The organism is Solibacillus sp. GQ1 (assembly GCF_059758555.1).
Genome location: NZ_JCAXEX010000001.1, coordinates 1,783,004 through 2,013,689 on the forward strand (window position 1 = coordinate 1,783,004; position 230,686 = coordinate 2,013,689).

The 230,686-nt window shown below is 38.4% G+C and carries 252 protein-coding genes, 1 other RNA gene, 2 pseudogenes, 2 riboswitches and 3 other annotated features (1 of these 260 only partly in view); of the genes and pseudogenes, 47 read left to right on the forward strand and 208 right to left on the reverse strand.

Going from position 1 to position 230,686, the window contains the following annotated elements:
• Positions 1-3: 3 nt before the first annotated feature.
• Positions 4-1,029: a CAP domain-containing protein gene (locus AC6CH1_RS09070; protein ID WP_498317204.1), complete on the reverse strand. Its 1,026-nt coding sequence runs from the start codon at positions 1,027-1,029 to the stop codon at positions 4-6.
• Between the two features lie 682 nt (positions 1,030-1,711).
• Positions 1,712-2,059: a hypothetical protein gene (locus tag AC6CH1_RS09075; protein ID WP_498317206.1), complete on the reverse strand. Its 348-nt coding sequence runs from the start codon at positions 2,057-2,059 to the stop codon at positions 1,712-1,714.
• Between the two features lie 432 nt (positions 2,060-2,491).
• Between AC6CH1_RS09075 and AC6CH1_RS09080 the strand changes: the two genes are divergently transcribed.
• Entirely contained in the window at positions 2,492-2,758 is a 267-nt protein-coding gene (locus tag AC6CH1_RS09080) for a YesK family protein (protein WP_498317207.1), read from the forward strand.
• A 242-nt stretch (positions 2,759-3,000) separates the two neighbouring features.
• Here the strand turns inward: AC6CH1_RS09080 and AC6CH1_RS09085 are convergent, their stop codons facing one another.
• Positions 3,001-3,393 (reverse strand): DUF5412 domain-containing protein, encoded by a 393-nt coding sequence (locus AC6CH1_RS09085; protein WP_498317209.1) that lies wholly within the window; start codon positions 3,391-3,393, stop codon positions 3,001-3,003.
• 177 nt (positions 3,394-3,570) lie between these two features.
• Positions 3,571-3,855 (reverse strand): hypothetical protein, encoded by a 285-nt coding sequence (locus AC6CH1_RS09090; RefSeq protein ID WP_498317211.1) that lies wholly within the window; start codon positions 3,853-3,855, stop codon positions 3,571-3,573.
• 376 nt (positions 3,856-4,231) lie between these two features.
• On the opposite strand from AC6CH1_RS09090, the gene AC6CH1_RS09095 reads away from it, so the two are divergent.
• Positions 4,232-4,603 carry a hypothetical protein gene (locus AC6CH1_RS09095; RefSeq protein ID WP_251687310.1) on the forward strand — a complete coding sequence of 124 codons (372 nt, stop codon included), beginning with the start codon at positions 4,232-4,234 and terminating at the stop codon, positions 4,601-4,603.
• Positions 4,604-4,906: 303 nt separating this feature from the next.
• Here AC6CH1_RS09095 and AC6CH1_RS09100 read toward each other — a convergent pair whose 3' ends face one another.
• The 5 genes from AC6CH1_RS09100 to AC6CH1_RS09120 form a co-directional block, all read right to left on the reverse strand.
• Positions 4,907-5,377, reverse strand: coding sequence for a DUF4871 domain-containing protein (locus AC6CH1_RS09100; protein ID WP_285848708.1), 471 nt, complete (start codon positions 5,375-5,377; stop codon positions 4,907-4,909).
• A gap of 411 nt (positions 5,378-5,788) precedes the next feature.
• Complete coding sequence (locus tag AC6CH1_RS09105; protein WP_427709333.1) at positions 5,789-6,328, reverse strand: PadR family transcriptional regulator; 540 nt, start codon at positions 6,326-6,328, stop codon at positions 5,789-5,791.
• Positions 6,325-7,167 (reverse strand): sialate O-acetylesterase, encoded by an 843-nt coding sequence (locus tag AC6CH1_RS09110; protein WP_498317213.1) that lies wholly within the window; start codon positions 7,165-7,167, stop codon positions 6,325-6,327. Before AC6CH1_RS09110 ends, AC6CH1_RS09105 begins: the two co-directional genes overlap by 4 nt.
• 328 nt (positions 7,168-7,495) lie before the next feature.
• Positions 7,496-8,131 (reverse strand): pentapeptide repeat-containing protein, encoded by a 636-nt coding sequence (locus tag AC6CH1_RS09115; protein WP_498317215.1) that lies wholly within the window; start codon positions 8,129-8,131, stop codon positions 7,496-7,498.
• A gap of 107 nt (positions 8,132-8,238) precedes the next feature.
• Complete coding sequence (locus tag AC6CH1_RS09120; RefSeq protein ID WP_251687302.1) at positions 8,239-8,625, reverse strand: molecular chaperone; 387 nt, start codon at positions 8,623-8,625, stop codon at positions 8,239-8,241.
• Between the two features lie 372 nt (positions 8,626-8,997).
• On the opposite strand from AC6CH1_RS09120, the gene AC6CH1_RS09125 reads away from it, so the two are divergent.
• The 5 genes from AC6CH1_RS09125 to AC6CH1_RS09145 all read left to right on the forward strand — a co-directional run bounded on the left by AC6CH1_RS09125 (position 8,998) and on the right by AC6CH1_RS09145 (position 13,726).
• Positions 8,998-9,714 (forward strand): ABC transporter ATP-binding protein, encoded by a 717-nt coding sequence (locus AC6CH1_RS09125; protein ID WP_251687300.1) that lies wholly within the window; start codon positions 8,998-9,000, stop codon positions 9,712-9,714.
• The gene (locus tag AC6CH1_RS09130; RefSeq protein ID WP_498317217.1) at positions 9,711-10,445 is read left to right on the forward strand and encodes an ABC transporter permease; all 735 of its coding nucleotides are present in this window, start codon (positions 9,711-9,713) and stop codon (positions 10,443-10,445) included. The genes AC6CH1_RS09125 and AC6CH1_RS09130 overlap by 4 nt, the downstream gene beginning before the upstream one ends.
• Before the next feature lie 9 nt (positions 10,446-10,454).
• Positions 10,455-11,192 carry a MerR family transcriptional regulator gene (locus AC6CH1_RS09135; RefSeq protein ID WP_498317219.1) on the forward strand — a complete coding sequence of 246 codons (738 nt, stop codon included), beginning with the start codon at positions 10,455-10,457 and terminating at the stop codon, positions 11,190-11,192.
• Positions 11,193-11,423: 231 nt separating this feature from the next.
• Positions 11,424-11,633 (forward strand) — a binding site (T-box leader).
• 38 nt (positions 11,634-11,671) lie between these two features.
• A complete protein-coding gene (locus AC6CH1_RS09140) occupies positions 11,672-12,577 on the forward strand; it encodes an EamA family transporter (protein WP_498317220.1) in 906 nt (301 codons plus the stop codon).
• 579 nt (positions 12,578-13,156) lie between these two features.
• Entirely contained in the window at positions 13,157-13,726 is a 570-nt protein-coding gene (locus AC6CH1_RS09145) for a hypothetical protein (protein ID WP_498317221.1), read from the forward strand.
• A 249-nt stretch (positions 13,727-13,975) separates the two neighbouring features.
• On the opposite strand, the gene AC6CH1_RS09150 is transcribed toward AC6CH1_RS09145, so the two are convergent.
• Positions 13,976-14,416, reverse strand: coding sequence for a hypothetical protein (locus AC6CH1_RS09150; RefSeq protein WP_498317223.1), 441 nt, complete (start codon positions 14,414-14,416; stop codon positions 13,976-13,978).
• A 570-nt stretch (positions 14,417-14,986) separates the two neighbouring features.
• On the opposite strand from AC6CH1_RS09150, the gene AC6CH1_RS09155 reads away from it, so the two are divergent.
• Positions 14,987-15,187: a cold-shock protein gene (locus AC6CH1_RS09155; protein WP_191703434.1), complete on the forward strand. Its 201-nt coding sequence runs from the start codon at positions 14,987-14,989 to the stop codon at positions 15,185-15,187.
• A 410-nt stretch (positions 15,188-15,597) separates the two neighbouring features.
• Here the strand turns inward: AC6CH1_RS09155 and AC6CH1_RS09160 are convergent, their stop codons facing one another.
• From AC6CH1_RS09160 to AC6CH1_RS09175, 4 genes are read right to left on the reverse strand one after another with little or no spacing between them, the layout of a single operon-like run.
• On the reverse strand, positions 15,598-16,464 hold the full coding sequence (locus tag AC6CH1_RS09160; protein WP_498317224.1) for an ABC transporter permease: 867 nt from the start codon (positions 16,462-16,464) through the stop codon (positions 15,598-15,600).
• A 1-nt stretch (position 16,465) separates the two neighbouring features.
• Positions 16,466-17,386 carry an ABC transporter ATP-binding protein gene (locus AC6CH1_RS09165; protein WP_498317226.1) on the reverse strand — a complete coding sequence of 307 codons (921 nt, stop codon included), beginning with the start codon at positions 17,384-17,386 and terminating at the stop codon, positions 16,466-16,468.
• Position 17,387: 1 nt separating this feature from the next.
• A complete protein-coding gene (locus tag AC6CH1_RS09170) occupies positions 17,388-17,792 on the reverse strand; it encodes a DUF3021 domain-containing protein (RefSeq protein WP_251687284.1) in 405 nt (134 codons plus the stop codon).
• Positions 17,789-18,244: a LytTR family DNA-binding domain-containing protein gene (locus tag AC6CH1_RS09175; protein WP_251687282.1), complete on the reverse strand. Its 456-nt coding sequence runs from the start codon at positions 18,242-18,244 to the stop codon at positions 17,789-17,791. The genes AC6CH1_RS09170 and AC6CH1_RS09175 overlap by 4 nt, the downstream gene beginning before the upstream one ends.
• Positions 18,245-19,058: 814 nt before the next feature.
• Between AC6CH1_RS09175 and AC6CH1_RS09180 the strand changes: the two genes are divergently transcribed.
• Positions 19,059-19,403, forward strand: coding sequence for a multidrug DMT transporter permease (locus AC6CH1_RS09180; RefSeq protein ID WP_251687280.1), 345 nt, complete (start codon positions 19,059-19,061; stop codon positions 19,401-19,403).
• A 137-nt stretch (positions 19,404-19,540) separates the two neighbouring features.
• Here AC6CH1_RS09180 and AC6CH1_RS09185 read toward each other — a convergent pair whose 3' ends face one another.
• Together AC6CH1_RS09185 and AC6CH1_RS09190 are read right to left on the reverse strand one after the other, a co-directional pair.
• Positions 19,541-20,434: an SDR family oxidoreductase gene (locus tag AC6CH1_RS09185; protein ID WP_251687278.1), complete on the reverse strand. Its 894-nt coding sequence runs from the start codon at positions 20,432-20,434 to the stop codon at positions 19,541-19,543.
• Positions 20,435-20,608: 174 nt separating this feature from the next.
• Positions 20,609-22,225 carry a thiamine pyrophosphate-binding protein gene (locus AC6CH1_RS09190; protein WP_498317228.1) on the reverse strand — a complete coding sequence of 539 codons (1,617 nt, stop codon included), beginning with the start codon at positions 22,223-22,225 and terminating at the stop codon, positions 20,609-20,611.
• Positions 22,226-22,437: 212 nt separating this feature from the next.
• Between AC6CH1_RS09190 and AC6CH1_RS09195 the strand changes: the two genes are divergently transcribed.
• Positions 22,438-22,989: a hypothetical protein gene (locus AC6CH1_RS09195; RefSeq protein ID WP_251687272.1), complete on the forward strand. Its 552-nt coding sequence runs from the start codon at positions 22,438-22,440 to the stop codon at positions 22,987-22,989.
• Positions 22,990-23,107: 118 nt separating this feature from the next.
• Positions 23,108-23,533, forward strand: a complete 426-nt coding sequence (locus AC6CH1_RS09200; protein ID WP_427709309.1) for a hypothetical protein — start codon at positions 23,108-23,110, stop codon at positions 23,531-23,533.
• A gap of 100 nt (positions 23,534-23,633) precedes the next feature.
• Here the strand turns inward: AC6CH1_RS09200 and AC6CH1_RS09205 are convergent, their stop codons facing one another.
• The 19 genes from AC6CH1_RS09205 to AC6CH1_RS09295 all read right to left on the reverse strand — a co-directional run bounded on the left by AC6CH1_RS09205 (position 23,634) and on the right by AC6CH1_RS09295 (position 37,267).
• On the reverse strand, positions 23,634-24,113 hold the full coding sequence (locus tag AC6CH1_RS09205; RefSeq protein WP_251687268.1) for a GNAT family N-acetyltransferase: 480 nt from the start codon (positions 24,111-24,113) through the stop codon (positions 23,634-23,636).
• A 184-nt stretch (positions 24,114-24,297) separates the two neighbouring features.
• Positions 24,298-24,441: a hypothetical protein gene (locus AC6CH1_RS09210; protein WP_251687266.1), complete on the reverse strand. Its 144-nt coding sequence runs from the start codon at positions 24,439-24,441 to the stop codon at positions 24,298-24,300.
• A 133-nt stretch (positions 24,442-24,574) separates the two neighbouring features.
• Positions 24,575-24,985: a hypothetical protein gene (locus AC6CH1_RS09215; protein WP_251687264.1), complete on the reverse strand. Its 411-nt coding sequence runs from the start codon at positions 24,983-24,985 to the stop codon at positions 24,575-24,577.
• A 79-nt stretch (positions 24,986-25,064) separates the two neighbouring features.
• On the reverse strand, positions 25,065-25,634 hold the full coding sequence (locus AC6CH1_RS09220; protein ID WP_498317230.1) for a dihydrofolate reductase family protein: 570 nt from the start codon (positions 25,632-25,634) through the stop codon (positions 25,065-25,067).
• A gap of 26 nt (positions 25,635-25,660) precedes the next feature.
• Positions 25,661-26,173 carry a GNAT family N-acetyltransferase gene (locus tag AC6CH1_RS09225; RefSeq protein WP_498317232.1) on the reverse strand — a complete coding sequence of 171 codons (513 nt, stop codon included), beginning with the start codon at positions 26,171-26,173 and terminating at the stop codon, positions 25,661-25,663.
• A gap of 132 nt (positions 26,174-26,305) precedes the next feature.
• Positions 26,306-27,961 (reverse strand): alkaline phosphatase, encoded by a 1,656-nt coding sequence (locus tag AC6CH1_RS09230; protein WP_498317233.1) that lies wholly within the window; start codon positions 27,959-27,961, stop codon positions 26,306-26,308.
• Positions 27,962-28,123: 162 nt separating this feature from the next.
• Positions 28,124-28,909 carry a sulfite exporter TauE/SafE family protein gene (locus tag AC6CH1_RS09235; RefSeq protein WP_251687256.1) on the reverse strand — a complete coding sequence of 262 codons (786 nt, stop codon included), beginning with the start codon at positions 28,907-28,909 and terminating at the stop codon, positions 28,124-28,126.
• Between the two features lie 143 nt (positions 28,910-29,052).
• Positions 29,053-29,280 (reverse strand): sulfurtransferase TusA family protein, encoded by a 228-nt coding sequence (locus tag AC6CH1_RS09240; RefSeq protein WP_251687253.1) that lies wholly within the window; start codon positions 29,278-29,280, stop codon positions 29,053-29,055.
• Between the two features lie 125 nt (positions 29,281-29,405).
• Positions 29,406-30,533 carry an MBL fold metallo-hydrolase gene (locus AC6CH1_RS09245; protein ID WP_498317236.1) on the reverse strand — a complete coding sequence of 376 codons (1,128 nt, stop codon included), beginning with the start codon at positions 30,531-30,533 and terminating at the stop codon, positions 29,406-29,408.
• 44 nt (positions 30,534-30,577) lie between these two features.
• A complete protein-coding gene (locus tag AC6CH1_RS09250) occupies positions 30,578-30,973 on the reverse strand; it encodes a DsrE/DsrF/DrsH-like family protein (RefSeq protein ID WP_251687249.1) in 396 nt (131 codons plus the stop codon).
• Position 30,974: 1 nt separating this feature from the next.
• On the reverse strand, positions 30,975-31,535 hold the full coding sequence (locus AC6CH1_RS09255) for a sulfurtransferase TusA family protein (protein ID WP_498317238.1): 561 nt from the start codon (positions 31,533-31,535) through the stop codon (positions 30,975-30,977).
• 49 nt (positions 31,536-31,584) lie between these two features.
• Positions 31,585-31,881 carry a rhodanese-like domain-containing protein gene (locus AC6CH1_RS09260; protein WP_079527489.1) on the reverse strand — a complete coding sequence of 99 codons (297 nt, stop codon included), beginning with the start codon at positions 31,879-31,881 and terminating at the stop codon, positions 31,585-31,587.
• A 13-nt stretch (positions 31,882-31,894) separates the two neighbouring features.
• Complete coding sequence (locus AC6CH1_RS09265; RefSeq protein ID WP_251687245.1) at positions 31,895-32,236, reverse strand: rhodanese-like domain-containing protein; 342 nt, start codon at positions 32,234-32,236, stop codon at positions 31,895-31,897.
• Between the two features lie 10 nt (positions 32,237-32,246).
• Positions 32,247-32,744, reverse strand: a complete 498-nt coding sequence (locus AC6CH1_RS09270; RefSeq protein ID WP_498317768.1) for a DsrE/DsrF/DrsH-like family protein — start codon at positions 32,742-32,744, stop codon at positions 32,247-32,249.
• Positions 32,745-32,774: 30 nt separating this feature from the next.
• Positions 32,775-33,035: a metal-sensitive transcriptional regulator gene (locus AC6CH1_RS09275; RefSeq protein WP_008404135.1), complete on the reverse strand. Its 261-nt coding sequence runs from the start codon at positions 33,033-33,035 to the stop codon at positions 32,775-32,777.
• A gap of 717 nt (positions 33,036-33,752) precedes the next feature.
• A complete protein-coding gene (locus AC6CH1_RS09280; protein WP_498317241.1) occupies positions 33,753-34,526 on the reverse strand; it encodes a GNAT family N-acetyltransferase in 774 nt (257 codons plus the stop codon).
• A 119-nt stretch (positions 34,527-34,645) separates the two neighbouring features.
• On the reverse strand, positions 34,646-35,620 hold the full coding sequence (locus AC6CH1_RS09285) for a hypothetical protein (protein ID WP_498317242.1): 975 nt from the start codon (positions 35,618-35,620) through the stop codon (positions 34,646-34,648).
• Positions 35,621-35,634: 14 nt separating this feature from the next.
• Positions 35,635-36,600 carry a quinone oxidoreductase family protein gene (locus AC6CH1_RS09290; protein WP_498317244.1) on the reverse strand — a complete coding sequence of 322 codons (966 nt, stop codon included), beginning with the start codon at positions 36,598-36,600 and terminating at the stop codon, positions 35,635-35,637.
• A 226-nt stretch (positions 36,601-36,826) separates the two neighbouring features.
• Positions 36,827-37,267, reverse strand: coding sequence for an NUDIX hydrolase (locus tag AC6CH1_RS09295; protein ID WP_498317245.1), 441 nt, complete (start codon positions 37,265-37,267; stop codon positions 36,827-36,829).
• 626 nt (positions 37,268-37,893) lie between these two features.
• Between AC6CH1_RS09295 and AC6CH1_RS09300 the strand changes: the two genes are divergently transcribed.
• Positions 37,894-38,856 (forward strand): S8 family peptidase, encoded by a 963-nt coding sequence (locus AC6CH1_RS09300; protein WP_008403874.1) that lies wholly within the window; start codon positions 37,894-37,896, stop codon positions 38,854-38,856.
• A 451-nt stretch (positions 38,857-39,307) separates the two neighbouring features.
• Positions 39,308-39,796, forward strand: coding sequence for a hypothetical protein (locus AC6CH1_RS09305; protein WP_498317247.1), 489 nt, complete (start codon positions 39,308-39,310; stop codon positions 39,794-39,796).
• A 430-nt stretch (positions 39,797-40,226) separates the two neighbouring features.
• Here AC6CH1_RS09305 and AC6CH1_RS09310 read toward each other — a convergent pair whose 3' ends face one another.
• The 10 genes from AC6CH1_RS09310 to AC6CH1_RS09355 form a co-directional block, all read right to left on the reverse strand.
• Positions 40,227-41,345 carry a hypothetical protein gene (locus AC6CH1_RS09310; protein WP_498317248.1) on the reverse strand — a complete coding sequence of 373 codons (1,119 nt, stop codon included), beginning with the start codon at positions 41,343-41,345 and terminating at the stop codon, positions 40,227-40,229.
• Entirely contained in the window at positions 41,332-41,829 is a 498-nt protein-coding gene (locus tag AC6CH1_RS09315) for an RNA polymerase sigma factor (protein WP_498317250.1), read from the reverse strand. Before AC6CH1_RS09315 ends, AC6CH1_RS09310 begins: the two co-directional genes overlap by 14 nt.
• Positions 41,830-42,266: 437 nt before the next feature.
• A complete protein-coding gene (gene thrS, locus AC6CH1_RS09320; RefSeq protein ID WP_498317252.1) occupies positions 42,267-44,186 on the reverse strand; it encodes a threonine--tRNA ligase in 1,920 nt (639 codons plus the stop codon).
• 535 nt (positions 44,187-44,721) lie between these two features.
• Positions 44,722-45,111, reverse strand: coding sequence for a hypothetical protein (locus tag AC6CH1_RS09325; RefSeq protein WP_340735045.1), 390 nt, complete (start codon positions 45,109-45,111; stop codon positions 44,722-44,724).
• A 271-nt stretch (positions 45,112-45,382) separates the two neighbouring features.
• On the reverse strand, positions 45,383-46,444 hold the full coding sequence (locus AC6CH1_RS09330) for an S-layer homology domain-containing protein (RefSeq protein WP_498317254.1): 1,062 nt from the start codon (positions 46,442-46,444) through the stop codon (positions 45,383-45,385).
• A 471-nt stretch (positions 46,445-46,915) separates the two neighbouring features.
• Complete coding sequence (locus AC6CH1_RS09335; RefSeq protein WP_498317256.1) at positions 46,916-47,482, reverse strand: DUF2812 domain-containing protein; 567 nt, start codon at positions 47,480-47,482, stop codon at positions 46,916-46,918.
• Entirely contained in the window at positions 47,469-47,786 is a 318-nt protein-coding gene (locus AC6CH1_RS09340) for a PadR family transcriptional regulator (RefSeq protein WP_498317258.1), read from the reverse strand. Before AC6CH1_RS09340 ends, AC6CH1_RS09335 begins: the two co-directional genes overlap by 14 nt.
• A gap of 310 nt (positions 47,787-48,096) precedes the next feature.
• Positions 48,097-48,972 (reverse strand): hypothetical protein, encoded by an 876-nt coding sequence (locus tag AC6CH1_RS09345; RefSeq protein WP_498317260.1) that lies wholly within the window; start codon positions 48,970-48,972, stop codon positions 48,097-48,099.
• Between the two features lie 180 nt (positions 48,973-49,152).
• Positions 49,153-49,494, reverse strand: a complete 342-nt coding sequence (locus AC6CH1_RS09350) for a DUF3147 family protein (protein WP_498317261.1) — start codon at positions 49,492-49,494, stop codon at positions 49,153-49,155.
• On the reverse strand, positions 49,495-49,893 hold the full coding sequence (locus AC6CH1_RS09355) for a MarR family winged helix-turn-helix transcriptional regulator (RefSeq protein WP_498317262.1): 399 nt from the start codon (positions 49,891-49,893) through the stop codon (positions 49,495-49,497). It lies immediately after the preceding gene.
• 381 nt (positions 49,894-50,274) lie between these two features.
• On the opposite strand from AC6CH1_RS09355, the gene AC6CH1_RS09360 reads away from it, so the two are divergent.
• Positions 50,275-50,463: a hypothetical protein gene (locus AC6CH1_RS09360; RefSeq protein WP_427709255.1), complete on the forward strand. Its 189-nt coding sequence runs from the start codon at positions 50,275-50,277 to the stop codon at positions 50,461-50,463.
• A 123-nt stretch (positions 50,464-50,586) separates the two neighbouring features.
• Here AC6CH1_RS09360 and AC6CH1_RS09365 read toward each other — a convergent pair whose 3' ends face one another.
• The 6 genes from AC6CH1_RS09365 to AC6CH1_RS09390 all read right to left on the reverse strand — a co-directional run bounded on the left by AC6CH1_RS09365 (position 50,587) and on the right by AC6CH1_RS09390 (position 55,889).
• Positions 50,587-51,273 (reverse strand): alpha/beta fold hydrolase, encoded by a 687-nt coding sequence (locus AC6CH1_RS09365; protein ID WP_427709253.1) that lies wholly within the window; start codon positions 51,271-51,273, stop codon positions 50,587-50,589.
• Positions 51,274-51,498: 225 nt separating this feature from the next.
• Positions 51,499-52,335 carry a hypothetical protein gene (locus AC6CH1_RS09370; RefSeq protein ID WP_251687187.1) on the reverse strand — a complete coding sequence of 279 codons (837 nt, stop codon included), beginning with the start codon at positions 52,333-52,335 and terminating at the stop codon, positions 51,499-51,501.
• Positions 52,336-52,656: 321 nt separating this feature from the next.
• Positions 52,657-52,830 (reverse strand): Fe3+ hydroxamate ABC transporter substrate-binding protein, encoded by a 174-nt coding sequence (locus tag AC6CH1_RS09375; protein ID WP_251687185.1) that lies wholly within the window; start codon positions 52,828-52,830, stop codon positions 52,657-52,659.
• Positions 52,831-53,001: 171 nt separating this feature from the next.
• Positions 53,002-53,823 carry an MBL fold metallo-hydrolase gene (locus AC6CH1_RS09380; RefSeq protein WP_498317265.1) on the reverse strand — a complete coding sequence of 274 codons (822 nt, stop codon included), beginning with the start codon at positions 53,821-53,823 and terminating at the stop codon, positions 53,002-53,004.
• Positions 53,824-54,810: 987 nt separating this feature from the next.
• Entirely contained in the window at positions 54,811-55,335 is a 525-nt protein-coding gene (locus AC6CH1_RS09385) for a GNAT family N-acetyltransferase (protein ID WP_498317266.1), read from the reverse strand.
• A gap of 347 nt (positions 55,336-55,682) precedes the next feature.
• Positions 55,683-55,889: a hypothetical protein gene (locus AC6CH1_RS09390; protein ID WP_498317267.1), complete on the reverse strand. Its 207-nt coding sequence runs from the start codon at positions 55,887-55,889 to the stop codon at positions 55,683-55,685.
• Positions 55,890-56,855: 966 nt separating this feature from the next.
• On the opposite strand from AC6CH1_RS09390, the gene AC6CH1_RS09395 reads away from it, so the two are divergent.
• On the forward strand, positions 56,856-57,140 hold the full coding sequence (locus AC6CH1_RS09395; RefSeq protein WP_498317268.1) for a hypothetical protein: 285 nt from the start codon (positions 56,856-56,858) through the stop codon (positions 57,138-57,140).
• A 187-nt stretch (positions 57,141-57,327) separates the two neighbouring features.
• Here AC6CH1_RS09395 and AC6CH1_RS09400 read toward each other — a convergent pair whose 3' ends face one another.
• The 25 genes and pseudogenes from AC6CH1_RS09400 to AC6CH1_RS09520 form a co-directional block, all read right to left on the reverse strand.
• A complete protein-coding gene (locus AC6CH1_RS09400; protein WP_427709227.1) occupies positions 57,328-57,618 on the reverse strand; it encodes a hypothetical protein in 291 nt (96 codons plus the stop codon).
• Positions 57,615-57,929 (reverse strand): annotated as a pseudogene (locus AC6CH1_RS09405) (tyrosine-type recombinase/integrase); the annotation flags it as partial. The pseudogene AC6CH1_RS09405 and the gene AC6CH1_RS09400, both read right to left, overlap by 4 nt.
• 67 nt (positions 57,930-57,996) lie before the next feature.
• A complete protein-coding gene (locus tag AC6CH1_RS09410) occupies positions 57,997-58,512 on the reverse strand; it encodes an amino acid oxidase (protein WP_251687167.1) in 516 nt (171 codons plus the stop codon).
• A gap of 326 nt (positions 58,513-58,838) precedes the next feature.
• On the reverse strand, positions 58,839-59,126 hold the full coding sequence (locus AC6CH1_RS09415; RefSeq protein ID WP_498317270.1) for a hypothetical protein: 288 nt from the start codon (positions 59,124-59,126) through the stop codon (positions 58,839-58,841).
• 130 nt (positions 59,127-59,256) lie between these two features.
• Positions 59,257-59,700 carry an HIT domain-containing protein gene (locus AC6CH1_RS09420; RefSeq protein ID WP_498317271.1) on the reverse strand — a complete coding sequence of 148 codons (444 nt, stop codon included), beginning with the start codon at positions 59,698-59,700 and terminating at the stop codon, positions 59,257-59,259.
• Positions 59,701-59,822: 122 nt separating this feature from the next.
• Positions 59,823-60,812 (reverse strand): NADPH:quinone oxidoreductase family protein, encoded by a 990-nt coding sequence (locus AC6CH1_RS09425; RefSeq protein ID WP_498317272.1) that lies wholly within the window; start codon positions 60,810-60,812, stop codon positions 59,823-59,825.
• Between the two features lie 142 nt (positions 60,813-60,954).
• Positions 60,955-61,776, reverse strand: coding sequence for a MetQ/NlpA family ABC transporter substrate-binding protein (locus tag AC6CH1_RS09430; protein WP_498317274.1), 822 nt, complete (start codon positions 61,774-61,776; stop codon positions 60,955-60,957).
• 10 nt (positions 61,777-61,786) lie between these two features.
• Complete coding sequence (locus AC6CH1_RS09435; protein WP_251687156.1) at positions 61,787-62,449, reverse strand: methionine ABC transporter permease; 663 nt, start codon at positions 62,447-62,449, stop codon at positions 61,787-61,789.
• On the reverse strand, positions 62,442-63,188 hold the full coding sequence (locus AC6CH1_RS09440) for a methionine ABC transporter ATP-binding protein (protein ID WP_251687154.1): 747 nt from the start codon (positions 63,186-63,188) through the stop codon (positions 62,442-62,444). The genes AC6CH1_RS09435 and AC6CH1_RS09440 overlap by 8 nt, the downstream gene beginning before the upstream one ends.
• Positions 63,189-63,417: 229 nt before the next feature.
• A complete protein-coding gene (locus tag AC6CH1_RS09445; protein ID WP_498317277.1) occupies positions 63,418-63,951 on the reverse strand; it encodes a GNAT family N-acetyltransferase in 534 nt (177 codons plus the stop codon).
• An 86-nt stretch (positions 63,952-64,037) separates the two neighbouring features.
• Positions 64,038-65,192, reverse strand: a complete 1,155-nt coding sequence (locus AC6CH1_RS09450) for a toxic anion resistance protein (protein WP_251687150.1) — start codon at positions 65,190-65,192, stop codon at positions 64,038-64,040.
• Between the two features lie 55 nt (positions 65,193-65,247).
• A complete protein-coding gene (locus AC6CH1_RS09455) occupies positions 65,248-66,051 on the reverse strand; it encodes an HAD family hydrolase (RefSeq protein ID WP_498317279.1) in 804 nt (267 codons plus the stop codon).
• Positions 66,052-67,161, reverse strand: a complete 1,110-nt coding sequence (locus AC6CH1_RS09460) for a cysteine protease StiP family protein (protein WP_498317281.1) — start codon at positions 67,159-67,161, stop codon at positions 66,052-66,054.
• Entirely contained in the window at positions 67,139-68,494 is a 1,356-nt protein-coding gene (locus tag AC6CH1_RS09465; RefSeq protein WP_498317283.1) for a phosphoribosyltransferase family protein, read from the reverse strand. The genes AC6CH1_RS09460 and AC6CH1_RS09465 overlap by 23 nt, the downstream gene beginning before the upstream one ends.
• Positions 68,484-69,584, reverse strand: a complete 1,101-nt coding sequence (locus AC6CH1_RS09470; RefSeq protein WP_498317285.1) for an HpcH/HpaI aldolase/citrate lyase family protein — start codon at positions 69,582-69,584, stop codon at positions 68,484-68,486. Before AC6CH1_RS09470 ends, AC6CH1_RS09465 begins: the two co-directional genes overlap by 11 nt.
• Positions 69,585-69,770: 186 nt before the next feature.
• Complete coding sequence (locus AC6CH1_RS09475; protein ID WP_251687141.1) at positions 69,771-70,349, reverse strand: TerD family protein; 579 nt, start codon at positions 70,347-70,349, stop codon at positions 69,771-69,773.
• Between the two features lie 30 nt (positions 70,350-70,379).
• On the reverse strand, positions 70,380-70,955 hold the full coding sequence (locus AC6CH1_RS09480; protein WP_251687139.1) for a TerD family protein: 576 nt from the start codon (positions 70,953-70,955) through the stop codon (positions 70,380-70,382).
• Positions 70,956-70,991: 36 nt separating this feature from the next.
• Positions 70,992-71,609: a TerD family protein gene (locus AC6CH1_RS09485; RefSeq protein WP_251687137.1), complete on the reverse strand. Its 618-nt coding sequence runs from the start codon at positions 71,607-71,609 to the stop codon at positions 70,992-70,994.
• A gap of 74 nt (positions 71,610-71,683) precedes the next feature.
• Positions 71,684-73,318, reverse strand: coding sequence for a YceG family protein (locus tag AC6CH1_RS09490; RefSeq protein WP_498317288.1), 1,635 nt, complete (start codon positions 73,316-73,318; stop codon positions 71,684-71,686).
• A gap of 471 nt (positions 73,319-73,789) precedes the next feature.
• Positions 73,790-74,221, reverse strand: a complete 432-nt coding sequence (locus AC6CH1_RS09495; protein WP_498317290.1) for a GrpB family protein — start codon at positions 74,219-74,221, stop codon at positions 73,790-73,792.
• A 141-nt stretch (positions 74,222-74,362) separates the two neighbouring features.
• Positions 74,363-75,232 carry a M23 family metallopeptidase gene (locus AC6CH1_RS09500; RefSeq protein ID WP_251687131.1) on the reverse strand — a complete coding sequence of 290 codons (870 nt, stop codon included), beginning with the start codon at positions 75,230-75,232 and terminating at the stop codon, positions 74,363-74,365.
• 139 nt (positions 75,233-75,371) lie between these two features.
• On the reverse strand, positions 75,372-76,247 hold the full coding sequence (locus AC6CH1_RS09505) for a dehydrogenase (protein WP_498317292.1): 876 nt from the start codon (positions 76,245-76,247) through the stop codon (positions 75,372-75,374).
• On the reverse strand, positions 76,237-76,731 hold the full coding sequence (locus AC6CH1_RS09510; RefSeq protein ID WP_251687127.1) for an RNA polymerase sigma factor: 495 nt from the start codon (positions 76,729-76,731) through the stop codon (positions 76,237-76,239). Before AC6CH1_RS09510 ends, AC6CH1_RS09505 begins: the two co-directional genes overlap by 11 nt.
• 107 nt (positions 76,732-76,838) lie before the next feature.
• On the reverse strand, positions 76,839-77,063 hold the full coding sequence (locus AC6CH1_RS09515) for a hypothetical protein (protein ID WP_251687125.1): 225 nt from the start codon (positions 77,061-77,063) through the stop codon (positions 76,839-76,841).
• 22 nt (positions 77,064-77,085) lie between these two features.
• Complete coding sequence (locus AC6CH1_RS09520; RefSeq protein WP_251687122.1) at positions 77,086-77,586, reverse strand: DUF1648 domain-containing protein; 501 nt, start codon at positions 77,584-77,586, stop codon at positions 77,086-77,088.
• 105 nt (positions 77,587-77,691) lie between these two features.
• Between AC6CH1_RS09520 and AC6CH1_RS09525 the strand changes: the two genes are divergently transcribed.
• Positions 77,692-78,345 carry a DedA family protein gene (locus tag AC6CH1_RS09525; protein WP_251687120.1) on the forward strand — a complete coding sequence of 218 codons (654 nt, stop codon included), beginning with the start codon at positions 77,692-77,694 and terminating at the stop codon, positions 78,343-78,345.
• A 41-nt stretch (positions 78,346-78,386) separates the two neighbouring features.
• On the opposite strand, the gene AC6CH1_RS09530 is transcribed toward AC6CH1_RS09525, so the two are convergent.
• Genes AC6CH1_RS09530 through AC6CH1_RS09550 form a run of 5 tightly spaced genes read right to left on the reverse strand, consistent with a single transcriptional unit; the run spans position 78,387 to position 82,538 of the window.
• Positions 78,387-78,869 carry a chemotaxis protein CheW gene (locus AC6CH1_RS09530; protein ID WP_498317295.1) on the reverse strand — a complete coding sequence of 161 codons (483 nt, stop codon included), beginning with the start codon at positions 78,867-78,869 and terminating at the stop codon, positions 78,387-78,389.
• 11 nt (positions 78,870-78,880) lie between these two features.
• Positions 78,881-79,990 (reverse strand): M20/M25/M40 family metallo-hydrolase, encoded by a 1,110-nt coding sequence (locus AC6CH1_RS09535; protein WP_498317297.1) that lies wholly within the window; start codon positions 79,988-79,990, stop codon positions 78,881-78,883.
• A gap of 47 nt (positions 79,991-80,037) precedes the next feature.
• Positions 80,038-81,018, reverse strand: coding sequence for a hypothetical protein (locus AC6CH1_RS09540; RefSeq protein ID WP_427709188.1), 981 nt, complete (start codon positions 81,016-81,018; stop codon positions 80,038-80,040).
• A gap of 53 nt (positions 81,019-81,071) precedes the next feature.
• Positions 81,072-81,815, reverse strand: a complete 744-nt coding sequence (locus AC6CH1_RS09545) for an AAA family ATPase (protein ID WP_498317299.1) — start codon at positions 81,813-81,815, stop codon at positions 81,072-81,074.
• Between the two features lie 30 nt (positions 81,816-81,845).
• Entirely contained in the window at positions 81,846-82,538 is a 693-nt protein-coding gene (locus AC6CH1_RS09550) for an AIM24 family protein (protein ID WP_251687110.1), read from the reverse strand.
• 148 nt (positions 82,539-82,686) lie between these two features.
• On the opposite strand from AC6CH1_RS09550, the gene AC6CH1_RS09555 reads away from it, so the two are divergent.
• A complete protein-coding gene (locus AC6CH1_RS09555; protein ID WP_251687107.1) occupies positions 82,687-83,073 on the forward strand; it encodes a YflT domain-containing protein in 387 nt (128 codons plus the stop codon).
• 8 nt (positions 83,074-83,081) lie between these two features.
• Here AC6CH1_RS09555 and AC6CH1_RS09560 read toward each other — a convergent pair whose 3' ends face one another.
• From AC6CH1_RS09560 to mce, 4 genes are all read right to left on the reverse strand, one after another.
• On the reverse strand, positions 83,082-83,432 hold the full coding sequence (locus AC6CH1_RS09560) for a hypothetical protein (RefSeq protein ID WP_251687105.1): 351 nt from the start codon (positions 83,430-83,432) through the stop codon (positions 83,082-83,084).
• A gap of 46 nt (positions 83,433-83,478) precedes the next feature.
• Positions 83,479-83,970, reverse strand: a complete 492-nt coding sequence (locus tag AC6CH1_RS09565; RefSeq protein ID WP_498317302.1) for a tetratricopeptide repeat protein — start codon at positions 83,968-83,970, stop codon at positions 83,479-83,481.
• Positions 83,971-84,206: 236 nt separating this feature from the next.
• Positions 84,207-85,775 carry an acyl-CoA carboxylase subunit beta gene (locus tag AC6CH1_RS09570; protein ID WP_251687101.1) on the reverse strand — a complete coding sequence of 523 codons (1,569 nt, stop codon included), beginning with the start codon at positions 85,773-85,775 and terminating at the stop codon, positions 84,207-84,209.
• A gap of 2 nt (positions 85,776-85,777) precedes the next feature.
• A complete protein-coding gene (gene mce, locus AC6CH1_RS09575) occupies positions 85,778-86,191 on the reverse strand; it encodes a methylmalonyl-CoA epimerase (protein ID WP_251687099.1) in 414 nt (137 codons plus the stop codon).
• Positions 86,192-86,394: 203 nt separating this feature from the next.
• On the opposite strand from mce, the gene prli42 reads away from it, so the two are divergent.
• Complete coding sequence (prli42, locus tag AC6CH1_RS09580; RefSeq protein WP_008404197.1) at positions 86,395-86,490, forward strand: stressosome-associated protein Prli42; 96 nt, start codon at positions 86,395-86,397, stop codon at positions 86,488-86,490.
• Between the two features lie 247 nt (positions 86,491-86,737).
• On the opposite strand, the gene AC6CH1_RS09585 is transcribed toward prli42, so the two are convergent.
• The 10 genes from AC6CH1_RS09585 to AC6CH1_RS09630 all read right to left on the reverse strand — a co-directional run bounded on the left by AC6CH1_RS09585 (position 86,738) and on the right by AC6CH1_RS09630 (position 99,639).
• Complete coding sequence (locus tag AC6CH1_RS09585) at positions 86,738-87,694, reverse strand: aromatic acid exporter family protein (RefSeq protein ID WP_251687096.1); 957 nt, start codon at positions 87,692-87,694, stop codon at positions 86,738-86,740.
• A 77-nt stretch (positions 87,695-87,771) separates the two neighbouring features.
• Complete coding sequence (locus AC6CH1_RS09590; protein ID WP_251687094.1) at positions 87,772-88,212, reverse strand: BrxA/BrxB family bacilliredoxin; 441 nt, start codon at positions 88,210-88,212, stop codon at positions 87,772-87,774.
• Positions 88,213-88,290: 78 nt separating this feature from the next.
• Positions 88,291-89,379, reverse strand: coding sequence for a methylmalonyl Co-A mutase-associated GTPase MeaB (gene meaB, locus AC6CH1_RS09595; protein WP_251689995.1), 1,089 nt, complete (start codon positions 89,377-89,379; stop codon positions 88,291-88,293).
• Positions 89,380-89,381: 2 nt separating this feature from the next.
• Positions 89,382-91,532 (reverse strand): methylmalonyl-CoA mutase, encoded by a 2,151-nt coding sequence (scpA, locus tag AC6CH1_RS09600; RefSeq protein WP_251687092.1) that lies wholly within the window; start codon positions 91,530-91,532, stop codon positions 89,382-89,384.
• Positions 91,529-93,211 (reverse strand): methylmalonyl-CoA mutase family protein, encoded by a 1,683-nt coding sequence (locus tag AC6CH1_RS09605; RefSeq protein ID WP_353056547.1) that lies wholly within the window; start codon positions 93,209-93,211, stop codon positions 91,529-91,531. The genes scpA and AC6CH1_RS09605 overlap by 4 nt, the downstream gene beginning before the upstream one ends.
• Before the next feature lie 126 nt (positions 93,212-93,337).
• On the reverse strand, positions 93,338-94,696 hold the full coding sequence (locus tag AC6CH1_RS09610; RefSeq protein WP_251687088.1) for a dihydrolipoamide acetyltransferase family protein: 1,359 nt from the start codon (positions 94,694-94,696) through the stop codon (positions 93,338-93,340).
• A gap of 369 nt (positions 94,697-95,065) precedes the next feature.
• A complete protein-coding gene (locus AC6CH1_RS09615; protein ID WP_251687086.1) occupies positions 95,066-96,049 on the reverse strand; it encodes an alpha-ketoacid dehydrogenase subunit beta in 984 nt (327 codons plus the stop codon).
• A complete protein-coding gene (locus tag AC6CH1_RS09620) occupies positions 96,049-97,059 on the reverse strand; it encodes a thiamine pyrophosphate-dependent dehydrogenase E1 component subunit alpha (RefSeq protein ID WP_079527564.1) in 1,011 nt (336 codons plus the stop codon). Before AC6CH1_RS09620 ends, AC6CH1_RS09615 begins: the two co-directional genes overlap by 1 nt.
• A 20-nt stretch (positions 97,060-97,079) precedes the next feature.
• Positions 97,080-98,489: a dihydrolipoyl dehydrogenase gene (gene lpdA, locus AC6CH1_RS09625; RefSeq protein WP_251687084.1), complete on the reverse strand. Its 1,410-nt coding sequence runs from the start codon at positions 98,487-98,489 to the stop codon at positions 97,080-97,082.
• Positions 98,490-98,544: 55 nt separating this feature from the next.
• Positions 98,545-99,639: a Leu/Phe/Val dehydrogenase gene (locus AC6CH1_RS09630; protein WP_251687082.1), complete on the reverse strand. Its 1,095-nt coding sequence runs from the start codon at positions 99,637-99,639 to the stop codon at positions 98,545-98,547.
• A gap of 403 nt (positions 99,640-100,042) precedes the next feature.
• Here AC6CH1_RS09630 and AC6CH1_RS09635 point away from each other — a divergent pair, with 403 nt between their 5' ends.
• On the forward strand, positions 100,043-100,276 hold the full coding sequence (locus AC6CH1_RS09635; protein ID WP_251687080.1) for a DUF2627 domain-containing protein: 234 nt from the start codon (positions 100,043-100,045) through the stop codon (positions 100,274-100,276).
• A 162-nt stretch (positions 100,277-100,438) separates the two neighbouring features.
• Here AC6CH1_RS09635 and AC6CH1_RS09640 read toward each other — a convergent pair whose 3' ends face one another.
• The 3 genes from AC6CH1_RS09640 to AC6CH1_RS09650 all read right to left on the reverse strand — a co-directional run bounded on the left by AC6CH1_RS09640 (position 100,439) and on the right by AC6CH1_RS09650 (position 103,319).
• Positions 100,439-101,164: a glycerophosphodiester phosphodiesterase gene (locus tag AC6CH1_RS09640; protein WP_251687078.1), complete on the reverse strand. Its 726-nt coding sequence runs from the start codon at positions 101,162-101,164 to the stop codon at positions 100,439-100,441.
• On the reverse strand, positions 101,164-102,678 hold the full coding sequence (locus tag AC6CH1_RS09645; RefSeq protein WP_251687076.1) for a flagellar assembly protein A: 1,515 nt from the start codon (positions 102,676-102,678) through the stop codon (positions 101,164-101,166). Before AC6CH1_RS09645 ends, AC6CH1_RS09640 begins: the two co-directional genes overlap by 1 nt.
• A gap of 206 nt (positions 102,679-102,884) precedes the next feature.
• Positions 102,885-103,319, reverse strand: a complete 435-nt coding sequence (locus AC6CH1_RS09650; RefSeq protein WP_251687074.1) for a hypothetical protein — start codon at positions 103,317-103,319, stop codon at positions 102,885-102,887.
• A 363-nt stretch (positions 103,320-103,682) separates the two neighbouring features.
• Here AC6CH1_RS09650 and AC6CH1_RS09655 point away from each other — a divergent pair, with 363 nt between their 5' ends.
• Complete coding sequence (locus AC6CH1_RS09655; RefSeq protein WP_498317308.1) at positions 103,683-104,156, forward strand: DNA polymerase III subunit alpha; 474 nt, start codon at positions 103,683-103,685, stop codon at positions 104,154-104,156.
• Positions 104,157-104,274: 118 nt separating this feature from the next.
• Here AC6CH1_RS09655 and spo0A read toward each other — a convergent pair whose 3' ends face one another.
• From spo0A to AC6CH1_RS09740, 17 genes are all read right to left on the reverse strand, one after another.
• A complete protein-coding gene (gene spo0A / locus AC6CH1_RS09660; RefSeq protein ID WP_251687068.1) occupies positions 104,275-105,066 on the reverse strand; it encodes a sporulation transcription factor Spo0A in 792 nt (263 codons plus the stop codon).
• A 345-nt stretch (positions 105,067-105,411) separates the two neighbouring features.
• Positions 105,412-106,338 (reverse strand): SpoIVB peptidase S55 domain-containing protein, encoded by a 927-nt coding sequence (locus AC6CH1_RS09665; protein WP_251687066.1) that lies wholly within the window; start codon positions 106,336-106,338, stop codon positions 105,412-105,414.
• Between the two features lie 191 nt (positions 106,339-106,529).
• Positions 106,530-108,221: a DNA repair protein RecN gene (recN, locus tag AC6CH1_RS09670; protein WP_251687064.1), complete on the reverse strand. Its 1,692-nt coding sequence runs from the start codon at positions 108,219-108,221 to the stop codon at positions 106,530-106,532.
• Between the two features lie 16 nt (positions 108,222-108,237).
• Positions 108,238-108,687, reverse strand: coding sequence for a transcriptional regulator AhrC/ArgR (gene ahrC / locus AC6CH1_RS09675; RefSeq protein ID WP_079527588.1), 450 nt, complete (start codon positions 108,685-108,687; stop codon positions 108,238-108,240).
• 408 nt (positions 108,688-109,095) lie between these two features.
• Positions 109,096-109,914, reverse strand: coding sequence for a TlyA family RNA methyltransferase (locus AC6CH1_RS09680; RefSeq protein ID WP_251687062.1), 819 nt, complete (start codon positions 109,912-109,914; stop codon positions 109,096-109,098).
• A gap of 6 nt (positions 109,915-109,920) precedes the next feature.
• Positions 109,921-111,816 carry a 1-deoxy-D-xylulose-5-phosphate synthase gene (dxs, locus tag AC6CH1_RS09685; protein WP_251687060.1) on the reverse strand — a complete coding sequence of 632 codons (1,896 nt, stop codon included), beginning with the start codon at positions 111,814-111,816 and terminating at the stop codon, positions 109,921-109,923.
• Between the two features lie 89 nt (positions 111,817-111,905).
• The gene (locus tag AC6CH1_RS09690) at positions 111,906-112,790 is read right to left on the reverse strand and encodes a polyprenyl synthetase family protein (RefSeq protein ID WP_498317312.1); all 885 of its coding nucleotides are present in this window, start codon (positions 112,788-112,790) and stop codon (positions 111,906-111,908) included.
• A gap of 3 nt (positions 112,791-112,793) precedes the next feature.
• Complete coding sequence (gene xseB, locus AC6CH1_RS09695) at positions 112,794-113,021, reverse strand: exodeoxyribonuclease VII small subunit (protein WP_008404237.1); 228 nt, start codon at positions 113,019-113,021, stop codon at positions 112,794-112,796.
• Positions 113,018-114,376, reverse strand: coding sequence for an exodeoxyribonuclease VII large subunit (gene xseA, locus AC6CH1_RS09700; protein ID WP_498317315.1), 1,359 nt, complete (start codon positions 114,374-114,376; stop codon positions 113,018-113,020). The genes xseB and xseA overlap by 4 nt, the downstream gene beginning before the upstream one ends.
• A 193-nt stretch (positions 114,377-114,569) precedes the next feature.
• On the reverse strand, positions 114,570-115,433 hold the full coding sequence (gene folD / locus AC6CH1_RS09705) for a bifunctional methylenetetrahydrofolate dehydrogenase/methenyltetrahydrofolate cyclohydrolase FolD (protein ID WP_498317317.1): 864 nt from the start codon (positions 115,431-115,433) through the stop codon (positions 114,570-114,572).
• Positions 115,434-115,575: 142 nt separating this feature from the next.
• Positions 115,576-115,962 (reverse strand): transcription antitermination factor NusB, encoded by a 387-nt coding sequence (nusB, locus tag AC6CH1_RS09710; protein WP_251687052.1) that lies wholly within the window; start codon positions 115,960-115,962, stop codon positions 115,576-115,578.
• 346 nt (positions 115,963-116,308) lie between these two features.
• Positions 116,309-116,575, reverse strand: a complete 267-nt coding sequence (locus tag AC6CH1_RS09715) for an aminopeptidase (protein ID WP_251687050.1) — start codon at positions 116,573-116,575, stop codon at positions 116,309-116,311.
• 110 nt (positions 116,576-116,685) lie between these two features.
• Positions 116,686-118,176 (reverse strand): glycerol kinase GlpK, encoded by a 1,491-nt coding sequence (gene glpK / locus AC6CH1_RS09720; protein ID WP_498317320.1) that lies wholly within the window; start codon positions 118,174-118,176, stop codon positions 116,686-116,688.
• Positions 118,176-118,985 (reverse strand): MIP/aquaporin family protein, encoded by an 810-nt coding sequence (locus AC6CH1_RS09725; RefSeq protein ID WP_079527606.1) that lies wholly within the window; start codon positions 118,983-118,985, stop codon positions 118,176-118,178. The genes glpK and AC6CH1_RS09725 overlap by 1 nt, the downstream gene beginning before the upstream one ends.
• A gap of 18 nt (positions 118,986-119,003) precedes the next feature.
• Positions 119,004-120,644 carry a glycerol-3-phosphate dehydrogenase/oxidase gene (locus AC6CH1_RS09730; protein ID WP_498317322.1) on the reverse strand — a complete coding sequence of 547 codons (1,641 nt, stop codon included), beginning with the start codon at positions 120,642-120,644 and terminating at the stop codon, positions 119,004-119,006.
• 173 nt (positions 120,645-120,817) lie between these two features.
• Positions 120,818-121,222, reverse strand: a complete 405-nt coding sequence (locus tag AC6CH1_RS09735; RefSeq protein ID WP_008404246.1) for an Asp23/Gls24 family envelope stress response protein — start codon at positions 121,220-121,222, stop codon at positions 120,818-120,820.
• A gap of 132 nt (positions 121,223-121,354) precedes the next feature.
• Positions 121,355-122,428: a mechanosensitive ion channel family protein gene (locus AC6CH1_RS09740; RefSeq protein ID WP_251687044.1), complete on the reverse strand. Its 1,074-nt coding sequence runs from the start codon at positions 122,426-122,428 to the stop codon at positions 121,355-121,357.
• 115 nt (positions 122,429-122,543) lie between these two features.
• Here AC6CH1_RS09740 and AC6CH1_RS09745 point away from each other — a divergent pair, with 115 nt between their 5' ends.
• Positions 122,544-122,888, forward strand: a complete 345-nt coding sequence (locus AC6CH1_RS09745) for a nuclear transport factor 2 family protein (protein WP_251687042.1) — start codon at positions 122,544-122,546, stop codon at positions 122,886-122,888.
• Between the two features lie 35 nt (positions 122,889-122,923).
• Here the strand turns inward: AC6CH1_RS09745 and AC6CH1_RS09750 are convergent, their stop codons facing one another.
• The 17 genes from AC6CH1_RS09750 to AC6CH1_RS09830 all read right to left on the reverse strand — a co-directional run bounded on the left by AC6CH1_RS09750 (position 122,924) and on the right by AC6CH1_RS09830 (position 137,685).
• On the reverse strand, positions 122,924-123,919 hold the full coding sequence (locus tag AC6CH1_RS09750) for a VanW family protein (RefSeq protein ID WP_498317324.1): 996 nt from the start codon (positions 123,917-123,919) through the stop codon (positions 122,924-122,926).
• 146 nt (positions 123,920-124,065) lie between these two features.
• Positions 124,066-125,067, reverse strand: a complete 1,002-nt coding sequence (locus tag AC6CH1_RS09755) for a M23 family metallopeptidase (protein WP_498317326.1) — start codon at positions 125,065-125,067, stop codon at positions 124,066-124,068.
• Entirely contained in the window at positions 125,067-125,834 is a 768-nt protein-coding gene (locus AC6CH1_RS09760) for a polysaccharide deacetylase family protein (RefSeq protein WP_251687036.1), read from the reverse strand. The genes AC6CH1_RS09755 and AC6CH1_RS09760 overlap by 1 nt, the downstream gene beginning before the upstream one ends.
• Before the next feature lie 211 nt (positions 125,835-126,045).
• Positions 126,046-127,347 carry an NCS2 family permease gene (locus tag AC6CH1_RS09765; protein ID WP_079527624.1) on the reverse strand — a complete coding sequence of 434 codons (1,302 nt, stop codon included), beginning with the start codon at positions 127,345-127,347 and terminating at the stop codon, positions 126,046-126,048.
• Positions 127,348-127,657: 310 nt separating this feature from the next.
• Positions 127,658-129,193, reverse strand: coding sequence for an SH3 domain-containing protein (locus AC6CH1_RS09770; RefSeq protein WP_498317328.1), 1,536 nt, complete (start codon positions 129,191-129,193; stop codon positions 127,658-127,660).
• Positions 129,194-129,449: 256 nt separating this feature from the next.
• Positions 129,450-130,814: an acetyl-CoA carboxylase biotin carboxylase subunit gene (gene accC, locus AC6CH1_RS09775; RefSeq protein ID WP_251687032.1), complete on the reverse strand. Its 1,365-nt coding sequence runs from the start codon at positions 130,812-130,814 to the stop codon at positions 129,450-129,452.
• Between the two features lie 15 nt (positions 130,815-130,829).
• Complete coding sequence (gene accB / locus AC6CH1_RS09780; RefSeq protein WP_251687030.1) at positions 130,830-131,333, reverse strand: acetyl-CoA carboxylase biotin carboxyl carrier protein; 504 nt, start codon at positions 131,331-131,333, stop codon at positions 130,830-130,832.
• A 193-nt stretch (positions 131,334-131,526) separates the two neighbouring features.
• Entirely contained in the window at positions 131,527-132,060 is a 534-nt protein-coding gene (locus AC6CH1_RS09785; RefSeq protein WP_251687028.1) for a SpoIIIAH-like family protein, read from the reverse strand.
• Positions 132,057-132,434, reverse strand: a complete 378-nt coding sequence (locus tag AC6CH1_RS09790) for a SpoIIIAG-related protein (RefSeq protein ID WP_251687026.1) — start codon at positions 132,432-132,434, stop codon at positions 132,057-132,059. The genes AC6CH1_RS09785 and AC6CH1_RS09790 overlap by 4 nt, the downstream gene beginning before the upstream one ends.
• Positions 132,435-132,500: 66 nt before the next feature.
• Entirely contained in the window at positions 132,501-132,635 is a 135-nt protein-coding gene (locus tag AC6CH1_RS09795; RefSeq protein WP_285848697.1) for a hypothetical protein, read from the reverse strand.
• Positions 132,632-133,543 carry a stage III sporulation protein AE gene (locus AC6CH1_RS09800; protein ID WP_251687024.1) on the reverse strand — a complete coding sequence of 304 codons (912 nt, stop codon included), beginning with the start codon at positions 133,541-133,543 and terminating at the stop codon, positions 132,632-132,634. Before AC6CH1_RS09800 ends, AC6CH1_RS09795 begins: the two co-directional genes overlap by 4 nt.
• On the reverse strand, positions 133,543-133,920 hold the full coding sequence (locus tag AC6CH1_RS09805; RefSeq protein ID WP_251687022.1) for a pyruvate formate-lyase: 378 nt from the start codon (positions 133,918-133,920) through the stop codon (positions 133,543-133,545). Before AC6CH1_RS09805 ends, AC6CH1_RS09800 begins: the two co-directional genes overlap by 1 nt.
• Positions 133,921-133,924: 4 nt before the next feature.
• Complete coding sequence (locus AC6CH1_RS09810; protein WP_251687019.1) at positions 133,925-134,131, reverse strand: stage III sporulation protein AC; 207 nt, start codon at positions 134,129-134,131, stop codon at positions 133,925-133,927.
• A 105-nt stretch (positions 134,132-134,236) separates the two neighbouring features.
• Complete coding sequence (locus tag AC6CH1_RS09815) at positions 134,237-135,238, reverse strand: NAD(P)H-dependent flavin oxidoreductase (RefSeq protein WP_498317770.1); 1,002 nt, start codon at positions 135,236-135,238, stop codon at positions 134,237-134,239.
• A gap of 160 nt (positions 135,239-135,398) precedes the next feature.
• The gene (gene efp, locus AC6CH1_RS09820; protein WP_008404273.1) at positions 135,399-135,956 is read right to left on the reverse strand and encodes an elongation factor P; all 558 of its coding nucleotides are present in this window, start codon (positions 135,954-135,956) and stop codon (positions 135,399-135,401) included.
• Between the two features lie 17 nt (positions 135,957-135,973).
• Positions 135,974-137,032: a M24 family metallopeptidase gene (locus AC6CH1_RS09825; RefSeq protein ID WP_427709120.1), complete on the reverse strand. Its 1,059-nt coding sequence runs from the start codon at positions 137,030-137,032 to the stop codon at positions 135,974-135,976.
• Between the two features lie 245 nt (positions 137,033-137,277).
• On the reverse strand, positions 137,278-137,685 hold the full coding sequence (locus tag AC6CH1_RS09830) for a DNA helicase (protein ID WP_498317333.1): 408 nt from the start codon (positions 137,683-137,685) through the stop codon (positions 137,278-137,280).
• Positions 137,686-137,914: 229 nt separating this feature from the next.
• Here AC6CH1_RS09830 and AC6CH1_RS09835 point away from each other — a divergent pair, with 229 nt between their 5' ends.
• From AC6CH1_RS09835 to AC6CH1_RS09845, 3 genes are all read left to right on the forward strand, one after another.
• Positions 137,915-138,802 carry a DUF1385 domain-containing protein gene (locus tag AC6CH1_RS09835; protein WP_427711568.1) on the forward strand — a complete coding sequence of 296 codons (888 nt, stop codon included), beginning with the start codon at positions 137,915-137,917 and terminating at the stop codon, positions 138,800-138,802.
• A gap of 166 nt (positions 138,803-138,968) precedes the next feature.
• Entirely contained in the window at positions 138,969-140,684 is a 1,716-nt protein-coding gene (locus tag AC6CH1_RS09840; protein WP_498317335.1) for an ABC transporter ATP-binding protein, read from the forward strand.
• Positions 140,684-142,480 (forward strand): ABC transporter ATP-binding protein, encoded by a 1,797-nt coding sequence (locus AC6CH1_RS09845; RefSeq protein WP_498317337.1) that lies wholly within the window; start codon positions 140,684-140,686, stop codon positions 142,478-142,480. The genes AC6CH1_RS09840 and AC6CH1_RS09845 overlap by 1 nt, the downstream gene beginning before the upstream one ends.
• 82 nt (positions 142,481-142,562) lie before the next feature.
• Here AC6CH1_RS09845 and AC6CH1_RS09850 read toward each other — a convergent pair whose 3' ends face one another.
• Positions 142,563-143,435, reverse strand: coding sequence for a CPBP family intramembrane glutamic endopeptidase (locus AC6CH1_RS09850; protein ID WP_498317339.1), 873 nt, complete (start codon positions 143,433-143,435; stop codon positions 142,563-142,565).
• 161 nt (positions 143,436-143,596) lie between these two features.
• On the opposite strand from AC6CH1_RS09850, the gene AC6CH1_RS09855 reads away from it, so the two are divergent.
• From AC6CH1_RS09855 to AC6CH1_RS09870, 4 genes are all read left to right on the forward strand, one after another.
• On the forward strand, positions 143,597-144,301 hold the full coding sequence (locus AC6CH1_RS09855; RefSeq protein ID WP_251687002.1) for a response regulator transcription factor: 705 nt from the start codon (positions 143,597-143,599) through the stop codon (positions 144,299-144,301).
• Complete coding sequence (locus AC6CH1_RS09860; protein WP_251687000.1) at positions 144,291-145,643, forward strand: sensor histidine kinase; 1,353 nt, start codon at positions 144,291-144,293, stop codon at positions 145,641-145,643. The genes AC6CH1_RS09855 and AC6CH1_RS09860 overlap by 11 nt, the downstream gene beginning before the upstream one ends.
• Entirely contained in the window at positions 145,633-146,181 is a 549-nt protein-coding gene (locus tag AC6CH1_RS09865; RefSeq protein ID WP_498317342.1) for a PepSY domain-containing protein, read from the forward strand. The genes AC6CH1_RS09860 and AC6CH1_RS09865 overlap by 11 nt, the downstream gene beginning before the upstream one ends.
• Positions 146,182-146,271: 90 nt before the next feature.
• Complete coding sequence (locus AC6CH1_RS09870; RefSeq protein WP_251686995.1) at positions 146,272-146,838, forward strand: PepSY domain-containing protein; 567 nt, start codon at positions 146,272-146,274, stop codon at positions 146,836-146,838.
• 55 nt (positions 146,839-146,893) lie between these two features.
• Here AC6CH1_RS09870 and AC6CH1_RS09875 read toward each other — a convergent pair whose 3' ends face one another.
• Complete coding sequence (locus AC6CH1_RS09875; RefSeq protein WP_498317344.1) at positions 146,894-147,634, reverse strand: class I SAM-dependent methyltransferase; 741 nt, start codon at positions 147,632-147,634, stop codon at positions 146,894-146,896.
• A gap of 228 nt (positions 147,635-147,862) precedes the next feature.
• Here AC6CH1_RS09875 and AC6CH1_RS09880 point away from each other — a divergent pair, with 228 nt between their 5' ends.
• A complete protein-coding gene (locus AC6CH1_RS09880; protein WP_498317346.1) occupies positions 147,863-148,495 on the forward strand; it encodes a heat-shock protein in 633 nt (210 codons plus the stop codon).
• 14 nt (positions 148,496-148,509) lie between these two features.
• Positions 148,510-148,959, forward strand: coding sequence for a cAMP-binding protein (locus AC6CH1_RS09885; protein WP_427709100.1), 450 nt, complete (start codon positions 148,510-148,512; stop codon positions 148,957-148,959).
• Positions 148,960-149,017: 58 nt separating this feature from the next.
• On the opposite strand, the gene AC6CH1_RS09890 is transcribed toward AC6CH1_RS09885, so the two are convergent.
• The 16 genes and pseudogenes from AC6CH1_RS09890 to trhO all read right to left on the reverse strand — a co-directional run bounded on the left by AC6CH1_RS09890 (position 149,018) and on the right by trhO (position 164,079).
• Positions 149,018-150,499, reverse strand: coding sequence for a methyl-accepting chemotaxis protein (locus AC6CH1_RS09890; RefSeq protein WP_251686987.1), 1,482 nt, complete (start codon positions 150,497-150,499; stop codon positions 149,018-149,020).
• A 154-nt stretch (positions 150,500-150,653) separates the two neighbouring features.
• Positions 150,654-151,283 (reverse strand): arylformamidase, encoded by a 630-nt coding sequence (gene kynB / locus AC6CH1_RS09895; RefSeq protein ID WP_427709098.1) that lies wholly within the window; start codon positions 151,281-151,283, stop codon positions 150,654-150,656.
• Between the two features lie 10 nt (positions 151,284-151,293).
• Entirely contained in the window at positions 151,294-152,640 is a 1,347-nt protein-coding gene (locus tag AC6CH1_RS09900; RefSeq protein WP_251686983.1) for a sodium-dependent transporter, read from the reverse strand.
• A gap of 32 nt (positions 152,641-152,672) precedes the next feature.
• A complete protein-coding gene (gene kynA / locus AC6CH1_RS09905; RefSeq protein ID WP_498317349.1) occupies positions 152,673-153,530 on the reverse strand; it encodes a tryptophan 2,3-dioxygenase in 858 nt (285 codons plus the stop codon).
• Between the two features lie 11 nt (positions 153,531-153,541).
• Positions 153,542-154,801 carry a kynureninase gene (gene kynU, locus AC6CH1_RS09910; protein ID WP_427709095.1) on the reverse strand — a complete coding sequence of 420 codons (1,260 nt, stop codon included), beginning with the start codon at positions 154,799-154,801 and terminating at the stop codon, positions 153,542-153,544.
• Between the two features lie 136 nt (positions 154,802-154,937).
• Complete coding sequence (locus tag AC6CH1_RS09915; protein ID WP_498317351.1) at positions 154,938-155,825, reverse strand: signal recognition particle; 888 nt, start codon at positions 155,823-155,825, stop codon at positions 154,938-154,940.
• Positions 155,818-156,294 (reverse strand): RNA polymerase sigma factor, encoded by a 477-nt coding sequence (locus tag AC6CH1_RS09920; RefSeq protein WP_498317353.1) that lies wholly within the window; start codon positions 156,292-156,294, stop codon positions 155,818-155,820. The genes AC6CH1_RS09915 and AC6CH1_RS09920 overlap by 8 nt, the downstream gene beginning before the upstream one ends.
• Before the next feature lie 112 nt (positions 156,295-156,406).
• Positions 156,407-157,150 (reverse strand): annotated as a pseudogene (locus tag AC6CH1_RS09925) (SDR family NAD(P)-dependent oxidoreductase).
• Positions 157,151-157,353: 203 nt separating this feature from the next.
• The gene (locus tag AC6CH1_RS09930; protein ID WP_251686974.1) at positions 157,354-157,536 is read right to left on the reverse strand and encodes a hypothetical protein; all 183 of its coding nucleotides are present in this window, start codon (positions 157,534-157,536) and stop codon (positions 157,354-157,356) included.
• A 130-nt stretch (positions 157,537-157,666) separates the two neighbouring features.
• Positions 157,667-158,377: a response regulator transcription factor gene (locus AC6CH1_RS09935; protein WP_427709088.1), complete on the reverse strand. Its 711-nt coding sequence runs from the start codon at positions 158,375-158,377 to the stop codon at positions 157,667-157,669.
• 240 nt (positions 158,378-158,617) lie between these two features.
• Positions 158,618-159,271, reverse strand: coding sequence for a phosphate signaling complex protein PhoU (gene phoU, locus AC6CH1_RS09940; RefSeq protein ID WP_251686970.1), 654 nt, complete (start codon positions 159,269-159,271; stop codon positions 158,618-158,620).
• Between the two features lie 15 nt (positions 159,272-159,286).
• Complete coding sequence (gene pstB, locus AC6CH1_RS09945; protein ID WP_251686968.1) at positions 159,287-160,099, reverse strand: phosphate ABC transporter ATP-binding protein PstB; 813 nt, start codon at positions 160,097-160,099, stop codon at positions 159,287-159,289.
• Positions 160,100-160,115: 16 nt separating this feature from the next.
• Positions 160,116-160,940: a phosphate ABC transporter permease PstA gene (pstA, locus tag AC6CH1_RS09950; RefSeq protein ID WP_079527682.1), complete on the reverse strand. Its 825-nt coding sequence runs from the start codon at positions 160,938-160,940 to the stop codon at positions 160,116-160,118.
• Position 160,941: 1 nt separating this feature from the next.
• The gene (gene pstC / locus AC6CH1_RS09955; RefSeq protein ID WP_251686966.1) at positions 160,942-161,856 is read right to left on the reverse strand and encodes a phosphate ABC transporter permease subunit PstC; all 915 of its coding nucleotides are present in this window, start codon (positions 161,854-161,856) and stop codon (positions 160,942-160,944) included.
• Positions 161,857-161,877: 21 nt separating this feature from the next.
• Positions 161,878-162,705: a phosphate ABC transporter substrate-binding protein gene (locus tag AC6CH1_RS09960; protein WP_251686964.1), complete on the reverse strand. Its 828-nt coding sequence runs from the start codon at positions 162,703-162,705 to the stop codon at positions 161,878-161,880.
• Positions 162,706-163,125: 420 nt separating this feature from the next.
• Positions 163,126-164,079 carry an oxygen-dependent tRNA uridine(34) hydroxylase TrhO gene (trhO, locus tag AC6CH1_RS09965; RefSeq protein ID WP_427709081.1) on the reverse strand — a complete coding sequence of 318 codons (954 nt, stop codon included), beginning with the start codon at positions 164,077-164,079 and terminating at the stop codon, positions 163,126-163,128.
• A 184-nt stretch (positions 164,080-164,263) separates the two neighbouring features.
• On the opposite strand from trhO, the gene AC6CH1_RS09970 reads away from it, so the two are divergent.
• Entirely contained in the window at positions 164,264-164,413 is a 150-nt protein-coding gene (locus AC6CH1_RS09970) for a hypothetical protein (protein ID WP_251686960.1), read from the forward strand.
• Between the two features lies 1 nt (position 164,414).
• On the opposite strand, the gene AC6CH1_RS09975 is transcribed toward AC6CH1_RS09970, so the two are convergent.
• Positions 164,415-164,777 carry a VOC family protein gene (locus AC6CH1_RS09975; protein ID WP_427709079.1) on the reverse strand — a complete coding sequence of 121 codons (363 nt, stop codon included), beginning with the start codon at positions 164,775-164,777 and terminating at the stop codon, positions 164,415-164,417.
• Positions 164,778-165,090: 313 nt separating this feature from the next.
• Here AC6CH1_RS09975 and AC6CH1_RS09980 point away from each other — a divergent pair, with 313 nt between their 5' ends.
• Positions 165,091-165,726, forward strand: a complete 636-nt coding sequence (locus AC6CH1_RS09980; protein WP_251686956.1) for a 2OG-Fe(II) oxygenase — start codon at positions 165,091-165,093, stop codon at positions 165,724-165,726.
• Positions 165,727-165,781: 55 nt separating this feature from the next.
• The gene (locus tag AC6CH1_RS09985) at positions 165,782-166,558 is read left to right on the forward strand and encodes a YqjF family protein (protein WP_427709075.1); all 777 of its coding nucleotides are present in this window, start codon (positions 165,782-165,784) and stop codon (positions 166,556-166,558) included.
• Between the two features lie 66 nt (positions 166,559-166,624).
• Here AC6CH1_RS09985 and AC6CH1_RS09990 read toward each other — a convergent pair whose 3' ends face one another.
• Both AC6CH1_RS09990 and AC6CH1_RS09995 read right to left on the reverse strand, forming a co-directional pair.
• The gene (locus AC6CH1_RS09990; RefSeq protein WP_498317357.1) at positions 166,625-169,192 is read right to left on the reverse strand and encodes a vitamin B12-dependent ribonucleotide reductase; all 2,568 of its coding nucleotides are present in this window, start codon (positions 169,190-169,192) and stop codon (positions 166,625-166,627) included.
• Between the two features lie 263 nt (positions 169,193-169,455).
• On the reverse strand, positions 169,456-170,292 hold the full coding sequence (locus tag AC6CH1_RS09995; RefSeq protein ID WP_498317772.1) for a lipoate--protein ligase family protein: 837 nt from the start codon (positions 170,290-170,292) through the stop codon (positions 169,456-169,458).
• Between the two features lie 96 nt (positions 170,293-170,388).
• On the opposite strand from AC6CH1_RS09995, the gene AC6CH1_RS10000 reads away from it, so the two are divergent.
• Positions 170,389-170,772, forward strand: a complete 384-nt coding sequence (locus AC6CH1_RS10000) for a rhodanese-like domain-containing protein (protein ID WP_079527702.1) — start codon at positions 170,389-170,391, stop codon at positions 170,770-170,772.
• A 171-nt stretch (positions 170,773-170,943) separates the two neighbouring features.
• Here AC6CH1_RS10000 and gcvPB read toward each other — a convergent pair whose 3' ends face one another.
• From gcvPB to comGA, 10 genes are all read right to left on the reverse strand, one after another.
• Positions 170,944-172,425 (reverse strand): aminomethyl-transferring glycine dehydrogenase subunit GcvPB, encoded by a 1,482-nt coding sequence (gene gcvPB / locus AC6CH1_RS10005; RefSeq protein ID WP_498317359.1) that lies wholly within the window; start codon positions 172,423-172,425, stop codon positions 170,944-170,946.
• Positions 172,418-173,764: an aminomethyl-transferring glycine dehydrogenase subunit GcvPA gene (gene gcvPA, locus AC6CH1_RS10010; protein WP_498317361.1), complete on the reverse strand. Its 1,347-nt coding sequence runs from the start codon at positions 173,762-173,764 to the stop codon at positions 172,418-172,420. Before gcvPA ends, gcvPB begins: the two co-directional genes overlap by 8 nt.
• Positions 173,765-173,867: 103 nt before the next feature.
• The gene (gene gcvT / locus AC6CH1_RS10015) at positions 173,868-174,977 is read right to left on the reverse strand and encodes a glycine cleavage system aminomethyltransferase GcvT (protein ID WP_251686946.1); all 1,110 of its coding nucleotides are present in this window, start codon (positions 174,975-174,977) and stop codon (positions 173,868-173,870) included.
• A 160-nt stretch (positions 174,978-175,137) separates the two neighbouring features.
• Positions 175,138-175,247, reverse strand: a riboswitch (glycine riboswitch).
• A 3-nt stretch (positions 175,248-175,250) separates the two neighbouring features.
• A riboswitch (glycine riboswitch) is annotated at positions 175,251-175,343 on the reverse strand.
• A gap of 126 nt (positions 175,344-175,469) precedes the next feature.
• The gene (locus AC6CH1_RS10020) at positions 175,470-175,982 is read right to left on the reverse strand and encodes a shikimate kinase (protein WP_251686944.1); all 513 of its coding nucleotides are present in this window, start codon (positions 175,980-175,982) and stop codon (positions 175,470-175,472) included.
• A 309-nt stretch (positions 175,983-176,291) separates the two neighbouring features.
• Complete coding sequence (gene comGF / locus AC6CH1_RS10025) at positions 176,292-176,747, reverse strand: competence type IV pilus minor pilin ComGF (RefSeq protein WP_498317364.1); 456 nt, start codon at positions 176,745-176,747, stop codon at positions 176,292-176,294.
• The gene (locus tag AC6CH1_RS10030; RefSeq protein ID WP_498317366.1) at positions 176,744-177,037 is read right to left on the reverse strand and encodes a type II secretion system protein; all 294 of its coding nucleotides are present in this window, start codon (positions 177,035-177,037) and stop codon (positions 176,744-176,746) included. The genes comGF and AC6CH1_RS10030 overlap by 4 nt, the downstream gene beginning before the upstream one ends.
• Complete coding sequence (locus tag AC6CH1_RS10035) at positions 176,946-177,497, reverse strand: prepilin-type N-terminal cleavage/methylation domain-containing protein (RefSeq protein WP_353056546.1); 552 nt, start codon at positions 177,495-177,497, stop codon at positions 176,946-176,948. The genes AC6CH1_RS10030 and AC6CH1_RS10035 overlap by 92 nt, the downstream gene beginning before the upstream one ends.
• Before the next feature lie 2 nt (positions 177,498-177,499).
• Positions 177,500-177,814: a competence type IV pilus major pilin ComGC gene (gene comGC / locus AC6CH1_RS10040; protein WP_498317368.1), complete on the reverse strand. Its 315-nt coding sequence runs from the start codon at positions 177,812-177,814 to the stop codon at positions 177,500-177,502.
• A 15-nt stretch (positions 177,815-177,829) separates the two neighbouring features.
• Complete coding sequence (gene comGB / locus AC6CH1_RS10045; protein WP_498317370.1) at positions 177,830-178,903, reverse strand: competence type IV pilus assembly protein ComGB; 1,074 nt, start codon at positions 178,901-178,903, stop codon at positions 177,830-177,832.
• Positions 178,884-179,900 (reverse strand): competence type IV pilus ATPase ComGA, encoded by a 1,017-nt coding sequence (comGA, locus tag AC6CH1_RS10050; RefSeq protein ID WP_498317372.1) that lies wholly within the window; start codon positions 179,898-179,900, stop codon positions 178,884-178,886. The genes comGB and comGA overlap by 20 nt, the downstream gene beginning before the upstream one ends.
• Positions 179,901-180,083: 183 nt before the next feature.
• Here comGA and AC6CH1_RS10055 point away from each other — a divergent pair, with 183 nt between their 5' ends.
• Positions 180,084-180,782: a helix-turn-helix transcriptional regulator gene (locus AC6CH1_RS10055; RefSeq protein WP_427709053.1), complete on the forward strand. Its 699-nt coding sequence runs from the start codon at positions 180,084-180,086 to the stop codon at positions 180,780-180,782.
• 117 nt (positions 180,783-180,899) lie between these two features.
• Entirely contained in the window at positions 180,900-181,142 is a 243-nt protein-coding gene (locus AC6CH1_RS10060; protein ID WP_008404362.1) for a DUF2626 family protein, read from the forward strand.
• A gap of 51 nt (positions 181,143-181,193) precedes the next feature.
• On the opposite strand, the gene AC6CH1_RS10065 is transcribed toward AC6CH1_RS10060, so the two are convergent.
• Positions 181,194-181,838: an MBL fold metallo-hydrolase gene (locus tag AC6CH1_RS10065; RefSeq protein WP_251686929.1), complete on the reverse strand. Its 645-nt coding sequence runs from the start codon at positions 181,836-181,838 to the stop codon at positions 181,194-181,196.
• Positions 181,839-182,010: 172 nt separating this feature from the next.
• Here AC6CH1_RS10065 and AC6CH1_RS10070 point away from each other — a divergent pair, with 172 nt between their 5' ends.
• Positions 182,011-182,187 (forward strand): DUF2759 domain-containing protein, encoded by a 177-nt coding sequence (locus AC6CH1_RS10070; RefSeq protein WP_008404364.1) that lies wholly within the window; start codon positions 182,011-182,013, stop codon positions 182,185-182,187.
• A gap of 85 nt (positions 182,188-182,272) precedes the next feature.
• Here the strand turns inward: AC6CH1_RS10070 and AC6CH1_RS10075 are convergent, their stop codons facing one another.
• The 4 genes from AC6CH1_RS10075 to rpmG form a co-directional block, all read right to left on the reverse strand.
• On the reverse strand, positions 182,273-184,177 hold the full coding sequence (locus AC6CH1_RS10075) for an LTA synthase family protein (RefSeq protein ID WP_498317375.1): 1,905 nt from the start codon (positions 184,175-184,177) through the stop codon (positions 182,273-182,275).
• A 311-nt stretch (positions 184,178-184,488) separates the two neighbouring features.
• Positions 184,489-184,689, reverse strand: a complete 201-nt coding sequence (locus AC6CH1_RS10080; RefSeq protein ID WP_251686925.1) for a YqgQ family protein — start codon at positions 184,687-184,689, stop codon at positions 184,489-184,491.
• Positions 184,690-184,706: 17 nt separating this feature from the next.
• The gene (locus AC6CH1_RS10085) at positions 184,707-185,270 is read right to left on the reverse strand and encodes a 5-formyltetrahydrofolate cyclo-ligase (RefSeq protein ID WP_251686923.1); all 564 of its coding nucleotides are present in this window, start codon (positions 185,268-185,270) and stop codon (positions 184,707-184,709) included.
• 143 nt (positions 185,271-185,413) lie between these two features.
• Positions 185,414-185,563, reverse strand: coding sequence for a 50S ribosomal protein L33 (rpmG, locus tag AC6CH1_RS10090; RefSeq protein WP_008408521.1), 150 nt, complete (start codon positions 185,561-185,563; stop codon positions 185,414-185,416).
• A 221-nt stretch (positions 185,564-185,784) separates the two neighbouring features.
• Between rpmG and AC6CH1_RS10095 the strand changes: the two genes are divergently transcribed.
• From AC6CH1_RS10095 to AC6CH1_RS10105, 3 genes are all read left to right on the forward strand, one after another.
• The gene (locus AC6CH1_RS10095; RefSeq protein ID WP_498317378.1) at positions 185,785-186,258 is read left to right on the forward strand and encodes a hypothetical protein; all 474 of its coding nucleotides are present in this window, start codon (positions 185,785-185,787) and stop codon (positions 186,256-186,258) included.
• Positions 186,255-186,743 (forward strand): hypothetical protein, encoded by a 489-nt coding sequence (locus tag AC6CH1_RS10100; protein WP_498317379.1) that lies wholly within the window; start codon positions 186,255-186,257, stop codon positions 186,741-186,743. The genes AC6CH1_RS10095 and AC6CH1_RS10100 overlap by 4 nt, the downstream gene beginning before the upstream one ends.
• An 88-nt stretch (positions 186,744-186,831) precedes the next feature.
• Entirely contained in the window at positions 186,832-188,037 is a 1,206-nt protein-coding gene (locus tag AC6CH1_RS10105; RefSeq protein ID WP_498317381.1) for an MFS transporter, read from the forward strand.
• A 19-nt stretch (positions 188,038-188,056) separates the two neighbouring features.
• On the opposite strand, the gene AC6CH1_RS10110 is transcribed toward AC6CH1_RS10105, so the two are convergent.
• A complete protein-coding gene (locus AC6CH1_RS10110) occupies positions 188,057-188,908 on the reverse strand; it encodes a DegV family protein (RefSeq protein WP_498317382.1) in 852 nt (283 codons plus the stop codon).
• Positions 188,909-189,146: 238 nt separating this feature from the next.
• On the opposite strand from AC6CH1_RS10110, the gene AC6CH1_RS10115 reads away from it, so the two are divergent.
• The gene (locus tag AC6CH1_RS10115) at positions 189,147-189,617 is read left to right on the forward strand and encodes a glutathione peroxidase (protein ID WP_251686912.1); all 471 of its coding nucleotides are present in this window, start codon (positions 189,147-189,149) and stop codon (positions 189,615-189,617) included.
• A gap of 54 nt (positions 189,618-189,671) precedes the next feature.
• On the opposite strand, the gene AC6CH1_RS10120 is transcribed toward AC6CH1_RS10115, so the two are convergent.
• From AC6CH1_RS10120 to cymR, 11 genes are all read right to left on the reverse strand, one after another.
• A complete protein-coding gene (locus AC6CH1_RS10120) occupies positions 189,672-190,532 on the reverse strand; it encodes a TIGR04104 family putative zinc finger protein (RefSeq protein WP_498317384.1) in 861 nt (286 codons plus the stop codon).
• Positions 190,525-191,037, reverse strand: a complete 513-nt coding sequence (locus AC6CH1_RS10125) for an RNA polymerase sigma factor (RefSeq protein ID WP_498317386.1) — start codon at positions 191,035-191,037, stop codon at positions 190,525-190,527. The genes AC6CH1_RS10120 and AC6CH1_RS10125 overlap by 8 nt, the downstream gene beginning before the upstream one ends.
• A gap of 91 nt (positions 191,038-191,128) precedes the next feature.
• Entirely contained in the window at positions 191,129-191,500 is a 372-nt protein-coding gene (locus AC6CH1_RS10130; RefSeq protein ID WP_427709040.1) for a DUF5071 domain-containing protein, read from the reverse strand.
• The gene (locus tag AC6CH1_RS10135) at positions 191,497-192,078 is read right to left on the reverse strand and encodes an anthranilate synthase component II (RefSeq protein WP_427709038.1); all 582 of its coding nucleotides are present in this window, start codon (positions 192,076-192,078) and stop codon (positions 191,497-191,499) included. Before AC6CH1_RS10135 ends, AC6CH1_RS10130 begins: the two co-directional genes overlap by 4 nt.
• A complete protein-coding gene (trpE, locus tag AC6CH1_RS10140; RefSeq protein ID WP_427709036.1) occupies positions 192,075-193,463 on the reverse strand; it encodes an anthranilate synthase component I in 1,389 nt (462 codons plus the stop codon). The genes AC6CH1_RS10135 and trpE overlap by 4 nt, the downstream gene beginning before the upstream one ends.
• A gap of 53 nt (positions 193,464-193,516) precedes the next feature.
• Positions 193,517-193,724, reverse strand: a binding site (T-box leader).
• Between the two features lie 50 nt (positions 193,725-193,774).
• A complete protein-coding gene (locus AC6CH1_RS10145; RefSeq protein WP_498317388.1) occupies positions 193,775-195,142 on the reverse strand; it encodes a hypothetical protein in 1,368 nt (455 codons plus the stop codon).
• On the reverse strand, positions 195,139-195,780 hold the full coding sequence (locus AC6CH1_RS10150) for an ATPase (RefSeq protein WP_427709032.1): 642 nt from the start codon (positions 195,778-195,780) through the stop codon (positions 195,139-195,141). Before AC6CH1_RS10150 ends, AC6CH1_RS10145 begins: the two co-directional genes overlap by 4 nt.
• 155 nt (positions 195,781-195,935) lie before the next feature.
• Complete coding sequence (locus tag AC6CH1_RS10155; RefSeq protein ID WP_498317389.1) at positions 195,936-196,601, reverse strand: tetratricopeptide repeat protein; 666 nt, start codon at positions 196,599-196,601, stop codon at positions 195,936-195,938.
• Positions 196,602-196,659: 58 nt separating this feature from the next.
• Positions 196,660-197,778 (reverse strand): tRNA 2-thiouridine(34) synthase MnmA, encoded by a 1,119-nt coding sequence (gene mnmA / locus AC6CH1_RS10160; protein WP_498317390.1) that lies wholly within the window; start codon positions 197,776-197,778, stop codon positions 196,660-196,662.
• A gap of 59 nt (positions 197,779-197,837) precedes the next feature.
• The gene (locus tag AC6CH1_RS10165; protein WP_427709026.1) at positions 197,838-198,983 is read right to left on the reverse strand and encodes a cysteine desulfurase family protein; all 1,146 of its coding nucleotides are present in this window, start codon (positions 198,981-198,983) and stop codon (positions 197,838-197,840) included.
• Positions 198,984-199,008: 25 nt separating this feature from the next.
• Entirely contained in the window at positions 199,009-199,428 is a 420-nt protein-coding gene (cymR, locus tag AC6CH1_RS10170; RefSeq protein ID WP_008408540.1) for a cysteine metabolism transcriptional regulator CymR, read from the reverse strand.
• Positions 199,429-199,560: 132 nt separating this feature from the next.
• On the opposite strand from cymR, the gene AC6CH1_RS10175 reads away from it, so the two are divergent.
• On the forward strand, positions 199,561-200,841 hold the full coding sequence (locus tag AC6CH1_RS10175) for a replication-associated recombination protein A (RefSeq protein WP_498317391.1): 1,281 nt from the start codon (positions 199,561-199,563) through the stop codon (positions 200,839-200,841).
• Positions 200,842-200,906: 65 nt separating this feature from the next.
• Here AC6CH1_RS10175 and AC6CH1_RS10180 read toward each other — a convergent pair whose 3' ends face one another.
• From AC6CH1_RS10180 to hisS, 6 genes are all read right to left on the reverse strand, one after another.
• On the reverse strand, positions 200,907-201,401 hold the full coding sequence (locus tag AC6CH1_RS10180) for a GTPase (protein ID WP_427709022.1): 495 nt from the start codon (positions 201,399-201,401) through the stop codon (positions 200,907-200,909).
• Between the two features lie 144 nt (positions 201,402-201,545).
• Positions 201,546-201,950 carry an aminopeptidase gene (locus AC6CH1_RS10185; protein ID WP_427709020.1) on the reverse strand — a complete coding sequence of 135 codons (405 nt, stop codon included), beginning with the start codon at positions 201,948-201,950 and terminating at the stop codon, positions 201,546-201,548.
• 317 nt (positions 201,951-202,267) lie between these two features.
• Positions 202,268-203,029: a tRNA threonylcarbamoyladenosine dehydratase gene (locus tag AC6CH1_RS10190; protein ID WP_251686884.1), complete on the reverse strand. Its 762-nt coding sequence runs from the start codon at positions 203,027-203,029 to the stop codon at positions 202,268-202,270.
• Positions 203,030-203,221: 192 nt separating this feature from the next.
• A non-coding RNA gene (ssrS, locus tag AC6CH1_RS10195) (6S RNA) lies at positions 203,222-203,419 on the reverse strand.
• Between the two features lie 158 nt (positions 203,420-203,577).
• Positions 203,578-205,350, reverse strand: a complete 1,773-nt coding sequence (aspS, locus tag AC6CH1_RS10200) for an aspartate--tRNA ligase (RefSeq protein ID WP_498317393.1) — start codon at positions 205,348-205,350, stop codon at positions 203,578-203,580.
• Between the two features lie 14 nt (positions 205,351-205,364).
• Positions 205,365-206,633, reverse strand: coding sequence for a histidine--tRNA ligase (gene hisS, locus AC6CH1_RS10205; protein WP_251686880.1), 1,269 nt, complete (start codon positions 206,631-206,633; stop codon positions 205,365-205,367).
• 85 nt (positions 206,634-206,718) lie between these two features.
• Positions 206,719-206,954: a binding site (T-box leader), on the reverse strand.
• A 153-nt stretch (positions 206,955-207,107) separates the two neighbouring features.
• Here hisS and AC6CH1_RS10210 point away from each other — a divergent pair.
• Positions 207,108-208,712 carry an N-acetylmuramoyl-L-alanine amidase family protein gene (locus AC6CH1_RS10210; protein WP_251686878.1) on the forward strand — a complete coding sequence of 535 codons (1,605 nt, stop codon included), beginning with the start codon at positions 207,108-207,110 and terminating at the stop codon, positions 208,710-208,712.
• Between the two features lie 72 nt (positions 208,713-208,784).
• Here the strand turns inward: AC6CH1_RS10210 and AC6CH1_RS10215 are convergent, their stop codons facing one another.
• The 18 genes from AC6CH1_RS10215 to AC6CH1_RS10300 all read right to left on the reverse strand — a co-directional run bounded on the left by AC6CH1_RS10215 (position 208,785) and on the right by AC6CH1_RS10300 (position 224,598).
• The gene (locus AC6CH1_RS10215; RefSeq protein WP_498317395.1) at positions 208,785-209,984 is read right to left on the reverse strand and encodes an iron-containing alcohol dehydrogenase; all 1,200 of its coding nucleotides are present in this window, start codon (positions 209,982-209,984) and stop codon (positions 208,785-208,787) included.
• Between the two features lie 137 nt (positions 209,985-210,121).
• Entirely contained in the window at positions 210,122-210,907 is a 786-nt protein-coding gene (locus tag AC6CH1_RS10220; protein WP_251686874.1) for a vWA domain-containing protein, read from the reverse strand.
• Positions 210,908-211,074: 167 nt separating this feature from the next.
• Entirely contained in the window at positions 211,075-211,296 is a 222-nt protein-coding gene (locus tag AC6CH1_RS10225; protein WP_079527783.1) for a phosphate-starvation-inducible protein PsiE, read from the reverse strand.
• 214 nt (positions 211,297-211,510) lie between these two features.
• Complete coding sequence (locus tag AC6CH1_RS10230; protein WP_251686872.1) at positions 211,511-212,074, reverse strand: NUDIX hydrolase; 564 nt, start codon at positions 212,072-212,074, stop codon at positions 211,511-211,513.
• Positions 212,075-212,189: 115 nt separating this feature from the next.
• On the reverse strand, positions 212,190-212,618 hold the full coding sequence (locus AC6CH1_RS10235) for a GatB/YqeY domain-containing protein (RefSeq protein WP_251686870.1): 429 nt from the start codon (positions 212,616-212,618) through the stop codon (positions 212,190-212,192).
• An 83-nt stretch (positions 212,619-212,701) separates the two neighbouring features.
• Positions 212,702-213,922 (reverse strand): hypothetical protein, encoded by a 1,221-nt coding sequence (locus AC6CH1_RS10240; protein WP_498317397.1) that lies wholly within the window; start codon positions 213,920-213,922, stop codon positions 212,702-212,704.
• Positions 213,915-214,412: a sigma-70 family RNA polymerase sigma factor gene (locus AC6CH1_RS10245; RefSeq protein WP_498317399.1), complete on the reverse strand. Its 498-nt coding sequence runs from the start codon at positions 214,410-214,412 to the stop codon at positions 213,915-213,917. The genes AC6CH1_RS10240 and AC6CH1_RS10245 overlap by 8 nt, the downstream gene beginning before the upstream one ends.
• A gap of 102 nt (positions 214,413-214,514) precedes the next feature.
• Complete coding sequence (gene phoU / locus AC6CH1_RS10250; RefSeq protein WP_251686864.1) at positions 214,515-215,171, reverse strand: phosphate signaling complex protein PhoU; 657 nt, start codon at positions 215,169-215,171, stop codon at positions 214,515-214,517.
• An 18-nt stretch (positions 215,172-215,189) separates the two neighbouring features.
• Entirely contained in the window at positions 215,190-215,963 is a 774-nt protein-coding gene (gene pstB, locus AC6CH1_RS10255) for a phosphate ABC transporter ATP-binding protein PstB (protein ID WP_427711562.1), read from the reverse strand.
• A gap of 54 nt (positions 215,964-216,017) precedes the next feature.
• A complete protein-coding gene (pstA, locus tag AC6CH1_RS10260) occupies positions 216,018-216,896 on the reverse strand; it encodes a phosphate ABC transporter permease PstA (RefSeq protein WP_251686862.1) in 879 nt (292 codons plus the stop codon).
• Position 216,897: 1 nt separating this feature from the next.
• Positions 216,898-217,842: a phosphate ABC transporter permease subunit PstC gene (gene pstC, locus AC6CH1_RS10265; protein WP_251686861.1), complete on the reverse strand. Its 945-nt coding sequence runs from the start codon at positions 217,840-217,842 to the stop codon at positions 216,898-216,900.
• Between the two features lie 105 nt (positions 217,843-217,947).
• The gene (locus AC6CH1_RS10270; RefSeq protein ID WP_251686859.1) at positions 217,948-218,919 is read right to left on the reverse strand and encodes a PstS family phosphate ABC transporter substrate-binding protein; all 972 of its coding nucleotides are present in this window, start codon (positions 218,917-218,919) and stop codon (positions 217,948-217,950) included.
• Positions 218,920-219,078: 159 nt separating this feature from the next.
• Positions 219,079-219,492, reverse strand: coding sequence for a response regulator (locus AC6CH1_RS10275; RefSeq protein WP_498317401.1), 414 nt, complete (start codon positions 219,490-219,492; stop codon positions 219,079-219,081).
• Between the two features lie 52 nt (positions 219,493-219,544).
• Positions 219,545-221,755 carry a peptidoglycan D,D-transpeptidase FtsI family protein gene (locus AC6CH1_RS10280; RefSeq protein WP_251686855.1) on the reverse strand — a complete coding sequence of 737 codons (2,211 nt, stop codon included), beginning with the start codon at positions 221,753-221,755 and terminating at the stop codon, positions 219,545-219,547.
• A gap of 191 nt (positions 221,756-221,946) precedes the next feature.
• Positions 221,947-222,390, reverse strand: coding sequence for a universal stress protein (locus AC6CH1_RS10285; protein WP_251686853.1), 444 nt, complete (start codon positions 222,388-222,390; stop codon positions 221,947-221,949).
• Positions 222,391-222,555: 165 nt separating this feature from the next.
• Entirely contained in the window at positions 222,556-222,993 is a 438-nt protein-coding gene (locus AC6CH1_RS10290) for a DUF1801 domain-containing protein (RefSeq protein WP_251686851.1), read from the reverse strand.
• Between the two features lie 283 nt (positions 222,994-223,276).
• Complete coding sequence (locus AC6CH1_RS10295; RefSeq protein ID WP_251686849.1) at positions 223,277-223,882, reverse strand: superoxide dismutase; 606 nt, start codon at positions 223,880-223,882, stop codon at positions 223,277-223,279.
• Between the two features lie 236 nt (positions 223,883-224,118).
• Positions 224,119-224,598: a DUF456 domain-containing protein gene (locus AC6CH1_RS10300; RefSeq protein ID WP_498317403.1), complete on the reverse strand. Its 480-nt coding sequence runs from the start codon at positions 224,596-224,598 to the stop codon at positions 224,119-224,121.
• A 144-nt stretch (positions 224,599-224,742) separates the two neighbouring features.
• On the opposite strand from AC6CH1_RS10300, the gene AC6CH1_RS10305 reads away from it, so the two are divergent.
• The 4 genes from AC6CH1_RS10305 to AC6CH1_RS10320 all read left to right on the forward strand — a co-directional run bounded on the left by AC6CH1_RS10305 (position 224,743) and on the right by AC6CH1_RS10320 (position 227,491).
• Positions 224,743-225,249 carry a DUF1189 family protein gene (locus AC6CH1_RS10305; protein WP_498317405.1) on the forward strand — a complete coding sequence of 169 codons (507 nt, stop codon included), beginning with the start codon at positions 224,743-224,745 and terminating at the stop codon, positions 225,247-225,249.
• Positions 225,250-225,323: 74 nt separating this feature from the next.
• Entirely contained in the window at positions 225,324-225,659 is a 336-nt protein-coding gene (gene yqfZ / locus AC6CH1_RS10310) for a protein YqfZ (protein WP_251686843.1), read from the forward strand.
• Positions 225,660-225,787: 128 nt separating this feature from the next.
• Positions 225,788-226,897, forward strand: a complete 1,110-nt coding sequence (gene ispG, locus AC6CH1_RS10315; protein ID WP_079527831.1) for a flavodoxin-dependent (E)-4-hydroxy-3-methylbut-2-enyl-diphosphate synthase — start codon at positions 225,788-225,790, stop codon at positions 226,895-226,897.
• Positions 226,898-226,915: 18 nt separating this feature from the next.
• On the forward strand, positions 226,916-227,491 hold the full coding sequence (locus AC6CH1_RS10320) for a 5' nucleotidase, NT5C type (protein ID WP_251686840.1): 576 nt from the start codon (positions 226,916-226,918) through the stop codon (positions 227,489-227,491).
• A gap of 78 nt (positions 227,492-227,569) precedes the next feature.
• Here the strand turns inward: AC6CH1_RS10320 and AC6CH1_RS10325 are convergent, their stop codons facing one another.
• The 4 genes in view from AC6CH1_RS10325 to AC6CH1_RS10340 are tightly spaced (at most 4 nt apart) and all read right to left on the reverse strand, a layout consistent with a single transcriptional unit that may run on beyond the window.
• Complete coding sequence (locus AC6CH1_RS10325) at positions 227,570-228,382, reverse strand: C40 family peptidase (RefSeq protein WP_498317407.1); 813 nt, start codon at positions 228,380-228,382, stop codon at positions 227,570-227,572.
• Positions 228,379-229,164, reverse strand: a complete 786-nt coding sequence (locus AC6CH1_RS10330; RefSeq protein WP_498317408.1) for a serine hydrolase — start codon at positions 229,162-229,164, stop codon at positions 228,379-228,381. Before AC6CH1_RS10330 ends, AC6CH1_RS10325 begins: the two co-directional genes overlap by 4 nt.
• 4 nt (positions 229,165-229,168) lie before the next feature.
• A complete protein-coding gene (locus tag AC6CH1_RS10335) occupies positions 229,169-230,107 on the reverse strand; it encodes a S66 peptidase family protein (protein WP_498317410.1) in 939 nt (312 codons plus the stop codon).
• Between the two features lie 3 nt (positions 230,108-230,110).
• Positions 230,111-230,686, reverse strand: partial view of an oligopeptide/dipeptide ABC transporter ATP-binding protein gene (locus AC6CH1_RS10340; RefSeq protein ID WP_498317412.1) — the 3' portion only. Its footprint extends 375 nt past the window's final position; only the last 576 of its 951 coding nucleotides appear in the window; its start codon lies off the right edge, out of view — the gene reads right to left on this strand; its stop codon occupies positions 230,111-230,113.

Below are 230,686 nucleotides of genomic sequence, written 5' to 3' on the forward strand. Positions count from 1 at the left end.
TTTTTATAGTTGAATAAATTGTTGTGTCCAATAGTAACCATCTTCAACAAAACCTACACCAATATGTGTGAAATTGGCATTCATAATGTTTTGACGGTGTCCTGGTGAATCCATCCATGCTTGTACCACTTGTTGTGGTGTTCTTTGACCTTGTGCAATATTTTCACCTGCGGAGCGATATGAAATTCCTGCAGATTTAATTTGATCAAACGGGCTTCCAAAAGTTGGGCTTGTATGTGAAAAGTAATTATTTTTCGCCATATCTGCTGATTTTGCATGAGCTACAGCCATTAATGGAGAATGTATTTCAAGCGGTTTTAAGCCTGCTTTTGTACGTTCTGCATTTGTTAAGTCTACAACTTGTTTCTCAAATTCAGAGACTGATTGACTAACATTATTAGTCGTTGTTTTTGCTGGTGCTTCTACTTGTTGATTATTTGAGTTTGATGGTGCTTGTGTATTGTTGTTATTTGTCACAGGTGTAGCCTGTGCATTTGTATTATTATTTGTTTCTGGTGCAGTTGTTTCTTTTGTTGGTGCTTCAGGTGCTTTTGCATTATTGTTATTTGTTACTGGTGTAGCTTCTTCTTTTGCTGGTGCTTCAGGTGCTTTTGCATTATTGTTATTTGTTACCGGTGTAGCTTCTTCTTTTGCTGGTGCTTGAGGTGCTTTATCCTCTTTTTCTACTGTTTTATTAGTAGATTCTTTTTGAGTTTCTTTATTAGTAGTAGCCTTTTCTGCATGCACTACTTTGCCCTCTTTAATTATTATATTAGCATCTAGATTTTTAAAAGCTTTATTGATTAGATCTTTCGATAAATTAATCCCGAATTCGCCATTTGGTGATGAAATTTGCTCTATTATTTTTAAAGCCAACCCTTGATAATTTTCGCCTTTAATAATTTGGATATGTTGAGTATTTGCACCTTTCTTTTCCTCTGTATTTAAACTTGCTGCATCTGCTGCAGTAAAAGATGTTGCAAATAATGTTGCTGCACATAATGATGTTGCTAACCATTTTTTATTCATTTTTGAATTCCTCCTCTTCTACAAAACCTATGTTACAGTACAAAATGTGTAATAAAGGGTCCATAAACTGGTAAGAGTAACATTCTATTACTAAACTCCATAAAATCAAGTGTTTAGAAACTATTAATTTCACAAAATCATCCAGAAAAAAAGTATACTACCACCAAATAAATATTGACAGATTTTTAGAATTATACATTTTCACCTTACTATTACGTTTGTTACAAATTGATTACAATGTATGAACCTCTCAATACAACAATAGAAGTAGTACTAGCTGCTGATTATGTGATGAGATTTACAGAATGCACAATCAAAAAAGACCCCTTCCTTATAATAGGAAAGCGCCCGATGACCCAAACTTTTATTTGGGCTCGTTATTGTATTAAGAATTATATAACTTTACTTCGTTTCATTTTCTTATAACGAAGACCTAAATCAGCAATATATAGAACTGTAAAAACTATTGGAATTGTAAAGTCAGCAGAACTGTACCAAACAACAGCAGAAAAAAATATTAGTCCTAATAAACCCATCCATAAAGCACGAATAAACTTTTCCTTGTTGTCTAATTGCCAAAAGAACAACTTCATAGTATCACCTATCCTTTAGTGATTTTTTCGATAAATAATATTTCGATAGCGAATTAGGACGTTTACCATTAAAGTTAAACCTTATTGAATCATTCTGTTGCACTAGATTTAACTTCATAGATATACAGCTCATTCCCGTCCAAAAACAGCAACTTACTCTCACGGTTATTCACTAATTGTGGTTCAATGGACTTACCATTCGGCTTCATCAGTTCGATTTTACGGACAGTCTTATATTCATCACCATCACGTTGTAACCCAAGGAGTGTATGTTCCCCTCTGCCTGAGTACGCAACAATCGTTTCACCCTTCACCGCAAACGCCCGAATATTAATATCTTCGGGTGAATAATACGATGTGAGACGTTCTTTCCGTACGCAAATCTTCGAATCGATGCTGAAGAAAAACCAAATTCCTTCATCAGCTATACCATTCATTGCCAAACAATCAAAAATATAATATTCAACCTTTCCTCTATAAAGAATTACTGCACTAAATACTTTTCTTTCATCGATAGTTTACATACGCAAAAAGAACTGAAGTAATAATCATTTTAATTCTTTTTCATACAATTGATTAATTCGGATTTTTAATTAATAAGTTTAAAGAAAATTTTACCATTTTTTAAAAAACACCGAAAGCGCCGTTAAGTATAAAAGACGCTTTCATACAATTTTGTTTAATCAACAATCATGTTTTTCGGAACACTCCCTTTATAAGAAGGCAGGAGTTGCATTTACGGTTATAGGCGTTTGCTAGATGGTAAAGTGAATGTTACTGCTATATAGTTTAGGGTAGTTGGTAATATAAATAATAAATAATTCTAGCAATTTCCCCAGGTTACGGAAAACATAACAGGAGGTAATTAAATGAATGCTTTGATGTTAGAGGGATGGACACCAATATTACTTTGCGGAATTGTGTTTGCAATTGGGATGTTTATTATATCCCGTAAGTTTTCAAGAAAAGTTTTATTTTTAACCGCCACATTATTAAGTCTAATTTGTATTGGATTAATTATTTTTAGCAAGGATATAGTTGGTGGCTGGGATGGGATCCTTTTGGCTTATTTCGCCATTACTATTTTTGCAGGTGTATGGGTCGGTACTTTTATTGGGGTTTCCTCAAAGAGGTAAAATGAATACTTTAATCTGCGGCTATTATAAGTTTAATAAAAGTTCCAAAAAGAAAGTTAGGGAATACATCAAAAAGACACAAATGTTGATATATCAACGTTTCGTGTCTTTTCTTTAGACTATTGGTTCTGAAGCATTTTATACAGATAACGAAAACAACCGATTGAACGGAATTAGTACAAATGGTGTTTAATGAAAAGTGACGCGACCCTTATTAATTAACGCTACTTTGTCTTTTTCTACTATTTCTCGTTACGAAAATCGAATTTTCCATTAGGAACTTCAAGAGTATGTCCATTAATTACAACTGTTTTATTATCCAGCCATTCAATTTTGGCTGTTGATTCTCGATAATTCCAATAGATATTTTTTTTACCTTCGGACTCATTAAATACTAATTCACCTCGTACAGCATCCGCACTTAAGCTTGGACTCGATACATAGGCTTTTAAAGTATACGTACCATCAGGAGAGGTTTCTTCCGTAAGATATTCACCAGTAGGCAACCTTTTCATATCGAAAAATGCCCAATAAACTCCATATCCAATAAACCCCATAAATAAAAAGCTGATAATTAGTGATATCTTTACTATCTTTTTTCGCTTTGCCCCTTTTATTGTTGAATTAGCAGTCATACCATACACCCCTTTTTTTATTAATAAGGAGAAGTTAAATAATTCCTTTTATTAAAGACTTTTTTAATTTTATTTTGTTCCCGCTGCATCGATTGGTGGGATGCTTTATATATCACAAGGCCAAAAATGTAAAAAGAGCCCTTCCCTATTCAATGAAAGTGCCCGATTGTTGAAGAGTTAGTACAATCTAATTTGATTTTTTGTGCTATGTAACTTATATGTCATAACAAGTTCTTCCGAATCTATTTCAAATAGTTGATTTTCCTCATTCCAACTGTGAGCAAGTATATCCTCTATTGGCAAGTCTAAAAATTTAAAGAGTTGAAAACGTGATACAATATCTTGCCATTGATTCATCCAACTCTTCGAATTGATCGTGGGATGAATCATATTATTTAAAAAAATATGACTGTTATGTTTATTTTCATTTAATAATTGAGGTGTTAATTGTATGATTTTCATTTAAGTAACTCCTTCATGTGACTCTCATAGTATGATTTTCATTATATACATATATTTACACAAGAGATATATTTTTACTTCAATACAATATTTCGCGGTATACAAAAAAATCCCTTAAACCGCCTTTTGTTAACATTTCCTCTAAAGAATATTATTTAATTTGTCTCCTTTTAATAGCTCTTAATCTTAAACCTATATAAACACTCTTCTAATAAAATAAGTGCCTAGATTATTTCACGTAGCTATTTATTTAGCTAATAGGCTAAACACCATTCAATAATTCAGAGTTACCTAAGATATTCGTCCACAGTCTTTTTCAACTAAAGCATAATCTAGTGACGTAATACAAAATAAACTCGAAAGGAGATGATTATTTATGCCGGTTACTGGAAACCAAAATACTGAAGACAATCTAGAAGTAATTCAAACTCAAAATCAAGGGTTATTAATTCAAAATTCTCATACTGTTGACGTAACTCAAACGGAAGTACAAGGTCTTGTGGTAGTTCAAGCTGCCCTACAAGCTGCTATCGAAGCTGCTGTTGTAGTTTTAGGCTCCAATGAAAATGCTGATATAAGCAATCTTCAAAGAATAGCTCAAAATTTAGAAGTTACTCAAACCGAAACACAAAACGTTACTATTATTGACTCTGATGCAATCACTGTAAGACAAACCGAAGTTCAAATTGATGTAGTAGTTCAAGCAGCTATCCAATTATTAGCTCAGTTAGCTTTAAGAGTCGCTTAAAAAGGAATTTACCCTCTTAATTTTTACAATATTGATTAATTGTAAGAGCTATCCTATAAACTTATGTGGATAGCTCTTACCTATTATAGATCTACAAAATCATTGTTCTTATTGAATTGTATTTAATCTTCTACTGCAATAATTCTTTGAGACTTAATGGATCGCTTTCTAAATCCCCTACAAATTCATCATCTGCTAAATCTTCCTCATTTCCCGCAACAAAACTGTATAATTTAACAGGACTATCTTGTAATTCTCAAATAAGTAATATCATTTTGTTTCAAACAAAATTAAAAATATAAATTATTTCTCATGAACTTTTACATATACACTTCCAAACAGACTTCCACCTATATAAGCATCTAACTTCCATATTCCGCTTTTAGGTAATGACATGTTAGATGGGGCGTGTTTGTCTGCCCCATTATTAGCAGCACCTAGTGCTCCACCAGTCACATAGATTTCTTCATCTTCATTTTCATGCGTGGCTACAATTTTCAGTTCTCCTTCTAACTCTTGTTCTCCCCCCCAAAAATGCCACATGTACTTTTGCACTTTATCAGGATAAAACCTAACAACTTCGCTATCATCATAAATAAAACCTAATCGTCCCTCTTCTCCAATCATTGTGTAACCGCCTGATTCAAAAAGTGAACTTTCATTCCAATTGTGATTAATTACTTTTTCATTTTTCTCAATGGATTCCTCATCATTACAGCCTGTAATTGCTAATGATAAAATTACTGCAAAGATTAAAAGGATTCTATTTTTCAATATAAATACCTCCCCTGACTTTTAATGTTAATTCTCTACCTAACACTGATCCCCCTTCATAAAGTTACCAAATTTTTATTCTTTTATAAAAGAATGTTATTTCACAATATGACCTAAAACGCCAAAAAGGGACATCCTTTAATTTCAGGATAGTGCCCTATTGTTGAACAACTTGAATATAATTTCTGCCTCCTATTAATTACAATTGTACTTTGTCTAATAATTTATAAATAAGCTATAAGTGTATAAACGATGCTACTTCAACTGTTTATGCCATATGTATAGAAACTGTATAATCTACAGTCAAAGCGAAAAGGCACAAATGTTGATTTAACAACATTCGTGCCTTTTTAGTGGATTCTCAAACTTGCAGCTGCCATTTTTATTTTCTGATATTAGTATGGTAAGTTTTTATTCAATATCTTCTTCTAGATTTGCCTTCAATTCTTTAAACCAATTTAAGTTTACTAAATGGTGGGAACGAGAATTTTCGTTCATGCGACGAAAATAATCAATTTTATGAGGTAATTCTTCCGAGTAAGCGAGGTAGTCATCGAGTAAAGCAATTCTCGCTTCAGTTTGATTAATTTGCGATTGAATTAGTTCTAATAATTTATTTTTATCGTATTCATCTGCAAAAAGTAAAGCCCCATAGAATTGTAAGTTTACATACTCCGATTTCGTCCCATATTTATTCATTAATTTTTCAAATTCTTCTCTTCCTAAAGACGTGATTTTAAAGGTTTGAATTTCACGACCATTGTTTGGATTGATTTGATGTGTTTGTTCAATGAACCCTTTTTCTACAAGCTGTTGCAAATTGTAATAAAATGAACCTTTCGTAAAGTTCACAATATATTTATAATGTCTTTTTTCCATTAAACTTAAAAGTTCGTATCCATGAGCGCCAGGGTTTTGAATAAGTAAACCAAGGATAAGTAACGGAATCAAGGTTGCATCACCTTTGCCATTTGCGCTTCAAATTCAGCGTATGTGATTTTACCTAGAGCTAAATTCATACTGTGAATATAAATTTGTTCAGATTTTGAATAGGTACTGTTTATATTTAGTGATTGATTTTCATCTGAAAGTGGCTCCAAGATATGACGCTTTTTCGAAAATGCCTCGAAGTAGCGATAACCGAATTTCCGCTGGGAAACGGCATTCAAATGGATACCATCTGGATTAGCAGTTAAACCTTCTGCTGTAACAAAATAACTATTTGGCAGGTTTTCTGCATAACGGCGTAATTGTTCATTAACTAGCTTGTACTCAGGCGAATATTTTCCAAAGCCTGTTTTGCCTAAAAAGTCACCGAGTTCACCAATAATTAATGGAACATTTTCAAGATTCAATTCATCTCTTAATGTCGTCATAATAAAACTTAATTTATCGTAGTAAGTATCATGTTGCCCATTATTACTGTCACTTTCACCTTGATGCCACAGTATGCCACAGATTTCACTCGTTTCAAGAGCAAATCGAGCTTCAGACAAAGCATGTTGAAAAAGAGTACCTTCTGGATGCCAATCGTTCAAGGAACTGCCGCCTTCCGCACAAGGAATCAAACCAACTTCTTCATCCGGATTAGCTTTCGACCATGCCTCTGCAAAAGATGCTGCCAGGCTTACACCAGCAACAGGACGATCATAATTAACGGGCTCTGTCATCATTTGCCATTGACCATTGCGAAGCATTTTTATTTTTTCATTATAGATAGGTTCTACCTCATGCAAAAAACCGCGACCTGCCATATTTGATTGTCCTAACATAAAAAAAGATTTTATCATTTAATTTCAATCCTTTACTAAACAGTCTAATTAGATTCCTAATTATATAGTCTAATTAGACTGTTATCAACTCATTATTATTACGAATTAATACTGAACATTCTCGAAGCAACGTTTGGGAGTATGATTGGACACAAAATACTAAGAACATTCGTTATTCAACAATCGCGTGCTTTTCTTAAATAAGAAAAGCGCTTTATTCAATAATATACGGCCATATCATTGAATAAGAAAACACGAAAAAAGCGTGAATGGATCACGCTTATGTGTAATTGTTAAAGTTAGAAATAAAAGTCCAAGTCCCCTATTGAATAGAAATATTAAAATCCTAATCTTTTATTATCAATCCCAGTAGTGATGCAAACTGAATAGCCTGATACCTTGATACTTTACAACCAACTAAATCCTTTACTGATACCGTAAGTGACTCAAAAGTAGATGAACTTATATCTATTTCTTTAAGAGAGGTTTGTTCAAAATTTGCTTCATTAAGATTACATGATTCGAATTCAACTTTCTTTAGTTTACAGTTGAAGAAATCTGTATTTTGTAAAGAAACATCTTTAAAAATAACTTTTTCAAATTTTGAATCGCCGAATATAGCCAAATTTAATATTGAGTTTTCAAATTTTACGTTGCCAACACGAGATTCAGTGAAGTTACTACCAAGTAATTTACTGTTAATAAATTCAACTCTATGGATGGAAGAGTGATTCAAATTAACATTCGACAAATCACAATTTTCAAAACGGGTATCCATAATATCAATATTACTGAAATCTGTATTAGTAAAGTTGCAGTTCTTTATCACTGTATTATAGAGTCGTACTCTATGTACAGCTTCATTTGTGAACTCGGAGTCATTTATAATACACTTTTCAAGCGTTGGGTCTTCTTCTAAAAAAATATCACTAAAGTTCGCTACAGTTAAATTTAGTGGGATTTTTGGGGTATCAATTTTCATAAAAAACCTTCTTCCAATATAAATTAGTTAGCTAACTAGCCTCCTAATTAATTATATATTAATGCATGGTCTTTCTACTTGGATTACGCAGTATTTAAATCTCCAATTTAACTCGACTGCTCATACGTATCACCAAATTCACGGTTAGACATTGCTTTAAAATCCAATGATTTAAAAAACGGAACATCCGTACGTTCTTTTTCCAGCGCTTTATGAATGGCTAATAGCACTTCATCATTTGATACAATACCAAATAAGCTTTCCCGCTTAATCTCACCTGTCGTATATATTGATAGGTCATCGTAAACTACGAAATCGATGTAACGAACAACATTGAGGAAGCTGCCCCGATGTGTCATAGCAATTCTTAACGGATCCTTTAAAGAAATGATCTTATTTTTAAATTGAAACTGGATGCCCCCTGCTGGTATGTAAATGATTATGTTTTTTTCGGTTTCTACGATATTTTCAATTTTTAAAAATTCAAGTTTCATTATTACTCCTCCTAGTATTACACCTAACATATACCCTGTTTTCCTAATTATTAATATGGAGGTCATTGTTATTTTAATAAAATAAGCGTTGTTTTGGGGATGTTTGGTAAGCAGAGAATTACAACTATGCAGCAATAAGGGGAAATAGAATGATTGTTTAAACCTCCTTTGGAAATTTTCCACAAAAGAATGTATGTTCATAATCTGGTCATTAAAATAAATAAGACGCGTTTCTTATTAAAGAATCACGCCCTTTTGACTTGAGCTTTTTATTGCTGTTCAAATTTCATCTTTATACAACCCTCCAATAATACACCACCCTCACATCCCTTTGATATAGTAAATTCCGAATCTAATAAAGGAGGCACTAATATGATATTAAATGTCAAAAACTTATCAGTCACATACGGTGCTAAAATAGCTGTTAATAACGTTAGTTTTAGTGTTGAACCCGGTGAGGTAATTGGCTTACTTGGAGCAAATGGTGCAGGGAAATCATCTACTATTGCGGCAGTACTTGGGATTGAAAAGAGTAATTTCAAAGAACTCACAATGCTTGGGAAATCACCAATCGTTCAACGTAAGGAGGTCTTTCAAGAGGTAGGAGTACAGTTTCAGGAAACAAATTTTCAAGATAAATTAATCGTACGTGAGGCATTCGAGCAGTGGGGGTCACTTTATAAACAAACTGCTGATGTACCATTACTGTTACAAACATTTGGTCTAGCTGGTAAGGAAACTCAGCTTGTAAAATCACTTTCAGGCGGAGAACGTCAACGTTTAGCAGTGTTATTAGCTCTAATTTCAAACCCTAAGCTTGTTTTTTTAGACGAACTCACAACAGGGTTAGATACAAGGGCTAGACGCATGCTTTGGAAGCAGCTTTTAGCGATGAAAGAAAAAGGTTTGGCAATTGTCCTAACATCACATTACATGGATGAGGTTGAGATATTATGTGATAAAATCTTGATTTTAAAAAATGGAGAAACGGTCTTTCAAGGTACAATCCAGGAGGCAATCCAAGTAAGTGAGAAATCCACATTAGAGGGTGCGTATTTACATTTCTCTGGCGAGGAGGATTGGATATGACTACATTTTTAACACTTTTAAAAATCGAGGGTAAACTCGTTTGGAAGGGTATCGATATTCTTATTTTCGGTATTTGCTTCCCTATAATTTTAGCCACAGTATTCGGTTATTTACTGAGCAAGGACGGCCCAATTGGTGCTTCTAACTTTGAATTATCGTACGCGGCTGTCATTACGATAGGTGTACTAGCGACAGGTGTTATGGGTGTACCACTAACCATTGCAGATTACCGTCACCGAGGAATTTTAAAGCGATTCCAAGTGACACCAGTATCCCCTCTCCAAATTTTATTTGCACAGGGATTGATTCAACTTTCTTCAGCACTTGTATCATTTATTGGTGTTACACTTGTTTACCATCTATTATTTGATTATGAACTAAAGGGATCGTGGACACTATTCCTTCTGACTTATATTTTTGTCATTTTAGCGATGTATAGCATCGGTATTTTTATTGGAAGTATAGTACCTGATCAAAAGTCAGCAAATGTTTGGAGCTCAGTTGCTTACTTTACAATGTTACTGTTTTCAGGGGCAACTATTCCGTACGAAGCTATGCCTCGAATATTCCAATGGATAATGAATATTTTACCGCTTTCTCATGGTATTCATTTATTAAAACAGACAAGCACTGGAGCGTTACTAACAGATGATCTTTTCCATATTTTGATTTTAATTTTATGTATTGTAATTGGATTAGGGGGAGCAATAAAATTCTTCAAATGGAAGTAGGTGTGTGGGGTGTACAAAACAAAAGAAATTGCAGCACTTGTTGGGTTACACCCCAACACGGTACGCATATATGAGGAATGGGGCTTTATTTCCCCTGTTCCAAGACAGGCAAATGGCTACCGTATCTATTCAAATACCCACTTGTTTCAGTTAAAAGTCGCACGAACCCTCTTTCGATGTGAAATTGTACAAGGAGATATTCGAAAAAAGGCGCGCGAAATTGTATATGCTTGTGGTAAAGAAGATTTTAGTAAGGCTGAACAACTAACGATATACTATCTTACTAATTTAGAACACGAATATAATCATGCTCTATCTGCTACAAAAGTTGTTGAGAAATGGCTGAAGGAAGATTCTACTGTTAGTTCTTGTACTTACTCGCGAAAAGAAGTTGCACTACTTCTAGATATCACACCTGAAGCTGTACGAAATTGGGAACGTAACGGACTCATTACAGTTCCTAGATTGTACAATGGTAAACGAGTATATGGTGAAAGGGAACTTGAGCAGCTACGAGTTATTCGCAGTTTAAGAAGTGCTCATTATTCTATTAATGCTATTTTACGTTTACTCAGACGAATTCAACAACCTAGCCCTGATATTATCGCAATTTTAAATACACCAACGGATGAAGAAGATATCGTGTCAGTTACGGATCAATTAGGTAAATCATTACTAGATGCCATAGCAGATGCTAAAGATACATTAGATTTGCTTCATGAAAAAACCACTTTCCAAAAACGATAACGGAAAGTGGTTTTTTTAGGGGGATTGTAATTGAAAAAAAGACAAGCCATTATTTGGGCTGTAATCGCTATTGTTATTTGTATTAATTTGGTTTTTTACAAGATAGGTTTATTGAAGTAACGGAAGGCTTTAGTGTAACAACCATTTCGAAATGTGCCCAAAAACCGCTTTGGGAAATTAAAATAGGTCTTTACAATAACAAACAATAAATGTAATATCTGGATAATTATAAAATAAACGTTGATTGGAAGTAGTAAGGAATAATTATTGTTTAGAGAGCTGTTGGTTGGTGGAAAACAGTCAGTAAATTCCCGAACTCGTCCAGGAGGATTTATGCTGAAATTAAGTAGGGATAAACGGCAGCTACCGTTATAGCTTAAGTGGGTTAATTTAAACATTAACTAATTAGAGTGGTACCGCGAATTGAACTTCGTCTCTTTTTTGAGACGGAGTTTTTTATTTTTTAGGAGGGGAAATCTATGGAATTAAAAATTGATAAATCTATTTACAAGATTGGTATTTACGCCTTGCTTGGCTCGGCAATATTAACATCTGTTAGCCAAGTCTTTTATGCAAATCAAGTTCAATCCGTACACCCTTTTATATTTACTGGAATAAGTTTCTTTATTACAGCTCTTTATTTTCAAACATTTGCATTTAAACAAAAAACAAAGGTCAATTGGACAGAAGACAAAAAGCCATTATTAAAATTAAATATAGCTTCTGCTATAACATTTATGGGCTTCTATTTTGCATTAAAGTATGTTGAGCCAGCAATAGTTAGCTCATTAGAAATGGGGATAGCTCCATTATTTATCTTGATTTTAATGATGCTTCAACGAAAAATAATCTCAATAAAAAAATGGGTTATATCGATTGGAACATTAGCAGCGTGCTTTATTTTGATTTGGGCAGTCATAAGCGGTGAATCAGGAATTTCTTCTCAAATTTCATCTGAAATGTTTATAGGGATTATTGCTAGTATTCTTTGTGGGATAGGAGCTGTTTTTTGTTCGGAATATTCGAAAGAGTTAAGTAATAGAGGGTGGTCAAGTTCCATGATTTTATCTAAGCGATACATCGCGATTATTTTGATTTCATTTATTTTTACATATGATTTAATAATACCCTACTTCATAGATAATATCATTTGGATTCTAATTGTCACAGTAGGCGGTGTTCTCATTCCCAATTATTTATTACAAAAAGGCATTCAATATACAAACACTTTTTTAGTTATGATGTCACTTAGCTTTATACCCGTATTCACGTTTCTGTTTCAACTATTCGACACACGTATTCAATTTTCACTCGTTACATGCATAGGCGTATTTTTATTATTTATTTGTGGATTTAGTAGTTTAAAAGATGACGGAAAGAATTAATTCAAATTTGCATGCATTATACGTATTCTAAGAAATAACGTTCCCAAATGAAATTTTGGGGTCAACAAAAAAACCGGTAAACGTTGTTGTAGCAACGTTTACCGGTTTTTTATTGGAACATTGTTTAAATGAGCATTTATTCAAGTCAATGAAACTTTACTAAAGCAGATTTTATACTGGTTGGTCCATGATCTTTAATTTGCATAAAAACTTGGATAGCCATTCTTTCATCAATATAAATCTGCATCTTCTCTAGAACTCCCCCAAGAAAAAATGTTGCTCCACAATATGGCCCTATAATTGAATAAATCACGTTCTTATTCAAGAAAAGCGCACGTTGTGGAATAAGCGATTGCTTTTCGTACTTATTTTCCTTTCTTTTTCATGCCCTTTTCTCAAAATTAATCCGAGTGTAGTAAATTTAACAAATAAATGTTTCCCAATAAATTTTTATGTCTTTATGACAAATGGTGACCAAACGATTTGATGTATGTTAGAGAATATTACAGCAGCGTTTTACTTAAATAAGAATTGTTATATCTAAACTGGACAAAATAAAACTAAATAAAATTTAGGGTGATGAAGTTGAAAAAAGTTTTCCCTCTTTTCTTATATTTATTAGGTTTCTTAATTTTGGGAATAAATGATGATGGACATGTTTCTGGGAATACAAACGATACTCCTCCACCTTTTGAGGAAATACTTCTTGAAATAGGGTACAAATCGGTAGATGTTGCAGTAGACGATTTTGAACAACATTTTAATCAAGAACTTATATTGCCACTTAGAGTACCACCAATTAGCTTTACGCATTACCTTGGCAGGTTTAATGATCTAGAAGGCGAAGTAAATGATACCCTTGAAGTTAAATTTATAAGTGAACATTCTCTTGATAATCACTTTAAAATTGATGTACGACCTCTTCAACACAAAATTTCATTTGAAAAGTATAAATCTAAAGTCTTTAAACTAAAAAATGGAAATGATGCAATCTATATTGAAAATCAAAGATTTCCTGTTAATTTTTTAGTCTTTGAAACAGTTCATTGGCAATATGCGTTTGGTGTTGATAAAAATATCTCTGATGTAGTAACTCCTGAAATACTCGTTCAGATAGCGGATTCTATTGATTTCTTAAAAAAACCTTAGTTTATAAATCCTACAAAATAAACCTTATAAATGTTCTCAAATGCAAGTTTGGAGTTAATAGAAAAATCGGTAAACTTTGTTATAGCAGCATTTACCGTTTTTTTATTGGAACATTGTTTAAATGAGTTTTTATTCAAGTCAATGAAACTTTACTAAAGCAGCTTTTTTTATAACAGAAAAACGCGATCTTCTTATTGAGGAATCGCGCCCGATTGTTGAATAAAGAGGGACATACGTTAATATATTTTTTTATGCGGATACTGTAACATTCTTATTAAAATAATTTGTTATTCCGAAAACAATTGCGTAGAACAATGATAACAATAGTGAATATGACCCGTAATCAAAATTGAATAGTAGATTGCCTCCAAATAAGGGTGTAGTAAAGATTAGGTAAAAAGGATACTGTATTGAAACTATAACATCTAAAATACCATTACCAATCATAGCGGATTTAAAGGTTGAGATTAAAAAAACAATTACCCCTGATATTACACCGAATACAGAGAAAATCTTTAAAAACTTACTATCTTTTTTAGAGTACATTAGTAAAAATGACATAAACAATATAGTCACACTAATATTGAGAATACCCATATTTATATCTGGATGTTTTAAGGCAGGCATAAAATTTATTGAAAAGGCCAAAAAATATGTTCCTATTAAAATTATTAAAAGTTTTTTTTTCATAGTAACTCTCCTCCTTTTTTATGATGAATAATGGTTTAATCATCTCCAAAAGATTGTCTGACTGAAATACTCTCAAAATGACTTAATAGAGTAATTTTGCATCATTTAGTGTAATTATACACTAAAGATTTAATTTGTAAATATATAACAGGTACTTCATGGAATTAAGTACCAAATCGAATATATCTTTGGGTAAACGAATTTACACGAAATATGAAAGGCTTGGTTTGCGTATATGCTTCAATCCACGACGAACGTACTTAAATGTAAAACCTTTTTTTAATAAAGCTGGGATTGAACCTCTTTCATTAGCAAAATGTTACTGGATTTTTAGAAATTGCTCATAAGAAAAATCAAGAAACATGATTTACCGTATTTAATGTTTTTGCAGGATTGGACAAATGTAATTTTTTGTTATATACTATATTTAATAAGATGGTTCAAACAACAATAAATTCACCTATTACAAAATGTATTCGTGTTTTATTTAGTACTTTTTGTAATATGTGAATTTTTTTCTTTATGAAGAATTGTGATCTTATTAAATTTAATTAAATGGAGGTCATTTAAATGACACAAGGTACAGTAAAATGGTTTAACGCAGAAAAAGGTTTTGGCTTTATCGAAGTTGAAGGCGGAAACGACGTATTCGCTCACTTCTCAGCAATCCAAGGTGACGGTTTCAAATCTTTAGACGAAGGTCAAAAAGTTGAATTCGGAATCGAAGATGGTCAACGTGGCCCACAAGCTACAAACATCGTAAAACTTTAATTTTAATGATGTAACCATAAAAAAGAGGTATCCTTTTATTAGGATAGCTCTTTTTTCTTATGTACTGTTAACTCCTAATTTAGTTAGGTAAATGTATGATTCAATTGTTATCTTTGCTCATAAAAAGAAGCAACCATCATTCCTTTAGGAACAATAAGCTGCCTTTCCTTCATGTATTTTTATTGAAATCTTATTCTATTTTTCTTTCTCGTATAGAATCTGATTTTGCTTAAGAATTCTAGGTTTTTATTCTCCTACAATACTATCATTATCTCTATCAATCATACGTAAGTGTAACCAACAAAACTCGCCATAGTATTGGCGAGTCCTCTTTTACCTCAGATTCGTTTTATTCCAACTTTCATACGTCATGTGGAACCGTTAAATTAACTAGTTCCTATTTCAAGAACTCACTTATGCTTCAGGCGGAATAGAACAGCTGCAAAAATGGCTATACCAACAATCGAACTGCAAATATACGACACACTTGATTGCGTTCCTAAAATACTGCCACCTATTTCGTAAACAACTCCGTAAGTTAACATATAGGAATCCATTGCCTCTTCCGCGTTTCCAAACACCGTTCGCAAAGAATCTTCCATCAAAAGCTGACGTAATAATACAGCGACGTGACTGACAGGAAATAATTGAATGACCGTTTGAATTGCTTTCGGTAGTACCCCCATCGGAACATAGACTGCGCATAAGAAGCCAATTAGTGTACCAACCAGGGAATTTAACGTTGAAAATGCTTTTGCTGATTTCGCCAAAAGTACAATCACTAAATTAATCATTGCACTCAGCAACACGCCAAGCATAATCACACCGATTAGTTGTATGAGCTTCCATAGACTCGGCAGCTCTGCACCGAGCGTCAATAAATATATTTCACATACAATAAAAGCGATAGTCGTCATAATGAACCCGATCATGACTGAGCTAATGACATAGCTTAGCTGAATTGAAAACCGGGATGCGGAGGTAACAAGAAAATCAGCTGTACGCTTTGCTTCCTGATCACTTACGAATATAGCAAATACTGCTAGTGTAGATGTCATGGCTGTCATTGTTAAAATCCCAGCAATCATCCATTGACTTACAAATAATTCAACTGCTGGCGTCATTTTAATTACCTGACTAATTGCATCTATTTGCAGTTTCTGTAAAAAGACAATAAATAACCCGATTGAAATCAATACAGAGAGCACCGAGAAAAAGACGAGCATTCTGTCTCGAAAGAAGATTTTATTATTGCGAACGATTAAGCTCGTCAGCATATTAGTTTTCCTCCCCCGCTTCATTTGTTTCGATAAATACTTGGTCAAGCGATCCTTTAATTACTTCAAATGATGCAATATATGGCTCGAGTTGTGCTAAAACCGGAATCGTAGAAATTGTAGAAGCCACTTCCACCTTCCACCCGTCTTGCTGCTTTTCAGGCGCACCAGGTAAAATGGCTGATATTTCATCAATTGCAACAGTCGGCTTTAATACAAATTGCAAATAGTCCTTCGCATACAGCGCTTTTAACTCATTCGGAGATCCCTGTGCAATTATTTCACCATTTTTCATGATGACAATATCATCTGCATGGGCTGCCTCTTCCATATAATGTGTTGTCAAAAATATGGTCATGCCTATTTCCTTGCGCAACCGCTCAATAGTTGCCCAAACAAATTGACGTGTAAATGGATCGAGTCCGGTCGTCGGCTCATCTAAAAATAACAGCTTGGGCTTATGAATTATTGCCCGCGCAATATCTGCCCGACGACGCTGCCCGCCTGAAAGCGAACCGTATTTTTTATGCTCGATATCTGCAAGCTGTAAATACAGCTGCACAAAATTATAATTTTCCTGTAATATTGGCTTCGGTAAACGATAAAAACGACCGCGATGCAGAATATTTTCCTTCACCGTCAATTGATGATCTAAAACACTTTCCTGAAATACAATACCAATTGTTCGGCGAATCGCCTCATTGCCTTTCAGTGTACCAAGTGCATGCCCATCGATTGAAACCTTTCCGCTCGTTTTCTCCAAAAGCGTACATAACATTTCAATTGTCGTAGATTTACCTGCACCGTTACTCCCAAGAAAAGCAAATAGCGCACCCTTTTGCACTGAAAAGCTGATTCCTTTTACGGCTTCTAATTCTCCGTACCGCTTTGTTAACTGTTGGACATCTATCAAAACTTGCATGTTACTCACCTCGATGTTGAAGTTGACTGTTCATTTTTCGAATTGTACGCTTTTCACCGGTATAATAATACAGCCAAACGATGAGATAAATAACCGAAGCGCGAGCGTATAATAAAAAGATGGATTTCCCGTTATCAAGTTCAAACCAGCTGCCATAATACCCTATGATAAAAACTGCGGTTACAGTTATTGCATAATGAATTAAAAGTACAACGAACATTGACCAATCCAATTTATACAGTTGATTTGCTACTGCAATGACAATTCCTAAAATGACTGCATAGAAAAACTGATGTACAATCGTTTCACTCATCCAGTAATCTTTTGGAGACTTTAATGAGATGAGCATGATGATGAAATAGGACGAACATAAACTTATCAAAATGCTTTGTATTAAATTTTTCATTTGCCGTTCCCCCCTAATCCAAACGCCTCTTTTAACGCTTTGAAATAAGTGCGGCTGACTGGAATTGTAACGCCATTTTCTAGCGTAAGCTGCGGATTTCCTAGCACCTTCGACTGAATGGAAGCAATCTTATCAAAATGTACAAGTGTCGCTTTATTGACACGTAGCAGCTGTGTTGAAAAACGTGCCTCAAGTTCATACAGCTTTTGTTTCACTTCCAGTTCCTGCTCTTCTGTTTGGATATAAACTTTCCCTTGCTCGCTGTATATACTGTACACATCCTGCATTTTAATCAAATGAATATCCCCATCAATGTAGCCCGCGATTGTATCATTTTTCGTTGCTTGATTGAGCTTTTTCATCAGCTGCGCCACTTGCTCATCGTATTCCGGCGCATGCACATGAACTTCGATTTCCGAAAGTTGCTGCTCAATATGTAAATGAATTTTCATAAATCCTCCCTCTTGATTTGTAGTATAGCACCGCTTTTTTTACGGATTTTGTATTTTGCGCTAACACGTATAAAGCTGTATGTATGGTGTAAAATTTGATTTGTAACATGCATTTTTATTATAAGTATTATTTTCCAACAATTGTTAAGGAAATTTTAATTTTCATTTAAAACACTTATCCAAATAAGATAAAAATAGCAACCTCCCATATGATCAAGAGATTGCTGTTCTTATAAAGATATTAAACTTTGTTCAAACGAAATTTTCCGGAAATTCTTTTGTTAAGCTTCTACAGCGCTTTGAAATTCTTCCGTTAATTCCAAGCTTCTATAGTATTCTTGAACCACTAAAGTTCTTCGGAATTCAGCAGTGGAATCCAATTCTTCAACAATATTTTGAAGTTCATCAATATTCTGCGAGGAACAGCGCAATTGTAGGAGCGATTGAAGCGTTCCCTTCCGCAGTGATAGAGAATAATAGCAACGACCAATGTTATTCCGTAAGTCGCAAAAGAAAAAACTTCCATCAAAATAAAGGAGGTGTATCGTACTTCTACAAAAACATCAAACAACAACGATATAGTCATTCTACTTTAAGATAATATTACTCTGTTTATGGTTAAAATTTATTGAAGCCGTTTCTTACTTTATGGTAAAAAGTGTTGTTTCAACGAATACAATAAATTACTTAAACGTCTAAAAATTTTGACTCCTAAAAATTTTTTTATATTCTAGGTTCGTTTAGAAAATTCCAAGATTAGATGAAAAGGGGAAACATACTGAAAACAAAATGGCTTTTAAGTAGTAGTGCAGGGATGATGGGTTTGTTGGGGTTGGCAGGAACTTTTATACCCGAAGAAATTTCAATAATATTAGGAATTGCCCCCACACCCATTACTCTAATTCTTCTGCAGATTATCGGAGGATTATATTTAGGGTTCGCAATGTTGAACTGGTTTACACGTTCTGCTCTGATGGGCGGCATCTATAATAAACCGGTCGTCCTAGGAAATCTGATGCATTGCGTTGTCGTCTTTTTTGCCCTATTGCGGCAGTTGGCTGAGCACTTTCATTTCTTTTTGGCTATTGTGACAATCATTTATCTTGGATATGCCGTGTGGTTTACAAAGGTTATGCGCTCGAATCCTTTAGACAATTAACTATGCTTTCACATGAAATTCCGAACTTGTTATTATGTAATGAATAAAACAGCAACCTCCCATATGATCAGGAGATTGCTGTTCTTATTAAGATAGTTCACTTTATTCAAACGAAATTTTTCGGATGATTCTTAAGTTTACAAGTCAATCGGCTCCCCGCCTGTTACCCCGTAAATCTGTCCGGTAATGTAGCTTCCTTCATCGGATGCTAGAAGGACATATACTGGGGCAAGCTCTACCGGCTGTCCTGCACGACCAAGTGGTGCATTTTGGCCAAATTCAGGGATTTTGCCGTCCGGTTGTCCATTATCCAACTGCAGCGGTGTCCAGATCGGGCCAGGCGCAACTCCGTTCACACGTACACCTTTAGAAGCAAAGTACGCAGAAAGGTTTACTGTAAAGTTGCTAATTGCACCTTTTGTAGAAGCATAGTCCATTAAAAATGTGGATGGATTGTACGATTGAACCGATGTCGTCGTAATAATCGCACTTCCTGGTTCCAAATGCTCTTCTGCTGCTTTAACGGCTTCGAACATGCTGATAATATTTACTTTGAATGTATCTTCAACTTGTTTGATTGTTAAATCACTTAGTGTTGTCTGTGCAATCTGCTGCCCTGCATTCAGGACGAGTGTATCCAATCCGCCAAATGCTTCCACAGCTTTTTTTACCATTTCTGTCGCCGCGCCATCTTCACGCAAGTCAAACGGCAGCAACAATGCTTTTGTTCCGGCTTCTTCAATTAATGCTTTTACTTCATTTGCATCTTCTTCTTCACCAGGGAAGAACTGAATTGCGACATTTGCGCCTTCACGTGCATAGGCAATCGCTGCAGCACGACCAATTCCGGAATCGCCACCGGTAATTAATGCATTTCGCCCTTCCAGACGACTATGCCCTTTATATGATTTTTCTCCACAATCAGGTTTTGGACTCATTTCATTTTGTAGCGCTGGAGTACTCTGTTCTTGATCCGGGAATTTTTCCGTATGAAATTTTTTTCGTGGATCGTTTAAATTTGGGTTTCCCATCAAAAATCATCTCCTATATAGTTAGTACAAAATTGCAAGGATAAATTCTGAAAAGTTTATAACTGCTTAAAAGATTTTCCTACACAAAAATTGTTACATTTTTTAAATACCCTGTATGATTTACTTTAAACAGTTACGGATTTTATTCTTCGATTAAATCCATTGTGCTCATTTTTATTGTGTTTCCGGGAAAAATACTTGGGCTGTGCTGATATCCACCAGTGTAGGTCCCTTTGTATTAAGTGCTTCTTCCATTATGGACTCCAGCTCGGTATCTGAAGCAGGTCGTAATCCTTTCCAACCGCAAGCTTCTGCCAATTTCACAAAATCAGGGTTCGTTAAATCCACTCCTACTTCTTTCTTTTTCGCAACTTTCAGCTTATCCCTTTCCATTTGCAGACTTTCATTATTTAAGACAACGACTGTAATATCCAGTTCATAGCGGGTTGCTGTCAATAGATCTGCAAGCACCATTTGAAGACCTCCGTCGCCTACAATCGCAACTACTTGTTTTTCTGGCTTGATGAGCTTGGCGGCCATCGCTGCTGGAAGACCGAAGCCCATTGTCCGCCAGTAACCGGAAAATAATACAGATAGATCTTTTTGTTTGAAGTTACGATTCGTCCATACCGTATTATCCCCCGTATCCAGTGCGAGAATAGCATCCGGCGCTACTGTTCGGTCGATGGCGCGGATAATTCGGGAAGGATGAACAGGATAACCTTGAGTATTGCCCTCTTCCTCATTTTGCGCTGCCCATTTTTCTTTTGCTTGCTGTAAATGGGCTACCCAATCCTCAGAGCGGATAAATTCTTGCAGACTCTCCGTTAATATTGGAATAACTTCTTCTGTTTTTCCCATAATTCCAAGTTCTGTAGGAATTTCTTTTACAAACTTATCAAATTGGCGGTCAATCTGAATAATTCGAGCATCCGTTGGCACAAACCCTTCCGGCCACCAAGTCGTGCCCGCAAGAAGTACTACATCTGCCTGTTTAAATACATCAGCAGCATAAGGATTCCCGCCTTCACCAATCCCTTGTAAAACAAGTGGAGAAGACTCATCAAACAAACCTTTTCCGCCTAAACTTGTAAGAATCCCGGCTCCCCATAAATCCGCCAGTTTTTCCAAATCTGCTGAGACAGAAGTGGCACCTAAACCAGCCAGAATCATCGGTCGCTTGGCCGTTCTCATAATGTCTGCTGCGTGTTTCAGACTTTCATTAGTAAAGCTGGAAGTACCTTCTATTACGTCAGGTAATCGACGCGGTTCCCCTTTAGCAGGCATCATTAAAATATCCTTTGGTATCGAGATATGAGTAACAACCCTCTGTCCGAGAGATGTCCGTGCTGCTTTTTGCAGAACTTCAATCGTCGCATCTGGGTGTGCCAGATTTGCAGAATATGCAGCAAAAGGCTTCACAAGCTCCTGCTGGTCAATATATTGCGGATATTCCGTACCGATTTTACTACTTTCGGCCTGACCAGTGATCGCAAGTACAGGCGCTCTGTCTGCATGCGCATCACCAAGTCCATTTATAAGATTTGCTGCACCAGGTCCCATTGTGGCGGTACAAACACCAAGGCCACCAGTGAGTTTAGCTTCTGCTGAAGCCATAAAAGCAGCTGTCGACTCATGTTTGACAGCAACGTACTTAATTTTATCCTGCTTTGCCAGTGCATCGATGAGTCCGAATGTCGCATCACCTACTACCCCATATATCCGTCGTACACCGAACATATACAATTGATCGAGCATTAATTCTGAAACTGTTCGCTCTGTTTTCCCCATGACATATGAACCTCCTTGATAGACCTTCCTAACCTGCCAGTTATAAAGTCTAATTTATATTTTTTGTTCATCTTTTTTAACTTTCCCTAAATCATTCGAGTTAATCTTCCTTTTTTTAAAATACAGGTTATGTACTATCGCGTTGGGAAATTTTATCAAGTAATATATAATGAGTGAACATTTAGAAAAGACATCTTGAGGAGGAAGTAATTGTGGCAAATCATATTATCGAGCAAGCGAAACGTGGCTTGAAAGGTTTTGAAATAGGCTATTATCATACTAGCGGTTGTTATGGCGAGTATGAGGAAGAGTTTTATAAATATTTTGCAGACGAAGATTTTGAAACTAGAAAATATTCGATTACCGCCTTTACTTGTATGCTGGGAACTTGGGAAACAAAATTTTGTCAGGTTTTTATGCCCGTAAAGGAGTGGGAGGAAAATATAAATCAGCGTTACCCTCTAAATAAAAGTCAGTTTTATTACTTTGAAGATTATCTTCAAGCCCTTTTAGAGCATCACGAGCAGATAGAAAAAGAATTTCCTTATATGTTTGAAGAAATAGTAGACTGTTTAATTAAAATTGAACAAGATAGAGGGATTAGTTATGAAGATTGGTTTCCTGAAATCAACTCCACTACTATTAATCGAGTAAGACAAGAAATATTAATTCCTAAAAAACATTTAGCAGGTAAAAATAGCCCTATGAAATACTTATTAAAAGAAATAGGTATTGAACCTTTTTTTGAAACAGATAAATATTAAATACTTATTCCTTAAATAAATACATAGATAAAAACCTTACCTAAACAAACAATAGAAACATTTTTCCTTCGTGATTTTTTAGAGGTTGTGCTATATTCAAATTGTCAGGAGTGATTCGATGAAGAAATTTTTAACTATTACTGTAATTATTCTTGTTTTACTTGGAGCAGCCGGTTATGCTGTGTGGCATTTTGGGACAAATATCGCTTCCGAAAAAATCGTCGAACAAGTAGAAGCTAATTTAAATGATGAAGATAAAGAAGAAGTGAAATCCTATATTGCAAAAGATCCGAAGCTTCAGGAAATCGTAAACGAAGCAGCAACTACGAATCCCGATTCTCTTCCCTTCCAAACGAAGGAAGAAGCAACTCGTCTGTTAATCAAAAAAGTTGGCATTAATCGTTTACTAACGATTCAGGAGCAGGCGCAAAACGGTTCAATTAGTATCGATGAAGTAGTTTCTGAAATGGAAGGTACGCTGTCAGAAGATGAAATTTCTGCGCTAAAATATGTTCTATATAAGGAATTGTATAACCAGAATTAGTCAACCTTGTCAGTCTATAGCGACAGCTTCATATCGGTAATGCAAAATAAAACTCGATTTCGAATAAACGGAATCGAGTTCTTTTTTTATTAAATTATCTTTACATTATATTATGTATTTGGAGATTCTTTTGCATAGTTACAGCTGGAATTTCATCACCATTTTTATTAATGATGATTTCTTCCTTCACGATTTTATATCCCATTTTTGAATAAAGCGCGATATTATTCTTTTCACTTTTTCGAACTTTGCATTTTGAAACAAATATATTATTTTGCACAGCATAGCTTTCTAAATATTTCACCAAGTTAGTTGCTACGCCCTTCCCTTGGTTCTTAGGTAACACAGACAATCTTGAAAAATAAATAAACTCATCATTTAAAATGCATTTCACGAGTGCTATTAATTCATCGTTATCGTATACCCCGAACATTTCCGTCCCTTGTTTTACCTCAGTAATAATGGAATCTGCTGTTTCATTTAAAGCACTGGAAGGTTGAGGATCTGTTTCGTAACGCTTGAACGCTTGATGGATCACTTTCACCGCTTTTGCTGGTTCAATATTCATTTCAACTTTCAAATTAACACCCCTTCTAATAAATATAAATATATAATTATAATTATACATATTTTGTAAAATAAAGTAAATTCAAAAAAGAACACTTTCCATATATCAGAAAAATGTTCTTTCAAGTCATATTTATTTAATCTCAAAATCACTTAGCAGATGCCTTGTATAGTAATGCTTGGTGAATGACGAGAATTCAATTCTTGTAAAGAAATTCAGCGATCGAATAAACTATAGAAATAAAGGGTAGCGCAACAAAAAAGAAAAACCAGAAGAAATCCGCATTGTTAATTTTAAGCCTAGGTTTAACTTCTTTTTTTGCTTTTACACCAATCTCCATTACTACACTCCTTTACTACATAATTTTGAAGAAGATTCACTTCTTATTTATCCAAAACTGTAGTAAATCATATACCCTTTCTTTTAGGAAAGCAACCTATTTATCAACATAATTTTAAATGCATTTTTTGGGATTATCTTTCAATATAGATTACATCATCTGAAGGCTCAAGGTACTCTTTATCGCCTAAAGAAAAAGTGGTATGTAAACGTTCAATTTCTGCATACTGAACAGCTTTATCCTCCTTGACAAAAACCAATAGATAAATATCATCTCTTGAACCAATGTTGCTTGGATCAGTGAATTTAACGCCGGTCTGTTCTTCTATACCTGCCTGTGTCGTATATGGCTGAACTAAAAACGCCTTGTCCCATTCAAAATCTTCAAATGTGTTTAGATAGGTTTTGCTGGTACTATTATCGGATACCATAATAATCGATGAATGCAGTCTTTTTTCAATTTCTGTATTTCGTATCATATCGCTATTATTACAACCGGTTATCATTAGTAAAGTCAACAATATAACTGCAATTTGTTTGATCAATAGTAAATCTCCTTTTGGACCATTTCAGAACCTCTTCAGCTTACTGATTCAAGTCTGTCACCTGTAATTTACGATGCGATTAGTTCCCCTCATAATGATAAATGATTTGTACAACACCGGAAGAGAATGTTTTTGTATTCACGACTTTTAAATTTAACCTCTCTTGAATATCGATAAACAGCGGTTTGCCTTCTCCCAGTACGACTGGATGAATGGATAATCTAAATTCGTCAACAAGCCCTAAATTGATAAAAGTTGTAATGAGGCTTGCTCCGCCATATAGCCAAATATCTTTACCAGGTTTGTTCTTTAATTTAATCACTTCTTCACGGATGTTATCATTTATAAATATTGCTTTTTGACCGGTCCCGTTTTGAGTTCTGGAAAACACATATTTCTCTTTACTATGAACCAAATCCCACATCTCTTTGTCAGTTTCGGAGCCCCCTTCTTCAGGAATAAATTGTCCCCATAAGTCGTAGCTTTTTCTGCCGTAAAAAATTGTATCTACTTGATTCAAAAAATCGTTAAAGTTCATTTCCGGATCCATAATGCACCAATCTATTTCACCGTTCTTTCCTTCAATCAATCCATCTAAAGTAATTGCCAAATCTAAAATTACTTTTCTCTTAGTTGTATGATCTGCCATAATCTTCTCTCCTTTTTTAATGCAGCTTACTTCCACTCTTCACCTAAAATCGCGTAGTAGTATTCATCCCACCACTCATCCCCGTTTGGAATGCATTTTTTGAAATACCCTTCCCTTCTCATGCCGATCTTCTCCATTACACGATACGATGGCGGATTTTGCGGCTGGCAAGTTGCGATTACTCTATGTAGTTTCATTTCTTCAAAGGCATATTGTAACATTGCGTGAGCCGCTTCAGTAGCATATCCTTTATTATAAAATTTCGGGTTGAATACCCAGCCAATTTCGTAAGTATGCTCTCCAAAATATTTACCGAAAAAGATGTGGCCAATTAACATATTTTCACCTTTCAATACGACAGCGAATTTATCCGCCTCACTCCCCATATTTTGTTGAATAAATTGTTGAGCGGCTTCATCTGTAAAAACCCCTTCAGGTATATATTGCATGACATTGGCATCGGATGTATATTCATATACCGCCTGTAAATCATTCGGTTCAAATTTTCGTATCAGCAATCGTTCTGTTTCAATGCGCATTACGTAACCCCCATAATCATTACTAGTAGCTAGTTTCGACATTGCACGAATGATTCCCTTTATAGGCGCACGATTCCAAAACGTTCAGTAAAAAATCCTCACCACATAAGCTGGCGAGGATTATTTTAGTGTTTATTTCAGTTTATTGATTGTTTCTTTTGAAATATAGAAACCACTTTCATTATATACGCTGATTGTATTTGTCTGTATTTCATTTGTAGTCTCTTTGCCTGATTTATCCGTTGTTTTTTTAATGATAACATCCTTATTTTCAGGGATTTCAAAAGTAGTCGTGCCTTTCTTCACTACAAGTACCGCATTTTCCTTATCCGAAAGGTCGATTGTAGTCGTCATTCCTTTGCCATTCAGTGCTGCTTCTGCGTTAGCGTAAAGATCTTTTGTTAATTTATCTAACTTAATGCCCATGAAGTTGGCCATTTCTTTTGCTAAATCAGTATTATCTACTAGTCCGGAAATGCGTTTTGGTCCATAAGAGTACAGGAATACGTCATCGCCTGTATGTCCTCCAGTAGTGTATCCTAAATCCGCACGTTTTGATAAAAGATTGACGAATGTACCGGCAAGCTTCTTCGTTTCTGTTGCATTCAGGGCAGCCGTTTCCTCTGCAGTTAAATGATCCAGTCCATATAGTTTCGCTACTTCCACTAAATTCGAACGATCTGGCTTTAAGTGGCTGAGTGCTCCTTCGACTGTCATCGTTGCCTTCTTCAATGGGTTAATATAATTGGAGATATTAATTTTGTCATATGTAGAATTTGTGTTTTCATTACCAATCGTAATCCCGCTGTTGCCGTGGTCTGTTACAGCTATAACCATCGTATTTTTGTCTTTCTTCGCAAATTTCAGCGCTTCATTTACCGCATCATCGAACGACAAAATATCTGTGACCATTCCAATCGGATCATTCGCATGGGCTGCCCAGTCGATTTTACTGCCTTCGATCATCAGGAAGAACCCGTCTTTGTCTTTGTTCAGCGTATTAATCGCTGTAGACGTCATTTCTGCTAACGAAGGCTCATTTGGATTTGTTTTCGTACGATCTAGTTCATATGCTAAAGAACTACCGGCAAAACTTCCGTAAATTTTATCGGATTTAGTTGTTAATAACTCATCACGTGTCGTAATGAGGTCATATCCTTTCTCTTCAATCACACTAACTAGATTTTCGCCATCTTTCCGGTTTTCTGATTTTAAGTAATCATATCCACCGCCAAGTATCACATCCATATTTTGATACACTTGCTGCTCACCGATATCGTCATAGTTGCTGCGGGACGTTACGTGGGAAGAGAAACTGGCAGGTGTCGCATGCTGAATTTCAGAAGTTGACACGATTCCTGTAGCCTTGCCCAGTTGTTTTGCTCCTTCTAACACATTTGCAACTGGTTTAAATGCATTGTCGGGGTTTCCTTCTACGCCCGGCATATCAACTACGGATGGCAGTACCCCTACATACCCGCTGTTTGATTTGTGACCCGTAGCGAGAGCCGTTCCAGCCGGTGCCGAGTCTGTAATCGCTGATTCGGCCGAGTGTGTTGTCACACCACCTGTTAAAATTTCATCCATTGCGAGACTCTCGCCTTTGTACCAGCGTGCCAGCGATACCGCATTATTGCTGGAACCGTCCATCACAAGCATGATGACATTTGTCGGATCCTTTTTCGCCTGTTTTGCTTCAGCCTCTGAATTGAACTGCATAACAGATACTGATGATACTGCTACTGTCCCTGCAAGTGCATAAGTAAACCATTTTTTCTTGTTCTTCATCAATGAAATATCCTCCTAAGCAACCGCTAATTTGTAATTCGATTTCATTGTAAAGTTCTTTTGTAAATCTGGAATGCTAGATTTGTAAAGATGTATTGAGCCATTGTGAAAATGCAAAAAGAGAGGAGCTTAAACTGACGCTCCCCTCTTTCTAGTCTATTATTATTGTAAAATATCTACCCAAATTTTAATAGCTGTGGCACCGATCATAATCGCAAGGAGCCATTGCAGGATTTTAACATTCATTTTCTGTCCGACCTTTGCCCCAAGCGGGGCCGCGATAATACTTGCAATAATCATGATGAAAGCCGGCCAATATTCTACTTGGCCAGTCATCACTTTGCCGATACTGCCGCCGATTGATGAGATGAACGTAATGGCCAAACTTGTTGCAATCGTGATGCGCGTTGGAATTTTCAGCACCGTCAGCATAATCGGAACGAGTAAAAATCCGCCTGCTGCCCCGACAATTCCGGAACCTACTCCGACAATTAGCGCAAGGGAGCTCGCCAGTACTTTGTTGAATGTAATTTCTGTTTGCTCTTCAACTGTTTTCTTTGGAATCAGCATCATGATAGCCGCAATGGCAGCGAGTAGTCCGTACACAATATTGACGGCATCTTCAGATAAAAATCCGGAACCGTAACTGCCGATAAAGCTGCCGACCAAAATCGCGGCACCCATATACAAAATAAGATCCTTGTTTAGTAACCCGCTTTTCCGGTAAGCCCAAACCCCTGCAATCGAGGCGAATAACACTTGAACGGCGCTGATGCCGGAAACTTCATGTGCGGTAAATGCGACTAAACCGAACATTGGCGGAATGTAAAGCAGCATCGGGTATTTGATGATCGAACCGCCGACACCGAGCATGCCTGAAAGAAACGAGCCGATAAAGCCAAGTCCAAATATGACCGCTATATACATCAATGATAAATCGATTTCCATATATTTTCCTTCTTTCAAAAAATTCAATTATGCCTAAGCTGAATTTGTTACTTCAACCGGGGCCTATCTTTATTCAACGGGCGTGATCTACACCCGCTGAATAAAGATAAAGCGGATAGAATCAGTCTCTATCCGCTATTTTTTTATGCTTTTTGAATATAGAAGTACAGAACGCCCGCTTCTTCTTTTTGTTCTACTATAGAGTGGCCGCCTGCACCTGCCCATGCTTTGAAATCATTTAAAGCACCTTTATCCGTTACTAATACTTCTAGTACTTCACCAGAGTTAATTTTATCGATTGCCTTTTTCGTTTTTACGATTGGCATTGGACATGCTAAACCTTTTGCATCTAATGTTTGTGTAATATTCATTTGAAATTCCTCTATTCTTAAATTTGTTTGTTGTAAGCGATCTATAAGTTTCCCGTGTAACACGGTTGCGTGCCTCTTGAGCGTGAGACACACATAGGTTTAACATTTCAATTTCCAGCTTTCAATTAGCGTACTGCGCAACGGTTAGGACCGATCTCCATTTCCGTTTGCTCGTCGTTATCAGGTGTAATTTTGCCCATGTTAACGTGGCGAATTTCTTGGTAAGCGTTTGGCTGTGGTGGTAAGTTATCTGTTACCATTGAGCGGAATTCTGCTTCGTCTTCCACGTTTAAACCGTGGTTTTCAGCAAATAAATCACCAAGGCGTTTTGCTACTGTTCCGTCTTCGTTCAGCTCGTCAATGATCATAAAGTGAGCTGGTAACACGATTAAGTCTTCTGCTAATGTGCGGTAGCGAGAATATAATGTTTCGCGTAAGTCTCCAACCCAGTCTTCAGCAAGTCCTGCTAAGTCTGGACGACCGATTGAATCGATGAATAAGATATCACCTGTTAATAAGTATTTACCGTCGATGACAAATGATGTTGAACCGATTGTGTGACCAGGTGAATAAAGTGCGCCTACTTCGATTTCAGAAGCACCTAATTGTACTTTTAAACCGTCTTCAAGTGGTGCGTAGTCAAATACCACTTCTTCTGCATCTTTAGGTGGTAAGTAGTATGTTGCACCAGTAGCTGCAGCGATGTGACGACCACCAGAAATGTGGTCAGCGTGTAAGTGTGTATCGAAAACGTGTTTAATCTCAACACCTTTTTCTTCAGCGAACTTCGTGAATACTTCTGTGAAACGTACTGCGTCGATAATCGCCGCTTCGCCTTCAGAAATCGCCATGTAAGAAAGACAGCCTTTTCCTAAACGTACGAACTGGTATAGTTCACCGCCGTTTGCTAAATCGCCGACTTTAATTGGCTCAAGGTACATTGACCAAGATTTCATACCGCCTTCAAGGTAAGCTACTTCACGACCTGCTTCAGCTATCATTTCTGCGACCATGATAGAAGAGCCTTCTTTCGCACATACAACCAATACCTCTTTGTCTGTTGGGATTTGTGGTAAAATTTCTTCTACACCGTCTAATAAATCGAAGTAAGGAATGTTTAAGTACTCGAATTTGTGACCGTCAATTTTCCAGTCTTTAAATGCGTCTTCATTACGAACATCTAAAATAAACAATTCTTTGTTTTCAATTACTTTACGCGCCACTTGTGCGGCTGTCCATGCTGTTACTGTCATCTAAATTACCCCCGTAGGTATATTTTTGTTTAAAATTTTTTCTATTAAAACGTTAACGTTGGTGCTGCATCCTTCGCGTATTCAAGGAATGTAACCGCACCGCCTACTTCAATACCATCTACGAAATCTTCTTTTGTCAGACCCATTACGTCCATTGTCATTTGACAAGCGATGAATTTCACACCTAAATCCTGTGCCATTTCTACTAATTGCGGGATTGCCGGTACATTTGCATTGGCAAAACCTTCCGCAAAATGTTCTTTACCTGCAGGCATTTCAAGTGCATGCATACCTTGCTTGTGGATTAAGTTTAAGCCTTCGAATGTGAAGAAAATTTCTACTTCCTTATCAGAAGCTGCTGCTGCCGTTGCGATATTGAATACTTTATATGCATCGAATAAACCGCCGTTTGCTGCGATGATTGCTACTTTGTTTGTCATATTACTCTACCTCTTTCTGTAATTCGCCTTCATAACCTGTCATTCCAGGCAAGACGTTGTATACTTTTGTAAATCCAGCTTCAGCCAGTTGTTTTGCTGCCATATCTGAGCGTGTACCTGTACGGCAAATCACATAAATAGTTTGGTCTTGGTCCAGTTCATTCATACGTTGTGCCAATTCACCCATCGGAATTGATTTTGCCCCGGGAATATGACCGAAAGCGTATTCTGCTGCTTCACGTACATCTAGAATCATGCCTTCTTCTTTTACAGCATCTTCATTTGAAATCGTCTGTTCAAAAGATTTTTCCGCTGCTTCACTGATTTCCGGATTACATTTACGGATATAGTGAAAAAACACACCGTTTACTTCATTTGATCCGATATATTGGTGGCCGACTGTTTTCGACCATGCAGCTAAATCTGCTACCGAGCCTTTGTCTGTTGCCTGAATTTCCAATACTTGTCCTTCTGCAACGTCATTCATCGCTTTTTTCGTTTTCACAATCGGCATTGGGCAAGCTAAACCTTTTGCATCAAGTTGTACGTCTGATTTAATCATCTTTCTCCTCCACTCATACCAGTAAGGGTATAATTAATTTTAAATTTTTTTATTTTACTTCGCCGTTCCATTCAAGCATACCGCCTGTCATATTCGTCACATCAAACCCTTGTGACTCCAGAAATGCTGTTGCCTGACCACTGCGGCCACCTGAACGGCAAACCATAATATACGGGATTTTTTTATCCAATTCATGCATGCGGAATTCCAGTAATCCTAATGGAATATGTGTAACGCCTGGAATATGGCCTGCTTCTACTTCCGCCACTTCGCGAACATCGATTAAATGAATTGCTTCGCCGGCTTCTAATTTTGCTTGAACTTGTTCTGGTAAGATTGTTTTCATTACATTTTCCTCCTTAGTATGCACTCATGCCGCCACGTACATTCGTGACTCTTTCATAGCCTAATTTTTTCAGTTGATTACAAGCCTGTTTCGAACGCATCCCGCTCTGGCAAATGACAACAATTTCCTTATCCTTTGGCAGTTTCGAAAAATCGGAGCCAAGCGGGATATTTTTAAACTGCTTCACATTGCGCGCTTTATACTCAGCAGGTGTCCGTACATCGACAAATACTTTATCTTTGTCATTGAGCACTGTTTTAAGCTGTGCCGTTGTCATCGTATGGACGCCTTTTGCCGGCTTTATACGCCAGAACAAAAATGCTGCGATTACGGCGATTAATAAGATTGTTTCCATAAGTCACCCCTTATATGAATAAGTTTACGTTTCCTTCTTCAGCATCCGCCAAATAAGCGGCCACACCAGCATACTCGATACTGTCCAGTAATTCTTCTTTTTCAAGTCCCAGTAAATCCATTGTCATTGTACATGTCACAAGCTTAATGTCCTGTTCCTGCGCCATTTCAATTAACTGTGTCAACGTCAATGCATTATGCTTATTCATAACGTGCTTGATCATTTTAGGACCCATGCCTAGCATTTGCATTTTTGATAAACCTAATTTCTCTGCACCTTGTGGCATCATCTTGGCAAACATTTTTTCAAGGAAACCTTTTTTAACCGCTACCGGTTCTTGTTTTCTTAATGCATTGATACCCCAGAAGGTATGAAATATTGTTACTTCATGATCATATGCTGCCGCACCGTTTGCAATAATGTAAGCGGCCATCGCCTTGTCGTAATCACCGCTGAATAATACGATTGTTGTTCTTTTCTTTTCCAATGTAAGTCCCCCTACCCCTATAGGTATATAATATTTTAAAAATAAAAAGCCTTATCGACTTTTTACTAGTAAATCTACTGCCTGTTTAACCATGGCATTTTTATCCATCGTTTCAGCATCTTCTTTTGAAAGACACTCCACTAAGTTATCCGTTACGATCACACCAATTGTACGGTCAACAGCAGAGCGGACAGCACTTAGTTGTGTAATCACATCTTTGCAGTCCTTTTCTTCTTCCATCATCCGTAAAATGCCGCGAAGCTGTCCTTCGACCTTTTTCATACGAGCCAACACTTTTGGATCATATTGCATACGCTCACCTCTTTTGAAATGATTTGTTACTCACACTATACTACCCCTTGGGGTATATGTCAAACATTTAATTTCGGTAAAATTGCTTCCGAATAGCCATCAGTATGTCGGCTATTTCTGCCCTTATAATATACCCCACTAGGTATAAAGTCAATGAAAAAGAAATCCTTTTTTTACACAGCTTATAAACACTTAGTAAGTCCTTACTTTAAAATTAGTAGGAAGTACTTTCAACTAAGGTTTTTATATAAAAATATTATCATTTTCAACTTACGTTACTTCATATATATTTATATTCCGTGCATAAAAAACTGCCTAGGTAATGTTCTATAAAAAAAGCTATGAATGCTGATTTAACAGTGTTCATAGCTTTTCGGTGTATTTCCAATATTTCATTTAGGAACGTTTATTGGGTTTATTTTGTATACTTTATCAGTGCTTCTTGCTCTTTTATAAATTATTTTTTTATGTCCTTTACTGACATCTTTCACAAAATACATTGTTTGCAGTTCTTGCAATTGCATTATCTAATCTTGAGACAAGCATATTTTTTTCAGAAGGCATCGTTATATTAGCTGTAAATCGTTCACCTTCTTCAACTCCTAACTTCCATTTCATATAATTGGGGAATTTATTTACCTTCATAATACAGGAAAACGCGATTTTCTTATTGAAGAATCGCGCTCAATTGTTGTAAAGGGAGTTAGTTTAATGCTTCTAAACGAAAATTGAATAGTTAACAGGAGTAACAAACCCTAATTTTCCTGCTAATTTTATAGAAGAATCATTTGATACATCACAGTCCCATTTAGGAATGATACTACTTTCCAAACAATACTCTATAAATGCGGTTGCGATTATAGCTGCTAATCCTTTTCCTCTATAATCTTTGTGAGTAATGATATCAATCTCTGCAAATTCTTGAGATGAAAAAATTGCAGAACATTCACTAATAACTTTCTCATTATGTAAAATACAGAATCCAAAACCCTTTTCAATAAAATTTGACGTGGACCCCCAATATTCTTTATAGTAATCTTCATTAAATTCCAAGCTTTTCTTTATTATTTCTTTGTTTATTTTTTCTATAGTATATTCACTGGATAGTGCCACTTTTCTATCTATTTCTTTATCAGTATGTTCAAAAGAAAATCTGCTTAGTTGCTTTATTTCATCCTTTAACTGATTCATTATTGCACAATTCCATTTTTCCGATGTAGAAAATAAACTGAATCGTAATTTATTATTTTTCCTATGCCTATACAGTTCAAAGAGAAATTTATTAAAATCCAAGTTATCTACCTCTCCTCCCACAAAATAAATACCTGAATTTGTTCCAATCAGAACTGACTTAGGAGATTTAGAGTCTGCATAAACTGTTCCTTGTATATAGCCATCCATAATTGAATATACGAAAGTCGGACATGTTATATTGCTTTTGTTTAAAGTACTTTTTAAATTTTCAAAATCACTTTGATTAAGTATTATCACAAGTACACACCTCTATATTTTATTAAATTGTGCCATTTACTCAATTGTTGAATACCAGTAAGTTTTAATTAGCAATTTTGATTTAGTGAATATCGCTTTATGTTTTATTTTGATATAACTTATTCCACTTCTTTTAATGTCTTTATAAATCCAGTTATCATATCTATATCAATATTTACTGATGGGCGAACATATAATTGATAAGTATATTTTCCAATTTTCCAATGAGCATACCAACCATAATATTGTGTATTTTGTTTATGTAAAAACAATGTAATATCTATATTCCCTATTAAAAGGTTTTTCTTTTTAACATTCCAACTTTGTCTTTTACCAATATTATCTCCTTCTTTATAGGAGAGTTTGCCAATCAATTCCTCTGGGGCTAACCATAACCAAATGCCGTCAGTATAATTGATTTTTGATCTATATAGAAAATGCGTTTCTACACCAAAATTATTTTGGTTATGTCCTATTGAATCCAGGAAAAATTCTTGATATTCAAAGGCAGGGAGATAAATATTTTGAAATATAGTTCTTTTGCGGATGTCAAAATTATTTTCATGCCACTGCACTCTGGAAATTTCATCTTCATCCCACTTAGGCATTCCATATCTGGCCGTAAAACTCGTTGAGCTAAATGACTTTTTACCCCAATGTTCAATACTAAACGAATCCAGTGGGGTAAATGATTCAATGACTTTAATCATTTCTTCATCTTCAAATTTTCCTTCTAAAACGGATAATTCTACGTTCGTGAACCACTTCGCATAACAAGCCGCACGATTTCCTTTGTAATCGACACCTATAAATCCCACAATCCCGTTAACCACAAAAGATTCACCTGGAGTAACAAGGTTAGTATCCGCATAGACAACAGGAATTCCCCAATCATAATAAAATTGCTTTACTCTTACTACCCTATTTTTACTTATAATCTCAAAACGAATTGACGAACGAGTACAGTTTGATTCTTTTTTTAGAGAAATATTTTGAACAGAACATCCACTAGGTAAATGAGAAGGCCACAAGATTACAAAATTAACATACTGTTGTGCTTGTTTAAATGATGAAATATCAACAATTTGATTCAATCAATTGCCCTCCATTATACTTTCAGTAAAACTTTTCCTTCATAATTACGGCTCTCTATCAATTGATGTGCTGCTGTAGCATCTTCTAAACTAAAAATTTGTGCAATTGGAAGTGAAAGCTGTTTTGAATTAAAGAGTTTAATCACTTTTTCAGCAACAGGTGCCAATCGTAATGGATCATGCTCTCTCGTGGTACCTAAGCTAAATCCTTTAATATTTCGACAGCTGTTATGGACATCACTTGTTTTAAATTGACCAACTTCCCCACTGCTATTCCCAAATTGCACAAGAGTGCCATATAACGCTAAGCAATTTAGGCTCTTGCTTGTTACGTGACCTGCAACTGAATCAAAAATAAGATTTGCCCCTTGATTATTTGTTACCTTTAGGACTTCCTCTGCAAATGTCTCATACGTGAAAACCATGGTAGCTCCAAGTTTCTTAACATACTTTGCTTTTTCTATATTACCTACCGTACCAATGATATGTTGGATTCCTGCGATTTTCGCTAATTGTACAAGCATCGAACCTACGCCGCCAGCCGCACTATGTATGACAATTGTATCTGTTTCTTTTACTTGCCCTATTTCATGTAAAAGCATATAAGACAGGATGGATACAGTCGGCATTGCAGCAGCTTGTTCAAAAGAAAGGGTGTCCGGAATTTTAAAAATCAGTTTTTCATTCGCAAGCACATATTCCTTATAGGAACCACCTTTCGGAAAAGCAATTACACGATCTCCAATAGAAAAATTTGAGTTAGGAGCAGTCTCTACGATTGTCCCGGCAGTATCTAGTCCTAATATTAAAGGGAAATTTCCTTTTCCTTTACTGCCAATCCGTTTTTTTATGTCTGCATAATTCACACTTGTATATGAAACCTTTATTAAACATTCACCTTCTCCAATTTTCGGTATTTCAATATCCTGATATGAAAGGACATTTGCATCTCCAAATTCCCTTTGAATAATAGCTTTCATCTAATTCCCCCATTTCAATTCACATATAGTCCACTAAATCATCCTTGGTGTTATATGTAAAATAGTAAAATAAAAAGGGAAATATTAACATACAACTTTTGAAGGAATCAATTCTCTATACTCCTTATATAGCAGCTCCGTATTTTTATTACTCAACAATTTGGCCCGATTACGTAAAAAGCACAATTCTTTTCAACAATTGCACCCGATTATGGAATATGTATAACTAATATTTCATCTGCAAATTACCTTGTAGTGTTTTCTCTGCAAGTTTAATGTTTTCTTTTAGAAATAAAGGTAGTTCCGTATGCGCAAGAACCTCAGATGTAGTCAGCCAAATAACATCATCCACTTCTTCAGTACTTTTAGCGTAAGGTTCTCCAAATTTATGATGACATAGGAAAACAATATCGATCACATTTATCCCTGATTCTGTCACGAAGGAGGAGCTATTTACATATTTAATGCCTGTAATTTCGCTACCTACTTCTTCAAAAACTTCTCGTTTTAATGTTCTTTCCAGAATATCAGACGAAGCACCTTCAATTTCACACTTTCCTCCTACTAATGAGAGACCTCCACCAGCATGCTCTTCCTTTTCGCTTCTGCAGATTAAAAGCCATTTCTCATCGCGACGAATTGCCCCTTCTACATTTACTACAAACATAAAATACCCCCTGAAATTTTTACTTTTAAACACTTGGCCCATTTCATTTCGTAGACGCTTTTTTTCTGCAGAAATACGCCCGGTTATAGAACCTTTAATCAATATCCTATTAATAATATAACATACCAATTATTACCATTCTATAAACCTTGTTCAACAATCTGGCCTTATAACGGAAAAAAGCGATCTTCTTACTGAAGAATCGCGTTGAATTTATGGAAATATGTATTATTCTATACTTATATGTGTGTTTTCCACAGGATCGTAATTTTTCAAATTTTCGGTAGGAATGGTTTTCCCATCAATTGTATAATACTCGAATTGCCCCTTTAAATCATTAGCTAAGTAATGAAGCAACGCCTAGCCGCTTAATCTGGTATAACAATGGGCCATGGAAACGAACAATTGCCTATCGTGATGAAGTGCCTCACGACTTCCCATAACCCCCAGAGACCCCTTATCATGCGTGATTGACTAATAGATACCAATACTATTTTCACTTTTAAAATTCCGTTAGTCAGATAAAAACACATCTATTGTAACTTTTAATAATTATTCAGAATTGTTAGACTATTATCAACTACCATGAATACACTTAAAACTTAATTCTTTCAGGAGGGATACAAATGGAGAAAAAGTTACACTTATTACCATATCAAGTGGATGAAGTGGTCGAAATGGTCGAAGTGGTGCCAAAAGGTATTGAACTTATTGCAGCACCAGAAATTTGGGAGAATTCTAAAGGGAAGGGAATCACTGTTGCAATATTGGACACAGGCTGCGACGTCACCCACCCTGATTTGAGTGAGCGTATTATCGGCGGACGGAATTTCACTCGTGATGATGATGGACAACCTGATGTATACATCGATTATAATGGCCATGGAACCCATGTGGCTGGCACAATTGCTGCAATTCATAACGGCACGGGAGTAGTTGGTGTTGCACCTGAAGCAAGTTTATTGATTTTAAAAGTGCTTGATAAAAGTGGATCAGGGCAATACGACTGGATCATAAATGGTATTAACTATGCAGTTGAACAAAAGGTGGATATCATCTCCATGAGCCTCGGAGGTTCTGTCGATGTACCTGAGTTACACCAGGCTATTCAAAATGCAATCACTAATCAAATTCTAGTAGTTTGTGCCGCTGGTAATGAGGGAGATGGACAGAGTTCTTCAAATGAATTTGCCTTTCCCGCCTGCTACAATGAAGTCATCAGCGTCGGATCCATTAACCTGCAACGCAGTTCTTCTGAATTTTCAAATTCGAATAATGAAGTCGACTTAGTAGCCCCTGGTGAAGGAATCCTTTCAACGTATTTAAACGGAACTTATGCAAAACTAAGCGGAACTTCGATGGCAACACCGCATGTATCCGGTGCACTTGCACTCATAAAAGTGAATGCCAACAGAAACTTTGAACGAAATCTGACAGAGACTGAGCTGTATGCACAATTAATAAAGAGAACCATTCCTTTAGGAAACTCGCCAAAACTCGAAGGCAACGGATTGCTGTACTTAACAACAGAGAAATACTTATCGGAGGTGTTCAACCAAGAATTATCTGCAAAGGCGTTGAAAATATAATGGAAAAACTAAATTTGCTATACTGTGAATGGGAAACGGCCAAGTCAGACTTTTTAATAAGGAAAATCGATCCTTATTATGACGAAAAGAAAGATGAGGAAGTCAGAAATCAATACTATCAGAGCATTTCATTCACAGACGCCAATCTTTTAGATAGCCTTCACACACTGCTTGAAAAAACACATACAAATCGGTTAAACCGTTCGTAAATGAAAGTTTGTTAACATTTCAAACAGCGACAAGCACTGTTAATTCAGTGTTTGTCGCTATTTTTATTAGAAAATAACGCTCTGAGATATCATTTTAAAAAGAACTTCTCAATTCACTCGATTTGAATGGAGGTAACATATAAATAGAATCACATTGAAAAGATACAAAAGGACGCTTTGGTAATCAACGAATATTACCTAATAACCAGCAGTTTCATGGTAAAATTTCGAAGAGGTGTTTTATGAAAAGAATACTATTATGTTTAATTTGTTTAGCTTCACTAGTTGGGTGTATCAAACAGGTTAAGGAGGTGGACGGTGAATTTTTATTAGGGCAATTCGGTACTGATTGGAAAAAAGAAACTTTTTATTTGGTAGCCCCAATTCAATGGACAGGTGAATCCCCGATAACACTAAAATCGATTGAATTCGTTAAAGATTATCCCGACTCGCTTACTACATACGAAGAAGATGGTATAAAGTATGAGATTTTCGGAGCAGAACCATCAATGAAAACTGGTTTATATGATGAATCGTATGGAAGAGAATTAAAAAACATAAACGGTTTAGAAATTAATGGTGAAGGAAAAATTGTTATAAAATTTTCGCTGGGTGATGTAAAAGTAGATAAGGCACGCAGATTAAAAATTAAATTTGATAGTGACGGAGAAGAAGTTGAAAAAATTGTTGTATGGAAAACACTTGAATTATTAACAACGGAGACTCGTTAAAAATTATTTGTTTTGTTCTCAGCAATCTTTAAATTGTAGAGATTATAATATATATAAACAAGATCTTAATAACGTTCCTAAATCAAAGTATAGGGTCAAAAAAAATCGGTAAACGTTGTTGTGCAGCGTAAGATTTTTATTCAAGAACTGATCCTAAAACGGAAAAACGCGTTCTTCTTATTGAAGAATCGCGCCCAGATTGTTGCATAAGGTATACTCATATATATGATGCTTTACAACATTAAGCACAGAAGACTTCCCAAATACGATTTTGGGAACGGGGTTGAATTATAATAGCATGGAAATGAAAATTGCCAAGAGACGCTTTGGGATGGTTTTTACTTCATAAAGGATTTTTGATGCGCCCAAACAGAATCAGAAGGACATCAATGCAAGCATTTAAGAGTGAATTGATGTCCTTTCTTAAAAGCTAATAGATTCCTCTACTAAAGGCTGGCTGCCAAATTCCTTGTGCATTTTTCTCCATACCTAGCTCTGTTTGTGTTCCTTCAATTGAAATAAATTTTACAACCCCGATTGTATCTGTTTGTTGCTCAAACTCTGCATTCTCTAACCCCGTAAAGAGGTTTGCAATAATAAGGCGATTTATTTCCTCTGTAAACAACTCCTGACGTACGATTTTTGTTTTCTCATAATATCTTCGAACACTTTCTGTTTCTTCGTTAATATTTGTTGTAAACAATGCTTCATATGTTTCATAATCTTTTTCAATATCGCTTAATAAAAACATTTTAGTAATCGCTTGTGGTGTCATATTTTTTAACTTTTCAACATTATAATCCGTTTTAAAGGCAACAAAAACTTGCTGCTCCTGTTCAGTCAATTCAAATGTTAGCTCAAAATTTTGGAATCCTACGACCTTACCTACTAATTGCCCTTCATTAATTTTCATAATCGTGTGGCCTTCCTCATTGTCATAAACAACAAATTCTTTTTCTTTAGTAGAAATCGATTTGTCAATGAATGGCTCTGGCTTTGTTCCCCAATTATGAAATAAGTAAGAATTATTAAATGGATCATTGATATCCTCATTTTTTATTTGCTCATTTAATCCATGAACTTTTAATGCGGTATTATCTACTAAAATTTGCCCTTGATTCATTGTTACATTATCGTCACCTAATCCTAATACAGTTGAAACTACAAGCCCATCAGTACCATAAAAGGCAATATAATCTCCATACGTAATCGTGGCTTCCTTATCGATAATCATTGGCAAAAAATGCAGCATCCATTGTTCCCCAAGTAGATGGGCATATTTCGGTTCAATTACGTCTAAAGAGGAAACATCATCAACAATCGGTAGTAGCTCATTTTGCTGACTAGCTGTTTGTAGGTTATTCTTTTGAGAAAATTCAACGAATAGCATTAACCCAATAAATAAACAAGCTACAATAGATACCGAGACGACCTGCCAGTTACTCTTTCTTTTTATTGGTTTAGGTTGCAAAATGCGTTGCTTTATGTCGTTTGTAAATGGGGCATCTTGTCGTAATTCCTCTTTTAGCTTGGCTTTAAATTCCTTCATAAAATATTGCCTCCAGTTCCTGATTTGTTTTCAACAATTCTCTCGCTCGACGAATCCTTGTACGAACGGTGTTTTGTGATACATTTAATAAACTTGCAATTTCAGAAACATCAAATTCTTCATAATAAAACAGTATAGTGACTTCCCTATAATGAAGTGGTAATGCGAAGACAATTTGCTTTATAGTTGTATAATCTTCGGTTGATATATACGTTTGCTCAACTGATGGTTCAGTTCTGCCTAGTGGTAAAAGTTTTGAGATAAATGATTTTCTCTTTTGTTTTCGTAGTTCATCATGACAACAATTAATAGCGATACGAGTTAAATATGTTTTCAATGAAGCATCATTTCTAAAATCGTCTTTATGTAATTGATACTTCATTAGTACGTCCTGTGTAACTTCCTCTGCAAGCTGAAAATCCTTCATATACAAATAATTAAGTTGATATAAATATTCACCATATTGTTCTACAATTTGTTCCAACGACAACTCACCTCGCTTCAATTCTACTACTTAGACGCTTATTTCCTAAAAAATTGTTCAATCCCCTGAAAATATTTTTAGAATAGCCTTTTAATATTTACATTTTAAGGGGTTACTTAAAGAAGAGTGCGGTTTTAGCAGTATTTGATGCGACTTATAGTCATTTAGATGATGTAACAGTTACCTCTGCATTTTCCCAACTCCAGAATGTTAATTTAAGGAATAATTAGTTATAGAAGGTATTACTTAATTAAGTGTTACAGTGTAAACTAACGGCGCTTAAGTGCATTAATTATTTAAATAGTATACAAAATAAACCTAAATAACGTATCCAAATAAAAATTTGGGAATACACCAAAAAGGCACGAAGGTTGTTTAATCAACGTTCGTGCCTTTTTATTTCTATGTGAGTAAGGACTATTCTAAAACATTAAAATTTACAGAGGTAATTTTTTATCACGTAGTTCTTTTTGAATCTGTTCATTAAAAGCATCAATAGATATTGTATTCAATCCATCCTGTTTATACGCTCTTACAGTGACAGTTTCATTTTGTTGTTCTTGATCACCTAATACAAGGATATACGGTATTTTTTGCAATTGAGCATCTCGAATTTTTCGACCTAGCTTTTCGTTACGTTTATCAATAGATACTCGAATATTTGCTTGACGCAAATGTGCTGTAACTTTTTCTACATATGCAGTATGAGTGTCAGACACGCCAATCACCTTTACTTGTTGTGGTGCTATCCATAATGGGAATGCACCGCCAAAATGTTCGATTAAAATACCTAAGAAGCGATCTATAGAACCGAATACAGCTCGATGAATGACAACTGGACGCACTTTCTCATTGTCTTCATTCACATATGTTAAATCAAACTTCTCTGGTAGTTGAAAATCTAACTGTACCGTTGCACATTGATGGCTACGTTTTATGGCATCTCGAATATGAATATCGATCTTCGGTCCGTAAAATGCACCGTCTCCCTCATTAATTTTATAAGGAATGCCGAGTCTGTTTAAAACATTTTCAAGTGCTTTTTCAGCTTGATTCCATAAGTCAAGTTCTCCCATATAATCTTCAGGACGTGTGGATAACTCCACTTCATATTCAAAATCGAATACTTTATATACGTGATCAATAATCTGTAATGCGAGTGCAATTTCGTCTTCTATTTGTTTCGGTGTGACGAAAATATGTGCATCATCCTGACAGAATGTTCGTACGCGCAGGAGCCCATTTAATGCACCACTAAATTCATGTCGATGCACTTGACCAAACTCTGCCATACGAATCGGTAAATCTCGATATGAATGTAAATCATTTTTATAAATCAGCATATGTCCAGGACAGTTCATCGGTTTTAAAGCGAACTTTTGCTCATCCACTTGTGTGAAGTACATATTTTCTTTATAGTGCTGCCAGTGTCCTGATTGTTCCCAAAGGCGTTGATTCATCATTAATGGTGTACGTACTTCTTTGTAATCGTAAGTTGCTTGCAAATTGCGTAAAAAACTCTCTAGTTCATTACGAATAATTTGACCATTCGCTAAATAAAACGGCATCCCTGGTGCCTCTTCTGAAAACATAAATAATTCTAATTCTTTCCCAAGCTTACGGTGATTACGTTTATCAGCTTCTTCAAGGAATACAAAATAATCCTCCATATTCTCTTTCGTTGCAAAGGCTACCCCATAAATGCGTTGCAACATTTGATTATTGCTATCGCCACGCCAATACGCACCTGCAATATTCATCAACTTAAAGTGCTGCAAACTATTTGTCGATGGCACGTGTGGCCCTCTACATAAATCAACAAACTCTCCTTGTTCATAAATTGTGATCACTTCATCTTCGGGAATCGCTTCAAGCAGTTCCAACTTTAGATGATCACGTGCAAAAATAACCATTGCTTCTTCTCTCGATATTTCTCTACGAATTACTGAATGATTTTCACTCACAATTTTTTTCATCTCACGCTCAATTGCTTGTAAATCCTCCGGCACGAGTGTATGACTCATTTCGATATCATAATAAAAACCACTTTCAATAACAGGTCCAATGCCGAATTTTGCATCTGGATATAAACGTTTCACAGCTTGGGCTAACAAATGTGCTGTTGAGTGACGAAGTACCCCTAAGCCTTCCTTTGATGAAGCATCATACAGCGAAATTTCAGCGTCCACGTGAATTGGTCGTGTCAAATCGGTTGTCGTAGTATTTACACTTCCCACAATTGATTTTTTCGCTAAGCTCGGACTAATTGACTTGGCAATTTCGGTTAGCGTAACACCTTTGGCAAAGCGTTTTTGCTCGCCATTTGGAAATTGAATTGTTACTTCTTGATTTGACATACTACCTCTCCTTTTCATAAATTGGTAAATTAAAAAAGCATATATTCATCCGCAAAGGGACGAATATATGCTTGCATACCCGTGGTTCCACCCAAATTCCTACTGTCTGAAATACTTACAGTAGCTCATTGATACAGATAACGCCTGTACACGTTACTAGTTTCCTAGCACAGCTCCAAGGGAGTAAAACGAATTATCCAATCAGGAAACTTTCAGCCGGTGATTTCCCTCTCTTTTGACCTTCACTAAAACGATTCATATCCTCTTCATTGCTTTTTAAAATTGAAATTAATATGTAATTTAATACATTACCAAATTAATGTCAATACTCTGTCTCCAATAATTAACATGATAAATACCCCATATTTGTTACTGTTATTGGATTTTTCATTACATAATTTTTCTTAAATATATAGAGAAGCTCTTTTCTTATTCAAGGAAAGCGCCCGATTGTTGAAGATCGTTATGGGTGCCCCCAAACTTTTATATGGGATCAATTGCAATGTAAATTGCATATTTGATATACAATGAAAAGTTACTGCTCAACAATTAAAAATTTATTATCTTTTATATCGTAGTTACCGTATTTCCTTGAAAGTATAACTGTTTTTAGGGCATATTTTTCATCAGCAAATACTAATAAAAAACGGTCTTCTAAAATATCAATTCCCCCGTTATTACCTTTAAATTTAATTTCCATAGATTCTTCAATAACTTCATTTGTTGTATAAGGTCCAAACGTAGCGACTTGAGTCCAATCGAAATCGGTAAGCTCACTTAAATCAATTTGTGTTTCACCATTTTCTAAAAGGGAGCCAATTTCCTTAGCTAAAAGCGTGTCTTGGCTAGCTCCATTTTTTTTCAATACAGTAACAGCTAAGCCTAGAACAGCAAAAATTAGAATTACATAAATCATTTTTTTCATAACTACTTAAACCTCCTAAATTTCCACATTCCATATTTTAGAAGACGTTAAATAGTAAGTGATAGTTCCAAAAGCGTCTTTTGGTAACATCCCTTTAACAGATTGTTATTAAACAATATGACCCTTTAATGAAAAGTGACGCAATCCTTATTAAAGAATCGCGCCCGATTGTTAAATAACTTAATTTATACTGATAAAAAAATCTTTCGAGTCAAGCTTATAAATTCAAGCAACAAAAATGGGATGTCAAGCATCCCATTTTTATTGTTTCTTATTTTTCTGATGTTACATCTTTATAAGAAACTTCAAAATTACCCTTTGTTCCTGTAACAGTAATTTCAAGAACTTTTTCCTTACCAGTTCCACCATTATCAAATCTTGCAAAAGTCTTACCAACTTTTTTAGGCTCAAGAATAGCATATTCATTGTTTACTGTTCCTGCACTAGCCCATCCATGAAGTAATCCTTGTGTTTCATAGTTAGAAATTTCCTTAATAGAGATAATTGAAGAGTCATCAATTACAGCCTTATCATCTTTCCATCCTCCAAATGATGCTCCTTTAGAGACAGTTCTATGAGTTATGCCAAAGTCTTTGAAGTATAAATAATCATATTGAGTTCCTTTTTGCATACTGTTAATCATCAATGCTAACTGAGAACGCTTAAGGGCTTCTCCTTGTTTAAAATTTACTACCTCAAAATCATGGTGTTCATCTTTATATCCTGCTTTATATCCAGAAACAAATCCATAATAATTCATCGTTTCAATCGCTTGACTGAACTGACCACCAAATCTAAGCCAAACATCACCACTCTCAACGGCACTATTATCGCCACCACCAGTATAAAACGTAGTATCACTAAAGAATTTGAATCCTACATCTTGAATACCGATTAATGGAATTTCAAATCCTTTTACTAAAATTGAAGACATTTGCCCACGAGTTAAAAGGTCGTTGATGCCGAATACACCGGTACCCTTTCCTTTAACAAGTCCTGCATTCTCTAAAGCGGCAATATATTTATAGAATTGGTGATCCTTTGGAACGTCCTTAAATTTAGGATTTTTAACATTTTCTATATCAAGTTCTAAAACTTTTGCAATTATACTAGAAGCTTGACCTCGTGTTACGTTCTCGTATGGTCTAAATTTGTCATTAGTTCTACTAATAGCTTTTTGATCTATTAAGCTTTCTACTGCTGAATAGAAGTTGTCTGATGTCTTTACATCTTGGTAATGCACTGAACTAGCGCTTGCATCTGCACCTGTACCCATCATACTTGTGAAAAATAAACCTGTTGCTAACCCTGCTGTAATTAATGTCTTCTTCATTTTCCTTCATCTCCTATAACACTTATTCCATTTTAAGTTTGTTTATATTTCTGTACATCGTCTTATGATTGACATACCTACACATACCTATCCTGCTGTACAACGCTGTACAGACGGAAAAAATGAAAATTAGTTTCAAATTTATTCTAATTTTTTTAGCAAGTCTTTTAAAACTATGGAGGGAGAAGAAGATTAATCACTAATATGCTCCAAATTAACAACGGCCTTAACTCAATTATCATAACAATGAGGGTCACTATGAATTGTACAAACCGTTTACTTGGGGAACTCCTTTACATCTTTAAAGCACTGCTTGGTAACAAAAATGACTGTTCTTCAACAATATGGCCCTATACCGGAAAAACGCGATCCTCTTACTGAAGAATCGCGCCCGATTGTGGAAGACACGAGAATAAAAGTAAGATAGACTTTTGCTCAACATGTTATTTAAGACATTATGACCTTTTCGTATTATTGCTCTTTTAATATGGAATGTATTCGATAAGCTTTATAAAAACTGCTACCTAAGAAAATTGTTATGAGAGCGGGACACGACCTTAAAAGGGCAAATGGCGTTTCAAATAAAAAAGCTTTCCAAAATAATGCCCCTTCCATACTCCAAAGACCTTCCGTTAAATATAAGCCCGAATCTTTGTAAATCATATAAGAAATAAAAAATGATACTACAGTTAAACCAGATGTATAATTCATCACTCTTTTATAATAATTACTCTTGGATTGGCGATCTGAATAGAGTTCATTTACAGCATCAGCTTCTTTTTGCCAATACTGTAATCCACGCTGGGAACCCTTTATACAGTTCCATCCAAAATCCTCATACATCCCTTTGTAGTCTTCAAACTTTTCCTTTGGTAAATACTCTTGATAATCCAGTCGCATCACATATCGCTTATCAGTCTTTTCGAATGTATATATGCCTAATCCACTAATATTTTTACATCGAAAGCCATTTTGTAATTGCTTATTCAGCCATTTCTCTTCTTTATCAATATCAAAAAAGCTCTTAATTTTTATCATTCAAATCACTTCCTTCATAAAGGGATAGAATATGGTCCAATCTGTTTTTTTCCATTTCCAAAATTGCAAATCCTTCGGCAGTAATCCTAAACACTTTTCTACGGCCATCTTCCCCAACTGCTTCAATCCAACCATGCTTATTCAAGTTTTCAATCGCACCGTATAATGTACCTGCTGCTAAAATTACTGTGCCATTACTCATCTGTTCGATTTTCTGCATTGCGGCATAACCGTGAAGTGGCTCACGTAGCGCTAATAAGATGTAATGCATCGTTTCAGACAATGGCAATAATTTATGTTTCATATTTTTCACCCCATATTCAGTTCAACTATTCAGTTATACTTAGTAATAACATAATACAGTTCAACTGTATAGTCAACTTATTTCCATAATTCGTAAAAAGATTATTAGTATAAGCGTTAACAGAACACAATAAAAAAACCGCTTTCCTTTTAATATGGATAGCGACTTCTGTTTAATCTTTTTGAATTAAATGGCCCTTTAACGGAAAAACGCGATCTTCTTATTGAAGAATCGCGCCCGATTGTGGAATAACAATTGGTTTCTATTAGCAGCCTTAATTAAGCACTAATATCAATTTATTTCCATGACTTTAATTGCATTGTCTATATTTTACAGGTGTAAGATGTTGCCACTCTTTATAGAGTTCCTCTTGCGAAAGTATTTTCCAAGGATTAAACATCGTTTGCCCATGTTTATTAAAATATAACCCATCCCCAATATAATAAGCAGCATGTTGAATGATTTCATCTTTATCTTTCCAAACTACGATGTCCCCTACGTGTAGTACTTCACCTAGGAACTCCTTATAATTATACTGTTTTAACTTTTCTAGAAATGTTTTTTGATGTATCCACTCATAAATAAACCATTCTTGTTTCCCTTTTGAAATAGCAAATAAAACTGATGCTAAACAATTTGCACCTTGGTAATGACCAAAAGTATTGGCAAAAGGTTTTAGAAAATTGGGTAAGGACATAGGCGCTTCGTTACATTCTCCCTTATCCCACCATTCATAAACCATTGTTGTTAGTAACTGTTCTTTAGACGACTCATCAAGCTTTTCCCACATGGAACGCTGAATGACTACGTGACCATTCACTACATAATTTGAAGGGATTTTTTCTATATCTTGTATAAATGAGGCAGGTAATACTAGCCCTCTTTCACTTTGCACTTGTGAATTTAAAATAAATTGTTTGACCTCTTCAGATATGCTTTCAATCCATTCTTTTTCAGCAATGATTACGTATTGTGCATTTTTTATATTCCAGTATTCATAACTATTTACAAAATTTAATTGTCCATACATACTGTGATTATAAAACTCGTCTATTGGCATTAATAATACATCTTTAAAGTCAACTTCATTATTAAGATGTTCTTTAGATAGAAAAAACAAGTCTTTTTCTGGGACATAAATATCAATCCATGACAATAAGACTTTTTTTGTTGGTTTTATTTTCATTATCTATTCTCCAAGTTATATTTAACTGCAGTTTAATTACATAACAGATTTTACCATAAAATACCCTTTTAAAAAAATGTTATTCCACAATCTGGCCTTATAACGGAAAAAACGCGTTCTACTTATTGAAGAATCGCGCTCGATTGTTGAATAACAATGGCCTTCCCAGTATAGAATTTTTTACGAAATAAATGCTGCCATTATATATTTTTGAGCTACTAAAAATATTCCCCAAGCAACTACTCCTAGTGAAATTGCTAGCGTTAAATGAACAGATTGTTTCAAAGCGAAATAAATCACAAATAACATTACCATTGTTGCTGGAAATCCTGCTAGAACGCCCAGTGTAAATTTGTTGATGTTTTGAGTAGTTTCCCCTTGAACCGTTAACCAAATGATACTTAATATGCTAATTAAAGGTAGGGCAGCTATAATGCCACCATAAACAGGATATCGTCTTGCCAATTCCGTTACGATACCAATAATGGCAGCCGAACTTATAATTTTTATTAGCAAATACATTTATTTTGATACCTCACTTAAAAGTCGAAATGCTTCAACAATCTTTTCTCTTTCATTAGACGATAATCGGCTAAGTGCGACTTGCAATTTATTTTCATCTAATTCTGTATTCTTTTTTAATATTTCTGAACCTAATTCTGTTAAATGTAAATACACCTTTCGTTGATCTTCATTCGACCTCTCTTTATACAACCACCCATTACTCACTAATTTTTTCACATGTTCTGATGCTGTATTGTGTGAAATTGATAATTGCTCAGCAATGTCACGAATCACGACATATTGCTGTTTCTGAACCATTTGTAAAATGCGGACACTTTGATGCGAAATCACTTCTTCTTGTACGGGATGTAAATTGAAATAAATGTCAGTAAAGTATTTGTTTATATCTTGAATCACTATAATCACCTCAATTTTAAATCGATCAAAACGATTATATCGTAATATACGATATATTTACAACAATAAAATTGCCTTTCCCTAATGACCAATATTATTAATTAAAGCTTAATTCCATAAATGGTCCCTTACTTCATTAAATGGCCCTTTAACGGAAAAACGCGATTTTCTTATTGAAGAATCGCGCCTTGTTTTCAAGATGAAAAGTTGAAAAGAGATTTAAACATGGAAAAGAAGCTATTTCGTTCACCGAAAACAGCAAGCCCTTACCCAGTAAACAACTAGAATAATCAAAACTCTGAAAATGATACATAAATTTAATATAAAAGTTGCTTTCAATCATTTATACTAAAAATATAGTCATTCTGAGAGGTGAATTTAGTGATTATTAAAGATAAGAAATCATCCCATTTAGATGAACACCTAAAGAATAATTCTGAAATTAGTAGTAATGAAGATAAAGAAATGCTTGAAAACATCAAGCTTACAATAGAGGAAAATAAAGAAGTAATAGAGCAAAACCGTAAAATTCTTGAATCAAAGAAACAGGAAGAAGCCACTGAAGAATGATCAGTGGTTTTTTGTTCTTATTGCTCTTGGAATTCCTTATAAAATCACTTTAGGGTCTTCCTTTTTTCCAGGAAAGCGCCCGATTGTTGAACAAAAATTACAGATTAATCATATGAAAAATCATTAGTTAAGAAAACATTTTACCGCGGATAAAAATGCTGTTAAATTATCATCATGTACATGATGCCCAGCATTCTCTATTGTTAGCAATTTACAATTCGGGATAAGTTCAGATACTTCATGTAATTTGTATTGCGGAATATGACTGGAGTCACCACTTAAGATAAGAGTCGGCACGGTAATATCTTTAAGACGACTCCACCACTCAGGATTAGGTTCATTAAGTTGCTGAAGAATCGAAGGCACAACCTGCCAATCAAAAGGTAAAGGTTCAGAAGGTCTAAAAGGTATTTCAATGTGCTTCTTCTGATAAGGAGGTGGTGTGTCTTCAACAACCAGTCGTTCTATCCTAGAAGGGTATGATTCGGCGAAAAGATAGGATACAGTCCCCCCCATAGAATGACCAATTAGCGTAAACCGTCCCAAATTCAATGCATCGACAAAATAAAGTAAATCATCACACATCAATTCAAAACTATATGTATTAGCTTCTCTACTTCCTCCATGACCTCTTTGATCTAAAGCTAAAACTCTATATTTTTCACCTAAAACAGTGAAAACTTGATCCCATGATTCCGAAGTTTTCCCTAGCGCATGAAGTGCTACAATTGGTGGTGCAGAAGCTTCTCCAATTTCACGGTACATAAAAGTGTGTCCATTCAACTTAATTTGTTTCTCCTGTATTTCCATTTCGAATCATCTCCCATAGGGTAGTGTTATTATCCATTTGTATAAATTTCGATCTCTATTTAGATATTTCCTTCTCATGTTCAACAATCTGGCCCTTTAATGAAAAGTGACGCGATCCTTATTAAAGAATCGCGCCCGATAGTTGAACATCGCCTTAGGATATAAAAAAATTACATTTAGCATACATAAATCCAAAGTATATTTAAATTACGCTAGGTAGAACAGTTAGTCTTCGTCAAGTAGATTAATCCAAATACCACCACCGCTTACAGTAACATAATAGTTAATTTCGGTACCGTCAGTATTTTCAAAGTGGATGAAAGTATTACCATCCTGTTTTGCTGTCAAAGTGGCATGGTTGTCATCTGTCATCTCTATCATGACAACGGACTCATCCTCCATCGAGTAAGTCCAACTTCCCTCCTCAAGAAATATTTCCTCCGTCTTATCTGGTCCAGTAAAGAGACCAAAAACAATTAGTAACGCAGCTAAGACCGAAAGAGCCGCAATGCGATGCTTTTTATTATCTAGTAAAACAAAAATAAAGAAAATCGCTAAGCCAAGGGCAAATATAGCGCTGAGGAGATGATTCGGAAAATTTGTCATTGCAGCTCTGTAATAATCGACGCTAGCGTAAGCAAGATAACCTGTTGCCACGGATAAAACTAGAACGCTAAGCCAGTTTTTCTTTTTAAGTTGGAATGCTATCACAGCACCTGGTAAGGTCAGAAGTGTGATTTTAAACCAGTAATCATAGTAGCGGAATATCTCCCACCCTTGCCCGTAAAACGGCACCTCAATTAAATAAATTAAGGGCTGGCTAACAAGGAAGAATACAAAGCATTTAAGTGCTGCTTCCCACCACTTTTCGCAGTTTACAATAATGAATACAGCAAAAAGAATCCACCAGTCAACATAAATAGCGATATCTTGAAATGAGGTATCTTTTAAAAATGACACCTGATTGATAAGTGCAGTATATACCGCTGTAATAACAGCTAAAAGAAATACTCTCGACCAAGTCATATTCAATTGACCGAAGTATTTTTTAAATTTATCCATGATTTCCCCTCTATTCTAAAACCTATTGAAATCCCAAAAGGCTTGTATTTTTTTGGGTTTATTAAACATTAAAAACTTTATTTTGTCCATATTTAGTTAGAAAATTATTAAGGGATTTAGATATTTACATTACACACATTGGGACTCTTTAAGTGAATAAAGGGCTGTTCCTTGTGACAGAATCTGGTCCTATAACGGAAAAACACGATCTTCTTATTGAAGAATCGCGCACAATTGTAGAACAAGACACTTTATGAATAAATATTTAATAGACTGCGCGCTTTCCTTACACAAGGAAAGTGCGCCATAATTCTTTAACATTTAATTAGTTTTTTTATTATAGCAATCCTCACAAATTAGTCTTCCTTCATTTTGTATATAGGCTTTAATTTCAGTCATACCTTTTCGTTCTGGATAACGCATTTTTACAAAAACTACATCGTTTCCTTTAATTTCTTTATCGCATTTAGTACATTTAGGCACAATTTCAAACAATGTATATCTCCGCCTCTCAATTATGTTAATCTTTATTACGTTTAACTCTAAAGAAAAGTTTCGTATTCCATTAAATGGCCCTATAACGGAAAAACGCGATCTTCTTATTGAAGAATCGCGCCCGATTGTGGAATAACAAACAGCTTCTACAATATTGCAATATATAATTATTTATGTTTCAAAAAGGTTATTTTCTAACGCTGCAATGTATCGTTTTGCTGAATTTTGAACTCGTTCTTTAGCATCCTTTTGAATTACTCGATTGAATGCGTCGTATAACCTTTCGAAATTAAATGTATCAATTTGAATTACAATTCGTTTCACAATATTAGTTGGCAATGGGATAAAGTTTGGATAGCTATACATAAAAGTTACCCATCTACGATCTGCGACCACACGAATGATATCTCCAACAAATAATAGACCCTCTTTTTTATTGTTTTTCCATTCTAAAACTGTTGCTCCTTTAAAATGACCTCCTACACGATGTAAAACTATACCTTCTTGTAAGATCAATTCTTCACCTGACCAAAAAATAATATGCTCACTTGGTCTAGTTACCCACTCTTTATCATCTTCATGAATGTAGATTGGTGCATCAAATGCTTCTGCCCACTCTACTTGGCTTGAATAATAATGAGGATGAGATAATGCAATTGCATTAATTCCACCCAATTCATTAATTTTGGTAATAGTTTCAATATCAATATATGTAATACAATCCCATAACAAGTTAAAATGTCTATTCTGAACTAAGTAAGCAGTCTGTCCAATACCGAATGCAGGAACAGTTTTAATACTATGTAATCCATCTTCTTCAAAAGTAATCTTATTTTTAAACTTCCTAGACGTGACTAATTGATCTAAACTTGTCCATCTTTGCCCATTTACACTAACGTATTGTCTCTCTTCAGTGCAAATTTTACATTCACTAGGTTCAACATTAGATTTTTCATATTGAATTCCACACGTTTCACAAATATAATAATTCATTTCAATCTCATCCCCTTAATTTTGTATTTTTACCTCTTTTTGGTTTACCATTTATATATTTTATATTCGGAAACCAAAAGTTTCTATCGGTATATAGACTGAATCTTCCTTACTTAACAATCCCACTGTCGTTTAAGCACTTTTCTTATTTAAAAAAAGCACCCGATCTGTTGCATAAGGGTGGTATCAGATTTACACATATACAATGTTAAAGCAAAAAGATGTTTCCAAATACGATTTTAAGAACAATATTATTAAAGTTACCAAATGTCACTTTTGGGACTATACCTCCATTCATTTTGAATTGGATATTTACTCTTGATGTCTATTTAACAGAAAGGGCATAATTAAATTGTCCCAATTTTAAAACGAATAGAGGTGGAAATAATAAAATTCCCCAAAATCTCTCAAATACGTTTTTCCAAATTAATATTACACGGGTTGCTATTAATGACCCTTATAATATTAATATCTATAATTACAAAAAACATAGTTGAGTTTATATTTAACGTAAATTTCCCTGAAGGAATTGGACCTGCTAGTACCTTAGTTATGATTTGGGCTTTCTATGCTATTCAAAATAAAAAATACCAGAAAGAGACTTAGTTTAAATAGATGTAATGCTATAATTTTGCGAATAGCTTATACATCTCATAGTTAAATAATGTTCCCGTTGACGTTAACAGAAAAATCGGTAATCGTTGTAGTAGCAGCGTTTACCGATTTTTTATTTGAACATTGTTTATACGAGATTTTATGCAAGTCAATGAAACGTTTCTAAAGCATCTTTTATACTTGCTGAGCATGATCTTTAATTTGCATAAAAACCTGTATAGCAATTCTTTTATCGTTATAAATCTGCATCATACCTAACACTCCCCAAGAAAAAATGTTGTCTCCACAATATGGCCCTATAACGGAAAAACGCGATCTTCTTATTGAAGAATCGCGCCCTTTAATTGAATAACATTTAATTACAATTAAAAACTACCAGGATTTACTTTTAGAAAATCTCCAGAAGAACAATTCTTCAGTTTCTTTATACATTTCGGCACCGTTTTTTTCTAATACTCTATGCGATGCAATATTATCTTTTTCCGTATCAGCAATAACATAAATAACATCTGCCTGATTTAACAACCAATTTTTTAAATTAGTAACAGCTTCAGTCATAAAACCATTACCTTGATGTTCATAGATAGTGTAATATCCAATCACTACTTCTCCATTATCATTGGGAGTTCCTTTTATCATTATTCCTCCGACAATTTCGTTTATATCTTTCGATACAATGATCCAATTGGTACACCAAAAATAATTTTTCTCATCAGCCAAAACCTTTGATAGTCTAACTTCCATGGCTTGCTTAAGTTCTTGATTAAGAATACTATTCGATTCATTTAATGATAAATTTGATTCCAATTGTTTTTGATCTTTAATTAATAATGCCAAGTTTTCTGCTTTCAGGGGAATAATCTTTAATCTATCAGTATTTAAGCCTAGTTCTAGCAATATTAACCCTCCTATCTAATTTGTGAGCCATTTAATTGGCTAAAACAAAATAAAAATAGGATATCTTAATGGCAACTCCCCCCCATTTATATACTCCTAAAAAAAGAGACACCAAACTTTGCACTCCTTTATTAAGGGTCAACTAAGTTTATCATTCCATAAATATCTTGTAAATTTTAACAAAAATAAAGACCACACTTATTCCACAAAATGGCCCTTTAACGGAAAAACGCGATCTTCTTATTAAAGAATTGCGCCCGTTTGAGGAAGACGTTATTATACTAAAGCCTTCGTTATTTGAATAACAGATTCCCTTTACCCTAAGTTATTCATTAATAGAACATCAACTATTTACCTATCCAATACTTACCGATAATAGTCTCTCCATCAACATCATACAAAGGAACTTCCCTTGGAGGAGGATTATTCAGTTTAACTGCTTCTTGTGGGGTTTTTGGCTTTGGGCCATCATTACCTAGCCGAATGTTTGTTAATAAAACTATGAGGAAAAGTAATGCAGCTATAAAATATAGTGAAAATTTAATCCAGTTCAATATTTACCTATCCTTCTTCTGTACAATTTTGTCAGTTTAAGTGTACTTCTTTACAATACTATTCTACATGAATACTTAAGAGCCTTTGTTATTACACAATATATGAACAATGCTCAATTGGTTTAATTGATATATACTTTGCTTTCCTAAGATTAAAGATAAATTTTTAACTTAAAAGCAATTCTGAAAAGAATATTCCAAAACCTAACCCTAAAATTAAAACTAAAGAATATATCAATTTCATTTTAATGGATTGATCATTAAAAACCATTCCTGAATATCTATACACCCAATATAATATTGGTAAAACCACTATAATGCAGAAGATATTTTCAAAGGAAAATCTCAAATTTAATGTGGGATTAATTACATATAACCAACTTCCCATGATAAAACCAAATGTATAACTACCTAATAAAAAGTGTTCTAACTCTTTTCTTTTTCAAAATCTCCACCTTCTTAATACTGTTTTTAATATTAGAACAAATATTCTCTTTAAACTCAACTTAAGATGTCTTATTACTCTTGTTAAATAACACCTTTTTTAAAAGAAGTTATTCAGATTGTGGAAGATCCTTTATATTGTCGGATTGAAAACAAATTCTCATTCATTAACTAGAAACAGTTAATAATCCTTTAAGCTCTAGTTTTCTTATATGTATAGGAAATGGTAAAATAAAGGTAGTAAATAGTTACTTATTAAAATAACCCAGTAGTTAATTGTAGAATTTTTAGGATAATATTTTAGGAATGGAGGCAATCATTTGTTTTTGTATCATGTAATTATTCGAAATGATGATCTTGGTGAATATTTTAGCCCCGCAATCGTTTTAAAGGAAGGGTTAAATCGTAACGGCTACAAAATGGTATGGCAATAGCGGTAATTTTCTTCCAGATTTAACTATCCGCTTCAGACCCGCAAATTTACCGAAATGGGTTGACTTTAATGTTGCTTTCGGTGCAGGTTTGGAAGAGTATGATATTCCTCACTATCGATTTCCAGTGTTTAGTGATAAAATTTTGGTTTTTAACAGAGATATAGCAAGTGATTTATTTGCTTATATTGAAGATATTTATGATGGTGGCAATGGTCGTATTGTTGAGGGATTACCTTCAAAGGAAGATTTAATGAAAAATTATTGGGCAAGTATGAACACTCTTGAAGAATTTTTAAAAAATAAGCCTTATAATAAGCCAGAAATTTATATTTTTGAACAAATTCCATCAAAGTTAATTGACTATATAGAGTAAATTCTTGTTCTGTTTCTTCCACCTTTCAATAGAGGTGGTTTTTTACTCCCCAAAATCTATAATGGAGAGGAATAAACCTTTCCTTATATACATTAAAATAAGTTTATTAAATTTAAATGGCCCTATAACGGGAAGAAACGCGATCTTCTTATTGAAGAATCGCGCCCGATTGAAGAATATCTTTTAATCACGCAAAGTTCGCACCAAACCAGAAAAAGAAAATCACCACCCCTAAATTTAAGAAAGTAAATATGGCAGCTATACTAGGAATCAATTTCCGTTCGTACTTGGATGTAAATGTTAAAATGCCCAGTAAGACAGACACGACATTCCCTGCCAATATAAGAAAAATTATACCCCCTGTCAGCTTTTCTTTTGTGGCTACTCCAATTGGGTCTAATAAAATCATAAGAACCGTAACTATCACGCTAACAGTTAAAAAAACATAGCTTTTCCAAGAATGATGCTTCGTTTTCAAAAAATCTCCCCCAAAATAGACTCACTAATTGTTATTAAAAAGCGTTTATATCTCAAATTATCAATGCTCATCCGCCTTTTAAGTTTCCTGTTCGTAATAAATAAACAAGGATCTTCATCCTCTCGTTCGTCTAAATATCTTTTTAACGAAATGGAGCAGCGAGTATTAAAGTAGACTTCTCTTTCTTTATCACCTTTCCCTTGTACAATGACTGAATTTGTTCGAAAATCAAAATCATGACGATCTAATTTTACTACCTCCCCAATACGGCAGCCGGTTGAATACATTAGCGATTTAACACAGCGAATCCTATGCCCTAAACTAGAAGGCTATACAACAATCGCGCCCGAATATTGAATATCGTTTTTCTGAATAGATTTATAACATTTTAACCTTTTCAAAAATCTCTTTGTAAAGGACATCTAATCCTTTTTCATCATTTAAATAGAAATACCAAACATCTTCTCTATTGGCATCTTTATCGGATAAATAAATTGTCGTATGTGAACCGTTTTTCAATGCTTCCCATCGCGCTGTTTCGTATGTATACCCAACTTTTGTAAATGGAAGATCCCTTTTTTCGGAATCAAAAAAGATATAGGGGATTTCAGAGTTATTATAAACTTCAACAAATCGATCATTAGAAGCTTCTTCAAACATCAATGGTGTTATCATAACTGCATCAAAATTTGTTGAAATCTGTACTGTATCTTCGCTAAGTTCATCTAATGAAATTTTTTCAAAACTAATTTTTTTATTATTTAGTTCAGGAATATGACCAATTACAGCGATTTTTAAAGGTTCTCCATCATATTTAACTTCTTCTTTTGAACATGCGCTAAGATTTAGTAGGAATAAAATAGATATAATACTTAAAATCTTATTTAATCTCATTGTAGTGTCCCCCTAAATAATGTATGCCATAATATTACCATTTAAGGGTTATTTTATATAGTTTTTGTTTGAACATGTTATTTTGATAGCTGGTAATATATTAGTTACCTAAGCGTCTTTGGTAGACTATTACTTAAAAGTGTAATTCAATAATATGATCCTATAACGGAAAAACGTTTTCTTATTATTGAAGAAATGCGCCCTTTAATGGAATAACTATGATCTTAACAAATCATTTTACTTGTTCTTTCTTTTTAAAAGGTCAGGATGAACAAATATTTATTACGCGGGCGGAATGGCATTTGTAACTAGCAAAATAAAGAAAATCAATCCGATGCAAAAGTAAACAACGGAAGCGAAAAATCTGCACCTTTTTTAAAAACAAAGGCTTCTCTTTTTTGAATGATTCCTGTTATGCCCGCGTTTCTCGCAGTAAAGAAATTCGAAATTGGCCCCCCTCCACTTGTTAACAAAAGAAACAATCCGCTACATATTGCCCCGATAATTCCCATTACTTCAATAAATCGAACAGAGAACGTACTTGCAACAAAATAGGTGATAACCGCCTCGATACATAAAGTTAGGAAAAAAAGAAAACCATTCTTTTTGTTCATTGTTCTATACCTCCGTTTATTTATATTTCTAATTATGAAATAAACTTCTTTGCGGACGAACTGAAAGAGGCTTAGTTAATTGGGATTATTGATAAATCCCTTTATTAAAGTACCTGTCTACTTGAATAATTTATAATGATTGTTTTAAAAGAGAATATGTATATTTAAGTGTCTCTGAATTAGCAACTTCTTTATCTGTTGGAAGTTTTAATTCTATTTTTTCATTATGATGTCTCGGTATGATATGGAAATGAGTGTGCATAATATCTTGTTGTGCATTTATCCCATTATCATTGAGTATAGTAAAGTCATTACAAATACCAGAAGCAATGAGCAAATTTGATACCTTTATAAGTGCATTCATTAATCCTTTCATAATTTCTTCATCGTTTATAGTATCTAATCTGTCAAAATGTTTATTTGGGATTACTAATATATGTCCCAAAGCCACAGGATTAATATCAAGAAATGCAGTAACTATTTCATCTTTAAATATTGTGTATGAGGATAGTTCTCCCCTTACAATTCCACAAAATATACAATTCTCCATTTTTTCAACCCTTCCATTTTTCAATAAGAAATTAGTCACCTTTGAATAAATCAGCCGCTAAACGGGGTCACTTTGAAACAACGAACGCACTCCCATAAGAAGTGCGTTCATCAGAAAAATTATTCACCTTGTCAAAGTGCCACTCATCATAGCTTCACGATCGTTCTTCCTTTTGCCTGACCCTTCAACAGCGTTGGCAGAACTTCCGGAAGCTGCTCGAGCGTTATTTCTTGTTGAATTAATTGCTCCAAGTTATCCGGTTTAAAATCTGTCGCTAAACGGTTCCATACGTTTAATCGCGTCTCCATCGGGCAGTATACAGAATCAATTCCTAGTAAGTTGACCCCGCGCAATATAAATGGAAAAACAGTTGACGGAAGTTTTGTCCCTGCTGTTAACCCGCTCACCGCAACGGATCCGCCGTAGTGAATTTGGCTTAGCACTGATGCTAATGGCTCACCACCGACAGGATCGACCGCAGCTGCCCATTTTTGCTTGCCTAATGCGCGCACTTTCCCGTCATATACTTCTTCACGCGGAATGATCGAAGTCGCACCAAGGCTTTTTAAAAACCCGTGTTCCGATTCTTTCCCAGTGCTCGCTTCTACTTCATAGCCAAGCTTTGAAAGAATCGAAACGGCAAAGCTGCCAACACCGCCTGTAGAACCGGTTACAAGTACTTTCCCTTTATGAGGCGTTACATTATTATCTTCCAACCGTTGGACTGATAAAGCTGCCGTAAAGCCGGCTGTACCGATGACCATCGCTTCCTTTAATGAAAGTCCTTCCGGCAGTGGAACAAGCCACTCAGATGGGATGCGGGCATATTCACTATATCCGCCAAAATGAGAAACCCCGATTTCATAGCTTGTCGCAATCACTTTGTCCCCTTCTTTAAATTGCGGGTTTTCCGAAGAAATGACCGTTCCTGCCAAGTCAATGCCCGGTACAAATGGATAGCTTTTCACAATGTTACCGTCCGGAATTGCTGCTAAACTATCTTTATAATTAATAGAAGAATACTCGACTTTAAGCAGCACGTCTCCTTCAGGTAAATCATTTAAGGAAAGTTCCTTCACGTTCACTGTAAATTGTTCTTCATTATTTACGACTAATGCTTTAAAGTTATCTGCCATTTTGACCACCCCTTCAATTGTTTACAAATAAAGGGTAACAAAATTAGGCATACCGGTCAAAAAGCTGCTTTGATTCAACGCATTTTTAATATAAAAAGCCGAAACGCATAATGTAAACGCGTCTCGGCATCAATCAAGTTATTTATTCAAAAGCTGGTGTTGCTGTTTCGTCGTAGTTTTCAATCAGGAAATTACGCACTTCTTCACTCGTCATCGCTTCTGCAAGCTTTTTGATTGCATCTTCGTCTTTGTTGTCTTCACGAGCCACTAAAGTAATGGCAAAGTCGTTTTCTACACCTTCTGTCAGCAGCGCATCACTTTTCGGTGTCAGGTTAAGCGGTGCCGCATATGCCGGTGTCATCACAACTGCATCGGCATCATCGTACATACGCGCAAGCATTAACAAATCGACTTCTTTAAACTGAAGATTTTTCGGGTTGTCCTCGACACTTGCCAATGTATAATACACATCCGTCTTTTCCTTCAAAGTAATGACACCGTGCTGGGCAAGCAGCATTAATGAACGATCAACATTTGAAATATCGTTGGCAATTGCAACTGTCGCCCCTTCAGGCAACTCTTCGATTGAATCATAATTTTTAGCATACACACCGTAGTTCGCAAAGTAAATCGGCTGGATCGGCACTAAATTGGCGTCATTGTTACGGTTGAATTCCTCCATATACGGTACATGCTGGAAGAAATTTGCATCGACTTCCTTTGCAGCGAGTGCACTGTTTGGCTGTACATTATCCCCTAAAACGACAATCTCCAAGTCAATGCCCTGCTCTTCCAATTGAGGCTCGACTAGCTCCAGAATATCCGTCATGGGTGAAATTAATGAGGCCACTTTTAATGTTGTCTCTTCCTTTTCCGCTTCTTTATTCGGTTCTGTTTCTTTATTCTGTCCGCAGCCAACTAAAGCTAGCACAGCAGCCACACTTAACATCCATCTTTTTTTCACAATCATTCTCCTATCTTTTGTCCAACCATCTTGCTGCAGTCGTACCAATCATTTGAATAAGCTGCACCAAAATAATCATAATGAAAATCATGTAAAGCATTAGATCTGTCTTGAATTGCTGGTACCCGTAGCGAATTGCAAAGTCACCGATACCGCCGCCCCCGACAACACCCATTATTGTGGAATACGAAATAAAACTGACTATTGAAGTCGTCAGGCCGAGCACTAGTCCTGAACGCGCTTCCACAAAAAGAAAACTGAAAATAATTCGTCGCACCGATGCCCCCATTGAAACCGCAGCCTCGATTACACCTTTTGGCACATCGAGCAGTGACTGTTCGACAAGCCTTGCATAATGCGCTATGGCAATAATCGACAACGGAACCGTTGCCGCCACCGTCCCAATTGCCGTACCGACAAGGAGCCTCGTAAAGGGAATCAAAAATACGACCAGCAGCAGGAACGGAAACGAGCGGATTGTATTCACCACTAGGTTCAGTATGTTATAAACGACACGGTTTTCAAGCAACCTTTCTTTCCCGCAAAGAAATAAATATGTACCGATTGGCAATCCGATTAATACGGCAGCTACAATTGACACACCGACCATGAAAAATGTTTCACTGATCGCCCGCCAAATTTCAGCTTCGTATTGACGCAACACATTAGGCATGTCCGACCCCGCCTTTCACAAGCTGATCGACAAAGCTTTGCGGATGATGGTCCGTTTCAAGTACGCCGCTTGGTATCAAATTAACTGTTTTGTAAATTTGTCCGGCGTCCAGCACCGTAGCGCGATGGCAAATACTTTTCACAACATCAAGCTCATGACTGACAAGCACAATTGTCACACCGAGCTCAACATTGACCTTCTGTAAAACGCGCAGTATTTCCGCAGAGGTGTTTGCATCGAGCGCAGAGGTTGGTTCATCACAGAGCAAGACGGCCGTTTCATTCGCAAGTGCTCTGGCAATCGCCACACGCTGCTTTTGTCCGCCGCTCAGCTGGGCAGGATATTGATTGGCTAACTGCTCCAAACCGACAAACTGCAAACATTCCATGACACGTGCTTTCCGCTGCTTTTTCGGAAAGTTTGCCAGGACGAGTGCAATTTCCACATTATCATGGACGGTTTTATTTGCGACAAGGTGAAAATGCTGGAAGATCATCCCGATTGATTTTCTAGCTTCACGGAGTTCCGCATTTTTTAAAGCTGTTAGTTGCTGGCCATTTATGACAACAGTCCCGCTGTCCGGTACTTCCAGCAGATTCATCAGCCGCAGCAACGTCGATTTCCCCGCACCACTTGCCCCGATCAAACCGTGAATTTCCCCTTTCGCAATCGTTAAACTCACATCCTGAACAGCGACGAAGGAACCAAACTTTTTCGTAACGTGCTGTAATTGTATCATCTGTCATACACCCCCACTGCATACCCAATCGATTACTAATTATAGTAGATATTGCACCGGCTACCAAGAGAAATGTTTATTGCAAAAAATTCCATGCTTTAAATGGTTTGCAATAAAGGAAGGAGTGATCTTGTGAACCCTTTCCAAACTTACCTATTCATCATTTTTCCAATAAAAAAGCTGCCGGAAATTAGAATTTATTTCTAACTTCCGGGCAGCCGGTATCGATTTAATAAGGGACTTGATCCAATTTAATCGGTGTGATTTTATTGTCCTTCCAATCATCATAAATAGATGCATACAAGACAGTATCTGAAATTGAACCGTCTTCATTTTCCCATGCATTGCGTAAATAGCCTTCTTTTACGAAGCCTGACTTGGTAAAGCAGTTTCTCATCGCTAAATTATCTGCTCTCGTATAACCTTCAATTCGAATCTTACACTTTTCACCATACAAGTAGTCTTTTAGCCAATTTAAAGACTTTTGACCAATGCCTTTGCCTCTTGCTTTTGTTGTTAAACGGAGATCAAATAAAGGGATCGTATCTTCAATATCATCGATTATTAAAATTCCTAATTTTTGTTCGTTTTCAATAACCCAAAACGTTTCTCTTCCTTCAGAGTAATAGCCATTCTCGATTGCTCTTTTAATCGCTGCTGGATTTAATTGAACCTTCGCATGGAAAGGCCAATCATTGGTACAAAGTAAATCAATCAGTTCATCATTTTCTGATTTAAATTTTCTTATTTCCAAGGCAGTCACTCCCTTTTAATTTGAAGCTGCTTCACAAGTTCTGAAATCAAAATAAGATGGCGACGGACCTGCTGGTGTGCCCAAAAGTCTAATGATTATACCTTTTTCAATTTTTCGTACTGTAATTGCAGTTGTTCGATACGCTTTCGCCCTTCATCGCGGTTACGAACCGTTTCGGCCTGTATTTGCTTCGTTTCCTCAATACCCGCAATAATTGACTGCCATGTTTGTTCCATTGTTTCGACCTTTATGCTTGGATTTCCAGCTTGTCTGGCAATATCGACGGAATTTCTCCGGACATTTTCCGCATTGCGTATTAGCATTTCATTTGTACGCTTATCCAGTTCCGCCATCGAATCTGATACGAGTTTCTGGCGCTGCATCGTTACGGCATGAATAAGCCCCTGTTTAAATATCGGGATTGTCGTAACAAAAGCCGAGTTGATTTTACCAATGAGCTGGTTGTTTCCTTGTTGCATCAGGCGAATTTGTGGAGCTGACTGGAATGAAACCTGCTGTGCCATTTCAAGGTCGTAGCCGCGCTGCTGAAGCAATTCCACGGAGCGCTTGATTGTCTCCAGTTCCATAATCGCTTCATGATCCCCTTGTTCTGCCTTTATGTTTAACGTTTGGATTGTCGCGTTCAGTTCTTCAACCTTAAGATCAATCGCAGCGACATATTCACTTAACTGTTTGAAGTAATTCAGGTTTTCATCATACATCTGTTCCAGTTGAACGGTATTTCGCTTCATCTCAATTTCATACTTTTGAATTTCCGTATACACCTTATCCACTTCTTTGTTCATCGTGTCGTACTTTGAGAGTACTTTTTCAAGCTGAACTTTACTTTTCGTAAAAAGTCGTTTAAGAAAACCGCCCTTTTTTTCTTCTTCCTTGAAATCTGCAGGGTCAAAACGGTCCATAATTTTATTTAAACTTGTTAGTAGCTGCGTAGACTTTTCCAGATCGCTTTGCTTAATGGTCGCAAGCATTCGGTCCGAAAATGTCGAAATGCCGCTCGCTGTCTCCTTACCAAATTCCAGTACAGCAATCTGATTTTTCGGATCGATTCGCTCTGCAAGTGTCCTGACTTGCGGTTCCTGCTTCAATGCCAGCTGACGCTGACGAATTTGCGACATTTCCTCAGTCGAAACAAGTGACTGCACAGGCGCTGCTGGGGTTTGCGTCGGCAGCGCATCAGTTGTCGTTGTTCTTTTTTCCAGGTCTTCAAATAGCGGGTTATCTGACATACACTACACCTTCTTCATTTTTATGATAGATTGAAATTTTTAGTTGTTTTCCTTCTTATAAAGCAGCATTTTCCGAGCTTTTGATTAAAATTTGCCGCAGACAATGTTCGGCAAAGTCAGACCCGTTCTTCTGCACAATCTTCAGATTCAGCTGTTGGGCAAACTGCGTAAGCTCCCCGTGCAGCGGCACGAAATACTCGTCGGCAAGTTCAAGCATACTCAGATCCATCAGTGAATCGCCTGCCGCAAAATGCCAATCGTAGTGCTGGAAACGTTTAATATATTCGACTGCGGCACCTTTCGTTAAGAACTGCGGCATGATGTACAATTTTCTCCCTTGCAAATAGCTTTGCCAGCCGTCCTGCTGCAAAGACTGATTGAATTCTTTCAGCTCCTGAAGATTGACGGTTTGCTGATCGATAATAAAACAGTAAAACAGATTTTCGATGATATGATGGCGAAGGAAATAGCCGGCCGACAGCTCTCGGGCATATTTTATGCCGATTTGCTGAAGTGACAGCGGCAACAATTGAAGCTGCTGTTCAATATGCTGCTGCCAGTCGGGATCGATCACTCCATTGCGGAGAATGACACCCCCATTCGCCAAAATGGCTACACCCGGAACGACGGTATGCTGAAACAGTGTAATCCGTTTATACTGTGCCATGGAACGGGTTGTCACCGGAACAAAGTGCATCGTGTCATGAATCTGTTTCAGTAACTGCTCAATCGAGGCATTAATATACGAAATGTCCCGTTCTTCCAGTTGTTCGATGCATAAACAGTTTTCGATCGCTGTATGAATCGTCCGTTGCGAGAAAATAAGCGTCCGGTCCAGATCAGAGGTGAATAACTGCATTTACAATAACTCCTTAATCAGACCGCAGCATGCATAGGTCATATTCTCGTAATACTCAATTTCCACACCGCGCTGCTCTGCCAGAATATAAATATGTTCCAGGTTTTGCTTTGCGGATGGATTGACCAGAATTTTCCAAGGAACTCTGCGTAGGAGCACCCGTGTTGTTTCCCCTACACCTGGTTTAATATGATTGATGTTTTTTATCTGATAATGCTGCTGGATTTCCTCGATACATTGAAGCCCGCTCCATGACGGCTCTTGTTCCACGTCCGCATTGTCAGCTGCCTGTTTTGCCTCGGCCGCTAAATCTGGCGTGAAATGGGATGCTATGGCTTCTATGTATGCCTGCGAAACGTCCTGCTGCTTCAGTTCATCATAAAATTTCGCACCGTGGAAATCGGATTTGTCCATGAAGCGCTTATTGAATACCGTTCTGCTGACAAGACCTGAAACGGTGGAATTCAGGCAGGCTGACGGGATGAGGAAATCTTCCCGCGTCCCGTACAGTTTCGCGCAGTTTCCGGGATCCGCCAGTACGGCTAAATCTGCTTTAATCGTCGGCTTGCCGGCTGCATTCCATTTGGCAACCGATTGTTCCAGCTCTTTAGTAATCGCACCTTTCCCGGTCCAGCCGTCAACAAATTGAAGATTGGCTTTTGGATGCTGGTGGACGATGTAGTGCAATGCGGTTTCATCAATCCCCCGTCCCCGAAGAATAGAGACCGAATAATGCGGAACATCAAGATCATGAAACTGCTGCAAATACCGTTTAATCAATATGCCGATCGGTGTACCGGCACGCGCCAGGCTGACGAGGACAAGCTCGTTTGTGTCCCGCGCTTTGACGATTTTTTCTGCCACTACCGCCACACATAGGCTCACCTTCTGTCCATACGTTTCCAGCATTGCTTCATACAGCTTCATATAACGGATGTCCGGCTGATATTCAATCGGAAGCATCTCCGAGTAGTGGGCTTTTCCGGATTGAATTGTTTTTTCCCGCTCTTCCGTATTCTTTTCAATCGACAGATGACTAATATCCCGCATTACAAATGTAACATCTTCATCGCGGTAACTGCCCATTTTATCCGGTAAGTATTTCAGCATTGTCGGCACCTCCCAAAGTTACAACATGAATTGTTCCGGCGTATGGCTTCAGCAATCCGACAAGCTCCATCAATGCTGTATGATCCAGTATTCTTTCATAGACAATGACAATATCTTCATAGTGATCTGCCGGTACATTATAGAGGTAATTCACAACACCCGGATATTCCGCGCTGTTAAATTTAAATTTGTTCGTGATTACAGATTGTTCATCGGCAAAAATGGGGCTGCGTGTTGTCGCATGGTAGGCCACATCTTCACCGAGCTGTGCGGCAATCAGCATCGGGATATACATAAACTCACCCGTACCAAGCACTAGGCACTTCCCATGTGATCTTGCGTTCGAAATTTTCTTTGCTATCAGCTCGACATCTTCATAAAGGATGCGTTGTTCATCCGCAACCAACGAGAATCTTCCGCTGCCCGTATAATAATTTGCCGTATAGGTATTATTTTCTTCACTAAGCGAGCGTTGCATAACGAGATGCTGCTTCATTTCCTCTTCAAATGAATGGATGTGTACAGGACCGGCCGCTATCTTTTTAATGCACTGTTCGGTATGCGGGAGCGCCCCCCTGTCCTCAATTTGAAAGGCCCCTTTGAATAACGAGACAGTATGGATCTGAATCCCGTACTGATGCGCGAAAGCCAGCAGTTCCTGTTCATGTTCCGCATTTCGCCAGTCCAAAATGGAAATGAGCGTAAATGTTGTTAAGTGCGGATACGTTTCATGCAATTGACGGATAATGTTAACATTCGTTTTGCCCGTTGTCATTTCATCATCGACAAGGACAATTTCCGTTTGATCTGCAAAAAAGGTTGCTTCTGCATAGACATGATGGCTCGTCGCATGCGAGTGTTCTTCCTCAAAGCTGATCACCGGCTGCTGATCAATGATGATCTCTCTTGTTGTATGAATAAACCTTACATTGCCGGAAAAAGCATCAAAAAAAGCATGCCCTAATGCCGTCGCGGTTTCAGCAAAACCGATAATTGTCAGCGGCTGTTTCATGAAAATCTTATTATTCCATGATTCCTTCAATGTATCATGGACATTATCCTGCGTTTTAATGGCTTCGCATATTTTTTCGGCGAATTCATGTTTTTCCTGAAAACGCACTTCCATGAAACGATGTGCCAGCAAGTGGCTTGTCAATATCGGAATTTGCGGGCTGACCGCCAAATGTTTGCCGAGTACTTTACTGACAAACAGAAAACTGCGCTTTTTGTTGATGCGCAGTGCCATGTCAAAAAGCTGGTGCTCATCAAAATGGTACGGATTGTCGATTTCGTGTACGGTTGCTTCATAAGCATTCAAGACGTTATACTGCATTTTGTACCTTCACTCCCAGCAAATCTGTAAAATATACACCCTTATTGAAAACACCGAATGCTTCCGCGCGCATCATTGTTCGCTGTGCCCAACTATAGTGCGGCTTGATTTCGTTCATTTTGTTACCGTAAGCACTTTTTTCCACACCAATCGAACCGTCCGCCTGCAGCAAAATGCGCTCGGCATCCAAATAGTCCTCATGTGATACGACATACATCGCTTGTACCGTTTTGATATGGGTAGGATGAATAATCGTTTTACCGATAAGTCCGTTTAGTCGATCCAGTTCAATTTCCTTTTCCAGCCCCTTTATAGCAAGATCCTGGTTGAAATATTCCCAAACCGAACCTGAAAGCACAAATTGTGAATCCCGTAAAAAAACATTTAAAATATCCGTTATGCAATCACGGACCGGTTGGATATCGTACACGGTGTGGTGAATCGATCTCCGCACGCCCAACAATCCGCAAAAATCGGTCGACCCGATCCGGACATTCAGTATATATTCTTCAAATTCCTGCAGTAAATCCCGGATTTGAAGAAGTTCCTGCAATCGTTTTTCTTTCAGCAGGATTTCGCCGGATTCCAGAATCGGCATGCCATACAGCTGAAAGCCGAGCTGATTTTGCTGTTTGATCAGCTGCAAAAAGTCCCGGCCGTTATCCGATGTAAACTTAGGTAATACGTAGCCTGTCAGGAAATGCTGACGATTGCCAAGCTGCTCCGTCAATTGTTGCAGCTGGTCTGCGCTTCGAACACGCACAAATAAAAGCGGAATTTTTTCGACAAAAATTCGGCCGTCTTCCATTGCCTCTTTTAATGTCGTCAATGTTCGTTTTAATTGCTCAATCCCCTCTGATACTTGCAGGTCACCGAGTGCATCTTCCAAATCCAGTACAATGGTAGTGAGTGACGGGTATTTGTGTGCGATGATTTCCTCTGCAATCACCTCTCTTGTTGCCGGCATATACAGCGCTGCACCAACACAGTAGCGGAGTTGGTTCTTATTCGTATATTTTGAAAATTCACCAGGTATACGATAGAACAAGTCGCGTTGACCATTCATAATTTCTTTTTCAAAAAAGCGCAATGCCGATCCTCCCCTTCATTGTATTTATGTAATGTGAATCGCTGGAAACGTCTATTTTCCGGTTCACTAAAAGGGAGGCGACAACAGGTTTGTCACCTCCCTTTATCCATCTTCTTAAATTAGTTGTGTCACTGTAGTGTACACATCGTCAATAACTTAATACGGCATTGACTAATTGCGCATAGTTTAGACGCTAAGACCGTAAGATTGAACGAGTGCCAATAAACCACCTTGATAACCCGAACCGACCGCATTGAACTTCCATTCATTTCCATGTCGGTACAATTCACAAAATACTACTGCTGTTTCAATTGAGAAATCTTCTCCTAAATCAAAGCGTAAAATTTCCGTTCCTAAATCTTCGTCAACTAAACGCACAAAGGCATTCATGACCTGACCAAAGTTCTGACGACGGTTCTCTGCATCATGGATTGTAACTGTGAACGCAATGCGGTGCACATCGGAAGGTACTTTATCCAGGTGAACTTTGATTTGCTCGTCATCGCCGTCCCCTTCACCCGTTCGGTTATCGCCTGTATGTTCAACGGATTTATCCGGACTAATCAAATTATTATAGAAAATAAAATCCAGATCATTCCGGCATTTGCCTTGCTCGTTCAATAGAAAAACCGATGCATCCAAATCGATTTCCGCTCCACCATCAAAGTTTTTAACATCCCAGCCTAAACCGACAACAATATTTTTTAATGCCGGATTACCTTTTGTTAAATCGATGCGTTGACCTTTACTCAATTGAATTGCCATAATCGTTTCCCCCTTAGAGATGAATTAAAATTAGCCTACTTGTAAACCGAAATCGTTACATAATGCTGCTAAACCGCCTTGATAGCCGGAGCCAATCGCAGCAAATTTCCATTCACCATTATGGCGGTATAATTCACCTACCACTAATGCTGTTTCAATCGAGAAATCTTCGCCTAAATCATATCGGATTAATTCCGCTGAATCGTTGAATACGCGGATGAAGGCATTTGATACCATCCCGAAGTTCTGACCACGGCTTTCCCCATCATGAATCGTTACGGTAAAAGTGATCTTTTCAATATTAGATGGTACTGACTGAAGGTCGATATGTACGACTTCATCATCACCAGAGCCGTCACCTGTCAAGTTATCGCCTGAGTGGACAACTGATCCGTTCCCGCCTGTTGTATTATTATAGAAAACAAAGCCTTCAGGACCAGCCACTTTGCCGCTAGCTTCCAATAAAAAGATCGATGAGTCAAGGTCAAAATCGTTGCCGCCATCGTATTTATTCGTATCCCAGCCTAATCCTACGCTGATTTTAGTTAATCCCGGATTGGATTTTGTTAAATCTACCTTTTGTCCTTTTGCTAATGAAACTACCATTTTCAACACTCCTTAATTTATGTTGTATAACTTTTTTTATTTGTAGCGATTGATGACTTCACCAAGTGACTTGTCTTGTGTACCTGTACCAAGCGCCGCAAACTTCCATTCATTTTCATGGCGATAAATTTCACCTGTGATCAATGTTGTCTGACCCGAATAGTCGTCTGTCAGGTTATATTTTAATAATTCCTGGTTTGAAGATGCATTGACAATTCGAATAAACGCATTTTGAATCATCCCGAAATGCTGATTACGCTTTTGTGCATCATAAATATTTACGAGAAAGACAAGTCGGTCATATTCCGCAGGGACAGAACTTAATTCGATTGCAATCTGTTCATCATCACCAGCTCCCGCGCCTGTTAAGTTATCACCTGAGTGGGCCACAGCGCCATTCGAACTTTTTAAATTCCCGAAATAAATGACATCGCTTTTTGCAGCAACTTTTCCGTCTTTCAGCATCAGTACAGATGCGTCACAATCAACCGGGGCACCTGTAGTAGTACTTCCGCCGAATAAACTTTTAAAAAGTCCGCCGCCACTTGGCTTTGCCTGTACTTCATCCCAGCCTAAACCAACAAAAATCTTGTTTAAACCGGTGTTCCCTTTCGTTAAGTCGATTCGTTGCCCTTTTTGTAAATTAATTGACATTTTTAGTCCTCCCAAAGTAAATTACTATAAAATCTACCATTATTGTATATTTTATAAAATATAATGACAAACTTTTATCTCTTTTTTTTCCCGATTCTTCTGATTACCGATTTGAAATCCAGTTTACGGTTGAGAACATCCAACCCGTTTGAACGGGCCAGCAAATTTTCCAGTGTTTCATCAAAACTGATTTTTTCAAGTCGGTAAGAATTCAGCAATTGCTCCGTTATAAAATGTTCGATGCTCAAAGATGCACCCGGACTGTAGATGAATATATCAAACCCCAGCATGCTGGCAAACAGGAGCATAACAGCATCCTGCCGCTGCATTTGCCCGCTGTTTTCTTCAATAAACAAGAGAATCGTCGGATTTGTATAGCTGTAGTCGAACTGCTGATAGAGGCGAATGATTTCCGTTGGGACAAGCAACATTTGCCCGAACAAATATTGCTCATGCTCTTGCCTAGACTGATTGTTCGCCACTGCTATGAAATCACTTTCAATAAGACGGATCATCGTTTTTGCGATATTTCTTTGCGCACCAACTGGTATATTTTTAAACGGCCAGATGCCAAGCTGCAGCATTTTATCGACATCGAGCTTGCCATTGGTACTGGCATCACGCATATGAAACTGCATATTGCTTTTCTGTGCCTGCAATAATGGAAATGTGGTCGCAGTATATGTAAGCTCACGGGATTTTAAACGTTGAAGCTTCTGCACATAATCCGATTTATCCAATGAGACACCCTCTATTTTCGCGAAGAGCACCGGTAAATAGACAATTCCTTCTTCATCACTGAACCCTTCCCTTAAATGGAGCTGGGCCTCAGAAAGAATAAATAATTCGTCATATGTTGTATTTAAAATTCGAGTTCTTGTCTCGTGATTCGCATATTTCCATGGGTAGTTGATCGCTGCATTATCATAGAGATGCTGTTGCACATGTTCTGAAGCACGCGATGTAATGGTTTGCACACGAATCGGTTTTTCATGCGGAAAATCAAATGTTTCTGCTTTTTCAGCCAATCGTTCCGTCGGGAAATTTAAGATGCCGTACTCCGTCATAATATCCTGGCCATCCGGTTCAAATATGACGACGTCGCAGCCGAATAAATAAAGGAAGTACAGGAAATACACTTCACTTTCTTTTGCAGGTCCGTACCAGACGATGCGCGGGACCGCTAATCCGAAATCACTTTGCTCCAGCCATTCAGGGAAAAAATGATTCGACCACTTCACAAAGTCCAAAAAGATTCGCTGTAGCTGATTACTAATGAGCTTTGGATAGCGGGACTCCAAAATTTCGAGCCAGCTTCGCAAAGTCGTAATAAAATGATCCCGATACTTCGTTTGCATGAGCGGAAGCAACTGTTTTCCGGCAAAAAATGCCATAAAGCGATTCAATGATATCGGATTTTCCTGATGCATCTGCAATATATTCACAATTTCCGTCCGCTTTTTCGGATCAATCAATTTCGGGAGATTATGAAACAATAAGGTCCACGGAATGCCTTTGTTTGTAAGCGCATACAAATACTCTTGCATCTCGTAGGCATTATCGTATACACCCAATATTTGTTTCGCCACCCGGGTATATTGTAATTCACCCTCACTTTGCAAAAAAATCGGACGTGAATAAAGACCCGCACTAATTATTTCTTCCCAAGTTTTTGTGCTATCTATGTAATCATGTGGAACTAGCCGCATAAATTGATCACTCCAGTTTCTATCTCTCTACATTTTCCTTACTTACATGTACGGACAAAAGGATAAAAAGGTTTCAAAAAATAAGGATTTATTTTCCCCCGCTGTCGGTAAAAGTGCCGAATTGTTCCGTCAATTACGAATGTTCTTTAACCATTTCCTTATCATTATACTAGCAAAAAAACTTCACAAGGGACAGAAATTAACTACGGTAAAATACATTGTCCTCCCAAAATTCCCCTCTTTGCAGAAATTAATTTCAAATTAATTTCGCAACTTCCTTATTAAACAGTAAAATTATTATGGAAAAAATACTGGATTATTTCATGCGGCCCCTTGGGAGAATGCGTATCCTTTTTTATAAGGTATCCCATCGGTATTCTGGTAACTTTCGAAAAATCGACTGCACAAATTGCTCTTTATATTGCGTATATTCGTTAATCCCATGTAAACCTGTATTGAAAAAAGCTTCTTTTAACTCCTCATATTCTTTTTCGCTTCAATATGGGCATTCAAATAATCTCTAAAAAAACGCATTTGATGCCATTTTTCCTCGTTGAACTGTACGATGTGAATAAAATGTGTTTTCATTTCAAACGTAGCATCTGCAAATTTCGCACAAATAATTTCATTTGGCCTTTCCACTTGCAGGCGGTAAAAACCTGCCTCCCTGAGACCTTTAAATAGCTCTTTATCCGGCGAGTCAAGATTTTCAATGCCAATGACAAGATCTATGACCGGCTTGGCCGCAATACCTTCAATTGATGTGCTGCCGATATGTTCTATTTGATAAGGCTGTAAACTCGTATGCTTTAGGATTTTTTCTTTAGTCACAGCAAATTCTCTCTTCCAACTTGCTTCATGCGGAACGAGGATCACTTCATCCTTTTTTAATCCAAGTTTCATAAAGTCCACTCCTTTCTCTCCAATTTAAGGCATACCTAGATTCACTTTCACTTAAAAAACTGCCTAATAATTCGAGGGAACAATAACAGCAGTTCACCAGCTGTAGCTGAGTTCTCAATCTTTCCGAACGTATCAGACTCTTTATTTTCCCCCACTCGGTACTACAATATCGCCCTGAATTGGTTCTTCGCCGCCATGAAACTTTATCCGCAGTGATTTGGCCTTCAGGAAATCCTGTTGATCCATTACTTGAAAATGGATATGTGCTTCTGATGAATTGCCGGAATTTCCGCATAAGCCGAGCAGTTGACCTGCCTTCACGTTATCCCCTGTTTTCACACAAATCGAATCCTTCTTGAAATGGGCAATCATACTGTATTCATTGTGCTCATGTGCAATGATGCAATAGTTTCCTGCTGCATTTTCTTCATCCATTTCGCCCGGAATATTGTCCTTAATTCCATCAATTACCTCGACCACGACACCGTCAGCCGGTGCCACGACTTCAGTACCAAACGCATAGTAATTTTCATTTTGCAGTGTCGAGTTTTTATAGGTTTCGTTATTAACCATTTGGACTAAATCATATGCATAGCGCTGCTGTTCATACGGATAGTGATAGTTTATAAATTCGTTCGTGCCGCCCCAAAAAACATACCACTCGTCATTAATCGGCATGCTGTATGTACTTTTGGTCCATACTTGATCACTGCTCGGAAACGTTTCAAACGGTTTTAAATAGATTGCTTGGATAATACCCTGCTCGTCAAACGCGATGACAACAGCTTTCGAATAAGTTTCATCAACCCATATATACTGTTCAAGCCCCTGAAATGTATTGGCCACGATACAAGTATAACTGCTCACACCTGAATTATAGTTTAAAGAAAGCTCGCGAAATTGTTCAAACGATACAAGATTCTGAAACGATTTAGCTGTTTTCCCGTAGATTTCCTCAAATTCACCGTTTAAAAAATACCGACCGAACTGTTCTTTAAATTGATTAATCATTCAAATGCCTCCTCTTTTTTGCTCCTTAATTTATACGAATTTTCAGACAAAAAGTTTCAAGTAATTTCCTTTAAGATTTTGATATGCAAAAAAAAATGGCCGCTCCTTTATGAAGGGCCTTGTATGTTCATTTTTATTGTTACGCCATAACTATCCAAATTAGGAACCATAGCACAATAAATAGGATTTTGTACTTTTCCACCTTCAATATGTTCAAGTTTGTAACTTCTTTTTTAATCAGCCACCAAATGCTAAATCCATATCCAAACAATAAAAGTAGAAGCAATGGCTTATAAAGCGGTCCGATCATGAAATAGTACGACCCTATACTCGCCACAACGATCATATAAATTGTTATAACAATTCCTAATCCGCGGATTTTTTTCGGCTGTTCAATTTGGCGGCGACTATAATAGCTGGAGGTCAACATGATCATCACTAAAATGCCCAGACCGATAAATATTGGTGGAAATTGTAATCGATCATGCGCATTTTCCAAGTCAGATAAAATAGCGGACGGATATTGTTCATATCCGGGATAATACGCATCATTCTTCACGTCATACAAATAGTTCCATGCCAATTCGAATTTTCTCTGTTCGCCGTTTTTATACAACACAATAATGTCATAATGCACGTCGCTCTTTGGAGGAGCCATAACAGCAGGAAGCTCAGAAATATTTTCGAATAAGGTGACCATTTCAGCAGTCGTCACATTTTCAACCCCAATGAAAAGTGTCGACGTTCTGCCCCTAAACCCCTTTTCTCCGTTGTTTTCATAGGACGTAATTTTGGCAATCTCACCTGATGCTGCCTGATTTTTAAGATTGTCCGAGGTGAACAGCAAAAACAGACCAATGAAACAAATCGTAGCCATTACGCCTATTTCACGGAATGTTTTCAGTGTATTGCGTTTTCTGACAGGCTTTTTATAAATGTTCTGATAAATGGATTTTTTTAATGCTTCATTTTGAGGGAGTTCATTTAACTGTTTTAAGCGATCATCAAGCTTCATCGATTTCACCTCCTAAAATTTTCTGCAATGCCTGCATCGCACTCCGCTGTGTATTTGCTACCTTCACCGGGGTTAGTCCCATAATGTCACACGTTTCCTGAATCGAAAGCTCCTCGATTTTACGGTATATGATGACTTCGCGTTGCACTGGTTTTAACTTTTGCAGTGCGTCGTATAATCGTTTTCGGTCTTCTTCCTGGATAAGCCATTCATGCGGAACGTGGTGAAAATCCTGCTGCTCCGGGGCATTTGTAAACGGAAGCCACTTAATTAATGCTTTCTTCCGATAAAAGTCATAAACGAGATTCCGAGCGACTTGCCTCGTATACGTCTGGAAATTGGTCACTTTGGTCAAGTCCGTTTTATAAATTCGCACAAACGTATCCTGTGTTAAATCTTCTGCGACTTGTGCGTTCGATACCATGTAACGTATGTACTGATAAGTCTTGCGGAACTCCTGCTCATAAAGCTCATCAAAATCCATGTCCATCACCTCTCTTACTTATATAGACGAATGAAAATTAAAAATATGTAATTTAATTTGAAAGTTTTAAACTGAAAAAAGCATCTCCTTTATGAGATGCTTCCGGTTTACGATGAGGAATTTGCTTTTCTTTTGAAGATTCTACTTTTTCTCATGCTGCGTTCTACTTTTCGACCGGGGTATTCTACTTTTCTCAAGAAACGTTCTACTTTCAGCACGCCATGTTCTAATATTAATCGAAGTTCTACTTTCTTCGTAAAAGATTCTCCTTTTCGATCGGGGTGCTCCACTTTTGCCCCGAAATCTTCTACTTTTCCTACGCCGCGATCCACATTCCCCTCAAAACTTTCTACTTTACTTAATCCTAAAAATCTTAATCATCTTCCAAATCAATACCCCAAACAGCGCTGCCAATATGACGAAAAACGGCCAGCCGATCGTTGTTGCTTCTTCTAAAGCAATCACAATAGTGCGGTACACGATGTAGGCGAATAATATATTTATAATGTTACGCATATAATTTAATGTTTGGCGACTATTTCTGTAAAAGACCTCGGCATTTGATTCATTGATGCGTGCCGGATAATTGTGCGTTTCAGGGAATTTTTCTAAAATTATTAAAAAGAAATGCATTGCAATCCCGATGCCCGGTAAAATTAACAGCTCCCATTTAGAGCCCCAGCGGTCGACATTACCGCTGCCGTCAAAGTGGGCAGGTACTTCATTTGGCAGTTCGCGCCAGTTCATGAACAATACACCGAGCATAATCGCTAACGCTATATAGCCGATAATATCCATCAGCCATTCGGATTTCGATTTAGGAATCTCAATTTTGGGGCGTTTCGTCAAACTCATATCCATCACCTCTTTTAGTTTTATTACTCAGCACTTTTTATAACAATAATTTGCCAACATCCGCTATACTTAAATTTAATCATCCTCTTGATGGGAGAACTACTTATGCTACTTGATATTATTCAGTTTTTACGGGAAATTGACCAAGTCATATTTTATTACATAAAAGAGCTCGGACTGTATATTTATATTCTGTTATTTGCGGTTGTTTTCACGAAAACTGCATTTGTCATTTTAACATTTTTACCCGGGGATAGTACGGTGTTCACAAGCGGTACTTTAGCAGCGATCGATAAGCTTGATTTTCTGACATTGCTGATCATTTTCATCGTTGCGACAACGCTTGCCGACAGCAGCAACTACCTCATCGGAAAATCGATCCGGAAAATTCCGCCGAAGCGCAATCTCTTTAGGCGTTTTTTATCAGAGGAAACTAATGAAAAAGCTCTGAACTTCCTGGAAAACTATGACCGGGTTGCCATTACGTTTTCACGGTTTGTGCCGTTGATGCGGACTATGACACCGTTTATAAGCGGATATTCCGGCTTTTCGTATGCGACATTTTTACGCTATAACTTTATGGGGGCCGTACTTTGGACAGTTGTCTGGCTTGGCGGTGGTTTTATACTCGGAAATATTCCCTGGGTTGAAGAGAATCTTGTTCTGACACTTACGATTATTTCCATCTTTGTATTTAGCTTCACAGGTTATGCGTACGTTAAACAATTCAAAAAAAAGAAAGCGGTTACTGCCGATTGAAAAAATGGAGCCTATCACGTTCAGATGATAAGCTCCTTTTTTTAGTTTGTCTGATTTTCCTGCTGCTTCATTTCATATAAATATTCGATAATTTCACGGATGCCGTCTAATGAATGCACGAGAATATTCGGATCGATACAAGAAATCATGCGGTCTTCCAAATTGGCAACCGCTGTAAAATATTTCGTCTTTTCATAATTGACAAGCCCCATCTGTTTTAAAACGCCTTCTTCAAAGTCGATAATTTCTTTCGCATCGGCAACGACCAACCCGTAATTAATCAACTCTGTCTTCAACACAATGATTTTAGCTGTTTGTGTATTTGTCGGGCGATTGTATAAAATGGTCTGAAAATCGATTATTGGTGTAAGTTCCCCTCGAATTCTCGTAAAGCCGAGCAAATAGTTCGGTAAATGAGGAATCGGAGTTACACGCTCCAGCTTTTCAATCGAAACAACCTGCTCAACCGGCACTGCATATTGTTCTGTGCCGCATAAAAATACGACTGCTTTTTCAATGCTCATATTGATACCTCTTATTTCGTTGTTTGAACAACGATTTCTTCCAATAAATCAGCCAGTTTCTCCAGTTCTTCAACCGGCATTCTTTCGTTAGTTGTATGAATTTCCTCATAGCCAACTGATAAGTTTACAGTAGGAATTCCGAACCCAGCGATAACATTTGCATCACTACCGCCGCCTGAAATACCGAGCTGTGGTGTACGACCGATTGCTTCAACCGCTGCTTTAGCTACTTTCACAACTTGATCTTCTTCTGTCGCACGGAAACCTGGATACATTAATTTCACTTTAACTTCAGCGCGTGCACCCATTTCTTGTGCAACACGTTCAAATGTTTCTTTCATATGGTCAGTTTGGGCATTCAGTTTTGTTTCATCAATCGAACGGGCTTCCGCAAGAATTGATACTTCATCACATACGATATTTGTTGCTTGACCGCCTTCAAAACGCCCAATATTCGCTGTTGTTTCTTCATCGAGACGGCCTAATTTCATTTGGGCAACCGCTTTTGCTGCAACGGTGATTGCGGAAATACCCTTTTCAGGTGCAACGCCTGCATGTGCTGTTTTACCGATGATTTTCGTAAATACTTTTGCCTGGAATGGTGCTGCTACTACAATGCCGCCTACTTTGCCGTCACTATCAACCGCAAAACCGTATTTGGCGATGATGTTTGAAGGATCAAGTTCCTTAGCACCGACTAAACCGCTTTCTTCACCTGCTGTAATGATGAACTGGATTGTACCATGAGCGCTGTCTTTTTCTTTTAGACGACGCGCCATTTCGAATAGTGCTGCGATACCTGCTTTATCATCCGCGCCAAGAATCGTTGTGCCGTCAGAATAAATATAACCGTCCTCACGGATTTCCGGTTTAATGCCTTTGCCCGGCACGACTGTATCCATATGTACTGTAAAATAAATTGGCTCGATCCGCTCATCGCCTTTTAATGTTGCGATAATATTGCCTGCACCGTGACCATTGCGTGTATGTGCATCATCCTGAAAAACATCAAAGCCCATTTCTTCTAATTTTTTCACTAAAATGGGTGCAATTACTTCTTCATGTTTTGTTTCAGAATCAATTTGCACTAATTCCAGAAACTCTTCTACTACTCGGTTCATGTTCGATAACTCCTTTAAATAACTAGTTTACGCTTTATTGTACGCCTCTATTTTTGAAAAAACAACGATTGATCATCGGCATTTAAAATGCGTTGTTTTTCTACTTGCAGCGCCTGTTCTTTTTCGATTGTTATGTTCAATTTTTGCTTCAAATCGCGAAGTGTATTCGCCACATCATCCTGTACACGTGAAATTTGATCGATTGCAGTTGTAATTTTGGAATGTACTGACCAATCGGTGAAAATATTATCGAAAAAGTAATCCGTAAACATGATAAAACCGTCTGTATGAACTTCCAGTGTATTTTGGCGCATCTCTTTAATATCGAGCAGTTCATTTTGGAAACGTTGCAGGGCCATCTGCGCTTCATGCAAATAGCTGTTCGTTTCTTCCAGTTTGTCATGCTTTAACGCCGTTGCGATAAAACCCCCACCTAAAAATGTATCCCATGTTGAGTAGGATTTGGCATCCTGCAATTTGGAGCCGGCATCTGTTAATTTATTAAATGCCTGTTTACCCGCATCAATCGCTTCGTGGATCTCGGTTTTCAACTGTTTGCATAAAAGCTCCTGTTCAGTAATCCCCGTTAATTCCTTCGCTACTGCAGGTGCATTCGCCATAAGCCACACTTGTTTTTCGTTTTCTATTTTTTTCAGGTGCTCACGGATAATTGAAACATTTATCGTGCTCAATTGTTGAACAAGTTCAATCCGATCTTCCTGTAAATCATTAAACGTTAACTGCGCTTCGACCAGCTTCAGTTCTGTAACTGCTACCTGGTCCATATTTTGCTCGATCAGCTCATCCTTTTTCCCTGACCAGCCACGGAATAGATTCACAAAAGAAAATTCCTCGAGCTTATTCAATTGTTGACGTGCTTTTTTCAGATCATGTTCATGCTGCTTAACATCCTGTTGGGCATGCTGGATCTGTTGGTCAAGACTTTCAATTTTCTTGTTCAGTTTTTCCGCTTCCAAAAGTTGAATGTGATGCTGTTCTGATTGCTGTTGCAATTGCTGCCATCCCATATTCTTCACTCCTTTATAAATTCCGTGTAGTTATCGACACCCGCAATCGATTGCTAATCCAGTTCATCCTCGTCCTCTTCAAACAGCTCCTGCAGCATTTTTTTACGGTGCTGCAAAAAATACGAGGTTACCTGGTAATGCTCAGTTTCTTCATATTTCACCTGCTCGATGCCATGTTCATCAAATTGATAGATGACCGCATCCGGGAATCCGAGTAAAATTGGCGAATGTGTTGCGATAATGAATTGGACATTGCCCTGTTTCACTAAATCATTCATCAATGTTAAAAACGCCAGCTGTCTAGTTGGAGATAATGCGGCTTCCGGCTCATCCAGTAAATAGATTGCCTGCCCTGTGAACCGGTGCTGGAACAACGAGAAAAAGGATTCCCCGTGTGATTGATGGTGAAGTGATTTCCCTCCGTATGCTTTATAGCCGTTTTGATCGATCTGATCCAAATGCGACGCAAACTGATAAAATGTTTCGGCACGCAGAAAAAAGCCGTTCGTTACTTTTGGCCACCAGGAGAGCTTCACATAATCGCCAAGCGCGGATTCGGATTGATCTACTTCATACGCCTTATAGTTTTGCGTGCTTCCCCCTGCCGGATTGAAGCCGATCTGATCTGCAATGGCTTCAAGCAACGTTGATTTGCCAGCACCGTTTTCTCCAACAAAAAACGTGACCCTTGCATCCACATCCAATTCATCCATATGGCGAATAAACGGAATCGAAAACGGGTATTCGCTATAGTCCGTTATTTCTTCTTTTTTAAGTTTGACTGATTTTAAAAACATCTTTTTTCTCCTTACTTTATCCCGCAGCCATTATGATTCCGACGATAAATAAACTTCTTCAAATGGCTGAATGATGACAAATCCTTCACCGGAAAAAGCCATTTGGATCGATTCATTGCTGCCGCGTCCAATAAGTGTTCTAAACGTAATATCCGTTACAAACTCCGGCTTTAAATTACCGGACCACGCAACAGTTGCATTTGGGTCAGTATATACTGTTTCACCAGGCTTAACGATTAATGTTAATGGCTCAAAATGGGTTGTAATCGCCACTTTTCCTTTGCCGTCCAGCATGACGTTAAATAAGCCGCCTGCCATCATACCGGCCATTTTGCGCATAAGTCGAATATCCCAATTGATCGATGGCTCAAATGCAAGCAGGTCATTGCCGTTCACGCACAGGCTTTCGTTCTGCAGATCAAAAATTGTAATCTTTTTTCCTTGGTCCGCTAAATACAACCGGCCTTTCCCTTTCGCTTTCATCAATTGCGTACCTTCGCCGGTCAATGCTTTCTTAAACATTTTCGATACGCCATGCTCCAGCATGCGCTCACGCTCAAATTTAATCGAACCGACATAGGCGATCATCGCGCCCATTTTCGACCATACTTCCCCGTTCAGATTCACTTCGAGTACACGATCGGTTTCCAATTCAAAATAATCATTTTCATTCTGGTCTTGCTGCGTCTTGTTGACAAAATCACGAATGGAATAGTTCCCCATAAGTAAAACCTCCCTTTTCATGTTCTACGTATTAAACACTGTATAAGTTTCGAATTTTCTGCATTTTATAATTGTATTGATGTACGATTGTTTTCAATCACTACCATCTCAATAAAAATTCCATTACAATAAAAAAGAGGTGATTATGATGGAATATCGACGTGAAATCGCTTTAGTGTACAGTGTTGAGGAAGCTATGACAAAGCTGAACATGATTAGAGGGCACGGTTTTTCCGAGCATGAAATTCATGTGTTTTCAAAAGATATCCTCCCTTTACAATCACTGAAAATGTATACCGACATTCAAGTCCATCTAGCCGGCAACTGGCTCGACCAGCTTATCAGCTTTGTCACACGAAAAAATGTGTATGAAGTGAGTTTGCGAATTTTGCACTTAACTCCTGAAGAAACCGCCCATTATGGGCATGGCATAGAACTTGGGGCAATCTTCCTGTTTGCCGAGCACGAACACCCGTATGAAAAAGAACCGAAAAAGCAGCAAGCAGCATTCAATCTGTCTAGAGCGGTGGATTAAGATTAATTTTATAAAAAACTGCCGTCGATAATAATGAATTTAAAAATTAACGCACTAACGACTAAACTGATGATTATAAAATTCAAAATGAGAAGAAATCGCTTAGGAAACGGTATGTTCAATAACGATGCAATGGTCCAGTGAACAACACTGTAAATTAATAGCGCAATAATCGTTCCAAAAGCAATAAAGGCAATGGTCAGCAACCTGCCCGAATTTGAAATATCTCCCGGCGGTGAATCTGCTGCAGTGAACAGCATTGAACCGATAAATAACACAGATAAGAAATAACAGCTGTAGCCGATCAGGCTGACCATCGCCGTATAAATAAAGTAGTTTACAATCTTAAAAAGTTTCATCGTATAAGCTACTAACTCTAATATTTTTCCCCAATGAATTAATCACTCACTTCCACATTTCATTTAATTTATCACTATAAAATAAAATGGCTTTTTTGTATTTCTGAATTTGAGGGTCAGAAGAAGTAGCTGCTAAATTTTTCAATAGAAGCTCCATTGAACGCTCATGTTCTTTCAAGTTAAACAATGTCATCGCATAAAATACTTGAATGGCTAAATTGTGCGGAAACTTCTCCACCCCTTTTTCTAACGTATGTTTTGAATTTTCGTATTCCCCTAGTGTTCTATATGTACTGCCAAGACCTAAATAAGCATTCGCTAAATCTTCATCATTCAAATCACCTTGTATTGCTTTTTCATAGTATGGTACTGCATTCGATTCTTTGCCAAGTACATCGAAGCTCCATGCACACTGGTAATTTATAAGGGCTTCGTTCGGATGTTGTTCAACTAATTTCAATAGTAATTGATTGGATTGTTGTAATTCCCCATCGCTTCTTAAATCAATTGCCCTCTGTAGCTGGTTGATTTCCTTCATACTTTGTCCTCCTATATCGTCTTTCCATTTATCTAGCATAAAGGCTTTTTGAAAATTTCACTATAATAAAATTGGAGGATTTACCATATTACAGGTAAATATTTTTTAGTAACTTTCTAGTATTATTCCTGTATTTTTTCATTTAGGGCTCTATATCAGCAAAAAAACACCTCAAAAATGATTGTATTGTATACAAATCATTTAAGAGATGTTTCTGAGGGTACTTTATTTAAAAATTATAGTGGAATATTCCCGTGCTTTTTGTATGGACGGTCTTCCTGCTTTGTTGAAAGCATATCCAATGCCTGGATCAGCTTAATACGTGTTTCACGTGGATCGATAACATCGTCAACCATACCGCGTGATGCCGCTACATAAGGATTTGCGAATTTTTCTTTGTATTCTTCAATTTTCGCTGCACGTGTTGCTTCCGGATCAGCCGATTTCGCAATTTCACCTGCATGAATAATGTTTGCCGCACCAGCAGCACCCATTACCGCGATTTCCGCATTCGGCCAAGCGAATACTAAGTCCGCTCCAATCGCTTTCGAGTTCAATGCTACGTACGCACCGCCGTATGCTTTACGTAAAATAACTGTAATTTTTGGTACAGTTGCTTCTGAGTAAGCATAAAGAATTTTCGCACCGTGACGGATAATCCCACCGTGCTCTTGTTTAACACCTGGGAAGAAACCAGACACGTCTTCAAATGTAATAACAGGCACGTTGAATGCGTCACATGTACGTACGAAACGAGCTAATTTATCAGATGAATCGATATCTAATCCGCCTGCAAGGAATTTCGGCTGGTTACATACTAAACCAACTGATTCACCCGCGATACGTGCAAAACCAACAACAATGTTTTTCGCGAATTCTTTTTGCACTTCCATGAATGAACCTTCGTCAACTACTTGTTCTACTACTTTACGAACATCATAAGATTTTGTTTGGTCAATTGGCACAACATCAACAAGTTCTGAACGGAAGTTATCGCCTTCTGGAGCAGCTTGTTTCGGTGCTTTTTCTCTGTTGTTCTGTGGTAAGTAAGAAAGTAATTGCTGAATTTGTGCAATGGCAGCTTCTTCGTCTTCAGCACGGAAGTGGGCATTTCCTGAAGTTGCGTTATGCACTTTAGAACCGCCAAGACCTTCAGCTGAAATTTTTTCGCCTGTTACTGTTTCAATTACTTTAGGGCCAGTAATGAACATTTGAGATGTTTTATCAACCATTAAAATAAAGTCTGTAATCGCTGGTGAATAAACAGCACCACCCGCACAAGGTCCCATAATTACTGAGATTTGCGGAATTACACCAGAATAGATTGAGTTACGGTAGAAAATGTGACCGTAGCCGTCAAGTGATAATACACCTTCTTGAATACGCGCACCGCCTGAATCGTTAATGCCGATAAAAGGCGTACCGTTTTTCGCTGCTAAATCCATTACCGCTGCGATTTTTTTCGCGTGCATTTCACCAAGCGCACCGCCGAATACTGTGAAGTCCTGTGCAAATAAATACACATTACGGCCATTGATTTTACCGAAACCAGTAACTACGCCGTCACCAGGGCCTTCCAGTTTATCCATACCGAAATCAACAGTACGGTGTGTGATGAAAGGATTGATTTCAACGAATGACCCGTCATCCAATAACATATCAATACGTTCACGGGCAGTCATTTTCCCTTTTTCATGCTGCTTTTCGATACGCGCATCCCCGCCACCAAGCTGGATCGCTTCTTTACGGTCATATAGCTCATTAATTTTATCAAACATATCTGGAGTTACTGTCATTGTTGTCATCGTTACTTATCCCCTTTTCCGCTTTTATCGCATAATTCATAAAGTACACCATATGAGTCTTTCGGGTGTAAGAATGCTACTTCCGCACCGCCAGCCCCTGGTCCTGGCTCTTCCGATAATAGTCGTACACCTTTTTCACGAAGTTCAGCCATGCGCTCACGAATACCTGTTACGCCAAATGCAACATGGTGAATGCCTTCTCCGCGCTTTTCCAAAAAGCCATGGATTGCGCTTTTTTCACTCATTGGCTCAAGCAGCTCAATTTTTACGTTGCCTGCATCGATAAAAGCAACTTTTACTTGCTGTGATTCTACTTCTTCCATCTTTAATAATTTCAGGCCTAGCGTTTCTGTGTAGTATGTAATACGTTCTTCAATATTACGTACGGCAATGCCGATATGATCCACTTTTTCCACGGTACTGACTCCCTTTTGAATAAAATTATTAATTCCGCCTCATCTGAATCGTGTCCAGACATTTGTTCGAGGCTTTTTTAATGGGTGTTTGCTACTCCCGATAAAGAATTTTTTAAAATTCCGAAAATGTAAAATCTATTGTACTTGAGAATTCCTTCAAATTTGATAAACTAGTACTAGTTCATATTGAAGGAGCGAAAAGAATGAGCAACAAAAAGTTTCAAAAAATAGTCGTTTATTCAATGGTTGTTATCATGTTAATCTCAACTGTTGCAATGGGTGTCGCAGCAATTATGTAATGGATGTTTATGCATCCATTTTTTTTAATTCATCCGGTTTCTGAAGTTGATTTCCATTCCGGGTCGGACGCTTTCCGCGGGCCCGAGGCCAACACGATGTTGGTCACAAAAGCGTTGCCACAGGACGTGGCGTTCTTAGCTTTTCTTCCTATTGCTCTCCCTCGGGCTGTTCCCGCTGGAGTCGCCTCCCCTTCATTCCAATCAATTTGCATTTAAATCAAAAGTTGCCATCCCATCATGTTCCGTTTTATTTCATCCCCTTGAACGATTGCTTGATGACCAGGTATTCATCCATTTCTTCGATGAACTGGTACAACGCAGCCATTGCGAGGAATGTTTCGTGATCATTTGGCAATGGCATTTTGGCGAACTCTTCTTTTACTTTGTCGAGTTTTTCCAAAAAGCGGCTTGCCGTATTTCCTGAATGGACATGTTCGCTCAAGTCTTCCATGAAGGCTGCAATTAATGTAGCCTGCTCTGTCATTACCGGCAGTGTCGTAATTTTCGGCAACACGCGCTCTATAATTTCCAGCTGTCTTTCACGCATATCAAAATACAGATAAAATGTATTTTCTTTACGAGTCACGTGGTTTTCAACATCTTGGAATGCCAGCGCTTTTCCTGCCTCGACCACTTTCGCCATCTCAATCAGTTCGTGACCGTCCCATAATGTATCGCCATCTCTTAGATACCCTGCAATTTCTGCAAGAATTTTCTTCAATAACGACTCCAATTTTTCGCGGTGGTAATACAGGCCCTGCTGGATATCCGGCATGTACATATTTACGACTAAACCAACCCCATAACCGATTGCCATTAAGTAAAATTCATTAATTAGCAGATCGACCGTAAAATTGCCGGTCAAATAAATGTGCATCATAATCACCGAACTTGAGATAAACCCTTCCACAACCTTTAGTGAAACGATTGTCGGAATGAAAAGAATCATAACAACCCCTAAAACAATCGGCGAATAACCGAATATTTCGAAAAATATAAATGCATAAGTAATCCCGATAAATGTTGAAACAATACGGGTGTACACTGCATGGAGAGATTTACGTTTTGTTGGTTGAATGCTTAAAATCGTCAGAATACCAGCTGCCGTGAAAAACTGCAAATCAAAATATTGGGCAATTGCTATCGCAACAGCAGCACCAATGGCTGTTTTTAAAGTACGATAGCCGATTGAAAATTTCTTCATATCGGTTGAACTCCCCCGTTATAGCTGTGCAGCGGGTACGTTCAATACGCACCCGTTACACAATAACTCTAGTAGTATTAGATTTCTTCGCAGTTTTCCTCGAAGTGCCCTTGAAGGTTTGTTACAACACTCATTGGGTCATGTCCTTCGATTTCGAAGCGGCCAACTTCTCCTACAACTTGTCCATCTTTCAATAAAATGAATGATGGTGATGATGGGATGTGATCTTCACCGAAATAATAACGTGCAGCTGCTGTTGCCTCTTTATCTTGACCAGCAAATACTGTTACTAAATGGTCAGGACGTTTATCGTAATGTACAGCATGTGTTGCTGCTGGACGTGCAATACCGCCAGCACAACCACATACAGAATTCACCATAACAAGAGTTGTTCCTTTACGAGCAAACGCTGCTTCCACATCTTCCGGAGTGCGCAGTTGTTCATAACCTGCTGCTTCCATCTCTGCACGTGCAGTCGTTGTAATTTGTTGCATAAATAAATCATAATCCATGTTCATAAGCTTTTTAGCCCCTTTCTATGTTCCTTTTTATCATAGCAAGGTTACGAAAGATGTGCAAAGACTGTTGATTATCATTCATTTATTTTCATCTTTTTCGCCAAATAGTGCATTAACACCTTGTGTAACCGTCAGTTGGCCATGCAATATTTCTTCCTCAAGTGTCCGGACCTGCTTTTTGCGTTCCGGATTTTTATAGAACGAATCTATTAAATGATCGGTAATCATTGTATGGAACCAGTCGCGCGTTTGTTCATGGCGACGTGTCGTCCAATAATTCGATTGCTTAATCGTCTGCTCAAATTCCATCAGCATATCCCATACTTTGTCGAGCCCCGTTTTTTCAAGGGACGATACGGTCAGTGACGTACTGAGCCATCCAGGAGTCGATGGCTGAAGGAAATGAAGGATCTGCTTGTATTCCTGCATTGTCCGGCGTGCAGGGCGCATATTGTCACCGTCCGCTTTATGAACGATAATGCCGTCTGCAAGCTCCATAATGCCCTTCTTCATCCCTTGAAGCTCATCTCCCGCACCTGTTAAGACTAGCAGCAGGAAGAAGTCGACCATGCCGCGCACATACGTTTCACTCTGACCGACACCGACTGTTTCAATCAAAATGACGTCATAGCCTGCCGCTTCACATAACAGCATCGTTTCGCGGGACTTTTTATGGACACCGCCTAATGTACCGGCACTCGGTGATGGACGGACAAAGGCATTTTCCTGGCGTACCAGTTCTTCCATTCGTGTTTTGTCCCCTAAAATACTGCCGCCTGAAAGCGAAGAGCTCGGGTCGATTGCAAGAACCGCAACGCGCTTGCCCATTTTGCACAGCATCGTACCGAATGCTTCGATAAACGAACTTTTCCCCGCACCCGGTACACCGGTGATGCCAATACGGATTGAATTGCCCGTATAAGGCAACAGCTCCTGCAGCAGCTTCTGTGCTTCTTCCTTATGGGCATTGTTCGAGCTTTCAATGAGCGTAATCGCTTTTGCGAGCGAAGTACGGTTACCCGCACGTACTTCGCCAGCCAGCGTCTGTAGATCAAGTGCTTCCTGCTTTTTTTTCCGGAACCTTTTCGGGTTTGAATAGCTCATACCATCATGACCACCCTTCACACCATCCATGACAAATAAAGCGCTTTTCTCGTCTTGTGGCATCACTACTCTGCCACTTCCTCATAACCTAACTTTTTATAAATTTCTTCTATAATGCGGATCGCCGATACTGGAATCACAGTACCTGGCCCGAAGATCGCCGCAGCACCTGCTTCATACAGGAACTCATAGTCTTGAGCCGGGATTACCCCGCCGCAAATGACGATAATGTCCTCGCGACCTAATTTCTTCAATTCAGCTACAAGTTCAGGCACTAATGTTTTATGACCTGCTGCTAAAGAAGATACTCCGATACAGTGTACATCGTTTTCATTTGCCATTTGTGCAGTTTCTTCCGGTGTCATGAACAACGGAGAAATATCGACATCGAAACCTAAGTCCGCATAACCAGTTGCAACAACCTTCGCACCACGGTCATGTCCGTCTTGTCCCATCTTCGCCACTAAAATACGTGGACGGCGACCTTCTGCTTCCAGGAAGTCTTCTGTCATTTGCTTCACTTCAGAAATCATTTCATCATCCGAGAAGTTTGCAGAGTAGACACCAGAAATTGAACGGATAACCGCTTTATGACGGCCAGATACTGCTTCAATCGCATCCGAAATTTCACCTAATGATGCACGTGCTCTTGCTGCATCCACTGCAACAACTAATAAGTTTTCAGAGCCGTCTTCAGCCGCTTTTGTTAAACGTGCTAAATGTTTTTGTACTTCCACTTCATCACGTGTAGCCTTCATTTTTTCAAGACGAGCAATTTGTGATTCGCGTACGATCGCATTGTCGATATCCAAAATGTCGATTGGATCTTCTTCTGCAAGGCGGTATTTGTTTACGCCGACAATCGTCTCTGTTTTTGAATCGATTTTCGCCTGACGTTTAGCCGCTGCTTCCTCAACTTTCATTTTTGGAAGTCCTGTCTCAATCGCTTTCGCCATTCCGCCAAGAGCTTCGATTTCTTCGATTAATGCCCATGCTTTTTCTGTCAGCTCTTCTGTCAGCTTTTCAACATAGTACGAGCCGCCCCATGGATCGATTACTTTAGTCATTCCTGTTTCTTCTTGCAGGAATAGCTGTGTATTACGTGCAATTCGAGCCGAGAAGTCCGTCGGTAAAGCAATTGCTTCGTCCAGTGCGTTCGTATGAAGCGACTGTGTATGGCCCATTGCAGCCGCGTTCGCTTCGATCAATGTACGTGTTACGTTATTGAATGGATCTTGTTCCGTTAAACTCCAGCCTGATGTTTGCGAGTGTGTACGCAATGCAAGAGCCTTCGAGTTTTTCGGTTTGAATGTAGACATCATTTGTGCCCAAATACGGCGAGCTGCACGCATTTTCGCAACTTCCATGTAATAGTTCATGCCAATCGCCCAGAAGAACGATAAACGCGGTGCAAATGCATCAATGTCAATGCCAGCTTTTAAACCAGTCCGTACATATTCAAGACCGTCAGCCAATGTATACGCAAGCTCGATATCATTTGTCGCACCCGCTTCTTGAATATGGTAACCCGAAATAGAAATCGAATTGAATTTCGGCATGAATTTCGCGGTATATTCAAAAATGTCTGCAATAATTTTCATCGACATTGCCGGTGGATAAATATATGTGTTACGTACCATATATTCTTTTAAAATGTCGTTTTGGATCGTACCGGCCAATTTATCAGGCGATACTCCTTGTTCTTCAGCTGCAACGATGTAAAACGCAAGAATCGGTAATACTGCACCGTTCATCGTCATCGATACCGACATTTGATCAAGTGGAATGCCGTCGAATAAAATTTTTGCATCTTCTACTGAATCGATCGCAACGCCGGCTTTTCCGACATCCCCTGTTACACGAGGGTGATCCGAGTCATAACCGCGGTGTGTTGCCAGGTCAAATGCGACTGAAAGCCCTTTTTGACCCATTGCCAAGTTACGACGGTAAAAGGCATTTGATTCTTCCGCAGTCGAGAAACCTGCATATTGACGCACTGTCCATGGACGCGCTACATACATTGTCGGATATGGACCACGTGTATTTGGTGCAATACCAGCCACATCATTCAAATGTTTTGCGTCTTGAATATCTTCTTTATTGTAAACCGAATTCACTTCAATGCCTTCATTTGTCACGTACGAGCCTGTAGAAGTAAGTTGCTCTTGTTTTAATACATCTTCAATGACAACCGTTGCGAAATTTGCTTTACTCATTGTTGTACCCCCTTCACGCTCATTACGACATCCGACAGCTTGCGGGCGATGTTCTGACCTGCATAAATAAAGCCGTTTAAGCCATTTGCAGTCCACGCCGCTTCATCTTCTTTATATTTACCTGCTGCATCCAATACAACCGTTTGTTTTTTGTTTTCTAGTAATGCCGGAACAATGGCTTTTGTATCTTCATCCGTTGCTGCTACGACTACATAGTCATAGTCGGCACTTGCAAGCCAAGTTGTTGCATCTTCAATTGTTTGGAAGCCTGCTGTTTGATATGCTACAACACCCGCTGTCGCAAAGTATCCTTGTACAAAATCTGCACGCGGCTTGTAGTTTTTCAGTTCGCCGAATGTTAAGATTGCTGCCTTGATTCCAGTTTGTGCATAAGTGGCACGTAAGTTTTCAAATGGAATGGCAAGACGTTTTACACCTGCAAATTGAGCATTTTCAGGTGTTGCTACTGTATCTTGCGGGTTTGCATAAATGTTCGTACCGATTAGTGAATGCTTGCGTGTCTCCACTTGCTTCATGCGCGCCTGATACACTTCCTCAATTTGAGCATTGATACCGTATGCTTCCAATCCGCCAGCAATTTCGATTTCCAAAAACAGTGCCCATGCTTCTTTTACATAGTCAGCTGTTAGTGATTCGATAAAGTACGAACCGCCTGATGGATCGATGACATTAGTTACATGTGACTCTTCTTTCGTAACAAGGGAAACATTGCGCGCAATACGGATCGATTGCCCTGATACACCTGTCAATGCATCATGCGGATGTACCGTAATAACATCTGCACCGCCGATTGCCGCTGAGAACGCTTCATTGCCTGCACGTAATAAGTTTACATAAACATCATATTTCGAGAAGCTGCGTACCGAAGTTTCCACTACGACCGGGACAGCGCTTGCTTCATTGCCGAATGCTGAAGCAAACGCTTTCCATAATACTTTGAATGCACGAAGTTTTGCTACTTCTGCAAAGAATTGCGTATCGACAGCGAACTGTACGAAAAACTTCTGTTCAAATGCTTTAAAATCTTCAGCCGTATTCGCAAGTTTAGCTGCTTGCGCAAGCGCAATAGCAAGCTCTTGAACCGCATTAGCGCCATCATTATGGAATGGAATCGTATTTGCACAAAACGTGCGGACGTTTGGATAGTCAGCTAATTCTAATGTTTCAGGTGAAACAATATAGCCTACAACGTCTTTACGTTTAGCTTCGTCAATATATTTGAATACATCCAGCACTGCATCTTCAGCAGAAGCGACGATAAATTTAAATGAATTTTCCGATAAATAAGAAGCGAGTTTTTCGCTGTCTTGTTCAGACCAGTCAAATGCAACCGGGCTGTTGATTGTAATCATTTCATTGCCGCGTGATAAGCTATCCTCGATATTGGCAAAAAAGCTGGCTGCATCATTGCCGGCGATTTGCTGTGCAACAGTGAAGCTCGTCTGTTTTGTTAAAGAACGGATTGTTGATACTTGTTTCTCCAGTTGGTCTCCCAATTTTTCGATTAAGCTTTCTTCTGTATAAAGTGGGTCAAGCGTGATATTTTCAATTGTCTTTGTAAATAAGGATTCAAACGGTTTTCCTTTTAATGCTTTTACCGCTTCTTCCTTCCACTGCTCATAGCTAGCTGTTTGAAATTCGATCTCTTTCATATTCATTGACATGTGGTCGCTAAGTAGCTTCCCCCCTTGTTATATTTCTGTACTATAGTTTACACGAGAATGTTCTGACAATAAAGAGAAAAAAAACGTGAAAGCCTTATTTTACAGGCTTTCACGGCATTTTTAGTAGACTGACATCTTCTGTTTATCGACATTTTCGAGAATTTCTTTCACACGAGATAAGAATTTACCACAAATCATGCCATCTAAAATTCTATGATCTAAAGATAAACATAAATTTACCATAGAGCGTGGAGCAATCATATTACCCTGTACTATTACAGGTCTTTTTACAATACTTTCCACCTGCAAAATTGCTGCCTGTGGATGATTGATAATGCCCATCGACTGAACAGAACCAAATGATCCGGTATTGTTGACTGTAAATGTACCACCTTGCATATGTTCCAATTTCAGTTTTCCGTTGCGTACAAGATGTGCATATTCATGAATTTCCTTCGCGATGCCTTTAATCGATTTTTCATCGACATTTTTGATAACCGGCACGAATAGTGCATCATCAGTAGCTACAGCAATCGATAAATTAATATCTTTCTTTTGAATAATTTTATCTTCCGCCCATACAGAGTTGATGATCGGGAATTCTTTTAGCGCCTGGGAGACCGCTTTTAGGAAAAATGCAAAATACGTCAGGTTGAAGCCTTCTTTTTTCTTGAAATCTTCTTTTATGCTGTCACGGTATTCAACAAGCTCTGTCACATCGACTTCCATCATCATCCATGCATGCGGAATTTCATGTGCGCTACGCAGCATATTTTTCGCAATTGCTTTACGGACTTGCGTAACCGGAATTTCAATATCTCCAGCAGCAACAGGGATTTCCTGTTTCGGCTGAGGCGACGATACCGGTTCTTGTGTAGAGCCTTGTGCTGACTCTTGCGAAGACGATTCTTGTTTTGGCTCCGCGAATGCTGTTGGTTGTTCGTCATTCGAAATATCCTGACTTGTCGGCTTACCCGCAGCAACATAGGCTTCAACATCTTTTCTTGTGATCCGATTGCCGACACCTGTGCCGGTAATTTGGGCCAAGTCGACATCGTGTTCATTGGCCAATGCTAAAACTGCAGGTGAAAAACGACCAGGCTTGCGTTCTGTGCGCACCGGTTTGTCTTCTTTTTTTGCTGCTGGTTTTTCTTCTTCTTTTTTCTGTGGGCCGGCATTTAGAATTGCCGAGCTGACATTCGAGCTTTTTTCTACTGGTGCTGGCGGCATTTCTGAGCCTTCCACTTCAATCGCGCATACAACTGCGCCTACCGGCAATGTTTCGCCTTCGTTTGCGATTAATTCTGTAATTACCCCTGCAAACGAAGAAGGGATTTCGGCATTAACTTTATCTGTTGTTACTTCTGCTAATGGATCATATTTATTTACTTTGTCTCCCACTTGGACAAGCCAGCGTTCAATCTTACCTTCTGTCACACTTTCTCCAAGTTGCGGCATGACGATATTTTGAATTGTCATTAAACAATCCCCCTTTAACTAATAGGCTTAATTTCAAAAAAGTTGCAAGCCAAATATAGATACTTGAATTAAATAAGGGCATCTCAAAATATATGAGTTGATTTCCATTTCAGGGAGGACGCTTTCCGCGGGCCCGGCTCGAGCCTGTAGTCTCTCCCACAGGCTGTTCCCGCAGGAAGCTTGCTTGTGACTGTCGCTTACGCTTTCGTCACAGAGAAAATCTTGTAGCGAAAGGCGCTAGCCGTCAGCTTGTGTTTTAGCAGTGCGAAAGGTGAAACCGTCAGCACGATCACTCGCCTCCCTTCCATTCCAATCAACTCTTTTCTCTACAAAATTGTAGCTTAAATATTCTGTCCCTTATTCTATTAACTAGAATTCAGCGAGTTCGCGAATTGCCTTTTCTACTTTGTCGGGATTAATCATGAAGAACTTTTCCATTGTTGGTGCGTATGGCATTGCAGGTACATCCGGTCCCGCGAGACGCTTGATCGGTGCATCCAGTTCAAATAGGCAATGCTCTCCAATGATGGCCGCCACTTCACTTATAATGCTGCCTTCTTTATTGTCCTCTGTGATAAGAAGGATTTTCCCTGTTTTTCTTGCTGCTTCAATAATGGCTTCTTGATCTAACGGGTAAACGGTACGCAAATCTAAAATGTGCGTTTCGATGCCGTCTTTTGCCAGGCGTTCTGCTGCCTGCAATGCAAAATGTACTGCAAGACCGTACGTAATGACGGTTACATCATCACCTTCGCGCTTCACATCGGCTTTTCCGATCGGCAATGTATAATCATCTGTCGGCACTTCACCTTTAATAAGACGGTATGCACGTTTATGTTCGAAAAACAGTACCGGATCCGGATCGCGAATGGCTGCTTTTAACAGGCCTTTTGCATCATATGGTGTTGACGGAATGACAATCTTCAATCCAGGAGTCCCTGCAAACATCGCTTCAACCGATTGTGAGTGATAAAGGGCACCATGAATTCCCCCACCAAACGGAGCACGCACAACTAAAGGACAGCTCCAGTCATTGTTTGAGCGGTAACGAATTTTTGCCGCTTCCGAAACAATCTGGTTTACAGCAGGCATAATAAAGTCCGCAAACTGCATTTCAGCAATCGGACGCATGCCATACATCGCTGCACCGATTGCAACACCGGCAATCGCACTTTCCGCTAACGGTGTATCCAGTACACGTGCTTCGCCGAATTTGTCATACAGACCTGTTGTCGCTTTGAAAACGCCGCCTTTTAACCCAACATCTTCACCTAATACGAAGACGCGGTCATCTCGCTCCATTTCTTCTTTCATCGCTAAGTTAATCGCATCAATATAAGAAATTACCGGCATTACGCATCTTCTCCTTCCGCATACACAAAACGCAATGCATGTTCTGGCGAGGCATAGGCTGCATTTTCTGCATAATCTGTCGCTTCATTGACAGTATCCATAATTTTTTTGTTCATTTCTTCCAATAGCGCATCATCCGCTATACCGTTGTCTTTTAAGTATGTTTCAAATAAAATAATCGGGTCTTTTGCTTTTCCTTCTGCAATATCCTCAGCTGTACGATATTGACGATCATCATCATCCGAAGAATGGGCTGTCAATCGGAACGAAACCGTTTCGATCAGTGAAGGCCCTTCACCGCGACGTGCACGATCAGCCGCTTCTTTCACCACTTTGTATACTTCCAGCGGATTTTTGCCGTCTACCGTTACACCAGGCATCCCGTAGCCGATTGCACGGTCTGACACTTGTGCACAGCCCAATTGGCGCTCAACCGGTACAGAAATTGCATATTGGTTGTTTTCTACCATGATAATAACCGGCAATTTATGCACACCCGCAAAGTTTGCTCCTTCATGGAAGTCCCCTTGGTTTGACGAACCTTCACCGAGCGTTACAAATGTGATAAAGTCCTTTTGCTGCATTTTTCCTGCAAGTGCAACACCGACCGCGTGCGGTACTTGTGTCGTTACAGGAGAAGAACCCGTAAGTATACGATTTTTCTTTTGCCCGAAGTGCCCCGGCATTTGACGCCCGCCAGAGTTCGGATCTTCCGCTTTCGCAAACGCCGAAAGCATTAAATCTTTAGCCGTCATCCCAAAATGAAGGACAACCCCCATATCACGATAGTACGGCGCAATATAATCCTTTGTATGATCAAGGGCAAAGGCAGCACCTACTTGAGCCGCCTCCTGTCCTTGGCATGAAATAACAAATGGTATTTTGCCTGCACGGTTTAACAGCCACATCCGCTCATCAATACGGCGTGCCATTAACATTGTTTCGTACATTTTCAGTACATCTTCATCCGTTAATCCCAATTGTTCATGTGTAATATTAGTGTCCGTCATAAAATACCCCCTTGTCGCTGTTAAAAATGAATTGCTTTGCCTTCAATCGCCAGTGCGGCTTCCCCAATAATTTCGCTTAGCGAAGGATGCAAATGCACCATCTGTCCAACTTCCCATGGTGAGGCATTTAAAAACAAGCCAAGTGCAGCTTCAGAAATTAAATCCGTTGCATGCGGTCCGATTAAATGGACGCCGACAACATCATTCGAACTTTCATCGGCAACTACTTTCACAAAGCCTGCTGTTTCACCATACACAATCGCTTTACCGATCGCTTTAAACGGGAATGTTGTTGTCACAACTTTATAGCCGTTGTTTTTCGCTTGCTCTTCCGTAAGGCCGACACTTGCGACTTCCGGATTACTGTAGACGCCTCGTGCAATATTTGCATAATGCAGTGGAATCGAATTCTGTCCCGCAATATGCTCGACAGCACGTATTCCTTCATGTGAAGCAACATGTGCCAACTGCATTCCACCGATAACATCTCCTATAGCATATATATGACGTTCTTTCGTCTGGAAATGTTCGTTTACTGAAATATATCCATTGTCCAGTTCGATTTCCGTATTCTCCAAGCCGATGTTTGACGTGTTCGCTATCCTTCCAACTGATAGTAAAAGTGCTTCCGCTGAAATGGTTTCATCATTCACTTGTAGTGATACATTTTCCTTTGTATCAATTGCGGAAGGATCAAGTTTTACATTGAAATGAACATTCACCCCGCGCTTTTTCAAAGATTTCAGCATCTCCGCGGAAATGGCTGCATCTTCAGTCGGCAACAAACGATCACCTAGCTCGATAATCGTGACTTCAACATCGAAATCAGTGAGCATTGACGCCCATTCGACACCAATTACGCCACCACCGATAATAATAGCTGACTTCGGGAGCTTTTCGATTGTCAGGAATTCATCTGATGTGAATACTTTTTTCCCATCAACTTTCAATCCGTCCAATGTTCGAGGGCGAGAACCCGTCGCAATGATGACGTTTTGCGGCACAAGCATTTCATTCTCTGTGCCATCATTCATTTCCACTGAAATCGTACCTGGCATCGGCGAGAAAATAGATGGTCCTAAAATGCGGCCGAAACCATCATATACGTCGATCTTTCCTTTTTTCATCAAGTGCTGGACACCTTTGTAAAGCTTATCTACAACGGTAGCCTTTCTTTGTTGGACACGTTCAAAATCGATTTTGACGTCATTTACTTCCACCCCAAAATCAAGTGCCTTTTTCGATTGCACATATACTTCCGCACTTCGGAGCAATGCTTTAGTTGGAATACAGCCCGCATGCAGGCATGTACCCCCCATTTTATTTTTTTCGACGATTGCCGTTTTCAATCCGAGCTGTGACGCACGAATCGCGGCTACATAACCGCCTGTGCCTCCGCCTAAAATAACGACATCATAATCTTTCGCCATAACCGACACCCCTTTTTCCAGTTACAAAATCAATTTCTTCTTTCGTAATCGCGTATTAGCGACCGTTTAAAATATTTTTTTCGTTTTGAAGGAACTGACTGCGGGATTTTGCTACACGAGCAATACGCTCTTCTGCCAAACGGTTTGCTGCTAAATATGTTGGAATATCTTCTTCTTTTGAAATTGCAAAAATCTTTTCCAAGCTTGTGTAGATCGTTTCTACACGCTTCATTGCACGCTCGCGATTATAGCCGTATAACTCGTCTGCTACGTTAATAACCCCACCTGCATTAATCACATAATCCGGTGCATAAACAATCCCTAAATCATGCAGTACTTTACCATGTCTTGATTCTGCCAGCTGATTGTTTGCAGATCCAGCAATAACCTTCGCTTTGAATGTCGGAATCGTCTGATCATTGACAATTGCGCCAAGAGCACATGGTGAGAAAATATCCACATCTTGTGCGTAAATTTCATCAGGTGCTACAGCTACTGCTCCAAAGTCTGCAACGACACGATCGATTGCTTGCTGATTAATGTCAGTTACGATTAGTTTCGCTCCTTCTTTATGCAAGTATTCACATAATGTGTACGCAACATTCCCAAGACCTTGAACTGCTACTTTACGGCCTGCCAGCGAGTCATCTCCAAATGCTTCTTTCGCTGCTGCCTTCATCCCTAAAAATACACCATACGCTGTAATTGGTGAAGGATTGCCAGAGCTGCCGAATGCCGGAGAAATACCTGTTACATAATTTGTTTCTTCATGAATTAAATCCATATCTGCAACCGTTGTACCGACATCTTCTGCCGTAATATATCGACCATTCAAACCTTGAATGAAACGTCCTAATGCACGGAACATTTCTTCATTTTTATCCTTGAACGGATCTCCAATAATAACTGTTTTACCGCCACCTAAATTTAAGCCTGCCGCCGCATTTTTATAAGTCATACCGCGTGCTAGACGAAGTGCATCTTCAATAGCTGCTTCCTCTGAGGCATATGTCCACATGCGCGAACCCCCAAGAGCTGGTCCCAATGTTGTATCATGAATAGCAATAACCGCTTTTAACCCCGATGCCTCATCTTGGCAAAAGACTACTTGTTCAAAATCATATTTCTGCATGTACTTGAAAATTTCCATAACACTATACCCCTCCACTCAAGAAAGCGCTTACTTTCTCGTATATTATTATTTTCTGTTAATTAAAGATAATAAATACTTAAATTTGTATAATTTTATTATCGTTATTTTTACAATACTTATAAATCTAAAAGGATGCAACTAGAAATCCTTAATTTGATTTAAATTAGAATATTCGGACAATTTTTACGCGAAATCAAATTTGAAAATCACGCAAAATTACTTTCGAAAACACTATTTCAATATAGTAATTTAAGTTTTATTGGACTCATCCCATATTTCCATTCTATGAATCTATACCCGATTATTGACTTTCTCTGCCTGCATTGTAAAATTAAGTGATACTAAAAATAATCTGAGACATTGTTTCATTTACTGTTTTTTGTCTGAAGGAGGTCTGTAAATGGCACGTATGGCTGCATTTATCGTACTAGTCATTCCCGCAATTTTAATGGCTGCCGGGATAAAATTTATGCGAGACACATTATTCGGTATTTTAATTTCACCATTTCCTTGGATTTGGTTACAATTCGTCGTCGGTGCCATATTCTTTGCCGTTTCATTTTTATTTTTTGCAGGGTTTTTACTGTACCGGGATCGCAAGCGTGGTAAAGTATCGGAGCGCTGGCAGAAATAAAGACAAAACAAAAAATCAAATTTCTCTTTATAGGGAAATTTGATTTTTTTCGTATATTCAGTTAATTCTTCAATGAAGAAGAGTAATGTTATTCTGGCATTCCACAAAATTATTAGGGTAAAAGTAAATAGGGAATCACTTCCATATTTCATTTAAATAAAATCAAACTTGTCGATTTTTCTGGGCTTCCTGAACTAAATGCGGAAAATCCGTAATCCACCCTTTTACAATCGAATGGGGAGTTTTTAAGAATGATTCATTTCCCTGGATTGCGTAAAAACGCATGCCGATATTAGCCGTTTTACAGGCCTCTAAATATTGATCTTTATAGTACCGTTTATGTGCATGTATCGCATCGAAAAAATTTTGCTCCGCTAATGTGGCCCAATAGAATTTTCTCGTAATAATATACGCCGTCTCGATGTCCGGGCGAATCTCTTTCACAATCTTTAGCAGAGAATCATGGAATGAAGAGAAATGGCTGTTTTCAGGTAAGCTGATCGTTTGCAGTAATTCCTTCAGAACATGCTCATTCGTTAATAGCGACTCTTTCAGCTCTACATTCAACGCAATATTTTCGGCATTCGCCCATTCCAGTACGTCGGCAAAGGCAATCATCCGGTCACGACGAAACAGCCGTTTAAACCGCGGACCTAATTTATAGTGAATGAGCTCGTCATAAGAACACTGATTGACCATTTTATTAATACCGGCCAGTCTCTTTAAGTCATTGTCATGGAATACCACTAAAATTCCATCATTTGAAACTTGGAGATCCAGTTCAATGCCATCTGCCCCAAGTTCTTTCGCTTTTTTAAAGGCAGCAAACGTATTTTCTAAGTGAAAGCTTGATGCCCCTCGGTGGGCAAAAATGGGTATGTTATTCATTATACATTCAACTCTCCATTTTCTATTAAAAATCGTCCATTTGTTATAGACGTCAAAACAGTGGACTTTTTGCCAATCTGTATATATGTACCAGGATATGCTTCTTTCGTCACATGAATCTCTGCTTTACTAACTTTGCGTAAATCGTTCATTAATTGTTTAATTTCCCGATCTAAATTCTGCGCTGTTTCTTTATTGGAAGCGAGCTTTTGTTTTGTGAGCTCCAATGCCGCCAATTGTCGTGGTGTTAACGTATGTATAACAGGAAGGATGCGTTCTATTTGTGCCTCAAGCTGCACCATATCTTCATGCATTGATTTTAGCAGCGATGCCTTGTATTGAATGACCTCAAGACTTTGTGCTCTGTTTATGCTAATAATGATTAATTCAGTCGGTCTTTCCAGTCGGTTTCCTGTAAACGCCGAAACGATTGTACTTTTTGCGATTGCAGTCCCACCGATGATTTTCCCTTTCCGCTCATCAACCAAAATGGAATGTGCAGTCAAATTTGAACCTAACGAATAAAATCCAATATTCAGATTTTGACCTGCGACTAAATGGGCATCATTTACATGTTTAACGAATATATCTCCGGCAGCTTCTACAAGTGTTTCGCCTAAACCGAATATGCCTCCTCGAATAAAAATATCCCCGTAAAGGGACTTAATCAGTTTTGCGCCGGATACACCTTCTGGATGTTCGATTGAAATATCACCATTTGCAACAACGGAAAAGCCTGGCTGGACAGTTCCTTTAATTGAGACAGATCCATTAAATTCAATATTCCCGGTTTCGATGCCGACATCACCGTCAATTGGTAAATGCTGATTCACACTCACCATTCCTTGATGTTCTTCAACTACCCCGCTTATTTTCGAGCGAAGTACCGTTTTTCCCTCTTCTTCAACTTCATAGGCCGATTTCTTGTCATAATTCAACGGCAAATCTCGCCCCAAAGGAGCAGGAATCGATTCCCCATAAATATTTATTCCCGGAATACCTGATTGTGCATGAATTTTCTCACCAAGCCATGCGCCTTCTTCAATTTCATAAATAAAGTTCAAATCATAATAATCCGCTTTGCCATCTTCTCTTATAACCGGTTTTCGCTCAGGTAATTCTAAATAGGTAATTTGTGAATCTTCACCTTTGACAGGCGGTGTTCCTTGCGCAATCAATGTTGCCTTCGCAGTGACAATCGATTCCAGTTTCACATTTAAAATACCGTACGTTATGTTATCTTCAGCTAAAAGCTTCTGAACCTTTTTTTGTATGGATTGCACATTTTCTTTTATATACTCCGCTGTCTCATATACAAAAAGCGATGCTGACATTTTATCTCGGGAAATTTCGATTACAATCGATGGAAGCCATTTACCGATTTCAACCGGGGTGTCAGTCACTTCATTTAGTCCCTCTTTTAATAATGCAAAATTCGTTAGTTTAATACGAGGATTTTGGCGCAAAATCGTTTCGAAGTCTTTTAGCATAAAACCTGGCTGTCGGGTTTGCAAATATATTTTCCCCTCATTTTTTATTATTTCAAAAAAGTGATTTTCATGAATAACCATGCCATTCCACCTCCTCATACATTACAGTATATACATATTTCTGATAATTGTTTAGTTAAAAATTGGATTGTAAGGAGGTTTTTTAGCATGTTCTTCAAATTAGCCGAAAAGTATCTGTCTCATAAGTTATAAACATCTATAATATATTATTATAGTGAACGTTGGAATTGGAGTAAATTATGATACATATCTGACAGGTCTTTTAAATATTTTTCATCCCGTGTTTCAATAGCCCTAAGTGTACGATTGATCATTAAAATATCTAGTTCGATGGAATTGGTTAGGTTTTGATGGTTAATATTATTTTCGATAATCTCGTTTCTTAATGTACCCAGCTCATTTAAATAATTTTCAAGCTCAATTTCCATCGTTTGAAGCTGTGTATTACTTAATGTACCGAGCAGTAATATATCGTTATAGCATATCTCACGTTGAACATGTAATTCTTCTTTATATTTTTTTACAACCTCATCCGGAGAATTGGCCGTTGTCGTAGGAGACGCATCAAAATCTTGCGGAAATCTTACTAGCAGAAAAAACGTCAGCACGCCCAGAAGGATCAATACGAATTTCCATCGTTTCATTTATCATCGCTCCTTATTGTTATCCCCCTATTCTACTGTGAAATTATATTAATAATGTGAAATTAATATTAAAATCCTATGACAACAAAAAAAGTGCCCAGCACCAGCTAGACACAAATAGAACAATACGTTTTCAAACATATTATCCAAAGAAAGGAGGTAAAAACGAAGACGAAGAATTTCTTAGCCTTGCTATCTAATTTTACCCGTTGTTATTTTTTGTTAAACGTTAATTACAAATATTTTTATTCACGTAATACGATTTACGATTTACCCAAATTATAGTTTCGCAAAGTCTAAAAAATCTCTTTTTAGGTTAAAATACTCATAAATTACCAATGAATGTAAAAGGATGATTATGAAATGAGTGTAATTGTACTTGATAACAAAAGGCTTTTTCTAAAAAGGATTAAAAATTATGAGTTGAATTCAGAAAAAATCTATTATAGAAATGATAAAGCAGAGGAAAGATTTCTTTTCCTGTTCCTTATGAATGAGGATGAACTTTGGAGTGAATATAAGTTCAAATATTTATATATTCAGATGTTTGATGGCAGTGAATATAAATATTTTTCCGATAAAAAATTATATAGAATTTTAAAGAAAATGGATGAATACTTTAAAGAAGCCGGAATTAGTGAGATAGAAGACTGCTCTTATAATAGTTCGGAAGACTGTTACTATGTTAGTGAAGATTTGAAAGAAATAATGGAAACCGATGAGCATCTAGCGCAAGCTATTGATGGTTATGTAATAATCAAGGATACGTTCATATTCGTTGACGAAGACATTTCAATTATAGCGGATAGGATGGATAATTCCTTTGGAACGGTATAAAGAAGTCAAAATAAAAAAGCCTTCTTAAACTGTCGATAGAAACTGTTTAAGAAGGTTTAATTAAAGTAGTATTCTCGTAATAAAAAATAAGTTTCCGAGGTAAAATGCCCTCAATTTATTAGCTCGCTACCATTTCAATACGGATTTTGTCCGCAATCATCGCAATAAACTCTGAGTTTGTCGGTTTTGATTTCATATGGTGCACGGTATAGCCGAACAATTCCGAAATGTTCTCATAGCTGCCTCGGTTCCAGGCTACTTCAATCGCATGGCGAATAGCACGTTCCACACGTGACGGGGTTGTCCCGAATTTCTTCGCGATTTCCGGATATAAAATTTTTGTAACTGAGCTTAGCAACTCAATATCATTGTAAACCATCTGGATCGCTTCACGTAAGTAAGCGTATCCTTTTATATGTGCAGGTACACCAATCTCTTTAATGATGCCTGTAATCGTTGTATCTAATAAGCGTGTGTCCATTTTTGCAGGGGTACTCGTTGATAAAACCGGTACACGTTTTTCCTGTTCGACTTTCTTGCCTGCACAATGCAGAATTTTTTGAACAAGCTGCTCAAATTCAAAAGGCTTTAACATGAAATAAGATGCACCGTAATTCACAGCCTGCTTCATGACATCTTCTTGGCCAAAAGCAGTTAGCATAATGACTTGTGTCTGTGTATGACGCTCATCGTTATACATCTCTTCCAAGACAGCCAGTCCATCCAAATGCGGCATAATGATATCCAATAGTAGAACATCAATTTTATGCTCTTCCAACATTTTAATACAGATTTTTCCGTTAGACGCTGTTGCAACAATTTCAATTTGCGGATGATTCGTAAAATACACTTCCATCATTTTAACTAATTCGCGATTATCATCAGCAATCGCAATTTTCACCTTTGACAAACAAAATCCCCCTTTAAATTCTATTTCTTATATATTCATTACAATAGCAAATTGTATGAGCTTTCTTACAAATGTCCAAACTTCTTGTGTAATACAATTGTAACAAAAATGAGCGACAGTTGTCTTTCGATCTCTCTTATTTTGCATTGTCCTTTAGTGAAGTTTCGACAGAATTACTAAATTTCCTTTTCTTTCATAAAAAATGAGTAACAAGTAGTATCTTTTCTCTGTTTATCGACAAGGAAATATATGGTTCATCATTTGTCGATTTATCATTATGTACTATTGTAATGAAAAAATCAAAAAAAGACTACACTTTAATAAAAAGTATAGTCTAAAGTATTTTTAGTACGGGCTCTTTTTCAGCATTTCAATTACAAGAATACCGGCACCTTTTGTTGGTTCTTCGATAAACATATGCGTTACCGCACCAACGAACTGGTTATTCTGTATTATAGGACTTCCGCTCATCCCTTGAACAATACCGCCCGTTTTCTTTATAAGACGTTTATCGACGACATTGAAAGTAAACGTATTATCCGTTTGTTTGTCAATTTCGATATCAAACAAATTGACTTCTTCCCCGTCGATTGCCGTTAAGATTTGTGCTTTTCCCTTTTTTAACTCATTTGCATGTATAATTTCCATCGGCGGATGCAAACTGTCATGTAATGATTGTTTCCAATTACCAAAAATACCGTATACATCATTGCTTATTACTGAACCGAGTGGCATTTGTGATTTATCTACAACTGAAATTTTGTACCCTGGCTGTCCAGGCGTACTTTTCTTCACTTGTGAGATTGATGCTTCAAAGATTGCACCATCATTGAATTTCGGAGGCTGCTTCATTGTAGAATCTACAATTTGATGTCCAAGCGCTCCGTATTCCATCGTTTCAGGATCGATGTACGTTAACGTCCCTATTCCATCTGTTTCACTTTTTAAAAATGGTTTTAAATGCACCAGTTCATGAGCTGATACGTTGATCTCTCGTTGTTGCTTTCCATTTTCAACGGTCAGTGTAAATGATTCGCCTTTGCCGGCAATGTCTTCTAACTGGCTTACTTTTTCACCATTAAGTTTTAAAATATGTTCTCCCTTTTTCAACCACTCACTATTTTCCAATAATACGTCCTGTGCAACCATTACATAAGGCATCTCCAACTGAACGCCAATTGAATGGCCCATTGGAATTAATGATTTCCCCAATACTTCTATTGGTGATAACATAAAAAGCAATGCAACGAGTATCGACCATTTTTTAATCATCCTTCACCTCCTCTATGCGCTTACTATGTGAAAATTTGACGGAGTTATGAACGGAAAAATTTTGTTGATATGAGGAAAAATTAGAATGTATTCGTTGTAATCCCTGCTGCTTCGCGACCTTGAAACTTATACGTTTAAAAAAATAAAAAACCGCCTAAAATTTTTATTAATTTTAGACGGTTTTTGTATATTTAATTCATCATTTCCTTACGTTCATTGGCCATGTGGATTAATTCTGAAGCATGTTGTAATGTCAGGTCTGTAATTTCAGCCCCACTCATCATGCGGCTAATTTCCACAATTCGTTCCTTTTCTTCCATTTCCGTAATCGAAGTAAATGTACGGTTATGCTCAACTTGCTTTTTAATGTAGTAATGATGATCTGCCATTGCGGCAACTTGCGGCAAGTGAGAAATACATAGAACTTGCGAATTAACTGAAATTGCGGCAATTTTTTCGGCAATAGCCTGAGCGACACGTCCGCTTACACCCGTATCAACCTCATCGAAAATAATGGACGTAATGCCATTTGACGAAGAGAAAATGGTTTTAAGCGCAAGCATCATACGTGAAAGTTCCCCGCCGGAAGCGACTTTAGGCAGCGACTTCGGTGGTTCCCCAACATTTGTAGAAATGTAGAATGCGACAAAATCCTTGCCGTTTGCGTCCAGCTGATTCAGTGGCTCGAATTTAACGATAAACTGCGCTTTTTCCATATGAAGCATACGCAACTCATTCATAATGGCATCACTAAGCTTAATCGCATTTTCTTTGCGGATTGTCGTCAATTCTTTTGCAATTTCATTTAGATCTGCTTCCATTTTCGCCAGCAATTGCTCATTTTTCTGCAATGTTTCATCACGGTTCATAAGCTGGCTTAACTCTTCCTCGATTTTTTCATGATACGTTAAAATCTCTTCAACTGTCGTACCATATTTACGTTTCATAGTTTGATATAAAGCAAGCCGCTGCTCGACCTCATTTAAGCGCTCTGCGTCATACTCTAAATCATCGAGCACATTTTTCACCTGATATGCTGCATCCTGCAATGCATAAAAACTCGAAGTGACCGCTTCTGAAGCCTCTTTGAAATTCGAATCGAGCGCTACAATGTCTTCCAGTGCATTCATCGCATTACCGATGAAATCCAGTCCTGTTCCATCATCGGAAATCGCTGAATACGCAATGTTCGCACGTTCAAATATTTTATGGAAATTCATTAAACGAAGTCGCTCTTCATCCAATGCCTCTTCTTCATCAATTTTCAAACCTGCCTGTTCCAGCTCCTGGATTTGGAATTGATATAAATCAATACGCTGCGCCATTCGCTGCTCGTCCATGCTTAGCTCAGCCACTTCTCTTTTTAATTGACGATACGCTTCATACGCTTCATCGTATTTCGCTTTCACCGGCTGAAGCTTATTATGTGCATAATGATCCAGTAAATTGATATGGAATTTTTCATCCATAAGCTCCTGATTTTCATGTTGCCCATGAATGTCGATTAAACTGCCGCCAATATCACGTAAAACAGATAATGGAACAAGTTTGCCGTTCACTCTGCAAACGCTTTTTCCTGAATCATGCAAATCACGTCTTAAAATAATCGTATCTTCTTCTGATTCAATCCCATGTTCTTCGAGTTTCGCAAAAATCGGATGCTGACTATTATTCACATGAAATAATCCGCCAAGTTCCGCCTTTTTTTCTCCGTGGCGGATAAACTCGGTTGAGCCGCGTCCGCCAGCCAATATATTAACCGCATCAATAATGATTGATTTTCCGGCACCTGTTTCACCTGTCAAAACAGTTAAACCCCCGAAAAAACTAACGGTTAAATCATCAATAATAGCAAAATTTCGAATGCTTAATTCTCTTAACAAACCATTCCACCTCGGTTTACAGCATATCTAATAAGCGATTTTTTATTTCTTCACGTTCGTCCTCTGTTCGACACATGATTAAAATCGTATCGTCCCCACAAATCGTACCTAAAATTTCCGACCAGTCCAGATGATCCAATAATGAACCGATTGCATTCGCATTCCCTGGCAACGTTTTCATTACTAAAAAGTGCGACGCTCCATCAATCGAAACGAAAGCATCTGCCAACGAACGATGCAATTTTTGAATTGGGTTGAAACGTTGGTCTGCTGGTAAACTATATTTATAACGACCGTCCTGTAACGGTACTTTAACTAAATGCAGTTCTTTAATATCTCGTGAAACCGTTGCTTGAGTGACGTTGTACCCGGCATTTTTCAGCTGATCGACTAAATCGTCCTGTGTCTCGATTTCGTTATTTGTAATAATATCACGGATGCGTATATGGCGCTGTCCTTTGTTCACAAAAGTCACCTCATTAAAATGTATAGGAATATATGTATATTTACACTACCATTTGCATAAAGGAAAAACAAGAAAAAACCGTACATATGTTCAAAAATCCGTTTTTTCCGACTGTTTTCTACATAAAAAAGTAAGTAATCAGCTACAAATTTCGCATAAAAATTATTCTTTTTTATTTAAACAGACACTTTTATTACGACTTCTTCATGGTCCATTGATTTCCATTTCGGGCGGACGCTTTCCGCGGGCGCGGCTCGAGCCTCTAGTCTCTCCCTCGCGCTTTTCCCGCTGGAGTCTGCCACCCTTCATTCCAATCAATTTCCGTTAATGCCCAACATTTGTACTACCTATAGATTTAATACAAAAAAGCACAAAACAAATCCATAAGAATCTGTTTTGTGCTTTCCATTATTTCAGCTGCATATGCGCTTCTTTTACGACTTGTTCGAAGTTTGTGAAGGCTTCAACTTCCTCACCGTCATGCGAATTATATAAGTGGAATAAAAATTCAATATTCCCTTCCCCGCCCGTTATTGGTGAAAACGAAGCATCCTTTACGACAAATCCGATTTCCGTTGCCATTTTTGCTGTTTCTTCCAAAACAGCTAGATGGACTTTCGGCTCCCGTACAATACCTTTTTTCCCTACATTTTCACGACCTGCTTCGAATTGCGGCTTTACAAGTGCCATAACATCGCCACCTTGCACTAAAACCGTTTTTAATACAGGTAGAATCAACGATAGCGAAATGAATGAAACATCGATTGTCGCGAAACTTGGTAAGCCTTCTACTAAATCTTCCGGCTTTGTGTAACGGAAATTTGTTTTTTCCATAACCGTTACACGCTCATCTGAACGGATTTTCCATGCAAGCTGGTTTGATCCAACATCCAGTGCATAGCAGTGACGCGCACCGTTTTGTAGTGCACAATCCGTAAATCCGCCTGTTGAAGAGCCGATATCAAGCATTAGCTTACCTTCTACAGATAGATCAAAAATTTCAAGTGCCTTTTCCAGCTTCAATCCGCCTCGTGACACATATTTTAACTGTGAACCTTTTACTTGCAGCGGTGCATCGATTTCGATCTTTTCCCCTGCTTTATCAATGCGGATTTCGTTTGAGAACACGAGACCAGCCATAATCGAGCGCTTTGCCTTTTCACGCGTCTCACATAACCCGCGTTCAACAAGCATTACATCTACTCGTTCTTTTTTTTGCTTTGTCATTCTTTATTAAACCCTATCCGACTGTTTATTCGGTACTAGCTGTGTAATACGTTTTACCGCTTCTTCAGCTGTCACGTTTATTTCTTCCAATAATAAATCAACTTCACCATGCTCGATAAATTCATCCGGAATCCCGATACGTTCAATTTGAACATTGCGGTATTTTTTATCAATTGCAAATTCCACCACTGCACTACCAAATCCACCTTGTAGCAATGATTCTTCAATTGTTAAAATCGGCAAGTTTTCCTGCATAATTTCATGCAGCATTACTTCATCCATCGGTTTAATGAAACGTGCATTAACAACACGTACATCAATACCTTGGTATGCCAGCTGTTCCGCTGCCTTCAATGCCATTGGAATCGTTGTACCGAATGTCAGAATAACTGCATCTGAGCCTTCACGTAACACTTCCCATGAACCGATCGGCAGTGCTTTCATTTCCGCATCCATTTCAACACCTAAGCCATTGCCGCGAGGGTAACGAAGCGCGATTGGACCATCATTATAATCAATTGCAGTTTTCACCATATGCTGACCTTCATTTTCATCTTTAGGCATCATCAGGACGATATTCGGGATATGACGTAAAAACGAAACATCAAATACGCCTTGATGTGTTTCGCCGTCCGCGCCAACAAGGCCTGCACGGTCAATACCGATGAAAACATTTAAATTCGGGCGTGCAATATCATGCAGCACCTGGTCATACGCACGCTGTAAAAACGTCGAATAAATTGATAAAAACGGTTTCATTTGCTGTGTTGCAAGACCTGCCGCCATTGTTGTTGCATGCTGTTCGGCAATCCCTACATCAAAGAAGCGATTCGGGAAGTCTTTTTGAATGCCTTCAAGTTTTGAACCGACAGGCATTGCCGGTGTAATCGTAACAATCCGGTTATCTTCCTTCATGCATTTACGAACCGATTCTGCGACTAAGCTGCTCCACGCTGGACCTTTTGTTGAAGATTTTACGAAAGCACCTGTTTCCATTTTATATGGACCCGTACCATGCCAAGTACCGATTGTATCGTCTTCGGCAGGTTTGTAGCCTTTACCTTTTTTCGTCAACACATGGACAAGTACAGGACCTTGTACTTTTTTCGCATATTCCAATGTTTTTTCCAGTGCCTCAAAATCATGCCCATCAATCGGACCTAAATATTTGAATCCTAATTCCTCAAAGAATACACCTGATACAACTAAATACTTTAGGCTGTCTTTCACACGTTCTGCAGTAGCGGCCAGCTTGTCGCCAACCATTGGAATTTTGTGAATTAATGATTCCAAATCTTCTTTTGCACGTGAATATTCCTTTGCCGTACGCAGACGTCCTAAAACGTCATGCAATGCCCCAACGTTCGGTGCAATCGACATTTCGTTATCATTTAAAATAACGATCATATTCGTTTTTTCATGACCAATATGGTTCAATGCTTCCAGTGCCATACCGCCTGTCAGTGCACCATCACCGATAATCGGAACAACAAAGTTTTTGTCCCCTTTAATATCTCTCGCCGCAGCCATACCCATCGCTGCAGATAAAGATGTGGAACTATGCCCTGTTTCCCACATATCGTGTTCACTTTCGACAAGCTTCGGGAAACCGCATAGTCCTTTAAATTGACGCAATGTGTCAAATTGACTTGCCCGGCCTGTTAAAATTTTGTGGACATATGCTTGATGCCCGACATCCCATAAAAATTTATCCTTTGGACTGTTAAAAGCTTTATGCAGTGCAATCGTCAGCTCAACGACACCTAAATTCGGGCCAATATGACCACCCGTAATTGAACATTTTTCGATCAGAAAAGCGCGAATTTCTACAGCCAGCGCTTCTAGTTGCTTTTTATTCAAGTCTTTCAAAAAGGATGGACTAGAAATTTTCGTTAAATCCATCTCATCCACACACCTTTTCATCAGTTTATTCACCGTTGTGATTTTTCTATTATATCAATGTACAACACAAGACAAAAGTTTAACACATTTTAGTTACTACGTCTCACAATATACTGTGCAAATTGTCGAAGCAATATCGTATCAGTGTCGATTTTTTGCAATGCTTCAATCGCCAGCTCATAATGCTCATCCAGCTTTTGCTTTGCACCGTCTAATGTAAGTAAAGCAGGGTATGTACTTTTTTCGCTTGCAACGTCTTTTCCTGCTGTTTTCCCTAGCTGTTCCGAAGTTCCCTCAATATCTAAAATATCATCTTGTATTTGGAAGGCTAAACCGATATGGTGCGCATATTCCACTAATGCTTCACGATCAGAACTACTTGCATTTGCCAGCACGGCACCTGCTTCAATACTAAAACGAAGTAATGCGCCTGTTTTATTTACATGAACCGTTTCAAGCTCCTGTAAATTTAATAGATGTTTTTCTCCGTCCATATCAAGCACTTGTCCGCCGACCATACCTTCAGCACCTGCCGCAATACTTAACAGGTTAACAAGCTCAATGCGTTTTTCTGCAGAAAGATTATTTAGACGTGCGATGACACCAAATGCCAATGTGTTTAATGCATCACCAGCCAAAGTTGCCAATGCTTCCCCATAAACAACATGATTCGTTGGCTTGCCTCGGCGTAATTCATCATCATCCATACTTGGCAGGTCATCATGGATTAACGAATACGTATGGATCATTTCAACAGCAGAGCCTACAGAATAACTTGCCTCAAGAGACTGATTGTACATTTCGCAAACCGCCACAACAAATAACGGACGAATTCGTTTGCCTCCTGCTTTTAATGAATACAGCATCGATTCTTTTAAATGTGCCGGTGCTTGTATTGATTCAACAAGTTTATACATTGTCGTTTCCAGCTGCGGTATATTATGATCAATAAACTGCTTTAACGTGTTTTCCATCTGTTAGTCTTCTCCATTTCCTTGTTGGAAAGCTTTCTTTTCACCATCTTCTCCAACGATTGAAATTAATTGTTGTTCTGCGTTTTGCAGTGTATCATGACAAAGTTTTGATAGTTCCATGCCTTTTTTGTAAAGGTCTATGGCTTCTTCCAGTGGAACATCTCCTTGTTCAAGTTTACGTACAACTTCTTCTAATTCTGTCATTGCTGTCGCAAATGTCGGTTTTGTCACTTTGCTTCCCCTTCCTTTTGCACATGCTTTTTCTCAATTTTCGCTTCGGCATATCCATCCTGAAACGTCACTTGAATCACGTCGCCTTTTTCCAGCTCGTGAACTGATTTTACTACGTTTTCCTCTTTATATGCCACGCTGAAGCCTTTGCTCATTAATGCGAGCGGATTTAACGCCTCCAGCATACGCAGCTGATTTGTAAAAGCGACTTTATTTTGTGCAAGCTGTTGCTGCATTCGATTCGTTAATGTTTGCGTACGGTGTGTAAGCTGCTGTTTGGCTGCAGTTAACTGATGTACCGGCGAATACAGCTTCATCTTACTGTCTATTGTCTGCAATTTTGATTTTTCATTCATCATATAAAGCTTCGTTGCATTTTGCAGTGATAAGTCCACCTGAATTAACCTTTCAATAAAAGGACGATACAATCGCTCAGGTGTTGCAAGCGGATAGGAATTTTGCAGTTTCGTTAAGCGATTGCGTTCAAAATTGAGCTTTGACGTCATCATTTGATGAAGTATCGACTGATGATGAAGTATTTGCTGATACAGCTGCTGCTGATTCGGGACAGCCAGTTCTGCCGCAGCAGTTGGTGTCGGTGCACGCAAATCCGCGACAAAATCTGCAATCGTCGTATCGGTTTCATGTCCGACAGCACTAATAACCGGAATTTGACTTTCAAAAATAGCCCGTGCGACGATCTCTTCATTGAATGCCCATAAATCTTCAATTGATCCGCCACCACGACCAACAATAAGTACATCACACAATCCATGGCGGTTCGCTAAATAAATATTCTCTGTAATGTTTGGAGCCGCACCTGCACCTTGTACGAGCGTCGGATAGATTAAAATTTCAGCCTGCGGATATCGGCGGTTAATCGTTGTGCATATATCGCGAATGGCAGCACCGGTCGTCGCCGTTAAAACACCGATCGTTTTCGGAAATTGCGGAATCGGCTGCTTGAAATTCGGGTTGAATAGACCTTCTTTTTGAAGACGTTCTTTCAATTGATTAAAAGCGACGAATAATCCGCCAATCCCGTCCGGCTCCATCGTCTGTGCATAAAGCTGATACGCGCCGCTTGCTTCATAGACATTCACATCGCCCCGTATAAAAACTTTCATTCCTTCTTCAGGCTTAAAGGAAAGTTTCGAAGCCTGTGAACGGAACATCGTTGCGTTAATACGTGAACTGTCATCTTTCAGCGTAAAATAAATATGACCTGAACTATGTACTTTTACATTTGAAAGCTCTCCCGTTACGTACACATCACGTAAATGCGGATCGGCATCAAATTTTCGTTTAATATATTTAGTTAATGCTTTTACGGATAAATAAGAATTCGATGTCATAAACGTATTGCTCCTTTACGGTAGTTCTTTTTTCGTATAAGTGATTTTTGATGCAACGGCAGAATTGCCGGTTCATCATTAAATAAAGAGGAAAAATAAGCGAAATATTTATCCTTAAGTATTCCTTATTGTACCCTATAAGCTAAAAATCACGATTTTGATCTACATCAAAATCGTGATTTTTGAAGTTAGATTAATTCTCTTGACGTTCTAACTCTTTTTCAGCTGCTTGTACTGTGTTTTCCAGTAACATCGTAATCGTCATTGGACCGACACCGCCTGGAACGGGTGTAATATGTGAAGCAATTCCTAGAACATCGTCAAAATCAACATCACCGCATAAACGGTTGTCTTCATTTCGGTTAATCCCTACATCGATAACAACTGCACCTTCTTTAATATGCTCACTTGTAATAAAGTTCGCACGACCGACAGCAGCGATTAAAATATCTGCCTGTTTCGTAAAGGACGGTAAATCCGGTGTTTTAGAATGTGTATACGTTACTGTTGCGTCTTTTTGCAGCAGTAGTTGTCCCATCGGTTTCCCGACAATATGGCTGCGTCCAACGATGACTGCATGCTTTCCTGCAACATCTATTCCCGCATATTCGAGCATTTTCATAACCCCATAAGGAGTACATGGCAAGTATGTATCCTGTCCAAGCATCATTTTCCCTACACTAATCGGTGAGAATCCATCCACGTCTTTCTCCGGAGAGATCGTTTGGATTACTTTATCCTCGTTGATATGTTTCGGTAATGGAAGCTGAACGAGAATACCGTGAATTGAAGCACGTTCGTTTAATTCACGAATTTTTTCAAGTAAAGCCTGTTCTGAAATATCTTCAGGGAGTTTGACAAGTTCCGAATACATCCCAATCTGCTCACAAGACTTTTGCTTGTTGGCTACGTATGTTTTGGATGCGGGATTGTCTCCTACTAAAATGACAGCTAAACCGGGTGTGATCCCTTTTTCTTTTAGCGCCTTTACACGAGTAGCGACCCCTGTTCGAATTTCTTGACCGATTTCTTTACCATTAATAATTACGCTTGACATGTTGTTGCTCCTTCCAGTGATTACGACAATCGGAAAGGCTGCCTGCTGCTTGTATTTTCAATAAACACTGACGCTTGTTCTGACAACCTACCAGTTAAATCTTGATATATTAATCTTTATAGAATTGAATACATTTGTTGATTTATTGCTCAGTAAATTTCGAAAGTACACCATTGACGAACTTGCTAGATTTCTCGTCACCGAATGTTTTGGAAAGCTCGATTGCTTCGTTCATAATAACTTTGTTTGGCGTTTCTTCTGCGTATAATAATTCATATACAGCTAAACGTAAAATTGTTCTTTCAATTTTTGGCAGACGGTTAATCGTCCATTTTTCTAGGTTTTTTTCTAGCGCTGCATCAATTGCTTCGAGATTTTCAGTTGTCCCACGAACTAATTGCTCCAAAAAGGCATTTGATTTTTGTTCTTCTTCAAGAACATGGCCAATCGCCTCTTCTATTGTTAATTCTGTGCTGTCTAACTGAAACAAAGCTTGTAACGCTTTTTGACGCGCCTCTGTTCGTTTCATAAATAATAGCTCTCCTTCATAAGTAGCATTACTTGTTATCATAGCATATTTTGCAAGGCATCGCACAGTTTGACAGAAAATTTTTGGCTGCAAAAAGAGATTTTTGTATTCTTCCTTAAAATGGTGAAATTTGCGATAAAAAAACGACATGTTTGAGATAAATCAACATGTCGTCTATATTATTTTCGTTAATAAAATACCTGGTTTTTATATTAGGTAGTTGATTTCCATTGCGGGTCGGACGCTTTCCGCAGGCGTCACGCTATTCCTGCTGGAGTCGCCTCCCCTCCATTCCAATCAACTCGTTATAAAACTTACTGAAGGCATCTTATATTATAAGGTGATATTAATTATTCTGTAACGGAATCGTCAGCGTGCCTGTTTCGCGCTTATCGTTTCCTGATTCCGGGAATTCAAATAGGTACGTAATTTGTTCAGCCGTTTCTTTTATTACGTAAAACTGAAAGTGCTCCATATTTTCCAGGAAATAACGGATGTCCTGCATCGCCATCAGCTCTCCTACTTCTTCATAATGTGCCAAGGCTTGCTTAAAGTAAGCGTTAATCAAATTTAAATCTTCTTCATTTGCTATACGAATATAATCTTTGCTCATATCATTTTAACTCCTCAACTAGATAATGACCTATTATAGCATAATTCCAATAGAGAATAGGAAGCTGCTGCCGATCGATTTGAAGGTCAATTATTTTCTAGTAAATTTTATCACTTAAACGCCTGTGCGGCTTTAACAGCTTTGTGCCATCCTGTAAATAATGTTTCGCGCTGCTCTTCATCCATTTCCGGCTCGAATTGGCGATTAAGTTGCCAATGATGTTGCACTTCGTCGAGATTCTCCCAGAACTCGACAGCCAAACCTGCTAAATAGGCTGCGCCAAGTGCCGTTGTTTCATTGATTGAAGGACGTTCAACAGGCACGTTTAAAATATCCGACTGGAATTGCATTAAAAAGTCGTTCATAACAGCACCACCGTCAACGCGTAATTTCATTAATTCGATGCCTGAATCTGATTCCATCGCTGACAATACATCGCGGGTTTGATAGGCAAGTGACTCCAATGTCGCACGGATAAAATGTTCCTTCGATGTGCCGCGTGTTAAACCGAATACTGCACCGCGCACTTCACTATCCCAATACGGTGTTCCCAATCCGACAAATGCCGGTACAACATACACACCATCCGTATCTTTTACACGTGCTGCATACGCTTCACTTTCAGAAGATTTCCGGAACATACGAAGCCCGTCACGAAGCCACTGAATTGCAGAACCTGCTACAAAGATACTTCCTTCAAGTGCATATGTCACTTTTCCGTCATAGCCCCACGCGATAGTTGTAAGTAGGCCGTGCTCCGATTTTACCGCTTCCTCACCTGTATTCATCAGCATGAAACAACCGGTACCGTAAGTATTTTTTACCATTCCTTGTTCATAGCAAGCTTGACCGAATAATGCTGCCTGCTGGTCTCCGGCGATACCCGCGATTGGTACACGGTGACCAAAGAAGTGATTACCCGCAATTTCCCCGTATATTTCTGAGGACGGTTTTACTTCCGGAAGCATTGATGCAGGAACACCTAAAATGTTCAGCAATTCCTCATCCCACTTTAATTCGTAAATATTATACATTAATGTTCGCGAAGCATTCGAGTAGTCTGTCACATGAACAGCTCCTTCTGTAAGCTTCCAAATAATCCATGTATCAATTGTTCCGAATAAAAGGTCACCCGCTTCCGCTTTTTCTCGTGTTCCTTTTACATTGTCCAGTATCCATTTTACTTTCGTGCCAGAAAAATAAGCATCGATGAGCAAACCGGTTTTATTACGGAACAGCTCATTATGCCCTGCTTCCTTTAAAGAATCACAAATTTCCGCAGTTTGGCGTGATTGCCATACGATGGCATTATATACCGGTTCACCCGTATTTTTATCCCACACAACAGTCGTTTCGCGCTGGTTTGTAATCCCGACTCCTTCGATTTGTGACGCCTGAATATTATTTTCCGATAATACTTTCGCGATTACCGATAAAATCGAACTCCAAATTTCCTTTGCATTATGCTCAACCCAACCCGATTTCGGGAAATATTGTTTAAATTCCTGTTGTGCTGTATGAACGATATCCCCTTTTTTATTGAATAAAATGGCACGTGAACTCGTCGTACCCTGATCTAACGCCATAATATACTTGTCCATTATACGATCTCCTTTTTAGCGGATTTAGATTGTGTGATAAATGCAATGACACAAATGACAACAAATAATGTTGTAAACAACCAAAATGCCACTGAATTTTCATTTAAAAAGAATTGTTTGTAAAACAGTGCGCCTGTAACGCCACCTATAATCGGCCCGACAATTGGCACAAAGGCATAAGACCAGTCCGAATCTCGCTTACCTGGTATCGGTAAGAAGAAATGCGCGATGCGGGGTCCTAAATCACGGGCAGGGTTGATAGCATAGCCTGTAGGTCCGCCTAAACTCATACCTATGGCGATCACAATAATACCAACAAGCAACGGATTAATACCATCCGCCAATGAATTACCACCTAATGCCAAAATTCCTAATAATAATATAAAAGTCCCTATCATTTCTGTTACCATGTTTGCCAAAGGATGACGAATGGCAGGAATTGTAGCAAAAACGGCTAATTTTGCATCTTGATCTTTCGTTTGTGACCAGTGTGGCAAATAGGCAATATATACGATAATTGCGCCGATAATGGCTCCTAATATTTGTGCAATAATATACATCGGAACATCCGCCCATGGGAAGTCACCAATTGTTGCAAATGCTATTGTCAATGCAGGGTTTAAGTGGGCACCACTTATTCCGCCTACAGTATATGCCGCGATTGCCACGGCAAAACCCCAGGCGATCGTAATTACGACCCAGCCGCTATTTTCCGCTTTGGAAAATTTCAGCAAGGAACCAGCAACAACCCCGCCTCCTAAAATAATTAAGATCATCGTTCCTACTAATTCTGCTAAAAATGTTGACATTCCCTTCGCCTCTTTTCACTAATTCATTGTTACGTCTAATAGTTCCTGTTCTAGTTGGTCTGTATGCTGCTGCTTTTCTTCTGCTGTCCAGTTTAGGTAGTCGCTCATTTCATCAATAACAAGCTGTTTATATTGTTTCACTAGGTGTATATTAAATAGTAGTGCACCGGTACGACGTATGAAAAAGTCGGACGGAGTACATGCACTTTCCTCGTTTATCGCATAGTACAGCTGACCGTAAACGATCGGCGGTAAGTTCCCTTTTGCCTGTTTAATATAATCGAATACTTTGTCAACATTAGTACCGTAGAATTTTGCTAAATAACGGCTCTTCTCTTCCGTTAACCCAAGGTCCTGACCTTTCTCCGTCCGTTTTTCAACAAACGATTCAAAAAATTTCGAGCCGCTCGTTTCCCCGCCCGAAATAGGAAGATTTTTTGTAATGGATTTGCCGTATACCATCTGATATTCGTCGTTTAATTGTTTTACGACAAGATCGACAATTTTTTCCGCCATTTTACGATAGCCTGTCAGCTTTCCTCCTGCAATCGTTATCAGTCCACTTTCCGATTGCCAAATTTCATCTTTACGTGAAATTTCCGACGGTCCCTTACCTTCTTCGTGGATAAGCGGTCTTACCCCTGCCCATGCCGATTCGATTTTATCTTCTGTCAGCTGCAGTTGAGGGAACATATAATGAATCGCATCCATAATATATTGTCGATCCTCTTTTGTTACTTTTAGGTCTGCAGGATCCCCTTCATAAAATGTATCTGTTGTTCCTACATAAGCTTTGCCATCTCGCGGAATCGCAAAAATCATACGTCCATCTTTTTCGGTATCAAAATAGATCGCCTGCTGCAGCGGGAAATCATCCTCGTCGAAAACGAGATGCACACCTTTTGATAAAATAAGATGTTTATTATTAAGTTCTCCATCTAATTTTCGTACATCATCAACCCATGGACCTGCCGCATTGACGACTTTCTTTGCTCGAATTTCATATTGTTCGCCAGTGAGTTGATCTTCCACTGTCACTTTAGAAAAGGCCACGTTATTTGCTTCAATACCGACAACTTTCAAGTGATTCATTGCGATTGCCCCGTTGGCAACAGCTGCCTTCATTACTTCAATTGTCAGTCGCGCATCGTCTGTACGATATTCGACATAAACGCCGCCACCGAGTAGACCGTCCTTTTTAATAAGTGGTTCACGGGCAATCGTTTCATCTGCAGAAAGCATAAAACGTCGTTCATCCTTTTTGACATTCGCTAAAATGTCGTATACTTTCAATCCAAGCGCTGTCGAAAACGAACCAAATGTCCCTCCTTTATGGAAGGGAAGCAACATCCATACAGGTGTTGTTACATGTGGTCCGTTTTCATAAACAATTGCCCGCTCTCGACCAAGCTCGGCAACCTCTTTTATTTCGAATTGTTTTAAGTATCGCAGGCCGCCGTGCACAAGTTTTGTCGATCGGCTACTCGTTCCTTCCGCAAAGTCCTGCATTTCTGCCAACCCTACTTTCAGCCCTCGTGTTGCTGCATCAAGTGCAATCCCTGCACCTGTAATACCCCCACCAATAACAAATAGATCAAAGGTGTCTTCTATAAATGTTTTTTTCAGTCGCTCTCTTGCATTTGCAGAAAAGTTTCCCATACCGTTTTCCTCCTTACCAAATGAAGCTTTAAATCTATACCCTATTTTCACCTTGTTCATATCCTAAAATTCACAAAAATATGAAAAAACATTTTAAATTAAAGCCTTAGCTCTTTAGGAGACGAAAAAAAACCGAGCCTCAATTTAATTGAGCTCGGTTCATGTTTATACGATTATTCTGCGTCTTTTGAAGTTTCGAACTGGATCCCTGTAATGTGGATGTTCACTTCGCTTGTTTCGATGGCTGTCATATTTAAAATGGCTTGTCGAATCGTTGTTTGCACTTCTTTCGCCACTTTAGGAATGGCATAACCATATTTTACAGTGCAGAATACATCAATGACAATATTGCCTTCTTCAGACATCGCTGACTTGATGCCTTTCGAATGGACTTTTTTACCGAAACGCTCGGCAACACCTGATGCGAAATTTCCGCGTGTTGCTGCGATTCCTTCCACTTCTGTTGCAGCGATACCTGCGATAACTTCAATTACTTCTGGCGCGACTTCAATCTTCCCTAATTCTTCTTTACCAACCGGTGTTGGTTGTACGAATGCTACTTGTTGTTTCTCAGCCATTTGCGATACATCCTCTCTTATGTAAACTAATGGATTTCTAACGCTTGTTACTTTAAATCCTTATGTTCAGTATACTACAATTATAGACTGGATGTAGAATCGTTACGCCACATTTTCTAAATTTGGCACTGGTTATCCATTATTCCATGCATACTGTCCGTCATTCGGATCAACTAATTTAATGTCATACACTTCACAGTAATGTTTTGCTACAAATAATATTTCCTGACGCACTTGCAGCATAATACCGGTATCATTCGTCTCGACAAAGTATCGGATGAGAATACGACAACTTGTCGGCATCAGCTCATCCATCGCCACATGAATGATTTTTTTCGAGATTTTGGGATGTAATGAAATTTGCTCACGTACCGATTCCATAAACTTCACAATACTTCCCTCATTATTTTCATTAGAAATATGCAGGAAATGCTCCACTTTTCTTTCTGTCCGGTTCGACAAATTGTAAATCGGTCGATTGACCAAATACGAGTTTGGTACATAAACAGTCCCTTTATCGGATGTTTGAATGACCGTACTGCGCAAATTAATATCCTGTATCGTCCCGTCGATTTTTTCGTCACTCGACATAACCCAATCCCCGATCTGGAATGGTTTATCCAAGGCAACACTCATCCCGCCGAATATATGTGCGAGCGTGTCACGAATACCAAATGCAAGCGCAACACCAGTTAATCCAATCGCAGTTAAAAACCCGTTTAAATTAAAGTTCCACAGTGACGCAATTGTAAACATGGCAATTACCATAACCGCAACTTTACTCATCCTTAAAAAAAACGGTGTTAAAATATCCTGATCTTTCCCTGTTTCAAACCGGTGCGGATTTTTTAAATAAAAACCGAGTACATCATACAGCGCTTTAAACGCAAAAAATACATACACTGAATCGATATAAATACCGAGTTTCGCATTATCAAATAGCCATACTTCCACTAATAGGGATGCGGCCATCACAATCAGGCTGAAAATAATGGCATTACGTATTGATGGATATACACTTTTAGTAATGTCACCCAAAACCGGATGATTTTTTTTATTGAACAAATCCGCGATTTTGAATAGCAGCGGCCGGATCATGAATCGAATGCCGAGTAAACCAACGACAATTATTGCAGCAGCCGCCAGACCATCTGCTACAGTCGGTGCGGTAACAGACGGAATTAACCATTTTATCGATTCCCACATAACAATCACCTTCTTAAACCTTCTTTACAACTACAAGACAAAATCATACCATGTAAAGAAACGATTTACATCGAAAATCGTTCCACTGATAGTCAATTCGAATGGAGGGTTATTTATGACTGAACTTAACAAACAATTTCTGCTTTTAGAACAACAACTTATGTATTACAAAAAGGAGGACTTTATCAGCCTTTTGAGTGAGGATTTTATAGAATACGGATCATCCGGAGGCATTATGGAGAAACCTTTCCTACTGAATGAATTAACAGATCAAGGTATTGAAGAATGTTTATTTACAGTTACGAATTTCCAGGCAATTCCCATTGCAGAGCAGCTTGTGCAAACCCGATTCGTTACTACAAATCGCACGAATGGCAACAGTCAAAACCGGAGTTCCCTTTGGCGCAATGAAAACGGGACATGGCGGATGTTCTTTCACCAAGGCACACCAATAAAATAAAAAAACCGCCCTTATGTGTAAAGAGCAGCATTTCATTACTTTTTAAATATTTCTTTATATTGATGCGATGTTGTGATAGCGATTGTCAGAGCACCCTTACTGTAATACGATTTAATTATAAACGGAGCCCCGCTCGTATTTTGAAACTTGAAATCGAGCGATCCGTAAGAAACCGTTGCATCCCTGCCTGTCGGGACATAACCGATGTTCAATGAATGGTGATGCCTTTCTGTAATGCGAATTCCTAACTGGTCGACGGCATTAAATAATGTAGAGGACGTTTGGCAAATTCCACCACCAATCCCCATTACAAGCTCCTTATTAATAATTTCAGGTGCCGGTTGATAACCTTTTTCCATCGTTCGCTCTCCAACCATTGTGTTAAAGGAAAAATAATCTCCATCCCCAACTAATATATTATGGATGGCATTTGAGGAAAGCTCGATATTTTCACTTCTTCCGCTTTGTGCCCCATTAAAATAAGTCGTAAACGATGCAACGGTCACATCATCTAAGGAAGGTATGTCTATATCCAGATCAGTTTCCAATATATACAGCGGTAAAAAAATATGATCTCCTTTTGGTGAAGCTGTTAATATTTTGTCGACCAATTCACTTTCTTTTAATACGATACCTGGATTTCCTTCAACAATAACGTCCCCGTTCTCCCCGACTTTATGAAGCACCATTATCTGATCATAGCCGGTCCTTTCTTTAGTCCCTCTGGCTAAATCTCTCGCTATTTTTTTTACGTTAGCTTTGTACAGTTCGCCATCCGTACCGTAACCTAATAATTGTGGTGTGAACGACTTCACGATTTCCATTGTTCTCGGATCGATCAATGTAATGACAGCTGGATAGATAAGCGGATATTCTCCGACAATCGCTTCACTTTCAGGCAACGGTGCGGTAGTTGAAGCTTCAATTTGCTGTTCTTCACCGGTTACGGAATCACCAGAATACGACGCTTTTTCACACCCTGTAAGTAAACAAAGACCGATTAGTACTAAATAAATGAAGTTTTTTTTCATTTTATTTCCCCTATCTATAAAAGCAAAGATCTCATAGCTTATTCAGAAATTCAACTTCTGTTAACAGAAGCAATGCCACTAAACGTCCATGTATATTGAATATGGGATACCGTCACTTTTATAGACAGCGAGAATGGAATCCATCCTTATTGTTTTCTTTGCTTTGCTTCTTTTTCCCATCTTGCCAAGGCTGGATATGGATCAAATGCCCACTCTGTACGACCATTAAATTTATAAATTCCATAATGGAGATGTGGAGGGAATTTTCCAGCTGTTCCTTCTTTTCCGTACCCTGTGCTTCCAACATAGCCGATAATTTGTCCTGCCTCGACAATATCGCCTTCTTTGAGTCCTTTTTGGAAATAAGCGAGGTGTGCATAATAATGATACGAGTTATGGTTATCACGAATACCGACACGCCAGCCACCAAACTGATTCCAGCCCATCACTTCAATTACACCGTATGACGTTGAATAGACCGGTGTGTTGTACGGAGCAAAAATGTCTGTTCCTTCATGAATTCTTCGGCCACCCCATCCGCGATTCGCTCCCCATGTCCCTCTATAGCTGTAATCGGCATAAGTTGCTAGCGGAAATGTATGATTATCTAAATTGATTGTTCCGAATTTCTCATATAATTTTGCAATAACAAGTATTTGATTCACTGATAGTTCATTTTTATAATAGTCCCATAATGCCAACTTAAAATTATCCTCACCATAGCCATACTGTCTTAAATATTTTGCTAATGTAAACAACACATCCCTATCATCGAATCGGTCTGCCACCCCATCTCCATTTCCATCCATACCACTTCCATGAAAATAAGCAATTGAAACCGGGGATGTATCATCGCCCGCCGGATTTAAAATACCGGACCAAAATTCATCCGAAAATTGAATAGCAATGACACTTTCCCGTTTTGGTATATCCTTTCGCACTTCCTGAATATTACGTTCAAACTGATCGACGGCAGCTAAATAATACCAGGGCAATAATATATTTTCATGCTGAATATAGTAGTCCATCCTTTTTTGCATTAGCTGTTCTTTTGTCAAGGTGGTGTCCTCTTCAGAAGAAGCATCGGCAACCGGCATAAATCCTAAGATAAAAATGGCCGACATCATCAATGCAATACGGTATTTCATCATTTCCCCTCCTCTACGATATGTTGTTTCGTATCATTTTGTAATCGGATCATTTGTGAAATTGTGATAAATCGGTAGCCTTGTTTTTTTAGTTCAGGCAAAATTTTCTCCAATGCTTGAACCGTCTGTTCCCGATTGCCTCCTCCATCATGGAACAAAACAACATTTCCATTTCCAAGACCGTTCAATACCGTATTTACTATTTTATTTACACCTGGATCTTTCCAGTCTTCTGTATCCTGATGCCATGACCACATAACAATCTTATAGCCATTTTTGACGGATTCTTTAACGAGTTCATCTGTATAATAACCTTCAACCGGTCGGAATAAATTTGGTTTCACCCCTGTTATGCTGAAAATTGTATCGGATGTTTGATTAACCTCTTCTATAATGGGTGAAACTGATTTTGTAAAAGGATGTGTGTACGTATGATTGGCGATCTCATGTCCACTTTCATGCATCCGCAAAACGAGTTCGGGGCTTTTTTCAGCCAATTGCCCCACGATAAAAAACGTTCCCTTCGCCTCATATTGTTCAAGTAAATCGAGTATTTGACCGGTATATTTCGGATGCGGCCCATCATCAAATGTCAGGGCCACTACCTTTTCATCCGTTTCAATATCCCAAATAATCTGTCCTGTTTCTTCATAATAGTCCCGTCCTTTTGCTTCACCAAGACTATTGAAAACATACATAGCTGCAAATATAAATAAAAGGACTAAAAATAAAATAAAAGCAATTCTTTTCCATTTTTTTCTTTGCATTTAATCACATCCTTAATTGATTTCCTCTGCATTAGTATTTAAAGAAAAGCTAAAAAGATGTATTCAATTTAAAGTGAAAATAAACCATTTGTGTTTTTAAAATAAAAACAGAGCCTGACGCGCCACTTTTATAACTAGATAATCCTTTTTATGTATAATAGGAAGTCATAAATCAAAAAAAGTGCCGCTTCAGTAAGAAGCAGCACTTTTATTAATGTGGTAAATAGATTAACTGTAAAATAAACAGAACGGCAAAAATATATACGAGAGGATGTACTTCACGCCCACGCCCTTTTACAAGCATAATTAACGGATAGCTGATAAAACCGAGTGCAATCCCTGTAGAAATACTTGATGTAAGTGGCATTGATAAAATAACTAAAAATGCCGGGAACGATTCTTCAATTTCATCCCAATTCATATTTTTTACGACACCGATCATTAAACTACCAACGATAATTAATGCAGGAGAAGTAATAGCAGCAACACCTGATAATGAACCGACAAGCGGTCCGAAAAATGAAGCAATGATGAACAGTACGGCAACAGTTAATGCAGTTAAACCTGTACGGCCGCCAACTGCAACACCAGAACCTGATTCCAAATATGCTGTTGATGGGCTTGTCCCGAACATCGCACCAGCAGTTGTTGCAAGTGAATCGGAAACAAGTGCTTTACGTGCACGCGGAAGTTTTCCGTCCTTCAATAATCCTGCCTGCTTTGATACACCGATTAACGTCCCAGTTGTATCAAATAAAGTAACTAAAATGAATGAAAAAATCACACCGTAAAGACCGTATTCAATCACTTCAGAAATCGCAGTTATTGGATTGAATACGATCAATCCTTCCGGTAAATGCGGAAGCGCCACTACTTTATCGATTGTAAGCTGTCCTGTGAACATCGCAATAATTGCAGTCACGATCATCCCGATAAAAATTGCACCGTTCACTTTACGTGCCATTAACGCGACTGTAATGAACAACCCGATAAACGTCAATAATGGGGCCGGCTCTGAAATATTACCAAACTTAACTAAATTCGATTCATCAGCTACGACAATACCGGACATACGCAGCCCGATGAACGCGATAAATAATCCGATCCCCGCAGTAATCGCCAATTTCAGGTTTTCCGGTATGGCTGTAATGAGCTTTTCGCGGAATGGCGTTAAACTAATAATAATAAATATAATACCTGCAACAAATACTGCTGAAAAGGCAGTAGTATACGTAATCTCTCCATTTGAAGCTAATACAACAGTATAAGTAAAATATGCGTTTAATCCCATACCCGGAGCAACGGCAATCGGATAGTTCGCACAAAGCGCCATCCAGCCAGTTCCGATAACTGCTGCGATAATTGTAGCCATAAATACTTGATCGACCGGAACTCCAGCACCTGATAAAATAATCGGGTTAACAATGATGACATAAGCCATTGTTAAAAATGTTGTTAATCCCGCAAATAATTCACGCTTTACTGTTGTCCCATTTTCTTTTAACTGAAACATTTGCAATCCTCTTTTCAAAACACGAACAATTTTTAAGAACTTATATATAATATTCGTTTCTATAGTAAAATGCAATCCATTCTGAGCATTTTTTTAAATAGGGAAAATTGGTTATTTTCAGAAATTTATTTTGTTGTTCTTTTAGCTCTCTCTTTGAGTTTTTTCTTCCTTTAAATAACGAGAAAAATTCCCTTTATCCTTCTGCTGAAATCTGCTCATTTCTTCTATCATACTTTACCCAAATTATGATATTTTACAGCTATAAAATAAGAAAAACGGTTGCTGAGGACGCAACCGTTTCCAATATTTATTATTTTTGCTTTGATAGGAATGCGTCATATCGCTGTATAAACGATGAAATCTGCGCACGAGTTAAAGGTTTGTCACTTCCGTATTCTTCAACATTAGCCTTTACAGTAAGCCCATTCTTAATGAAAAATTGAATCGCTGCTTCTTCGCTTACTGTTTTCCCATAGTAGTAAGAAGCCATCAATTGTGCCAATTTCCCGCGTTTGATACCTTCATTCGCTAAATTTCTTAAGTCTTTTGGTTCTTCCTTTGCCAACACAGGCAGATTATGCTTTTTCGCCAAGTTGTATACTTTACTTTTCCCCCATGATGATGTGCTCTTAATATTAGCCAAGGCATCTTTTTCAGCATAACGGAAGAAAATTGTTAGGAAGTGATATTCTGTTAAAGGACTGTTCGGTTTTAGAAGCGTTTCGAATTTATTTGTTTTTGCATACCATTCATTACTGTAACCTTTTATTAGACCTTTATCGATTGCCCATATCATATCCTCAGCTGCACTACTGAAGTCAGCATATTTTTTAAAATACTCCGAGTAATCCGGATTAGGGTCTACCGGTGTTACAGGAGTTGGTGTCGGTTCAGGTGTCAATGTTGATTCTGTGTAGTCTAGATAACTAGACGCTACATACCCCTCTGACCCGTCACTTCTTTTCACCGGATACCAGACAAAATGGTTTACCGTTGCCATTTCATCGTATACAAATGGACCGGTAATGGTAACTACTTCGCCTTTATTTAAAGTGCCCTTAACATTATCCTTATCACTCGTAGTAGGACTTGTTCTAATTTTTGGAGTAGTCGTAGCACTTACTTTTTGACCTTTTTCAAATGAATACTTTGATTTTGTTAAAGGTAAATCAAAGTTATAGTTCATCTCTAAAAACTTAATATTATCTCTGCTGTTAGTGTCATATTTGAACTCTTTGCTTTTAAAAGGCAAGTCTTGTAAGTCGATTAATTCATATTCCTCAACTAGACCGAAGATTTTTTCCTGATAGGCGTTTGCATTTCTTTCACCAGTTGATTGCTCAATCGGACTATTTACTGGCTTCGTACCATTATATGCCATGATCGCGAAGTACCAAGATTCCAGGTCGTCTCTGTCACCACCATTGATTTTAGGTAAATCCGATCGATCAAACATTTTATCTAGAATTTTTACACCCGATTCAATATTATAGACAAGGTCGCTTTTCAGTTTTTCTTCCTCGTATTCGGACTGATTAGTAATTTGCATCAAACCGATTCCATTATCAGCTGTTACAATCGCTTCGCCGTTGTTATCGAAATGACGCCAATTTCCACTTTCACCTTCCGCTATTGCCTTAACAATTTCAGGCGGGACATTATAATTCAGTGCTGTTTCAGTTAATAAGCAGTTCGTAGTGGCGTAATCCGGGTTTACATTTGATGCCGTATCATAGTCACATGCAGTTGCTATATCTTTCGCGAATACGTTGTTATCATTATTAATAGATAGAGTGATCGCACCAATGGCAATTGCGCCTAACAATGGTTTGAATATTTTTTTCATATGTACTTATTACACTTCCTTTTATATTTTCTAAAATTAAAAGATTCAGATATATGTTAACATATACCAAACTTTTCAGATAGGGGTAACATTCCGGTTACTATAATCCCTGAACAGCTATTTGCCTCTTTGCCTCCTCCCTTAGTCTTTTAATAGCTATCCCACCTACAGACGGTAAAACTGTAAAATAGTTTCAAAAAAATATAAAAAACCCTCTAATTTAAAATTAGAGGGTTAAATCGTGAGTAAAAGCCGATTAAGCCTTTGCTTTCACATCTAAAATATCATTCTCTTCCAGGAACTTCGTGTTGAATTTCGCTGATTTGAATACGTCGTTGTTCATTAAAGCTTGGTGGAATGGAATTGTAGTGTTAATTCCAGGTCCAGCTACTTCAAATTCCGATAACGCGCGGTTCATTTTCGCGATTGCTTCTTCACGAGTGTCAGCATGAACGATCAATTTTGCGACCATTGAATCGTAGTATGGTGGGATCGTATAACCTGCATAAACTGCAGAATCGATACGCACACCATATCCGCCTGGTACTACATACGTATCTACAGTACCTGCTGAAGGCATGAAGTTTTTGTATGCATTTTCGGCGTTAATACGGCATTCAATTGCCCAGCCGTTAATTTTGATGTCTTCTTGCTTGAACGGCAGTTCTTGACCAGAAGCGATTTTTAATTGTTGTTGTACTAAGTCAACACCTGTGATCATTTCTGTTACAGGGTGCTCAACTTGAATACGTGTGTTCATTTCCATGAAGTAGAAGCGATCTTCCTGGTAATCGTAGATGAACTCGATAGTACCAGCACCTTCATAGTTACAAGCTAATGCTGCTTTAACAGCCGCTTCGCCCATTTCTGCACGGCGCTCTTCAGATAGTGCCGGAGATGGCGCTTCTTCTACAAGCTTTTGCATACGGCGTTGAACCGTACAGTCACGTTCGCCAAGGTGTACAACATTACCGTGGCTGTCCGCTAATACTTGGATCTCGCAGTGACGGAAATACTCGATGAATTTCTCTAAATATACACCAGGGTTGCCGAATGCAGCCGCTGCTTCTTTTTGAGTAATTTCGATTCCTTTTACAAGATCTTCTTCTGTGCGTGCAACACGGATCCCTTTACCGCCACCACCAGCAGTTGCTTTAATGATGACTGGGTAACCGATTTTTGCAGCCCATTCTTTACCTGTTTCGATACTTGGCACAATGCCTGTACCAGGAACTAACGGAACGTTTGCCGCTTCCATTGTGTCACGTGCAACGTCTTTAATCCCCATGATTTTAATCGCATCCGAAGAAGGACCGATAAATTTAATACCCGCGTTTTCACAAGCTTCAGCAAATGCTGCGTTTTCCGCCAAGAAACCATAACCTGGGTGGATTCCGTCAGCACCTGTTTTTTGTGCTACCCCTAAAACTGCTGGGAAACTTAAATACGAATCTTTCGATAACTTTGGTCCGATACAATATGCTTCATCCGCAAGCTTTACATGCAATGCATCCGCATCTGCTTCAGAATATACTGCGACCGTTTGAATACCTAGCTCTTTACATGCACGAATAATACGTACTGCAATTTCGCCTCGGTTTGCGATTAATACTTTTTTCATTGGTATATACGCTCCTTATTCAGCTTTTACTAAAAATAATGGTTGACCGTATTCTACTAATTGGCCATCTTGAACTAAGATTTCTACGATTTCACCTTTAATTTCAGCTTCGATTTCGTTGAATAATTTCATTGCTTCTACGATACATACGATTGACTCGTCGCCTACTTTGTCGCCTACTTTTACATATGCTGGTGATTCCGGGTTTGGAGACTGATAGAATGTTCCAACCATTGGAGACGTGATTTTATGTAAATCAGCCGTGTTTTCTACTGGTGTTGCTGGTGCTTCTGCTTTAGGAGCTGGTGCAGGTGCCGCTTCCACTTGTACTGGAGCAGGTGCTGCAACTGCTGCTGCAACCGGTGCTGCTTCTTGTACTTTTTTAGGAGCCGCTACTTCTGTAACACCGTTGTTTTTCTTTAGTTTAACCTTTGCGCCGTCCGCTTCATATACAAACTCGTCGATTGATGAAGCATCTACTAATTTAATAATTTCTCGGATTTCTTGAACTTTGAACATCTTTAACTCTCCCTTTAAAAAAAGTAATAACAATACAAACCCTATTTTATAATTTTTCGGACTATTTTGAAACAAATAATTTTAAATAGCTCAAAAATAGGCATAAAGCAGAACAATCGTATATTAAGACAAAGAAAAATATTTGAAACTGCTATATAACACATTTACTGCTTTACTATAATATGACGTCCTTTTAATTAAAAGGTTCGAATTCTACGCTAACATTTACATAATCCTTAAATTCAGAGCGCACAACGTATAAAATTTCATCTGCCAATTTCTCGGATACTTCATCTGACATAACTCGTACAGCAACTTTATCTCCTTCAATACGGACAAGGGCATCTGAATAGCCGATTGATTTAATAAGCATTTCCAGCATCGCTTCCGATGATTCTAATTTGATCAGTTCATCCATTTCATTGAATGCCTCATTCTTTTCTTCTGCTGTAAATTCATCAGCAGCAATCTTTTGTGTCAGCTGTTCTTTTTGTTGGCTGCGTTTGTTTGCTAACTCTAAACGTACTTCTTGGAATAAGTTGCTTTCTGAGTTCACTGGTTGTGTCAAGTTTTGATTAACCCCTAAAATATCTGTTTCATCAATCGTTTCATCAGAGAAGATCGTTAAAATATTCGGCGTATTGTCTTCAAAAATATAGAATACAGAAATTACCGCAGCTAAACTTACTACTGTTAAGAACCATACTGTTCGCTTTTTCACTTTCACTTGTTTTCCCCCTTAATTTGCATTGGCACTACTTGAATACGATGCGACGGAATTTGCAGAACATGCCCAACTGTTTCCTTTAGCATGGTTTTCACGTCGGTGCTATTCGCTCCTTGTGCCACGATGATGACACCGGATAGCTTTTTCTGTTGTGAGACAGACAAAAATTGCTGTTCACTTTGTTGATCATAGTGAAAATAAACCTGAACTTGTCCGACTGACTGAATTTCACTTAATAATTTTGCAAGCTGTTCCTCATTCGACTTATAACTTTCTCCTTTCTCTGATGGTGATAGAAACATGAATAAAAAGATAATGAATACTACGGCAATGACAATTAATAAGATAGGACGATTCGCTTGTTTCTTTTCCACATTATTAAGCGTATACGCCCCCTTCTCTACTAGATTTCAACATAATGTATGAACGAAACAAACCGGTTATGCAAAGAATGAAAGAATTGTGCTTGCCACGAATAAATACAGTGCGAGCTTTACATATACTTGCCATTGCCGCTCATCGGCAAAGATGAGAAGACTGCTGCCCAGTAAAATAAAAAGAAATAATTGGATCACGTTTTTCCCCCCATGGACATCTGCATAAAGAAAATAAATAACAGTACGATAAACATAATTGCGAAGCCAAGCAAAAATGCAACTGCACATAATACAAACATCGTCTTTCCAACATCATCAAACAGACCGCTCATACGCATATTTGTAAACGGTTCAATAATGGCACCAATAATTTTAAACAGCAGTGCATGCAGCAAAAGCACCGTCGCCGGATAAAAAGCCGCACCCCAAATAATTGTTAAAAAGGACAGTCCGACAAAGGTTGATACGGTTGACTGGGTTTTTTGGAAAAAAGACAGTCCTTCAACAATCAAACTGCCGATTAGCGGAATATTTTGCTCAATTAATTTTTTGATAGGAGATTTTAATGCATCATTCAGCTGAATAAAGGCGATACCGGAAAGCGTCAAAATTGAAGTCAATGCTACGACCGACGCAATCATGACGCTTAATATGGAGGAACGTATTAAATCTGCAGCTTTTGAAAAGGAAATGGCCGGATATATTTTTGTGCATACATCAAATACTAGTGCGAGGACAAGAGCAGGTATTGTTACTTTTGTACTGACAAATAAAATAACTTGGACAAATAGGATGATAATCGGGTTCCACGCAATCGCCGTAAACACGGTTTGAATCGTCAACAGCATAAATGACATGATCGGCAAAATAGCCATAAAGAAATTTTGAAGTATGGCAATGAGCTCATACAACACAACAAAGGCATCAACGACATTTTGCGCAAATACTACGATAAACAAAATAATAAATAACTGTTCAATCAACACGGTTTCATTCGGTACTAAAGCAAGTAGCAGTAAATACATCAAAATATAAATCGCTACAAGCAGCAAGGAAAACAATAAAGATTGAATAGGTTCTGTAAAAATCGAATAAATTGTCTGCATTACTGTAGCCTTTCTAATAATTGGATTAATAGCTGAAATTTCGGTTGTAGCAGATTGATCCAATATAACACTGCGGTCATGCGAATGGACAACGTAACTAATGTCGCAAAAGCTTCATATTCAAATTGATCTAATAGCTGACAGATTAATTCATTCAGCAAAAAGAGTAATGCCGTGAAAAGCAGTCCCTTACTGTATGGAACATTATTGAAAATAACTGCGAGTCGCTGCCAAAGCGGGATGAGTTGCTCTCGGACAACAAATTGGAAAAAAATAAAGAAAGCGATGACGACAATGATTGAATGCAGCTTGTCCATCGTCTGTTTCAAAATTAAAAACAGAACTAAATAAATGACACTTGCAAATAGCGCAATCATTTAGCTAGACTGCCGTCAACCATTGAAAAAATACGACAATTTCTTGAAAGAACAAGCGCAAAAATCGAATTAATTCCATCGTCATATATAGGTACGCAATGAAAAACAAGAAAAACGAAAACTCTTTTTTTCCTAAATGCTCGAAGAATAAATGAAGAAGTGCAATAATCAACCCAATCCCTGCAACACGAAGCACATCTTGTAATTCCAATAAAGCCCTCCTTCCTTAACGAAACTATATGCAATATCCAAACAAATAAGCACAAAAAAACACTAACGAGAAAGTTTTTATCCTTTGTCATCAGTGTAAAATTTTTTACGGTAAGAGAGTTTCGATAATCTCTTTAACGGATGCTTCTTTAGCCAAATAACTATTTTCTCCCATCCAAAGAGACATATATTCACGGTTATTTTGGTGGGCACTTTCTTTTCGGATCGGCTGTGTCAAATAATGCTGGACCGGATACGGAGCAGTAGTCGCTTCTTTTAATTGCTCGGTAAATTTATTTCTCAAACCGCGCGCATATTTGCCGGTAAATGCTTTTGTCAATGTCGTCGCTTGTTCTCCGGAATTTAAAATTGCCTCTTTATGTAGTTTTGGAGCCTCACATTCAGTTGCAGTCAATAACGCCGTACCGATTTGCACATATGATGCCCCTAATTCAATCGTGTCACTAACTTGTCTCTTTGTCATAATTCCACCTGCTGCGATGACAGGGAGAGAGACATTTTCTTTTGCAGCTTTCAGCAGATCAGCCGTTGAATGAAGTGCCATTGGTTCTATGAATGACCCCCGGTGTCCGCCGGCTTCTTTTCCTTGGACAACGACTGCATCCAGTCCAGCCTGTTCAACTGCATTCGCTTCTTCCACTGAAGTTGCTGTGCCGATCAAGTATACGCCCTTTTGTTTAAGTGTTGATACAGTTCCGCCATCGGGTAAACCAAATGTGAAGGAGACGATCATTACATCTTCTTTAAGAATTGCCTGTACTTGGTCTTGAAAAACGTCGGTTGTTGGAATAGCTGCCGGAATATCGATGTTCAACTCCTCATAGATGGGCTGTAATGCCTCTCGTGCATATTGTAGTAATTCGAGATCTGTTTTCGGCTGTTCCGGTACAAACAGATTCACACTAAAAGGTTTTGCAGTTAATGCTTTTACTCCCTGTATAAATTGCTTCGTTTCTGCGCCGTTCAAATACCCTGCGCCAATTGAACCTAATACACCTGCCTCACAGCATGCCGCTACAAATTCAGGGGTTGTAATGCCTGCCATTGGTGCCTGTACAATCGGTTTATCAATCGGTAATTTTGCCATCAAAAACAATCCACTCCTTTCTTTGATTATACCTACCCTTCCATTAGCAAGCTATAATTTGGGATATTTTTCATTGCTTTTCTAAAGCAGCACAACAAAAAAGACAGAAATATTGTATTCCTACAATACCCCTGCCTTTATCACTTTTGTTTTAGTGCAATTATGCGCGTGAAACGTAAGTACCTTCAGTTGTGTTGATGATTAATTTGTCGCCTTGGTTAACGAAGAATGGTACGTTTACCATTAATCCAGTTTCCATTTTAGCTGGTTTTGAACCGCCTGAAGCTGTATCGCCTTTAATACCAGGCTCTGTTTCAGCAACTTCTAAAGTTACTGTATTTGGTAATTCAAGACCTAACATTTCACCTGAATATGTTTGGATATGAACTTCCATGTTCTCTAATAAGTAGTAAAGTTCGTCTTCGATTTGAGCAGCAGCTAATGTTGTTTGGTCATATGACTCTAAGTCCATGAATACGTGCTCATCACCTTGTGCATATAAATATTGCATTTTGCGGTTTTCGATCATTGCTTTTTCTACTTTTTCACCAGCACGGAAAGTTTTTTCTGTTACGTTGCCGTTACGTAGGTTACGTAATTTAGAACGTACAAATGCAGCACCTTTACCTGGTTTTACGTGTTGGAATTCTAGTACGCGGAATAAGTTACCGTCAACGATAATTGTTAAACCTGTACGGAAATCGTTTACTGAGATCATGAATTATTTCCTCCAAATTATAAAATGATTAATTCTTTAGTCGAATGTGTTAGTACTTCATTACCCGTATTTGTGATTAAAATATCGTCCTCAATTCGAACGCCACCAATTCCAGGAATGTATACTCCCGGTTCAATTGTTACAACCATATTAGGCTCCAGCACTGTATTGGAACGGAATGATAACCCAGGTCCTTCATGCACTTCAAGGCCGATACCGTGACCAGTCGAGTGACCGAACGCTTCACCTAAGCCTTTTGATTTTAAATAATCTCGTGCTACAGCGTCCGCTTCGATCCCCGTCATACCCGGACCAACTTTTTCAAGCGCAAGAAGCTGAGACTCGAGCACAGCATTGTACATTTCTACCAACTTATCTGATGGTTGGCCAACAGCGATTGTACGTGTAATGTCCGAAATGTATCCATTATAGTAAGCACCAAAATCAAGTGTTACAAAATCGCCCGTTTCAATAATTTTGTTTGTTGCAACACCGTGCGGCAATGCAGAACGTAATCCGCTTGCAACAATAATATCAAACGAAGAACTTGTAGCACCTTGTTTACGCATGAAAAATTCTAATTCATTCGATACGTCAAGCTCTGTAATGCCAGGCTTGATGAAATTTAAAATATGTGTAAATGCATTGTCTGCAATTTCACATGCAACCTTAATAATATTAATCTCTTCTTCAGTCTTAATCAAGCGAATTTTTTCAATTAAACCTGAAACTGGCACGAAATCAACATTCACTGCCGAATTGTATACTTCATATGTACCATACTGCATGGCATCTTTTTCGAATGCCAATGATTTTACACCCATTGCCGTCACTTGTTTTGCCACTTCTTCATGGATCGGTCCGCTATGCTGAACTACACGGAATTCCTTTACTTGCTCTGATGCTTGTTCTGTATAGCGGAAATCTGTGATAAATACAGCATCTTGCTGTGAAACGACTGCTACACCAGACGTACCAGTGAAGCCTGTCATATAACGGCGGTTGTATTCATTCGTAATGAGTATTGCTTCGACATTGTTCTCGATTAGTGCTTGACGTAGTTTAGTAAGTTTCATCTGTTTTCATTCCCCTTTTGTTTGTTGTAAAAATTTGCAGCTGGCAATTAAATTGCCGGATCTGCAAATTTGTCCTGCCTTCATTCACAGAAACTTTGGCGTCACGCGATGCAATACTCCTATGTCTTTAAGCCCCTGAAAATACACTTTAAAAGGGACCTGAATACAAGCAGCTTCATTGTGAACGCTTCTTTTTTATACTGTCCCTATTTTATCACAGACTTTTCAGACATCAATACTTTCGACTAACGAAATAATGTGATTGTACGGTATCTGGCCGTTTCTACGATTAATCGCATCGAAGTCACAACTACAATGAAAAATGGAATCGAGAATTTTTTGAAGGATGACCATTGAATAGGTAGATTTAAGATTTGCCACTCCAGTATTGCTGCAATGACAATTCCTAAAATAAGTGAAAGTAAAAAAGGTGGTACCATAACGAGCAGCTGTGTTACAACCAACAATATAAAAGCAACAATGGCTATAATTAAAAATAAAATGACCCAACGCTCGAAAGCCGTCCATTCGAACCATTCCAATTTTTTTAAAAATGAAACCGGATGCCATTTAATAAAATCAAATAAGTGCAAGCCTTTTAAGCTTACTGTCACAATAAATGATGTAAATAATGCCGTGACAAACAAATGCATGACAAAAACTCCTTTTTTTGACTCAGTATGACCGAATGTAAAAAAACTATTCGAATGGATAGTGCTTTTCTCCAAAATTTAGTACAATATGAGGGTATAACAAAGAAAAGAGATGGATAGATTCCATTCTCCCGTCTAAAAATAGATTGAAATTTTATAAGAGAGTGGTGTCGAGCAAGTGAGTAATAATGCGCCAGTATATGGTGGGCAAGCGCTTTTAGAAGGTGTTATGTTCACTGGTCAAGATCATATGGTAACGGCAATCCGTCGAAATGACGATTCCATCGATTATTTCCATGTAAAAAAAGAGAAAAAGCCTATTTTTCAAAAGCTGAAGAAAATTCCGTTCGTACGCGGGGTTGTCGCATTAATCGAATCGGCAGGATTTGGGTCGCGCCATTTGCAATTTGCTTCTGACCGCTATGATGTTACACCAGGCGAAGAAGAGGAAAACAGTGGTGAAGAGCCATCGAAGTTAATGATGATTTTAGGAGTAGCCGTTATTGGTGTGCTCTCATTTTTATTCGGTAAATTTGTCTTCACATTAGTGCCGATGTTTTTGGCAGAATTTTTAAAACCTTGGTTCCCAGGCAAAATGGTTCAAATTTTTATCGAAACCGGCTTTAAATTAGTTTTGCTTCTTGCCTATTTGCAAATCATTTCGATGACGCCGTTGATTAAACGTGTTTTCCAGTACCATGGTGCCGAGCATAAAGTAATTAACTGCTATGAAGCAGGTCTTGACTTAACGGTCGAAAACGTTCAAAAACAATCACGACTTCATTATCGTTGCGGTTCAAGCTTTATTTTATTTACCGTAATTGTAGGTATGTTTACATATTTCTTCGTACCTGTTGATCCGCTTTGGGTTCGTCTTGTAAGCCGTATTTTACTAATCCCGGTTGTCATCGGTATTTCTTTTGAAGTATTACAGGCGACAAATGCCGTTCGTGAAATTCCGGTTTTACGTTACTTGGGCTATCCTGGATTATGGCTGCAACTGTTAACAACAAAAGAGCCGAAAGACGAAATGGTGGAAGTAGCAATCGCTTCTTTCAACAAGCTGCATGAAGTCGAGAAAAATCCGTCTGTTGCCCAAACATTAGTACATGATTAATTGAAAACTCGGGGAGTTATGTAAAAGGAAATTCACTTTTGCGATAACTCCCCTTTTTTAATGGCTTTAATATATTTAGAGTCTCGAAATATTTTCATTGAGTTCCAATAGATGAAATGGCATAATAGAGTTAAAATTCAGTGAATTCATTATAAGGAGTTAACAAATGAAAACGATTTTTCAATTTATGATGCGCTATAAATGGCCAGCAGTAATCGCCTTTTTTCTCATGCTATTGGAACTTGCAAGCGATCTGATCCAGCCGCTGTTCATGGCGAGAATGATTAATGAAGGCCTTCTTGAAGAAAACTTACATAATGTCGCATTTTGGGGTGGCTGTTTATTTGCTTTAGCCCTATTCTCATTCATCAGCGGAGTACTCAACTCCTTCTTCTCTGCGCATGTCGCCCATAGTTTCGGTTTTGATTTACGCAAAGCCTTGTACAGTAAAATACAATCACTGACGATGGCGACCTACCTGACATTCCCTACTTCCGGGCTTATTACGCGCCTGACAAGCGATGTTACACAAACGATGAACATCGTCTTTATGATGCTGAGGATTGCGATGAAAGCACCACTAATGACTGTTGGTTCGCTTATAATGGCATTTGTCATCAATGCGAAACTTGCGCTCATTTTATGTGTCAGTTTTCCGTTTCTGCTTATCTTCCTTGTATGGATGGTATCAGTCGGAATCAAGCTGTTCGCACAAGTACAGCAACGTCTTGATTTTGTGAACCGCCAGCTTCAGGAAGGATTGCAGGCTGTCCGATTGATTAAAGCATATATGCGTGGTCAGTATGAAGAAAGCCGCTTTTTATCCGTTGCAGAAAATTTGAAGTTCGATACGATCAAAGCGACTCGTGTTATGGAAATTGCATTGCCTGTTCTTCAGTTTGTTATGAATATTAGTTTGCTTATTGTCATTTGGGTTGGTGCAGATGCGATCCGTGACAATGATATTCTTGCAGGTGACTTGGCCGCTATTATTAACTATGCATTCCGTATGACAGCATCATTTTCTATTTTTTCATTTATCATTATTGCTTATGCCCGCGCCAAAGCGTCTGCTGAGCGTATCGAAGAGATTTTAAATGTCGAGGAAGGTGTCGAAGAAGTACAGAAAGATGAAGCTCCAGTCCTTGAAAATTTCTCGATTCGTTTTGACAATGTCTCATTCCATTATCCAACAACGGAGCAGTATACGCTTCAAAACTTGTCATTTTCTATTGAAAGCGGTGAAAAAATAGCCATAATGGGGGCAACCGGCTCTGGAAAATCGACTATTTTACAATTGGTTGAGCATTTTTACGAACCGAATAGTGGTGACATTTTTATTAATGATCAAAATATAAAGGATATCCCGCTGCAGCAGTTACGCCGCTCAATTTCCTATGTCCCGCAGCAATCCCTTCTGTTTTCAGGTACAATTGTGGACAATTTACGCTGGGGGCAAAATGATGCGACAATTAAGCAAATTATTGACGCGACGAAAAAAGCGCAAATTCATCACTCAATCGAAAGCTTTGATGAACAGTATGAGACGATGATTGGACAGCGTGGTATTAACTTATCCGGTGGTCAAAAACAGCGTCTAGCTATTGCCCGTGCCCTGTTAAAACCGGCATCATTATTGATATTAGATGACAGTACTTCAGCGCTCGATGTCGCGACAGAGCAGAAATTATGGGAGGCACTCGATCAGGAGGCTATCACAATGCTCGTTGTAACCCAAAAAATCCAGACAGCACAAACGGCCGATCGTATACTGCTTATTGAAGAAGGCCGGCTACATGGGTTTGGCACACATGAACAATTAATGGCAACGAACGGTCTTTATGCGAAAATTGTAGCTTCACAGCAGGAGGTGCTTGCCTAATGAAGTTTTTCAACTATGAACCGATCATTACAAAAGAACAAATCAAAAATGCAAGCCGCAAGAAGAAAAAAGGTGAACGTGCCCAAAACTGGACGTATACATTGAAGCGTATTTTCGATTTTGTAGCCGAACAGAAAATGCTCCTGTTTATCGTTCTGCTGCTTGTCGTGTTAAGTTCAGCGTTCGCGTTGATCGGACCATTCATCATCGGACGGCTGATCGACCAGTTTATTGATGGCAGTTCACTTAGCCAGCTTTCCTATTGGCTATACGGGCTAGCGGTCGTATATTTACTTTATAGTTTGGCGAGCTATTTCCAAAACTATTGGATGGTCGGCATCGCCCAGCAAACTGTATTTCGAATTCGTACACAGCTATATGGTCACTTTTTCAAGCTCCCTCTTCGTTTTTTCGATAAACGAAAACACGGGGAATTAATGAGCCGTGCGACGAACGATATTGAAACAATCAGCTCGACATTAAACAGTGCCTTTATCCAGGTTGTATCAAGTATTTTGACATTAACAGGTACGGTTGCCGTTATGCTTTGGCTCAGTCCCTTATTGACACTGATCACAATGCTGATCGTACCTCTTATGTTCTACGGGATGCGCTGGATTACTAAACGCACAAGTCTGCTATTTAAACAGCAGCAGGCAGCAATCGGGGAAATGAACGGATTAATCGAAGAATCCATTACCGGTCAGCATGTCGTTAAAGCCTTTTCACAGGAAACGGAAATGCTGCGTCAATTTGACGAGAAAAATACACGCATCCGCACAGTTGGTTTTTGGGCATTAACGTATTCCGGGTTCATTCCGAAAGTGATGAACACATTAAACAGTTTAAGCTTTGCGATCGTGGCATTAGCCGGTGGTTTATTTGCCTATTACGGTCATATCTCAATCGGTACTATTATTATTTTCACGGAATATGCCCGACAGTTTACCCGTCCTTTAAATGATTTGGCCAACCAGTTCAACACCGTCCTTTCAGCATTGGCCGGAGCGGAACGTGTTTTCTTGATCATGGAAGAAAATGAGGATGAAATTGAAGGGGAAAATGTGGAACTGCTCGGGAATGTGCGTTTCCAAAATGTTTCGTTCCAGTATGATGCACAAGCTTCCTCCCCTACCCTCTCAAATGTATCCTTTGAGGTGAAATCGGGGCAGTCGGTTGCACTGATCGGTCAAACTGGTGCCGGGAAAACAACGATTATGCAGCTGTTGACCGGACTTTATGAGAAAACGGACGGGAAGATTGTATTTGACGATATGGAAATAGAAGAAATTTCAAAAGCGAGTTTGCGCAGTCAAATGGCATTCGTCCTACAGGATCCGTTCCTCTTTGAAATGTCGATTAAAGAAAATATCCGCTACGGAAAGCTTGATGCAACAGATGAGGAAATTTATGAGGCTGCGAAAAAAGCGAATGCCCATACCTTTATCGATAAGCTGCCGGAAAAATACGATACGATTTTAAGTGCGGACGGCAGCCAGATCTCTCAAGGACAAAAACAGCTGTTATCGATTGCCCGTGCGTTTGTGGCAGATCCGAAAATTTTATTATTGGATGAAGCGACAAGCAGTATCGACACTGTGACGGAGCTGCATATTCAGGAAGCACTCGAGAAGCTGATGGAGGACCGTACGAGCTTCATCATCGCCCACCGCCTGAACACAATTCGCAAAGTCGACTATGTCATCGTCTTAAATCAAGGGAAAATCATCGAACAAGGAAAACGCCAACAACTAATTGAAAACCAAGGCGTGTTCGGACAAATGCTTAACGTGTAATAGTAAATATAATGTGAATTTAAAAAATCGCCCATTTTGCCTTATCCAGCAAAATGAGCGATTTTATTTTGTATATAACTAGCTAAATCGTTTCGATATCCGTTTGTTCCTCAGGCTTCGGCGCTGGATTTTTTAACTGACGGAAATTTTTATAGTATTTGACGAGCAAGAAAATAATTACAGCCGACAATATGAAAAAGAACACCACATTTATCAACAATCCTTGTCGGGCAGCTTCTGTTGTCGGTAAATCCATTTCTGTCGTTTGATTTGTATAAACAAACTGGATATATGCCAGGAAATTATTAAAACTATGTAATAAAATTGGTATCACGATATTTTTAGTTTTAAGGTAAGTATAGCCAAGCACACAGCCTAATGCAAAAGCAAATACAATATTGATCGGGTTGAGGTGGATAATGCCAAATATAATAGAAGAAATAATAATACTCTTTTGCGGGCTCCATCTCAATGTGAATCGACGAAGCAAGATCCCTCTGAATAACATTTCCTCATAAATCGGTGCGAGAACGCAAATATTAATAAAAAACAGGACGTATACGAGTAGCGATGGACGCACTTCTTCCAAATCCATCATCGGAAAGAATGAAAACAGTTCCCGTATATGCTCTTCAAAAACAAGATATACAATCGTTAACAAAATCGCTGTAAATACAACAGTGATCAGTTGGAAGCATGCTGTAATCGATAAATACTTTGCCCAGCGCCCTTTTGTCATTGTAGTATGAATCGGCTGTTCATTGTATGTGAAATTCCATTTTTTTGTTTGATACATCAAATACATTAAACAGCTGACCGAAACAAAAAATGTAATCCACTCTTCACTGGCTGGAATATCGGTTACATATAACAAGATAAAACTTGCTATGAATATACCAATCGCAAACAGTATAAAATAGCGCAGCTTGAAGTTTTTCAATTCAATATAATCCATTATTTTACACCTCCTGTAAATAGAGTAACATGAAATGGAAGTTTTATCCCAAGCATCGCTACCCCTTTTCGATCATTTTTCAACGAATAACATTTCTCCATTGCCAATACCGCCTCTTTTACAATACGATGGATACAAAACAGATAGAAGTAGGTGTTTGCATGTCTAAAATTTTAATTGTGGAAGATGAACAGCAGATTGCACGTGTATTACAGCTGGAACTGGGATTTGAAGGCTACGAAACAACTATCGCCCATACCGGCACGGACGGCTTGCTGAAATTTCATGAAGACGAATATGATTTAATATTGCTTGATGTGATGCTTCCGGAGCTGAACGGTTTGGAAGTGCTAAAACGAATTCGCAAACATAACGAAACCGTTCCGGTCCTTTTACTGACTGCTAAAAGTAATATAGAAGATAAAGTGACAGGGCTTGATTACGGGGCAAATGACTATATAACAAAACCTTTTGAATTCGATGAACTGCTTGCACGAATTCGCGTGGCGTTGCGATTTTCACACAAATCTGCTCCTGAAGCAATAACTTCGACTGTCCACACATTTCAGGATTTATCATTAAATGAGCAAACACGTGAAGTCACAAGACAAGCACAGCAAATCGATTTGACTCCCCGTGAGTTTGACTTGCTGCTGCATTTTATGAAGCACGCGAAACTTGTGCAGTCCCGTGAACAGCTGCTGAATGCGGTTTGGGGATTTGACTATTACGGGGATACAAATGTAGTTGACGTATATGTACGATATTTGCGTCAAAAACTAGAGGTAAATCTGAATTTACCGTCACTGCTACATACAGTTCGCGGTGTCGGCTATGTATTAAAGGAAGCGACAAATGAAACTTAATACGAAAGTGAATCTGTTTTCCATGTTATTGACTTCGGTTATATTAATCGGCAGTTTTACTGGTATTTATTATTTGTATAAAGAATTTGCCTTTTCAACAGAGGCTGAACAATTACAGGCACGGGCAAATGAATTAACGACTGCCATTAGCGCACTGGACACAACAGATGGAATCGATTCGATTTTCGGAGCATATCTTCCGACTGACGGAGCGATCATCGTTCATGACAGCGCAGGTAATACAATTAAAAGGCTTCAAAAAACATCCGAACAAATTGATTATGAACTTGATCCGTCCCAGCATTACACGGAAAAAACAATACGTGATATCCCTCATATCGCGCTTGCTACGCCTATTATTTTGCCGAATGATGAAATTGCCGAGGCAAAGCTGATCCAGCCATTGCCGACAATTACCGAAAATATGAACCGGCTGCTAATAATCTTAGTGCTGATGACACTTGTTGCACTCATTCCGATTTATTTGGCGAGTCAGCTATTTGTTCGACTGATTGTAAAACCTGTTCAGCAACTGACGACTACGATGGAAAAGAATATTCAGCAGTCCAGCTATGAGCAAATCCCGGTCCGCAAGCAATCAAACGATGAAATTGCACAAATGGCCACGACGTACAATCATTTAATGGCACAGTTGGAAGATGCCCATGACAAACAGCAGCAATTTGTCGGCAACGCTTCACATGAACTGAAAACACCATTAACCGTCATCGAAAGCTATACGAAGCTGTTAAAACGCCGCGGCACACAAGACGCGAAAATTACGGAAGAAGCATTGGAAGCAATTTTAAAAGAGACAACCAACATGAAGGCAATGATTGAACAAATGCTCGCACTGGCAAAGACGAATGAAATGACGAAGATCAATATGACGACATTTGCATTGCAGCCTTTTATCGAGCAGATTGTGCAAAGTATAAAAACCGCCTATCATCGTGAGATTCTCGTTAACATTCCTGACGTTGAAATTACAACAGATGAAGCAAAATTAAAACAGCTGCTCTTTATCTTTATCGATAATGCACGAAAATACAGTGATGATGTCATTAAAATCCACGCCTCTGTGAAAAATGATTTGCACATTTCCATTCAGGATTTTGGTGTTGGTATACCTAAAGAGGATCTTCCGAATTTGTTCCACCGCTTTTACAGGGTTGATAAAGACCGAAACCGGAAAACCGGCGGCACCGGCATTGGCCTATCGATTGCAAAGGAACTCGCAAATCGTTTAAATGCCGAGGTTTCCATCGACAGCGAACTAGGAAAAGGAACGACCATTTTACTCATTGTTCCACTTTCAGGAGGTGCACAGCATGAAAGCTAAATGGATTATACTATGCATCGCTGTCATCCTAATCGGATTTTTCATTACACTGACAGTCAAGCAATTATCAACACCGCATGAACTGAACACGAATGAACTGGAATTGAAAATTAAAGATATTTATAATGCGGAAGTCCAAACATTGGTCAAAGAAAAAGATCATTTTGTCGCTTCTTTCAATAAAGACGGTTCGATTTTTGAAGTGAATGTAAATGCCGTAACAGGGCAATTTTCCGAGTTGAAGCTTATTCATAAAAATGAAAATAAACAATCCGAGGTACAAACGAATTCGGAAACATCAAAAGAGGAACAAGCCACAGCAAATAAGCCAGCTGAAAATGCTACAAAGCCTTTACTTTCAAAAGAGCAAGCTGTAGACATTGCTTTAAAGGAAGTACCTGGTGAAGTCGATTCTGTTGAGTTTATAAAAAATGCGGAAGGTGGCATTTATTTTGTGGAGATTGAACAAGAAGATGATGTTACTGTTCAAGTACATGCCATTACCGGTGAAATTATCGTGATAAAATATGATGATTAATTTTCTCATCAATTTCTAATAATTCTCTCAGACCGTTTTCATATTCGCTCGTTATACTAACATTACAAACAAGAAAAGGAGCGAGTGAATATGAATAAAAAATTTTTAGCAATCCCTGCATTACTAGTAGCAATTGGTGGAGGTGCTGTATTCGCACAATCTGATTTATTTGCGCAAGCCGAAAACAACCCAAGTATTTCAGCTGGTGAGGCAAAAAAAATCGCGTTAAAACAATTGGACGGAGAAATTATCGGTTTTGAATATGATAGCGATGACCGCACACCACATTATGAAATCGACATCGTGAAAAACAATGAAAAAATCGAAGTTGAAGTGAATGCTGGCACAGGTAAAGCGGTAGTAACGGAACGTGAAAAAATTAGTACAGTGAAAGCAGTAAAAACAGACGATACAGTAAAAGCAACAGATTCAGTGAACAATTCTGCTATCATTACCGAAAAGCAGGCAATTGAAATTGCTCAAGCAAAAGCAAAAGGAACAGTAACAGACATTGAATTGGATGAAGATGATAACCGTCTGATCTATGAAATCGAAATCCGTAACGGTAAAATGGAATACGATTTTGAAATCGATGCAAAAACTGGAGATATTATTAAGTACGAAGAAGATCTAGACGATGACCGTTTTAATGACTAATGGAATAACAAGCAATAATTAAATGGAGCGCAGATTTATTTCTGCGCTTTATTTTTTATATTGTTTTTCTCGCCTTCACGATTAAAAAAGAAGGGCGATGCTGTTCTTTTTGTAGACTTGGTAGTAATTCGATTGCTTCGTCTGTCGGCATTGGCTCCACTATTTTCTCGATTTGCAGCCCATTAATAATTAATGTATTAATAATTGTTTCTATTGTGCGATGATACATCACGACATGATCTACGAGCCAATTTTGTGTTCGTTTCCCTTCATCCCGGTAACGAGCAACTGCAAAATGAGAGATTGTGCGCGTCTCGTCCAAAATCCATTGCTCCACACCTTTATTTGCAGTCGATATTGGATGCTCAATAGAAAATAGGAATACCCCTTCCGGACATAATGCTTGACTTACCTTTTGTATTACCCCTTCAAAATCTGCCACATAATGTAGTGCCAATGCACTTGTAATGAGATGATAATACGATTCCTCTAATTGAATGTCTTCAATTGAAATATTTTGAAAATGGAGACGATCACTTCTATAGCGCTCTTTTGCTGCGGTAATCATGTTATCCGAAATATCGATTGCATCGACATGCTGTGCCCCATTTAAAACACAGTCATTTGCAAACTCCCCTTTTCCACATCCTAAATCTAACAATACTTTTCCTTTAACATCCGGCATTAACACTAAAAAATTGGGCCGCTCCAGCAAATTATTATAATTGAATTTCCGGTTACGAATTTCTTCATATCCTTTAAAAAATAAGGCATTATCATAAATATTTTGCTTCATTTTTCTCCTCGTTTCACCATAACGTTATGACTTTTTGCGCAACTTCATTATCACATGGCTGGAAAATTTTAAATAGACTTATATTTCAAATTTTAGTAAGATGTAGATAGAGGCATGTCTAGTTTTACTAATTCAACTTTTTTATAAAAACTATGCAAATTCCTTAGCGATTTGCATAGTTTTTGTTTTAATGCCTTCTTCACAATCCTTTGGAACTGGGGAAAACTTATGAAAAACAATGATTCGAAAAGCATCCTACTCTTTTTACTATTTGCTTTTATCACCAATTTAGTCTATGTCGCTTCTCAACGCATAGAAAATCTGGAGCTGCCTTTAGCGCTCGTCATATTTGCTCTATTTATATTATTTATTGTGCTTGTTTTAAAGCTCAACTTAAGAACAATTGTCATTACACTGGCAACAATCTCAGCTTTGCTCGATATTAATTCGATTTTCTATTTGGCTCTTCCTGAATTTTATACAATCGGCTTTACAATCGGAGTCCTAGTATTTCTTGGTTTTTACTTTAAAAAGTCTAAAGATGCCATACTGGCCGCGATTGGTTTTTGTATAATGAACATACTGATTAATATAGAATTTTTCATACAATGGGAATGGGTTTACCTTTTAGTGTTACATAGTATTCTATTTATCATCGCCAGCAGATTAAAATTTACGATTACGAAAAGAATCTATTTAGGATTTTTCTGTGTGACTTTCATTTTTCTCGTTATCGGAATGTTGGTTGATCACAATTATTTAGCCACATTTGGACTTCTCCTGTATTTGGCGGTACTTATTGCGATTTATTTCGTTATCCGAAAACAACTTGAACAACAACCTACTTATAAATTACATTGAGGTGAAACATCCGGATGAAAAATGTAAATCGTTTATTTCTCATTATCGCCATCATAATTCTTGTTATAATTGGCCGTTATTTTATGGCCCAAAATGAAGTGACGGTAATTCCTGACGTAACAGCAGCAACGAATGAACAGACGATTGAAACAGTTCGAGGAAGCTATTGCTGGCATTCAGCAGGTGAAGCAGAGTGTGTGGATACTGCTGCCCCGCATGAAATTATAAGTACGCGAAATACCCCTTACGTAAAAGTACAGCCAGGGGAAGAACTGGAGTTTCAATATAGTCAGAATGTAACGAGTGTATCCATACAACAATGGATTAAAGATTACGATTATAAAGAAATTGCCACATCGGCACGCTTTACTGCCCCAACGGAAAAAGGAAAATATATCATTTCCAGTATGGCTCGCTTTAGCAACGGTGATGTGACAGATAGTATTGCAATAGAAGTAGAATAACTAAAAAGGGAAGTGTCCGTTAAGTTTGGACGCTTCCCTTTTTGTTTGCGGTTTCTACTTATTGTCGCTTCGTAATTTCCGCCAATTCGCTTTGCAATTGCTGAAGTTCATTACTCGCATCTGCAATTGATTTCATCATGACATGCTCTTCATGTATTGAACTCGCGATTTCTTCAGTCATAGCGGCATTTTCTTCAGAAATAGCGGACAGATTTTCAATTTGATTCATTACTTCTTCAACAAGTTCGTTCGTATACGAAATGATCGACATGTTTTGATTAATTTTCCCTTGAATACCATTAAATGATTGCTTAATGCCATCAAATGAACCAGTAATATTGTTCAATGTGCCAACACTTGAATGGACCGCTTCTTTTCCTTCATATGCTTTTAACTGGGCAGTTGTTGCTCGTTCAAGCAGCTGCTGAGTAACAACGGTAATACTTGTTGCAATATTCGCACTCTCTTCCGCCAGTTTTTTCACTTCTTCTGCAACAACGGCAAAACCTTTCCCGTGCTCCCCTGCTCTTGCCGCTTCAATTGAGGCATTTAAAGACAGCAAATTCGTTTGATCAGCAATGGCTTTAATACCATTTAACAGGTTATTGACATTCGCAAGGCTCTCTTGCATATTGTCAATTGTCGTTGTCGTTAAATCAATAGAGTCACTTAATGTTGCCATATCCGCTGTCACATCATGTACCTGTTTCCAGCTCTGTTCAATCGCTACTTGCACTTCATCCGAATCCTTTACAGTCGATTCAGAGGACTCCTTCGTTTTCACCATATTATCATGCGATAAAATCATTTGTTCATTAATCTGCTGAATCATCCCCGCTTCATTATGAATAGCTGCTGCCATTTGATTCGAAGACTGTAAAATCGTCTCGCTCGCTACATTCAATGTACCAACATTGTCATTTACATGTGTAATGCTAGAAGCAAGCTGGTTTGAACCTTCCTCAATTTTATTTAAAATAGAGGATAAATTTTCTAACAGTTCATTCGCTTCCCGCTCTTTTTCCTGGGCATCCTTTATTAATTTGTTGCCCCATTGTGTTAATCGGTAAAGCAAAAAGTTACAGCCTGTCATACTTACAAAAATCGTAATAAATACCGAGAGATTTGCATTTACCCCTAATAAATTTTCCGGTACTGCTATGTATAATAAAATATAAGAAATACTGGCGATCAGTAAAAATATTTTAATCATTCGTTCATTAAAATACATTGCACACATAATAAATGTTACAAGCAGCATGTAATGTTTATTTATAGAATATCCATCCAGGTAAAATAATAAAAATACGACAAATGCTGGTATCAGTACAAAAATTAAACCTTTGGCGAAGTTGGATATATTCAGGAAATAATTGGCCGACGATAATAAAATGACACCGCCCCCTGCAATCACATAAGGGATTGAATTACTAAAACCATTTGCAATAACAAGCGGTGAAACAATTAAAATTGCCAATACTATCGTAATAATTAGATTGAGTTGATGAATCCAATTAACTTTTCCGTTGCGTTTCTTCAAGCTGTTTTCCTCCTAGGAACAATTGATTATTTCCATAATAGTTTATAGGTATATATTACAACCCTTTTTTATACAATACAATGGACTTTTGTATTGAGAAGGGAAAATTTTCAAAAAAAGAGCTCACGAATATTTAATCGTGAGCTTCTCATCATTATTCTGCTGAATCAACTTTTTTACGAACGACCGCACGAACAGGTGCACCGTCAGCACCTGCTATTTTTAGCGGCAGTGCGATCAGTTCATAAAGACCTTGCTGAACTTGCCTTAAATCGAGCCCTTCCAGAATATGAATGCCATGTTCGTACAACTTATGATGTGCCAATACTTCCTTGCTGTCCAACGGATCAACGGAAGGATTGTCAATGCCAAGCAATATTACACCGCGCTCTTTTAAAAATGGCACGACATCAGGAGAAATTACGGGAATGGTTCCCGGAAATTCTTCACCGAGCTGTTCCACTGTTTTAAATAGTACACGCTTTACACTATGGAAATCCATCGATGCCAAAGATTGAGCTGTAATGACTTCCTGCCCAATACAATCCACAATCACGCAGTCACCGATATACACATTTACATCCAATTGCTCGATTGTCTCAGCTTCACTGTTAAAATGAAACGGTGCATCTGCATGTGTACCCGTGTGCAGCGAAGTCGTGATTCGCCCGATATTGACCGAGCCCGTCTGTTGTTTCGTAAACCCGACTTCAAAAGAAAACGGTGTATCCCCCGGCCAGTTCGGCATCCCATTTTTCATCGTCTGTGTAATATCAATCCACATGGCTTCACCCCTAATATTGAATGACTAAATATGCAAGAACCACGACAATGACTGTCGGTACAACGAAGGTCATTAAAAAGCGATATGTTTTATAAAAGCCTTCACCCATTTTACTTCCTTGCAACAGCTCGCTTTTCACAAGATTTTTATCCATAATATGCATTATAAAAATCGCGATTAGCAAGTTGCCGACCGGTAAAATGATATTCGAAACTAAAAAGTCGGTGAAATCAAAAATATTGCGTCCAAAAATCGAAACATCACCTAATGTACTGTACGTTAATGTCGAAGGAATCGAAGCGATAAATACAAAGATACCGATGATGATTGTAATTTTTGCACGGCTAATTTTCCATTTTTCAATAATGGCAGCAACGATAATTTCATACATACTAAACGCTGACGTTAATGTTGCAAATAAAAACAGAATTAAGAATAGCGCTAAAAATAGTTCACCAAACGGCATTTGCGAGAACGCTGCAGGCAATACCATGAACAATAATGGCGGTCCGCTCGCCACTTCCATATCAAAGGCAAAAACAACCGGGAAAATCGCCAGTCCCGCCAAGAACGATACGAAAATACTTAATCCTACAACAGAACCTGCTGAATTCGGTAAGCTCACATCTTTCTTTAAATAAGAACTATATGTAACTAAACATGAGAATCCAACAGCCAGCGCAAAAAATGATTGCCCTAACGCATACAAAATTGATTCACCGGTAATGTTCGAAAAGTCCGGATACAGGAAAAACTTAATCCCTTCCATTGCTCCGTCCAATGTTACGGCTCTTACAACTAAAACGAAGAACATAATAAACAGTAACGGCATCATGAATTTATTTGCCTTTTCAATCCCGTTTTGAACACCAAGCGCAATGATTACAACATTCGCCAATGTAAACAATCCCAAACCGAGTAAAGCAATCCAAGGTGTACCTGTTACTTGTCCGAAAAATGCCCCTGGTTCCACAGTCGGCGCGATAACTTCTCCCACAACCGAAACTCCGCTGTAAACAAAAATCCAGCCGCCAACTACACTGTAAAACGATAATAATAAGAAACAGCCAATAATGCCGAGCTTACCAATCCAAGCCCAAGCCTTCGTATTCGGCGCCAATACTTTATAGGCAGTAACCGCCTCTTTTTGTGTGGCACGCCCGATAATATATTCCGATAAAAGCATTGGCAGCCCGATAATTAATGTCAGCAGCACAAAAATCAGGAAGAATGCGCCACCTCCACTTTGACCGGCTACATAAGGCATTTTCCAAATTGCCCCGAGCCCAATCGCTGCGCCCGCTGACGCTAATACAAATCCTAACTTACTTGACCACTGTCCTTTACTCTTCTCCATCTGTCTCACTCCACTCATCTGTCTAACCTAAGCTATAGTACTGTCCGCAAATCCCAAAGTTCCGGGAAAAAGCGGTGATCGAGCACTTTTCGCAAATAATTGACCCCTGATGAGCCACCTGTGCCCACTTTAAAGCCAATGATGCGCTCGACCGTTTTCATATGACGGAAACGCCACTGCTGCAAGGAATCTTCAATATCGACAAGCTTTTCACCAAGCTGGTATAAATCCCAGTATTTATCGATATTTTCATAGACGGTCTTCCATGCGGCGGCTACAGAATCGTCACCACTATATACTACCGAAAAATCACGATTTAGCAAAGCTTCAGTTATTGGCAATCCTGCTTTAGCCAATGCTTGAATCGCTACATCATAAATACTCGGCGCATCGTACGCCTCTTTAAGAACTGCGAGAATGTCCGGTTCTTTCTCATAGATTTTGAGTATATATGGTGTTTTATAGCCAAGTGCAAATTCGATTAAGCGATACTGATAACTTTGGAACCCCGATGCTTTCCCCAGATCATCCCGAAACTCCAAATATTCCGCCGGAGTCATCGTTGCTAATACATCCCACGCCTGAATAATCTGCATTTGGATTTTCGATACGCGTGCGAGCATTTTAAATGCTGGCTGCATTTCACCTTTTTCAATCGCTTGTATCGCACCGCGCATTTCGTGGATGATGAGCTTCATCCACAGTTCACTCACCTGGTGAATAATAATAAACAGCATCTCATCATGATGGTCGGAAAGACGATTTTGACTGTTTAAAAGAGGGGCCAGACTCAAATAATCGCTGTACGTCATTTCTTCACGGAAATCCGTATGAATCCCCTTTTCATCCTTTAGCTTGTGCTGCAAATCCGAAATTGAACGTTTATCCACTAAACCACCCCTTATGCAATGATGTCTCGTTTATTTTCGTGCTTCTCATAAGTTTTGTTTGTAATAATTTCTTTTAAAATCTGCACTGATTGCCATACTTCCTCATAGGAATTATAAAGCGCAACCGGTGCCAGGCGGATGCCATTCGGTGCACGGAAATCAGGTACAACGCCGTACTCTTTTAATGTTTTACAAATTCTAGCCGCCTCGTCATGCACTAAAAACAGATGGCCGCCACGTGTGTCATCAAGCGGATTGCCGAATGTAAACGTATTTGGTAACTCCTGCTCAATACAATCCATCATAAATTGTGTCAACGCGAGTGATTTTTCACGAACCGCTTCGATGCCCGCCTCTACAAACAGTGATAGTGCGCCTTCAATCGGTGCCAAGCTTAATATATGCGGTGTACCGATCTGGTAAGCCCCTGCATGCGGTGCAGCGGTAATTGTTACATCCAGATCAAACTGTTTTTCCTTAGCCGAGCCAAACCACCCAGCCAGACCCGGTGCTGTTCCAAAATGCTTTTCATGAACGTACAATCCTGCAACTGAACCCGGTCCACCGTTCAAATGCTTATAATTGCACCAAAATGCAAAGTCCGCACCGATTTCATGAAGATGATGCGGAACGGAACCGATCGAATGGCATAGATCAAATCCGACCAATATGCCGCGTTCCTGTGCTGCTTCCGTAATCGCCTGCAGATCCAACACTTGGCCACTCCGGTATAAGACAGCAGGCAAAACCGCAACCGCCACATCATCTGTCATCGCTTCGATGATGGCTTCTGTCGTAATTGTTTGCCCGTCTTCACTTTTCACCAGCTGCATACTGCTTTCCGGCAAATTGTGCAAAGCAATTTGACTGGCAATCGCATACAAGTCCGACGGGAAGTTCAGTTCATCTGCCAAAATTTTATAGCGTGCCGCAGTCGGTTTGAAAAACGTAGCCAATAGCTGGTGCAAATTCGTTGTTGTCGAACCAGTCAGCATTACTTCTTCACTTTTGGCACCTATTAAAGGAGCGCACATCGCCGAAAGCTTTTCGGAGAAATAAAACCAAGGATGCTCCCCATTTGTCCAACCGTCAATCCCGTAATCTTTCCACGAGTTAAGCAGTGTATGCACCGACTGTTCCGCCCGCTTAGACAGCAACCCGAGCGAATTGCCGTCCAAGTATATCTGTCCTTCTTTTTTATAAAACTCATCTGCATATTTCTGCAGTCCATCCAATTCGTCAAGTTGTCTTGCTTTTTCAATCGTTGTCATGCTTCCACCCCTTCTAGTAACTTATTAATATCGTACGGGGGAGAGAATAGGTTGTCAAAGTATTCCGAAAGATAAAAATACTTAAGAACCTGGAAAATAGTCCAAAATCGCTACTTCTGTCCTAATCTGGTTGCACTTAAATTAAAGGCCATAAAAATATATAAATATAAACACCTGCATATACTTTCACCAATACAAACTGGAATATGCGCCATTTATTTTTGCCGTGCTTTACTTCTAATAGGATATTAATAAGTGCTGTCAGCAACAAAAACGAGATGAGCACAAACAGATGTAGTTGTGGTGCGAAAATAAGTAAGATTAGGATTAATAATGTCAGGATTTCCACGACGCTTTGCCAATAGGTAGAATGCATCGGAATGTACCGTTTCGGATCGTCCGGGTCACGCATCTTCTTTTTCACCTTACTCGTCGCAATCATTGCAAACGTCAGGAATACTATGCCAATAATTAAAGATAATGTTCGATCAGCCGGTTCATGAAAATTGATAATTTCCTGCAATGAATTTTCACTTAATAAATATATTTCCCCCGTATCTACATTACGATAATACGTTACTTCGCTTCCAGGGTATTCCTGTATACGCATCACCTGATCATTTTTAAAGCTTAGCCTGTAGCTTTGTTGAATATGTGGGTCTTCTATTTTAATATCAGTTTGCTGAAACTGTTGCAGCGCTGTTTCAATCTCTTTTAATGTTTCTTCATTTTTCACCTTTCTCACACCAGCTTGAAAGACGGACTCCGGATCCCCTTCCCATTGCATAAAATAAACCGCTTGTAATGCGCTACGATCCATATTGTCAGACGTGATTTGCTGCTGTATCGGAAATGTACCAACCAAAAACATCGTAATACACGCAATCGCTATCATTACTGCAGGGATTTGCCAGTTAAAAGATTTATTGTTGAGTCGCTGCTGAATTTTATTGAAGTCCTCTTGCTTTTTTTCCGGATCGACTTGAACCTTTTTGAGCTGACTTAACTTTTCGTCTTCAAACATCCTCTTTCCCTCCTAACAGTTCCCGTAATGCTTTTAAACCGCGCACCGTATTATTCTTCACTTTCACTTCACTGCAGCTTAAGATCATTGCCGTCTCTTTTACCGAGTACTCTTCTATGTATCGCAGCACAATCACTTCACGATAATTCCATTTAATTTGCTGGAGGGCGGCATACAGATTTTCATTTTCCGCATTTCGCTCGACTACTGCTTCCGGCAAATCGTCCACTGCAACGGGTTCCGTTTTCAACTGAAAAAAACCAATAATCTTTTTCCTTCGATAATGATCGTATACAAGATTTCTGGCAATTTTTAATAAATAAGTCCGTTCATATTCAGTATAATTTTTCTGATAAAAGCGGTAAAAGGTTTCTTGCAGTAGATCATGTGTTAAGTCTGTATCATTCGTTAAATAGCGTATATATTTATAAACAGCGTCGTAATGCGCTTCAAAAACTTCCCGTCTCAACCTTACAGCCCCCTTCCTCCTTAAAGACGATTGAGCGATCATTTGGAATCACTTTTACATCATAATATAAAAAACCCCAACATTTACATGTTAGGGTTAATCTTTCTAGAACTTATAAATCTGAAATCATACCGCCATCGACAACGAATTGAGCACCTGTTGAATAGCTTGAATCATCAGAAGCAAGATATACAACTAAATTTGATACTTCTACTACTTCTGCTCTTCTTCTTAATGGAATGTCTTGTTCAAGTTGTTTTAAATATTCTTCAACATCTGGCTGATCGGCCATTGGTGTTTTTATAATACCCGGGTGAACCGAATTGACACGAATATTATATTGCCCCAATTAAGTTGCAGCACCTTTTGTCATACCAGTTACTGCATGTTTTGAAGCACTATAAGCTATTGCAGTAGGAGCACTTACTAAACCATCAACGGACGAAATGTTTACAATTGAACCAATACCAGCCTTCTTCATTGAAGGAAGAACTTTTTGCATCCCCAGGAAGACACCAAGCTCATCTATTTTAAATGTCAGTTCAAAATCTTTCACTGTAAGTTCTTCCAATGGTTTGAAAATACCGATTCCGGCATTATTAACCAAAACATTGATTGGGCCAAAAGTTTCTTCTGTTTTAGCGACTACTTCAATCCAGTTGTCTTCACTTGAAACATCTAATTTAAGCGCGATTGCATTTTCACCTAATTCATCGGCCAGTTGTTTCGCACCGTCCAAATTTATATCTGTAATCGCTACTTTGGCACCTTCTTCCACGAATTTCCGAGCATGCATTGCCCCCATTCCTTGTGCAGAACCTGTAATAATTGCTACTTTTCCATCTAATTTACCCATTTAAAATTGCCCCTTTCGAAATAAAATCTATTCTAATAAAACCAGTACGTATGTTATTATGTGCTCTTTGTTACAAATTAATAATACAATACAATTAAAATATCTTTAGATAAAGAGTCTTGAATTAAAGATAATTACCTGTAACTTTTTCAAATAAAAGAGACCGAAGCAACTTTTCGTTTGCTTCGGTCCCTTTCAGTGCATTACACACCCATTTTACGACGGGTATTGCTCGTTTTCTTTGATTGTTGACTCTTCATCTTTTTCGTTGATGTATCACCTTTTAAATTACCTTTGTTGCCAGCTGCATTATTTTTCTTCGCTTCCAGCTGTTGCTTCACTAATTCCTGCAGGCTTAATTTCTTTTTTTCATTTTGTTCAGACATATTCAGACCTCCTCATCAATCTACTTTTCTAAGTATAATCCGTTGCCGTTCCATTTGTAAAAGAAATGATGTAAATAACCTCATAAAAAAACATCTTGAAACTTTCACTCGCTCCAAAATGTTTTCTAATTTATGAACTGTACGTCACTTCCTGTGATGAAAGGTTGAAATAATACCCTAACCCGCTTTTTGTTTTAATCCACTTCGGTGAGCTCGGTTCTTCTTCAATTTTTTCCCGAAGCCTGCGTATATGTACATCGACTGTACGGCGATCCCCTTTTGTAAAGTCCAGTATATCAATAATTTCTTCACGCGATTTAATATTGCCCGGCTGCTCCAGCAAATGAAGCAGCAATTTAAACTCGCGCTTTGTCAAAGGAATTTCCACTTCGTCTTTATACACTTTGAACATGATTAAATCTACTCGAAACGGACCAATCAACATTTGGGAAACACGCTCTTGCTGCTGTATTTCTCTTTCGTAGCGTTTTAAATGAATCCTTAAGCGTGTCAGCATTTCTCGGAATCCAAACGGTTTTCGGATATACTCTGTCGCCCCCATCTCAAGCGCCAGTACAATATCCAATTCATCCGTTCGCGCACTAATCATGATAATCGGAAAATCATGCTCGAAGCGGACTTGACGGCAAATCTCGATTCCTTCCATATCCGGAAGCATCCAATCAAGCAGCATCGCATCCGGTTCAAACGTTGGGATTGCAGCCAATGCTTCTTTACCTGTTCGTACACTATGGACTTCATAGCTGTCCTTTACTAAATAAATATGCAGTAAATTCACTAAATTTTCGTCATCTTCAACGACTAATATTTTTTTCGTCATTAATGATTCCCCGCTTCTCTAATCAATTACGCCTCGGCGTAATTGTGTCCAGATTCGGTTTGCTTTCGCGCAAAGTATTCCTTACCGAATCTGTGACATCCGCCGGAGGCATTAACTTCTTTCAGCAGGCATTTGAACACCCGATGAAAATTGACCAAAAATTATATTAACCTCTATATATATATATAGATAGACTCTGTGCCTACTGCTTCGCCTAAGCATAAAATCTGCTGAAGGAAGTTAATTTAAATCAAATAGCTGCCCTTTAATAAAGTAAGCTGTTGACTCCGCCATATTGGTAATATGGTCCGCTGCTCGTTCAACAAAACGGTTAATGAACAACAATTGCAATGTTTGTTCGATCTCTTGAGGACTTTCTTTTAAATACTCAGTTAAAAGTGCATAGTTTTCATGATTATTGCGATCTACGATATCATCAAGCTCTCCTACTTCTTTCGCCAATGCGATATCCGCATCGATAAATGCCTTCATTGATTTTTTCAGCATATCCATCGCGACATCTTTCATTTCAACTAATGATGTTCTGTCTAAAATCGTTTCGGCTTTGCTGATGCGAATCGTTGCTTTTGCTGTATTTACCGCAAAATCGGCAATTCGCTCGATATCGGACGACATTTTGATGACACTGATAATTCGGCGCATGTCGCGGGCTACCGGCTGTTCTTTCGCCATCAGCCAGATCGCCATTTGATTGATTTCATTTTCCAGATCGTCAATGTAGTTGTCCTCTTCAATGACATCCAGTGCCAACACCATATCCTGCTCCTGAAGGGCTTTGAATGCCTTTTCCATCGCAACAACCGTCATGTCGACCATTTCACCCATTTTGTCCTGCAGTTCAAGCATGTTCTTTTCGAAATTTTCGCGAATCATTCCCAAATCCCCCTCTTATCCGAATCGTCCTGTTACGTAATCTTCTGTACGCTCATCTTTTGGTGTTGAAAAAATAACATTCGTATCATCATATTCAATGACTTCCCCATTTAAGAAGAATGCCGTCTTATCGCTAATACGCGCTGCTTGTTGCATGTTGTGCGTTACAATAACAATTGTATAGTCTTTTTTCATTTGTGTAATTAGTTCTTCTACTTTCAATGTAGAAATCGGGTCAAGTGCCGAAGTCGGCTCATCCATTAAAATAACATCCGGCTTCATTGCGATTGCACGTGCGATACAAATACGTTGTTGCTGACCACCAGAAAGGCCTAATGCTGATGATTTTAGACGATCTTTTACTTCATCCCAAATTGCTGCACCGCGTAGAGACTCTTCTACAATTTCATTTAGGATTTTTTTGTTTTTAATTCCTTGCATACGTGGACCATAGGCAACATTGTCATAGATGCTCATTGGGAACAGATTCGACTTTTGGAATACCATCCCGACTCTTGTACGGAGCTTGATGACATCGCTTGTTTCATATACATTTTCACCATCAATATGAATATTCCCGATTACGCGTACACCGTCGATTAGATCATTCATGCGGTTTAATGTGCGTAAAAATGTTGATTTACCGCAGCCTGAAGGACCGATTAATGCCGTTACTTCTTTTTCTTTAATGTCCAGATTTACATTGAACAACGCTTGCTTTTCACCATAAAACAAGTTTAAATCATTTACTTTAATTTTTGTTGGTAAAGCGCCTGTAGAAGTCGTCGTTGATTTAAAAATTGATGCTTCAGAAATAGTCATAGTCATATAGGTTTCGCTCCTTTTAATAGTCCGCTTTGTTTAGTTTTTTCGAGATATATGTTGCCGTTAAATTCAATACTAATATAATGACGATTAAAACAATTCCGATTGCTGCTGCAAGTCCGATATCGCCGGCTTCCTGTGTTACTAAATACGAGTGAACCGTCAGTGTACGGGCAGACGAGAAAATACTTGATGGCATTGCCGCTACTGTCCCTGCAGTCAGGAAAATGGCTGCCGATTCACCGACAATACGGCCGATCGATAAGATGATTCCTGATAAAATTCCAGGCATTGCACTTGGCAAAATAACTTTAATTAATGTTTGTAATTTTGTAGTACCTAATGCCAGTGAACCTTCACGATATGTTGCCGGCACTGTTTTTAATGCTTCTTCTGTCGTACGAATAATCACCGGTAATACGATAATCGTTAATGTTAAGGATGCTGAAATAATCGACATTCCCAGTTTTAAAATTACAACGAAGAACACGGCACCGAATAGACCATAAATAATCGATGGAATCCCTGTTAAACTTTCAGTCGCATAACGAATGATGCGTACAAGTCGTCCTTGTTTTGCATACTCGCGTAAATAAACAGCTGCTAAAATTCCGATTGGTGTTGCGATTAAAAGTGAAATGACAATCGTTAAAATCGTTGTAACGATCATCGGGAATATTCCGCCGCCACCTGTTGGCGAATAATCACCGAATATGAAATCAAAACTGATATATGAAAAACCTTTATAGAAAATATAGCCAACGATTACAACTAATACGGCTACTGATACGAATGCGGAACCCCAAAGTAAGCCGCGAAACATATTATCTTTAAATTGTCGCATGTTACTGAGCTCCCTTCGCTGTAATACGTGCTAATACAAAGTTTAAAATTAAGATGAATGAGAATAACACAATCCCTGTTGCAAACAGCATTTCCTGATGTGTTCCTGCTGCATAGCCCATTTCAAGTGCAATATTTGTCGTCAATGGACGTACACTGTCTGTCAGGCTTGTCGGGATAATCAGTGAGTTACCTGCAACTAAAATCACGGCCATCGTTTCACCCAATGCACGGCCTAATCCAAGAACGATTGCTGCCATAATACCTGACTTCGCAGCCGGTACAACAACTTTAAAGATTGTCCCGATTTGGGAAACACCTAAAGCAAGTGAACCTTCTCGATATGTTTTCGGCACTGCACGAATCGCTGTTTCAGCAACTGTTACAATTGTCGGTAACATCATAATCGCCAATACTAAAATGACCGCGATTAAACTTTGTCCGCGTGCTAATCCAAGATTGTCCTGTAAAAATGGAACGATAATCGCTAAACCGAATACCCCGTATAATACTGATGGAATACCGGCCAATAGCTGAATTGCCGGAGATACGATTTTAGCTACGGATTTCGGTGCAATCTCCGCCAAGAATATCGCTGTTAATAATCCGATTGGTACCCCGATTACAAGTGCTCCGATCGTTGCGTAAATCGATGCAACAATCATCGGGAAAATACCGAATTTATCTTCTGATGGTACCCAATCACTGCCAAAAAGGAAGTCGAAGAAGCTATAGCCGCCTGTTACGAATGGGTTTGCCCCTTTATAAAATACGAATCCTACAATTAGTAGTAAGCTCACTACTGAAAGAAGCGCACATGCTAAAAATAGTTTCGATGATAAGCTTTCTAAAAAGTATTTTCGCTTATTGCCTTTGCTTATTTGCTGTTCTACTTCGTTTCTGTTTTGTGTGTTCACAAATTTATCCTCCAGCACTAATTATTTCGTTAATGGAATCGCTCCTGCTTCTTCCACAATCTTTTGTCCATCAGCAGTTAAAATGAATTCCATAAACTTTGATGCTGCTTCCGGAACGCTCTCTTTATAAACAAATAGGAATGGACGAGATAATTTATAGTTGCCATCCAATACATTGCCCGCTTCTGCCTTAACGCCATTAATGTCCATCGCTGAAACTGTTTCATCGATATATTCGAATGAGATGAATCCTATCGCATGTTTGTTCATCGCAACCGTTGTTTTAATATTTCCGTTTCCGCTTGCTACGATTGCATTACGAATCAGTTGTCCAGATTCATAGCCGACGATTTCCTGGAATGCATCACGTGAACCAGATCCGTCCTCACGTGAAACAACGACGATTTCCATATCTTTTCCGCCAACTTCTTTCCAGTTAGTGATTTCCCCTGTGAAGATTTGTTTTACTTGTTCCATCGTTAAATCCTTAACTGGGTTTGATGGATGTGCAACAACTACAATCCCGTCATAAGCAATAACCAACTCTTGAATACCGGATTCGATTTCTTCCTGCTTCAGATCACGAGACGACATCCCGATTTGCGAGACATCGTTGATCGCATTTGTAATCCCTGCTGATGAACCGATTTGATTTATTTCAATTTTAACGTCTTCTGTTTCTTCATATTTTGCTGCTAATTTCTCTGCTAAAGGTCCAACTGATGTAGAACCTGAAATCGTTACTAAGTCTCCGCCAGAAGAGGACTCCGTAGAATCTTCATTACTGCAAGCTGCTAATACTACCATTAGAATTGTTAACCCAATGAAGTAACGTGTTTTTTTCAACATACTTCAATCCTCCATCAACATGAATGTTTTCTACCTGCTTTAACAATACATTCATAAAATTAATATCATGTATTAAACATGTAAACCTTATGTAAATTATGAAGAAACGGTCTTTTTATTATGTAAAATCATTCAATTAAATCTGAAAATTTAAAATAATAGGGCTGAATTGTAAATATTTATGAGATTTTTTAACAAGTTAGAGGGAATTATTATGAGGAATTAAATAATTAATTTATAAAGGAAAAGGAAATATGTCGATATTATGTTCAAATCTTTATTGAACAATGTAAGAAATACAGAAAACAGACAATTTGCAATGAATATTTAGAAAAATCTATTTACATTACATTTACAAAAGGGTGTTTTGTTTACAAAAAAGAAAAATGCATCCCTATAAAGAGATGCATTTAAAATCTATTATACTGTAGCTTCAGCTTCTAATAATTCAATCGCTTGCTGTACTTGCTCTTCCGTTAGGTTATGACGGACGATATAACGATTGCGTTCATGTTTTGTACATTCGATTGTACAGCCACCTAAATGCTTCGCTTCGTTTTCCTCTGATGCAATGATTTGCTCATTACATTCAGGGTTAGCACAATTAATATAGCGTTCACATGGTGTTCCATCAAAGTGGTCACGTCCAACAATCACGTGTTCTACCTGGTTGATTGGCACTGTCAGACGCTCATCGAATACGTACATTTGACCATCCCATAGCTGACCTTTAGCAACCGGATCTTTACCGTATGTTGCAACGCCGCCATGTAATTGACCAACATCACCGAAACCTTCTCGCTTCATCCAACCTGAGAATTTCTCACAGCGGATTCCGCCTGTACAATATGTTAATACATTTTTACCTTCGAATAATTCACGGTTTTCACGTACCCATTGCGGTGTATCACGGAAATTCTTTACTTCTGGACGAATTGCTCCGCGGAAGTGACCGACATCATATTCATATGTGTTTCGTACATCGAGTACGACTGTGTTTTCATCTTGCATTTCTTCCAGGAATTGCTCCGGAGATAAATAGCGACCTGTTAATTCATGCGGGTTCACATCTTCTTCCAAGCCTAAGTGCACAAGCTCAGGACGTGGACGTACATGCATTTTTTTGAACGCATGGCCTTCTGCTGGATCAATTTTGAAAACAATCCCTTTGAATAATGGATGTGCTTCCATCATATCGATATAGCTTTGTGTTTGCTCAATAGTACCTGAAACCGTACCGTTAATCCCTTCACGGGCAACTAAAATACGACCTTTTAATCCAATTTCCTTACATGCAGCTAAATGCTCTTCTGAAAAAGCAGCCGGATCTTCAATCGTTGTGTAATGATAATACAATAATACTTGATAATTCATTTTTTTCACCTATCATTCAATATATTTGCAGGATATACCTGATAGTTTAAAACTACCTTACAATGATACGCGATTTCCTGTAAATTTACCATCATTATTTAGGTGGAGGTTTTTAGAAATAATTAACTATTCTTTTTAATATTAGTATAATAGATGTAATACTAATTTGAATGGAGGTATTTTTGTGGGCTTTTTAATTTTCGCACTACTAATCATCATTACCTTTACCGCATTGGCAATTGAAAGAATCCTAAAAGATATACGATCACAGAACAAAGAAATTATTGAGCTATTATCAAAAGCTGATGAGAATAAAAATAATAAACTGGAATAGATTAAACTGGTTGAATCATCTCCACTCTATTTCCAAAAGGGTCTCTAAACTCAAAACGTTCATAATTAGGAATGGGTACGGAGTCCAAAATCTCAATTTCATTTTCCATCAATACTTCTCTCCAATAGGTAATATCCTCAACTTCGTAGGCGAGGTGCGCTTTAGTTGTAAGCCGATTAAAGCCATCTTCTGTCCCTACGTGTACTTCCCGGCTTCCTACTTGCAGCCAAAATCCTCCTCGCCCCTTCAGTACAGAAGGTTTTGAAATTTCATTTAAACCTAAAATTTTGCAATAAAAATCTTTCCCTGCTTCCTCCGTACCTTGGGGAATTGTTATTTGTGCATGGTGTAATCCAATAATCATTCGCTTTCCTCCTCCATAGCTTCCTCTTCTACCATTATCTTACTTCAAATATGACATAAACAAAATGATAGGTTATTTATGTAAATCCATAACTTTTTCTTATCCTCCTTAAATGCTAGTTGAATTCCCCAAATACTAGCACTTAGGAATCAGCCACCAATTTTTTTTATTATTAATCCATCACTTAAATACCATTAAATTCAATTAAATGGTATAATATGTATTGGAGTAGAAATACATTCTTAACCTACATAAAAGAGTTAGAGTAATGTTTTTGTACTAACTTTGAAGGAATTGCGGAAGGATATAACATATGACAACAGAAATTTCGATTTTACCTATTCAATCTGTTTATTCAATTGACAACCGTACGATAACAGGAGAAGTTCTTCATGAAGAGCCGCTCATTGTAAAGTTTTCGAATGTTTTAAGTGATGAAGAATGTCAGAATATAATCGATTGTGCTTCTTCGCGTTTGGAAAGATCCAAATTAGCAAAAAAAGAAGTAAGTCCGATTCGTACGAGCAGTGGTATGTTTTTTGAGGAAAATGAAAATCCGCTTATTTCAGAAATCGAAAAACGGATTAGCAGCCTGATGCATCTTCCAATCGAACATGCCGAGGGTCTACAAGTTTTACATTACGAACCCGGTCAGGAATTTAAGGCACACTTTGATTTTTTCGGTCCAAATCACCCTTCAAGCAGTAATAATCGCATTAGCACGTTAGTAGTCTACTTAAATAATGTTGAAGAAGGAGGCGTTACAACGTTTCCTAATCTGGGTATCCTAACTGTACCGGAGAGGGGTTCAGCGATTTACTTTGAATATTTCTACAACGATCAAAAATTAAATGAACTTACCCTACATAGCGGTGAGCCAGTAATACGAGGCGAGAAATGGGTTGCTACCCAATGGATGAGGAAAAAGCAAATCCGCGAACGTTTTTAATCCTTTTCAAAAGGATTTATATAAAATATGATAGATGTGAAGGAAGTGACGAACTATGGTGGAACTCCTATACATACAAGAGAACAAATGGGATGACAGTCATCGTCCTTGGCCGCTGCCTAATTTGCCTTGGGGGATGAAACAAACGTGGAGTGATTTATTATTCGCCCATTATCCGGTTAAATACGAGGTTTTGCGGAAGTTAGTTCCAAATGCGTTGGAACTGGATACGTACGACGGTGTGTGCTGGGTTGGGGTTGTTCCGTTTCGCATGTCTGGTGTGAGACTTCGGGGATTGCCCCCAGTTCCAGGTACCGACGAATTTCCGGAACTTAATGTGCGCACCTATGTAACGATTGACGGAAAACCGGGCGTATACTTTTTCAGTTTGGATGCGGATAATTGGCCGGCTGTAAAAGGGGCCAGGACATTTTTCCATTTACCGTATCATTACGCTAAGATGGATATTAAAAACTTTGGCGATACAGTATTGTTTGAAAGTAAAAGACGCGATCAATCAGACATAGTTTTCGCAGCCCGTTATAAACCCGTTTCTGAACCGTTCCTTGCGATAAAAGGGACCTTTGAGGAATGGATTACCGAGCGTTACTGTTTCTACACATTAAATACTTCAGGTGTCCCGGTACGCTGTGATATTTTGCACCACCCATGGATTTTACAGGAAGCAGAAGGTGAAATCACCCTTAATACAACTCTGTCCAAACAAGGGATTATTGTGGAAAACGATCAGCCGATTCTGCATTTTTCTAAAAAAATCGATGTTCGCGCATGGCCATTAGTAAGTCCTGCTACCGGCCGATTACATTTTTAAAAAGATAAGTCTTACTTTAAAAAGCAAAAACGCAACCCATATTATATGAGTTGCGTTTTCTTTATTTTATAAACCGCATTTCAGCTGTGCACCACAGTTTGTACATGTGTTGCAGCCACCCATTTCTTCTACCGTACCTTGACGGCAAACCGGGCATGTATTGCCAACTTCCGAACCAATTGTCACATCTGTATCTGTTAACGGCTTAATTGTATCCACTAACACTACTTGACGTTTCACTTGGTCTTCTGTTTGTTTTAATTCTTCAAACTCTAATTGCTCATCCGAATTGGCTTCTTCAGCTTTTAAAGTCAGTACTTGTGTATCACGAGATCCATCGACATACACGGTACCGCCTTTCGCACCGCCGCGGTATAAACGCTCGTACACTTTTTGTACTTGCTCTACTCCATAGCCTTTTGGTGCGTTTACTGTTTTTGAAATGGATGAATCAATCCAGTTTTGAATGATGCATTGAACATCTGCATGTGCTTCAGCAGAAAGCTCCATTGATGATTTGAACCAGTCCGGTAAATTATTTTCATCCACACCCGGGTTCGCATCTAAATACTCTTTTACAATTTCAGCTTTTACTTCAATAAACTTCCCAAGACGACCTGAACGGTAGTAAGTGAAGCTGAAGTAAGGTTCAAGCCCTGTTGCAACTCCGACCATTGTACCTGTAGATCCCGTAGGTGCAACCGTCAATAAATGCGAGTTACGAATACCGTTTGCCACAATATTTTCGCGAATATGCTGCGGCATTTTTTTCATGAAGCCTGTGTTAATGAATGCTTCACGTAAACGTGCTGTTTCAGCTTCTGTTTGTCCTTCAAGGAACGGGAAGCTGCCGCGCTCTGTTGCCAGTTCAACCGACTCTTCATACGCTGCAACCGCAATCGTTTTGAAGATTTCATCAACTAGTGTATTGCCCTCTTCAGAACCGTACTCTTTCTCACAGTAAATCAACAAATCGGCAAGACCCATTACACCAAGACCAACTCGGCGTTCACCTAGTGCCTGCTTTTTGTTTTCTTCCAGGAAGTACGGTGTTGCATCAATTACATTATCCTGCATACGTACGCCAACTTTTACCGTTTTGCGTAACGCATCAAAATCAACTGTTTTCGTTTCTTTGTTTGCAAACTTCGCCAAGTTAACAGCAGCCAAGTTACAAACAGAATATGGTGCGAGTGGTTGTTCTCCGCACGGATTTGTCGCAACAACTTTCTGACCGTACGCTTTTGCGTTTGTCATGTCGTTTGCGTTATCAATGAAGAAGATACCAGGTTCTGCCGCATATGTTGCGCAGACATTGATTAAATTCCAAAGTTCTTTTGCTTTGATTGTACGATACGTACGAACTGGATAACCAAGTTTCTCCCATTCGCGAACATCGCCAACTTCATGCCACTTTTCGTTGTAATCCAGCATTTGTGCCGGAGTATAGTTTTCTACATCCGGGAAGCGTAATTCGAAGTCCTGATCGTTTTCTACAGCATCCATAAACTCTTTCGTTAATGTAACCGAGATGTTCGCACCTGTCAGGAAATCCGGATTATGGACTGAATACGTTCCACCATCGCGTAGCTTCGTTTCAGCGTCACGAATAATCGCTTCGTTAAATCCGCCGAAACCTTCAATATTTTTATAGTTCACAATACCTTGATACATCGCATCTTCCTGCTGTGTTAAAGGCTTGAATCTTAATTTTTCTTTTGCTAGACGAATAATTGATTCATCTGCTGTATTCTCGATCAGATAACGCAGAATACGCGGATTTTGCATTTTGGAAATGATAAACTCCACAATATCCGGATGCCAATCTGCCAGCATAATCATTTGAGCGCCGCGTCTCGATCCACCTTGCTCAACAAGATGTGTCAGCTTGGCAATATCATCAAGCCAGCTTACTGATCCGCTAGATTTACCGTTTACACCGCGCGCCAATGTGTTACGCGGGCGAAGTGTCGAACCGTTCGTACCAACACCACCACCACGGCTCATAATTTCCATTACTTGCTTGCGGTGATCACTGATGCCTTCACGGGAATCGGCTACAAATGGCATTACATAACAGTTGAAGAATGTTACTTCTGTTTCTGAACCTGCCCCGTAAATTACTCGTCCTGCAGGGATAAAGTTCATCGACACAAGCTCTTCGTAAAACTTTCCGAACCATTCTTTGCGCTTTTCTTCTGTTTTCTCAACTGAAGCTAAACCTGTTGCATTACGTTTTGCAATTTGCTCATAAAAAATTTCGAGCGGCTTTTCAATAATATCCAATGAGCGTTCAATAATACCCGTCTCTTGTTCTTCGCCTTCCAATACATGACGGTAATCTTCATCAATTTTAATAAGAGCGGTATTCTTTTCCGGATTAATCGAATGAATAATGCCAAGTCCACGTGCCGGGAATTTCGGATCTTGTTTCACTGTCAAAACAACAAAATCCCCTGTTTTTAATGTTTTCTTTTCCGTATCTTTAAAAGAATAACGGTCAATCATAACAAGACGTGATACACCTTTATGCGTAATATGCATGTCCGGTGTAATCGGGTGCACTTGAGGAAATTGCTCAATATCTTGATTTAACTGATTGACTTGGATGGATTGCTCTAAAACACTTGCCACCGCGTAAGCCCCCCTTTGGACGATTTAATAATTTTAAGTTTCCCTTCACGAATGTAAACTAAACACATTTTATACCATATATTGTGCTAATTTCTTAAATATCATTCTATATGTTGGGTTATATAATTACACTTAAAAAAGATTACAATAAATCTTTTTTTCAAACAAGGGGTTGATTTTTTTTTCTTTTTGTTAAATCCATCTATATCAACGTTTCGGGTATAAAAATTTTTTTACAAAAAATAAAAACACACGTTCGCAATCTATTTTTTGAAATTCCATTCATCTGTTAAATATTTATTTTCCATCAATTGTTCTACATATTGGGTTTGCTGCTCTGTTAATTCATAAGGAATTAGTTCTATATCCAAAGCTACTTCAAACCCTTTAGAAAACGCGTCAACACATTGATCGATTGTAAATGGTGTGTCGACAAACTGATTCATCGCAACTGCTTTTTCTGGCAACTTTTTTCGCATTCTTTCTTTTGCTTCAGCTGTAGCAAAATTAAATACCGATAACAGCAGTTCTTCATTCAGATCAAGTAAAATAGCGCCATGCTGCAAAATTACACCTTTTTGACGTGTTTGCGCACTGCCGGCTACTTTTTTCCCTTCAACAACTAGCTCATACCAGCTTGGCGCATCAAAACATACCGCGCTTTTCGGTTTCTTCAGATCATCCAGTTGTTCCTTCGTCTCCGGCACACTAAAATAAGCATCCAGTCCTAAAAGGCGGAACCCTTGTAAAATTCCTTCGCTAATGACACGATATGCCTCTGTAACGGTTTCCGGCATATTTGGGTAGCTCTCTGTCACTATCACTGAATATGTAAGCTCCTGGTCATGTAAAACGGCACGTCCGCCTGTAGGTCTACGGATGAAACCTAAGTTTTGCTTTTTTACAGCTTCTAAATTAATATCTTTATGTACTTGCTGGAAATAACCGATTGATAATGTTGCAGGGTTCCACTCGTAAAAACGAATAACCGGCGGAATTTCCCCTTGGCTATGCCAATCAAGCAACGCTTCATCCAGTGCCATATTATAGGCTGGGCTGCATGGGCCCGAATTTATAAAATACCATTGTTTTTTCACAATTTCTCGCCTCCACTAATTCATTTTAACAAACTCGCTCGACTAACTCTAGTTCATCTCTTATAATAGATAGTACAGATAGAAAGGGGCAATATCGCAGTGACAATTTTATATACGATACTAGTAATTTTAGTAGTAATCGTTGCTTACGTAGTAATCAACTCTATGCGCTTAAAAAAATCCGTAACAAATTTAACACAGGAGCAATTTATTGAAGGCTACCGTAAAGCACAATTAATCGATTTACGCGAACCTAAAGAATTTGAAGCGGGACACATTTTAGGTGCTCGAAACATTCCGATGACGCAACTTAATACACGTCATAAAGAAATCCGTCCGGATCTGCCTGTATACCTTTACTGCCAAAACTCTGGTCGTAGTGCACGAGCAGCGCTGACATTAAAGAAAAAAGGCTATAGCCAACTGTTCCAATTACAAGGCGGTTTCAAAACTTGGACAGGCAAAGTTAAATCGAAAAACTAATTCTAAAAGTTCTCTACATTGTAGAGGGCTTTTTAATTTTCATTCACCGGCCCTACGAATCGAAATTGTCTGATTATCAGTAGTTTCTACCATTATATAGTCACACGTAAGAAGTCTAACTTTTCTCATAGAAAAAAGGTCAGAAAACAGCTCTGACCTTTTTGTCACAATTTATGAAATTGTTACTTCTTCTTTTTTTGTATAACGTAATACAGGTGTACGTGCAGCACGTGTTTCATCTAAGCGGCTGATTACCGTAGTATGTGGTGCTTCTTGTACGATCGTTGGGTTATCGATTGTTTCTTGAGCAATTTGAATCATTGCATCACAGAATGCATCCAATGTTTCTTTTGATTCTGTTTCTGTTGGCTCGATCATAATACCCTCTTCCACGTTTAACGGGAAGTATACTGTTGGTGGATGGTAGCCAAAGTCAAGAAGGCGTTTTGCGATATCCAATGTACGAACACCTAATTTTTTCTGACGACGGCCTGATAGCACGAATTCATGCTTACAGTGACGGTCGTATGGTAAATCAAAGTGCTCTTCCAAGCGGCGCATCATATAGTTTGCATTTAATACAGCATATTCTGTTACAGCCTTTAAGCCATCTGGACCCATTGAACGGATATACGTATATGCACGGACATTAATGCCGAAGTTTCCGTAGTAAGGTTTCACACGACCGATTGATTGTGGACGGTTGTAATCGAAGTGGAATGTACCATCTTCTTTTTTCACTAATACTGGTTTAGGCAGGAATGGGATTAAATCTGCTTTTACCCCTACTGGACCTGAACCCGGACCACCGCCACCGTGTGGACCTGTAAATGTTTTGTGTAAGTTTAAGTGAACACAGTCAAAGCCCATGTCGCCAGGACGTGCTTTACTCATAACAGCGTTTAAGTTCGCGCCGTCATAATAAACTTTACCGCCGACACCGTGCACGATTTCAGCCATTTCTAAAATGTTTTCTTCGAATAAGCCTAAAGTGTTCGGGTTTGTCAGCATAAGCGCTGCTGTATCAGGACCGACAACACGGCGTAAATCTTCCAGATCAACTAAGCCGTCTTCACCAGATCTGATTGTAATTGTTTCAAAACCAGCCACTGTAGCAGAAGCCGGGTTTGTACCGTGAGCTGAGTCCGGTACGATTACTTTGTTACGGTGACCTTCACCATTTGCCTCATGGAATGCACGGATCATCATTAATGCTGTCCATTCACCATGTGCGCCTGCTGCCGGTTGTAATGTTACTTCATCCATACCCGTAATTTCCTGAAGTGATGTCTGCAGATCATATAATAATTCCATTGCACCTTGTACTGTCGACTCATCCTGTAATGGGTGAACATGGGCAAAACCAGCGTAACGTGCAACTGTTTCATTGACTTTCGGATTGTACTTCATCGTACATGAACCAAGTGGATAGAACCCTGAATCCACACCATGGTTACGTTTTGAAAGTGCTGTATAGTGACGCATAATATCTAATTCTGCAACTTCCGGCAGTTCAGCCGCTTCTTGACGTACTAACTCTTTCGGCAGAAGTTCTTCTAAATCAAAATCAGGAACATCCAATGGCTCTAAGTTGTAGCCGACACGACCTGGTTTTGTAATTTCGAAAATGAGTGTTTGGTTTTCGTTATGCATTGTAAGCCCCCATTTCTGCAACTAATTGCTCGATTTCTTCTTTTGTACGGATTTCCGTAACAGCAATGAGTGCATGATTTTCTAATTCAGGATAAACACGACCTAAGTCAAAACCGCCGATAATGCCTTTTTCGATTAATGCTTTGTTTAGCTCTGTCACATTATGATTTGTCTTAACGACGATTTCGTTGAAGTGTGCGCCTTGATAAACAACTTCAAAACCAGCTGCTTCAAAGGCATTTTTAGCAAAGCGTGTCTTCACGATATTTTGTTTCGCCATTTCCTGCATACCTTGTTTGCCAAGAGCTGTCATTGCTACTGAAGAAGCAAGTGCAAGTAATGCCTGGTTAGAACAAATATTAGATGTCGCTTTGTCGCGACGGATGTGCTGCTCACGCGCTTGTAATGTTAATACATAACCACGGCGACCCTCTTGGTCTACTGTTTCCCCAACAAGACGGCCAGGTACTTTACGCATTAATTTATTCGTTACCGCGAAATAGCCACAGTGTGGACCACCGAACGCTTCAGCAATTCCGAATACTTGTGCATCCCCAACTGTAATATCTGCGCCTAATTTTCCTGGTGGTGTTAAAACGCCAAGAGCTAACGGGTTCGCAGATACGATAAACAATCCTTTTGCGTCATGTGTAATGTCTGCAAGCGGCTGCAGGTTTTCAACTTGACCAAAGAAGTTCGGATATTGAACGATTACGCCGGCTGTTTGGTCATCGATCAGGCCTTTTAGTGCTTCGATGTCTGTCACACCGTCTTTTGCAGGAATTGTAACGACTTCTATTGATTGTCCTGTAGCATACATTTTCACAACATCTTGATACTCCGGATGTACAGCTCCTGAAACAAGTAACTTTCCGCGACGTGTATGACCTGCAGCAAGCATACCTGCTTCTGCCAATGCCGTACCGCCATCATACATAGAAGAGTTTGCAATATCCATGCCTGTCAGTTCTGCGATCATCGTTTGGAACTCAAAAATCGCTTGAAGTTCACCTTGTGAAATTTCCGGCTGATATGGAGTGTATGCTGTATAGAACTCCGAACGTGAAATAACGTGATCAACAATTACCGGTTTATAGTGGTTGTATACACCTGCACCTAAAAACGATACATTGCTTGCTGTATCTTTATTTTTTGAAGCAAGTTGTGCCAGTTCCTTCATTAAAGCGGCTTCTGACTTGGCAGGTTTAATATTGTAGCTTCCTTGGAAGCGAACTTTCTCAGGAATATCCTCGAAAAGCTCATCAATTGTCGCAACCCCGATACGGTCTAACATTTCTTGTTTATCTTGTTCCGTCATTGGTAAATAACGATGTTTCATTGTTAACCCTCTTTTCAAAAGTTTTATCCCGCATTAACGGGCAGTAAGCTTGGTTCAACTATCAATCTAGGGGATGAAGACCCCCACTGATTGAAGTTTCATTTTATTTTGCACGCTTGTAAAATGGAGTTTCAACAACAACTGCTTTTGCTCTATTTTTTCGTACTTCAATTTCTAATTCAGTTCCAACTTCTGTGAATTTTGCGTCAATTAAAGCTAAGCCGATATTACGCTTTGTCATTGGTGACTGAGTTCCTGTAGTTACAAAACCAATCTCTTCACCATCTTTAAATACTTTATAGCCATGGCGGGGAATACCTTTATCAATCATCTCGATGCCTACAGATTTACGTGTTAGGCCATTTTCTTTTTGGTCAATTAATGCTTGCTGACCGATAAATTGCGGATCCTTTGCCAATTTCACCGCAAAGCCAATTCCCGCTTCCAATGGTGAAATCTCTTTTGAAATCTCTTGGCCATATAATGGTAAGCAAGCTTCAAAGCGAAGTGTATCACGTGCTCCTAAACCGGCCGCTACTACACCTTTGTCTTTTCCTGCTTCCAAAATTTTGTTCCATAAATCGACAATCGCTGCTGGTGTCCCGTAAATTTCAAATCCGTCTTCACCTGTATAGCCAGAGCGAGAAACTAGAACCGAATGACCGCCTACATCCACATTGTCCTGGAATTTAAAATATTTAATTGCCGTTAAATCTGTTGCTGTTAATGTTTGCAGAACTTCCTGAGATAATGGTCCTTGCAATGCGATTTGAGCATAGTCATCTGACACATTTGTCACTTTGACATCCCCTTCGACATGCTGCTGTAACCATTCAAAGTCCTTTTCAATATTCGCTGCATTAACACATAGTAAATAACGGTTATCTTCCAAACGGTATGTCAGTAAATCGTCAACAACACCGCCATCTTCATAACATAGTGCACTGTATTGTGCGCCGCCAACTGCAATTTTAGAAATATCGTTGGAAAGCATCTTTTGTAGATAAACTAGTGCATCCGGACCTTCTACGATAATTTCCCCCATATGGGATACATCAAAAAGTCCTGCACGGTTACGAACCGCATCATGCTCCTCTTTAATCGAAGAAAATTGTACCGGTAATTCCCAGCCGCCAAAATCAACTGTTTTTCCACCATACTTTGCATATTCATCAAAAAGTGGTGTGCGCTTTAGCTTTAATTCATTTGTCATGTTCATTTCCTCCTTTAGTTATGTATGTTCGTTTTGCTTTGTAAGGGGAAACAACATTACACCTATCAAAGTGTAAATCTATCTTTTTATTAGAATCATCAGAATATTAAAAGCCGATTTCTCCACAAAAAAAGACAGACGAATCCCCTTTACCGAGATTCTCTGTCCTTGCACCTGAAAGTTACACCCAAATTTGATCCACTATCACAATTTAGGCTTTCCCCGTTGGTGGCTGTTCGCAACAATAGCTGATTACAGCACTCTCCAGAGTTGCGTCCAATACGAGTCTTTTTGCCTGAGAGATTCATAGCATAGCTATTTGCTCCTTCGGCGACGTGACATCACGTTCTCTCCCCGTACCATCATCCGCGTTAGATTATTTACTTCATGTTATTGCTCTTCTTAGCAATATCCTAACATTGAATATAATGCAAACGCAATCTTTTTTTAATTTTATTCAAAATACGAACATTAAGTACGATTATCCAGTAATCATTCGCCTTTAAGACGTTTTACTTGAAAGCCGATGTACTCAACAATTTGTCTTAACGTTCTCCCGGCTGTCAGTACTTGTATATGGCCAGCTAGTCGATAATTCTTTCTGCGTTGGTGATACAGATTTTCCAATTCTTGCTCCGTTGATGATTGAACAATGGGACGGTTTTTGTCATTCCGAATACGCATATAAATATCTTCAAATTTTGCATCAAGAAAAAATACAAGCCCTGTCTGGCGCATAATTCTCCTGTTTTCTTCATTTACGGCTACCCCACCGCCTGTAGCGATAATGCATGCTTCATCACGAAAGTTCTTTAAAAATTCCGTCTCGATTTTTCGGAAGTGTGCTTCGCCGTATTTCTCGAAAATTTCAGGAATTGTCATACCCTGTTGTCGTACAATTTCATGATCCATATCGTAATACGGCATTTTCAAGAAAAAACTTAAACGTCTTCCAATCGCACTTTTTCCGCACCCCATAAATCCTACTAAATAAATTTTACGCATGCTGTTCACCTTCTTCTATTACGGACTACTTAATCAATTACGCCTCTACCTATTCTTTCGTTTCTATTTTGCTACTTAAACAGAAATATTTTTAGGTCAAACAAAATCGCATTATGCGACATTTTTTCGACTTTGCAAAAAGAAGTCGAACTTTAAGGTAAATTTAGTATATTTATCGTAGCACGAACGTAAATAGATTCCAATGAATTATATACTTTTATTTGCGCAAAATATGCATTTGTATAGAAAACAGCAGCTCCGGAAACTATGAACAATAAAAATACAGCCAGCAAAAATAATGCACCCTTCTCATTTTGGAGGCAATGGTAACACGAGGTCTCTTTCTCGCTTTGTTCCATTTTTCATCACTACCCTCATATTCACATCATTTTCATCCACCGCCAACTCCCATTTCTCAACAAAAGGCAGCATAATTTCATTTCCCCCTTTATTCGACCTTTTACGCAAATGCTGTTCTGATTTATCAAAAACAAACAAACGCTCCTCGGGGTCATTTGATATTTCCAGTTGCAGCATACCAGAGCTGAGCACCCTCCCAGATGCTGAATTCATATTGTATTGATGAAGATCATAAACGAACAATTCCCAGTTCACCTCATCTTTCATCATCTCAAGCTGTTGAAGATCCCGAACCCATATAAGGATAAGCAGGCTTATTGCGGTAAAAAGTACAAACACGGTTAACTGAAACAAGCTTTCCAGTAGTGTAAAACCCCGCTCATTAAATATTTGCCTCAATTTCATACACACAGTTCCTCTTCTTTTTCATTGTTGACATAATGGACACATACTTGGTACCCATCGTAATTCCATTGAAACTGAACCCCGTCAATGTGTTGAACTCCGGCGGATTGTCCAAATCTTTTATATTTCATCGCTCCTATAAAAGCTACTTCTGCAGCATGAGCTTGTACTTTTTGTATAGCTATTTGCTGTTGCATATTAAATGTGAGCGGAATGATTGTCGACGAAAGGAAAAATAAGATGACGACTGCTAACAGTGTTTCTACAAGAGTTAGTCCTTCCTGGCTCATTAAAAACCTCCTTTTCCAAAATCCTGGCTTTGCCGATATTCACAGAGTATTGATGGCTTGTATTCTCAAAATGATACGTTAGCCGTCCAAAGGCCTGGACATTTCCTCTCGTATTAAATAACAGCCGGTTATGCGGAGTGGATAAATACATGTCAATTGGCCGCGCTATTCGCTGGTCGTAAATAATATTAGAAGTAGTCCAATCCATTACTTGTATTCGGTAACAGTTAATAATTTCAAAGCTATGGGACGTTCCGGTCTCAATGGATAACAATTGTGTCATGCGTATTAACATCTCATTTTGATTCATTACCTGTTTTTCTGTATAATCCATTAACGGCTTTTGTGAAAGTGAGAGGATTGTTGAATTGACGACTAAAAAGATAAAGAGAACAATGAGCATTTCCATTAATGTAAAACCTTTTTCATCCGTTAACAGTAATTTTACTTTCTCTTTCATCGTTACGTTTCGCTGTTCCCCGGTCCAATGACTTTACCATCCACTATTTTAATTTCCGTATTATCCGGACATTTTAAGTCCTTTTCTACAATATACCCCTCGTCAATTAAATCCGAGACCGAAGCTGGATATTCATTTTTGTTCAGTTTATATGCTTCGACTTGTCCTTGAAGCATGAGAACATAAGCATTACAACCTTTTTCATCGATTGATGCGAAGTGTTTTGAAACGTTGGGAATTGTAACCAATATTAAAATGGAGATGATTAATAAAACAACAAGCATCTCTACTAACGTAAATCCTTTTTCATTTTTCATCTGATCCACCTCTTCTTATATAAAATCAATGACATCATACATCGGAATTAAAATACTTAAATATGCAGCAATTACGCAAATGGCAATGATCACAAATAGCAGCGGCTGAATTATCGCCAAGATTTGTTCAATTACTTTCTGAAGCTTTTCATCCAAAAGCTCGCAATATAAAATAAGCTCCCGTCCTAACAAGCCGCTCGCCTCACCGTGGGCAATAAAATGTTCAAATTTCGGATAAAAGTAGCCGACGATTTCAACTGCACGCTCCAATGAATCGCCAATAAGAATGCGTTCTTGGAGTATACCTGCAATATACGCAATGTGCTTTTGGTGATGTTGGGATTTTAAATGATCGAATGCTTTTTGGAGCGAGAAGCCCGCTAATAATAGATTGCCTAAATGGCGGGCAAATTGTCTCGTCAGAAATAGGCGCCAAAAAAGACCGATTAACGGGAGCCTAAACAGTAGATGGAGCTGCAAATCAATTCGTTTCTTACGGATTTGATAAATAAAAAGGGAGAGGACAATACCGAGAGCAATACCAACTGCAACAATATAGTCTGGCATATGGAGGAAAAACTTCGACCACTGAATGCTGGCGGACGATTCACTTTGGACGCGGGATGTAATAACTGAAGACATATTCGGCAGAAAATACGTTCGAAAGGCTAAAAACAGTATTATTAAAAATGTAAATAAAATGAGCGGATACGACATCACTTTTATTAGTTTCATTTTCGCCTGCTGTTGAAAAACGAGCTGCTTTGCGACAAGACCAATCGCTTCACTTAACTTGCCCGTCACTTCTGCCAACTCAATTGACACTAAATATTGTTTATCAAGACAAAGCAGCTGAAAAACTTGAGTTGCACTGCCACCCCCGCGCAATATATTCGAAATTTCCTGTTGGACCGGTTCATAATGTTTTACATGATAAGGCAACAGCATTTCGATACTGTGGGCAAATGTATAGCCTTCATTTAACAGTGTGGAGATTCGTTGGAGTAATGTAGGAAGCTCAGAGGACTTTATAATAGGTTTTTTAAACAAAGCAGCTGATGTGGCATTTTTAAGGAGTGGTATATTCATAGTAATCCTCATGAAGTTTTGCGATTTGACCTGCCAATGTTTGCTCAAAAGGTAATGTAAATGATTTTTCTTGGATGATGGATTCAAAGGCAAGCTGTAATTGATCATCAGTTAAAAATTCAAAAATAGCTTTATAGCCGTTATCCTCTGTTTCGATTAGACGCTGAGAAACAACAGCTCTTAGCATCTGCCGCATTTCCTCAAATGAAACCGACAAGTCATGCAGACGGTAAATACAGTTCACCGTATCCTTTGCATGTATCGTCGAAATTACGAGGTGTCCGGAAAACGCCGCTTCTATTGCGACCTTTGCTGTTTCTCTGTCCCGAATCTCTCCGAGCATAATCACTTCGGGAGAATGTCTTAAAATTGCCTTTAGACCTGCTGAATACGTCATTCCGGCTCGCTCGTTCACTTGAATTTGCAAGAGCTGTTCTTGCCTGCTTTCCACTGGATCCTCCAAAGAAATGACATGTCGAGATAAATGCTGCGAACAATATTGGAGCAATGAATATAATGTTGTTGTTTTGCCCGATCCGGTCGCACCGCTAAGTAATACTAACCCACTCTCCAGTCTGGACAATCTATACAACTGTTCAACACTTTCCCGGAAGTGACATAATGTCTGTAACGGGACGGTGTAGTTCTGCCGTAATATTCGAACTGCTAAACTTTCTTTAAAGAAGCTGGAAGGTAACGTTGAAATCCTGAAGGCATACATGGACCGGTCGATAAATTTTTGGAAGGAACCACTTTGAGGCTTTCGCTTTTCACTAATATCAAGCGAAGAAAGAAATTTAAAATAGGAAATCATACGGGTAGCGAGCTCTGTAGGGAGTTCATCTTCCTTTTCAAAACGGCCGTATTTTCTCATTAACAGATCATAGCATCCTTCTCTAGGGAGTAAGTGGATGTCTGTAACGTTAAGCTGTGTTGCCTTAGATAAAAGCTCCAAACAATTTTGTTCAATGATCGATAATTGTTTTATGGTAATCACCCCTTCATCAATTAGTTAGATGTGACTCCATTATAAATGGATTGTCCAGTATTTCATATAAAAACAGATAAAATTTCTTTTTAGTAGGAATTTTCTTTCAATATTAACAAATTTACTAATATTTCATGTAGAATAATATTAAAGTTAGTATATTTAAATTTTTACCGTATTGGGGGTTTACATATGATACATCCGATTAAAATTTCAAGTACTTTTGCAGATGAAACACGGTTTTCTATTTATGAATTTATGCTGCAGCAAAAGCAATTTTTATCCGTCCAGGATATTGCAGAACAATTTAAAATCCATTCCAATGTAGCACGTTTGCATCTAACTAAACTTGCAGAAATCGGCGCCATTTCCTCCGAACATTTAAAAACCGGAAAAGGCGGGCGACCTGGAAGAGTATATAAAGCAAAACAAGAAGGAATCAATTTAAGTATTCCTAGACGCGACACATCTTCATTAATTAAATGGTCACTTGAACTTATTCGCGAGCTTGGTGACGCAGCGTTGAGTAAAGCACAGGAAATCAGTTATCGCGACGGGAAACAATCGATGCTTGAACAAATGAATTCACATAAACGAAAATCTCCCTATACATTTGATGAGAAATTGGCCATGTTAACTAAAAGTGCGACATTAATAGGTTATATACCGGAAGTTATTGAAGATAATCAATCCAAATCCATTATATTCTCACTTTTCAACTGTCCCTTCCAGGAACAGTTAATGAACTACGGAGAAATTGTATGCCAACTCCATGAATCCTTTTTGTATGGACAAGTTGATACACTGTTTGAAAGTCATGAAATTACAAAAATAGAAAGTATGGTACATGACTGTGACTTCTGTAAATACAAAATTTCCGTACACAATTAATGGAAAAAACATGCGTTTGTCACAACTCTTCCATATCTCCCAGTTTACATTATCCAGAAACTTGATTTATAATGAATGAGAGACTATTCTATTTTTTTAGAAAAGGAGGGATATTTCATGAGCAATATGTATAAAGTTATGGCATTCTGGACTGCTATTTTCGCCGTTATGTTCTACCTTGGTGGTATGAACGAGGTTTCGCTATTATTCGTAGGTAATACAGGTTTATTTTTATTATTAGGCTTCTTAAATCTTTCAGAACGCATGTACATGTACATTTTTGGCGCATACTTAACTGTTTTCTTCGCCGGTTTCACCTATTACACAACATTCATACACACTCCAGGTGGAGGACATTAAAAAACGACACGCTCTTTAATAGAGAGCGGTCGTTTTTTATTTACAAGCAAGTTAAAAGCCATTTAAAAACGGGTTGGAGTCCATTTCTGCAGCAGGTGTCGTGTAGTCACCATGCCCTGGATAAATAATTGTATCTTCCGGTAATGATAAAAGCTTGTCGTGAATCGATTTCAACAAGATATTCATCGAACCACCGATTAAATCAGTCCGTCCAATGCTTTGTTCGAATAATGTATCGCCTACAATCGCAAAAGCGTCATCTTTAAAAATAAAGGATACACTTCCCGGAGAATGCCCTGGTGTATGGGCTACCGTAAAGGTAAATGCACCGATTGTCATTTCCCCTTCTTTTCGTATAATATGTTCTCCTTCAGGCTTTTTCACGATATAATTTGGCAATTCCGCATATTTGCCGGAACCATTTTTCATCGGATCAGCAAGCCAGTCCACTTCTTTTTCATGGACATACAGCGGAATATTATATATTGCCCGTATCGCATCCACTCCACCGATATGATCAAAATGTGTATGGGTTAATAAAATAGCTAATGGGTTTAAGCCATTTTTACGTAATTCATTTACAATGCGTGCCCCTTCTTCACCTGGATCGAAAATTAAGCAGTCTTTTTCTTTATTGCTGACAATGTAGCAATTCGTTTGGATCGGTCCTAGACTATATTTTCTAACATTTAACATAAATCATCACCTCAGTTTCCATTATACATTTTTTCTATCGTTCTCATAGTGAAAGTTATCGTTCAAACAAACGCCACTTTTAGTTCTCGACAAACGATTTGGAAACCTTTACAATAAAAGAGGAATATTGTTGAGACATTTTTTGGAATGTCGAAAGGAGTGTCAATTTTTTATGAACTTATTAATGGTTATTTTTGGTCTAGTTGCAATTTTTGGCGTAATTGGCATATTCCAATCAATCAAAGAGAAAAACCTTTTAGCTGCTGCCTTCAACGCTTTAGCTGCTGGTGTTTTCGGTTGGTTCGTCATTATGACGGTATTAAATCAAGGCTATCCACCAACTCATTAATTGCAACCGAAAAACGTATTGCTTTAGAAGCAATACGTTTTTTATATGGACAAAAAAGCTGTTCCCGGATTTCTCCGGGACAGCTTTAATTTTTATAGTTCGTATCAATCAGCAAGTTCCCTGTTTCTGTATCATAGAAACGCAACAGGTCACCATTAATAATCTGATCCGAGTATTCTAGTTCTTGAGTTGCACGATCAATAAATGGCTGACATGCTTCCGTATCGATTGCTTCTCCCGTATCACGGTCGTAGCATACTTCACCTGCATACACATATTGATTTGTTACGAAGCGACCATCACGGAAAATAACGAAATCCTCATGTTCTTCCGAGAAAAGGTCAGCACCTAATTGCATATCTTTTGAAGTCTCAATACCTAACAGATGCAGTAATGTCGGACGAATATCCAACTGACCCGCTGCATTATCCATCACTTGTCCATCATTTGAACCAGGAATGTGGATATATAATGGGACAGCCTGTAAAAGCGCACTGTCATATGGTGTGATCTCTTCTTTATTTAAATATTTTGCCATTGCTTTATTATGATTTTCGGAAATTCCGTAGTGGTCCCCGTACATCACGATAATCGAATTTTCATATAAACCTTGTTCTTTTAAATCATCGAAGAATTCTTTCACCGATTCATCCAAATAGCGAACTGTTTGGAAATAGCGATTTAATGTTCCTGAATTTGAATCATATTCAGGTATCATTATATCTTCCGGGTCCAAATAGAACGGATAGTGGTTTGTTAAAGTAATTAGACGGCTGTAAAACGGCTGTGGCATTTCTTTCATTAATGCTGCAGATTGTTCAAAGAATGGAATATCCTTTAATCCCCAGTTTACAGATGTTTCTTCTGTAACATTGTATGATTCGAGATCATAGAACTGATCTAATTTAAATGATTTGTAAATCATATCACGGTTCCAGAATGATTTGTTGTTCGCATGCATAACATTTGTAAAATATCCATTTTCCCCTAAGCGCTCTGCAAAGGAGTTATACGTATTTTCACCATGTGTAAAGAATACTGCACCTCGACCTAAGCCATATAACGAGTTTTCAAAAATAAACTCAGAATCCGAAGTTTTTCCTAATCCAGTCTGGTGGTAAAAATCACTGAAGTAATACGTATCTTTATCATTTGTCAATGAATTCAGGAACGGTGTTACTACTTCCCCATTCATTTCCTCATTAATAACAAATGACTGCAATGATTCCAGGGAAACTGCAATTACATTGCGGCCTTCATACTTGCCGAACATTTCAACATTAGGTTCCGCCTGGTTTGCGCGAACGTAGTTGCTCACTTCAACAAGCTCACTGCCATCTGCCAACGCACGCTGTGCAGACGATTTCGACTGAACATATACATCGTAAAGATGATAGTTATATGTTCCGATATTTTTCACTAACAATTCACGGTCAAATGCACGTGTCAATAATTGCGGACGCTCTGTTTCTGCTAAACCTAAGTTTAAAAATAAAATAGCTGCCGTCATAACAAAGTATGCTTTTCGCGCATCTTTACGTATTGGCAGTAACTGCTCTTCCACTTTCGGTAAAAGTTTCACAGCAATAATAATCAGTAATACATCAACAAAATAGAACAAATCCATCCAGCTGATGATTGCTGCAGCTGATGTACCTAACTCTCCAAAATTACTCGTTTGGAATAAAACAGGCAATGTTACAAAGTCATTGTAGAAACGGTAAAAGGCAACATTTCCGTATAATACAAAGGCCAGTAAAATACTACTGCCGACAATATAGCGATTTCGCGCTTTTTGTGATTTCAAGAATAATGACAATCCATAGAAGAATAATAAGAAACTTAATGGATTGATAAACAAAATTAACAATTGCATTGCATTTTCTATCTTCATATCAAAGCTAGTTTCATAAACAATTACAGTTTTAATCCAGGTTGCTATTACGGCAATCGCTAATATCGAATGTTTAGGCCATTTAAAATCTTTCATATCCTATACATCCTCTCTTTACATATTCGATTTTTTTTAAATACATTGTTTTATTTGTGTAAAATCCATTCAAACAAAATCTATGTTAAAGCTTTTCAAACAAATCCGCAACAATATTTCATTTAAACAGTTTACATTCATAAAATAGCACTATTATTTAGTACGTATTAAACTTGAAAAGGTTTCGTTAAATATGAAAACAGCGGTTTATTCCCGCTGTTTCACTTAGGGTATGTTCGTCAAAAAGTTTAAAACCCTGAGTAAACAAGCATACCTCTATACGATTCATACTATTATACGCTAAATTCCAGTTATTTTCCTGCTTTAAGTCTTTGCTCTTCCTGACGCAGGATTAACAAAGCCATCTGAAAATCTTTCGTATCAATAAATTTCGATTTATATAATTCCTTAATTTCATCTTCCATTAAGTATAAATCCCCAATACGGTCCTTTGTATAAATGTAAATGCCATATTGTTTTAAGATGCCCAGCACATCCAACATTGACTTCATTCTCGTTCCTCCACCAATTATTCGCAGATAATGCGATTTTTGTCTGTAAGTAGTATATGTACCGGAAGATCATGTGATTCTCTCGGTATTTCGTTTAACAACTGCTCCTCAAATGCTAAGGATATCCGCATTCCATTAAAGCCAACTAAATAGCGGTCATAATAGCCCCCGCCAAATCCGATGCGGTAACCGTGATGATCGAAGACAACCCCCGGCACGACCATGACATCAATTCGTTCTTTTTCGACCAGTTCCGTTCTTTCTCGTATCGGTTCTAATATATTTTGATAAGCTCGTTCGGTTTCATCAAAACTGTTAATTTTGTAAAACTCCATCGAGCGATCTTTCGGATTACATTTCGGAACTGCAACATATTTATTTAATTTCCATAATTCTTCAATAATAAACGTCGTATCCACTTCCGGCTGATTTGATAAAGTAATTGCTATAATATTTGCTTTTTGAATAGATGGTTCCTGTAATAATTGCTGAGCGATTTCCAATGAACGTTCACGATATTCCTGATCGGTCATATTAGACAACTTTTCCTGCACTTTAATACGATAGTCTCTTTTCTCCAAACAAATCCCTACTTTCAATAAAGCTGTTTTAAGTTAAACATTACTATCATAAATCAAATTTGTTGAATCATCATAGTAAAATTTAAGAGGGTAGCAAGTAAAAAGCCAAAACCAACGAGTGGTTTTGGCTAAATGAGCGATTATTACTTTGTTTCACGGTGAAGAGTGTACTTCTTCTCGCGAGAGCAATATTTTTTAAGTTCAAGACGCTCTGGATTGTTACGCTTGTTCTTTTTTGAAATGTAGTTACGTTCGCCGCAGTCTGTGCAAGCTAAAGTAATGTTTACGCGCATCATTAACCCTCCCACTCTAAATTAAGAATAAATTTATTTGAGCATGATTTATACGACTTACCTATTATAACACACTGTTTTAAAAAATCTAGTATGATTTCTTAATAAGTTTTACTATGTTAAAATAAAGGGAATCCTGCAGTAAGAAAACGATTACTCACTTCAATTGCAAGTTTACGGTCAATACAATGACATAGATAACAAGAAATGGAGGACTTCATATGGGACTTTCTTCAATATTAATGATTGCTGGAATTGCTGTAATTATTATATCCCTATTGTTTAAAGATAAATCAGCAAAAGTTGAAAGAGATGTCGAAGATTTATCGATCAATATTTATCAGGAAACAAATGCTTTAAAACGACGCGTAAAAGCATTGGAAGAGGAACTGCTTGTAGATCCAAATTTCCAAGTACGCAAACCTTCTTCTGTCCAACAACAGCAAAATTCAGAACAGCAAGCTGCCTTTTCATCTTTCCAGCAAGTAGCAGCCCAAGTAAAAGCGGCCCAAAGCTATGGTACGGCTTCTAAGGCAGCTCCGCAAAAGAGCGCGAAACCGACGATTAACGGTATTTTAGTTAGTCAGGTGCTCGCTCTCAATAGCCAAGGCCTATCGATTGAGGAAATCAGTAAGCGTTCAACATTATCACATGCTCAAATCCAATCGATTTTAGCAAATGGAGGTCAACAATGAAATCATCGTTGCGAGCATTTGGTATCGGTCTTTTTGTGGCAGGTGCAAGCATGGCATTGTTCGACAAGTTGCCTTCTGATTCCAGTCAGAAAGAAAATGCTGCTTACGAAAAGCAATTAGACGACTATGAAAAACAGATCGCAAAATTGACAAAACAGTTAAATGAGCAAAACCCGGATTTCGCCAAGTCTAAAAAAGCTGATGTGCAAACAACAAGTACAACCGAAGAGAAAACAGCCTCTACAAAGGAAGAAAACAATTCAGACGTTGTGCAAGAGACCATTTATATTTATGAAAATGTCTCTATTTATACAATCGGCCAACAAGCGGAAGACTTAGGTATTGTCACTAACGGCCGAGAGCTTGAGCTTTATTTGGCCAAACCGGAATTTGCGCGTTCTATTCAAAAAGGCGCATTTGATCTCCGCTCCGATATGACAATCGAAGAAATTGCCCAAGTGCTAACAGGGCAACCAACCGAATAATTGTAAATTTAAATTATAGATAGCAAGCAAGCCTTCTTCCATACTAAACTACCAATTATCCAAAAGTTTTCAAGATTGAAGGGATTAAATGGACTATATAAAAAGAGGAACAAAAGCTTTTAAAATGACGAATATCGCGTTATTTGCTGCAGGTTTTATTACCTTTGCCAACCTTTATATTACGCAGCCGCTAATGCCCCAGTTTTCAAATGATTACAATGTCTCTCCTGCGGTAGCCAGTTTATCGTTATCTGCTGCTACCTCTGTTTTGGCATTTAGCCTATTACTGTTCGGTTCATTGTCGGAAGCTTGGGGGCGAAAAAAATTGATGACCGCTTCCATATTTGCGGCATCCGTTTTAACACTCGCACTGGCATTTGCTCCTAATTTTGAATCGATTCTCGCACTGCGAATCATTCAAGGTTTTGTGTTTGCCGGGGTTCCTGCCATTGCAATGGCTTATTTAGGAGAAGAAATGGAACCATCAAGCTTAGGTGTGGCAATGGGTCTTTACATAAGCGGAAATGCGATTGGCGGATTATCGGGCCGTATTATAATCGGCACGATGAGTGATTTATTCAGCTGGCAAATCGGAATGATCGTACTCGGGGTTTTAAGCATTATTATCAGTTGTTACTTCGTCTGGGCATTACCGGATTCCACACATTTCACACCACGTCCATTACAATTTCGATTACTGACTAAGACACTGTTTCAGCATATAAAAGATAGACGACTTGTTTTATTGTTCGGGATTGGATTTACTTTAATGGGCAGCTTTGTGACAGTGTATAATTATATCGGCTTCAAGCTGGTCGAATCTCCCTATAATTTAAGCATGACATTCGTAAGTTGGCTATTTGTTGTTTATTTAGTAGGGACTTGGAGCTCCACATGGTTCGGAAGCTTGTCTGATCAATATGGCCGGCAAAATGTTCTATACAGCGGCATTATCATTATGATCTTAGGTGCAGTTCTTACCTTCCCTGTAAGTTTGCCTTTAAAAATCAGCGGACTCATTATTTTTACTTTTGGCTTTTTCGGCGCGCATTCCATTGCAAGCGGCTGGGTCAGTCATTTAGCCAAAGTCGATAAAGCCCAGGCTTCCTCATTGTATTTGTTCGCCTATTATATGGGGTCAAGTATTGGAGGAACGCTCGGCGGTATCTTTTGGATGCACTATGGTTGGACTGGCGTTGTCCTTTTCATCGGATCAGCACTCGTATTAACATCTATTTTTGCAGGCTTTATTCAATACTTTCAATCTAAATACGAAAAAATGCAGAGCGCCTAGAAAGAGGCCCTGCATTTTTTTATTCCCGCACCCAAGTCAAACCTAATGTTCCTTCTCCTGCGTGGACACCTACACAGGCAGAAAGTGGCATAGTGGTAAATTGAATGGATGGAAATTCCTTTAGTAATTCCTTTTTCCACTCGATAGCCCCTGCTTCATTATTACAGTGAATAATCGCGGCTTCTTTTACAGGTGACTTTAAAATAGCTCGCTTAAGTTTTTCTATGACGGCTTTTCTGGCACGATTATCAGCCCGCACTTTTTTTGCCACTTCAACGCCGCCTTCTTTATTGTATTCAATGACTAGTTTAATATTGAGCAAGTTGCTGAGAAACATTGCCATCCCTGAAACACGTCCGCTTTTATGCAATTGCTCCAAGCTTGCAGGAATAAAAGCAAGTTCCGCCTTGCCACGCATTGCTTCTATTTTCTCCACGATCGCTTCCGGGACATGTCCTTGTTTTTCAAGCTCAATTCCGAGTGCCAACATGACTTGCATTGGATAGGAACCGATTTTCGCATCAATAACATAGCTTTTGAAACCCGCCTGTTCTGCAGCCATTGGAGCACTTAGTACAGTACCCGATAGTTGCTCTGAAGTATGAATCGCAATGGCACAGTCATAGCCCTGATCTTTTAATTTTTCATATAAAGCTACATGCTCTCCGAATGCAGGCTGAGATGTTTTTGGATGCATTGTTGAATTTCTTAATTTATCGTAAAATTCATCGTGCGTCATGTCCACTGTTTCACGAAGTGCGCCTTCTTCAAAAACGATGTTCAATGCAAGCACATGAATTGAGTGTTCTTTAATAAAACTTTCTGGTAATAATGCTGCAGTATCTGTAACCCATGCAATCTTTTTATTCATTATAAAACTCCTTGATGTTAAAATTTTATGTCTCCCAAGAATGTAAGCGCAATCATAGTATCGGCACAGTGACACATGTCATATTTGAACGGATAAGTTCCAGGGCCGACATCATTTCGACAACATTCGAGTTTTATTTTCATTTTCAAGTGATACCGATTATTTTACATATGGGCTTTATTTCCGTACGATAAAAGTACAAACAATTATATTAGTAGTTTCGAGGAGGAACGAAAGCATGAATATTTATGATATTCCTGTTAAGACAGAAAAAGGCGAGCAATATGAATTAGACCGCTATAAAGGCCAGGTAATGATGATTGTCAATACAGCAAGCAAGTGCGGATTTACAAATCAGTTTACAGAGCTTGAAGAATTATATGATAAATACAAAGAGGAAGGATTTGTCGTGCTCGGTTTCCCTTCTGACCAATTTAAACAGGAGTTGTCTTCCAGTGAGGAAGCTGCCGAGTTCTGCCGCCTGGATTACGGTGTCACGTTCCCGATGCACGAAATGGTGAAAGTGAACGGTTCAGAAGCACATCCTTTATTTAAACATTTATCATCTGAAGCTAAAGGTCTTTTAGGACAGTCAGTTAAGTGGAATTTCACGAAGTTTTTAGTCGACCGTGACGGTAATGTCATTAAACGTTACGCCCCACAGGATTCACCGACAAAAGCAGAAAATGATATTGCGAAATTGCTTTAAAGTATATTTTTATAATAGAAGTGAGCAGCCGAAGATTAAATTCGGCTGCTCTTTTTAATATAAAAATACTTCTTCATCTGTTACTTCCAGATATAATGGCATAACTACAAAAAACATAGTCAGTACATAAAATGTCAGACATAGAATCGTTAATAAAATCGGTAACCCAAAAGAAGAAGAGAAAATAATTGTTGGCGATGTAAGCATCGAGATTCCGCCGATTATTTGACGGTACTTTTTAGAATAAAACAATTTTTCATTGCACGTTGGACAACGCAATTCCATTCTTAATTTACATACAATTTTTATTTGCTCTTTTTTTGAATACGAATGGCGGCAATGTGGACAGCTTACCTCTCCCGTTGTATTGCGGGCAAAATAAAATAAAACTACGATTTGCAAAAGAATGACAAGTACGAAAATACAAAGATTCAGCCACTGAATGTCTACTTCAGACTTTTGGATTGCGCTCCCAATAGCATAGACGATAAATGGCGAGAGTGTGATAAGCAAATAGCGCAATCTATAAACTGTTTTACGAAGTTTATGCATTTCTACTTTTTTCCATCTCTTCATCGTAAAGAAAACTATTGTGGCGAAAACCCCATTGATAATCAGCAATAAACTGATGATGGCCACATACTTGCCTCTTCTTATTGCTTCGGCTAATTGCTCTCGTTCATTGTTTTCAACTAACGGACTGGATGCCTGATTAGGAGACAACACGATCCCATCATTAGTGAACAAGTATAGGAAAAATACTGCTGTAAAAACAAATATCGGGGCAATTATAATGGTCCAATTCGTTTGTCGTTTCGGGCGTTTCGACTGATCAATTGTTTGCTTTAACTTTGACTTCTGTTGCTCCGTTAATTGTAGTTTGCTTAACTCTTGCTGCCACTTTTCCTTAATCATTCTCCATCACCTCCATGCTTAATTTCGGCTTCAACTTCGCTCTCGCACGCTGCAAACGTGATTTAACAGTCGATACCGCCAATTCCAATAACTCAGCGATTTCAAACACGGTCATTTCCTCATAATAATAGAGTAATAATACTTCCCGATCTTTTACCGGTAATGTAAGGACCGCGGCGGTTACTTCACCATGTAACTCTTTCTCGACATAAATCTGTTCCATTCCTTTTTCATGCTGCTGAAAAAACTGGGTAATGACGAATTTCTTGTTTTTCCAGCTTCGTAAATAATCATAGCAGCGGTTAATTGTCATCTTCACTAAATAGGTTTTAATCGATGCTCTCTGTTCAAATTGTCCTGATTTATGGTAATAGTTTATAAATACGTCTTGGACGACTTCTTCAGCTGTTAAACGATCCTTCGTATAGATAAAGGCAATGCGGTACAAATAATCACTGTATGTATCAATTAATTTCTCGATTTCAACTAGCCGCCCTCCTTTCACCCTTTTAGACGGAAACAAATTTAATTTGGACGCATTTCTCGAAAAGATTATTAAAAAAATCGCCTAACCAATGTATGATTAGGCGACTCTATTATGGCTGAAAACTTAGTAACGCTTCTTGAGCAGCTTCAACATTATCTTCATTGAATGGTGTTTTCTCCATTGCGGCAATTTGTTCGACGGCATCTACCAATACGAGCTTCGAATAAAACGGCAGCTTCGGTACTATCTCAACGAGACACCAGTAAATCCACATGTCATCGTCCCCGCGTAGCACTTCATCAACAAGTGGCGTCAGCTCATTTGGATAGTGAAGCAGCAGCTCAACCATTGGCTCCGCTACAGGCCAGTTCATATCTTGCACCCATTCAAGCAGCTTCGGCAGTAAAGGAATGACCGCTTCGGCTTCCGCAGTTTTCAGTTTTTCCACTGCTGCTATGTCATGTTTATCTTTCGGTATCATGCCAATACCTCCACCTTCTTTAAAAACTCGCTGATCATGGATGTACCCAGTTCTGTACCGATGGATTCAGGATGAAACTGCAACCCATATACCGGATAGTGAGCATGTTGAATAGCCATAATTTCCCCATCATCTGCACTTGTAGCAACAACTTGGAAATCTTCATGCAATGTTTGCCTTTCAATAATAAGCGAATGGTAGCGCATCACTTCGACTTCTCCTTCGAACCGTGAAAACAAACCTGTTTTTTCATATTGAAGCATGCTCGTTTTCCCATGCATAATATTTTTTGCCCGGCTCACCGTTGCACCGAACGCTTCACCAATCGACTGATGGCCAAGGCAGATTCCCAAAATCGGAATCTCTTTATAAAGCTGTCGGATCATTTCAATGACAATACCTGCATCTTTCGGTTCCCCGGGTCCCGGAGAAATAACAATCGCTTTCGGCTGCAGTGTGCGGATTTCCTCAACCGTCATGGCATCATTTCGAACAATTTTTACGTCTTCCCCAAACTGTGCGATTTGGTGATACAGATTATACGTAAAGGAATCATAATTATCGATAAGTAAAATCATTTGCGCACCTCCAGCAACGCTTTTGCTTTATTTAATGTTTCTTCATATTCCATTTCAGGGACCGAATCATAAACAATCCCTGCACCTGCCTGAACATACGCTTTTTCATCTTTAATTACCATTGTACGGATCGCAAGGGCTAAATCCATATCCCCTGATGCCGATAAATAACCAATTGCACCCGCATAAATTCCGCGCTTTCTCTGTTCCAGCTCATTAATAATCTGCATTGCACGAATTTTCGGTGCACCCGATACCGTACCGGCTGGCAGGCTTGATGCAATAACATCGACTAAGTGGGCATCGTCTCGTAATGTCCCTGTTACCTCAGAAACGATATGCATCACATATTTATACTTTTCGATTTCCATATATTTTGTAACAGCTACTGTTCCAATCTGCGCAACACGGCCAACATCATTACGTCCTAAATCAACAAGCATTTTATGCTCGGCAATTTCCTTTTCGTCTTGCAGCAATGCATTCGCGATTGCTTCATCTTCCTGTATATTCTGTCCTCGCGGCTTCGTTCCGGCGATCGGATTTGTAGTTACAAGTCCTTTTTGAACTTTCACTAGACTTTCAGGTGATGTGCCAAGTACCGTATAGTCCCCAAATTCCATAAAGAACATATATGGCGACGCATTTGACGTCCGTAATTTTCGGTAAAGCGTCAATGGGTTTTCTTTGTAATCTGCTTCAAACGTTTGAGATAAAACGACTTGGAAAATATCACCACACCTTATGTGCTGTTTTGCTGTTTCAACCATTTCAATAAAGCGTTCTTTTTTAATAGTCGGTGTGAACTGTACATCGATTTCTGGTGTTTGTTTATATGATAAAGATGACATCATCATTTGTTCGATATCATCCACTTTTTGCTGCATCAACGCCATCGTATGACCCGCCTGAAACAGATCCATTGCCACAATGGATACTTGCTGTAACAGATGATCGATGACGATAAACGTTTCGTAAAAATAAACATGAACATCCGGCATATTGTATACATCGCCTACAATTTCCCCGATTTGTTCAAAATGATAGGCTGTTTCATATCCAAAATAACCGATTGCCCCGCCAAAAAAGGCGAACGGAGCGTCTTCCTTTTGAATTGGCAATAGCTCTTTCAACAAAGTTAATACCGGTTTCTGTTCTGTCTTCAGCTCCTGATTATGGATAGAATAAGAACCGGATTCCGCATTTCCTTTCAGTTCACCAACCGGATTAAAGGCGATGAAGGAATAGCGTCCATTTTGCTTAAATTTTGCATTGGATTCGAATAATACTTTTTTCTTTCCAATAATGGATTCAAAAATCGAAATAGGCGTATAAGTATCGCCATTTACCTGTTTCATTACATATTTGTCTGTCTTTACTGCCATGCTCATCTCTCCTCAGCTTTTCTTTTCGGGAACACAAAAAGGCCCTTTCGCTTTTAAAGGACGAAAGAGCCGTGGTGCCACCTTTATTGACTAAATTAAATACATTTAGTCCACTCAAAACTCGTAACGTGAGTGCTACGGCACAGCATTTCCTCTGTGCAGCTAGAAAGTCCATTCATAAAGTACGCTTACTGACTTCCACCAACCGTCAGCTCTCTAAAAAACGCCGCTTTACTACTATTTTTTCATCATCGCTTTTACTATACTTGCTATTGTATCGTTTCAGCCCGAATTTTACAAACTATTTTAAATTAACTGTAAATGTATAGTTGCCCGTGTGATTTAGCATAATACAGACTTGCATCGGCAAAGGCTACTAATTGTTCATATGAAACTTCTTCTTTTTTTAATTGGTCTGAATGGATAAACCCAAAATGAATCGGGATTTCTACGACTCCTGATGTCGAATGAACAGCAGTTGTTCGAAGTTTCTCCTCCAACTTCATTAACAACTTGAAAAAGTCGCTTTCGGAAATATTCTTTATAATCGCTTCTCCTTCATTTTTCGATAATACATTAACCTTTGCCTCATACTCGAAAATATTCGAATAAATCGACTCAAATAACGTAAATAATAACTGCTCAGTAAATAAGGTGCCGAACAGCTCTTCAATTTTATCTGTGATAAAGCACCAATGAATACAGTAAATTGCCTCATTGTTCATAAGCGCATGTTCCACAAACTCGATGGTGCTCTCTTTCGAAACGACATGCGGGAATTTTACTGTAAGCGCAGTCGTTTCCTCTTCGAAAAAAAAGTCAGCATGTATGTGACGTACTTTACGTACACTGATGGGCTCATTTTTATACTTTTCAATCAGATGCTGCAATTCCTTTTTAAAACGAAACTGCTCGATTAGTCCAAAACGTAGAAGGTATCTTTCAACTACGGACAATAATACATAATTCTGTTGTTTCTCCAATTGAAAAAACGTCTGCTCAAACATTTCCAAGCTTTCATTCCCATAGCCAGCCCTATAGATTAAAATCGCTTCCGCAAACAGTATATTCCCCGCATAGTAAGGGGGTTTGCCTTCCAGATGCTGCAAAATGTCATGCTTTATCTGATTAAACATGATGTCATTACTCGTTGAAGCATAATAATAGAGCGCTCCTAAATAACCTCTAACAATTGTTGCGTTGACAGCAGGATTTTTCCGTTTGTAATACTCCGCCAACTTTATAGCGATATGTGCATTTTGCTGTTCTTCTTTATAACGGTACTGTGCTGCCAGATTGCAATAATTAATGATAATAAGTTCATCGTTTTGCAAAAGATGCGCATATTTAAGCGATTTTTTTGCTGCTTCTATTGATTCATCATGATGTTTCGTAAAGATATGTTCAAGACTGTACAAATAGTAATAAACCATCTTATTTTCGTCTTTTCCATATGTTAAACAAAGCTTTTCATAATCATCCATGACCGCATGAAAGTTCTGATAGCTGCCTATTTCAAAATAAGTTGATGCCAAATATTCATAGCATAGTAGTGCTTCTGCATACCTTTTTTCTTCAAGTGTGATCGGCAATGTAATGGTGCTGAATTGAATCAGTTCCATATATCGCAACTCATTGAAGAGATTTCGTAAATGTTCAATCTGGTTTGAAATTTTCATGTCACTCGTCCACCCCAGTCATTGATTAATCCAAATACGGCTTCGTAAATCTCACTTGCCTCGGCAATTCCTTGTTCATATAGGTTAAGAAGAGACGTTTCAAATTCCATTACAAGCTCCTGCAATTCTTTTAATACAGTACTTTGCAATAAAGCGAGCTGTTGCGGGTAATTTTCAACTTCAATATATTTTGAATCATAATAAGGTCTTAAACTTTTACTGCTGAAGCCTTTCAACGCTTGAAAATTTGCCGCTACTTCCTCGTTTTCTGCTAATTTTTGCACGATAAACTGTTCCTGCTTTAAATAAATATAAATTGCACAAATGAACGCCAGCTTTTCGTTTTCTAATAAAGCAAGCTGAATATAGCGTCTTATTTGAAAGGTTTTAATTTTATCCAAAAAAAATTTTCGAATTGGATAAATCATCGTATTTTCCGGATTGGAAATACGATCGATTTCTTCAGTAGATAATAAATACCAAATATCAAATATGATGACTGAACGTTGGTAAGACTCCTCACTGAATGGAAGTATTAATGTGAATAGATTAAGTTCATCGATCAACTGCTGAAATCGGTACATTGTCTCATCAGAAATTAAAAACATACAATCTGCTTTATCTATTTTAGCCTGCATGCTACATACCTCACCTCAAGTAATTGTCAGTTTCATCCATCATATCATAAACTTACTGTTTTAAAGTATTTCATTTTATTATCATTTTATTATAAAAAAAGTGATGGTTGAAAATTCTCTTTTCAACACATCACTTTATATTTTCGTCTATTAGATTAATTCGAACGTTGGCAAATCATATCATATAAATACTTCGCCTGATCAAACTCAGGCTGAAGTGTATAAGCTTGTTTCAAATGATATTTTGCTTTATCTGTATCTGATGTAGCTACCGCGTAAAGTACACCTAAATTATAATGCGCATCTGCATTGTTCCAGTCCTCTTCAATAACATATTCCAGCTCTGGCTTTGCAAAATCGAACATTTCCAAAGAGCAAAGCAAAATGCCATATGATAAACGAATTTGCAGATCTTTTGGTGCAAGCTCTGCCGCACGTTGCATAAATGGCAGGGCCAACTTGAATTGCTGTTCGCGTTCAAATGATTTTGCCAGCATGTAATAGGCATCTGCCCCTTCGATCCCGTAATCGATCGATTTTTGATATAGTTTTGCGGCTTCTGTATAGCGTTCCGCTTCATAATATAAATTTGCTAATCCGTAATACGCTGTAGCAGCTTTTTCATCTACTGTGATCGCCTTTTGGAAGAAGCGTTCAGCACGTTCGATATCCCCCATCGCAGCAAGCAATGTACCGAAGTTTACATAGCCGATCGCATCGTCCGGCTGTGCCTCAATTGCCTTTGTGAAAGCTTGTGCAGCCTCTTCATAATGCTTTTCCTGAAATGCTCTAATCCCGATTTCATTATAGTTTGTATCCATTCTTTCACCTCTATAAATATGTATAGACGCTCATTTTTAAATGAACGTCTATCGTCTATTACCCTACATATGTTAACTTTTCACTATTTTTAAACACACCATCGATTGTACCGCCACCTAGGCACTCTTCGCCATCATACAGAACAACAGCTTGTCCTGGTGTAATTGCTCGAACCGGTTCTGCAAATTCAATATACGCTGTATCGTCTTCACGCATTGTCACTGTTACCGGCGAGTCTTCCTGGCGATAGCGGAATTTAGCTGTGCAGTTAAATGTGCCCGCTTTTGCTTCCCCTGTAAAGCTCATTTTTACCGCAGTCAATGCATTCGAATACAGTGCATCGTGATGGAAACCTTGGCCAACATACAATACGTTTCGTGTTAAATCTTTACCGACAACAAACCAAGGTTCGCCGTCTCCGCCGATTCCTAGACCGTGACGTTGCCCTAATGTATAGTACATTAAACCGTCGTGCGTACCTTTTACTTCACCATCAAATGTTTCCATATTGCCTGGCTGTGCAGGAAGGTACTGGCTTAAAAATTCTTTAAAGTTACGCTCACCGATGAAACAGATTCCTGTTGAATCTTTTTTCTTTGCTGTAGCCAAACCTGCTGCTTCCGCAATTTTACGAACTTCAGGCTTCGGTAAATGTCCGATTGGGAACATGACCTTTTCCAGTTGTTCTGAAGTTAACTGATTCAGGAAATATGTTTGGTCTTTATTATTATCAATGCCTCGAAGCATTTTCACACCGTTTTCGTCATGCGCTACACGTGCATAGTGGCCTGTCGCTAAATAATCCGCTCCAAGTGCCAGTGCGTGCTCCAGGAAGGCTTTAAATTTAATCTCTTTATTACACATAACATCAGGATTCGGTGTACGGCCTGCTTTGTATTCTTCCAGGAAATACGTAAATACTTTGTCCCAATATTGTTTTTCAAAGTTGACCGCATAATATGGAATGCCGATTTGGTTGCATACTGCGATTACATCATCATAATCTTCTGTCGCTGTACATACTCCAAATTCATCTGTGTCATCCCAGTTTTTCATGAAAATACCGATTACATCATAGCCTTGCTGTTTCAATAAATACGCGGCTACTGATGAATCTACGCCTCCACTCATTCCAATAACTACTCGAATTTGAGATGGATCTCTTGTTTCTACCATTTACTATTCACCTTTTCTTAGACAAATCGCGTAAAAGGCGCGAAGTCTTTCTTATAAATTTACGAAGTTAGCCGTTTCACAATTTCAGCAGTACGCTTCCCTGCTTCCCCTACTAACTCATCTGTTAATCCTAACCCAAAACTGAAACGAATGGAACTACGAAGCTCAGGGGCGTTCTGTCCATACATCGCAACAAGTACATGGGACGGGTCAATCGAACCTGCCGTGCAAGCAGAACCGCTTGATACGAGTACTCCTGCCATATCCAAATTGATCAAAAATGATTCAACATCCGTTCCGGGGAAAGTGACATTCAATACATGCGGTAAAACGCTATTTTGATGACCATTCAGTTGAAAATCAATATTCGCCTGCTGGAACTGTTCGATTAAAATATTTTTATAACCGTTGTACTGCTCTCTACGCTGTTGTGCAGATTGTCCTGCTAATTCGGCAGCTTTTGCAAACGCAATAATCGCCGGGACATTTTCCGTTCCTGCACGACGTTTTTTCTCCTGGGAACCGCCGTATAGGATATTTGTTAATTTGACTCCTGTTTTTGCATATAAAAAGCCAATTCCTTTAGGACCGTTAATTTTATGGGCAGAAACACTCAACAAATCAACATGGAGTGCTTCTACATCCACTTTTTCCAGTCCGAATGCTTGGACAGCATCTGTATGGAATATAGCGGTATGTTCTTTTAAGATCGCTCCAATTTCTGCGATAGGCTGGATTGTGCCGACTTCATTGTTACCATACATAATCGTAACTAAAATCGTATCATCACGTAAAGCCTCTTTCACCTGTTCAGCGCGGATTCGCCCTGTTTTGTCAACGGGTAAATACGTCACCGTGAAACCTTCTTTTTCAAGCTTTTCACACGCATGTAAAACGGCATGGTGTTCAATTGCTGTTGTAATAATATGTTTCCCTTCTTTTTGGCGTGCATACGCTGTTCCAAAAATGGCCATATTATCGGCTTCTGTTCCACCGCTTGTAAAAATAATTTCAGAGGGTTTCGCATTTACTTTTGCTGCCAAACTTGCCCGAGAGTCATCCAGTGCTTTACGTGCACTGCGTCCAACTGTGTGAATACTTGATGCATTACCGCTTTCCTCGGCCATTGCACGTGCCATTACATCAATTACTTCAGGGGCAATGGGTGAGGTTGCGGCATGATCAAGATAAATTGTATTTTTCAAAACAAACTAACTCCTTTAAATAACACTAAATGTAAAACATATAGCCGTCAGATACTTCATTATTTGTATATTTTGCCAAATCGTCAATCGTCGTTGTATCCAAGACATTTTTTACTGCATCGCGAATACGCATCCATAATTCACGCTGTGGCGCTTCTTCGTTTTCAATTCCCTCAACCGGCTGAATCGGCCCTTCCAAAACACGGATAACATCAGCTGCAGAAATTTCATTTGGCTTATGTGCCAACATATAGCCGCCATATGCGCCACGGACACTTTTCACAAGGCCTGCATTGCGTAGTGGTGACACTAACTGCTCTAAATACGCTTCCGATAAATCTTTATCCGCAGCAATTTGTCGCAGCGGAATCGGTCCTTCACCATAATGCTTTGCCAATTCAATCATAATCGTTAAACCGTAACGTCCTTTAGTCGATATTTTCATCGTTACACCTCTTATTTTCTAGTCCTTTAATATTATTCATTATAACACAACTCCTTTTAAACCACTCGGAAATACTTTATGATTATTAACAAAACCATTTTATTCAACTGAAAAGAAAAGGAGCGAAAAATTATGCAAAATGAACCGCTCGCCTATAAAATGAGACCTCGTACAATTCGCGAAGTTGTTGGTCAGCAGCATATTATTGGACCGGCAACACCATTATTTAAAATGATTGAAAAAGGACATGTACCTTCGATATTGCTTTATGGGCCTCCCGGGGTAGGAAAAACATCGATTGCAAATGCGATTGCCGGCAGCTCAAAAATTCCTTTCTTTGCATTAAACGCTACACATGCCGGGAAGAAAGATATTGAACAAATCGTGATGGATGCCCGAATGAGCGGTAAAGTCCTATTGTTTTTAGATGAAATCCACCGTTTTAACAAACTCCAGCAAGATACATTGCTGCCGCATGTAGAAAACGGTTCAATCGTCTTGATCGGGGCAACTACGGAAAATCCTTTCCATGATGTAAACCCTGCCATCCGTTCACGCTGCGGGGAAATATTACAATTAGAACGCTTAACAGGCGCTGATATTGTCCAATTGCTCAATCAGGCATTATCAGATAAAGAACGCGGTCTTGGACATTTAGAAATCGATATTACCGAACTGCAAATCGAAAAAATTGCTAATGCCTCAAATGGCGATGCCCGTAAAGCATTAACCCTACTAGAATCGGTATATTATGCTTCAGATGAAAAAGACGGGGTAACTATTATTAATGACAATGCGATTGATGCATTAGCAAAAAGGATCGGGGTTTTTGGGGATAAAGGCGGTTCCCATTTCTATAACTTATTGTCGGCTCTTCAAAAATCGGTACGCGGCAGTGACCCAAATGCTGCGCTATATTATTTGGCTCATTTACTCGAAAATGGGGACTTGGTTGCGGTATGTCGAAGACTGCTCGTCATGGCCTATGAAGATATTGGACTTGCGAACCCTAGTGTTGGGGCACATGTGCAGGCAGCAACAGAAGCAGCCGTGAAACTCGGGTTGCCGGAAGCGCGTATTCCACTCGCAACCGCTGTTGTTGAAATGTGTTTATCGGACAAATCAAATTCAGCCTACAAAGCTTTGGATACGGCGATTGCAGCAATTCATGAGGGGAAAACCGGTGATATTCCGAATCATCTAAAGGACGCCCATTATGCAGGTGCGGCAACACTCGGCCATGTCGGATATAAATACCCGCACGACTCCCCTATCGGAACATTCGGCGGCTGGGTACAACAGCAATATTTACCGGATGAACTTGCAGGCACCGAATTTTACAAGCCCGTCATAGCAGGTGAAGAAAAAAGAATGGCTGCCATATATGAAAAGCTAAAATCTTTTAAGAAATAAGCGGCATTTAAGTACACAAAAAGAGTCATTTTCAACTCAATGAAAATGACTCACTCTTTTATAATTTACTTTTCGTATGACTCGGCAAATTGCTTAAATGCTTTAATACATTGTTCCACATTGTCGGCAACAGTCAGTTTAATTTCTTCTTCATTTAATTGATGAATACTCTTTTGAATTTCCGAAAGTAATTCTTCATTACTTTCAATATGCGCGTTTGGAATACAGCTCGCACTTAATTCATATAGCTTAATTACATGTGCACATGCATCCGCATCATCTTTTGCTATTAAATTAGCATGCGCTAAACCCGTAAAGTATAACAGTTTTGAAGTAATATCCATATAAAGGATCCAATAAGTATTGCTTGATGGCAGTTCCCCGTTATTTCTCGCGATGTAATCATTAAAATTATTCGCTACTTTATGCAATAATTCATCAAGCTGCTCAAAAGCTTTTGACCAATTTGGTTTCGTATCGATATTTTCAAAAACGATTCTATCCATTTTCAACTGTAGACTCGGCAAATTCAATAAATCATTTTTCATTTCAATTGTCATTCTATCGTCCTCCTTGCATCCCCATGCATATTATCAATACTTTATTAACTATAGCAAAAAAAAGGAATTTTTCTGCAAAAACGAAAAAATCATTAAAATCCTGCCATATTTTTGCCATAATTAATCTCTTAATAGAATATTATGTCATTTGCTATTCAAAGATTCATCTGTCAAACGGGAAAAGTATTTTTCATATAATAACTTCTCGTTATCAATATAACCGATTTTATAAACAACCATTACACCTTGTTTATATATTTTTATTGACTGACCTGAACTATAAAAGACCCATTTAAATGATTCAATCCATCTATCTAATCTTTTTTCATCATTGCTCAAAAATAATTGCTTTTCTTTTATTACACTGGCCATTTTCCAGAAACCTTCACTCAGCTTGAAGTTTTTCGTTAAAAAATTATATTCAGGTTCAACAATATGATCCGTATCATAAATATGGATCATATTTAAATCAGCATCAATCGCAATTTCCACCGACCCGATCACATCATGTAAATTCAAACCCCGGTATTCCATTTGTTGAATTACCATTTTTTTAGCTCCCTTCCTCAAACATTTTTATCATTTTACCACAATAATAACAATCTATATTAAAAAATGAATACTCATTCATAATGTTATAGTTTTCTTAGGAAATTTTTGTATAACTAATTAAAGTATGTAATTTATTGCGCAATATAGTGACTGATGGAAAGCTAAGTTTGTTGTTTGATCAATTCCACAATAAAATAATAGATGAAAAAAAGCGTTTAAATTAGTCCTTATCAATAGCAAATATCCACTAAAAAAAGATGTGTAAAAAGGTCCGAAACCCCCTTTACACACCCTTTATTTAAAGAAGTCCTCGCTTACCCTTGAACGCGGTTAATTTGGACATCTTTTAAAATCGTATTAATTACCCAGCTTGCTGCAATTAAGCCCGCAACAGATGGTACGAATGCATTTGATGAAGGCGGTAATTGTGCTTTGCGGATTTCAGCTTCAGGTTTTCCTACATATTGTGCAACATCAGGACGCACAACAATTGGAGATTCATCTGAAAATACAACAGTTACACCTTTTTTAATGCCTTCTTTACGAAGCTTTGTACGAATTACTTTTGCCAGTGGATCTGTATGCGTTTTTGAAATGTCGGCAATTTGGAAACGTGTAGGATCCATTTTATTCGCAGCACCCATGCTTGATATAATTGGAATGTTGCGTTTTAAACATTCTTTCATAATATGGATTTTGTATATTACTGTATCGGATGCATCGATTACATAATCGATTCCTTGCGCGAAAAATTGTTCATAAGTTTCCTCTGTATAAAACATATGCATATCAATTACTTCGCACTCCGGGTTAATATCTGCAATCCGCTCTTTCATAACAGCAGATTTTGATTTTCCGACTGTTGATAGATAGGCAACCAATTGACGATTAACATTCGTAATATCCACATTATCTTTATCTACTAATATAATACGGCCAATCCCGCTGCGTGCACATGCTTCCGCTGCAAACGAGCCTACACCGCCCACACCTAAAATCGCGACTGTCGTTTCTTTAAGTTTTTCTAACCCTTCTGTTCCAATAGCTAATTCATTTCGTGAAAATTGATGTAACATCTAATTTTACCCCTCAATCTTTATCATTCTACTAGGCATTATATCGACATCAATTACGAGATGCAAGCAACAATATAATGACAGAAAGTAGCATTAATAATATTTTTGCTTCATGAATGCTTCAATCCTAGTTATGAAAGCAAAATAAAAATACTCTTCTACATGAAAGTAGAAGAGTAAAATTAGAAATGGACGAATCCCAAATATGCCGTCTTGCTACAACATCGTTTTGATCCCGCGTCTATAGCAAGGGGGTGCACTAATCGCAGCGTTAAACTTCCCGCTCCAAATGGGGCATGTTTGCTTCTACGGTAATAGTAGCTCCCAACGATTTATTGTTCGGTCAAAAGTGTTTAGTAACAAATATAGCGACGAACACTTCAGGATTCGTATTAATGATATATTAACACCAATATTCTGATTATTCAATCGAAAATATCCCATTCTGATAAATTATTAAAATTGTACTAACTTTTTAGAAATATATGGTACCTTTTTACTCTTTAAAAAAAGGTACTTCTTCTCGAGAGAAGAAATACCTTAACGTGTTATTTTTTGGCTGTTGCTGCGATACGTAAGCTTAACTCTTCAAGCTGTGCATCGGAAACTGATGATGGTGCATCTGTTAATAAACAGCTTGCAGTTGCCGTTTTCGGGAATGCGATTGTATCACGTAAATTTGTACGACCAGCAAGAAGCATTACTAATCGGTCAAGACCCATTGCTAAACCGCCATGTGGAGGAACGCCGTAGTCAAATGCTTCCAGTAAGAAACCGAATTGTGCACGCGCTTCCTCTTCACTGAATCCTAGCAGTTCAAACATTTTTGCTTGTAAATCGGGCTCATAAATACGAAGTGACCCGCCGCCAAGCTCATAACCGTTTAATACGATATCATAGGCTTGAGCACGAACTTCTTTAGGGTTTGTATTCATTAAATCTAAATCTTCATCGAATGGACGAGTGAATGGATGGTGAGCCGCATAATAACGACCTTCCGCCTCATCGTATTCGAATAATGGCCAATCAACAATCCATAAGAATTCGAATTTCGATTCATCGATTAAGCCTAATTCTTTTCCTAATTTTAATCGTAATGCGCCTAGTGCGTCTGCGACTACAGAAGATTTATCTGCAACGAATAATAATAAGTCACCAGCTTGCGCTTCTGTTGCTTGGATAATTCCGTCCGCTGCTTCCCCTTCAAAGAACTTCGCGATTGGACCATTCAAGCCTTCTTCCGTCACTTTTAACCAAGCTAAACCTTTTGCTCCGTAACGGCCGGCAAATTCGCCTAATGCATCAATATCTTTACGAGAATAGTTTGCTGCCGCGCCTTTCACATTGATCGCCTTCACTTCGCCGCCATTTGCTACCGCGTTCGCAAATACACCGAAAGCAGATTCTTTCACGATGTCTGAAAGCTGTTTTAATTCCAGCCCAAAACGTACATCTGGTTTATCTGAACCGAAACGATCCATTGCTTCTTTATAGCTCATGCGTGCGAATGGTGTAACGACATCAATACCTTTTACATCTTTCATAACTTGTGTAAGAAGACGCTCATTCATTTCGATAATTTCATCCATTGATAAGAATGATGTTTCAATATCGACTTGTGTAAATTCCGGCTGACGGTCCGCACGTAAATCTTCATCACGGAAGCATCGAGCAATTTGGAAGTACTTTTCAAAGCCACCTACCATTAGAAGCTGTTTAAACAGCTGTGGTGATTGCGGCAATGCATAAAATTCGCCATCATGTACACGTGATGGCACTAGATAGTCACGTGCTCCTTCTGGTGTCGATTTCGTTAAAATCGGTGTTTCTACTTCCAGGAAGCCTTCGTTTTGTAAGAAATTACGGATTGTACGTGTTACATCAGATCGCATTTTAAATGTGTCATACATTACAGGACGACGTAAATCTAAATAACGATATTTTAGACGTAATTCTTCCGAAACTTCCGCATTGTTATCGATTGCGAATGGAGGGTTTTTAGCTTCGTTAATAATAGTCAGTTCAGAAGCTGACACTTCAATTTCGCCGGTTTTCATATTTTTATTTATTTGAGTTGCATCACGTAAAACAACTTTACCTTTTACTTCAATGACAAACTCATTACGAATTTTATTTGCAAGTTCTAATGCGTCTTTCGCTTGATCACCGAAAACTACTTGTACGATACCTTCACGGTCACGCATATCTACGAAAATTAATCCGCCTAAGTCACGACGTTTTTGTACCCAACCTTTTAATACAACTTCCTGTCCCGCTTCTGCAGCTGTTACTAAACCGCATGCATGTGTTCTTTGCGCCATTGTTATTCCTCCAACTATTTGTTTTCTAAAACGTATTGGACAAGCTGACCGAATTCCACTTTTGTCTGATCGCCTGTTTCCATTGTTTTGACGTTTACTGCTTGCTCTTCTAATTCTGACTCACCTAGTACAATGACAAATTTTGCATTTGCACGGTCGGCAGCTTTCATTTGCGCCTTCATTTTTCGGTCTAAATAATCCATATCTGCTGAAATGCCCTTTGCACGGAATGAACTTACAAGCTCCACTGCTTTTAGTTTTGCCTCTTCGCCCATTGCTACAACATACATTTCCAGATTATTACCCGTAGCAAGCTCAATATTTTTAGCTTCCAGCGCTAATAATAATCGTTCAATTGATAGGGCGAATCCGATACCAGGTGATTCCGGTCCGCCAATATCTTCAACTAAACCATTATAGCGGCCGCCACCGCAAAGTGTCGTAATTGAACCGAATCCATCACCGGTAATCATAATTTCAAACGCCGTATGGTTATAGTAATCAAGACCCCGTACTAAGTTAGGGTCCACTTCATAGGAAATGCCTAGCACATCTAAATATTGTTTTACTTTTTTGAAGTATTCAGCCGAAGAATCCGTTAAATAATTTGTTAGCGCAGGAGCAGTTGCCATCGCTGGGTGTTTTGCATCTACTTTACAATCTAAAATGCGTAAAGGATTTTTCTCCAGACGGCTTTGACAATCACTGCAAAGTTCTCCAACGACCGGAGTAAAATGCTCGATTAACGCACTACGATGCGCATCACGTGTTTCTTTGTCACCTAATGAGTTAATGACTAATTTTAAATCCGTCAAGCCAAGTGTTGTATACACATCCATTGCAAGTGCCATTACTTCCGCATCAATCGCTGGATCGGCTGAGCCGATAGCCTCTACACCAAACTGAACAAATTGACGATAGCGGCCTGCCTGTTGACGTTCATAACGGAACATTGGACCTGTGTAGTAAAGTTTAACAGGCTGATCTGCCTGACCAAACATTTTATGCTCCACATATGCACGTACCGCTGAAGCTGTTCCTTCTGGACGCAATGTTAACGAACGATTTCCCTTGTCCGTAAATGTGTACATTTCTTTTTGGACGATATCCGTTGTATCGCCTACACCACGTTGAAATAGTTCTGTTGACTCAAACATTGGTGTGCGAATTTCGTTATAGCGATATTTATCACATAAATCACGAATGACACGTTCTACATACTGCCATTTTTCAGATTGACCCGGTAAAATATCCTGTGTTCCTTTAGGTACTTTAAAATTCATAAAAGCACTCCTCTCTTAGTTGACCAAACTGTTCGCGTGCTAATTAAGAAGAAAATAAAAAAAGCTCCCGCCCCTTGCAAAAACTGCAAGGGACGAAAGCTTGTATAATCTTCCGCGGTTCCACCCTAATTGATGTATGACTACATCCTCTCGAATTCGGATAACGGCCGATTCCGTCTTCCCCTACTAGAAAAAATTTTTTCGAGGAAACGCCTCTCAACTGTTGTTCACATGTTACATACTGCAGGAAAGATTCCAGCCTAAGTCTTTCCCTCTCTTTTCAGCATTGGCAACCGCTACTTGTTTGGTCATTGGCAATGTTACTTTTGTTAAATTAACACTAATCTTAATGATGTCATGACAAGTTGTCAACCATTTTCAAAAAAACGCTATATTTTTTGTCATAAATGCTTTTATAATATAGGGGTATATAGTGAAAGGTCATTTAACTAAATTATTATAAAGGAGGAAACTATGAAAAAAAATAAAATAATAATAGGTTTATCATTTTTATTATTATTCACAGCGATTGTTCCGTATTATTTTTCCGCTCGCCCTGCTCATGCCAACGGGGAACCATTATATGTAAACGCGGAAATTTTATATTTACGTGAAGGTCCAGGTCTTTCTTATCCGATTCTCGATACATTAAAAGAGGGAACTGAGATGATTTCGATTGAAAAACAAGGTGATTGGCACCATGTTCAAGTCGGACAACAAAAAGGATGGGTTGCGGCATGGCTTGTAAAAACAGCAATCGGTCAAACAGACTCGTCAACTGAAAAGACAGTCATTTCTCAAGTAAACTCTTTAAATGTTCGTGTAGCACCATCATTATCCGCTTCTGTACTGACAAAAATCTCTTCCGGGACGGAAAGTAAATTTTTAAAACAAGAACAGGATTGGATTCAAATTCAGTTCGGCGAGATGACAGGTTGGGTATTTGCGGAATATGTCACAGTGAAAGAAGCGAATACGGAAAAGCCGGCCCCCCCTTCTGATAACGGACAACAGGAACAGTCAAATGAGCCAATACAACAAATTGACCCGAATACATTTACCGTTAACGTAAATGCTGTCAACATCCGAAAAAAACCTGATTTAACATCTAAAAAATTAGGGCTTGCCACTGAAGGACAACAATTTAAAGTTGTCAGCCGAAATCATAATTGGGTTGAAATTGAATATGAAAAAGGTAAAAAAGGTTGGATATACAATTTTTATGGAACGTTTACAAAACAATTGAAACAAAATCCTTCATCTGAAAAAGAAGAAACGAAAAACTTTGTTACGATTATTTATAACGGGACAAATTTAAGGGAATCCCCTTCGACTTCTTCAAATGTTGTTGTCATTGCAGATGCTGGTCATACATATCCGATAGTGGAAAGTGAAGGCGACTGGTTTAAAATCGCAGTAAATGATCGTCAAACCGCGTACGTCGCAAACTGGGTTGTCAGTGAAAATGATTCACAAGGAACTACATCTAAAAATAATACAAGCGAGGCAGCCGAACGTAAAAAAGGTACATTAAAGGGCTTAACAATCGTACTGGATGCGGGTCACGGCGGTAACGACCGTGGTACTACCGGTGTTCGTGGAACAGACGAAAAAGAGATTAATATTATTACAGCAGAACTGCTACGTTCCAAATTACAGGCTGCCGGTGCAAATGTTGTCATGACACGTGAATCCGACATTTTTGTCGACTTGCGAAAGCGTGTTGCAGTATCACATCAGGCAGGTGCCGATGCGTTTATCAGTATTCACTATGACGCAAATGAAGATAGTTCAGTGAGCGGCTTTACGACCTATTATACGAACGGTTATCAGCAAAAGCTTGCGGAATATGTTCATGAAGGATTGGCATCAAAAGTTAGCTTGAAAGATCGCGGACCACGCTTCGGCAACTATTTAGTACTCCGCGAAAACCGTCAAAATGCTATATTACTTGAGCTTGGCTATTTAAGTAACCCTTCTGAAGAAAGGGCAATTACTACAGATTATTATCGGGAACAAGCAACACTTGGCATTTATCAAGGGTTATTAAACTACTTCGACGACCAGCTTGAACAATAACATATAACAATAACAAACCCCAATTTTCTTTAAAAGAAAATCGGGGTTTACTTGTTTAAATAGCTCTATCCATTATTCCTGAATGATTTGGTATAAATAAAACATTTCATCTTTATTTACAATGCGCGGTACCGGGTAAAGCGGATTCGCTTCTTGTAATGCGCGCTCCACCATCAATGGCACATCACGGTTAATGATTCCTGTTATTTTTGGAGGAATTTCCATCTTGTTATTCAATTCTTCAATTGCTTCGATAAATAACTCTGCCTTTTTTTCATCACTGTCTGTTATTTTTCCGATGCCTACAATTGTCGCAAGTTCTGCTAACGGCTTTGCAGCGCTTTCCCCGTAAAATCGAAGTACATGCGGCAGGATCACCGCATTGGCAAAACCGTGCGGAACTTGATAAAATCCGCCGAGTGTATGAGCAATGGCATGGACGTAGCCTACATATGCACGAGTAAATGCAAGCCCTGCCAAATAAGAGGCGCGTTGCATTTCCGTTCTAGCTTTCATATCTGTCCCATCTTCATAGGCACGTACTAAATACTTAAAAATAAGAATAACAGCCTCGCGGGCATATTTCCTCGTTTCCTCAGTATTGCTTTTTCCAATATAAGCTTCCACTGCATGTGTCAATGCATCCATTCCCGTTGTAGATGTAATATGAGGAGGCAAATTAATTGTTAATACCGGGTCCAATACAGCATAGTGCGGTACAAGTACCGGATCCATAATGGCGAATTTCTCATGTGTTTCACTATTTGATACGACGGCGGCAATCGTCCCTTCGCTCCCCGTACCAGCGGTTGTCGGAATAGCAAAAAACGGCGGCATTTCTTTTCTTACTTTAAATAAACCTTTTAAATCAGCCAGTGATTTTTCTGGGCGTGCGATTCTTGCTGCAACCGCCTTGGCACAATCCATCGGTGACCCTCCGCCAAATGCTATAATGCCATTACAATGATGCGCATAATACAATTCCATCGCTTCTTCAATATTTGTGAAAGTTGGGTTTGGAACCGTTTTATTATAGACCACAAATGCAATATTTTGCTCCTGTAAGCCCTCTAATAACGTATCCATAAGCCCCAGCTTGTGAATTCCTTCATCGGTAATCACTAAAAGCATATTTAAATCTAAACTTTTCACAAGTTCAGGCAATCTATCGAGGCTGTTTTCCCCTTGGAGTAATTCTGGCTTTCTCCAGTTCATAAGCTTCATACCGACACGCATGGAACTTTGGACGGTTCTGCAATAGGCTGTATACATTGAACGAAACACTCCATTTCTCTCTATTTATGTATCCTTTCTTTAAATATTCCGCATCTTCTTTTAAAATTCCTTGTTTATAACAAAATCCGCCCAATTAAAAAACGAACCCGTAACGGATTCGTCAATAAAAATCATTAATCGTTTGCAAAAAATACTTTGTCGGCAAATGCAATCGGCTGACTTTCAAAATTGGTCTCGCTCATTGCGATGACGGCCAGGTCGATATCAAGCTCCTGCATTTTTCCTGCCGTAACTTGTTGTTCAAATTTATGGAAATCGGTAAATTGATTGTCCGTAATAATCATGAGGTCCCGCTGATTATCAATATTATCTTGAGTAAACAATTCAATCGCCTTGTCTATTGCCGGTAAAATCTGAGCATCTCCAGTTAAATACTGCTGTAAAAATTGGTCGAACAATTCAATATCAATTTTTCCATTTTTAAAAAGAAGCGGTTGAGCAGGTTTATTACTAAACGGAAGAATAATTAAATCCCTCTTCTGGACAGCACATAAGTTAAATAGCGGTAATATGGTCCCTTTAGTAAAGGCTTCATACTCCTGCATGGCGTCAGATTGCTGTACGATGACAATCATCGGCGAATAACGATTTTTCATCTCATCAAACGATACATACAATACATTTCCATCTATAACCATCCGATCTTTCAGCAATTGCTTTTGTTGCTCAATCGGAAATAAATAATCTTTATCCTGTATTTTTGGCATCGTTGCTTCCACTTCTGCAATCATTTCTTCCAGTGCAATTGCAATTTCGATAACCTCTATAAATAGTGGTTGTTGACCAAATTTCTCAAGAAACTGTTGCTGCTGATTTTCATCTAAAGCTTGAAAAGATGCGTTACGATATAAAAAATGAAGAATTTCATCGGTTAAAACAGTCTTATATTCATTTGTCATGTGAAACCCCTCCATCTGTTTTCAAATCAATACCGATAGTATAGCGAAAATCAATATTAAAAAGTAGTAATTTAAACTTCGCACGAATAACTGACTTTATATTCGTGTTTTTCTGCATAAAAAAAGCGGTATCTCTAGGATACCGCACCACACATAAATGTATGTAATTATAATTTTTGAGTTAAAGCGTGTAAAGTATCTTTCAAATCACGATCGTTATTTGAAAGCTCGATTAAGTTTTCTAAACGTTCGTGTAAGACAGGACGTTCAATTACTAGTTGCTCATCTAAAACTTGAACAAATAATTCAATAAGCATACGATTTTGAATTAATAATGCTTCTTCCACTCGGTCTGGGTTAATTTTATATTCTTTTACTTTTTTCGCCATTTGAAAATAGCCTCCCTTTTGTTTATACAACGTTATTTTAGCACACGGCTGTTTAATTTTGTGAAATTATTTCATTTTCAGCAATCGTTTGTGTTTTTCTGTACATCAGTCAGTTGTATCCAGAAAATCTTCGTATGAAAAAACTTCATCCCATGGCATGAAGTTTTGAAAAGCTGTATTGTTAAATACCAATTTCATCAGCCGATCTTTGCGTTTAACAGCCGATTTTTTTTACCTTTTCAATAATTTTCTCATAGATTGGAATCATATGCGCTTCTGTACATTTTTCAGCAACTTCATCCAATTCGATCCAGCCGACTTCACTGTTTTCATCGAGCTTCGCCTGAAACGTTGCTTCATCTCCGACTTCAAATATATAAGTCACATTGAAATGTAAATGTGCCGCAACATATTTCCCGTTCTTCATATGTCCGATAACCGGCAGTATATCAAGCGAAATAATATCTTCCTGGATTGCATTTGCTTCTGGAAGACCTGCTTCTTCCATCAGCTCTTTTTTGGCTACATTAAATAATTCCGGATCACCGTCTGCATGACCGCCCATCCAGCCCCATGAATTATAAATATTATGATGAGCCATTAGTACGCGAGTACGGTCCGGGTTGAATACAAAAGCAGAAGCTGTAAAATGCAGAACTTCATTGTTTCGTGTCAGGACATCCGACAAAGTTGCCATTGCACGTAAAATGATGTCCCGATCCTTTGCTTCCTGTTCATTATATGGTACATACTGTTTAATCTGTTCATGTAAGGTCATTGTAATCCTCCCTATTCTAATCCTTTTAAATTGTAAAAAGTAAGTATAGAAATATAGCGAAAAGGACGTGACCGCAAAATAAATGCGGCACACCTCCTTTTCATAGATTTTCGATTTAGGAAATGAGCGTTTTGACAACTTTTGAAATTGTCGCCCCATCTGCTTTTCCATCAAGTAATGGCTTTGCAATTTTCATTGCATCTCCCATATTCATTCCTGAGGCAATACCTGCTGCCTGAAGCTCAGCTGAAATTTCTTCCTCTGTTAACTGTTTTGGTAAAAAGCTTTTCAAAATAACTAACTTTGCTTCTTCTTTTTCTATTAGGTCTGAACGTTCCGCTTGCTTAGCACCTTCCAGTGACTGGTTTGTCTGCTTAATTTCACGATTAATGACAGCAGTTTCTTCCTGTGGCGTCAATTCCGCGCCCTTTTCCTTTTCTGCAGCATCCAATGCGGACTTCACTAAAGTCAATACTCCTTTAGCTAACGCATCTTTGTTTTTCATCGCTTGCTTTAATTGGTCAAATACAATTGTTTTTAACATGCTGTCTACCCCTTTACACTTAAATAAGTACGTAACTTATTTGAATTACCTTTATTGTACCATGTACCCTTTCATTTCATAAATTATTCATAAATAAATTGTTGAAATAAAGTTAATATTTTTTTTGAAGTAGATTCCGTAAATGTGGCCAACTCTTTCTTACCAAACTGAAGGATATAAAGCAGATCTTTCTCGTTCTGCCAAACCGTATAGGATTTCCCTTCAATATGGACAATACAAAGCGGCGGCTCCAGTATTTCGATTGCCTCTTCATTTATAAGTGTAGCTTTCTCGTATATCTCGTTAAATTCTTCTAGAACTGGTTCGGTTAATGATATCTCTTTTATTTTTTGGGCGTGTTCTTTAGGCAAAAGTATTTCCAGACCATAATGAAGACCTACACCTGCGAATTCAATTCCTATTCTGTCTTCTGAAATTACCGTTTCTTTTAAATTTACATAATCGCCTACTTGAACCGGCTTTTGCGGATCGTTTATAAACCATGCAGCAAATTTATCTACAAAAATACGAGGGGACATCTGATTATATTCGTTTGTTGTCATATTTTTAACAAATAAAAACATATTATCCTCTACCGCTACTACTGAACCAGAAGTACTTGAACTTTTATTAGCTGAAATTATAATATTATGTTGTTCTTTAAACTGATCTAATTGTGATTTATAATGTGCTTCCATGTAGGAGGATCCCATGAAATCTCCATAGGAATTAGCAATTCCCGGTAGCATTTTCGCGTAATCCTGATACATTCTCTCTTCTAACTTTTTAGCATAGGCAAACCTCTCGATTAATAGAGGGGCAATATTTTCATCAAATTTTTCTTTAGAAATATGAGCAGAAGCTGATGCCAATACCCCTGCAAAATCTCTTTCTCTCCATTTTTGTTCTAGGAGATTTTTCGCCTGCTGACGATCCTCATCTGAAATCGTAATTCCTGTACTCTTTGCATATTTAGGTATTCCTATAATCTCCACCATTTGTAAGTAAGCATTAGCACGACTAGTCTCTATATCGCCTTTATAATCCATTTCTTCAAGTGCAGTGATAAATTCAAATAAATCTTCATTCGTAGGTTGGTCAGCTTGCTTAATATCCATCATTTGCGGAATAAATAACTGCCAGGTAAAAAGGAATAGAGACACAATTACTACAGGCAATAAATAGTAGCCTATTTTTACTCTTTTGTTACGAGGCTTTTTAAGTAATAGAGCATTTTTTACAGCAGTTTCACTTTCCGTTAAATCTCCTGCAACATCCATTAATGCTTTTTTGAACTCATTCATGACGAAGCACCTCCCATTCTCCTTCCAGCACTGGCCTTAATTGTTCGCGTCCCCGTCTTAAACGGGTCTTTACAGTATTTTCGTTAATCTGCAATATGGCCGCCACTTGCAGGACACTCATTTCTTCGTAGTAATACAATATAATTGGTTCCCGGTATATCAATGGCAGCTTTAAAATAGCTGCCCCGATATTGGAACGTTCTTCTTGCTGGATGACATGATCATGGTCCGTCGCTTTCATCCACCATTTCGTATCAAATTGTATTTTTTTATACGCCCAGCTCTTTAAGTAATCTTTACTTTTATTAACCGTCATCTTTGTTAAATATGCTCTTAATTGACCGCTTTCCGAGTAGCCGGAGTGCATAAATTTTATGTAAACATCCTGTACAATGTCTTCGGCAGCATGGCGATTTTTTGTGTAAAAGTATGCGATGCGCAATAAATGCTTACTGTATTCATCAATAATCTGCTCGATATCCTCATTCATATTACGCCGCCCCCCTTTCTTACATTGTAAACGATTGCCAATTACCCGACGTTTCAAAAAAACAAAAAAGTATAAGAAGTTTCCTCCCTATACTTTGGACATTTAATTATTCAGCTCATAATGCTTCCCTTTTACAAGGTAGAATAAATGCTCGGCAATATTTGTTGCATGGTCTGCCGCACGTTCAATACAGCGGCATACGTAGGATAAACTTGTCACTTGCGCCACATGTTCATTGGAAACAGACAGCTTCATTAAGTTACTGAGCGTATTGCCTGTTAATTCGTCGACTTCATCATCAAGATTCGCAATTTCTTTTGCCTTGATTGTATTTTCCTCTATAAATGCATCGACAATTTGGCGCAGCATTAAAATCGTTTTATGGAACATTTCCTCAATCGGTTCCACGCTTGTGACAAAAGGTGCATTCCCTATGCGTATCGATTCCTTTGCAATATTGACCGCATGATCCCCGATTCGCTCCATATCTGATGCTGCTTTGATGACAACGATTAAGCGACGCAAATCAGTCGCAACAGGCTGTTGTTTTGCAATCAGTAAAATCACACGGTCATTGATCAATTCTTCCAACCGATTAATTTTCGGATCGGTATCAATTACCTGTAGAGCTAAATCAATATCCTTTTTTAAAAAGGCTTTAAAAGACTCCTGTAATGCATGAATACTTAAATCACACAGTTCCATTAAATCTTGCTGTACCGCTATTAGATCTTGTTCAAAGCGTTCTCGAATCATCATATCATTCTCCTTTTCTCATTATCCAAAACGACCGGAAATATAGTCTTCGGTGCGCTGATCTGACGGCGTCGAGAAAATGATATCTGTTTTATCAAACTCCACGACTTCCCCGTTCAGGAAGAAGGCCGTTTTGTCGGAAATACGTGCTGCCTGCTGCATGTTATGTGTCACGATGACGATTGAATACTGTTCTTTCATCTGCTGTACAAGCTCTTCTACTTTTAATGTCGAAATCGGATCAAGCGCTGATGTCGGCTCATCCATTAAAATGACATCCGGTTCGATTGCCAGGCAGCGTGCGATACAAATACGCTGCTGCTGACCACCCGATAATCCATAGGCATTTTGGTTTAAGCGATCTTTTACTTCATCCCAAATGGCTGCACCACGTAATGACTTTTCAACAATTTCATCGAGAATTTTCTTATTTTTAATCCCATGAATGCGTGGGCCGTATGCGATATTATCGTAAATCGACTTTGGAAACGGGTTCGGCTTTTGGAATACCATACCGACTTTCGTTCGAAGTTCTTCCACTTCATAGCCGTTCGAAAAAATATTGCGGCCACGGTAATTGATCTCCCCTGATGTACGTACGATTGGCACAAGTTCAACCATCCGATTTAATGCTTTTATATAGGTTGATTTCCCGCAGCCAGAAGGCCCAATAATTGCCGTTACTTCATTTTCTTTCATGTCCAAGTTGATATCTTTTAAAGCATGGTGATTCCCATACCATAAATTAAAGTTATTAGACTGCATGACATTCGCCTGATTCGATTCGATGCCCATTGCAGGTTGACGCACATTATTTTTCGTTAATAGTTGGACCATTCCATTTCACTCCTAATATCGTTTTTGGAATTTATTTCGAATAAAGATTGCAATGGAGTTCATCGTTAACAGGAAAATCATTAATACGATGATTCCGGCAGATGCCACATACTGGAACGCTTCTTGCGGACGTTTTGCCCAGTCGAAAATCTGCATCGGCAAAGCGGTAAATGTATCGAGATAACCCGTTGGCAAAAATTGTAATATCACCGGGATTCCGATTACTACTAATGGTGCTGTTTCACCAATTGCGCGTGATAACGCTAAAATACTACCCGTTAGAATTCCCGGTATAGCAGCTGGAAGAACAACCCGGACAATCGTTTGCCATTTCGTCGCACCCATTCCATATGATGCTTCCCGTTGTTCATTAGGTACCGCGCGGATTGCTTCTTGTGCTGCTACGATAATAACCGGCAATATTAGTAAACTCATCGTCAAACCGGCTGCCAAAATACTTTTTTCAAAGCCAAACAGTCGTACGAAAATTGTTAATCCTAGTAAACCGAAAACAATTGAAGGTACCCCTGCCAAGTTAGAAATATTTATACGGATAAAATCATTTAATTTGTTTTGCTTTGCATATTCCTCCAAATACAGCGCTGTACTTACCCCTAAAATAATCGAGACAGGAGCAACTACGCTCATTAGCCATAAAGATCCGACCAGCGCTGCTTTAATCCCTGCATTTTCGGGAATACGTGACGCGAAGTTTGTAATGAAATTCATATCTAAAAAACCAAGTCCCTGCGACAAAATTCGGTAAAGTAACATACCTAAAGAAACAAGGGCAAAACTTGTAGCAATAATGAAAATGATTTTCCACAATTTATTCGAATTGAGGCGTTTATTCATCCGCTTCATTACTAAATCTTCTTGAATATAGCGCATATTAATACTCCTCTCGGAAGCGTTTTGAAATATAGGTTGCGAGTAAATTCATCGCTAATGTGAAAATAAACAATGTGAATCCAACAGCGTAAATCGAGTAGTAAATTGTTGTACCATAGCCGGCATCACCTGTCGTAACTTGCACGATATAGGCGGTCATCGTTTGAATCGAATCCGTAAAGCCAAAGTCGAATTTTGGTGTAGATCCGCCTGCCAGTGAAACAATCATCGTCTCCCCTATTGCCCGGGAAATACCTAATACGACAGAAGCGACAATTCCAGATAATGCGGCTGGCAGAACAACTTTCACTGCTACTTCGAATTTTGTTGCACCTAACCCTAATGCACCTTCCCGAATCGACCTTGGAACTGAGCTCATCGCATCTTCGGACATTGAAGTGATCATTGGAAGTATCATAATTCCGACAACGATCCCAGGACTGATTGCGTTGAAAATTTTTAAATCTGGAATAACCGCCTGTAATATCGGTGTAATGAATGTTAAGGCAAAGAACCCGTAAACAATCGTCGGTACACCTGCAAGTACTTCTAAAATCGGTTTAATGATTTTTCGTACACGTTCTGATGCATATTCACTCAGATAAATGGCAGCGCCTAAACCGAATGGCACTGCTACAATAATAGCAATCAGTGTAATTTTAAATGTCCCGAATATTAATGGTAATATTCCATACAACGGCTCCTTACCTGAGAATGGCAGCCATTCTGTACCAAATAAATAATCTGTAATCGACACTCGCGTAAAGAATTCGAATGTCTCGAATATTAGTGTAAATACAATCCCAAACGTCGTAAGAACCGAAATCGTCGCTGCTAGAAATAACCCCATAGGTACTAACTTTTCGATTACTTTCTTTCCTTTGCGATTGCGCGAACGTTCGATTAATTGTTGGACACTTACTTGCTCCTGTTGTTTAAGAGCCATGTGCGAAAACTCCTTCCAGTCATCTATATAAATTAAATCAATCAATTTTCAGAATTAAAAAATGTGTGGGGCATGAGAGCCACCCCACACTATTAAACATCGAAATTATTTTAGTGTTTCCAACTCTTTTAAAGCTTCTTCATACTTTTCATCTGGCAGGCCAACATAACCTACTACTTCTGCCATTTCACCAGCGTTTTCAAGTGTGAATTTCATGAAGTCATATGTAGCTTCATTGTCTTTAACCGCACTGTTTTTCACATAAACGAATAGTGGACGTGATAATGGAGAATATTCACCTGATTCGATTGTTTCGTTTGTCGGTTCCACTCCGTCTACAGTTACAACTTGTAATTTGTCTTTATTTTCCAGGTAGTACGCATAACCGAAATAGCCGATTGCATTTTTGTCTGCTGTTACACCTTGTACTAACACGTTGTCATCTTCAGATAATGTTGCCGATTTAACAATGTCTTCACCATCTAGAATGATCTCATCGAAGTAATCATACGTACCTGAGTCAGAACCTGGTGAGTAGAATACGATTTCTTCATCCGGCCATGATGGATCAATATCAGACCATTTTTTCGTAGAACCGTCTTCAACCCAAATCTGTTTTAATTGATCAACTGTAAGATCTTTTGCCCAAGTATTTTCAGGATGTACAACTACTGATAAACCATCGTAAGCAAGTTCAAATTCTGTATATTCTACTCCTGCATTTTTAAGCTCTTCCATTTCAGTATCTTTGATTGGACGAGAAGCGTTTGAGAAATCCGTTTCACCATTGATGAATTTTTCGAATCCGCCGCCTGTACCAGATACACCAACTGCTACGCGTACATCTTTTTGTACCGCAGCGTATTCTTCAACTAACGCTTCTGTAATTGGAGCAACTGTTGATGAACCATCGCCTACTACGTTACCTGTTAATTGTGCGCTGCCAGCTTCTGCTTGTTCTGTGTTTGTTTTTGCTGAAGTTGACGTTTCATCACTATTTTCTTCTCCGCCACATGCTCCTAAAAGAATTGCTGAACCTAGTAAAGCTGTTGATGTTAAGTACTGCCACTTTTTCATTTGTAATTCCTCCGCTTGTTTAATAGATGTTTTTCTTACATTTCCAACTATAGAGAAAATTTATTAAGCTTATATAATTCAGCCGTTAATTGAATGTAAAGCTTTGTAAATAAAAAAGACAATTTACGGTAGCTCTCCGCAAATTGTCTCATTTTCTTCTTATTGAATCTTTTTTACACTTTTTATGTTAATAAGTTTAATAGAATGTTCTGTAAATGTTGGCATTTCCTTTTTTGTCTTTACTTTATGTACATAAAGTAAAATCGTTTTTGCATCTTTTGGATGGGCATAGCCTTCAAACGTCGCATTATATAACACCGAACCATCCCGCAAAGTAACCGTCGCTTTTTTAGCATCGACCAGCTCCCTCAAAAAGGGAAAGGCTTTAATATTCCGTTCACGTTCAGCACGGACTAAGCGTGGTTCCAGTATTAGCAGGAGCCCTTCAAACATAACGATATATATAACCGACATTAAGATTATGAGCCACACCGGCATGTCCATAAATGCTAAAATCGCTGCATTACTTAAGGCACCGACGATAACGACAATATGTACGATTTTCTTTCTCATCGAATCTTCCCCTTAAAAAAATCCCGTAGCTAGACACTACGGGATCTTTATTTTATTCATTTACTGTTTCGACTTCTTCGTCCTCATCCAGCTTTTCATCAGAATGCTTAATGATTGGTTTTTCTACTTTACTTGTAGATAAGCCCTCATCCGCATATTTGTTTTTTAACTCAAAATATGAATCAACTAATTCACGAGCCGTCAAATTCGCCTGTGGTAAATAGTTATTGTTAAAGTTCGTCGTTGCCCATGGATAGATGACTGCATATGCAATCTCTGGGTCATCGTACGGAGCAAAACCTACATGGACAATGTTAATCGTGTTCGTTTTCCATTTATCACGCTGTGGTCCATAATAAACTACCTCGGCTGTACCTGTTTTACCAGCTGCTGTATAGTCTGCCGTTTCAAATTGACGACGAGCAGATCCATTCGCACCGAAGTAAACGCGGCGTAAACCTTCTTTAACATGATCAATTTCCTGTTGGCTGTTTTCAATTTTGTTTAAAATTTTAGGTGTTACTTCTTCCACAACTTGCCCTAAATATTCTCCATCTTTAGACGGGTTGCGAATTTCCTTTAACATTCTTGGTTGGATGCGGTAACCATCATTTGCAATAGTTGAAATATATTGTGCCAATTGCATCGTTGTATACGTATCAAACTGTCCGATTGCCAAGTTTAATAGTTTTACATCGGTATCCGGGTCAGCCTGATAGCCAGTTGATTCACCAGGAAGGTCAACCCCCGTTGGTACACCTAGTCCAAACTGCGCATATTCATTTCGCATTGTTTGCAATGTACCTGATGCTAAACTAAATCGCATACCAGGTGAATACGTACGACCGCCAATACCCATCGCAATTTTGAACATATAGACGTTTGATGAACGCTCTAATGCCGTCAAATCATTCAGCATAACACTACCAGTCTTGTTGAATAGTGTATTTAAGGTAATGTTACCGATTCGCATGGGTGAATCGAGCATGACAGTTCCTGGCTTAATAACTCCTTCATTGTATCCCATTAGGACGGTTGCTGCTTTTACAGTTGACCCAGCTTCATATGCAGACGTAAATGTACCGTAAGAATAGTCAACGATATAAGGTTTGCCCGTGTCTTTATCTTTTTCAATTTTTTTACCAACTACCGATAAAAGCTCGCCGGTTTTTGGATTCATTGCAACTAAAAAGCCGCGATCCAGTAATTGGGAACCACCTTTAGCTTTCAATTCCAATAAATATTTTTCTAAAATTTCATCAGCTTTTTGCTGGAGTTCCACATCGATCGTTGTTACTAAATCTTTACCGGGCTCCCCTGCGAAAGTCGTCATCGTTTCAACCACTTGACCTTTTTTATTCGTGATGTTTTTAACGACCGATTTTTCACCTTGCAATATTTCTTCATACTGTGCTTCAAAATAACTTTCCCCAACACGGTCGTTACGAGAATAATCACGAGCTAAATAATGGTTCAGTTTCGATTTAGGCACACCTTTACTCGGTACCGTTGTTCGGCCTAATATTGCCAACGGGGATAATCGTACGCGTTTCCAATCGGTTGTCGTATTCACACCAGGCAGATCCGCCAACTGTTCTGAAACTCGGGCAAATTCTTCTGGTGTAACATTCTCACCTTTAATAATTTGCGGTGATAAATTATAGCCCGTCATCATTTCACGATAAATGGCCAGAACTTCCAGGTCAAATTCTGTAAGCTGTTCCAATTCTTTATCTGTAATCCGATCCCGAATCCGTCGATCGTATTCTTTATTGATTTCCTTCGTTTCTAAATCTTCATTTTCAAGTTGGAATTTCGTCATTTCCTTTGTTGTAACTTTTTCTTTTGCCTTTTCCGGATTCCGTAAAATCCAGAAATCTAATTTATCTCGATGGGTCACTTTTTCTGTCGGCTGCTCGATGATATGTGCAAGTTTTTCTGCAATTTCAAGCATTTCAGCGGATTTTGTCGTTTGCATTTTTGTATACGTAATCGCATTTTCCGGCTGATTATCAACTAAAATACGACCATAACGGTCAAAAATACGGCCACGGGGTACACTTGTATTCACCCGTACTTCCTCTGTACGCTCTAATGCGCGGACATAATCTTCACCTTTTACAATTTGTATATATCCTAGACGAAAAATTAGTAATGAGAACAAAACAAATATTGAAAAGAAAAGGACATTCATCCGAAAAGTTAAACTTGCCCGTTGCTTTGCCTTCGGATTTTGCTGACGATTTTGCGTAATTTTGCGCAAAGAACACTTCCCCTTCCTTACTTTATGTAGCGTGTACATGAATGTATAGTCATAGCTTTTAGTATAACACTGAAAACTCTACGAAAAAAGAGTTCAGATTTTAATTATTCATCTTTTAGACGGCTGTGCTTTTATAAAGTTTCATAAAAAAAGAAGCTTCACGAAAATAAATGTGGAGCTTCGGCATTTAATTAAGTATTTCTTACAACAAGGACGTCACAGCGGGCATTTCTTAAAATCCCTTCCGATACGGAACCTAGGAAAAAACGGGCTAATTCCCCTTTTCCTGTTACGCCGCAAATAATTAAATCAATTTCTTCCTGCTGAGGGATATCTCGTGCGATAACGTGCTTCGGTGTCCCGTATTCAATAATTTTTTTGATATTTGTAAACCCTGACTGCTGCGCTTTTTTCTCAAAAGAATCTAAAAGATCCTTTTTATTATTCGTAAACTTTTCCGCCATCTCAAAGTTATAGCCTTCTGAAAATGCAAAGGAACGAGTATCAATTACATGAACGATATATAGCTTACTTCCGACATTATTGATTGCAACTTGCACAGCTCTTCTAAAGGCAATCAGCGACTCCTTTGATTCATCCACGGCAACCAGTATATTTTTGTACGTCATGCTCATCTATTCCTCACCTCTTTATAGTTTATTCATCTGAAGTTTGGTTTAGGTGTACTTACGACTAGAAGAGAAGGAATAATCAAGAAAAAAAGCCTTGCAACCGGAGTTACAAAGCACATCAGAAAATTTAGAACAATATAGGAGTATACTTATTTAACCAGGTACTGTTTATTTCTGCAATGCATTTTCATAGGTAGTAATCCACTGCTCCACCGTAATCTTTTTACTTAGTTCCCCGATCAATTTATATGGTATATGTTTTGTTGAAGTAAAACGAATACAGCTTTTCCCCATATTCAGCTTTGTTGGAACCGCTTCGGCATAGGATTCCTGAAACCATTTGAGAAGTTCAGGATCACTATAGATGCCCATATGATAAAGCCCAATATGGCGTTTTTGTGGAGCAAGGGCCAAAAACGGTAGTGGTGTACCCGGTGTTACATGATACCCTTTTGAATAGGTTGTTAATGGCACATTATATACGATCATATTCCGGTCAATTGATTTTTCAAACCCTGGAGGCAAGTTTTCATCAATTGTCTCCATTAATTTTATATAAGCACCGTGCCACTTCTCATCAATTTGTGCGATAAATTCATCAATCATGCACTGCACCCCAATTCTGTTTATTATTTTTGAGCGTAGCAAATTACTGTAAAAAAATACATAAAAAACGCATGGAAGTAACGAAACTTCTCATGCGTTTATGGTTAACCTATTTTGTACCTGCAGCTTCGCTTTTGGTACATAAACAATTAAATTTGAGTGTTCAAATTTAATTATTTTGCTGCTTGGTATTTAGCTTCTACTACGTCCCAGAAGTGCTCCTGTCGCTTCGCTTTCGTCGCAAACTGGTTGTCCGTTTAGTATATAGCTACTTCTTCGCATATTATTTTGCAGCTTGGTATTTAGCTTCTACTACGTCCCAGTTCACTACGTTCCAGAATGCACCGATGTAGTCCGGACGACGGTTTTGGTAGTTTAAGTAGTATGCATGCTCCCAAACGTCTAAGCCTAGGATTGGCGTTTTGCCTTCCATTACTGGAGAGTCTTGGTTTGGAGTTGAAGTAACAGCTACACCGTCACCATCAACGATTAACCATGCCCAACCTGAACCGAAACGAGTTGTTGCAGCTTTTGCGAATTCTTCTTTGAAAGCGTCAAATGAACCGAATTTCGCATCGATTGCAGCAGCTACTTCACCTACTGGAGTGTTAGAACCGCCTGGAGCGATTAATTCCCAGAATAATGAGTGGTTAGCATGTCCGCCACCGTTATTACGTACAGCAGTTTGTTTGTCAGCTGGTAAAGCATCGATGTTAGCGATTAACTCGTTGATGTCTTTGTCAGCGTATTCAGTACCTTCTACTGCTGCGTTTAAGTTTGTTACGTAAGTATTGTGGTGTTTAGAGTGGTGAATTTCCATTGTTTTTGCATCGATATGTGGTTCCAATGCGTCGTAAGCGTAAGTTAATTCTGGTAATTTGAATGCCATGATAATATTCCTCCCTGGAACAAGTAATTAATGTTGATTACAATACTAGGTTATCAAAAAATGATTCCTCATTCAATGAAAAAAACAGTAATATTTGCATTTCAGTCTTTTGACGGAAAGGCTCGCATTACTTGTCTTACCTGTTGTTAGTAATCTTTCCTTAACTAGTGTAAGCGATATCTATTTGATTTTACAAATATTTGCTCCTTATCAATTCAATATCCTTCAATCCTAAACTAAATGGCAATAAAAAATAAGACAATCATAACCACTTGAATAATCCCTTTTGTTACGACCGATGTTAAAAATCCTACAACTGAACCAACACCAACTTTAATTGCCTGCTGTAGATTGCTTCGTGTCACAATTAATTCACCGATGATCGCACCGATAAACGGCCCCGCGATAATACCCGCAAACGGAATAACAAATGGACCGATCAATAGACCAATCGTACTTCCCCACATCCCAGCTTTTGATCCGCCGAATTTTTTCACTCCGACGAGATTTGAGATCGTATCCGCTACAAATAACAGTGCAACAAAGAGTAGCTCAATTACCCAGAACCACCACGGCAATTCGGTAAAACTGTAAAATAGCCCATAAATGATAAACCCGCCAAGTAAAAATAAGACGGATGGGATAATCGGATATACTAAACCGATAAACGCAATAACAAACAGCGCTATAATAAGTGTCCATGCAATAATATCCACTCATTTCACATCCTTTCAAATCTTCTTCCTATTATGTTTTCACAAATTATACGTAATGTACGAAGAAAAGATTCAATTTATTTTTCCGAGTTCAAATTAAAATTTTTTCATGTTACACTACTTTTAAAGGAGTATTCGATTATTATGAAAATTTCACATATGCAGTTATTTATACATAGTTTAACGAGCCCTAAAAAATTGGGTGCATACCGAATTCTATCAATCGGTAAAGTGATGCAGTATGCCTTTTTAATGATTACCCTCATTACCGCTTTTTCATTCGGTCAATTTATCAATACCGGTACAGCCGAGATTTTCGGCTATTCGGAAATTGAACAATATGCCAAGAATATAGAGTGGATTGTTTATCCGATTGCCATTGTATTTTTATTCGTACTGAATACGTCGATTTATTTTATTAAAGTAAGTTTATATGCACTTGCAGGTCTGTTTTTCGTTAAGCCGATGAGACGCCGCGGTGAATATCGGCAAGTATGGCGAACAGCTGTTTTTGCAAGTACTTGGGGAACATTTATAACGATGTTCGAAAATCTGTTTATATTCTCACAAACAGTTATCACAATTAGCAGTATTTTTATTACAATGCTCTTTATAATCGTTGCATTAACAAAATATCCCGTACAAAAATAATAAATTCTCCTTATGAATCATATAGTTTAACAATCTATTAACGAGTTGAACTGAAGAGATAAGGAGGATTTTTTTTGCGCTTTTTAATAGCTTCCATTGTGCTTTTGCTGTTTGCGTTTGTCATTAAAGTAGATTTACAGGAAGGTACGCTCCCATTAGCCTCCTTTTATGCTGCTCCGCAATCGTGCGAGGAAGCAGAAAAAGGAAGCTATGTAGTCGTGAAAATTCAGCAGGACGATACCATTTACAGCCTATTTTCAGCAACACCCTCACCTATTAAAACTACTTTCCCTGAAAGACTTGCCCAATTTTATCAACTTAATCCGCATTTAAATTTACAGCCACTTGTACCAGGAGATACTGTCCTAATCCCAATCATCTCGAACGTGAAGGAAAATTGTCTAAATTGACTTCATAATGTTTCTTCCTTGTTCTTCTTTTCATACACTGATAAAATAAGGAACAGTGACGGCTTACATATCGTTATATCTATTAGGAGATGTAACACATTAAAAGCCTGAAAAGGAGAGAATTTTTCATGAGTGAAATCGTTCACCGTACGAAAACACGTCCTGTGCGTGTCGGTAACTTAACAATTGGTGGTAATAACGAAGTCGTAATCCAAAGTATGTGTACGACGAAAACACATGATGTAGAAGCAACAGTTGCCGAAATTAAACGTTTAGAAGAGGCAGGTTGTCAAATCGTACGTATTGCAGTACCAGATGAGCGTGCTGCAAATGCAATACCTGAAATAAAAAAACAAATTAATATCCCATTAGTAGCGGATATTCATTTTGATTACAAATTAGCATTAAAAGCCATTGAAGGTGGCATTGATAAAGTACGTATCAACCCAGGTAACATCGGGCGCCGCGAAAAAGTAGAGGCAGTTGTAAATGCGGCAAAAGCAAAAGGTATACCAATCCGAATCGGTGTTAACGCCGGTTCTTTAGAGCGTCATATCCTCGAAAAATACGGTTACCCTACTGCAGATGGAATGGTAGAATCTGCATTGCACCACATTAAAATTTTAGAAGACTTGGATTTCCATGACATTATCGTTTCGATGAAAGCATCAGACGTAAACTTGGCAATTGAAGCATATGAAAAAGCATCAAAAGCATTCAATTATCCACTTCATTTAGGTATTACAGAATCTGGTACATTATTTGCCGGTACTGTTAAATCAGCTGCCGGTTTAGGTGCGATTTTATCTAAAGGTATCGGGAATACTTTACGTATTTCTTTATCTGCAGATCCAGTGGAAGAAATTAAAGTAGCTCGTGAATTATTAAAATCATTCGGCTTGGCATCAAATATGGCGACATTAATTTCTTGTCCGACTTGTGGCCGTATCGAAATTGATTTAATTTCAATTGCCAACGAAGTTGAAGAATATATTTCAAAACTGAATGTTCCGTTAAAAGTAGCTGTTTTAGGCTGTGCAGTAAACGGTCCTGGTGAAGCACGTGAAGCAGATATCGGTATTGCCGGTGCACGTGGCGAAGGGCTTTTATTCATGAAAGGTAAAACAGTTCGTAAAGTTCCGGAAGAAACAATGGTGGAAGAACTGAAGAAAGAAATCGATAAATTAGCTGCTGAAATGGTGGCAAAGCGTGAAGCAGAAGCAAATGCAACTGTTTAAAGAAATGAGGTAATGGAAATGACAAACTTAAAACATCGGTTCGGCATTGATATTGACGGGACTGTTACATGTCCTGCCACATTGATTCCACATATTAATAAACAGTACAACATTAATATGACGCTACAAGATGTAACGGAATATGATTTTTTAAGTGGCTTTCCGCACCCTATAGACCGCGCACAGTTTCAGGCCTGGTTTAAAGAAAACGAGCCACGAATGTATGAAGTGAGTGAGCTTGCTGCAGATGCACACCGTATTTTAACAGCCTGGCAAAACCAGTATGAGCTTTATTATATTTCTGCACGTGGAGAAAATGTTTTCGATATTACGAAAAACTGGTTTGACCAATTTAAAGTACCTTACGACCATATCGAATGTATCGGCAGTCATAACAAAATTGCCATCGCAAAAAAACATGCAGTAGAAGCTTTTTTCGAAGATAAACATGATAATGCAGTGGAAATTGCCGAAGAGCTTAAAATCCCTGTCATTTTATTTGATACACCGTACAATCAAATGCCTGTACCGAATAACGTCATTCGCGTTAATAATTGGGTAGAAGCTAACGATTGGATCCTTAAAAACTTTTAATTGAACTAAACCAATTTCCATTGAAACTAAAAGGGCCAACTCAGCGTAATCTTGCTGAGTTGACCCTTTTTTGTTGGATTAAAAAATACTGCCGTACTCCGTAATCGTTGTGGCCAAGTCTTCACGGTAATTCTCATGCTGCAGGTTCAGGCTATTCACATTGACCTCGTTCCCGCCTAGAGAGGAATGGATATACTCGTCATTTCCAATATACATCGCTACATGGCCAGGGAAGAAAATCAGATCTCCCGGCTTTAAGTTGTCGCCTTCTATTTTCCTTAATGGGAAACCTTCCTCTATTTTCGCATCACGGTAAATGTAAGCACCGTTCAGCATATACGCCATTGATACAAGACCTGAACAGTCAATACCTAAAGGCGTCTTTCCACCCCATCGGTATGGTGTCCCTATATAGCGAAAAGCTGTTTCCACGACTTGCTTGCGAAATACTTCTTCATTTGTCGTATATACTTTAATACGATCCTGAATCCAGGCTGCCCGTACATACCCTTCTTCCCCTGTAACAAGCTGCACTTTTGCCCATGTAGGATCAAGACCTGCTTCCAGTACCACTTTAATAAAGGCGCCTCGTGTCAATGTGATAATGTTTTCACTTTGTATTTTTGGTGCTTTAAGGACATCGGCAAAGCTTTGTATTACGACATCATTCGCTTCATATACCCAGTTTGCAGTAGGTTCACTTCCGAGATACAAGTTGGATTTTAGTGTGTAGCCTTCGTAACGGTAAAACGTTCGTATTTTGACCCAATTTTCATCAATTTCTTCTTGTACTTCGACTGGCATCCCGTACAACGCTTCATCGATTAACTCAGAATGTCGGTCCGGTGCTGCATGTAAACTCGCAATTTTCATTTTCACAACGGCATTCAATCGATTCCCTCCTCCTGTTTTGTAAAATAGTCATAGACGATTTTAGAAATAGTACCAATCATTTGTCTCGCTTTGTCATTGTCGGTCACTTCTGTAATGAAAACTCCGATAAAATAATCGCGTTCTTTTGCAAAAATAATTCCAGTGTCATGGTCGACCGTATCGAGACCGCCTGTTTTATGCGCCATTTTCACATCATCTACGATATAGCGTTTGAGTGATTCATTACTGCGCTGCCTGCTTAAAATATCGAGTGCAACGATATTCCACTCTTTTGTTAGTAGCGTACCTCTATATATTTGCCGGAAAAGGTGCTGCATATCCTGCGCTGTTGTTTCATTATCAAAGCCAAGCTTTTGACGTTCAAAATCCATCATTTTCCGCTGGACCCGAGTATTATGTAAGCCGATTTCTTTAAAATAGTTATTGAGTCCATCCATGCCTAATAGATCGATACATACGTTTGTTGCTGTATTGTCACTCGTAATCGTCATCCAAAGTAATAGCTCGTGCAGTGAAGCTCGAGTTTTTCTCTGCTCAGTAATCACACTGAACTCGACCATGTTTTCCGGCTCAATCTCGTAAACGTGATTCATATTGCCATTCGTTTTTTGCAGATGAGCCAAAATAGCAATGAGAATCGGCACTTTGATTATACTTGCACTGCTGAAAATTTCCTCGTCCCGATTTTTCCAGACGATATCGTTAGTATTGTAATCTTCTACAATGACATGCACTTTATATGGGGACTGTGCAATAATACGATTAAGTTGTTCATGCATCAAACTAACCTACAACCCGAATTGATTTATTCGTCGCATCGATTGTGACGGTTTTACCAAGCGGCAATGACATCGTCGGCAGCACATGACCACATGTTACATCTTTTAATATTGGAATATTCAAAGGTACTAAAATTTCTTCAAATACCATATCCAAACTCAAATTATTATCTGCGTTATTTAAATCCATTGGTCCACAATCCGTCCAACCACCCAGCAAAATACCTGACAGCTGCTGAAGTTTCCCCGACAATGACAGCTGTGTCAGCATCCGGTCGATCCGTTGCACATTTTCATCGATGTCTTCCAAAAAAAGAATCTTGCCTTTCAAATCAACCTCGTATGGTGTCCCAAGAGATGCCGCAACAAGTGTTAAATTCCCTCCAGCTAGTTCTCCTGTAGCAATACCGGGCACAACCGTGTTCATTTTCTGGCCATTTGCATTTTCCAGGAAATAATCATTCCACTCAGTATTCGTCACACTGTTGATGAAATATCCCCATGTATAGTCATCCATTTCAGGACGAATAAATTCAGTTGATGGCATCGGTGTATGGTACGTTACAAAACCGCATTGCTGATTGAAAACAATATGCAGTGCTGTCACATCACTATAGCCAGCAAATACTTTCGGGTTTTCTTTAATCATCTTCAGATCAAGCATTGGTAAAATACGTGTCGCCCCATAGCCTCCACGAATACAAAAAATACCGTCAATTTCAGGATTCCGGAACATGTCATTTAATTCTTTTGCCCTCAGCTCATCACTGCCTCCAAAATAACCGTGTCGCGCTCTGCACGTTTCCCCCACAACAACACGGAAACCCAACTTCTCCACTGCCTGGATAGCACGTTCGATACGATGTTCGGGTGTTGCTCCGGATGCGCTAATTAATGCTACAGTATCGCCTTTTTTCAGTGACCTTGGAATTATCATTGCCATCGTCTACACTCCACTTCCGGCAAGCACCGTCCGATACTGTGCCTGCTCTTCTTGATTGGCCAATACGAAATGTCCTTCTTCAATTTCAACAAATTCAGGTGGATCCATTTCATACTGATGAACATTTGGATCGTACACTTGCAGCTTTTTTCTGCGCTCTTTTAGCGGGTTCGGTTCTGGAACGGCTGCCAGTAATGCTTTCGTGTAAGGATGCAGCGGATTGTTGAACAGCTTTTCCGTTTCACCCAGTTCAACGATTTTCCCCTTATAAATGACCGCCGTCCGATCTGTAATAAAGCGGACAATCGACAAGTCATGGGCGATAAATAAATACGTTAACTCACGATGTTCCTGTAAGCTGGACAATAAGTTCAAGACTTGAGCTCGAATCGAAACGTCCAGTGCAGAGATTGGCTCATCCGCTACGATAAATTCCGGTTCCATGACTAGCGCTCTGGCAATGCCGATCCGTTGACGCTGCCCGCCTGAAAATTCATGCGGGAAACGTGAAGCAAATTCCGGCAGCAGCCCGACTTCCAGTAATGCTTTTTTTACTTTATCGATCCGCTCCTGTTCATT

Coding starts and splice junctions, on each gene's coding strand:
- AC6CH1_RS09440 (WP_251687154.1), bottom strand. CDS start 63,188: ATGATACAATTACAGCACGTTACGAAAAAGTTTGGTTCCTTCGTCGCT.
- AC6CH1_RS09855 (WP_251687002.1), top strand. CDS start 143,597: ATGTCTAAAATTTTAATTGTGGAAGATGAACAGCAGATTGCACGTGTA.
- gcvPA (WP_498317361.1), bottom strand. CDS start 173,764: ATGAAACATCGTTATTTACCAATGACGGAACAAGATAAACAAGAAATG.
- AC6CH1_RS10220 (WP_251686874.1), bottom strand. CDS start 210,907: ATGACAAATGAATATAAGACTGTTTTAACCGATGAAATTCTTCATTTT.
- AC6CH1_RS09550 (WP_251687110.1), bottom strand. CDS start 82,538: ATGGGGAACTATTCCATTCGTGATTTTGTCAACAAGACGCAGCAAGAC.
- AC6CH1_RS09980 (WP_251686956.1), top strand. CDS start 165,091: ATGACAACAGAAATTTCGATTTTACCTATTCAATCTGTTTATTCAATT.
- AC6CH1_RS09335 (WP_498317256.1), bottom strand. CDS start 47,482: ATGATAAAAATTAAGAGCTTTTTTGATATTGATAAAGAAGAGAAATGG.
- AC6CH1_RS09555 (WP_251687107.1), top strand. CDS start 82,687: ATGGAATATCGACGTGAAATCGCTTTAGTGTACAGTGTTGAGGAAGCT.
- AC6CH1_RS09145 (WP_498317221.1), top strand. CDS start 13,157: ATGAAGTTGAAAAAAGTTTTCCCTCTTTTCTTATATTTATTAGGTTTC.
- AC6CH1_RS10100 (WP_498317379.1), top strand. CDS start 186,255: ATGAAATCATCGTTGCGAGCATTTGGTATCGGTCTTTTTGTGGCAGGT.
- AC6CH1_RS09345 (WP_498317260.1), bottom strand. CDS start 48,972: ATGAAAATAAAACCAACAAAAAAAGTCTTATTGTCATGGATTGATATT.
- AC6CH1_RS09350 (WP_498317261.1), bottom strand. CDS start 49,494: ATGTATTTGCTAATAAAAATTATAAGTTCGGCTGCCATTATTGGTATC.
- gcvPB (WP_498317359.1), bottom strand. CDS start 172,425: ATGCATAACGAAAACCAAACACTCATTTTCGAAATTACAAAACCAGGT.
- kynB (WP_427709098.1), bottom strand. CDS start 151,283: ATGTGGATTGATATTACACAGACGATGAAAAATGGGATGCCGAACTGG.
- AC6CH1_RS10240 (WP_498317397.1), bottom strand. CDS start 213,922: ATGAATGAGTTCAAAAAAGCATTAATGGATGTTGCAGGAGATTTAACG.
- AC6CH1_RS09865 (WP_498317342.1), top strand. CDS start 145,633: ATGAAAGCTAAATGGATTATACTATGCATCGCTGTCATCCTAATCGGA.
- AC6CH1_RS09500 (WP_251687131.1), bottom strand. CDS start 75,232: ATGATTAATCAATTTAAAGAACAGTTCGGTCGGTATTTTTTAAACGGT.
- AC6CH1_RS10075 (WP_498317375.1), bottom strand. CDS start 184,177: ATGAAAGATTTTAAATGGCCTAAACATTCGATATTAGCGATTGCCGTA.
- AC6CH1_RS09490 (WP_498317288.1), bottom strand. CDS start 73,318: ATGCGGCTAGTTCCACATGATTACATAGATAGCACAAAAACTTGGGAA.
- AC6CH1_RS09425 (WP_498317272.1), bottom strand. CDS start 60,812: ATGGCAGATAACTTTAAAGCATTAGTCGTAAATAATGAAGAACAATTT.
- AC6CH1_RS09845 (WP_498317337.1), top strand. CDS start 140,684: ATGAAGTTTTTCAACTATGAACCGATCATTACAAAAGAACAAATCAAA.
- AC6CH1_RS09095 (WP_251687310.1), top strand. CDS start 4,232: ATGCCGGTTACTGGAAACCAAAATACTGAAGACAATCTAGAAGTAATT.
- gcvT (WP_251686946.1), bottom strand. CDS start 174,977: ATGACAAATGAATTAAAGCTAAAGCGCACACCACTTTTTGATGAATAT.
- AC6CH1_RS09620 (WP_079527564.1), bottom strand. CDS start 97,059: ATGACGGACACTAATATTACACATGAACAATTGGGATTAACGGATGAA.
- AC6CH1_RS10080 (WP_251686925.1), bottom strand. CDS start 184,689: ATGAAGTCAATGTTGGATGTGCTGGGCATCTTAAAACAATATGGCATT.
- AC6CH1_RS09880 (WP_498317346.1), top strand. CDS start 147,863: ATGAAAAACAATGATTCGAAAAGCATCCTACTCTTTTTACTATTTGCT.
- AC6CH1_RS09260 (WP_079527489.1), bottom strand. CDS start 31,881: ATGAAAACAATCTTACCAGAACAAGTTCAAGCAAAATTAGAAGCCGGC.
- rpmG (WP_008408521.1), bottom strand. CDS start 185,563: ATGCGCGTAAACATTACTTTAGCTTGCACAGACTGCGGCGAACGTAAC.
- AC6CH1_RS10245 (WP_498317399.1), bottom strand. CDS start 214,412: ATGAATGAGGATATCGAGCAGATTATTGATGAATACAGTAAGCATTTA.
- AC6CH1_RS09730 (WP_498317322.1), bottom strand. CDS start 120,644: ATGGGAAACTTTTCTGCAAATGCAAGAGAGCGACTGAAAAAAACATTT.
- AC6CH1_RS09520 (WP_251687122.1), bottom strand. CDS start 77,586: ATGAGTTTGACGAAACGCCCCAAAATTGAGATTCCTAAATCGAAATCC.
- AC6CH1_RS09765 (WP_079527624.1), bottom strand. CDS start 127,347: ATGTTTCAGTTAAAAGAAAATGGGACAACAGTAAAGCGTGAATTATTT.
- AC6CH1_RS09850 (WP_498317339.1), bottom strand. CDS start 143,435: ATGGATTATATTGAATTGAAAAACTTCAAGCTGCGCTATTTTATACTG.
- AC6CH1_RS09240 (WP_251687253.1), bottom strand. CDS start 29,280: ATGAATATTACACAAACATTAGATGCAAAAGGTTTAGCATGTCCAATG.
- prli42 (WP_008404197.1), top strand. CDS start 86,395: ATGAGCAACAAAAAGTTTCAAAAAATAGTCGTTTATTCAATGGTTGTT.
- AC6CH1_RS09740 (WP_251687044.1), bottom strand. CDS start 122,428: ATGTGGGAATCGATAAAATGGTTAATTCCGTCTGTTACCGCACCGACT.
- AC6CH1_RS09570 (WP_251687101.1), bottom strand. CDS start 85,775: ATGACAACAATGACAGTAACTCCAGATATGTTTGATAAAATTAATGAG.
- AC6CH1_RS09610 (WP_251687088.1), bottom strand. CDS start 94,696: ATGACAATTCAAAATATCGTCATGCCGCAACTTGGAGAAAGTGTGACA.
- ispG (WP_079527831.1), top strand. CDS start 225,788: ATGAGTGAAATCGTTCACCGTACGAAAACACGTCCTGTGCGTGTCGGT.
- accB (WP_251687030.1), bottom strand. CDS start 131,333: ATGTTCAAAGTTCAAGAAATCCGAGAAATTATTAAATTAGTAGATGCT.
- AC6CH1_RS09275 (WP_008404135.1), bottom strand. CDS start 33,035: ATGCAATATGATCCAAAAGTGTTGGCTCGTATGAAAAAGGTCGAAGGA.
- pstB (WP_251686968.1), bottom strand. CDS start 160,099: ATGACTATGACTATTTCTGAAGCATCAATTTTTAAATCAACGACGACT.
- AC6CH1_RS09220 (WP_498317230.1), bottom strand. CDS start 25,634: ATGGCAGATCATACAACTAAGAGAAAAGTAATTTTAGATTTGGCAATT.
- nusB (WP_251687052.1), bottom strand. CDS start 115,962: ATGAAACGAACAGAGGCGCGTCAAAAAGCGTTACAAGCTTTGTTTCAG.
- AC6CH1_RS09190 (WP_498317228.1), bottom strand. CDS start 22,225: ATGGGGAAAACAGAGCGAACAGTTTCAGAATTAATGCTCGATCAATTG.
- AC6CH1_RS09935 (WP_427709088.1), bottom strand. CDS start 158,377: ATGACGAAAAAAATATTAGTCGTTGAAGATGACGAAAATTTAGTGAAT.
- AC6CH1_RS10295 (WP_251686849.1), bottom strand. CDS start 223,882: ATGGCATTCAAATTACCAGAATTAACTTACGCTTACGACGCATTGGAA.
- AC6CH1_RS09200 (WP_427709309.1), top strand. CDS start 23,108: ATGAAGAAATTTTTAACTATTACTGTAATTATTCTTGTTTTACTTGGA.
- AC6CH1_RS10115 (WP_251686912.1), top strand. CDS start 189,147: ATGAATATTTATGATATTCCTGTTAAGACAGAAAAAGGCGAGCAATAT.
- AC6CH1_RS09485 (WP_251687137.1), bottom strand. CDS start 71,609: ATGTCAATTAATTTACAAAAAGGGCAACGAATCGACTTAACGAAAGGG.
- aspS (WP_498317393.1), bottom strand. CDS start 205,350: ATGGCGCAAAGAACACATGCATGCGGTTTAGTAACAGCTGCAGAAGCG.
- AC6CH1_RS09495 (WP_498317290.1), bottom strand. CDS start 74,221: ATGAAACTTGGATTAAAAAAGGATGAAGTGATCCTCGTTCCGCATGAA.
- AC6CH1_RS09510 (WP_251687127.1), bottom strand. CDS start 76,731: ATGGATTTTGATGAGCTTTATGAGCAGGAGTTCCGCAAGACTTATCAG.
- AC6CH1_RS09310 (WP_498317248.1), bottom strand. CDS start 41,345: ATGAAGGAATTTAAAGCCAAGCTAAAAGAGGAATTACGACAAGATGCC.
- AC6CH1_RS09305 (WP_498317247.1), top strand. CDS start 39,308: ATGAAAAGAATACTATTATGTTTAATTTGTTTAGCTTCACTAGTTGGG.
- kynU (WP_427709095.1), bottom strand. CDS start 154,801: ATGACAACGATTGAAAAAGCAAGACAACTTGACGAATTGGATGGACTG.
- AC6CH1_RS10060 (WP_008404362.1), top strand. CDS start 180,900: ATGAGCAATATGTATAAAGTTATGGCATTCTGGACTGCTATTTTCGCC.
- AC6CH1_RS10285 (WP_251686853.1), bottom strand. CDS start 222,390: ATGAGCATGACGTACAAAAATATACTGGTTGCCGTGGATGAATCAAAG.
- AC6CH1_RS09885 (WP_427709100.1), top strand. CDS start 148,510: ATGAAAAATGTAAATCGTTTATTTCTCATTATCGCCATCATAATTCTT.
- AC6CH1_RS09605 (WP_353056547.1), bottom strand. CDS start 93,211: ATGAATATGAAAGAGATCGAATTTCAAACAGCTAGCTATGAGCAGTGG.
- AC6CH1_RS09080 (WP_498317207.1), top strand. CDS start 2,492: ATGAATGCTTTGATGTTAGAGGGATGGACACCAATATTACTTTGCGGA.
- AC6CH1_RS09975 (WP_427709079.1), bottom strand. CDS start 164,777: ATGATTATTGGATTACACCATGCACAAATAACAATTCCCCAAGGTACG.
- AC6CH1_RS09185 (WP_251687278.1), bottom strand. CDS start 20,434: ATGGGAAACCCAAATTTAAACGATCCACGAAAAAAATTTCATACGGAA.
- AC6CH1_RS09480 (WP_251687139.1), bottom strand. CDS start 70,955: ATGGTAGTTTCATTAGCAAAAGGACAAAAGGTAGATTTAACAAAATCC.
- AC6CH1_RS09160 (WP_498317224.1), bottom strand. CDS start 16,464: ATGCTGACGAGCTTAATCGTTCGCAATAATAAAATCTTCTTTCGAGAC.
- AC6CH1_RS09330 (WP_498317254.1), bottom strand. CDS start 46,444: ATGAAGAAGACATTAATTACAGCAGGGTTAGCAACAGGTTTATTTTTC.
- AC6CH1_RS09325 (WP_340735045.1), bottom strand. CDS start 45,111: ATGAAAAAAATGATTTATGTAATTCTAATTTTTGCTGTTCTAGGCTTA.
- AC6CH1_RS09085 (WP_498317209.1), bottom strand. CDS start 3,393: ATGACTGCTAATTCAACAATAAAAGGGGCAAAGCGAAAAAAGATAGTA.
- AC6CH1_RS09830 (WP_498317333.1), bottom strand. CDS start 137,685: ATGCATTTGTTTGTCACGGCATTATTTACATCATTTATTGTGACAGTA.
- comGF (WP_498317364.1), bottom strand. CDS start 176,747: ATGAAATTGAGGCAAATATTTAATGAGCGGGGTTTTACACTACTGGAA.
- AC6CH1_RS09560 (WP_251687105.1), bottom strand. CDS start 83,432: ATGAAACTTTTTAAGATTGTAAACTACTTTATTTATACGGCGATGGTC.
- AC6CH1_RS10210 (WP_251686878.1), top strand. CDS start 207,108: ATGAAAAAAAATAAAATAATAATAGGTTTATCATTTTTATTATTATTC.
- AC6CH1_RS09825 (WP_427709120.1), bottom strand. CDS start 137,032: ATGAAACTTACTAAACTACGTCAAGCACTAATCGAGAACAATGTCGAA.
- AC6CH1_RS09120 (WP_251687302.1), bottom strand. CDS start 8,625: ATGAAACTTGAATTTTTAAAAATTGAAAATATCGTAGAAACCGAAAAA.
- AC6CH1_RS09870 (WP_251686995.1), top strand. CDS start 146,272: ATGAATAAAAAATTTTTAGCAATCCCTGCATTACTAGTAGCAATTGGT.
- AC6CH1_RS09875 (WP_498317344.1), bottom strand. CDS start 147,634: ATGAAGCAAAATATTTATGATAATGCCTTATTTTTTAAAGGATATGAA.
- AC6CH1_RS09290 (WP_498317244.1), bottom strand. CDS start 36,600: ATGAAAGCTATTATTCAAAGGGAATTTGGAGATGCAAATGTCCTTTCA.
- folD (WP_498317317.1), bottom strand. CDS start 115,433: ATGTCAAGCGTAATTATTAATGGTAAAGAAATCGGTCAAGAAATTCGA.
- AC6CH1_RS09340 (WP_498317258.1), bottom strand. CDS start 47,786: ATGAAACATAAATTATTGCCATTGTCTGAAACGATGCATTACATCTTA.
- AC6CH1_RS09565 (WP_498317302.1), bottom strand. CDS start 83,970: ATGAAGGAAATCAACCAGCTACAGAGGGCAATTGATTTAAGAAGCGAT.
- AC6CH1_RS09525 (WP_251687120.1), top strand. CDS start 77,692: ATGCTACTTGATATTATTCAGTTTTTACGGGAAATTGACCAAGTCATA.
- AC6CH1_RS09465 (WP_498317283.1), bottom strand. CDS start 68,494: ATGCAGTATAACGTCTTGAATGCTTATGAAGCAACCGTACACGAAATC.
- AC6CH1_RS09170 (WP_251687284.1), bottom strand. CDS start 17,792: ATGAAAAATTTAATACAAAGCATTTTGATAAGTTTATGTTCGTCCTAT.
- AC6CH1_RS09450 (WP_251687150.1), bottom strand. CDS start 65,192: ATGTCAGATAACCCGCTATTTGAAGACCTGGAAAAAAGAACAACGACA.
- xseA (WP_498317315.1), bottom strand. CDS start 114,376: ATGACATCGAATTCTTATTTATCCGTAAAAGCATTAACTAAATATATT.
- AC6CH1_RS10320 (WP_251686840.1), top strand. CDS start 226,916: ATGACAAACTTAAAACATCGGTTCGGCATTGATATTGACGGGACTGTT.
- AC6CH1_RS10225 (WP_079527783.1), bottom strand. CDS start 211,296: ATGGCGAAAAAAGTAAAAGAATATAAAATTAACCCAGACCGAGTGGAA.
- pstB (WP_427711562.1), bottom strand. CDS start 215,963: ATGGGCATCGAATCGAATCAGGCGAATGTCATGCAGTCTAATAACTTT.
- AC6CH1_RS09985 (WP_427709075.1), top strand. CDS start 165,782: ATGGTGGAACTCCTATACATACAAGAGAACAAATGGGATGACAGTCAT.
- AC6CH1_RS09410 (WP_251687167.1), bottom strand. CDS start 58,512: ATGAGATTAAATAAGATTTTAAGTATTATATCTATTTTATTCCTACTA.
- AC6CH1_RS09475 (WP_251687141.1), bottom strand. CDS start 70,349: ATGGCAATTCAATTGAGTAAAGGTCAACGCATCGATTTAACAAAAGGT.
- AC6CH1_RS10130 (WP_427709040.1), bottom strand. CDS start 191,500: ATGATACCGAAAGATAAACATGACATAGCAGCAGTGGAAAAACTGAAA.
- AC6CH1_RS09755 (WP_498317326.1), bottom strand. CDS start 125,067: ATGAAATACCGTATTGCATTGATGATGTCGGCCATTTTTATCTTAGGA.
- glpK (WP_498317320.1), bottom strand. CDS start 118,176: ATGGACAAGTATATTATGGCGTTAGATCAGGGTACGACGAGTTCACGT.
- AC6CH1_RS09835 (WP_427711568.1), top strand. CDS start 137,915: ATGTTCACTGGTCAAGATCATATGGTAACGGCAATCCGTCGAAATGAC.
- AC6CH1_RS09265 (WP_251687245.1), bottom strand. CDS start 32,236: ATGGAAACAATCTTATTAATCGCCGTAATCGCAGCATTTTTGTTCTGG.
- AC6CH1_RS10145 (WP_498317388.1), bottom strand. CDS start 195,142: ATGAAAATTTCAAACCAGATTGAACATTTACGAAATCTCTTCAATGAG.
- AC6CH1_RS09435 (WP_251687156.1), bottom strand. CDS start 62,449: ATGCCTAATGTGTTGCGTCAATACGAAGCTGAAATTTGGCGGGCGATC.
- thrS (WP_498317252.1), bottom strand. CDS start 44,186: ATGTCAAATCAAGAAGTAACAATTCAATTTCCAAATGGCGAGCAAAAA.
- AC6CH1_RS09235 (WP_251687256.1), bottom strand. CDS start 28,909: ATGGAAATCGATTTATCATTGATGTATATAGCGGTCATATTTGGACTT.
- pstC (WP_251686861.1), bottom strand. CDS start 217,842: ATGGCTCTTAAACAACAGGAGCAAGTAAGTGTCCAACAATTAATCGAA.
- lpdA (WP_251687084.1), bottom strand. CDS start 98,489: ATGGCGAAAGATTATGATGTCGTTATTTTAGGCGGAGGCACAGGCGGT.
- AC6CH1_RS09505 (WP_498317292.1), bottom strand. CDS start 76,247: ATGAAGCTTGATGATCGCTTAAAACAGTTAAATGAACTCCCTCAAAAT.
- AC6CH1_RS09585 (WP_251687096.1), bottom strand. CDS start 87,694: ATGAAGAAATTTTCAATCGGCTATCGTACTTTAAAAACAGCCATTGGT.
- AC6CH1_RS09640 (WP_251687078.1), bottom strand. CDS start 101,164: ATGAATAACATACCCATTTTTGCCCACCGAGGGGCATCAAGCTTTCAC.
- phoU (WP_251686864.1), bottom strand. CDS start 215,171: ATGATGATTCGAGAACGCTTTGAACAAGATCTAATAGCGGTACAGCAA.
- AC6CH1_RS10190 (WP_251686884.1), bottom strand. CDS start 203,029: ATGTTACATCAATTTTCACGAAATGAATTAGCTATTGGAACAGAAGGG.
- AC6CH1_RS09140 (WP_498317220.1), top strand. CDS start 11,672: ATGGAATTAAAAATTGATAAATCTATTTACAAGATTGGTATTTACGCC.
- AC6CH1_RS10215 (WP_498317395.1), bottom strand. CDS start 209,984: ATGTATACAGCCTATTGCAGAACCGTCCAAAGTTCCATGCGTGTCGGT.
- AC6CH1_RS09690 (WP_498317312.1), bottom strand. CDS start 112,790: ATGGAAAACACGTTAAAGCAGTTTATTGATCATAATATACCGCAGCTG.
- AC6CH1_RS09760 (WP_251687036.1), bottom strand. CDS start 125,834: ATGCAAAGAAAAAAATGGAAAAGAATTGCTTTTATTTTATTTTTAGTC.
- AC6CH1_RS09545 (WP_498317299.1), bottom strand. CDS start 81,815: ATGTTTTTAAAATCAGTCAAACTTAAAAAAGAAGAAATAACGGACTAT.
- AC6CH1_RS09535 (WP_498317297.1), bottom strand. CDS start 79,990: ATGAACCGAGTAGTAGAAGAGTTTCTGGAATTAGTGCAAATTGATTCT.
- mnmA (WP_498317390.1), bottom strand. CDS start 197,778: ATGGTAGAAACAAGAGATCCATCTCAAATTCGAGTAGTTATTGGAATG.
- AC6CH1_RS09530 (WP_498317295.1), bottom strand. CDS start 78,869: ATGAGCATTGAAAAAGCAGTCGTATTTTTATGCGGCACAGAACAATAT.
- AC6CH1_RS10095 (WP_498317378.1), top strand. CDS start 185,785: ATGGGACTTTCTTCAATATTAATGATTGCTGGAATTGCTGTAATTATT.
- AC6CH1_RS09155 (WP_191703434.1), top strand. CDS start 14,987: ATGACACAAGGTACAGTAAAATGGTTTAACGCAGAAAAAGGTTTTGGC.
- AC6CH1_RS09225 (WP_498317232.1), bottom strand. CDS start 26,173: ATGCGCATTGAAACAGAACGATTGCTGATACGAAAATTTGAACCGAAT.
- AC6CH1_RS09415 (WP_498317270.1), bottom strand. CDS start 59,126: ATGAACAAAAAGAATGGTTTTCTTTTTTTCCTAACTTTATGTATCGAG.
- AC6CH1_RS10305 (WP_498317405.1), top strand. CDS start 224,743: ATGAAAATTTCACATATGCAGTTATTTATACATAGTTTAACGAGCCCT.
- AC6CH1_RS10335 (WP_498317410.1), bottom strand. CDS start 230,107: ATGGCAATGATAATTCCAAGGTCACTGAAAAAAGGCGATACTGTAGCA.
- AC6CH1_RS09900 (WP_251686983.1), bottom strand. CDS start 152,640: ATGGAGAAGAGTAAAGGACAGTGGTCAAGTAAGTTAGGATTTGTATTA.
- AC6CH1_RS09070 (WP_498317204.1), bottom strand. CDS start 1,029: ATGAATAAAAAATGGTTAGCAACATCATTATGTGCAGCAACATTATTT.
- hisS (WP_251686880.1), bottom strand. CDS start 206,633: ATGAATTTTAAAGTACCTAAAGGAACACAGGATATTTTACCGGGTCAA.
- AC6CH1_RS09665 (WP_251687066.1), bottom strand. CDS start 106,338: ATGATTAAAAAATGGTCGATACTCGTTGCATTGCTTTTTATGTTATCA.
- efp (WP_008404273.1), bottom strand. CDS start 135,956: ATGATCTCAGTAAACGATTTCCGTACAGGTTTAACAATTATCGTTGAC.
- pstA (WP_251686862.1), bottom strand. CDS start 216,896: ATGCGCTATATTCAAGAAGATTTAGTAATGAAGCGGATGAATAAACGC.
- AC6CH1_RS10055 (WP_427709053.1), top strand. CDS start 180,084: ATGATACATCCGATTAAAATTTCAAGTACTTTTGCAGATGAAACACGG.
- AC6CH1_RS09615 (WP_251687086.1), bottom strand. CDS start 96,049: ATGCCGGTAATTTCTTATATTGATGCGATTAACTTAGCGATGAAAGAA.
- AC6CH1_RS10110 (WP_498317382.1), bottom strand. CDS start 188,908: ATGAATAAAAAGATTGCATGGGTTACAGATACTGCAGCATTATTACCA.
- AC6CH1_RS10030 (WP_498317366.1), bottom strand. CDS start 177,037: ATGAGCCAGGAAGGACTAACTCTTGTAGAAACACTGTTAGCAGTCGTC.
- AC6CH1_RS10180 (WP_427709022.1), bottom strand. CDS start 201,401: ATGACAATTGAAATGAAAAATGATTTATTGAATTTGCCGAGTCTACAG.
- AC6CH1_RS09590 (WP_251687094.1), bottom strand. CDS start 88,212: ATGAACATGGATTATGATTTATTTATGCAACAAATTACAACGACTGCA.
- AC6CH1_RS10020 (WP_251686944.1), bottom strand. CDS start 175,982: ATGCGTAAAATTTATTTAGTAGGATTTATGGGGTGCGGAAAAAGTGCG.
- AC6CH1_RS09805 (WP_251687022.1), bottom strand. CDS start 133,920: ATGATTGCGCTATTTGCAAGTGTCATTTATTTAGTTCTGTTTTTAATT.
- AC6CH1_RS10035 (WP_353056546.1), bottom strand. CDS start 177,497: ATGAAAGAGAAAGTAAAATTACTGTTAACGGATGAAAAAGGTTTTACA.
- AC6CH1_RS10065 (WP_251686929.1), bottom strand. CDS start 181,838: ATGTTAAATGTTAGAAAATATAGTCTAGGACCGATCCAAACGAATTGC.
- AC6CH1_RS09540 (WP_427709188.1), bottom strand. CDS start 81,018: ATGGGATGGCAGCAATTGCAACAGCAATCAGAACAGCATCACATTCAA.
- AC6CH1_RS09380 (WP_498317265.1), bottom strand. CDS start 53,823: ATGAATTATTATATTTGTGAAACGTGTGGAATTCAATATGAAAAATCT.
- comGB (WP_498317370.1), bottom strand. CDS start 178,903: ATGAATATACCACTCCTTAAAAATGCCACATCAGCTGCTTTGTTTAAA.
- AC6CH1_RS09370 (WP_251687187.1), bottom strand. CDS start 52,335: ATGGATAAATTTAAAAAATACTTCGGTCAATTGAATATGACTTGGTCG.
- AC6CH1_RS10275 (WP_498317401.1), bottom strand. CDS start 219,492: ATGAGAAAGAAAATCGTACATATTGTCGTTATCGTCGGTGCCTTAAGT.
- AC6CH1_RS10185 (WP_427709020.1), bottom strand. CDS start 201,950: ATGGTAATTCAACAAATGGAATACCGGGGTTTGAATTTACATGATGTG.
- AC6CH1_RS09460 (WP_498317281.1), bottom strand. CDS start 67,161: ATGCTGAAATACTTACCGGATAAAATGGGCAGTTACCGCGATGAAGAT.
- AC6CH1_RS09650 (WP_251687074.1), bottom strand. CDS start 103,319: ATGAAACGATGGAAATTCGTATTGATCCTTCTGGGCGTGCTGACGTTT.
- AC6CH1_RS09745 (WP_251687042.1), top strand. CDS start 122,544: ATGACTGAACTTAACAAACAATTTCTGCTTTTAGAACAACAACTTATG.
- meaB (WP_251689995.1), bottom strand. CDS start 89,379: ATGCCACAAGACGAGAAAAGCGCTTTATTTGTCATGGATGGTGTGAAG.
- AC6CH1_RS09735 (WP_008404246.1), bottom strand. CDS start 121,222: ATGGCTGAGAAACAACAAGTAGCATTCGTACAACCAACACCGGTTGGT.
- AC6CH1_RS09090 (WP_498317211.1), bottom strand. CDS start 3,855: ATGAAAATCATACAATTAACACCTCAATTATTAAATGAAAATAAACAT.
- scpA (WP_251687092.1), bottom strand. CDS start 91,532: ATGAGTAAAGCAAATTTCGCAACGGTTGTCATTGAAGATGTATTAAAA.
- AC6CH1_RS09245 (WP_498317236.1), bottom strand. CDS start 30,533: ATGACAGTAACAGCATGGACAGCCGCACAAGTGGCGCGTAAAGTAATT.
- trpE (WP_427709036.1), bottom strand. CDS start 193,463: ATGGCAGTAAAGACAGACAAATATGTAATGAAACAGGTAAATGGCGAT.
- cymR (WP_008408540.1), bottom strand. CDS start 199,428: ATGAAAATATCGACTAAAGGACGTTACGGTTTAACGATTATGATTGAA.
- dxs (WP_251687060.1), bottom strand. CDS start 111,816: ATGGATTTAACGAAAATTTCTAGTCCATCCTTTTTGAAAGACTTGAAT.
- AC6CH1_RS10150 (WP_427709032.1), bottom strand. CDS start 195,780: ATGCAGGCTAAAATAGATAAAGCAGATTGTATGTTTTTAATTTCTGAT.
- AC6CH1_RS09680 (WP_251687062.1), bottom strand. CDS start 109,914: ATGACAAAGCAAAAAAAAGAACGAGTAGATGTAATGCTTGTTGAACGC.
- AC6CH1_RS09725 (WP_079527606.1), bottom strand. CDS start 118,985: ATGTCAACATTTTTAGCAGAATTAGTAGGAACGATGATCTTAATTATT.
- AC6CH1_RS09115 (WP_498317215.1), bottom strand. CDS start 8,131: ATGAAAATTGATACCCCAAAAATCCCACTAAATTTAACTGTAGCGAAC.
- AC6CH1_RS09295 (WP_498317245.1), bottom strand. CDS start 37,267: ATGTTTGTAGTAAATGTAGAAGGGGCAATTCGTCGCGATGAGAAATGG.
- AC6CH1_RS09915 (WP_498317351.1), bottom strand. CDS start 155,825: ATGTTTGAAGACGAAAAGTTAAGTCAGCTCAAAAAGGTTCAAGTCGAT.
- AC6CH1_RS09815 (WP_498317770.1), bottom strand. CDS start 135,238: ATGGCAAAATTACCGATTGATAAACCGATTGTACAGGCACCAATGGCA.
- AC6CH1_RS09110 (WP_498317213.1), bottom strand. CDS start 7,167: ATGATAAAATCTTTTTTTATGTTAGGACAATCAAATATGGCAGGTCGC.
- AC6CH1_RS09715 (WP_251687050.1), bottom strand. CDS start 116,575: ATGAGCAAAGATTATATTCGTATAGCAAATGAAGAAGATTTAAATTTG.
- AC6CH1_RS09300 (WP_008403874.1), top strand. CDS start 37,894: ATGGAGAAAAAGTTACACTTATTACCATATCAAGTGGATGAAGTGGTC.
- AC6CH1_RS10235 (WP_251686870.1), bottom strand. CDS start 212,618: ATGTTAAAAACAATTGTATTTGACCAATTAAAGCAAGCGATGAAAAAC.
- AC6CH1_RS09130 (WP_498317217.1), top strand. CDS start 9,711: ATGACTACATTTTTAACACTTTTAAAAATCGAGGGTAAACTCGTTTGG.
- AC6CH1_RS09770 (WP_498317328.1), bottom strand. CDS start 129,193: ATGAAAAAAATATTCAAACCATTGTTAGGCGCAATTGCCATTGGTGCG.
- AC6CH1_RS09125 (WP_251687300.1), top strand. CDS start 8,998: ATGATATTAAATGTCAAAAACTTATCAGTCACATACGGTGCTAAAATA.
- AC6CH1_RS09175 (WP_251687282.1), bottom strand. CDS start 18,244: ATGAAAATTCATTTACATATTGAGCAGCAACTTTCGGAAATCGAAGTT.
- AC6CH1_RS09075 (WP_498317206.1), bottom strand. CDS start 2,059: ATGAATGGTATAGCTGATGAAGGAATTTGGTTTTTCTTCAGCATCGAT.
- AC6CH1_RS09150 (WP_498317223.1), bottom strand. CDS start 14,416: ATGAAAAAAAAACTTTTAATAATTTTAATAGGAACATATTTTTTGGCC.
- AC6CH1_RS09165 (WP_498317226.1), bottom strand. CDS start 17,386: ATGCAAGTTTTGATAGATGTCCAACAGTTAACAAAGCGGTACGGAGAA.
- AC6CH1_RS09960 (WP_251686964.1), bottom strand. CDS start 162,705: ATGTTGAAAAAAACACGTTACTTCATTGGGTTAACAATTCTAATGGTA.
- AC6CH1_RS10175 (WP_498317391.1), top strand. CDS start 199,561: ATGCAAAATGAACCGCTCGCCTATAAAATGAGACCTCGTACAATTCGC.
- AC6CH1_RS10270 (WP_251686859.1), bottom strand. CDS start 218,919: ATGAAAAAGTGGCAGTACTTAACATCAACAGCTTTACTAGGTTCAGCA.
- AC6CH1_RS09365 (WP_427709253.1), bottom strand. CDS start 51,273: ATGGAAATACAGGAGAAACAAATTAAGTTGAATGGACACACTTTTATG.
- AC6CH1_RS10230 (WP_251686872.1), bottom strand. CDS start 212,074: ATGACCTTACATGAACAGATTAAACAGTATGTACCATATAATGAACAG.
- AC6CH1_RS10105 (WP_498317381.1), top strand. CDS start 186,832: ATGGACTATATAAAAAGAGGAACAAAAGCTTTTAAAATGACGAATATC.
- AC6CH1_RS09860 (WP_251687000.1), top strand. CDS start 144,291: ATGAAACTTAATACGAAAGTGAATCTGTTTTCCATGTTATTGACTTCG.
- phoU (WP_251686970.1), bottom strand. CDS start 159,271: ATGATTCGCGAAAATTTCGAAAAGAACATGCTTGAACTGCAGGACAAA.
- AC6CH1_RS09630 (WP_251687082.1), bottom strand. CDS start 99,639: ATGGAAATTTTCAAGTACATGCAGAAATATGATTTTGAACAAGTAGTC.
- AC6CH1_RS09455 (WP_498317279.1), bottom strand. CDS start 66,051: ATGCAGTTATTCACCTCTGATCTGGACCGGACGCTTATTTTCTCGCAA.
- AC6CH1_RS10330 (WP_498317408.1), bottom strand. CDS start 229,164: ATGCATGAACAACTTAATCGTATTATTGCACAGTCCCCATATAAAGTG.
- AC6CH1_RS09210 (WP_251687266.1), bottom strand. CDS start 24,441: ATGGAGATTGGTGTAAAAGCAAAAAAAGAAGTTAAACCTAGGCTTAAA.
- AC6CH1_RS10135 (WP_427709038.1), bottom strand. CDS start 192,078: ATGATTTTACTTATCGATAATTATGATTCCTTTACGTATAATCTGTAT.
- trhO (WP_427709081.1), bottom strand. CDS start 164,079: ATGAATTATCAAGTATTATTGTATTATCATTACACAACGATTGAAGAT.
- AC6CH1_RS09750 (WP_498317324.1), bottom strand. CDS start 123,919: ATGAAAAAAAACTTCATTTATTTAGTACTAATCGGTCTTTGTTTACTT.
- AC6CH1_RS10290 (WP_251686851.1), bottom strand. CDS start 222,993: ATGATTGATGAATTTATCGCACAAATTGATGAGAAGTGGCACGGTGCT.
- AC6CH1_RS09250 (WP_251687249.1), bottom strand. CDS start 30,973: ATGACAAACAAAGTAGCAATCATCGCAGCAAACGGCGGTTTATTCGAT.
- AC6CH1_RS10070 (WP_008404364.1), top strand. CDS start 182,011: ATGAACTTATTAATGGTTATTTTTGGTCTAGTTGCAATTTTTGGCGTA.
- AC6CH1_RS09930 (WP_251686974.1), bottom strand. CDS start 157,536: ATGTCTGAACAAAATGAAAAAAAGAAATTAAGCCTGCAGGAATTAGTG.
- AC6CH1_RS10155 (WP_498317389.1), bottom strand. CDS start 196,601: ATGGATACAAACTATAATGAAATCGGGATTAGAGCATTTCAGGAAAAG.
- AC6CH1_RS10120 (WP_498317384.1), bottom strand. CDS start 190,532: ATGATTAAGGAAAAGTGGCAGCAAGAGTTAAGCAAACTACAATTAACG.
- AC6CH1_RS09800 (WP_251687024.1), bottom strand. CDS start 133,543: ATGCAGACAATTTATTCGATTTTTACAGAACCTATTCAATCTTTATTG.
- AC6CH1_RS09180 (WP_251687280.1), top strand. CDS start 19,059: ATGATGGGTTTGTTGGGGTTGGCAGGAACTTTTATACCCGAAGAAATT.
- AC6CH1_RS09230 (WP_498317233.1), bottom strand. CDS start 27,961: ATGAAGAACAAGAAAAAATGGTTTACTTATGCACTTGCAGGGACAGTA.
- AC6CH1_RS09655 (WP_498317308.1), top strand. CDS start 103,683: ATGAGTGTAATTGTACTTGATAACAAAAGGCTTTTTCTAAAAAGGATT.
- AC6CH1_RS09840 (WP_498317335.1), top strand. CDS start 138,969: ATGAAAACGATTTTTCAATTTATGATGCGCTATAAATGGCCAGCAGTA.
- comGC (WP_498317368.1), bottom strand. CDS start 177,814: ATGAAAAATGAAAAAGGATTTACGTTAGTAGAGATGCTTGTTGTTTTA.
- AC6CH1_RS09255 (WP_498317238.1), bottom strand. CDS start 31,535: ATGATTAAATCAGACGTACAACTTGATGCAAAAGGTTTAGCTTGCCCA.
- pstA (WP_079527682.1), bottom strand. CDS start 160,940: ATGCGACAATTTAAAGATAATATGTTTCGCGGCTTACTTTGGGGTTCC.
- AC6CH1_RS09635 (WP_251687080.1), top strand. CDS start 100,043: ATGGCACGTATGGCTGCATTTATCGTACTAGTCATTCCCGCAATTTTA.
- accC (WP_251687032.1), bottom strand. CDS start 130,814: ATGAAAAAAGTATTAATCGCAAACCGAGGCGAAATTGCAGTACGTATT.